Genomic DNA, 230686 nt, shown 5'->3' on the forward strand with positions numbered 1-230686 from the left:
CAGCGTTACACGCTGCTGTCAACACCTCATTTCCTGCTTCGATGACTTGAAGCTGACACTGCCGAAGAACCATCCAACTCATTGAAACTCAAGGAGTTTTCCGTTTCGACTGCGCCGGAAGTGGGCGCATTATAGGTTAATAAAATGCGCCGTCCAGCTCTTATTTCAGTTTGATTCAGCTTTCAGGGTAATACGGGCAAACGCCTTCTTCCCCGCCTGGCAAACATGGGTCGAGCCCAGTGCATATATATAGGTGCGGTCAACCACCTCACCATCTATACGTACACCACCGGAACCCAGCAAATCCCGCGCAACCGCAGAGTTCTTCACCAGCCCGGCCTTATTAAGGACTGCAGCGATCGGCATATCCTCAGTAGCGGTCAATTCGACCTCAGGCAGATCATCAGGCAACTCGCCATCCTTCATGCGGTTGCCCGCACCGCGATGGGCATTTGCAGCAGCCTCTTCACCATGGAACCGGGCCACAATCTCTTCCGCCAACCTGATTTTGATATCGCGCGGGTTTGCACCAGCTTCAACCTCAGCCCTGAATGCATCGATCTCGTCCATCGAACGAAAGCTCAGCAACTCAAAGTAACGCCACATCAGCGCATCCGGAATAGACACCAGCTTGCTGTACATCACACCCGGAGCTTCCTGGATGCCAACATAGTTGCCCAGAGACTTGGACATCTTCTTGACGCCATCCAGCCCTTCAAGCAGCGGCATGGTAACAATGCACTGGGCTTCCTGACCGTAGCCGCGCTGCAGTTCACGACCCATCAACAAGTTGAACTTCTGGTCGGTACCACCCAGCTCCACGTCTGCCTTCAAGGCAACAGAGTCATATCCCTGCACCAGCGGATAAAGAAACTCGTGGATGGCAATCGGCTGATTCGTGGTGTAGCGCTTATCGAAGTCATCGCGCTCAAGCATGCGAGCCACAGTGTACTGAGAGGTCAAGCGAATGAAATCGGCCGGCCCCATCTGATCCATCCAGGTGGAGTTGAATGCCACCTCGGTTTTTGCAGGATCAAGGATCTTGAACACCTGAGTCTTGTAGGTTTCGGCATTGGCCAGCACTTGCTCACGGGTCAACGGCGGACGCGTTGCACTCTTGCCGCTCGGATCGCCAATCATCCCGGTGAAATCACCAATAAGGAAGATCACCTGATGCCCCAGCTCCTGGAACTGACGCAGCTTATTAATAAGTACGGTGTGACCCAAGTGCAGATCAGGCGCCGTGGGGTCGAATCCGGCCTTAATCCGCAACGGCTGACCGCGCTTGAGTTTCTCGACCAGTTCAGACTCGACCAGTACCTCTTCGGCACCACGCTTGATTAGCGCTAGCTGCTCTTCAACCGACTTCATATCAGACCCGTAAGGCTCAAATTCAAAGGGAACCAACCATACAAGATCAGGGACTAATTACAAGTTCCGGGCGGCATACGGCAACTATCCGCGCGCGAATAGCTCGCGGACTTGCTTCAAGGGCGATTTGGTTATATTTTATACAGTTATTTCATGTTCACCGTGCCAGTCATCTTTTCCAATTCATCCTTTATTCAAAGTCAAATTATCTATGACCAGTCAACCGCCTAAAGCGCCACCGCTTTATCCGAAGACCCACCTGCTCGCAGCAAGTGGTATCGCCGCCCTCTTGAGTCTGGCCCTGCTGGTATTTCCCTCCAGCGAAGTAGAAGCCAAAAGAACGACTCTAAATCTGGAACTGGAAACGCCTGCAGAACAACTGACACAAGATCAAGACGCTGCAGAACTCACTCAGGCCACAAATGAAGCGACTCCATCGCCTTTTGCCCAAATTGAACAACAGGACAACCCTGTAGCAAAAGTTGAGGAAGACAAAGCCCCCAGCCACCGCGAAGTAGTGGTTTCCAAGGGCGATACACTCTCGACCCTGTTCGCTAAAGTAGGCCTTCCTGCCACCTCAGTGCATGAAATCCTGGCCAGCGACAAGCAAGCCAAACAATTCAGCCAGCTGAAACACGGGCAGAAGCTCGAATTTGAAATGGGCCCCGATGGCCAACTGAACAACCTGCACAGCCAGGTTAGCGACCTCGAGACCATCACCCTCAGCAAATCGGCCAAGGGCTATACATTCCGGCGTGTTACTACCCTTCCGGTAGTGCGCTCGGCCTATGTACACGGTGTTATCTCCAGCTCGCTGTCAGCATCTGGCCAGCGTGCCGGCCTGCCCCACAGCATGACCATGGAAATGGCCAAAGTGTTTGGTTACGACATCGACTTCGCACAGGACATTCGCCCGGGCGACCAGTTCGAAGTGATCTACGAGCAGAAAGTGGCCAACGGTAAAACGGTGGGTACGGGCAACATCCTCTCGGCGCGCTTTACCAACCGCGGCAAGACCTACACCGCCGTACGCTATACAAACAAGCAAGGCGTCAGCAATTACTACACGGCTGACGGCAGCAGCATGCGCAAGGCATTCATCCGCACACCGGTGGACTTCGCCCGTATCAGCTCGCGCTTCTCCTCAGGCCGCAAACACCCGATCCTGAACAAGATCCGCGCCCACAAAGGCGTAGATTATGCCGCGCCGCGCGGTACGCCGATTAAAGCAGCCGGTGATGGCAAAGTACTGCTCGCTGGCCGTCGTGGCGGCTACGGCAATACCGTAATCATTCAACACGGCAATACCTACCGCACCCTTTACGGGCACATGCAGGGCTTCGCCAAAGGCATTAAAACCGGCGGATCGGTGAAGCAAGGGCAGGTGATCGGGTTTATCGGCACAACAGGCCTTTCCACGGGTCCTCACCTGCATTACGAGTTCCAGGTCAACGGTGTGCACGTTGATCCCCTGGGCCAGAAGCTACCAATGGCTGATCCGATTGCCAAAGCTGAGCGCACGCGCTTCCTGCAGCAAAGCCAGCCACTAATGGCCCGCATGAACCAGGAAAAGGCCACCCTCCTGGCCTCGAGCAAGCGCTAAGCGATGGCCCTCTATATAGGCGTGATGTCCGGCACCAGTCTCGATGGCATGGACATCGCCCTTATCGAGCTGGGGGCGAGCATCACCCTGCTCGCCACCCACTACATCCCGATGCCCGCCGCCCTGCGCAGCGAATTGCTGGGCCTGTGCGCCAGCGGACCTGGCGAGGTGGCACGCTGTGCCATTGCCGAAAACCACTGGGTCGAACTGGCCGCTCAAGGCGTAAACACACTCCTTGCCCAGCAGCAGCTAACCCCGCAAGACATCCGGGCAATCGGCAGCCATGGCCAGACCATCCGCCACGAACCTGCCCTGGGCTTCACCGTACAGATCGGCAACCCGGCCCTATTGGCCGAGCTGACCAACATCTGCGTGGTCGGCGACTTCCGTCGCCGTGATGTTGCCGCTGGAGGCCAGGGAGCACCGCTGGTCCCGGCCTTCCATGAAGCCCTGTTTACGGGCGAGCATGAACATCGAGCTGTATTGAACGTAGGAGGATTCAGCAACCTGAGTCTGATAACTCCAACGAACCCTGTAGCTGGATTCGACAGTGGGCCAGGCAATGTCCTGCTCGATGCCTGGATACAAGAACAGCGCGGCGAACTGTACGACCGCAACGGCCAGTGGGCCGCCAGTGGCAAGGTTGAACCTGTGCTGCTTAACGCCTTGCTCAGCGACCCGTTCTTCCAGACCAAGGGCCCGAAGAGCACTGGCCGGGAAGTGTTCAACCTTAACTGGTTGAAACATCACCTCTTCGCCCTGCCAACCTTCCCCACTGAAGACGTGCAAGCAACGCTGCTCGAACTCACGGCACTGACCATCGTAGAGTCGCTGCAGTCGGCTCAGCCCCACACCGACGAACTACTGGTGTGCGGCGGCGGCGCCCACAATGCGGCCTTGATGACACGTCTTGCGCAACTGCTCCCGCAAACCAAGGTCAACAGCACCCTGGTCAAAGGGGTAGACCCTGACTGGGTCGAAGCCATGGCCTTTGCATGGCTGGCGCACTGCTGCCTGGAAAACATCCCCACCAATCGTCCCAGTGTCACCGGGGCCCGCGGCCTGCGGGTATTGGGCGGCATCTACCCGGCCTGACCTGCCCGCACAAACGCCAGACAGCAAAACGCCGCGAAACTACGCGGCGTTGAGTGTGAAACCTGTACTGCGCAATCAGATCGAGAACGATGATCCGCAACCACATGTTGTGGTGGCATTCGGGTTCTTGATCACAAAGCGCGAGCCTTCCAGACCTTCCTGATAATCCACCTCGGCACCCGCCAGGTACTGGAAGCTCATCGGATCGACCACCAGGCTTACGCCTTCGCGCTCAACAATGGTGTCGTCATCGGCCACTTCTTCATCGAAGGTAAAGCCATACTGAAAACCGGAACAACCGCCGCCCGTAACAAAAACGCGCAACTTCAAACGATCATTACCCTCTTCATCGACCAGGCTCTTCACCTTGTGCGCAGCACCTTCGGTGAATTGCAAAGCCATGGGGGTGAAGGATTCGACGCTCATGCTGATTATCTCCCGGCGATGTGCCGCCATAATGCGTGATGACGCGCATTATCCGCTTCTCCTAGAAAAGCGGTCAACTATTTGAGGGCAGCAGCAAGCGATCAGCTACAAGCTGCAAGCATGCCGCGCCCTCACTTACAGCTTGTAGCTTTAAGCTTGCAGCTGTTTTCAGGGCAACATTCCGGCGTGGGACAAGCCCAGGCGCTCATCCAGGCCGAACATGATATTCATGTTCTGTACCGCCTGGCCTGATGCCCCCTTGACCAGATTGTCGATCACCGACAGCACGACAACCAGATCGCCATCCTGTGGCCGATGCACAGCAATACGGCACACGTTGGCACCCCGCACACTGCGGGTTTCCGGGTGGCTGCCGGCTGGCATCACATCAACGAAAGGCTCGTTGGCATAACGCTGTTCAAACAAAGCCTGCAGGTCCACAGAACGATCAACCACGGTGGCATACAGCGTCGAGTGAATACCCCGAATCATCGGCGTCAGATGCGGTACGAAGGTCAGACCGACATCCTTGCCGGCAGCACGACGCAAACCCTGACGGATTTCGGGCAAATGGCGATGACCTTTAACGGCATATGCCTTCATGCTTTCGGACGTTTCAGCGTACAGCGAACCTACGCTCGCACCGCGACCGGCGCCGCTCACGCCTGACTTGCAATCGGCGATCAACCTCGTAGTATCCGCCAGCCCCGCTTCCAGCAATGGAAGGAAACCCAATTGGGTTGCAGTCGGATAGCAACCCGGCACCGCGATCAGGCGCGCCTGTTTGATTTGCTCGCGATTCACTTCCGGCAGGCCGTATACCGCCTCTTCGAGCAACGCCGGCGCGCCATGGGGCTGACCGTACCACTTGGCCCACTCATCCGCGTCCTGCAGGCGGAAATCTGCCGACAGATCGATCACCTTGGTACCCGCCTCCAGCAACTCGCCGGCCAGGGCGTGGGCTACGCCGTGGGGTGTGGCGAAAAACACCACATCGCACGCAGCCAGGGCTTGCGTATCAGGCACGCTGAACGCCAGACCGTCGTAATGACCGCGCAGGTTGGGATACATATCGGCAACAGGCAGGCCCGCCTCGGATCGAGAAGTGATGACAACCACTTCAGCCTGCGGATGCTGTGCCAGCAATCGCAGCAATTCGACCCCGGTGTAACCCGTGCCGCCGACAATACCGACCTTGACCATAACCTGCCCCTCAACGAACCCACTGGAAAGCCCACGATAATAGGGACAGCGCGCCCCTGCGACAACCGTCAAGGTGACTCCCGGACGCTCTACTACTACTATTTGATCTACCGTGAACCTGGGAATAACTAAAAATGCTTTATCTATGGCTCAAAGCCTTCCACATCATCAGTATCGTCTGCTGGTTTGCAGGCCTCTTCTACTTGCCCCGCCTCTTTGTTTACCACGCACAAAGCGAGGACGCCGTGAGCAAGGAGCGATTCAGCCTCATGGAGCGCAAGCTGTATCGCGGCATCATGGGACCGGCAATGATTGCCACCCTGATTTTCGGTGGCTGGCTGATCAGCCTTAACCCGAGCGGTTACTTCAGTCAGGGCTGGATGCACGTCAAGCTGACACTGGTGATTCTGCTCATCGGCTACCACCACATGTGTGGCGCCCAGGTAAAACGCTTCGCCCGCGGCGAAAACAAGCGCTCTCACGTGTTCTACCGCTGGTTCAACGAAGTACCGGTAGTGTTCTTGCTGGCCATCGTCATTCTGGCAGTGGTCAAACCCTTTTAAACCCGCCCCGCCATTTACCGAGGTTATCCAATGTCACTGCCCGCTTTGCTCGAAAAATGCTTGCGCCTGCCGGTGGTGGCAGCCCCCATGTTTCTGATCTCCAACCCTCAACTCGTCCTGGCCTGCTGCCGCAATGGCGTTGTGGGCAGTTTTCCTGCGCTCAACCAACGCGATAGCAATGGATTCAAAGCATGGCTTGAGGAAATAGAAGCGGGCCTGGCCTTACTGGATAATCCCGCGCCCTACGCCGTGAACCTGATCGTGCATAACAGCAACCCACGGCTACAGGCTGACCTGGCGATCTGTATTGAGCACAAAGTCCCGATCATCATCACCAGCCTGGGCGCGGCAAAGGAAGTCGTGGATGCCGTCCACAGTTATGGCGGCCTGGTGCTCCATGACGTCACCACTCGACGCCATGCAGAAAAAGCCGCAGAAGCCGGGGTCGATGGCCTGATTGCAGTCGCCGCAGGCGCCGGTGGCCATGCGGGAACCTGGAGCCCTTTTGCGCTGCTGGCTGAAATTCGCCAGTTCTTTGATAAAACAGTGTTGCTCGCCGGCTGCATGAACCACGGCCATGAGATTCTCGCCGCGCAAATCCTCGGTGCCGACCTTGCCTACCTCGGAACCCGCTTTATCGGCACCCGGGAAAGCCATGCGCCTGATGCGTACAAAGACATGCTGCTGGCATCCCGGGCAGCCGACATCATCCACACCCCGGCCGTCTCGGGTGTGCCCGCCAACTTCATGCGCAAAAGCCTCGAAAGCGCGGGCTTCGACCTCGACGCACTTCAAGGCAAAGGCGAGACCAAACTCAAGCCCCTGACTGAAGAAGCCAAGGCCTGGAAAACGGTATGGTCCGCCGGCCAGGGGGCAGGAGGCATTAACGATCTGCCGACAACTGAGCACTTGATCGCACGTCTGGAAGAGGAATATCGCAAGGCCCACAGCCTCACCCGCGAACTGGCCCGACACTGGCCCCATCACTGATACTCCCCCGGCCCGCCCACTACAGCGGGCTCTTTGCTAATGACCGCCTGACAAGGAAGCAGACATGACAGAACTCAGCCTGGAAAAAACGTCCGAGGAACACTACGCGTATCCAGATCCCCTGGGGTTCAGCGGACGGATCGGACGTATGCGCCTGCTGGCCTGGAGCCTGATTCTGGGTCTCATCGCCAGCGTTGTCGCCCTACTGGTCCTGCTTGCGATCAAGGTGTCCCCCACTCTGGCCATCACCTTTGGCGCGACCCTGACGCTCGTCTTCGTCGTGGTCAATCTCAGAATCAATGCGCAACGCCTGCACGACCTCAACTGGTCCGCATGGATGCTGTTGTTGCATCTGGTGCCGGTGGCCAATCTGGTGTTAACCCTTGCACTGCTGTTGATGCCCGGCACCCCGGGGCCCAACAAGTACGGTTTGCCACCTCCACCCAACAGCACGGCGGTCAAAGTCCTGGCCTGGATTAACATTGTGTTGATGGTTTTGGGTCTTTTCATCCTGATCATCGGCCTGGCTCTTGGCCTGCAGGACTCGTTGATCAACGCAGCCAACAGCAACAGTCTGTAGACTGCGCGTCTAAATGAACGCGTTAACGCCAGGGACATCATTGTCACCGGACTGCACCGTTGCGATGGAGAACAGCATGACCCGTTACGCTTTAATCACTGGCGCCTCCAGCGGCATTGGCCTGGCTCTGGCCGAAGCCCTCGCCCGCCGCGGTCGCAGCCTGATTCTTGTGGCCCGCCAGCGGGACGCGCTAGAAAGCATTGCGCTGGAGTTGACCCAGCGTTTCGGCGTAGAGGTACTGTTCAGGGCCTGTGATCTTGGCGAGCCATTACGTCTTTCCGGTTTTTTACTTGAGCTCGAAGAAGGCGACCGGCAGATCGACCTGCTGGTCAATTGCGCGGGTATTGGCACTTGCGGCCCCTTCCTGGCGCATGACTGGAGCGCCGAACAAGATCTGATCGAGCTCAACGTGCTGGCTCTCACGCGGTTATGCCATGCCATCGGCAACATGATGGCGGTCCAGGGCGGCGGGCAAATCCTCAATGTGTCCTCGATTGCAGCCTTCCAGCCCGGGCCCTGGCTGAGCACTTATTTCGCCAGTAAAGCGTATGTGCTGCATTTTTCCGAAGGCTTGCGCGAAGAGGTAAAGAAAACCGGGATCAAGGTCTCGGTACTTTGCCCCGGTGTCACGCGAACCCGTTTCTTCGACGCGGCCAGAATGAACGCCGACAAGGTCAAGCAAAGCGAAGACGCCATGACTCCCGAAGAAGTTGCGCTCTATACCGTACGCGCGCTGGAGAAAAACAAGGCGATCATAATTCCGGGCCGGCGCAATCGCTGGATAACCCGTATGCCACGCTTCTTCTCGCGCTGGATGACGAGAAAAATAGCCGCCCGGGTCAACAAATCCTATTGCCCGCGTTAACCGGACTGGGCGTAATCCGCTGCCCTGAGTACACTCGGACCGGACTTCACTCACGGAGACACAGCTTTGGATACTCTGTTCACCAAAATCATCAACCGTGAAATACCCGCCAAGATCATCTACGAAGATGATCAGGTGCTGGCATTTCACGATATCGCCCCACAGGCGCCGATCCATTTTCTGGTCATTCCCAAAAAACCGATCCGCACCCTCAACGACCTGCAGGAAGAAGACAAACTACTGGCAGGGCACATCCTGTTTACCGCACAACGCCTTGCCAAAGAGCTGGGCTGCGAAGACGGTTTCCGCGTGGTAATGAACTGCAATGAAAAGGGTGGCCAAACGGTCTACCACATTCATATGCACGTTCTGGGTCAGCGCCAGATGAACTGGCCGCCGGGCTGATTGCAAAACCGTACGCCATCGTGGGCGCTGCCCGGCTCCCACGTTCAGCGGTGATCCAGCGCAAACCCTGTACGCCCGATTGGGGTAAACTGACCGCCGTGATTTTTTCCGGAGGTAAGCATGACTACCCAACGTCACTACTCGCCGATTGACCGTCTTCTGTTACAGGCCGACACAGCGCTGCGTACCTTGCTGCCGTTCAGCGGCCAGCCCCATCGCCCGTCGCCGGCCATCGTCAAACCTGAAAACCCGCTGGACGAACAGGCAAGTCGCCATGTGGCCGGGTTAATGCGCATCAACCATACCGGTGAAGTCTGTGCCCAGGCCTTGTATCAAGGCCAGGCCCTGACCGCCAAACTACCCCAAGTGCGCAAAGCCATGGAGCAGGCAGCAGAAGAGGAAATTGACCACCTGGCCTGGTGCGAACAGCGCATCCGCCAGCTGGGCAGCCATCCAAGTCTGTTGAACCCGCTGTTTTACGGCATGTCCTTCGGGATCGGGGCTGCGGCAGGATTAATCAGCGACAAAGTCAGCCTCGGGTTTGTTGCCGCTACCGAAGATCAAGTGTGCAAACATCTCAACGAGCATCTTGAGCAACTACCCGCGCAAGATGAGAAATCACGGGCGATCCTTGAACAGATGCGCATCGATGAAGAGCAACATGCAGAGTCCGCACTCAATGCCGGCGGGTTCCGCTTTCCTGCTCCAGTGAAGTTCGGCATGAGCCTGATGGCCAAAGTCATGACCAAAAGCACCTACCGCATCTGACTGCCGGCACGACTTGAATACGCCAGGAGCTGGCGATTCGCTCATGGGCATATAAAAAAGGCGGCTACCTACCGGTAGCCGCCTTTTTTATTGTTCGAAACCTGCGCCAGCTTGCATGCAATGGCGACTCAGCCCAACTCGATGATTTCATAATCATGGCTGATGGCTACACCGGCGGCGCCAAGCATGATCGACGCGGAGCAATACTTTTCGGCAGACAGTTCGATGGCACGCTTGACCTGAGCTTCTTTCAAGCCACGACCTTTCACCACAAAGTGCAGGTGAATTTTAGTGAACACCTTAGGGTCTTCAGTGGCGCGCTCGGCTTCCAGGAATGCCTCGCAACTCTCAACTGCCTGACGCGACTTCTTGAGGATGCTTACAACATCGAAGTTGCTGCAACCACCGAGCCCCAGCAGAAGCATTTCCATCGGTCGAACGCCCAGGTTACGACCACCGCTCTCGGGTGGGCCGTCCATCACAACGACGTGGCCGCTGCCCGATTCGCCCAGAAACATGGCTTCGCCAGCCCATTGAATGCGTGCCTTCATCGCCCAGACTCCACTGATTTAAAAGGGGCGCCAGCTTAGCACAGCGCCCGAAACCGAGCGCTCACCACACCGAAGCCTTTATTCATTGCGACATGGAGCATCAGGAAAATTCTGACAACCGTTAAGAATCTGTCTGTTAAGCTGGCGCCAAATCACTGGCGCCAACCAGCCAGAGCGATATAAAAAATAGACACAACCCTTACTGTGCATGCTTCGGGATACAACAATGGTTGCTTTTACTCCCATACCAAAAATCAAAAATCTCGACAAATTTTTGACTCAGTGCCAACGCAGACGCTATCAGACCAAGAACAACATCATCTGCGCCGGTGAAAACTCACACACACTGTTTTTTATAATCAGAGGCTCGGTCACGATTGTGATTGAGGACGATGATGGTCGAGAAATGATCATTGCTTATCTCAACCCCGGCGATTTCATTGGCGAACTGGGTCTGTTTGAACAGCCAGGACAGGAGCAGGCTCGCAGTGCATGGGTTCGCGCCAAGACTGAGTGCGAGATTGCAGAAATGAGTTACACGAAATTCAGAGAGTATGCGCTGCAAGAGCCGGAAATTCTTTATGCGATCAGCGGCCAAATCGCACAACGCTTACGCAATACCACACGAAAAGTCGGCGACCTGGCATTTTTCGACGTGACCGGGCGAGTGGCCCGCTGCCTGCTCGAACTGTGCAAACAACCCGATGCAATGACCCACCCCGACGGCATGCAAATCAAGATTACCCGTCAGGAGATAGGCAGAATTGTCGGCTGTTCCCGCGAGATGGTCGGCCGTGTGCTCAAGGATCTTGAAGAACAGAACCTGGTGAGCGTCAAAGGGAAAACCATGGTGGTGTTCGGCACACGCTAAGGCTTCAGCAAGGGCACCAGAATTTGTTGGTAACTGGTGCTCAAACGCTCGAAGAAATCGGGCGCAGGAAACACTTCATGCAGTGCGATATGACTCTCGGCACGGCAGTGCTGCTCCAACCCGCATAACTGATTGAAGCGGTTGACTGAAGCCACCATCGAGTCGCGCTCGTTTTCAACCAGTAATGCTCCGTGAACCAGGCCCACAGGCCGCTGCCCGCCCTGGCTCTGCCGCCAACGCTGCGCAGTTCCCACCAGCTTTCGCGCATTCAGGTTGACGTTGAAGCGACCATCGCAAAACGCGCCTTCAACTTCCCCCAAAGACGCCACGCCCCCCAGCTCTGTCAGTAAATCGCAGATCGGCTCACACAACCGTCGATAGGCCGTTTCGATACGTCCCTGATCACCTTCAGTACGCGCCGGTGCGTAGACCAGAGCGATATTGATCGTCGCTGCTGACTGAGGGACAGGCTCACCACCGGTTTCGCGCAACAGAATGGGCCAGCCGCTGGCCGCCAGTTCTGCACTGGCCTGCTCGAAACCCGGTAACCGGCTCAAGCGCCGCGGCATCACCAGCGCACGGTCCGTGGGTTGCCAGAACAAGACACCCGCCTCCAGCTCTGCGGCGCATACCGAAGCCAGTAAATCCTGCTCGGCCTTGAGGCCGGCTTCTACACTGAGTTGCTGGATGAGTGTCATAGGTGTCCTTGTCCAGCACCGACCAAATCGTCTTGCGATGCAGGCAACCGATGCCTGCAGAGCGCCGGTTAATCCAGGGTAGAGCCCGTTACCTGCACAACCCGCTCCGGGAAGAACAGACGCTGCAGTTCATTACCCGGGTTTTCTGCACGCATAAAGGCTTCGCCCACCAGGAACGAATACACGTCGCTGATTTCCATCAGCTCCACGTCTGCCCGGTTGAGAATCCCGCTCTCGGTAATCACCAGTCGATCCCGCGGGATACGCGGCAACAGATCCAGAGTGGTTTCCAGGCTGACGTCAAAAGTGTGCAGATTACGGTTATTGATCCCCAGCAATGGCGTGTCCAGGGTCTTGAGTGCACGCTCAAGCTCATCGCCATCATGCACTTCGACCAGGACATCCAGCCCAACGCTTTTGGCAACGGCAGCCAGCTCGGCCATTTTCACGTCATCCAGCGCAGAGACGATCAACAACACGCAGTCTGCACCCAATGCCCGGGCTTCGACGATCTGGTACGGATCGATCATGAAGTCTTTGCGGATCACTGGCAGCTTGCAGGCAGCGCAAGCCTGCTGCAGGTACAGATCGGCGCCCTGGAAAAAATCAATATCGGTGAGTACCGACAGACAGGTAGCGCCACCTTTTTCATAACTCTGGGCAATTTCGGCAGGCACAAAGTGCTCGCGAATTACGCCCTTGCTTGGCGAAGCCTTTTTGATCTCGGCGATGACCGCTGGCTGTTTCAACTTCGCCTGCGCCAGCATGGCCCTGGCGAAGCCGCGCACCGGATCAGCCTGAGCTGCCATACGTTCAAGTTCGGCCAGGCTCACACGAGCGCTGCGCTCGGCCACTTCCTGAACTTTACGCGCCAGAATATTTTCCAGAACGGTAGGCACACTCATGCTTGGTTCTCCTGTTTGAAGATGGCGGTAAAGGCACCCAGCTCTTCGAGTTTTTCCCGAGCCAGACCTGTATGCAGCGCATCGTGAGCCAAAGCCACACCCTCTTTGAGAGTGTAGGCAAGATCAGCGGCATACAACGCGGCCCCGGCATTGAGCACGATCATCTCGGCGGCCTTCTGGCCTGCTTCTGTCTTGCGTCGGCCCAGGGCATCGCGGATCAGCTCCAGCGATTGTTCCGGACTGTCGACCACCAGACCGAACAGGCTCTGGCTCTTGATACCCAAATCTTCAGGCTGCACCCAATATTCAGTAATCTCGCCTTTGTTCAGTTCCGCAACAAAGGTCGGGGCCGCCAGGCTGAACTCGTCCAGACCATCTTGCGAATGCACCACCAGCACATGCTTGCTACCCAGACGCTGCAGCACTTCAGCCAGCGGTCGGCACAGCGCCTGATTGAATACACCTACGACCTGATGCACTACGCCGGCCGGATTCGTAAGCGGGCCAAGCATATTGAACAAAGTCCGCAGGCCCAGATCGCGACGCGGAATGGCCGCGTGCTTCATGGCACCGTGGTGGGACTGGGCAAACATGAAACCGATGCCCACGCTGTCGATACAACGGGCGACTTGCACGGGCGTCAGGTTCAAGTACACACCGGCGGCCTCCAGCAAATCAGCGCTGCCGCTTTTACCCGACACGGCGCGGTTACCGTGCTTGGCTACAGTGCAGCCTGCGGCCGCAATTACCAGAGCGGAAGCCGTGGACACGTTGAAAATATTCGCACCATCGCCGCCGGTGCCAACAATGTCGACCACACCGTCCAGGGTCTTGAGTTCAACCTTGTCCGCCAGCTCGCGCATCACCGTCACAGCACCGACAATCTCGTCGATGCTTTCGCTTTTCATGCGCATGCCCATCATGAACGCACCAATCTGCGCCTCGGTGCACTGACCGGTCATGATGTCGCGCATCACATCGCGCATTTCTTCGGTGGTCAGGTCCAGATGACCGACGATACGGTTCAGGGCAGTCTTGATATCCATATAAAGTCCTTAGCGCGTGCCGCCGGTTTGTTTAAGAAAGTTGGCAAACAGTTCATGACCCTGTTCGGTCAGGATCGACTCGGGGTGGAATTGCACCCCTTCGATGTTCAGCGTTTTGTGGCGCAAGCCCATGATCTCGTCCACCGAGCCATCGGCGTGTTGCGTCCAGGCCGTCAGCTCCAGGCACTCAGGCAAGGTTTCACGCTTGACCACCAGCGAGTGGTAACGGGTCACGGTCAGCGGGTTGTTCAATCCCTGGAACACCCCGGTATCCAGGTGATACACCGGACTGGTTTTACCGTGCATCACTTGCCGGGCGCGAACCACATCACCACCGAAGGCCTGCCCGATGGACTGATGGCCCAGGCATACCCCCAGAATCGGCAGCTTGCCGGCAAAATACTTGATGGCTTCAAGCGAGATACCCGCCTCGTTCGGCGTGCACGGGCCGGGCGAGACCACAATGCGCTCAGGTTTCAGCGCTTCGATCTGGGCAATGCTCAGCTCATCGTTGCGCACCACCTTGACCTCTGCACCCAGCTCGCCGAGGTACTGCACAACGTTGTAGGTAAAAGAGTCGTAATTATCGATCATCAGCAACATGGCAAAGCTCCTCAGGCGTCGGATGCGGGGGTTTGTTCAGCGAGCGCTACGGCACGAAACATCGCGCGGCGTTTGTTCAGCGTCTCTTCCCACTCCAGGGCCGGTACCGAGTCGGCGACAATGCCGCCGCCGGCTTGCACATGCAATTCACCGTTCTTGATCACCGCAGTACGAATCGCGATGGCCGTGTCCATATTGCCGTTCCAGGCGAAATAACCGACTGCGCCGCCATATACACCGCGTTTGACCGGCTCCAGCTCGTCGATGATTTCCATCGCGCGGATTTTCGGCGCACCTGACAAGGTTCCCGCCGGCAGAATCGCCCGCAGCGCATCCATCGCCGTCAGCCCGCTTTTGAGCTGGCCGGTGACGTTGGACACAATGTGCATCACGTTGGAGTAACGCTCGATCACCATTTTCTCGGTGAGCCTGACCGAGCCGATTTCCGAAACACGCCCTGTGTCATTGCGCCCAAGGTCGATCAGCATCAAGTGCTCGGCGATTTCCTTGTCGTCGCTGAGCAGGTCTTGCTCCAGCGCCAGGTCAGCCTCTTCGGTTGCGCCACGGGGACGGGTACCGGCAATCGGGCGCACGGTAATCAGGTTGTCTTCGACCCGCACCAGCACTTCCGGTGAACTGCCCACCACGTGGAAGTCGCCGAAGTTGAAGAAGTACATGTAAGGCGTCGGGTTGAAGCAACGCAGCGCGCGGTACAGATCGATCGGCGCAGCCTTGAAGTCGATGGACATCCGCTGCGACGGCACTACTTGCATGCAGTCGCCCGCCAGGATGTAGTCCTTGATGGTGTCGACGGCTTTTTCGTAATCAGACTGGGTGAAGCTGGAACGGAACACCGGATCGGCTGCTTGCTGCCTGGTGAAATCCAGGCCTTGACGCGGCGTAATCGGCTGGCGCAACTGTTCAAGCAACGCCTCAAGGCGGGCCTGGCCTGCATCGTAGGCATCAGGCTGCGCAGGGTCGACCAGTACGATGGCGTGCATCTTGCCGGCCAGGTTGTCGAACACCACCACCGCGTCGGACACCATCAGCAAAATATCGGGCACCCCCAGCGGGTCCGGGTTCGGGCACTTGCCCAGACGCTTCTCCACGTAGCGCACGCAGTCATAACCGAAATAGCCCACCAGCCCGCCGTTGAAGCGTGGCAGCCCGGCGATGGTCGGTACGTTGTAGCGGGCCTTGAACTCTTCAACGAAGGTCAGTGGATCATCCGCTTCAAGGGACTCGATTTCGACGCCGTCATGGGTCACCCGGATCTGCTGCTCATGCACGCGAAGTACAGTGCGACATGGCAAGCCAATGATCGAATAACGCCCCCACTTCTCGCCGCCCTGCACCGACTCCAGCAAATAGGAGTTGGGCTGGTCAGCCAGTTTCAGGTAGATCGACAAGGGTGTGTCGAAGTCAGCAAGGGTTTCACGTGCAAGGGGGATACGGTTGTAGCCGGCAGCGGCCAAACGCAGGAATTCTTCGCGGATCATGAGGTGCCTCGTGGTCTGAGGGTCAAACAGTCAGGTATGCAAACGTGCCGGATCTCCGGCCAGATTCAAGTCAGGCGCGCCAACGCCAACGGGCCAGGGCCTTGATAACTTTCATCCAGAGTTTGCGAGTGACCACCACGATGGAATCTCTTCGAGAGGGGTGAACAGAATTGCCCAACGTTATCTCAGGCGCAGAATCTAAGCAACCGGCTATAAGCTCATGAAGGTTACCGATCACCATATCGGGTGACTCTTCTTCAATCGGCCGGCCGTGATTGTAACCGTAACTCAGGGCTACACACTTCACGCCTGCGGCCTTGGCTGCCAGCACGTCATTGCGCGAATCACCGACAAACAATGCCTGCTCAGGTGCCACACCGGCCATTTTCATCACAAACAACAGCGCGGCGGGATCAGGTTTCTTTTGTGGCAGGGTGTCTCCGCCAATGATCCAGCGGAAAAACCGGCCCAGCTTCAACTCATCCAGCAACGGCGCCACAAAGCGCTCGGGCTTGTTAGTGATCAACGCCATTTCGACGCCCTGCTTCTGCAGCCATTTGAGGCTTTCGCGTACACCAGGGTAAACCCTGGTCAGATCATGGCCGCCATCGTAGGCGTCCATGAAAATTTCCAGCGCCTGTTCGGCTTCAGGGTCATCGACCCCCGAAGCCTCCAGGCTGCCGGCAAGAGCACGGCGCACCAGCATGGGCGCACCGTTGCCAATCCACATCCGCACGTTCTCTATACCTGCGGGCGGGCGGCCCAGCTTGAGCAGCATGGTCTCCACGGCGACTGCCAGATCCGGCACCGAATCGATCAGGGTTCCGTCCAGATCGAACATCACCAGTTTTGGCAGCTGCCCCTGAAGCAGCTGCTCAAAGCCACTCATGGACGGGCCAACGCAAGCTCGGCGCGCATTTTTTGAATGACTTCTTTGTAGTCAGGTGTATTGAAAATCGCCGAACCCGCGACGAATGTGTCGGCACCCGCCTCAGCGATCTCACGGATGTTGCCGACGTTGACGCCGCCGTCGATTTCCAGGCGGATGTCACGTCCGCTGGCGTCAATCAGGGCACGGGCTTCGCGCAATTTGTCGAGGGTGCCGGGGATGAATTTCTGCCCCCCGAAGCCAGGGTTGACGCTCATCAGCAAGACCATGTCGACCTTGTCCATCACGTACTTGAGCACGTCCAGTGGCGTTGCCGGGTTAAACACCAGGCCCGCCTTGCAGCCGCCTTCACGGATCAGTTGCAGGGAACGGTCAACGTGTTGCGTGGCTTCCGGGTGGAACGTGATGTAAGTCGCGCCGGCTTCAATAAAGTCGCCGATGATCCGGTCTACCGGGCTGACCATCAAATGAGCATCGATGGGAGCGGTGATGCCGTACTTGCGCAAGGCAGCACAAACCATCGGGCCGATGGTCAGGTTGGGCACGTAATGATTGTCCATGACATCGAAGTGCACGATATCAGCGCCAGCGGCGAGCACATTGTCGACCTCTTCGCCAAGACGGGCGAAATCGGCGGAAAGAATCGATGGGGCAATAGCGAAGGGCTGCATAACGCACCTTTAGTGAGCAAAACACGGTGGCGCGCATTGTATACCGCCGACCCGAGCCCCGAACACCGGGCGGTGATGATTGACTGCGTGACGACGCATCTCATACGGCCGCTTCGCACCCGATCGCAGCCTTCGGCAGCAACTACAGAGCCGTAACCGATCATTAACCTGCTGCGAAAAGGGCCGAAGAACCTTCCAGAAATATCTTGTGAACCAAGAAGCAGTCGTCTGTTGTGTTGCAGTCTTAAGTTAAACAACACCCACCATCATGAGGGCAAAGGAATGCCACACTCATTTAGCAGTCATCAACTATTGAAAGGTCGCTACTCAGAACATGGCCGGATCTATCTGCTCACAACAGTCACCGACAATCGGCGCCCGGTATTCGAAAACTTTCAGTCAGGGCGCCTGCTGGTCAATCAACTCAGGGACGCCCACGACGAAGGCATCGTCAACTCTATTGCCTGGGTGGTCATGCCAGATCATTGTCACTGGTTAATCGAATTACGCAGCAAAACACTGGGCGAACTGATGTGCCGGATCAAGTCACGCAGTTGCGTGGCAATCAATCAGGCCGCTCAATCCAGCGGTCGTCTATGGCAAAAGGGATATCACGACAGAGCATTACGCCAGGAGGAAGACCTCAAGGCTGCCGCCCGTCATATCGTCAAAAACCCGATCCGCGCAGGTCTCGCCACGCGGATCGGGGATTACCCCCTGTGGGATGCCTGCTGGATCTAAGGGCTAGGCCTGGGCCGTGCGCAGTTTCTCGCTGCGCCCGCGCAACCACTCGAGCGTCAGCAGCAATACCACCGAGAACGCGATCAGCAAGGTAGCTGCCGCAGCAATGGTCGGACTGAGGTTTTCACGGATGCCGCTGAACATCTGCCGCGGCAACGTTGCCTGCTCCGGGCCCGCCAGGAACAGGGTGACCACTACCTCATCGAACGAGGTTGCAAAAGCGAACAGCGCGCCCGAAATGACTCCCGGCGCAATCAGCGGCAAGGTCACCCGGCGAAAGGCGGTCAGAGGTGAAGCCCCCAGACTGGCTGCAGCGCGCACCAGATTCTGATTGAACCCCTGCAAAGTGGCCGAGACCGTGATGATCACGAATGGCACTCCCAACACCGCATGCACCACGATCAGGGACAGGAAGCTGTTGCCAAACCCCAGCGGTGCAAAGAACAGGTAGCTGGCCACACCGATAATCACCACCGGCACCACCATGGGCGATATCACCAGCGCCATGACCAGCGCCTTGCCGGGGAAGTCGCTGCGGGTCAGGCCAATGGCCGCCAGCGTGCCAAAGACCATTGCCAGCACCGTGGCCGCCGGCGCCACGATGATGCTGTTGCGCAAGGCCCGCATCCATTCTGACGAAGCGAAAAAGTCCTGATACCAGTGCAGCGAGAACCCCTGCAACGGATACACCAGAAAGCTGCCCGAGTTGAACGACAACGGAATGATCACCAGCACCGGCAAGATCAGAAACAACAGAATCAGCCCGCAAAGAATGCGCAAACTGTAATACCAGACCCGCTCGACAGGTGACATATAAGGGCTAAGCATGGCGGTCTCCTTAACTCAAACGCAGGCGACTAGCGCCCACCAGCCAGTTGTAAATCAGATACAGCACCACGGTCGCCAGCAACAACAAACCGCCCAGGGCCGTCGCCATGCCCCAGTTGATACTGGTGTTGGTGTAGAACGCCACGAAGTAGCTGACCATTTGATCATTCGGGCTGCCGAGCAACGCCGGGGTGATGTAGTAACCGATGGCGATGATGAAGACCAGCAAGCAGCCCGCCCCGACTCCGGCATAGGTTTGCGGGAAATACACCCGCCAGAAGCTCGCAAATGGATGACAGCCCAATGAGATCGCCGCCCGCATATAGGTCGGTGAAATACCTTTCATCACGCTGTAAATCGGCAAGATCATGAACGGCAGCAGAATGTGCACCATCGAGATGTACACCCCGGTACGGTTGAACACCAGCTCCAGCGGCTGATCGATCACCCCCAGGCTCATCAGCGCACTGTTGATCAGCCCCCCTGACTGCAGCAGCACAATCCAGGCCGCGACCCGCACCAGTACCGAGGTCCAGAATGGCAACAGCACCAGGATCATCAGCAGGTTGCTTTGCCGAGCGGGAAGATTGGCCAGCAAATACGCCAGCGGATAGGCCAGCACCAGGCAGATACAGGTGATCACCAGGCCCATCCAGAAGGTACGGGCGAAAATATCCAGATAGATCGATTGGTCCGGTGTGGCGGGAGCAATTTCGCCCAGGTCATCGATCCGGTGATCGACAGCCGCCAGCAGATAAAACGGGGTCACGCTTGAAGTGTTGCGCTTGATCGCCTGCCAGTACGCCGGGTCGCCCCAACGCTCGTCGAGGGCTTCCATCGCTTCTTTATATGACTCGGGTACCGCCTTGAACGGCAGCGCCTTGGCGGTTTTCATCAGCAAACTGCGATAACCGGCCAGCTCCATGTTCAGGCGCTTGGACAAGTCGCCCAGAACCTGATTCTTGCGGGCCTCGGCCAGGTCTTCGCTAAGGGACTGGTAGACCGGTTCCGCGGGCAGGCCTTTGCCATCCCAACTGGCCACCGCCACTACCGTGCGTGGCAATCCCCCAACCACTTCCGGGTTGCCGACACTTTTGTAGAGCAGGGCCGCGATTGGTACCAGGAACACCAGCAGCAAAAAAATAACCAACGGTGCAATCAGCGCCTGCGCTTTCCAGCGGTTAATCCGCTCGGCATGCGCCAGGCGCTTCTTCAACGTGGGGCTGGAGACCTCGTTCAGGGGAACGGCGATGGCCATGGCGAACTCCGAAAATCTTTAAACGATGGCGGCGCGCCCTGATCAGCTGCGCCGCATGTCAGCACTGCTTACTTGGCAGCCCAAGCGTTGAAGCGCTGCTCCAGCTGCTCGCCGTTGTCAGCCCAGAAGGTGACGTCGATCTGCACCTGATTGGCGATGTTTTGTGCAGCGGTCGGCATGTCTGCCTGCACGGCTTCAGGCAACAGTGGCATGGCCTCCTTGTTGGCCGGGCCGTAGGCGATGTTTTGCGAGTACAGGCTCTGCTGTTGCGGCTGCAGGGTGAAAGCGATGAACTTCTTCGCCACTTCGGCCTTGTCTTTGCTCAGGCCTTTGGGAATGGCCCATGCATCAAAGTCATAAATCCCGCCGTTCCACACAATCTTCAGATTGCTTTCTTTCTGCACGGCTGCGATGCGGCCGTTGTATGCCGAACTCATCACCACATCACCGGAAGCCAGGTACTGCGGCGGCTGTGCGCCCGCTTCCCACCACTGGATGCTCGGCTTGAGTTCATCCAGCTTTTTGAAGGCGCGGTTCTGCCCTTCCTTGCTCGCCAGCACCTTGTACACATCCTTGGGCGCTACACCGTCGGCCATCAAGGCAAATTCCAGGGTGTACTTGGCGCCCTTGCGCAGGCCGCGTTTGCCGGGGAAGGTTTTGGTGTCCCAGAAGTCTGCCCAGCTGGTGGGCGCAGTTTTCAACTTGTCGGCGTTGTAGGCCAGCACGGTGGACCAGACGAAGAAGCCGGCACCGCAGGTCTGAATCGCCCCTTTGACGTACTGCTCAGGATTACCGAACAGGGCCGGGTCCAGCGCTTCGAACATGTCTTCATCGCAACCGCGGGACAGCTCCGGCGATTCGACTTCTACCAGGTCCCAGGAAATGCTTTTGGTGTCGACCATGGCCTTGATCTTGGCCATTTCGCCGTTGTATTCACCGGCGATGATTTTGCCCTCGCCTTTGGCTTCCCAGGGTGCATAGAAGGCTTTGACCTGAGCCGCCTTGTTCGCACCGCCAAACGACACCACGGTCAGATCGGTTGCGGCCAGGGCATTGGCTGCGAACATCAGACCCAGACTCAAGGCCGTGAACTTCAGGGATGTATGCATTTTTTGTTCTCCACTGTGCAGGGTTGGTGAAGCCGGGGCGATTAATTCGCCTCTAAGAGAGGGTCCAGCGCACGTACATGTTCGACCTGCCAGCCCAGCGGCACGACGTCACCGACGGCCAGGGAGGGGTCCAGTTCAGCAATCGGCTGTTTCACAAAAAAATCGGTCTTGCCGCACACTTCCATGCGCACCCGGACGTGATCGCCCAGATAAATAAACTCTTCGACGCGGCCCGAGAAACGGTTGGCGCAGGCTTCGCTGGAACCATTGAGACAGATGCGCTCAGGCCGTATCGACAGGGTCACCGGATCACCCGTTCGCCCCACGTTTACCGCCAGTGCCTGGACTTTCTCACCGCGCCCCAGCTCGACCACGCAGCGCTCACCGTCCTGACTGTGCAGACGGCCACTGAGGCGGTTGTTTTCGCCGATGAAGTTGGCGACAAAGGTGTTTTTCGGCTCTTCGTAGAGGGTACGGGGCGGGGCAATCTGCTGGATTTCACCCTGATGGAATACCGCTACCCGGTCGGACATGGTCAAGGCTTCGCCCTGGTCATGGGTGACATAGACCACCGTCACGCCCAGACGTTGATGCAGATGCTTGATCTCCATCTGCATGTGCTCGCGCAGTTGTTTGTCCAGAGCCCCCAGCGGTTCATCCATCAGCACCAGCTGCGGTTCGAACACCAGCGCCCGCGCCAGCGCGACCCGCTGTTGCTGACCACCGGACAACTGGGCCGGGTAACGCTGGGCGAAGGCATCCAGCTGCACCATGCTCAGCACGCGCTTGACCCGTTCGCTGATATCGGTTCGATTGAGGCCGCGCACCGACAGCGGAAAACCAAGGTTTTCCGCCACGGTCATATGGGGGAACAGTGCGTAGTTCTGGAACACCATGCCGATGTCGCGCTTGTGCGGTGGCACGTGATTGATCGCGCGCCCGGCCAGTAAAATCTCGCCGGCGGTTGGTGTTTCGAAACCGGCCAGCATCATCAGGCTGGTGGTTTTGCCCGAACCGGACGGCCCGAGCAAGGTCAGAAATTCGCCTTTGCGAATATCCAGATTGAGATCCTTGACGATCAGGTTTTCGCCGTCGTAGCTTTTTTGCACGCCACGGAAGCTGACCAGTATCTCACTCGCCCCAGCGCTTGCACCGACCTCACTCATAGCCACACCTTTTGTTTTGGACTGCCGTAGCCCAAGACTAAAGAAGGCGCCAGCCCACAGAAATCGGGGCGCAGGAGAGATTCACATCAGGAGGCTGGAAGGCTTCTTGTAGGGATAGCCCTACAGGGTTGTCGCGATTTGGATGGTTGATTGGGGCGGGCCCAGTGGCTGGGCAAAGACACCTCATGAAAGTGTCGTAATCAGGTATGCGCGAGATATGCCGTCGCGGCCGCAAGCTGCGATCGGCAGTACCGCGACCGGCCAGGTTACATTCAGAGCAACTTGTGCTCCATGGCGTATTTCACCAGCTCCGCCAATGAGTTGATATGCAGCTTTTGCATCAAGCGCGCTTTGTGGGTGCTGATGGTTTTACTGCTCAGGGCCAGTTGCTGGGCGATTTCGTTGACATTCACACCCTGGGCCAGGCGCTCGAAAACAGAAAACTCACGCTCGGACAACAATGCGTGCAATGGCCTTTCATCTGTCAATCCGACCTCAAATACCATGCGGTCGGCCAGGTCCGGATCGATATAGCGCCCGCCCGCCGCAACCTTGCGAATCGCCATCAACAACAGCGCCGGATCACTGTCTTTGGTGGCATAACCGGCGGCACCGAACTTCAGGGCGCGGGCCGCCATTTGCGCTTCGTCATGCATCGATAACACAAGAATGGCCGGCGGGTTGTTCAGGGCGCGAATCCGCGGAATAGCTTCCAGGCCGTTGACCCCGGGCATGGATATATCCAACAGCACCACCTCACACTGCACATGGCGCAGGGTTTCCAGCAACTGTTCGCCGTTGCTCGCCTCGCCCACCACCAGCAGATCCTTGGCCAGGCCAATCAACTGTTTGATGCCCTCGCGCACTATGGTGTGGTCTTCAGCTACCAGTACTCGAATCACGGATATTTCCTTATTCAAAGGGCACTCAAGACGCCGGGAGCAGCGGCACCCGCACACTCAACAGCGTCCCCTCACCCGGCACACTGTGCAAAGTCAGGGTACCGCCCAACATCAGGACGCGCTCGCGCATACCGACCAGGCCGAATGAAGTCGGCTTGCCGGTGGCGGGCACAAAACCCTGGCCATCATCGCTGATGCTCAGGCACAAGTCGTTGCCCTCCAGGCTCAAGGTCAACTCTACCGTCTGGGCGTGGGCGTGGCGCATTACGTTGGTCAGGGCCTCCTGCATGATTCTGAACAGGCTGACTTCCTTGGCCCCCCCCAGCGCCGGCAAATATTCCGGCACCTGCACCAGGCAAGGGATTTGCGTGCGCGCTTCAAAACGCCGGGCCTGCCATTCGATGGCGGAACTGATGCCGGCATCCAGGATAGGTGGACGCAGGGCCGTGGCCACATCACGTACCAGCTGGAACAACTGCGCAATCAGCTTTTTCATGCTGTTGAGGCGCTCGCGCAGCCCCGGATCCAGCTCGGCATAGGCCAGCTCGCACATTGAGGTCTCCAGCTTGAGGACCGTCAGCATCTGCCCCAGCTCATCGTGAACCTCACGGGCAATATGAGCCTTTTCCTCTTCACGCACACTTTCAAGGTGGGCCGACAGCTCCCGCAGCTGTCCGCGCGAACTATCCAGTTCCAGCTCAATGCGTTTGCTCTCGCTGATGTCCCAGACGATGCCGTCCCAGACCACGGTGCCATCTTCCAGGCTGCGGGTGATGGCCTTGATCTCGGCCCAGCGTTGCTGGCCCTGACGGGTCAGGATGCGGCCCTGCCATGACCAGTCGCTGTCGCTGTCCAGCGCCAGGTCCTGAACCCGGTGGTAATCCGCCCGGTCATCCGGATGCACGAGGCTGCGCAGCCCCACTTCACGCTGACGCAAGGTAGTCGGGGAATACCCCGCCAGGCTCTCGCTGCCTTCGCTGATGTAGGGGAAGTCCAGTTCGCCGGTCAGCAACGAACGCTCCAGGCGAAAGACCAGTCCCGGGACATTGGCGGCAATACCCTGCAAACGCGCATCACTTTCCTGCAAGGCAGCCTGTACCCGGCGGCGTTCGGTGATGTCATTCAGGTAAACCACCAGGTATTCAGCATCTTTGAAGCGCAGAAAACTCAAGGTCACGTCGGCCGGAAACTCGCTGCCATCGGCGCGGATGCAATGGGTTTCAATCCGTTGCACTGCTTCTTCGCTGGCACGGGCGCGGCGCCATAAAGTCAACCAGCGGTCCATGTCCAGGCCCGGCTCAAAATCTCTCAGGGGGCGATCCAGCACGGCCCCCGGCGGATACCCGAGCATGTCTTCTGCCGCCTGATTGGCATAGCGCACATGACTATCCCAGTTAACCCACAAAATCCCCATCGGGCTTTGATCGATAGAAAACTGAGTCAAGCGCAAGGCTTCAGCACTGGCGGTGCCCAGGGCAATGTCTTCACGGGCACGGAGCAGTGCTCGCTCCAGGGCCGTCTGCTGGCGACGCTGCCAGAACATGATTGCCATGCAGGCCAGTAATAGCACACCGATCAACAAGCACAGGTTCTGCCAGAAGCCGGGAGACGGGCCGAGCTTAGGGTACTTGGGTTGCAGCCAGTGGCTGTGCAGTTGCTCCATGTCCCGTGCAGGAATGGCATGCAGCCCGCGCTCCACGATACCGGCCAGTTGCGGCCAGTCGCGGCGGGTGGCCACCCGCAACAACTGTGGCAAACCAATGTCACCGACCACCGCCAGCCCGGCGAACTCGGGCTCGGCCGACAGCCGGGTCAGTTGCGCTTCATCAACCACCGCGTAGGTTGCTTGCTGGCTCAACAACAACTGCAAGGCCTGGCGCTCGAGGGACACGCCCTGCAGATTGAGACCGGGATAGCTGCTGCGCAGATAATCGGCGGCAGAACTGGGCATTCGCACCGCGACCCGGACCTGGCTGTCCACCCGCTCCAGGTCCACAGAGCCGCCGGCGTTGCGCTCGCCCACCAACAAATGCGGAACCCGCATGTAAGGGTCAGAAAAAAGCCACAGCCGCAAGCCCGCCGGGGTCTGCGTCAGCCCGGGCGCCAGGTCGATCTCGCCGGCTCGGGCGGCCTGCTCCAGTTGCGCCAGATCGGCATAGTTATGCCAGACCAGGTCGATGCCCAGACTCTGCGCCAGCCATTTCATCAATTCGACGTTGGCCCCGGACAATCGCTGCAAACGTTGATCAAATTTGGCATAGGGCGCCTGTAACACCAGGCCGACGCGCAGCTGCCCGTGCTGCGCCAGCCATTGCTGTTGCTCCGGGCTCAACTGCGCCGCAGGCATGGACGCGGCATTGACCATCAAGGGCAACGATAACCAGCCGATCATTAACAGATAGCAAAAACGCTTCATCGGAACACTCATACCCTGACAAATGCTGATCAACCCATTAGGCTGCCTGGATTACTTCTGGCCTGGAATCACCTATGTTTTCTTTGCGCCCGGCACTTGCAGCGCTGTGCCTGTGGTTGTTCCTGCCACACGCCTTGCCGGTACTGGCGGCTGATCCGGAGCCGGCACCAGAGCCTGCACAAGCTCAGCCGGAAATACGCCCACAGCTGCCCGAACGCAGCATGGAAGACGAAACGGCTCTTGAGCGCCAGCTACCGAAAAACCAGCAACAACAACTGCAGGCCGGGCAAGACAGTTTTCTCGCACTCTGGAGGCCCGCCAATAGCAGCGACCCCAGTGGCGCGGTGATTATCGTACCGGGAGCAAGCGAAAGTGCAGACTGGCCACTGACTGTGGGCCCGCTGCGCAACAAACTGCCGGATGCCAACTGGGCCAGCCTGAGTCTGAGCTTGCCGGACATGCAAAGCCAGGCCAGCCAGCCGCGCCAGGCCGAACCACAGGCACCTCCCGCACCCCCGGCGCCGAACACTAGCAGCAAAGAGGCCAGCACCACAGCCAAACCCATCGAGCAGGCGGCCAGTATCGGCACCGAAAACACGACTGAAGCGCCACCGGCCGAGACGTTTGAGGCCATGAGCAAAGCGGATGCCGAGCGGATTTACGCCCGTATTGACGCTGCCATTGCCTTCGCCCAACAGCAAAACATGCGCAGCCTGGTGCTGCTTGGCCACGGTACCGGCGCCTATTGGGCTGCGCGCTATGTGAGCGAAAAGCAACCAGCCCAGCTGCCCAGACTGATCCTGATCGCCGCGCAGACACCGACCGGAGTTGAACCTGATTTGAGCCAATTGACGCCGAATCTCTCGCTGGCGCAATTGGATATCTTCTACAAAGACCAGCCGCTGGCCCGCAAGGCCGCCTTGCAACGACGACAGGCCAGCCAACGGGTAAGCCGTACGAATTTCACTCAAGTTGCCCTGAACGCCATCCCGGGCAATAAGGAAGCCGAGCAGGAACAGCTGTTTCGCCGAGTACGCGGCTGGCTCAGCCCGCAGCCTGCCTACAAGTAGCCGCCAGGCCGTTAACGAAACCCGCGCTGCTCGCGAATCATGGCGTAGGCGTGGTGCAGTTCGCGGGTTTTTTCCGTGGCCTCGCGCACCTGAGCCGGACTCGCGCCGCTGCCGGCAACCTTGTCCGGGTGATGACGACTGAGCAAACGCCGATAGGCGCGTTTGATCTGATCCGGCTCCGTACTCGCCGTTACCCCCAGCAGGACTAACGATTGCTGGTAGGTGCCATCACGGGTGGCCAGTGGTTTTCTATGCGGTTCATAGTCTGGGCCCAGCGCCTGCACCTGTTGCGCCGTCCAGCCCAGCCAGTGCCCCCACAACACGATCAACTCGCGCTCCCGGGGATCGATACGACCGTCAGCCAAAATCATCCTCCACCCGGCGCGCAGCACACCTTCTGCTGCATGGGGCTGGGCTTTCAGGCGTCGTAGATAGCCGCGCAGGGAGTCATTCTGCGATTTGCCACGATTGAACGCGGCAATGGCCCGCTGCTGCGCCGGGCCGGACATGTCGAGCTGACGCATTTCCTGGCGCGCTTGCTCAATGTGCTTGTCCACCACCCTGCCGCCGCTTTTGGCCAGCCGTCCAAGCAGCACAAACAACAGTTCATCGTTGCGCAACGCCGGGCGACCGCCCAAGCGTTCACGCAACTGCGCCCAGCTGTGCAACTGCAGACGCCGGTCCAGCGCCTGCCCCAGTAAAGCACCGAGCATGGCCCCCGGAATGCTGGCAATGAAAAAGCCGGCACCGGCTCCGACAAGAGTCCCTGGCCACAACATTTTAGTGTTTGCCCTTGATCAACGATTCAACTTCGGCCAAACGCTCATGGGTCCCCACATCGACCCAATGCCCCTGTAAACGCTCGCCCGTCACCTGTCCGTCGGCCATGGCTTTGCGCAGCAAGGGGGCGAGTTTGAATGCGCAAGGCGTAGCCCCCGCGAATAAGCCGGGGCTAAGCACTGCGATGCCACTGTAGGTCAGGGCGTCGACACCCGGCAGCGCATCGAGAACTTGCGCGCCCTGCAGGTAAAAGTCACCGCCCGGATGGTGTGCCGGGTTATCGACCAGAACCAGATGCGCCAGGCCTGTGAGCGGCTGACGCAAGCCTGCAAAGTCGTAGTCGGTCCATATATCGCCATTGATCACAGCAAAGGGCTGATCGCCCAGTAACGGCAATGCTTTAAAAATGCCGCCGCCGGTCTCCAGCGGTTCGCCTTCAGCGGAGTACTGGATACTCACGCCAAAACGCGAACCATCGCCCAGATGATCTTCTATTTGCTGACCCAGCCAGGCGTGGTTGATTACGATCTCGGTAAAGCCCGCCGCCGCCAGCGCCCGCAGGTGGTACTCGATCAAAGGCACGCCGCCAGCCCGTATCAACGGCTTGGGAGTATGCAAGGTCAGCGGCCGCAGGCGTTCACCTTTGCCCGCTGCCAGAATCATGGCCTTCATAGGTCCGCCCCGGCACGCAGGCCAAGGCTGTGGAACAGCTCGCCTAGTTCCGCCAGTTCAGGACGGCGTGCCAGCACCGCTTCTATATAAGAGAAGAAGCGCGGCACGTCAGCCAGATAGCGTGGTTTGCCATCACGATGGCAGATGCGCGCAAAGATACCGATCACCTTCAGGTGTCGCTGCACACCCATCAGATCACTGGCTTGCAGGAACGCCTCGAAATCCGCCCCCACCGGGATGCCCAGTGGCAAGGCCAGTTCCCAGTAGTCGCGCAGCCAGGCGCGCACACGCTCTTCCGGCCAACTGAGAAAGGCGTCCTTGAACAGACAGGTAATGTCGTAAGTGACCGGGCCATACACCGCGTCCTGGAAATCCAGAACCCCGGGGTTGGGGATACTGAGCATCAGGTTGCGCGGCATAAAGTCGCGATGGACCAGTACCTGGGGCTGCTGCAACGCACTGTCGATCAACAGCGCGCTGACCCGCTGCCAGGCAGCCTGTTGCTGCTCATCGAGCTCTACACCCAAATGACGGCGCACGTACCACTCGGGAAACAACTCCAGTTCGCGACGCAGCAAAGCAACGTCATAGCTGGGCAAAGGTGCTTTCATCGGCAGTTGCTGAAAAGCCAGCAAGGCTTCAATGGCGTCTTTGAACAACTCATCGGCATTGGTGCTGTTAATCACGTCGAGGAATGTTTTATTGCCCAGGTCGTTGAGCAAAAGAAAACCGCGCTCGAGGTCCTGAGCATAAATTTTTGGCACATTTATCTGGCTGATACGCAGCAAATCAGCGATATCGACGAATGGCTTACAGTTTTCCTGGGGGGGCGGCGCGTCCATGACGACAAAAGTCCGACCCTCGCCCTCCCAGCGAAAATAGCGTCTGAAGCTCGCGTCGCTACTGGCCGAAGTCAACGTGGCCGGGGGTACGACACCCCAACCCTGGTCCTCATACAAGGTTACCAACTGCTCATCCAGCCAAACTTTCAGGTGTTGCAGGCGTACATCTTGGTCAGGCATTACAAGGGTCTCCGACGGTGCTAGCCGTCAAGCGGGTCATGCTTTATTATCCAGCATCTTTTCCAGACCATCGATAGGCGTTGCGGTCCCCCACCGCGGGCTGATGGCACGCAGGAAGCCCGGACTAATAAGATGGCATTGAAATCCCCCGCGTTTCGTAAAAAATTTCCGTTGCTGGTAACCGGCAGTTTGCTGGCCATGCAACCTCTAGCCATGCCGTTCGCTGTTGCCGAGGAACAGTATGACTGTTCCGTGTCGGCTACGGGTGGCTGGGATTGCACGCCAAAAACCAACGCCGCGCAATTGCCGCCGCGTCCGGCGCACCAGGGTGTCCTGGCAGAAGCCAGCGGTGAGGCCAGCGAGCAAGTCGCGCCCATCCCGCTGGTTACTGAAGCCAAGGGCCGTGGGCTGAGCGCGCGCAGCGCCGACTACAGCCACCTGGACTGGGTGCCCCGGGAGAAGCTGACACCGGCGCAACTGGCCGAAACCGGACCTTACTGCTCCGGCTCGTACGTCGAGCCCATCCGTCCGGGCATGAACGACCCCACCAGTAAAAGCGATGCCCCGACCTTTGTTGGCGCTAAAGCTTCCCGCTATCAGCAGGAAGAACAGGTCGCGACCCTGGCCGGCGATGTCGTCATGCGTCAGGGCAGCATGCAGGTCGAGGCCGACGAGGCCAGCCTGTATCAGGCTGAAAGCCGTGGCGAACTCAATGGCAATGTCCGTCTGCGGGACAACGGTGCACTGATCGTTGGCGACCACGCCGATGTGCAGCTGGACACTGGTGCGGCCAAGGTCGACAACGCCGAATACGTTTTGCACAAGTCGCGCATCCGCGGCAGCGCGCTGTATGCCAAGCGCGCCGAAGACGCCATCATCCGTCTCAAGGATGGTACTTACACCACGTGCGAGCCGAGCAGCAACGCCTGGCAGCTCAAGGGCAACAACATCACGCTGAACCCTGCCACCGGTTTCGGTACGGCGACCAACGTGACGTTGCGGGTTAAAGACATCCCGATCTTCTACACCCCGTACATCTATTTCCCGATCGACGATCGCCGCCAGTCCGGTTTCCTGCCGCCGTCTTTCAGCAGCAGCACCGACACCGGCTTTACGCTCGTGACCCCGTACTACTTCAACCTGGCGCCGAACTACGATGCCACGTTGTACCCGCGCTACATGACCAAGCGCGGCCTGTTGATGGAAGGCGAGTTCCGCTACCTGACCGAGTCCAGCGAAGGGCAGTTCGGCGCCGCTTACCTCAACGACGACGACACCAAGCGCAAGGGTCAAACCGACTACTCCGACAAGCGCTACATGCTTAACTGGCAGCACAAGGGTGGCCTCGATTCGCGGGTACTGACAGAAGTCGACTACACCAAGATCAGCGATCCGTATTACTTCCAGGATCTGCAAACTGATCAGATCGGCGTCGAAAACCGCGACTACCTGAACCAGCAAGCTGCCGTCAGCTATCGGGGCGACAGCTACACCGCCCGGTTGAATGCCCAGGCCTATCAACTGGCCACTGTTACCCAGGTCACGCCTTACAACAAGTTGCCGCAACTCACCCTCGACGGTGCGCTGCCGTTTCACCCTGGCGGCGTGAACTTCAGCTACGGCTCCGAACTGGTGCGGTTTGAGCGCAGTCTGGAAAACGGTAATTACACCAACGAAGACGGCACTACTGCCCCGCGACTCGACAACAATATTGTTGGTCTGGCACGAGCCAACGGCACACGTCTGAATCTGGCGCCGAGCATGAGCCTGCCGATGACGTCAAGCTACGGCTTTGTGACTCCAACCCTGAAGTACATGTACACCCAGTACGATCTTGATCTGGATAGCCAGGGCAAAAGTACCTTGCTCGCCGGTGAAGACTACAAGAGCTCGCAAAACCGTAGCGTGCCTATTGCCAGCGTCGATAGCGGCCTGTATTTCGACCGCAATACCAACTGGTTCGGCACCAACTACCGCCAGACCCTGGAACCGCGCGCTTTCTATCTGTATGTCCCTGAGCGCAATCAGGAAGACATTCCTGTTTTCGACACCAGCGAAAACACCTTCAGCTATTCCTCGCTGTGGCGTGACAACCGGTTCAGCGGTTCCGACCGCGTGGGCGACGAGAACAAGCTGTCGCTGGGTCTGACCAGCCGCTGGATCGAAGACAACGGCTTTGAGCGCCAGCGTGTCAGCATCGGCCAGGCGTATTATTTCCAGGATCGCAAGGTTCAATTGCCGGGCATTGCCGACGATCGCAAGGATTCAACCTCCAGCGTCTCGCCTTATGCTCTGGAATACGCCTATCGCTTCAACCGCGACTGGCGCGCCACTGCCGACTACAACTGGGATCCGGAAACCCGCAGCCCGCGTTCCGGCAGCGCGATGATGCACTACCAGCCTGAAGACAACCCGAACAAGGTGGTCAACCTGGGCTATCGCTATCGCAACGACCAGGTGATTTACAACCAGTACACCGGCAAGTGGCAAATGGGCGGTGATTACCTGACCCCGGGGCAAAACGGTTACATCAAGGATTACTACAAGATCCAGCAGCACGACTTCTCGGTTATCTGGCCGATCGTGCCGCAGTGGAGCGCCATCAGCCGCTGGCAGTACGACTACAACCGCAACCGTACTCTGGAAGCCTTCGGTGGCTTTGAATACGACAACTGCTGCTGGAAGCTTCGTCTGATCAGCCGTTATTGGGTATCCAACGACGAGTACACCCAAGAAGCCCCTCAAAACGAGAAGGGCGATCATGGTCTCTTCCTCCAAGTTGTGTTGAAAGGTCTCGGTGGCGTAGTCGGCACCAAAGTAGAGAGCTTCCTCGACAAAGGCATCCAAGGTTATCGTGAACGTGAAGATCAAGCTTTCTGAGTGTCTGCGCCCGCTAGTGCTGGGCGCGTTGTTTCTGGGTACTGCAGTACACGCTGCAGTACAACCCCTTGACCGGGTTGTGGCCATCGTCGACAACGACGTGATCATGCAGAGCCAGCTGGACCAGCGTGTCCACGAAGTTCAGCAGACCATTGCCAAGCGTGGCCAGGGCGTGCCGCCTGCCAGCGTTCTGGATCAGCAAGTACTTGAGCGTCTGATCGTCGAAAACCTGCAACTGCAGCTCGGCGAACGCTCAGGCATCCGGATCACGGATGAAGAGCTGAACCAGGCCATTGGCACCATTGCCCAGCGCAATAACATGACCATTGACCAGTTCCGCCAGGCACTGGCTCACGACGGCCTGTCCTATGAAGATGCCCGCGAGCAGGTTCGTCGCGAGATGATCATCAGCCGTGTGCGCCAGCGTCGTGTGGGCGAGCGCATTCAGGTGACAGAACAGGAAGTGAAGAACTTCCTCGCATCGCCTATGGGCGCAATGCAAATGTCCGAAGAATTCAATCTGGCCAATATTCTGATTCCAACGCCGGAAAGCGCGAATTCGGAAGCAGTCCAGACGGCTTACAAACAGGCTGAAGAGATCTACAACCAGCTCAAGAAAGGCGCCGACTTCGGTCAAATGGCCATCGCCCGCTCCGGCAGCGATACCGCACTGGAAGGCGGCGACATGGGCTGGCGTAAAGCCGCTCAATTGCCACCACCGTTCGACAGCATGCTGAGCAAAATGCCAGTAGGAGAAGTGACGCCTCCGGTACGTACACCGGGCGGCTTTATCATCCTCAAGCTCAACGGCAAACGCGGCGGCGAAACCGTGGTGGTGGACGAAGTCCATGTTCGTCACATCCTGATCAAGCCGAGCGAAATCCGTAGCGAAGCGCAGACCAAGGAACTGATCAACAAAATCTACGAGCGCATCACGTCGGGCGAAGATTTTGCCACCCTGGCCAAAACTTACTCCGAGGATCCGGGTTCTGCCCTTAACGGCGGCGACCTGAACTGGGTCAATCCGGACTCTCTGGTACCCGAGTTCCGTGAGGCCATGGCCGACACGCCCCAGGGCGTATTGTCCAAGCCGTTCCAGACTCAATACGGCTGGCATGTTCTGGAAGTCCTTGGCCGCCGCGCCACCGACAGCACCACCCAGGCCCGTGAACAGCAAGCAATGAACGCACTGCGTAACCGCAAGTACGACGAAGAGCTGCAAACCTGGTTGCGTCAGATCCGTGACGAAGCCTATGTAGAGATCAAACTTCCTGGCGCCACCTCGCAAGAGAGCGGAAACCAGGCAGCGCAGTGAAAACACAGCGTTTTGCACTGACACCCGGCGAGCCGGCAGGCATAGGTCCAGACCTGTGCCTGCTACTCGCCTCACAACGCCAGCCGCACCCCCTGATTGCCATTACCAGCCTCGACCTGCTCCTTGAGCGGGCCGTGCAACTGGGCGTGGCTGTCAACCTGCTGCCGGTGAGCCCGGACAACTGGCCTGATCAGCCAGCCCCTGCAGGCAGCCTGTATGTGTGGGATACCCCGCTGAAAGCGAAGGTAATTGCCGGCACACTGGACAAAGCCAATGCCGGGTTTGTCCTGCAAACCCTGACCCGGGCTGCTGAGGGCTGTGTCGACGGGCACTTCGCGGGCATGATTACCGCCCCTGTACACAAGGGCATCATCAATGAGGCCGGGATTCCATTCTCCGGTCACACTGAATTCCTCGCAGACCTGACCCACACCGGGCAGGTTGTGATGATGCTCGCCACGCGCGGCCTGCGCGTAGCCCTGGTTACCACTCACCTGCCCCTGCGCCAGGTGAGCGACGCAATCACCCCTGAGCGACTGATGCGGGTTACCCGCATTCTGCACGCCGACCTGCAACAAAAATTCGGCATTGCCCGGCCCCGCATCCTGGTTTGTGGGCTCAACCCCCACGCCGGCGAAGGCGGCCATTTGGGCCATGAAGAAATCGACATTATTGAACCAACTCTGGAGCGCCTGCGCAGCGAAGGTATGGATTTGCATGGCCCGCTGCCCGCCGACACTCTGTTTACCCCCAAATATCTGGAGCACTGCGATGCAGTGCTGGCGATGTACCACGACCAAGGCCTGCCCGTACTGAAATACAAAGGGTTTGGTGCCGCTGTCAACATCACCCTGGGCTTGCCGATCATCCGCACCTCTGTCGACCATGGCACCGCCCTGGATCTGGCAGGCAGCGGCAAGATCGATACCGGCAGCCTGCAAGTCGCGCTGGAAACCGCCTATCAGATGTCCGAGACCCGTATATGAACGAGCAATTCCAACACAAGGCGCGTAAGCGTTTTGGCCAGAACTTCCTGCACGATGCGGGTGTCATTGACCGTATCCTGCGCGCCATCAACGCCAAGCCTACTGACCGTTTGCTGGAAATCGGTCCGGGACAGGGCGCCCTGACCAAAGGCATCCTTAACAGTGGCGGCCAGCTTGATGTCGTGGAGCTCGACAAAGACCTGATCCCGATCCTCAAGCAACAATTCGCAGGCATGAGCAACTTCACCCTGCACCAGGGCGATGCCCTGAAGTTCGATTTCAACAGCCTGGGCGCTGCACCACGCACCCTGCGGGTTGTCGGCAACCTGCCGTACAACATCTCTACCCCGCTGATTTTTCACCTGCTGAAAAACGCCGGCCTGATCCGTGACATGCACTTCATGCTGCAAAAAGAAGTGGTTGAGCGCATGGCTGCCGGCCCGGGCGGTGGCGATTGGGGCCGTCTGTCAATCATGGTTCAGTATCACTGCCGCGTGGAACACCTGTTCAACGTAGGTCCAGGCGCGTTCAATCCGCCGCCTAAAGTAGATTCGGCCATTGTCCGCCTGGTGCCACACGAAGTACTGCCACACCCGGCCAAAGACCATCGCCTGCTTGAGCGCGTGGTTCGGGAAGCCTTCAACCAGCGCCGCAAAACCCTGCGCAACACCCTCAAGGCCTTGCTCAGCAACGCCGAGATCGAAGCGGCTGGTGTTGACGGCAGCTTGCGTCCAGAGCAACTCGACCTCGCCGCCTTTGTGCGCCTGGCCGACGTACTCAGCGAACAAGCTGTGGCAAGCCCAGAAAAAGACTGATCATCTCCGGGCCAAGTGCCAGGCCTGTGCAGGAGCGTCAACCGGCGACTCCTGCAGCTGCCCCGCCTTAACCGGCTGGCCTAGTCACCATTACTTGGCCTAGACTCAGGCATCAGTTTTATCCCGAACTGTGTCTACGCTTTCAAGTAAGGCCTCTCGCATGCCCGATCCCCGCTATCTGGTCGACGTCAACGTCGTCACGCGTTACCTGCCAGAACAATCCCAACCTGAACTTCAGCGTTTCGCCTTTGCTTACACCATTACGGTGCACAACAAGGGATCGATAGCCGCGAAGCTGTTGTCCCGGCATTGGGTGATCACCGATGGCGACGGTCATGTCGAAGAAGTCCGTGGCGCTGGCGTCGTCGGCCTGCAGCCATTGATCGAGCCGGACGGGCAGCATGTCTATAGCAGCGGCTCGGTGATCACCACCAAAGTCGGCACCATGCAAGGCAGCTATCTGATGCATGCCGAAGATGGTCACGAGTTCAAAGCCATCATTGCCCCTTTCCGCCTCGCCGTGCCCGGGGCACTGCACTGATGCCGGTGTACGCCGTTGGCGACCTGCAAGGCTGCCTGCAGCCACTCAGGTGCCTGCTGGAACGCGTAGCTTTCGATCCTGCCAAAGACAAACTGTGGCTGGTGGGTGACCTGGTAAACCGTGGCCCCGAATCGCTGGAAACGCTGCGCTTTCTATACCGCATCCGCGAATCGCTGGTGTGCGTACTGGGCAACCATGACCTGCACTTGCTGGCCGCAGCGCACAATATCGAGCGTCTGAAGAAAGGCGATACGCTGCGTGAAATTCTGCAAGCTCCCGATTGCGATGAACTGCTGTCCTGGCTGCGCCAGCAACCTTTGCTGCATTACGATGCCGAACGCAACGTCGCCCTCGTACATGCAGGAATACCGCCGCAATGGAGCCTGAAAAAGGCCCTGAAGTGCGCCAGCGAAGTCGAACACGCTTTGCGTGACGACAACCTGCTTGGCCCCTATCTGGATGGCATGTACGGCAACGAACCTGCCAAGTGGGACAACGACCTCACCGGTGTCGCCCGTCTGCGGGTGATAACCAACTATTTCACCCGTATGCGTTTTTGTACCCGCGACGGGAAACTCGACCTCAAAAGCAAAGAAGGCGTGGGCAGCGCTCCCCCCGGCTATGCCCCGTGGTTCAGCTATAAAGAACGCAAGACCCAGGACCTGAAGATCATCTTTGGTCATTGGGCGGCACTTGAAGGCAACTGCAAGGAGCCCGGGATTTTCGCCCTCGACACCGGCTGTGTCTGGGGTGGAGCCATGACCCTGCTCAACGTCGACTCTGGCCAGCGCCTCAGCTGTGATTGCGACGACCTTGGCCTTGCAGCCCACTCGACCATCGCGCTCCCCGACCAACCTTCCCAACCCTTGGGCGCCGTCTAGCCGCGCCCGCAGTCAGGCCACAGGAATCCTCCATGACCGAATTCAAACGTATCCCGCCCGAACAAGCACAGGCCTTGCGCGAAAAAGGCGCCGTGGTGGTCGATGTCCGCGACCCGCAGGCTTTCGCTGCCAGCCACATCAGCGGTGCGAAACATCTGGATAACCACTCGCTGCACGATTTCATCACCCACGCCGATCTCGATGCCCCTCTGATCGTTGCTTGCTATCACGGCAACTCCAGCCAGAGCGCTGCGGCTTACCTGGTGAGCCAGGGCTTTAGCGAGGTGTACAGCCTTGATGGCGGTTTCGAGTTGTGGCGTGCGACTTATCCGCAAGAAACCTCCCAGCTCCCCGCAGAATAATTTTTTATCAGCGCCAGCCCCCGTTATCCGCGGGCTGGCGCCCTGCCTGACCAACGGTCGAACGTAACAAATCTCGCATCGCGCCTTGACCTCTCCGATTACCAACTATCCTTTAGATCAGGCCATCCGAATCTGGGGAGAGCCGGTACTCCGGCGTATGGATTATCAGTAGTAAGTTCAAGGAGTTAACCACCTTGATGGTGTCCTGGGGGGTACACAGCAGCTGAAATGCTGCTGCATGCCAGCACTCGAACTGACCGATCTATCGCCGGCTCCACGTATCGAGCGAGGTGACGTCATGAGTATTTTTAGCCACTTCCAACAACGCTTTGAATCCACACGCCAAGAAGAACTGACCCTTCAGGAATATCTTGAACTGTGCAAACAAGACAAAAGCGCTTACGCCTCTGCCGCTGAAAGGCTGCTGCTGGCCATTGGTGAACCGGAACTGCTGGACACCTCCAACAACTCTCGCCTGTCGCGAATCTTCTCCAACAAAGTGATTCGCCGCTATCCGGCCTTTGAAGACTTCCACGGAATGGAAGAATGCATCGACCAGATCGTTTCCTACTTCCGCCACGCTGCGCAGGGCCTGGAAGAGAAAAAACAAATTCTCTATCTGCTGGGCCCGGTGGGCGGCGGTAAATCATCGCTGGCAGAAAAACTGAAGCAACTGATCGAGAAAGTCCCCTTTTATGCAATCAAGGGCTCGCCGGTCTTTGAATCGCCACTGGGGCTGTTCAATGCCACCGAAGACGGCGCAATTCTCGAAGAAGACTTCGGCATCCCGAAACGCTACCTGAGCACCATCATGTCGCCGTGGGCAACCAAGCGCCTGGCCGAATTTGGTGGCGACATCAGCCAGTTCCGCGTGGTGAAGCTCTATCCTTCGATTCTCAATCAGATCGCCGTGGCCAAAACCGAGCCGGGAGACGAGAACAACCAGGACATTTCGGCACTGGTGGGCAAGGTCGATATCCGCAAACTCGAGGAGTACCCACAGAACGACGCCGATGCCTATAGCTATTCGGGCGCACTGTGCCGGGCCAACCAGGGCCTGATGGAATTCGTGGAGATGTTCAAGGCGCCGATCAAGGTCCTGCACCCCTTGCTGACCGCGACCCAAGAGGGCAACTACAACAGTACCGAAGGTCTGGGCGCTATCCCGTTTACCGGCATCCTGCTGGCCCACTCCAACGAGTCAGAGTGGCACACCTTCCGCAACAACAAGAACAACGAAGCGTTTATCGACCGGATCTACATCGTCAAGGTTCCGTACTGCCTGCGCGTCAGTGACGAGGTGAAGATCTACGACAAACTGTTGTTCAACAGCTCGCTGGCCAAAGCCCACTGCGCGCCCGACACCCTGAAAATGCTTGCTCAGTTCACGGTTCTGTCGCGTCTTAAAGAGCCGGAAAACTCGAACATTTACTCGAAAATGCGGGTCTACGACGGTGAAAATCTTAAAGACACCGACCCGAAAGCCAAATCGATCCAGGAATACCGCGACAGCGCAGGCGTCGATGAAGGCATGAATGGCCTTTCCACCCGTTTCGCCTTCAAGATCCTGTCCAAGGTCTTCAACTTCGACCCGCACGAAATTGCAGCCAACCCAGTGCACCTGCTCTATGTCCTGGAGCAACAGATCGAGCAAGAGCAGTTCCAGGCGGAAACCCGCGAGCGTTATCTGCGCTTCCTCAAGGAGTACCTGGCACCGCGTTACATTGAATTCATCGGCAAAGAAATCCAGACCGCTTATCTGGAGTCCTACAGCGAATACGGGCAAAACATCTTCGACCGCTATGTGCTCTACGCAGACTTCTGGATTCAGGATCAGGAATACCGCGATCCGGAGACCGGAGAAATCCTCAATCGCGTAGCCCTCAACGAGGAGCTGGAGAAAATCGAAAAACCGGCCGGCATCAGCAACCCGAAAGATTTCCGCAACGAAATCGTCAACTTCGTACTGCGGGCCCGCGCCAACAACAACGGCAAAAACCCGACCTGGCTCAGCTACGAAAAACTGCGGGTGGTTATCGAGAAAAAAATGTTCTCCAACACCGAGGACCTGCTTCCGGTTATCAGCTTCAACGCCAAGGCAAGCAAAGAGGATCAACAAAAGCACAACGACTTCGTTACTCGAATGGTCGAACGTGGCTACACCGACAAACAAGTACGGCTTCTCTCCGAGTGGTACCTGCGGGTCAGAAAGTCGCAGTGAGGCAGCTGTAAGCCTCTAGCCTCAAGCTGCAAGAAGAAGCACGCGCTACCGCTTCGACTTGCAGCTTGCAGCTCACAACTTGAAGCTGCCCGGAGGGCCTAATGAGCTATGTGATCGACCGACGCCTCAATGGCAAGAACAAGAGCACGGTGAACCGCCAGCGTTTCCTGCGGCGTTACCGTGACCACATCAAGAAGGCCGTAGAAGAGGCCGTGGGCCGCCGTTCCATTACCGACATGGAACATGGCGAACAAATCAGCATTCCCGGCCGCGATATCGATGAGCCGGTGCTTCACCACGGCCGCGGTGGCAAGCAAACGGTGGTGCACCCTGGCAACAAGGAGTTCACCAGCGGCGAACACATTCAACGCCCACAAGGTGGCGCGGGAGGTGGTGGCGGCCCCGGCAAGGCAGGCAACTCCGGCGAAGGCATGGATGAGTTTGTGTTTCAAATCACCCAGGAAGAGTTTCTGGAATTCATGTTCGAAGACCTCGAACTGCCCAACCTGGTCAAACGCAACCTTACGGGGACCGACACCTTTAAAACGGTGCGTGCGGGCATCAGCAACGAAGGCAACCCGTCGCGCATCAACATCATTCGCACCCTGCGCTCGGCTCACGCACGGCGTATTGCCCTGTCCGGCAGCAGCCGGAAAAAACTCAAGGAAGCCAAAGCCGAACTTGAACGACTGAAGCGCGAAGAACCGGACAACTTCGGCGATATCAAGGCAGTAGAGGCTGAAATCGAGAAACTCAGCGCACGCATCCATCGCGTGCCATTCCTCGACACCTTTGACCTCAAGTACAACTTGCTGGTCAAGCAACCCAACCCCAGCTCGAAGGCCGTCATGTTCTGCCTGATGGACGTTTCCGGCTCCATGACCCAAGCCACCAAGGACATCGCCAAGCGTTTTTTCATCCTGCTGTACCTGTTCCTGAAGCGTAACTACGACAAGATTGACGTAGTGTTTATTCGCCATCACACCAGTGCACGGGAGGTTGATGAAGAGGAGTTTTTCTATTCGAGGGAGACCGGCGGCACCATTGTTTCCAGCGCACTTAAACTGATGCAGGAAATCATGGCTGAGCGCTATCCCACAAATGAGTGGAATATCTATGCAGCGCAGGCTTCAGACGGCGATAACTGGAACGATGATTCACCCATTTGCCGGGATATTCTGATCAATCAGATCATGCCGTTCGTGCAGTACTACACTTATGTAGAAATAACCCCGCGCGAACATCAGGCCCTCTGGTACGAGTACGAACGTATCAGCGAAGCGTATTCAGATACCTTCGCCCAACAGCAACTGGTCTCGGCCGGCGACATCTATCCGGTCTTCCGTGAACTCTTCCAGCGCAGGTTAGTGACATGACCGCCAAAGAGAATAAACGCCATCCCATTTCCACTGGCTCCGAGTGGACCTTTGAACTGATCCAGGCTTACGACCGCGAAATCGGCCGCCTGGCCGAACGCTATGCCCTGGATACCTACCCCAACCAGATCGAGGTGATTACCGCCGAGCAAATGATGGATGCCTATGCCTCTGTGGGCATGCCGCTGGGCTACCACCATTGGTCCTACGGCAAACATTTCTTGAGCACCGAAAAGTCCTATAGCCGCGGCCAGATGGGACTCGCCTATGAGATCGTGATCAACTCAGATCCATGCATCGCCTATCTGATGGAAGAAAACACCATCTGCATGCAGGCCCTGGTGGTGGCCCATGCCTGCTATGGCCACAACAGCTTCTTCAAGGGTAACTACCTGTTTCGCACCTGGACCGATGCCAGTTCGATCATTGACTATCTGGTGTTCGCCAAGCAGTACATCATGCAATGCGAAGAGCGCCACGGTATCGATGCCGTTGAAGACCTGCTCGACTCCTGCCACGCCCTGATGAATTACGGCGTTGATCGTTACAAACGGCCTTATCCGATTTCAGCCGAAGAAGAACGTCGGCGGCAGAAGGACCGTGAAGAGCACCTGCAAAAACAGATCAATGATCTGTGGCGCACCATTCCCAAAGGTGCAGACAAGTTCAGCGAAAAGGACAGCGCACGATTCCCCGACGAGCCCCAGGAAAACATCCTGTACTTCATCGAAAAACACGCTCCCCTGCTCGAGCCCTGGCAGCGTGAAGTCGTACGCATCGTGCGTAAGATTGCCCAGTACTTTTATCCACAACGACAAACCCAGGTAATGAACGAGGGCTGGGCGACGTTCTGGCACTACACCTTGATGAACGACCTCTACGATGAAGGGCTGGTTACCGAGGGCTTTATGATGGAGTTCCTCATCTCCCATACCAGCGTGGTGTTCCAGCCAGGCTTTGACAGCCCTCACTACAGCGGGATCAACCCCTACGCACTGGGTTTTGCAATGTATTGCGACATCCGGCGCATTTGCGAACATCCAACTGACGAGGACCGCCACTGGTTCCCGGACATGGCTGGCAGCGACTGGCTATCGAGCATCAAATTCGCCATGAGCAGCTTCAAGGACGAAAGTTTCATCCTGCAATACCTGTCACCCAAGGTCATCCGCGACCTGAAACTGTTCAGCATCATGGACGATGATCAAAAGGACGACCTGCTAGTACCTGCCATTCATGACGAGAACGGCTACCGCACCATTCGTGAAACCCTGGCGGCTCAGTACAACCTGGGCAATCGTGAACCCAACGTGCAAATCTGGAGCATCGACCGCCGCGGCGATCGCTCGCTGACCCTGCGTCACCAGCAACATGACCGCAAACCCCTGGGCGACTCCACTGACGAAGTGCTCAAACACCTGCATCGCCTGTGGGGGTTCGATATTCATCTTGAAACCCTTCAAGGCGACCAGGTCATGAAAGTCCACCATGTCCCGCCAAAAGGAGAACATTCAGACTCTGACTACGGGCGTTTGGATATGAGCGCCATTCACCTGTAACACGGGAACCTCCGTTCTCACGGCGCAAGCGTTATCCTGTCGTGCTAACGGAGGTTTTTTATGCAGATTTATAAAGTTGGCGGTGCCGTAAGGGATCGCCTGCTGGGCAAGCCCGTCACTGATATCGATTGGGTAGTGGTCGGCGCAACAGTCGAACAAATGCTCAGCAAAGGGTTTCGCCCCGTGGGCTCGGACTTTCCGGTATTTCTTCACCCTGTAACCGGGGAGGAATACGCACTGGCCCGCACAGAGCGCAAAAGCGGCCAGGGCTATGGCGGCTTCATCTTTCATGCAAGCCCCGACATTACCCTTGAACAAGACCTGATCCGGCGCGACCTGACCATCAACGCAATGGCTGAGGACGACTCAGGCAATTTGACCGACCCTTTCCATGGTCAGCGCGATCTTGAGGCGCGGATTTTACGCCATGTTTCACCCGCATTCGCCGAAGATCCCCTCCGGGTATTGCGAGTTTCCCGGTTCGCCGCGCGCTATGCCGGACTCGGTTTCAGCATCGCACCCGAGACCCTGGAGCTGATGCGCCAACTGTCTCGCTCAGGCGAACTGCAAGCGCTGACCCCGGAGCGTTGCTGGAAAGAAATCTCCCGGGCCCTGATGGAAGATCAGCCTCAGGTATTCCTGGAAGTACTGCGCAGCTGCGAGGCTCTGGAAGTGCTGCTACCGGAGATCAATGCCCTGTTTGGTGTACCCCAGCCTGCTGCACATCACCCGGAGATCGACAGCGGCGTACACACCTTGAGCGTGCTTGAGCAGGCAGCCCTGCACAATCAGCCACTGACCGTGCGCTGGGCCTGCCTGCTGCATGATCTGGGCAAAGGGCTTACACCTGAAAAGGACTGGCCAAGACACATTGCCCACGAGCACAAAGGGCTGCGCCTGATCAAAGCGGTCAACGAGCGCTACAAAGTGCCGCGCGACTGTCAGGAACTGGCACTCCTTGTGGGCGAATATCACACCCACGGCCACCGCGCTCTGGAACTCAAGGCATCAACGCTACTGGAACTGCTGCAGCGTTTTGACGTATATCGTCGACCGCAGCGTTTTGAGGAGTTTATCGTAGCCTGCGAGATGGACGCCAAAGGGCGCCTGGGACTGGAGAATCGCCCGTATCCACAGGCCGATTACCTGCGCGGAGCTGCCAAGGCTGCCCAGGCCGTGGCCGTCCAGCCTTTACTTGAGCAGGGTTTCAAAGGCCCTGAACTCGGGGAAGCGCTAAAGCACGAACGGCTAAAGGCGCTGCAAGCCTACAAAGAAGCAGCAAAAGCCTGAGACATCGTTCTTGTAGTCGATGGCGCAGGCTGCGCCAAGGGCCGAAGGACCTTCACCGCAGGGTCGCCAGGCAACCCATCGCAGCCTGCACCAGCGACTACTAAGGCAAAAGCATCCCGGCCGGGGTCAACTGCTCCCCCCGCCATTCAAATGCTGCAGGCGCCAGAACTTGATCGATCTGTGCTTCTGCCCACATCTGAGCCAGAGTCTTGCCCACGCCCGGATGCACCTTGTCTGGCGCTATCAACGATAAGGGCCACAAGACAAAAGCATTTTTGAGAATCTCTGCACGGGGCAAAATCAAGCCATCAAAGTTGCCTTCCAGATCACCGTAAAACAACACGTCGATATCCAAAGGTAAACCTTTGCGATCTTGGGCATAACGTCCGTTATCCGCCTCGATCAACTTCAAACGTCGACTTAGTTCAGCCAGCGGAAAGTCAGTTTTTGCCGACACCACCAGGTTGAAAAAAGGCCCGCTCCTGATGCCCACCGGCTGACTTTCAAACACTGCAGAACAGCTCATGTCCTGCAAAAATCCAGCAAGGGCGTCAAGCCCGGCGCACAAATGCTTTTCACGCTCGACATTACTGCCCAGCCCGAGGAAAACCTGAGTTAGCGACATCCGCGCTCAATCTCCACGCCCACACCGGTGGCCGCCGAAACGGCGCCGGGCTTGGTCAGCTTCAGATGCAACCACGGAATATTGAATTCAGTCATCAGCACTTCGGCCAGACGCTCAGCAAAAGTCTCCACCAACTGGAACTGAGCCGCCTCGGCAAATGCCTGGATTCGCGAAGAAACACTCGCGTAATCCAGGGCCAGCGTCAGGTCATCACCGGCCGCAGCCGGGCGATTATCCCACGCGAAACTCAGGTCAAGCCGCAAGCACTGGCGGATGCCACGCTCCCAGTCATAAGCACCGATCACGGTGTCAACTTCCAGGCCTTCGATAAACACTCTGTCCAAGCACTTTTCTCCGCAGCACGACAAGGGCGCAATGCGCCGTTAGAATCAGGGCGTCCTCGCCCGGAATAGTTAGCATGTTTTGGTTACTGGCGATTTTCGCCTACCTGCTTGGCTCTCTGTCCTTCGCCATTTTGCTCAGCCGCCTGACGGGAAATCCCGACCCGCGAATGAGTGGCTCGGGCAATGCCGGCGCGACCAATATGTTGCGCCTTGCCGGCAAAAAGCTCGCCGTCCTGACTCTGCTCGGCGACCTGTGCAAAGGCTTGCTGCCTGTACTTTTGGCCAACCAGCTCGGTCTCCCGCTCCAGCAACAAGCCTGGATCGGTATCTGCGCCGTCTTCGGCCACATGTACCCGTTGTACTTCCGCTTTCGCGGCGGCAAAGGCGTTGCCACTGCCGCAGGCATGCTGGTGGGACTCTACCCGCCTGCCGCCCTGCTGGCCGTTGCCGCATGGCTACTGACCTTCCAGCTAAGCCGCACCAGCTCACTGGCAGCGTTGATAGCCACACCCCTGACCCTGCCATTGCTGGCCTGGCAAGAGCCTGCTGCCCTGCTGCCCATGTGCGCCTTGACGGCGCTGATTGTATGGCGCCACCGCAGCAATTTACGCGACCTGATGGCCGGGCGCGAACGGCATTTCTGAATAGCGCGCATGAAATACGCTCACGCAACACCGACTCATGCCTTACGCCCCGCACTCACAGCGGCTTCAATTGCTCCATCGGCCAGCGCGCCTGCACACTGATCGCCAGGCTTTCATGCTGACCGGCCTGCAACCGCTGGCAGCCGGCAAAGGCAATCATTGCGCCGTTGTCCGTACAAAACTCCGGTCGGGCGTAGTAAACATTGCCATTCATGTCGCCGAGCATTTTTTCGAGCGAAACCCGCAGCGCCTTATTGGCACTGACCCCGCCCGCAATCACCAGACGCTTCATGCCTGCGTGCTTCAAAGCCCGCTTGCACTTGATGGTCAAGGTCTCGACCACCGCCTGCTGGAACGCCAGAGAGATATCGCAACGGGTCTGCTCTGTGTCATCACCAGCCGCCACACAGCGCTGCCAGGTATTCAAGGCAAAGGTTTTAAGGCCGCTGAAACTGAATTGCAGCCCCGGACGGTCAGTCATGGGCCTGGGGAACACAAACCGCCCCGCAACGCCCTGAGCGGCCAGTCGCGCAATCTCAGGGCCGCCCGGGTAGTTGAGCCCCATCATCTTCGCCGTCTTGTCGAATGCTTCTCCGGCCGCGTCGTCCAGGGTCTCGCCCAACAACTCGTATTGGCCGATGCCATCCACACGCACCAACTGCGTATGACCGCCCGACACCAACAAAGCGACGAACGGGAATTCCGGGGGCTGCTCTTCCAGCATTGGAGCCAACAAATGGCCCTCCATGTGGTGCACACCCAAGGCCGGAATACCCCAGGCAAACGCCAGCGCCTGGGCACATGAAGCCCCAACCAGAAGGGCTCCGACCAATCCAGGCCCTGCCGTGTAGGCGATCGCATCAATCTCTGTAGGCACACAGCCAGCCTCAGCCAGCACCTGACGAATCAAGGGCAGCATGCGCTTGACGTGATCCCTTGAAGCCAGCTCCGGAACCACACCGCCATAAGCGCGGTGCAAGTCGATCTGACTGAACAGTGCGTCGGCCAAAAGCCCGCGTTCACTGTCGTAAAGCGCGACGCCGGTCTCGTCGCAGGAGGTTTCTAATCCCAGTACTAGCATGGGTTTACGCCTTGTAGAGGCTAAATTCGAAGGCGCGCATAATAGTCGCCACTCCCGCCCCCGGCCAGCGGTTTTCGATCAGAGGCTTTGCATTCCGGGCGATGAGGGGTTAACATCCGCAACCCTTAAAAACCGACGTCTTCCAACGCGATTTTGCCTTGAGACGTTGACCCCGGTAATGAATGAAGGTAGCTCTGGATGCCAGCCGTCAAAGTAAAAGAGAACGAACCCTTCGACGTAGCTCTGCGTCGTTTCAAGCGCTCCTGCGAAAAAGCCGGTGTTCTGGCTGAAGTTCGCAGCCGCGAATTTTACGAGAAGCCGACTTCTGAGCGTAAGCGTAAAGCAGCAGCTGCTGTTAAGCGTCACGCGAAGAAAGTTCAGCGCGAGCAGCGCCGCGCCGTTCGTCTGTACTAATACACAGACGTTCGAAGCACGCTTCTGCCAAGCCCGGCCTAAAGCCGGGCCGTAGGCAGTTGCAGCTTTAGTTACATGTTTTATTGTCAAGGCCGCAGATGCGACCGCGACAAAACGCTACATCACGTCAGACCTGGCCTAATAGCCAGCGGTGCACGTCTTTACTGACGAGCCTTCCAAGGCTACCGACGAGCACACCCCTCTGATTTTCCCAAAGACGATCAGCCCAAGGTACCTCTCCAGTACCTGCTTATGAGCTATCCGAGACCAGCCATTGGTCAATGCCGGACTCAGAGCGCGACACCTATCGAAGCCATTTACCCTGATTAAAAATAAATCAGTGACGTTTCGACAGATACACTCCCCCAACATGATTGAGCAGACGTCCCGCGATCTGGCAGCACACTTGCCTGCACGTACGACGACCAAGCCCTCATGCGGGTTAATTTCTGCGCAGAGATGACGAGAACGCCATGGCCGGGTTAATCCCCCAGAGCTTCATTGACGACCTTCTTAACCGTACCGATATCGTCGATGTCGTCAGCTCACGCGTGCAAATGAAGAAAGCCGGCAAGAACTACACCGCCTGCTGCCCCTTCCACAAAGAAAAAACACCATCCTTCAGCGTCAGCCCCGACAAACAGTTCTATTACTGCTTCGGATGCGGCGCAGGAGGCAATGCCCTCGGCTTTATCATGGACCACGACAACCTGGACTTCCCCCAGGCTGTAGAGGAACTGGCCAAAGCCGCGGGCATGGAAATCCCCCGGGAAGAAAGCGGCCGCCCACACAAGCCAAGGCAGCCCACCGACTCTCCGCTCTACCCGCTTCTGACAGCCGCAGCCGACTTTTATCGCCAGGCCCTAAAAGGCCATCCGGCACGCAAAGCGGCCGTGGACTACCTGAAGGGACGCGGCCTGACCGGCGAAATAGCCCGCGACTTCGGACTGGGCTTCGCCCCGCCCGGCTGGGACAACCTGTACAAGCACCTGAGCAGCGACACACTGCAACAAAAGGCCATGATCGACGCCGGCCTGCTGGTCGAAAATGCCGAAACCGGCAAACGTTATGACCGCTTTCGTGATCGAGTCATGTTTCCGATCCGCGACAGTCGTGGCCGCATCATTGCTTTCGGCGGCCGGGTACTGGGCGACGACAAACCAAAATACCTGAACTCCCCCGAAACCCCGGTCTTCCATAAAGGCCAGGAACTGTACGGGCTGTTCGAAGCGCGCAAATTCAACCGCAGCCTCGACGAAATCATCGTCGTCGAAGGCTACATGGATGTTATCGCTCTCGCCCAGCAAGGCCTGCGCAATGCCGTGGCCACACTCGGCACGGCAACCAGCGAAGAACACATGAAGCGCCTGTTCCGCGTGGTGCCCAGCGTCCTGTTCTGCTTTGACGGTGACCAGGCCGGCCGCAACGCTGCCTGGCGCGCACTGGAAGCGACCCTGCCTTGCCTGCAGGACGGCCGTCGCGCGCGCTTCCTGTTCCTGCCCGAAGGCGAAGATCCGGACACGCTGGTGCGTTCCGAAGGTACTGACGCCTTCAAGGCGCGTATCAACCAGCATGCACAGCCGCTGGCCGATTATTTCTTCCAGCAACTGACAGAAGAGTCCGACCCGCGCTCGCTTGAAGGCAAGGCCCACATGGCAACCCTGGCAGCACCGCTGATCGATAAAGTTCCGGGGGCCAACCTGCGGACCCTGATGCGCCAACGCCTGAGCGAGATAACCGGCCTCACCAGTGAAACCGTCAGCCAGCTGGCGCAGAACGCACCCGCAAAGGTGCAGGCGCAACCTGCTTATGACCCGGGCATTGATTACGACGGCATGCCTGACTACAGCGACTTCCAGCAACCGGACACCTACCTCCCCCAACAGGAGTGGACGCCGAAAAAACCTGGCGCTGGCGGCAAGAAGTGGGAAAACAAGCCCTGGGACAAAAAATCCAAGCGCGGCGGCGACAATGACCAGCCCCGCGGGCCACGCATCCCGGCAGCGGTCGAGCCGCCAACCCTGGCCGCCCTGCGCACACTGCTGCATCACCCGCAACTGGCTGCGAAAGTTGAAGATGCCGGGCACTTTGCCGCAGAAGACCAGACTAATAATCAACTGCTGATCGCTCTGGTCGAGGCCGTACAGAAAAATCCTAAGCTAAGCTCTATTCAGTTGTTATCCCGTTGGCACGGGACTGAACAGGGTCGTTTATTGCAAAGATTGCTGGAAAAGGAATGGTTAATTGATGCCGACAACCTTGAACAACAGTTTTTCGACACTATAACTAGCCTGTCAGCTCGCCAACGCGAGCGAAATCTGGAGCAACTTCTTCGAAAAGCACGTCAAGGCGAGCTCAGTACCGAGGAGAAAAATCAGTTACGCGACCTTCTAAGTCGCAATAATCCCGCATCAAACCCGACCTCAACTGGCGCGTGAGGTCATAGCTAAGGTATAATCCTCGGCTTGTTTTTTGCCCGCCAAGACCTTCAGTGGATAGGGTGTTATGTCCGGAAAAGCGCAACAGCAGTCTCGTATCAAAGAGTTGATCACCCTCGGCCGTGAGCAGAAGTATCTGACTTACGCAGAGGTCAACGACCACCTGCCCGAAGATATTTCAGATCCGGAGCAAGTGGAAGACATCATCCGCATGATTAATGACATGGGGATCCCCGTACACGAGAGTGCTCCGGATGCGGACGCCCTTATGTTGGCCGATGCTGACACCGACGAAGCAGCTGCTGAAGAAGCAGCTGCCGCGTTGGCGGCAGTAGAGACCGACATTGGTCGTACTACCGACCCTGTACGCATGTATATGCGTGAAATGGGCACGGTAGAACTGCTGACACGTGAAGGCGAAATCGAAATCGCCAAACGTATCGAAGAAGGCATCCGCGAAGTGATGGGCGCAATTGCGCACTTCCCTGGCACGGTTGACCATATTCTCTCCGAGTACACTCGCGTCACCACCGAAGGTGGCCGCCTGTCCGACGTTCTGAGCGGTTATATCGACCCGGACGACGGTATTGCGCCGCCCGCAGCCGAAGTACCGCCTCCTGTCGACCCAAAGGTGAAAGCCGAAGGTGACGACGAAGAGGACGAAAAGGAAGAGTCCACCGAAGAAGAGGAAGAGGTCGAAAGCGGCCCTGACCCGATCATCGCGGCTCAGCGTTTCGGCGCCGTTTCCGATCAGATGGAAATCGCTCGCAAGGCACTGAAAAAGCACGGTCGCGGCAGCAAGCAGGCAATTGCCGAGCTGGTTGCACTGGCCGAGCTGTTCATGCCGATCAAACTGGTCCCGAAGCAATTCGAAGGCCTGGTTGAGCGTGTTCGTAGCGCCCTGGAGCGTCTGCGTGCACAAGAGCGCGCCATCATGCAGCTTTGTGTACGTGATGCACGCATGCCGCGCACCGACTTCCTGCGCCTGTTCCCGGGTAACGAAGTCGACGAAAGCTGGAGCGACGCGCTGGCCAAAGGCAAAAGCAAATACGCTGAAGCCATTGGTCGCCTGCAACCGGACATCATCCGTTGCCAGCAGAAGCTGTCTGCACTGGAAGCTGAAACCGGCTTGAAGATTGCCGAGATCAAGGACATCAACCGTCGCATGTCGATCGGTGAGGCCAAGGCCCGCCGCGCGAAGAAAGAGATGGTTGAAGCCAACTTGCGTCTGGTGATCTCCATCGCCAAGAAGTACACCAACCGTGGCTTGCAGTTCCTCGACTTGATCCAGGAAGGCAACATCGGCTTGATGAAAGCGGTAGACAAGTTTGAATACCGCCGCGGCTACAAATTCTCGACTTATGCCACCTGGTGGATCCGTCAGGCGATCACTCGCTCGATCGCCGACCAGGCCCGCACCATCCGTATTCCGGTGCACATGATCGAGACGATCAACAAGCTCAACCGCATTTCCCGCCAGATGTTGCAGGAAATGGGTCGTGAACCGACCCCGGAAGAGCTGGGCGAACGCATGGAAATGCCTGAGGATAAAATCCGCAAGGTATTGAAGATCGCTAAAGAGCCGATCTCCATGGAAACCCCGATCGGTGATGACGAAGACTCCCATCTGGGCGACTTCATCGAAGACTCGACCATGCAGTCGCCAATCGATGTAGCCACCGTTGAGAGCCTTAAAGAAGCGACACGCGACGTACTCTCCGGCCTCACCGCACGTGAAGCCAAAGTACTGCGCATGCGCTTCGGCATCGACATGAATACCGACCACACCCTTGAGGAGGTTGGTAAGCAGTTCGACGTTACCCGTGAACGGATTCGTCAGATCGAAGCCAAGGCGTTGCGCAAGCTGCGCCACCCGACGAGAAGCGAGCATCTGCGCTCCTTCCTCGACGAGTGATACCAAAACCCCCGGCCCTGCCGGGGGTTTTGCTTTATAGCAACCTGCCCTCCCCGTTCTTTCGCCTGCCAGGCGCATGTCACTTCCGCAGACCATTGCATGACTGCAGCCTCTTGCCCCCTGCCTGCGAAGCCCCCCCCCCCCCGACAAAACCATCATTAGCGACGAGTGCCGAGACCTGGGTTCAACAGGATTTTCTTGCTGCACAAAGCTGCGAACAGACACAGACCCATATCGCCAGCACGGCGCAAACCGCAAAAAATCGCAGAGACCATTGTTCACGCCTCTATTTCAGACTTTTCGGATAGCACTCACGAGAAACCATCGTTATAATCCGCGACCTACTGAGGGCCTATAGCTCAGTTGGTTAGAGCAGGGGACTCATAATCCCTTGGTCGTAGGTTCGAGTCCTACTGGGCCCACCATACTCAAAGCCGCGCACTGCGCGGCTTTCGTGTTTCTGGCTCCAGCGCAGCAGCGCTGGCTCGCCTGCGGCCAACACTTCTTCCGCCATCTGAAAGTCCCGGGCGCTTAAAACAACAGGCTGATCTATGGCGCCTGCAACCACGAGCCGTCAGGCCATGTACCATGACCACCCGCGTCACCAATGCCACAGGAGCCCTCCCTTGTCTGATGCCCACCCGCCCGCGCTGGATGAAACCGACCGCCAATTGATCGGGGCCCTGCAACTCAATGCCCGCGAAAGCGTGGCAATGCTGGCTCGCCAGCTGGGGATCGCGCGCACCACGGTGACCTCGCGCCTGGCACGACTGGAGAAAACCGGAGTGATTACCGGCTATGGCGTTCGCCTGGGCCAGCGACTGATTGATGGCGGACTGCAGGCCTATGTAGGCATCACCGTGCAGCCGCGCGCGGGCAAAGAGGTGGTCAGACGCCTGAGCGCCATGGCCCAGGTCCAGCAACTGTGTGCAGTCAGTGGCGAGTTCGATTATGTGGCCTGGCTTCGCAGCGACTCTCCCGAGCAGCTGGATCAATTGCTGGATCAGATTGGCAATGTCGAAGGTGTTGAAAAAACCACCACCTCGATCATTCTCAGCAGCAAAGTCGACCGCGGGTAACTTTTCAACCGTCATACACAGCAATATGCAGTCCATATTCGTCACATTGACCAATAAACAGTCATAACGACGACACATTGCGCCTTATTAACGTGTTCTGCGCTCCCTATCATGGTGCCTGTCTTTTCCTATACTCAGCGTTAAACGCGGGTCGCCAGCAGGTCAGCCATGAACAAGAATAATCGCCACCCCATCGACGGAAAAAAACCCATCACCATCTTCGGCCCGGACTTTCCGTTTGCCTTTGATGACTGGATTGAACACCCGGCTGGCCTGGGCAGTATCCCGGCCGACAAGCTGGGGACCGAAGTCGCGATCGTCGGCGCCGGCATGGCCGGAATGGTAGCGGCATACGAACTGATGAAGCTGGGCCTCAAACCCGTAGTGTATGAAGCCTCAAAGATGGGTGGACGCCTGCGCTCGCAGGCCTTTGAAGGCAGTGAAGGGGTGATCGCCGAGCTGGGCGGTATGCGTTTCCCGGTGTCCTCGACCGCGTTTTACCACTACGTCGACAAGCTGGGACTGGAAACCAAACCGTTCCCCAACCCATTGACGCCCGCGTCGGGCAGCACCGTTATCGACCTCGAAGGCCAGACTTTCTACGCACAGAAAATGGCGGACTTGCCTGCACTGTTCCAGGAAGTCGCCGACGCCTGGGCCGATGCGCTTGAGTCAGGTTCGCGCTTTGGTGATATTCAGCAAGCCATCCGCGACCGTGACGTACCTCGCCTCAAAGAGCTGTGGAACACTCTTGTTCCGCTGTGGGACGACCGCACGTTCTACGACTTTGTCGCCACGTCAAAAGCCTTCGCCAAACTGTCGTTCCAGCACCGTGAGGTATTTGGCCAGGTCGGCTTTGGCACTGGCGGATGGGACTCCGACTTCCCGAATTCGATGCTCGAGATCTTTCGTGTCGTGATGACCAACTGTGACGACCATCAACACCTGGTGGTTGGCGGAGTTGAGCAAGTCCCGCTGGGCATCTGGCGTCATGCACCCGAGCGCTGCGCCCACTGGCCCGAGGGCACCAGCCTCAGCTCATTGCATAACGGTGCCCCGCGCACCGGAGTCAAAGCCATCTCCCGCGCATCTGACGGACAGTTCTGCGTCACCGACAACCTCGGTGTAGTGCGCTCCCATGCAGCCATTTTGATCACCTGCCAAAGCTGGCTGCTGACCACCCAGATCGAATGCGAAGAATCGCTGTTCTCGCAAAAAGTGTGGATGGCCCTGGACCGCACACGCTACATGCAGTCCTCGAAAACTTTTGTCATGGTTGACCGCCCGTTCTGGAAAGACAAAGACCCGGAGACCGGCCGCGACCTGATGAGCATGACCCTCACCGATCGCCTGACCCGTGGCACCTACCTGTTTGATAACGGCGACAACAAGCCGGGGGTCATCTGCCTGTCGTATTCGTGGATGAGCGATGCACTGAAAATGCTGCCACACCCCGTAGAAAAGCGCGTGAAACTGGCGCTCGACTCGCTGAAGAAAATCTACCCCAAGGTGGATATCGCCAGCCGCATCATTGGTGACCCGATCACCGTGTCCTGGGAAGCCGATCCGCACTTCCTTGGCGCCTTCAAAGGGGCGCTGCCAGGGCACTATCGCTACAACCAGCGCATGTATGCACACTTCATGCAGCAGGATTTACCCGACGAGCAGCGCGGGATCTTCATTGCCGGCGATGATGTGTCCTGGACACCGGCCTGGGTGGAAGGCGCGGTGCAGACCTCATTGAATGCGGTATGGGGCATCATGACCCACTTCGGCGGCAGCACCCATGCCGAGAACCCGGGGCCAGGCGATGTATTCCATGAAATCGGCCCGATCGCCCTTCCGGACTGAACACCGCCGTGATACTCCCATGACCCTTGAGTCTGGCTGACCCAAGGGTTATGGAAGTCACCGCCACAAACAGTCAGCACTTACACCGGAGAACCCCATGCGCGTCGCCCTTTATCAATGCCCGCCCCTGCCGCTGGATGTCGCGGGCAACCTGCAGCGCTTAGGCAATATTGCGCGGCAATCCAAAGATGTCGACTTGCTGGTGCTGCCCGAAATGTTCCTCACGGGCTACAACATCGGCGCCAGGGCCGTGGCCGAACTCGCACAGACCCACGACGGCGACGCTGCGCAGCAAATTGCCGAGCTGGCCAAAACCACCAACAAGGCGATCGTGTACGGCTACCCCGAGCGCGGTGCCGACGGGCACATCTATAACAGCGTGCAGTTGATCGATGCCCATGGCAAAAGCCTGTGCAACTACCGCAAGACCCATCTGTTCGGTGAACTCGATCACTCCATGTTCAGCCAGGGTCCCGATGCGTTCCCGGTTGTCGAGCTCAATGGCTGGAAGCTCGGCCTGCTGATTTGCTATGACCTGGAGTTCCCGGAAAATGCCCGGCGTCTGGCCCTGGCCGGTGCAGAACTGATTGTGGTGCCCACTGCCAACATGGTGCCCTACGACTTTATCGCCGATGTCACCGTGCGCTGCCGCGCCTTCGAAAACCAGTGCTTCGTGGCTTACGCCAACTATTGCGGGCATGAAGGAAATATCCATTACTGTGGTCAAAGCAGTATCGCCGCCCCCAACGGCCGGCAGGTTGCCCTGGCCAAACAGGACGAAACCTTGATTGCCGCGACCCTGGAACACCCGCAACTGCTGGCTGCCAAAACCACCAATTCCTACCTCGCCGATCGCCGCCCAGAACTTTACAACGAGCTGACCAAGCGCTAATTGCCCGTAATCCGCTAGCATGAGCGCTTCTCTGTTCCGGAAGTGCCCATGCCTGCGCTGAACCACCCTCACACCCAACGCTCGACCCTGAACAACGGTCTGAGTCTTTCTGTACGCCATGAGCCGCGCCTCAAGCGTTGCGCGGCCGTATTGCGCGTTGCCGCAGGCAGTCACGATGTGCCCGCCGCCTGGCCCGGCCTCGCGCATTTTCTGGAGCACTTGCTGTTCCTCGGCACGGAGCGCTTCCCGGCACAAGACAACCTCATGGCCTACGTGCAACGCCATGGCGGCCAAGTGAATGCCAGAACCAGCGAGCGTCACACCGACTTCTTCTTTGAGCTGTCAGCCGATACCTTTGCCGGCGGTGTTGAGCGGTTGTGCGACATGCTCGCGCATCCGCGCATGAATCTGGATGAGCAACTGCGCGAACGCGAAGTACTGCATGCCGAATTTATCGCCTGGGCTCGTGAGCCCTCGGCACAGCACCAGCTAAAACTGCTGCAACCCCTTAATCCGGCACATCCGCTCAGGGCTTTCCATGCCGGTAACCGTTACAGCCTGCCAATACCTCGCCAGAGTTTTCAGCAGGCGCTGCAGGACTTTTACCAAGCGTTCTATCAAACCGGGCAAATGAGCCTCAGCCTGACGGGGCCGCTATCCGTAGATCAACTGACCGCACTGGCTGAACATAGCTGCGCCGATCTACGACGTGCAGAAACCGTTGTACAGAGTGCGCCCCCCAAATTGATGACTGATGCCGGGCCGGGCTATCAACACATCGACGGCCAGCACCTGAACCTGATGTTCGCCTTCGAGCAGCTGCCGCCCGCCTCCAGACAGGCCCTGGACTTTCTGTGCCACTGGATCAATGCCGATAAACCCGACGGCCTGGTGGACCGGCTATGCCAGCAACAACTGATCACTAACCTGAAAGCTGCGGTGCTGTATCAGTTCAAGGGGCAGGCCCTGTTGCAAATCGAGTTCAGCGCAGCTGCCGAGATCACTCAGACCGCAACACAGATCAGCGAGATGTTCTACGACTGGCTGGCGTTCTTCAGCACTCAACAAGACTGGCCCGCTCTGCGGGAGGAATTTCGTTTACTGCAACAGCGTCAGATGGAAGTTTGTGGCGCAATGGAACTGGCCCGCCTGGACTGCGAGCAAGCTGAGGGGCCGTTGTCGGATCAAGCCGTGGCGGCACTTAAAGCCATACTGGGGCAGATGCAGCCCGTGCCGGTCTCGACCTGCCGGTACACCTGGCAATTGCCGGCGGCCAATCCATTTTTGCGCGCACCAAAAGAGCCGGTCAGTGCCGGCCTGATTCGCGGGCAAACCAGTGCTCACCGTGGCTTGCGCACCTTTGCTCAGGACCGTTTGCGCAGCCGTCGCGATATGTCCGCAATGAACTTCAGTTCGGCGGTGCCTGCCCATAACGGCGAAGCAGCGATTTACCTGCGCTGGCGCTTGCACGCAACACCTGCAGACGGCGTGCTGTCAGGCCTGGAAAACAGCCTGCGCCCACTGCAGCAAGATGCCCGCGCGGCCGGTGTCGAACTGTCGTTCAGCCCTTGCGGCAATGACTGGCTGCTGAAACTGCAGGGCTTTCAGATGCCCATGCCCGCCATTCTCGAACACGCTCTGCGCGCACTGGCTACGCCCTCGACCGGGCCATTGACTAACGCCCCCCCTGCCAGGCCATTGATACCCGTTCGCCAATTGCTCAAGCGCCTGCCAGAGGTCTGCCAGCCTGGTAGCGACCACGTGGCCGGCGATCTGCAGCAGTGCTGGGCCACGGCGCAGTGGGACGGGCTGGCTGTCGGTTTGCCCGCCGCCACCCAGTCGCTGATCACAGCGGCACTGGCCAGAGTTCCCGGCACCCCGGATGCACAGATCAGACAGGAGCCCGAATCTGCAAACCGGCACTTCTGGCACACCGAACCCTGCGATTCCAGCGAACAGGCCCTGCTACTATTTTGTCCTGCGCCAGTGGGCAATCTCGGTGCTGAAGCGGCCTGGCGCCTGCTGGCCCATATCGCCCAAACCCCGTTCTATCAGCGGCTAAGGGGCGAGCTGCAATTGGGCTACGCGGTGTTCAGTGGTTTGCGCCAAATCAATGGCCAGACCGGCCTGCTGTTCGGCGTGCAATCACCCCACGCCTCAACGGCTGAAATCTTCGGGCACATCCGGACCTTTCTCGCCGATTTGCCGCAATTGGTCAGCTCGCTGGATGAAACTTCTTTCACCCAGGCTCGTGATGCCTTGGCACGGCAATTCTCGACCGAGGCCCTGGGCGCGCTCCAGGCCGCTGAGCTGTTGTGGCAAGCCAAACTGGCAGGCCACCCGTCGGATTACCTCGAGGCCCTCTACGCCGCGCTTCTGGCGCTGGAACCAAGCACTACACTGAAAGCGGCACAGCACATTGCCCAGGCTGATATCGGCTACTTGTGCCTCGCAACACACACTGCAACTGAAACGTTTTATCAGGGGAGAAGCTGATCGTTACCATCTGTGTAACGAGCTTTTTCCGACATTGGTCGTTCAAGAACGGTCTGATTTAGTAACATGATCGCCTAAGCACAGGAACGACTCCCTCGGGAGCCGGACTAACGTTAGAGACCCCACCCACTACCGCTGAAGGAGTTACCTCATGGCTTGGACAAAACCTGCTTACACTGATCTGCGTATTGGCTTCGAAGTCACCATGTATTTCGCTAGCCGTTGATCTGCGCTGCTTCTGTGCACAACAGAGCTGAGCAGAGCAACCCAACGCCTCGGTTCGCCGGGGCGTTTTTATTTTCAGAATTGCAAGAGAGCATGCCATGTTTGTCCAGATTCTAGGTTCCGCCGCTGGCGGCGGCTTCCCGCAGTGGAACTGTAACTGCGTCAACTGTGCGGGTTTTCGCGATGGCACACTGAACGCCAAGGCCCGAACCCAGTCCTCGATTGCAATCTCCGATGACGGCGTGAACTGGGTTCTGTGCAACACGTCACCCGACATTCGTGCGCAACTGCAAAGTTTTGCCCCCATGCAGCCAGGCCGCGCCCTGCGTGACACGGGGATCAGCGCCATTGTTCTGATGGACAGCCAGATTGACCACACCACAGGCCTGCTGAGCCTGCGCGAAGGCTGCCCCCATGACGTGTGGTGCACCGACATGGTTCATGAAGACCTGAGCACCGGCTTCCCGTTATTCACCATGCTCAAGCACTGGAACGGCGGTCTCAACTGGCACCGCATCGAGCTTGAAGGCACGTTCACCATCCCGGCCTGCCCGAACCTGCGCTTCAGTCCACTGCCCTTGCGCAGTGCTGCGCCGCCCTATTCTGCGCATCGCTTCGACCCGCACCCCGGCGACAACATCGGCCTGATCGTCGAAGACCTGCGCACCGGCGGCAAACTGTTCTACGCCCCGGGGCTGGGCAAGGTCGACGGGCCATTGCTGGACATCATGGCCGGCAGCGACTGCCTGCTGGTGGACGGCACGCTGTGGGACGACGACGAAATGCAGCGCCGTGGCGTCGGCACCCGTACCGGTCGTGAAATGGGCCATCTGGCACAAAACGGCCCCGGTGGCATGCTCGAAGTGCTTGAGCAATTGCCCGGGCAGCGCAAAGTCCTGATCCACATTAACAACACCAACCCGATCCTCGACGAAGACTCTGCCGAACGTGCCGAACTGGCCCGCCGGGGGGTTGAAGTGGCCTTTGACGGCATGAGTATCGAGCTCTGACCCGCAAAACCCTGTAGTCGCAGCCAGCGGCAGCGACTGCAAAAACGTATTTTCTGGAGGCACCATGACCCACGCCCCTCTCAGCACCACCGAATTCGAAGCCGCCCTGCGGGCCAAGGGCGCCTACTACCACATCTATCACCCTTATCAGGTGGCGATGTACGAAGGCCGCGCGACCCGCGAGCAGATTCAGGGCTGGGTCGCCAACCGCTTCTACTATCAGGTGAATATCCCGCTCAAGGACGCCGCGATTCTGGCCAACTGCCCCGACCGGGAAGTACGCCGCGAATGGATTCAGCGCATGCTCGACCACGACGGCGCCCCCGGCGAAGACGGCGGTATCGAAGCCTGGCTGCGGTTGGGCCAGGCAGTAGGGCTGGACCCGGAGCAACTGCGCTCCCAGGAACTGGTCCTGCCCGGCGTTCGCTTTGCCGTGGATGCCTATGTCAATTTCGCCCGCCGCGCCAGCTGGGAAGAAGCCGCCAGCAGCTCCCTGACCGAGATGTTCGCGCCGCAGATCCACCAGTCACGGCTCGACAGCTGGCCGCAGCACTACCCGTGGATCGATCCTGCCGGCTACGAGTACTTCCGCACCCGCCTGGGCCAGGCCCGGCGCGATGTGGAACATGGGCTGGCGATTACCTTGCAGCACTACACCACTTACCAGGGTCAGCAACGCATGCTGGAGATTCTGCAGTTCAAACTGGACATTCTCTGGAGCATGCTCGATGCCATGACCATGGCCTACGAGCTGGACCGCCCGCCCTATCACAGCGTGACCGACCAACGGGTCTGGCACAAAGGAATCACCCTATGAGCTTCGATCGCAGCAAAATCCCGACCTGGCGCCAGGGCTATCGCTTTCAATACGAGCCCGCGCAAAAAGGCCATGTGCTGCTGTACCCCGAAGGCATGATCAAACTCAACGACAGCGCGGCATTGATCGGTGGCCTGATAGATGGCCAGCGTGACGTAGCCGCCATTATTGGTGAACTGGACCAACAGTTCCCCGGCGTACCCGAGCTCGGCGCAGACATCGAGCAATTTATGGAGGTCGCTCGTGCAGAGCACTGGATCGAACTTGCCTGACAGCCGTATCCCGCCCAAACCGGAAATCGGCCTGCCGCTCTGGCTGCTGGCCGAATTGACCTACCGCTGCCCGCTGCAATGCCCCTATTGCTCCAACCCGCTGGACTTCGCCCAGCAGGGCAAAGAGCTAAGCACCGAGCAATGGTTCAAGGTGTTCCGTGAAGCCCGGGAAATGGGCGCCGCCCAGCTCGGTTTTTCAGGGGGCGAACCGCTGGTGCGTCAGGACCTCGCCGAGCTTATCGCCGAAGCCCGCAAGCTGGGCTTCTACACCAACCTGATCACTTCCGGCATCGGCCTCACCGAGCAGAAAATCAGCGACTTCAAAAAGGCCGGCCTGGACCATATCCAGATCAGTTTCCAGGCCAGTGACGAACAGGTGAACAACCTGCTGGCCGGTTCGAAAAAAGCCTTCGCGCAAAAACTTGAAATGGCCCGCGCCGTGAAGGCCCACGGCTACCCGATGGTGCTGAACTTCGTCACCCATCGGCACAATATCGACAAGATCGATCGCATTATCGAGCTGTGCATCGCCCTTGAGGCCGACTTCGTCGAGCTTGCCACCTGCCAGTTCTACGGCTGGGCCCAGCTCAACCGGGTCGGACTGCTGCCGACCAAAGAACAGCTGGTGCGGGCGGAGCGCATCACCAATGAATACCGGGCCAAACTGGCCGCCGAAGGCCATCCCTGCAAACTGATTTTCGTCACCCCGGACTATTACGAAGAGCGACCCAAGGCCTGTATGAATGGCTGGGGCAGCATCTTTTTGACCGTGACACCTGACGGCACCGCCTTGCCGTGTCATGGTGCACGGCAGATGCCGGTCGAGTTCCCCAACGTACGCGACCACAGCATGCAACACATCTGGTATGACTCCTTCGGCTTCAATCGTTTTCGAGGCTATGACTGGATGCCCGAGCCTTGCCGCTCGTGCGACGAGAAGGAAAAGGACTTTGGCGGTTGTCGTTGCCAGGCCTTCATGCTCACGGGCGATGCCAGCAATGCGGACCCGGTTTGCAGCAAATCGCCACAACACGACTTGATTCTCAAGGCGCGCGAAGAAGCCGAGCACGCCACCCAGACCATCGAACAACTGGCGTTCCGAAATGATCGAAACTCACGTCTCATCGCAAAAGGCTGAACCTTTCAGTGCCGCACTCGCCGTAGCCGCCGGGGTCGATTTCGCAGAGCTGCGGGTCGGCCCAAAAGGGCTGTTCTGGAATGAGTACCGCCCCACCGACGCGGCCTGTCGCATCTGGCACTGGCGCGACGGCCAGGCACATTGCCTGACACCCGACGGTTTCAGTGTTCGCAGCCGGGTCTACGAGTACGGCGGCGGCGCGTTCTGCCTGAGCGATAACGGGGTGGTGTTCGTCAACGAATCCGACCAGCAACTGTATCTGCAAACCCTGGATGACAAGGCCCCCCAGGCCCTGACCCGGGGCATTTGCCGCTATGGCGATGTGCAATACGCTGACGGGCACATACTGGCCGTCGAGGAAAATGTCGAAACCCATCGACTGGTGAGCATCAGCCTCAAGACCCTTGAGCGCCGGGTACTGGCTGAAGGCGCCGATTTCTACGCGGCGCCCGCCCTGAGCCCAGACGGTCAACGCCTGGCCTGGATCGAATGGAGCCGGCCGCATCAGCCGTGGACGTCGACCCGCCTGATGCTGGCGGAAGGCAACATCGATGGGCACTGGAATACCCCACGCTGCATCGCCGGAGATCTGCGCGAAGAGTCGCTGCAACAGCCGCGCTTCGACGAATACAGTCGCCTGTATTGCCTTACCGATCGCGCCGGCTTCTGGCAGCCCTGGGCACAATTTGCCGAAGGCCTGATACCTGCGCCAAGTGCCGCCGCCGATCACGCCCCGGCACCCTGGCAACTGGGCGCAAGTACCTGGCTGCCCCTGGGCGACAAGGCCTATCTGGCCAGCTGGACCGAGGCCGGTTTCGGACGCCTGGGCATCCATACGCCTGACGGCCATCTTGAAGATTACACCGCAGACTACAGCCGCTTTCGCTCCCTGGCGCTGGATGATGAGTTCATCTATTGCATTGCCGCATCACCGGTCAGCCCCTCGGCCGTCATTGCCATCCGCCGCCACGACAAACAGATCAACGTTTTGGCCGGTGGCATTGCGCCGCTCCCCCCCGGGCAAATCAGCCGGCCACATACCCTGCGCTACCCGTCCGGGGGCGGCGAAGCCCATGGCTTTTTCTACCCGGCAATGCACGGCGAAACCAAACCGCCATTGCTGGTGTTTGTTCACGGAGGCCCGACATCGGCCTGCTACCCGATGCTTGACCCGCGTATCCAGTACTGGACCCAACGCGGCTTTGCCGTCGCCGACCTGAACTATCGCGGCAGCAGTGGCTATGGCCGGGAATATCGCCAGGCCCTGCATCTGCAATGGGGTGAAGTGGATGTTGAAGACGCCTGCGCCGTGGTCAGCTACCTCGCGGCACAGGACTTGATCGATGGCGAACGCGCGTTTATTCGTGGCGGCAGCGCGGGTGGCTACACCACCTTGTGCGCGCTGGCATTCCACAATGTCTTCCGCGCGGGCGCCAGTCTGTACGGGGTCAGCGATCCGGTCGCCCTGGCACGCAGCACCCACAAGTTTGAGGGCGATTACCTCGACTGGCTGATCGGCGACCCGCAACGGGATGCCGAACGCTACGCGGCCCGCACCCCGTTACTGCACGCCAGCCAGATCCGCGTGCCGGTGATTTTCTTCCAGGGCGAGCTGGACGCCGTGGTGGTCCCGCAGCAGACCCGGGACATGCTCGAGGCGCTGCAAGACAACGGCATCCCGGCCCGGGCGCATTACTATCCCGATGAACACCACGGGTTTCGCAAGGCCAAAAACCAGGAACACGCACTGGAACAGGAATGGTTGTTTTATAGCGAGTTGCTGGCCAGATAACCCTTGGACTGCACACCACCTGCAGGAACGAGCTTGCTCGCTCCTGCAACGTCAGCGGCGCATCAGGAAGTTCCGGCCACAGGTTAGCGCTTGGCGATGATCCACACCGCGTGCACGATCCCCGGGATGTATCCGCACAAGGTCAGCAGAATATTCAGCCAGAATGCGCCGGCAAATCCCACTTGCATGAACACGCCAAGTGGAGGGAGCAAGATCGCAAAAATGATTTTAATAAGGTCCATGAGTTCAGCTCCCAATTAATAGCGGGCCCAATCGAGCCCTACAGTTAATCGACTGCGCGCGTGATTAAAAGGTTCAGTCGGCGCTCATCCGGGACAAAAAAACGCCCCGTGCCAAACAAAACTGGCACAGGGCGCGCGGTACACCGCGAGACGGTTCATTGAATTCTGTATGGCTCTAGGTTCTGCGGCACTGCAATTGTGCTGTCCGTACCCGGGCAAACGCCCGGGCCAGACGCAGCAGCATCTCATCGATGTTGCCTTTACTGACACACAGCGCAGGGGTGAAACGCAGACAGTCGGGCTGCGGAGCGCTGATCAGCAAACCTTCGTATAACGCCGCCTTTACCACTGCCTGCGCCGAATCATCCGACAGGGTCAGCCCCCAGAACATGCCCTGACCACGCAGTTCGCCCTGGGCATAACGGCTTGCCAGACGGGCCAGCCCCTCGCGCAAGTAGTGACCGGTGTCCCGCACCTGCTGCAAGAAACCTTTTTCCAGCAGCGTCTCAAGCACCGCACCACCGGCAGCGGTCATCAATGCATTGCCATGATGGGTGCCACCCAGCTCTCCCGGTTCCAGGCAACAGGCCTTGCCCCGCGCCAGTAACGCGGCCAATGGCACGCCGCCGCCCAGGCCTTTGCCCAGGGTTACGATGTCGGCACGTACGCCGTAGTTCTGTTCTGCCAGCAAGGTGCCACAGCGGCCCATACCGGTCTGGACTTCATCCAGAATCAGCAAGATGCCCAACTCGCGACACAGGCGTTCGACGCCCTTGAGGTAATGCCCGGTCGCCGGAATCACACCGGCATCGCTCTGTACCGGCTCCAGCATGATGGCCACGGTCTGCGCATCGACGGCGGCGTGCAGCGCCGGCAGGTCGTTGAACGGTACGTTGATAAAGCCCGGCAATTGCGGTTCAAAGCGATTATCAAAGGTGCCGCAGCCTGAGGCGGACATCGCGCCAAAGCTGCGACCGTGGCAACTTTGGGTGGCGGTAATAACTCGGTGGGCACCGCCACGATGCAACTGGCCCCACTTGCGCGCCAGTTTGATCGCGCCCTCGTTGGCCTCGGCTCCGGTATTGAGAAAATGCACCTGGTCACTGCCCGTGCTTGCGCACAAGCGCTCGGCCAGGCCCAACATGCCCGGATTGTAAAAGGCCGACCCGGGATTGATCAGTGCCTGCGCCTGATCTGCCATCGCCTTGATCAATACGGCCGGGCTATGCCCCAGGCTATTGACTGCACCGCCCTGGTAAAAGTCCAGATAAGCACGGCTTTCACTGTCCCACAGCCACGACCCCTGGCCCCGCACGAAGACTTGAGCCGCGCGCTCCACGCTGGGCATCAGGCAGGCCCGGGACTGGCGGCTGTCATGAACTGACGGAACGGACTCAGCCTCCAGCAGGTGATGGCTGGATCGGGGGCGACGCAGGTTGAACAGGTTCATGCAGGCAGACCTTGTGCTCATAAGCAGATCCGATTTGCAACCGTGAGTCTTGTGCATGGGTGACAACGCCACCGGCAAAACCTATTGCCTTTCCTATGCAAAAAACCTCGTGCAAATCAGTAATCTTCTGGCTCTCAGGCTCTACGGCCCTTGTGGAATGGGGGTAGACTAGGCGTCGTCGGGCCTTTGAGCCATTTCGTTTTTTAAGCATTTTCGATAAGCATTACTTATGGATTTCAAGCAACTGCGTTATTTCGTCGCGGTCTACGAAGAAGGCCATGTGGGCCGTGCTGCCGAGCGTTTGTCCATCTCGCAACCGGCGCTCTCGCAACAGATACGCCACCTGGAGCACAACCTCGACGTCAGCCTCTTTGAGCGCAGCAGTAAACGCCTGCTACCGACGCTCGCTGCGCATACCTTGTACAACCACGCCTTGCCACTACTCGATGGTCTGCAACGGGCCAAAGAGGCTCTAAGCAACTTCCAGGGCCAGGCCCTGCGCACCATTGCCATCGGCGTGCTGCAAACCGTGCATACCAGCCTGGTGCCGCAAATGCTCGAACGCGTGCGTCAGGCCCAGCCGCATCTGGTGGTGCAAATCTACGAACTGACCGGCATCGAGATTGAACGGCGCCTGCTCAATGGTTCCCTCGACATCGGGATCAGCTATCTGCCGCCACGTCAGCCGGGGCTGAACGGCATGTTGCTGTACGAAGACGAGTTGCAACTGGTGATTCCGGCCGACCATCCGTTACGCGAATTCAAGAAGGTGTCACTGACCCAGGCTGCCGAACTGCCGATGTTGCTGCTGGGGGAGGAGTTTCAGGTGCGGCAAATCTGGAAGAGCCAGCTCGCGAGCCTGGGCCGTCGGCCACAGGTTCAGGCTGAGCTGAACACCATGGCCGGAATTCTCGAAAGCCTGCCCCATACCAGGCTGGCGACCGTACTGCCGGGGCGCTCGCGCCAGGAACATGAAAATCAAGTACTGCTCTGGAAGCCCCTCAGTGAACCGCGGGTGCCGCTGAAGGTGGGGTTGGTGTGTCGCGATGTACAGCGCCAGCAAGCGACGCTCGAATTACTGCGCACATTGCTGGAAGACGTGAGGCATCCCAAGGATGCAGCGCTGTTGTAGTGCAAACCGGCTTGCAGCGGTGCAGCAAGGGCGGCCATCTGAACAAAAACGATGATGCCATCGCCGCCAGGCCGGCTCCCGCAGGACATCTATTGTCAACCGGGGCCCAGCAAAATTCAGACGCACAAAAAAGAAAACCCCGCCTAGGCGGGGTTTTGCAGACTGTTTCCCTGACATCCTTTTCACTCCGCCTTCCTGGCAGAATCCTACGTGTCCCTGTTGTTGCTTTGAGCTTCCTGCTCTACGTCCCTGATAAGTAGATTACCCATGGATCCAATCTGGCGATATGGGCGAATGGCAGTACGCCATGTAAGCAAATGCTTACATGACTCTGAAATGATTTCAGAAGTGCGCTTCATCCAGCAGGTAAAGCGACTCGCTACCAGCCTTGACCGAGGCGCTCAGCGAGTGAATACGTGGCAGCAAACGCGCGAAGTAGAAGCGTGCAGTGCCCAGTTTGCTGACATAAAAGGCTTCTTCGGACTCTTTGCCCAAAGCAGCCTTGGCCATCAATGCCCACATGTAGGCATAGGTCGTGTAACCAAAAACCTGCAGGTACTCGACCGATGCCGCGCCGATTTCATCGGGATTATTTTGCGAGCGGTCCAGAACCCAGGCCGTCAGTTGGTCAAGGGTGTCCAGAGCGGCCGCCAGGGGCTGGGTAAACTCGCTCAGGTCGCTGGATTGCGCTGCGATGAACTGGCGGATTTCATCGGCAAACATCCGGTAGTAAGCCCCGCGGTTGCCAACCACCTTGCGACCCATCAAGTCCAGCGCCTGAATGCCGTTAGTGCCTTCGTAGATCTGGGTAATACGCACATCGCGCACCAGTTGCTCCTGACCCCACTCACGAATATAGCCATGGCCGCCAAACACTTGCTGGCCATGCACGGTGGTTTCCAGCCCCAGATCGGTCAAAAAGGCCTTGGCCACAGGGGTCAGTAACGCCACCAGGGCATCGGCCCGTTCACGCGCCGCCGGGTCTTCGCTGAACTTGGCAATATCCAGCTGATTGGCGACATAGGTGGAAAATGCACGTCCGCCTTCGTTGCAGGCTTTCATGGTCAGGAGCATGCGGCGTACGTCAGCATGAACGATGATCGGGTCAGCCACTTTGTCCTTGGCCTGAGCGCCGGTTGCAGCACGCCCTTGCAGGCGGTCGCGGGCGTATTCAACCGCGTTCTGATACGAGCGTTCGCCCGAGGCCAGGCCCTGAATACCGACGCCCAGACGCTCGTAGTTCATCATGGTGAACATCGCGGCCAATCCACGGTTGGGCTCGCCCACCAGATAACCCACGGCTTCGTCGAAGTTCATGACGCAAGTAGCTGAAGCCTGAATTCCCATTTTGTGTTCGATGGAACCACAGGTAACCGGGTTGCGCTCACCCAGGCTGCCATCGGCATGCACCATGAACTTGGGCACCAGAAACAGCGAAATGCCTTTGGGCCCCGCCGGAGCATCCGGCAGTTTGGCCAGGACCAGATGGATAATGTTTTCGGTGAGGTCGTGCTCGCCACCGGTGATGAAAATCTTGGTGCCACTGACTTTGTAAGAACCATCAGCCTGAGGCTCGGCCCTGGTGCGAATAATCCCCAGATCGGTACCGGCATGTGGCTCGGTGAGGCACATGGAGCCCGCCCACACCCCCGAATACATATTGGGCAGGTAAGTGGCTTTCAACTCTTCACTGGCGTGAGCGTTGATCGATACACAGGCCCCGGCCGTCAGCATGGGATACAGGCCGAAAGCCAGGCTGGAGGAGTTGATCATTTCTTCAACCTGGGCCGATACCGACTTGGGCATGCCCATTCCGCCGAACTCGGGGGCGCCACCCACGCCGACCCAACCGCCTTCAGCGTAGGTCCTGTAGGCATCGACGAAACCGGCTGGCGTCGTGACTACGGTGTCTTTCCAGTGGCAGCCTTCTTCGTCGCCGCTGCGGCTCAACGGCGCGATGCTTTTGGCAGTTACTTTGCCCGCCTCCTCAAGAATGGCTTCAACAGTTTCAACATCGACGGTTTCTGCTAATGCAGGCAATTGCGCCCAAAGAGAGGCGACCTCGAAAACCTCATTGAGGACGAAGCGCATATCGCGCAGGGGCGCTTTGTAATCAGCCATGGCAAACCTCGTAATCTGTAAACGTTGGAGCCCGTAGGGCAATTGAAACTGGCACTCAGTCTAGCTTAACGACGATAGTGATACATAGGGTCAAGCTGTGACCAGACGTAATATTTAAGTCACACCCTGCAGGAGCGAGCTTGCTCGCGAGGCGTTTTTATAAAAAGCTCGCGAGCAAGCTCGCTCCTACAAGGGGGATGTGGATGGCGCACAATAAAAAAGCCGCGTCCCCTGGGGAGAAGCGGCTTTTTCAGATGACTCGCCGGGCTTAGTAGCCCAGGTCGAAGTCTTCTTCTTTCATGTCCATCAGGTTGCCTGCGCCCGAAAGCATGGTGGCAACGTGGGTACGGGTACGCGGCAAGATGCGCTGGAAGTAGAAACGTGCCGTTTGCAACTTGGCTTTATAGAACGCTTCTTCGGACGTGCCCGCTGCCAGCTTTTCAGCCGCCAGACGCGCCATGTCAGCCCAGAAATACGCCAGGCAGGCATAACCGGAATACATCAGGTAGTCGACCGAGGCCGCACCCACTTCTTCGCGGTCTTTCATGGCTGCCATACCGACCTTCATGGTCAGCTCGCCCCATTCCTTGTTCAGTGCAGCCAAAGGTGTCACGAACTCCTGAACGGCTTCGTTACCTTCATTGGACTGGCAGAACTTGTGCACGATCTTGGTGAAGCCTTTGAGCGCTTCGCCTTGAGTCATCAGCACTTTACGGCCCAGCAGATCGAGTGCCTGGATACCGGTGGTGCCTTCGTACAGCATCGAAATGCGGCTGTCGCGAACGTTCTGCTCCATGCCCCACTCAGCGATAAAGCCGTGGCCGCCATAGATTTGTACGCCATGGTTGGCGGATTCAAAGCCGACTTCAGTCATGAACGCTTTAGCGATTGGAGTCATGAACGCCAACAACGCATCGGCTTTCTTTTTCTCGTCTTCATCAACGCCGTATTTCACGATGTCGACTTGCTTGGCGGTGAAGTAAACCATCGCGCGGTTGCCTTCGGCGAATGCCTTCATGGTCAACAGCATGCGACGTACATCCGGATGAACGATGATCGGGTCAGCAGCCTTTTCAGGTGCCTTGGGCCCGGTCAACGAACGCATTTGCAGGCGGTCGCGAGCGTACTTCAGGCCGCCCTGGAAACCGATCTCGGCGTGGGACAGACCCTGCAGGGCAGTGCCCAGACGGGCCGTGTTCATAAAGGTGAACATGCAGTTCAGGCCTTTGTTCGGCGGGCCGATCAGGAAACCTGTTGCACCGTCGAAGTTCATCACGCAGGTGGCGTTACCGTGGATCCCCATTTTGTGCTCAAGGGAGCCACAGGAAACCGCGTTGCGCTCACCGAGGCTGCCATCGGCGTTAGCGTTGAACTTGGGCACGATAAACAGCGAAATACCTTTGGTACCCGCCGGTGCATCCGGCAGGCGCGCCAGAACGATATGGACGATGTTGTCGGCCATGTCGTGTTCGCCGGCCGAGATGAAAATCTTGGTCCCGGAGATTTTGTAGGAACCATCAGCCTGAGGTTCAGCCTTGGTCCGCAGCAGACCCAGGTCGGTACCGCAATGGGACTCGGTCAGGCACATGGTGCCGGTCCACTCGCCGGTAACCAGCTTGCTCAGGTAGGTATTCTGCTGCTCGGGAGTACCGTGCTCAGAGATGGTGTTCATCGCACCATGGGACAGGCCCGGGTACATGCCCCACGACCAGTTGGCCGCACCCACCATTTCGCTGACTGCCAGACCCAGAGACTCCGGCAGGCCCTGGCCGCCGTGTTCTACGTCGTGAGCCAGGCTAGGCCAGCCGCCTTCAACGAATTGTTTGTAGGCTTCTTTAAAGCCGGTAGGGGTTTTAACCCCGGATTCACTCCAGGTGCAGCCTTCGATGTCACCCACGCGGTTCAGCGGTGCCAGCACTTGCTCACAAAACTTGGCGCCTTCTTCAAGAATGGCGTCAACCATATCTGGAGTAGCGTCCTGGCAAGCCGGCAGGCTCTGATAATGCGCTTCGTAACCGAGCAGTTCGTCACGAACGAAGCGAATATCACGCAAGGGGGCCTTGTAGTCAGGCATAGCGATAAACCTCTGCTGATGAATCCGGGGATGAACAACCGCGTGAATTTGTTATAGCGGTCAAACAGTTGTTTGAAACATACGTTTACGCCCATTTATTGTCAAGCAGCGCTATGCCGCCGTTCGTCTTGGGCATGATCGATACCCTTATATATCGGGCCCGGCAGCAAATGGTGGGAGCCGGCTTGCCGGCCATCGCTTCAGCGTATTGACACAGACGCACCCGTCCCCAGGATCGCTGGCAAGCCAGCGCCTGAAGGGAGCAGTCACATGGGGAACAGAGCTTAGTCCAGCAAATCCAGCTGCAGATGCTCGGCCACAGCCTGCGCCGAGGCGCTCTTGAGCTTTGGCACACGGCCCAGGCAGGGAGCCGGGAGACGCTCGGCCAGGGTGGCGAGGTTTTCTTCAAGGCGGGAGGTCTTCGGACCAATGATGTTGGCCACCCAACCGGCCAGTTGCAGGCCATCCCGGGCAATCGCCTCGGCCGTCAACAAGGCGTGGCTGATGCAACCCAGGCGTACGCCCACCACCAGAATCACCGGCAGATCCAGTGCCTGGGCCAGATCCGACAAACTGTCTTGCCCGGACAGCGGCACGCGCCAGCCTCCGGCGCCTTCAATCAGAGTGAAATCCGCCTGCCGGGCCAAAATCTGGCGCATGGGCGACAACAACGATTTCACCGTCAGCACCACCCCGACTTCGCGCGCAGCAATGTGCGGAGCGATAGCCGGTTCGAATGCCACGGGGTTGACCTCGTCATAGCTGAGCTTGATTGAACACTCTGCCATCAGTGCCAGCGCGTCGGCGTTACGCAAACCTTCAGGGGTGTTGTCACAGCCCGAAGCCACCGGCTTGCCCGCCGCCGTGCTCAATCCGGCCTCGCGTGCGGCATACAACAAACCTGCTGCGATCGTGGTTTTGCCAACGTCGGTGTCGGTGCCAGTAATGAAGTACCCAGGGCTCATCGCGCTTTCTCCAGAATCCCGTAGACCACCTGATAGGTTGCCGGTAGTCCCGCAGGTTGACGAAACTGCTCGTAGGCACCCACCAACCCCTGAAGCCGTGCCCTGCCGGTCAGCCCTTCGGGGCGACCGGGGTTGAGATTATGCGCCCCCAGAGCTTTCAGCTCATGGGTCAACTGGCGCACTTGCGGGTAGTGCAGCACATGCGCCTGATTGTGCAGGCCGAGTACAGCCAGGCCGCTACCGGCGCACAGCTGTTGATAGGTCTCGAATTCACGGAAGCGATTGACGTGAACCTGACCATCCACCGCCCGCCAGCTGTCACGCAACTCGCGCAATGTACCCACGCACAAACTGGCAAAGGCAAACACGCCTCCGGGTTTGAGCACCCGCCGGGCTTCGCTGAGCACGGCATTGAAATCGGCACACCATTGCAACGCCAGGCTGGAAAAAATCAAGTCACAACTGCCGGACTGCAGCGGCAGGCTTTCGGCATCCCCTGCAATAAAATGCTGGGCACCGCCCTGGGGCCGGGCGAACGCCAGCATGCCCTGGGCGATATCCAGCGCCAGCCCCTCACTGTGAGCAAAACGCTGCCCCAGCACCCGGCTGAAATAGCCCGTGCCACTGCCCAGATCCAGCCACCGCTCAGGCTTGAGATCTGCCGGTAAGCGGCTGGCCAGTTCATGACCTACTGCACGCTGCAGTTCAGCCACGCTGTCGTAGCTGGCTGCCGCCCGGGAAAACGAAACGGCCACCTGACGCTTGTCCGGCAAGGGATTGGCGTGGGTTGCAACACTCAAATCAGTCATCGCCCGACTCATGTAAAAAACCCTGGATCGCCGCCGCCAATTCGTGGGGGGCTTCCAGCAGGAATGCATGACAGGCCTGTTCAATCAGACCCACTTCGACATCTGGTAACAGCGCCAGCACATCGCTTGCGGCCTGTACCGGCACCAAGCCGTCAAGCCCGGCGAACAAATGCAATTGCGGACCGTTGAACGCCTGCAAGGCACTGCGTGTATCGAGCTTGCCCAGTAATTCCAGGCCTGCGAGCAGGATGTCCGGCTGCGCTTTGGGCGCGCCGCCCAACAGCTGGCTGGCCAATGCACGAGGCTCGACCGAGCCCTGGCTGCATAACAGACAAAAGCGTTTCAGGGTGGTGTTGGGTGCTTCGCGAAAACCGCCAAGAAAGAGCTCGAAGGTAGCTGCCGGCATGCCACTGGGCCAGTCGTCACGGCTGACAAAGCTGGGGTCGCTGGCCAGGGTCACCAGCCCGCAACAACGCTCACCCCGACGGGCGGCCAGCTCCGTGGCAAGCATGCCGCCCAGCGACCAGCCGCCCAGCCAGACGTTGTCGGGCAGTGTTGCATCCAGCTCATCGAGCCAGTCTTGCAACGTGGTCGACGCCAGCACCGGCAGCGGTTCGATTTCAACCCGAAAGTGCTCGTCCAGGCCTCGCAACGCCGCGGCTAGGGGCTCCAGCGGTGAAACCCCAAGGCCCCAGCCCGGCAGCAAAATCAAACGGTCACGCATGGTCGGGCTCCAGCTTGCGCCAACAGTCAGCGAGTGCATTTAACAATAGCTGCACCTGCGCCTCTGTGTGAGCGGCCGACAACGTCACGCGCAATCGCGCACTGCCTGCCGGCACCGTTGGCGGACGAATCGCGGTCACCATCAATCCGCGTGTGCGCAGCATCTGTGACAGACGAATCGCCCGGCCACTGTCGCCAATCATGATCGGCTGGATCGGAGTAAAGCTGTCCATCAGTTGCAGGCCAATCTGCTCGGCACCACGGCGGAACTGACTAATCAATTGCTTGAGGTGTTCACGGCGCCAGTGTTCGGTGCACAACAGCTCGAGGCTTTTCAGCGTGGCACAGGCCAGCGCCGGTGGCTGGCTGGTGGTGTAGATGTAAGGCCGGGCGAACTGGATCAGACTTTCGATCAACTCTTCGCTGCCGGCCACAAACGCACCGCTGGTGCCAAATGCCTTGCCCAGGGTGCCGCCCAGCACCGGAACATCGTCCGCGCTCAGGCCGAAGTGCTCGACAATCCCTCCGCCATTGGCGCCTAACGGGCCGAAACCATGGGCATCATCGACCATCAGCCATGCGCCTTTGGCCCTGGCCTGGCGGGCCAGGGCAGGCAGGTCAGCCAGATCACCGTCCATGCTGAACACGCCATCAGTCACCACCAGCGTATTACCGCAAGCCTTCTCCAGCCGCGCGGCCAGACTGAGCGCATCGTTATGCAGATAACGATTAAAACGCGCGCCGCTCAACAAACCGGCATCCAGCAGCGAAGCGTGATTGAGACGGTCTTCCAGCACCGTATCGCCCTGCCCCACCAATGCCGTGACCGTGCCCAGATTGGCCATATAGCCATTACTGAACAACAGCGCCCGCGGGCGACCGGTGAACTCGGCCAGCGCCTCCTCCAGTTCGTGATGCGGTGTGCTGTGGCCGATCACCAGATGGGATGCCCCGCCGCCCACGCCCCAGCGCGATGCCCCGGCCTGCCAGGCTTCGATGACCTGGGGATGATTGGCCAGACCGAGATAGTCGTTATTGCAAAAAGCCAGTAACGGCTGGCCGTCGACCACTACCTGTGGCCCTTGCGGGCTCTCAAGCAACGGGCGCTGGCGATACAAGTGGTCGGCCCGACGCGCGGCCAGGCGGGCGCTTAGATCAAAAGACATGCTGGCCTCGAAAACAGATGGCGCACAACCTGCAGGAGCGAGCTGCCCCCTGTAGGAGCGAGCTTGCTCGCGAGCTTTTAAGCAACCTGAAACAGCTCGCTCCTACAGAGGGTGGGGCTCGGGTTTAAACCGCAGCGTTATAAAACTGTTCGCTGGATTTCTGATCCATCAGCGCGTGCTCAATGGCTGCCTGATGCACTTCGTCAGCGTGGTCCTCACCGGCCTCGGGCAAGATGCCCAGGCGGCTGAACAGCTGCATGTCCTTATCGGCCTGGGGGTTGGCCGTGGTCAGCAATTTATCGCCATAGAAAATCGAGTTGGCCCCGGCAAAGAACGCGAGTGCCTGCATCTGCTCGTTCATCGCTTCACGCCCCGCCGATAGCCGTACATGGCTCTGCGGCATCATGATCCGCGCCACCGCCAGCATGCGGATGAAATCAAACGGGTCGATATCTTCCGCGTTTTCCATCGGCGTTCCGGCCACTTTCACCAGCATGTTGATCGGCACCGACTCCGGATGCCCGGGCAAGTTGGCCAGCTGGATCAGCAGATTGGCCCGGTCATCCAGCGACTCGCCCATGCCCAGGATCCCGCCGGAGCAGATTTTCATCCCGCTATCACGCACGTAACTCAGGGTTTGCAGGCGCTCGCTGTAAGTGCGGGTGGTGATGATGCTGGTGTAGAACTCAGGCGAGGTGTCGAGGTTGTGGTTGTAGTAATCGAGCCCGGCGTGGGCCAGCGCGCTGGTTTGCTCCTGGTCGAGCTTGCCCAGGGTCATGCAGGTTTCCAGCCCCAGCGCCTTGACCCCTTTGACCATTTCCAGCACGTAGGGCATGTCCTTGGCCGAAGGATGTTTCCAGGCTGCACCCATGCAAAAACGGGTGGCGCCGATCGACTTGGCCCGTGCCGCTTCTTCCAGCACTGCCTGGACCTGCATCAACTTCTCTTTGGCCAGGCCGGTGTTGTAATGGCCTGACTGCGGACAATATTTGCAATCTTCCGGGCAGGCCCCGGTCTTGATCGAAAGCAGCGTCGAAACCTGCACCCGATTGGCGTCGAAATGTGCGCGGTGAACGGTCTGTGCCTGGAATAACAGATCATTGAATGGCTGAACAAACAATGCGCGAACTTCGGCTAAGGACCAATCATGTCGCAAGTTGGCAAGGGTGCTGGCGCTCATCGGCGTTTCTCTTGATTTATGCTTTGACTTAAACCTGAAGCAAGGGCTTCAGACACGGCACGGATGCCCGGCATGTTTAAGGATGCAAGATGAACTGTCAACCACATTGGATTAGACTGGTTGACATCTGGCTATTTAATAACCAAACCTGTTTATTATGCGATGAAGCGCTCAAGGGCGTTTTACCGATCTGCCGTGCCTGTAAGCCTGAGCTGCCCTGGCTGGGTGATTGCTGCCTGCGCTGCGCCTTGCCACTCCCGGCGGCCCGGTTGACCTGCGGTGACTGCCTCAAGCAATCGCCTGCGTTCGAGCAGGTGCATGCGGCCTGGGCGTACGGCTTTCCGGTCGACAGCCTGATCGTGGGTTTCAAACACAACAGTAAATGGCCCTATGGCCGGCTGTTGGCCGAACTTCTCGGCCAATGCCTGCTTGATAGCTTCAACTGCGGCCAAGAGCGACCCGACTTCTTGCTGCCGGTACCGCTGTCCGTTCAGCGCCTGCGCCAACGTGGCTATAACCAGGCAGCCATGCTCAGTCACTGGCTCAGTGCCCGGCTGAACATCCCCTGCCGAGAACACTGGTTACTGCGCACCCAGGACACCCCCACGCAACAGGCGCTGGACGCCAAAGCCCGCAAGCGCAATCTGTTGCAAGCCTTCGGCCTGAGCCCGGGAGCGCAGGTCCAGGGCCTGCACCTGACGCTGATTGATGACGTACTGACCACCGGCGCCACCGCTGAAAGCCTGGCGCGCCTGCTGCTCAAAGCCGGGGCGCGGCGGGTCGACGTGTATTGCCTGGCCCGCACCCCGAAACCTGACGGAGCGCCTTGACGGGCCCGGGTTGAACAGGCACTTTCCGGGCTTCCAGCCGCCTTGCGAATCCACCGTCATGCACCTGCCCTCCTTGCTTGCACAACACATGGTCCGCCGCCCGCAGCGTATTGCGCTGTTACAGCACATTGCCGAACAGGGCTCGATCACTGCGGCGGCCAAAAGTGCGGGCATCAGCTACAAGGCAGCATGGGATGCCATTGATGAACTGAACAACCTGGCGCAAACCGCACTGGTTCAGCGCAGCGTTGGCGGCAAAGGCGGGGGCGGGGCGCGGCTGTCCGTTGCCGGAGAGCGGGTACTGCGTCTTTACCAGCGCTTGCAGGTGCTACAGAGCCAGGTGCTGGATGCCGCCGAAGACACCGAAGACCTCGACCTGCTGGGGCGCCTGATGCTCAGAACCAGCGCCCGCAACCAGTTGCACGGCAACGTGACTGCCATATCCAGCCATGGCCATAACGACATGATTGAGCTCGCCCTGGCGGGCGGTCTGAGCCTGCACGCGCAAATCACCCGCGACAGTACCCTGCGCCTGGAACTGCAGATCGGCAGCCCGGTGGTCGCCCTGATCAAGGCCGGCTGGCTGCAACTGGTGGCTGCCAAACAGGCGCCAGCCCTGGGGCACAATCATCTGCAGGGGCGCATTGAGCAAATTCTCCACGCCGACGATGGCCCCAGCGAAGTGCGCATCAGCCTGTCCGGCGGCCAGGTTTTGTGCGCCCTGAGCGAGCCGCAACACCTTGAAATACTTGGCGCAAAGACGGGGGATGCAACCCAGGTGCAGTTCTCGCCGTCGCTGGTGTTGTTGGGCACCCCGCTGTAACGGCCACCACGGCCGCTTGCAACACGGCTGTCATACCCGCGGCTTATGGTGGCTGGCAAAATCGTCTGCGAGCCGAGCCTGACATGACCCTGTTAAAAGAAGACCAACCCACCGACCTTGAGCAGATCATCGGCCTCAGTCGACGTGGCTTTATCGGCGCCGGCGCCTTGTGCGGTGCTGCCATGTTTTTGGGCGGCGGCCTGCTGAGCCGCAGCGCCCTGGCTACCGGCATCAGCGCCGCCTCCAGCCCGTTGCTGGGTTTTGACAGTATCAAGGCGGCCACCACTGACAGTATCAGCCTGCCACCCGGCTATCGCTCCAGCGTACTGATCAGCTGGGGTCAGCCACTGCACGCCGCAGGCCCGGCGTTCGACCCCGGCGGTAACGGCTCGGCCAGGGACCAGGAAGTGCAATTCGGCGACAACAATGACGGCATGAGCCTGTTCGCCTTCGCCGATGATCCGAACCGTGCCCTGATGGCCATCAACAACGAATACACCAACTACCGCTATCTGTACCCCCACGGCGGCATGCCCGCCTCCCTTGAACAAGTGCATAAAGCCCAGGCCAGTGAAGGCGTATCGGTCATTGAAATCCGCCGCACCGGCAACGGATGGGCGTTTGCCCAGGGCTCACCGTTCAACCGGCGCATACATGGCAATACACCAATTCGCCTGGGTGGCCCGGCGGCCGGTCATGCCTTGCTGCGCACCCGGGCCGACAACACCGGCACCCTGGCCCTGGGCACCTTCCAGAACTGCGCCAATGGCAAAACCCCATGGGGCACCTACCTGACCTGTGAAGAGAACTTCACCGACTGTTTCGGCAGTTCTGACCCCAGGCAAGCCTTCGACACCGCGCAAAAACGCTATGGCGCCGTGGCCGCCAGCAAAGAAATCAACTGGCACCCCCATGACCCGCGATTCGATCTGGCGGTCAACCCCAACGAACTCAATCGCCACGGCTGGGTGGTGGAAATTGACCCGTTCGACCCGCACTCGATGCCCGTCAAACGCACAGCGCTGGGCCGCTTCAAGCACGAAAACGCCGCCCTGGCCGAAACCGCCGATGGCCGGGCGGTGGTCTATATGGGCGATGACGAACGCGGCGAATTTATCTACAAATTCATCAGCCGCGACCGGATCAACCATAAAGACCCCAAGGCCAATCGCGACCTGCTGGACCACGGCACCCTTTACGTTGCCCGCTTTGACGACGGCGACAAAAACCCCGACCTGCCCAGGGGGCAGGGTCAGTGGGTTGAATTGAGCCATGGCAAAAACGGCATCGATTCCGCCGGCGGCTTCGCCAACCAGGGCGAAGTACTGATTCACGCACGCCTGGCAGGCAGCGCGGTGAATGCCACGCGCATGGACCGCCCGGAATGGATAGTGGTCAGCCCCAAGGACGGGCAGGTCTATTGCACCCTGACCAACAACGCCAAGCGCGGCGAAGACGGGCAACCGGTCGGCGGGCCCAACCCCCGGGAGAAGAATGTCTACGGACAGATCCTGCGCTGGAAAGCCCGCAACGACGATCACGGCACCGACACCTTCGACTGGGACCTGTTTGTAGTCGCCGGCAACCCGCTGGTGCATGCCGGACAAGCCAAGGGTGGTTCTTCCAACATCACCCCGCAAAACATGTTCAACAGCCCCGACGGTCTGGGCTTCGACGACGCCGGACGCCTGTGGATCCAGACCGATGGCGATTCCGGCAATAGCGGGGACTTCGCCGGCATGGGCAATAACCAGATGCTCTGTGCCGACCCGGCAAGCGGTGAAATCCGCCGTTTCATGGTCGGGCCGATCGGTTGCGAAGTGACCGGCATCAGCTTCTCGCCAGACCAGAAAACCCTGTTCGTCGGCATCCAGCATCCCGGTGAAAACGGTGGATCGACCTTCCCCGAGCACTTGCCCAACGGCAAGCCACGCTCTTCGGTCATGGCCATCAGTCGCGAAGATGGCGGCATCATCGGCGCCTGATGACCGCAGGCCCATCTGTGGGAGCCGGCGTTGTGCCTCAATCGCCGGCAGCCACAGGTTTAGTGCCAGATCGTTCCCGGTCTGCGCTAACATGCATGGCCGGACGCGGCAGCCTGCTGCGCGCAGGAGTCAGCATGTCTCATCCGTTTGCAACACTTACCCCTGATCTGGTGCTCGACGCCGTCGAAAGCATCGGTTTCCTGAGCGATGCCCGCGTGCTCGCGCTCAACAGCTACGAAAATCGCGTGTACCAGGTCGGCATCGAAGACTCGGAACCGCTGATCGCCAAATTCTACCGACCGCAACGCTGGACCAACGAAGCCATCCTCGAAGAACACCGCTTCACCTTCGAGCTCGCCGACCTTGACGTCCCGGTGGTCGCACCGATGATTCACAACGGCCAGAGCTTGTTTGAACACGCAGGCTTTCGCTTCACCCTGTTTCCGCGCCGGGGCGGCCGTGCGCCGGAGCCCGGCAATCTCGACCAGCTGTACCGTCTGGGGCAACTGCTGGGGCGCCTGCATGCCGTGGGGGCAACCAAGCCGTTTGAACACCGCGAAGCGCTGGGGGTGAAGAACTTTGGTCACGACTCCCTCACCACCCTGCTCGAAGGCAATTTCATCCCGCGCAGCCTGCTGCCGGCCTACGAGTCCGTGGCCCGTGACCTGCTAAAGCGTGTCGAAGACGTGTACGCCGCCACCCCGCACACCAACATCCGCATGCACGGTGATTGCCACCCCGGCAACATGATGTGCCGTGATGAAGTGTTCCATATCGTCGACCTCGACGACTGCCGCATGGGGCCTGCGGTGCAGGATCTGTGGATGATGCTTGCAGGTGATCGTCAGGAATGCCTGGGCCAGTTGTCAGAATTGATGGACGGCTACAGCGAGTTCCATGACTTCAACCCGCGGGAACTGGCGTTGATCGAACCGCTGCGGGCCTTGCGCCTGATGCATTACAGCGCCTGGCTGGCGCGCCGCTGGGACGACCCGGCGTTCCCCCACAGCTTCCCGTGGTTTGGCACCGAGCGCTACTGGGGCGACCAGGTGCTGGCTTTGCGCGAGCAACTGTCAGCGCTCAATGAAGAACCGCTGAAGCTGTTCTGACCCCCTCCGTTTTCTGTAGGTGCGAGCTTGTTCGCGGGTTTTTAACTACCCGGTAAACGAACAGCCCGGACCTACAAAAACTTTGCTCGCAATCTGTAAAACCTGCTTACACTCTTGGCCTGTTCCGTATCCGTTAGTTGCCTAAGCAAGGACTCTGCATGCAAGCCGCCAACCCGCGTCGCGGGTACATTTTAGGCCTCACCGCCTATATCATCTGGGGCATCTTCCCGCTCTACTTCAAACTCCTGGCCAGTGTCCCCGCGGCCGAGATCATCGTAAACCGGGTGCTCTGGTCCGCACTGTTCGGCTCTTTGTTGCTGCTGTTCTGGAAACACCCCGGCTGGTGGCAGGAACTGCGCGACAACCCCAGGCGCCTCGGCGTGCTGGCCATCAGCGGGCTGTTGATTGCGGTCAACTGGCTGACCTATGTGTGGGCGGTCAATAACGACCGCATGCTGGAAGCCAGCCTCGGCTACTACATCAACCCGCTGGTCAATGTATTGCTTGGCATGCTGCTGCTGGGGGAGCGTTTACGCCGCCTGCAATGGCTGGCCGTAGGGCTTGCCGCCCTTGGCGTGGCGCAGCAGGTGTGGCAAGTGGGCAGCCTGCCGTGGGTGTCCCTGGTGCTGGCGCTGAGCTTCGGCTTTTACGGGCTGATCCGCAAACAGGCGCCCGTCAAGGCACTGCCCGGGCTGGTGGTCGAAACCTGGATTCTGGTGCCCATCGCCATTGGCTGGCTGCTCATGCACCCCGAGGCCAACAGTGCCCATACGGAGTTCTGGAGCAGTAAGGAAGCCTGGCTACTGGTGGCTGCAGGTCCGGCAACGTTGATCCCGCTGGTGAGCTTCAACGCCGCCGCAAGGCACTTGCCCTACACCACCCTGGGCTTTATGCAGTACATCGCGCCGACACTGGTACTGATTCTGGCGGTGTGGGTGTTTGGCGAGCATCTGTCAGAAGCCACACTGATGGCCTTTATGTTTATCTGGGCCGGTCTGGCGATCTATACCCTTGATGCAGTGCTGACCCTGCGCCGGGGATAGGGGGCGTGCTCAATCAGTTTCCACAGCACGCAGGTTCTGCTGTTGTGCAGCGCGGGAAGCGAGGCTGAATCATTCCAAACCAGCTTCGCGCAACACGGCCCTGCGCAACAGCAGGGCCGGCCCCTAGTCCTCGGGGCGCAACTCGAGCCCGACCATCAACTCGTCGGCCAGGGTTTCCAGGCGCGCCTGCAACACCTCCAGCGAGAGCGTCAGCGGTACCGCCAGAATGGCCTCGGCATGAAACAGCGGCTCGTTGCTCATGGGCGCGGGTCGCACATCCGTCACCAGACGCTCCAGATTCACTCCCTGCTCCGTCAGCACCCGGGTAATGTCGCGCACTATGCCCGGACGGTCATTTCCCACCAGATCCATGGCAATCGGCTTCCAGGTGCAAGACTGCTCGATCCCGCTTTCGGCGATCAACACCCGAATCCCGTCCGGCGCCAGGCCGTGCAGCGCAGCGATCAATTCATCATGGGCTTCAGCCGGCACGCCTACGCGCAAGATCCCGGCGAATTGCCCGGCCATCCGTGACATCCGGCTTTCCAGCCAGTTGCCGCCATGCTCGGCGATGCATTGGGCAATACGTTCGACCTGCCCGGCCTTGTCCGGGGCAAAGACCGTAATCACAAGATGGTTCATGGCGGGGACTCTCTTGTTAGGGGTCGGATGAGTATAGGCAAGACCTCGGGTGCCACTTCAGGTGCCACAAAAACACCTCGAAAAAACAAATTGTGTACTGTTTTTAGAATTATCTGGAACAAGCTGTACAATTCTTGAGAACATCCTGTTCTTCTGTATGACCGATAGCGTACAAATGGTCGCAGAACGACGTGATTAGTCTGATTTTCACATCTGCAATTGATCATGTAGTATCCCTTGGCGACCACTACATAATTTGTAATATGGTTCGCCAAGGTGTCTGCTACACCCCGCACAACCCCGCCAGCATGAGCTAACGCGGTGTTTTAAGAAGCGCTCCAGGCTTTAAATAAAAATGAGTGAGGCAAGCAATGACTGAACACGTTCACGTCGGTGGCCTGCAGGTCGCCAAAGTCCTGTTCGACTTCGTAAACAACGAAGCCATTCCCGGTACCGGCCTCGACGCCGACCAGTTCTGGGCCGGTGCCGACAAGGTTATTCATGACCTGGCACCCAAGAACAAAGCACTGCTCGCCAAACGCGATGATTTGCAGGCGCGGATCGACGCCTGGCACCAGGCTCAGGCCGGCAAGGCCCATGACGCCGTGGCTTATAAAGCCTTCTTGCAAGACATCGGGTATCTGCAGCCAGAAGCGGCGGATTTCCAGGCAACGACACAGAACGTCGACGACGAAATCGCCCGCATGGCAGGTCCCCAACTGGTGGTCCCGGTGATGAATGCGCGCTTTGCCCTCAACGCCTCGAACGCCCGCTGGGGGTCGTTGTATGACGCGTTGTACGGCACCGATGCCATCAGCGAAACCGATGGCGCCACCCGGGGCAAAGGCTACAACAAGGTCCGTGGCGACAAAGTGATCGCCTTCGCCCGCGCCTTCCTCGACGACGCCGCGCCCCTGGCAACAGGTTCCCACGTTGACGCCACAGGCTACGCCATTGTTGGCGGCGCCTTGCAGGTGAGCCTCAAGGGCGGCGCCAGCAGCGGCCTGCGCGACACTGCGCAACTGACCGGCTACCACGGCGCGGCCGCGGCACCGACCGCCGTGTTGCTCAAACACAATGGCCTGCACTTCGAAATCCAGATCGACGCTGCCAGCCCGGTCGGCCAGACCGACGCTGCCGGGGTCAAAGACGTGCTGATGGAAGCCGCGCTGACCACCATCATGGACTGCGAAGACTCAGTCGCCGCCGTCGATGCTGACGACAAGGTGGTGATCTACCGCAACTGGCTCGGCCTGATGAAGGGCGACCTGAGCGAGCAAGTATCCAAGGGCGGCACAACCTTCACCCGCACCATGAACCCGGACCGCGAATACACCGCGCCCGACGGCGGCACTGTCAGCCTGCACGGCCGGTCGTTGTTGTTCGTGCGTAACGTGGGTCACTTGATGACCATCGATGCGATCCTCGACAAAGACGGCAACGAAGTACCTGAAGGCATTCTCGACGGCCTGCTGACCAGCCTGGCAGCGATCCATAGCCTCAATGGCAAAGCGACCCGCACCAACAGCCGCACCGGGTCGGTGTACATCGTCAAACCGAAAATGCACGGCGCTGAAGAAGCGGCGTTCACCAACGAGCTGTTCGGCCGCATCGAAGATGTCCTGAAGCTGCCACGCAACACGCTCAAAGTCGGGATCATGGACGAAGAGCGCCGCACCACCATCAACCTCAAGGCCTGCATCAAGGCCGCCAGCGAGCGGGTGGTGTTTATCAACACCGGCTTCTTGGACCGTACTGGCGACGAGATTCACACCTCGATGGAAGCCGGGCCAATGGTGCGCAAGGCGGACATGAAGTCCGAGAAATGGATTAGCGCGTACGAAAACAACAACGTCGATGTCGGCTTGAGTACTGGCCTGCAAGGTCGTGCGCAAATCGGTAAAGGCATGTGGGCCATGCCCGACCTGATGGCTGCCATGCTGGAGCAGAAAATCGCTCACCCGCTGGCCGGCGCCAACACCGCCTGGGTGCCTTCGCCGACGGCAGCCGCCCTGCATGCGCTGCACTACCACAAGGTTGACGTGTTCGCCCGTCAGGCCGAACTGGCCAAACGCGCCCCGGCCTCCGTGGACGACATCCTGACCATCCCGCTGGCCGTTAGCCCGCAGTGGACGCCCGAGCAGATCCAGAACGAACTGGACAACAACTCCCAGGGCATTCTCGGTTACGTGGTGCGCTGGATCGACCAGGGCGTTGGTTGTTCGAAAGTACCGGACATCAATGACATCGGCCTGATGGAAGACCGTGCGACGCTGCGCATTTCCAGCCAGCACATCGCCAACTGGCTGCGCCATGGCATCGTCAACCAGACCCAGGTACTTGAAAGCCTCAAGCGCATGGCTCCGGTGGTCGACCGTCAAAATGCCAACGACGCGCTGTACCGTCCGCTGGCACCGGACTTCGACAGCAACATCGCCTTCCAGGCAGCGGTTGAACTGGTGATCGAAGGCAGCAAACAGCCAAACGGATACACCGAGCCTGTTCTGCACCGTCGTCGTCGCGAGTTCAAAGCCAGGAATGGTTTGTAACAAACCCCGAAAACCGCAAGCCCCTGCAGAGCGCTGTCTTTGCAGGGGCTTGCGGGTCCCGGGATATTCTCAATAACGCCGTGTTTACCCTGTAAACACGGCGTTATTGTTTAAAGCCCTCCCGCACCAGCTCGCCCCTGCAGTTGAGATCGCCGTTGTTCAAGCGAACCGCATTGCGGCCATGTGCCGGGCTACAACGCCAGTTCCTGCTTGATCAGCTTGAGCAACTTGGCGGTGTCGATAGGTTTGAGCAGGAAATCCACCACGTTGAGGTGCATCGCATCGATGGCATCACGCACTCCTGCATCGCCCGACATGATGATGATCGGCATGCTTGCCCGCTCGGATGCGCGCACTTTGCGGATCAGGTGCAGGCCATCGTGGGGCACCATGCGCAAATCGGTGAGTATCAGCCCGATGGAGTGTTCAGACTTCAACAACGCCAGCGCCTGACGTTCATTTCTTGCGGTCACACACTCAATGCCGCTCAAGGTCAAAAACTCCGCCAGCAACTCGCAGGCCAACTCATCATCGTCAACAATCAACACCCCATGCTGCTCCGGCACAGGTGTTCGCATCACCTCGTTCAAGGCCTCGCGTTCGGCGTCGGTCAATATGTCGTGTTCAGTCATGCGGCTCTCGTAAACTGTCCTGCCGGTCAAATATCCCAGCGTTAAAGTCGGTTAATCCTTGATCGGATCAATGTGCACCCAGATCAGAGTAATTCCAAGTCCGGCATCAGGGTAAACAAGGAAATAGTCTGTAAGCATTCGCAAAAACTTCAACAGGCCTCTTCCCCATAGACTTACGTCCAATGGGCACCCGCGCCCAGACAACCGAGCATGAGGGTCACAACACGCCATGGGCCCGCCCCGTCCCGTCATAACAACAATGCGGTAATGGTAATGAGTAAATCGGATGCATTTCTCCAGGCAGGGAAAACTGCGGTGCTGCAGAACATTCACGGCACCATGCAATTCTTGCAGCGATTCCCGCCCTTCAACCAAATGGAAAATACGCACCTGGCATTCCTGGTGGAGCAATGCCAGCTGCGCTTCTACGGGCCCGGTGAGAGCATCATCCGACCGACTGACGGGCCGGTGGATCACTTCTATATCGTCAAGCAGGGCCGGGTGGTGGGCGAACGGACCCATGTAGGCCGTGAAGACGCCGAGACCACCTTTGAAATCACTGCCGGCGAGTGCTTTCCGCTGGCCGCGTTGCTGGGCGAGCGCGCCACCCGTACCGAACATCTGGCCGCCGAAGACACCTTTTGCCTACAACTGAACAAGCCTGCATTTATCAAATTGTTCGCCCTGTCCGACGAGTTCCGCGACTTTGCCCTGCGTGGCGTCAGCAGCTTGCTCGACAAGGTCAATCAACAGGTGCAGCGGAAAGCCGTAGAAACCCTCGGCACGCAATATTCACTCAACACCCGCCTCGGTGAACTGGCCATGCGCCACCCGGTGACCTGTCTGCCGGACACCGCACTGCGTGAAGCTGTGCGCCTGATGCACGAACAGCAGGTGGGCAGCATTGTGGTGGTGGACGGGCACAAAGCGCCGCTGGGCATCTTCACCCTGCGCGACCTGCGCCAGGTGGTGGCCAGCGGGATTCAGGATTTCGCCCAAACCATCGACCTGTACATGACCCCCGGGCCGTTTTACCTGTCCCCCGATCACAGCGCCTTCGACGCCGCCATCGCCATGACCGAGCGCCATATTGCCCATGTGTGCCTGGTCAAGGATCAGCGCCTGTGCGGCGTAGTCTCCGAGCGCGATCTGTTTTCTCTGCAACGGGTTGACCTGGTTCATCTGGCCCGCACCATCCGTCATGCCCCCCGGCTGGAAAACCTGATCAGCCTGCGCGGCGAGATCGGGCAACTGGTGGAACGCATGCTGGCCCACGGCGCGTCCTCAACCCAGATCACTCATATCATCACCCAGCTCAACGACCACACCGTGTGCCGGGTCATCGAGCTGGTGCTGGCCGACCGTGGCGATCCTGGCGTGCCCTTCAGCTGGCTGTGCTTTGGCAGCGAAGGGCGACGCGAGCAAACCCTGCATACCGACCAGGACAACGGCATTTTATTCGAGGCCAGGGACGCCACCCAGGCCGCTGAAATCCGCCAGCGCCTGCTGCCCATCGCACAGCAGATCAACCATCATCTGGCGGCATGCGGCTTTACCCTGTGCAAGGGCAATGTCATGGCCGGCAACCCGGAACTGTGCTTGTCGCGCGCCGAATGGGCCCGCCGTTTCGCCGCCTTCATTCGCGAGGCAACCCCCGAAAACCTGTTGGCCTCGAGCATCTATTTCGACCTGCGGGTGGTCTGGGGTGACGAACAGGGCTGCCAGCAACTGCGCCGCGGCATTCTCGAACAAGTGGCCGACAACCGCCTGTTCCAGCGCATGATGGCCGCCAACGCCCTGCGCCATAGCCCACCGGTGGGGCGTTTCCGTGAGTTTGTACTGGAGCGCAAAGGCAGCGACAAAGCCACCCTGGACCTCAAGGTGCAGGGCCTCACGCCGTTCGTCGACGGTGCACGGCTGCTGGCTCTGGCCCACGGCGTGGAAGCCAACAACACCCTGGAACGCCTGCGCCAGCTGGTGACCCAGGAAGTGATCGAGGCACTGGATGGCGCGGCCTATGAAGAGGCCTACCACTTCATCCAGCAAACCCGCATGCAACAGCACCAGTTGCAAACCCGGGAAAACCGCCCGTATTCCAACCGTGTCGACCCGGACAGCCTGAACCAGCTGGACCGGCGCATCCTGCGTGAAGCCCTGCGCCAGGCCCAGCGCCTGCAGAGCAGCCTGGCCCTGCGGTATCAACTATGAGCCTGCTGTCCTGGTTGCTGCCGCGTAAAAAGCCGGTCTTGAGCCCTGAGCAACAACAACGGGTGCTGCAACTGCCGGCACCACCCGGGCTGAGCGAGGCCTCACTGCGCCAACAGCGCTGGGTGGTGGTCGACCTGGAAACCAGCGGCCTGAACCTCAATCGCGACCAGGTGCTGTCGATTGGCGCGATGGTCATCGAAGATGGTGCCATCGATCTGGGCCAGGCGTTCGAACGCACCCTGTTGCGCCCCGACAACACCCTCAACCCCAGCGTGTTGCTGCATGGTCTGAGCCCGGAAGCAATTGCCGCGGGCAGTGATCCGGTGGATGCCCTGCTGGACTTTATGGCCTTTGTCGGTGACAGCCCGCTGCTGGCCTTTCACGCCCCATTTGACCAGCACATGCTGGGGCGTGCCCTTAAAGACAGCCTGGGCTACCGCCTGCAGCACCCGTTTCTGGATGTGGCGGCCCTGGCGCCGATGCTGTGCCCGCAGGTCAATCCGCGAGAGGCGGGGCTTGATCACTGGATCCGGCACTTCAACCTGCAAGTCGAAGACCGCCACAACGCCAGCGCCGACGCCCTGGTCACAGCCGAACTGGCGTTGATCCTGTTCAGCCGCGCACGCACGCAACAGATCGACAGCCCCCTGGCCCTGCAGCAGCGGCTAAACCAATGGCAGCGACGCAAACAAGCCCATAGCTTCTGACACCGGACTCGACTCCTGAAGCGACACCACAGCTGACTTCACACCGGTAGGAGCGAGCTTGCTCGCGCGCCTTTCATGGCTGCGCCAAAGAGCTCGCGCCTGCAGGCTATTTACCTTCCGATGAGTGTCAATTGCGCATGCCCATTGCCTCTGACACAATCGCGAATAGTTATCGTTAGTTAATGCATGTATTCGGTGATGCCCTTGTCGTCAGTCCAAACCCCCCACAGTGAACTGGTTGGAGCGCTTTACCGCGACCATCGCGGTTGGCTGCTGGCGTGGTTGCGACGCAATGTGGCCTGCCCGCAACGGGCGGAAGACTTGAGCCAGGACACTTTCGTGCGCCTGCTGGGCCGTGAAGACCTCAAGGCCCCCCGCGAACCCCGGGCTTTTCTGGCCGCCATTGCCAAAGGCCTGCTGTTTGACCATTTTCGCCGCGCTGCCCTGGAACAGGCCTACCTCAACGAGCTGATGCTGATCCCCGATGCCGAGCAACCCTCGCCCGAAGAGCAGCAACTGATCCTCGAAGACCTCAAAGCCATCGACCGCCTGCTGGCCAAACTCTCGAGCAAATCCCGGGCGGCCTACCTCTATAGCCGTATCGACGGCCTGACCCACGCTGAAATTGCCCAACGCCTCGGCGTATCGGTGCCCCGCGTGCGCCAATATCTGGCCCAGGGCATCCGCCAGTGCTACATCGCCCTGTATGGCGAGCCGGCATGAGCCCGGTCAGCTCCAAACCGGTATCGGCACCCGTGCTGGATGCTGCCATTGCCTGGCAACTGTGCCTGGACTGCGGCAATGGCAGCGCCTTGGAGCAAGCCGAATTCAACAAGTGGTACAGCGCCAGCGAAGAGCACGCGCGGGCCTGGATGCAACTGGGCATGCTCGATCACCGCTTCAGCAGCACCAGTGTCCCGGCGCGTAACGCCTTGCTCAAGGCCCGCAGCGGCGTACAGCAACAGGTGCGCAAAATCGGCGGCGGCCTGGCCAGTATTGCGCTGGTGTGCGGGCTGACCTTGTTCGCCAGCAAAGACTACCTGCCGGTTGATTACTGGATGGCCGATCACCGCACCGCCACCGGCGAGCAACGCCAGTTACGCCTGGCCGATGGCACCCTGCTGAACCTCAACACCCACAGCGCAGTCGATGTGCGCTTTGATGGCACGACGCGACGCATCGTCCTGCAAGAAGGCGAAATCATGGTCGAGACCGGCCATGGCGACCCCCGGCCTTTTGTCGTGCAAACCCGTGATGGCAGCTTGCGAGCATTGGGCACGCGGTTTCTGGTCCGGCGCGAAGACGACGGCACCCGCCTCAGCGTGCTGCAGTCGCGGGTTGCAGCGCATCCCGAAAACAGCGTCGACGAAATCATCTACACCGAAGGTCAGCAAGTGCTGATGCACCGCGATTACCTGGGCCAGATGCTCGCCGTCAACCCCGGGGCAGACGCCTGGACCCGCGGCATGCTGGTACTCGACAACGTACGCCTGGCCGACATGGTGCACGAACTCAAGCGCTATCGACGCGGCCACCTGGGCGTCGACCCCGACGTCGCCGACCTGCGCATCAGCGGCAGCTTCGCGCTGAACAACGTCGAGCTGGCCCTCAATGCCCTGCTGCCCGCCTTGCCGGTGAAGATTGAACAGCACACCCCGTGGTGGGTCACCATCAGCGCCAGGCCGGCAAAAAACTAAATCTAAATTATTTTCAATCAGCCCTATCACTTTTCGGATCTCGTTCGGCAGATAGTCATTGAGAAACATTTCCATTCAGGAACCCGCCGAATGTCCCGCTCCCTCGACACCTTTTTGCGCCCTGGCCTGTTAGCCGTAGCCATCGCCCTCAGCATCCCGCTGACCAGCACCTGCGTCATCGCCGCCGAACAGGCCCCGACTGCGCGCAGCTACAACCTGCCCGCCGGACCGCTGGCCGCCACCCTGAACCAGATCGCCAGCCAGTCGGGTATCACCCTGGCCATCGACCCGGCCCTGGTTGCAGGTAAAACGTCAGCCCCGGTCCAGGGTTCGTTCGAGGCCAGCACTGCATTGCGCGAGGCATTGCGCGACAGTGGCCTGCAACTGGTGCCGGGAAGCGCCGGCAGCTTCAGCCTGATCGCCATTCCTGAAGGGGTGGTGGCGCTGGAAGCCACCACCATCAGCGGCCAGAGCAGCTATGAAAGCCCGTGGGGCCCGGTGGACGGCTACCTCGCCCAACGTACCGCCGCCGGCACCAAGACCGACACGTCCCTGCTCGAAGCCCCGCGCTCGATCTCCGTCGCCACCCGCAGCCAGATGCAGGACCGGGCGGTGCAAAACCTGGATGATGCGGTGCGTTACATGCCGGGCGTAACGGCCAGCAGCTATGGCAGCGACAGCCGTGCAGAATGGCTGAAGGTGCGAGGTTTCGAGCCAACCCAGTTCCTCGATGGCCTGCCATTGCCCAAGGGCACCTATGCCATGCCCAAGCTTGAAACCTGGGACCTGGAACGCGTGGCCCTGCTCCGCGGCCCGGCGTCATCGGTCTACGGCCAGACACCTGCCGGCGGCCTGCTGGATATGGTCAGCCGGCGCCCGGAAGACAGCGCCAGCCACGAAGTACAGATGCAGATCGGCAGCTATCAGCGCAAGCAGATCAGCTTCGACAGCACCGGCCCGATTGATGATGAAGGACGTTTTCTGTACCGCGTCAGCAGCGTGGTGCGTGACAGCAACACCGCCATCGACCACAACGAAGACAAGCGCTACAACATTGCACCGAGCCTGACCTGGAACATTGACGAAGACACCAAGCTGACCTTCCTCAGCCAGTTCAACCGTGATGACACCGGGATCACCAGCCAGTTCTTGCCGCTGCAAGGCACCAAGGTGTCCACGCCTGCGGGCAAAGTGAAGTATCACGAAAACCTCGGTGATCCGAAGTGGGAGTTCTACGACAAGACCTACTACGCACTGGGCTATGCGTTTGAGCACCGCCTGAACGACGTGTGGCAGTTCCGTCAAAATCTGCGCTACACCAAAAGCGATCTGGCCTTCCAGGGCATCACGGCGGGCGGTTACTACGGCTCGGTGGCAGACGATGGCACGGTTGAGCGCGGGGCCAACGTGGTGGATGAAGACATCAGCCAGTTCGCCGTGGACAACAATTTCCAGGCCGACTTCGACACCGGCGCAATCAAGCACACCGTGTTGATCGGTCTCGACCATCAGCGCGTCAATACCAACTACAAATGGGATTACGGCGCCGCGCCTGCCAGCAACATCATCAACCCGATCTACGGGCAGGATTTCAGCAACGTCAAATACACCACCTACAACGACTACAACCAGAAAACCCGCGACACCGGTCTTTACCTGCAAGACCAGATGGCTCTGGACAACTGGCGCTTGACCCTTGGCGGACGTCAGGACTGGTTGCACACCGACACCACGTTCTACAACGAGAAAAATGCCCGCGACACACGTGACGACAGCGCCTTTACCGGTAATGCCGCACTGAGCTATGTATTCGATTCCGGCTTCACGCCTTATGTTTCGTACGCCGAATCCTTCCAGGCCGAACCGGGCGGTTTTGCCGGCAAATCATTCAAGCCCGGCACCGGCAAGCAGTACGAACTGGGCCTCAAGTACCAGCCTCCGGGCAGCGACATGCTGTTTACCGCCGCAGTCTATGACCTGACCCGCAAGAACATTGTGCTGAGCGATACGCTGGGCGTCAGCCGTCCGCTGGGTGAAGCCAACGTGCGTGGCCTGGAACTGGAAGCGGTGGGCAACGTTAACGAGAACCTGAAGTTGACGGCAGCCTATACCTACGCCAACACCAAAATGACCAAGGTGTCCGACCCGCTGGACAAGAACCGTCCACTGCCGCTGACCCCCGAGCATCAGGCTTCTATCTGGGCTGACTACACTTGGCACAAAGGCGCGCTGGAAGGCTTCGGCGTAGGCTTTGGTGCCCGCTACATCGGCGAGACCGACAACATCGCCATTGGCAGCATGGCCTATGTACCGGACGCTTCCTACGGTCATACAGACGCCTATACCGTCTACGATGCGGCGGTGCATTACGACCTTGGCAAGATGAACAAATCACTGCAGGGCGCCACGGTTTCGGTTAACGCCAACAACGTGTTCGACAAGCAATACCTGTCGACCTGCGATGGTTTCTACTGCTACTACGGCGACCGCCGCAACATCATGGCCAGCGTCAACTACAAGTGGTAACCCGCTAAACGCAACACCAATACCCACCTGCAGGAGCGAGCTTGCTTCGCGATGAAATCATCCCCTACCGAGGGGCCGGCATCGCGAGACAAGTTCGCTCCTGCAGGGGAGTTTTTGCATTTGGGAATGTCATGAAAAGCAAAACCATCCGCCGCTGGTCCTTCATTCACACCTGGACCAGCCTGATTTGCACCGCGTTTTTGCTGATGCTGGCGCTGACCGGCCTGCCGTTGATTTTTCACCATGAAATCGACCATCTGCTGGGCGACGCGCCGCAGGTCAAGGAATTGCCCGCCGGTACTCCAACCCTCGATCTGCAACAACTGGTGCTCGCCGCACAGGCCCACCGGCCGGGCGAGGTCATGCAGTATTTCGGCTGGGACGACGATGAACCCAACGCCGTCCTGACCATCATGGCCCCCACCGCAGGTACCGAACCCAATTCGTCCCATACCTTCATGCTCGATGCACGCACCGGCGAGGCGATTGATGTGCCCTCCGCCAACGGCGGCATCATGATGGTCATGCTGCGTCTGCACGTGGACATGTTTGCCGGCCTGCCCGGCAAACTGCTGCTGGCATTCATGGGCATCCTGTTCGTACTGGCGATCATCTCCGGCACCGTTTTGTACTTGCCGTTCATGCGCCGCCATGACTTCGCCACCGTGCGCACCGACAAATCCCGGCGCCTGCGCTGGCTCGACCTGCACAACCTGATTGGCGTCGTGACCCTGACCTGGGCACTGGTGGTGGGCGTGACCGGGGTGATCAGCGCCAGCGCCGACCTGATCATCGCTGCCTGGCGTGCTGAAACCCTCAGCGCCATGATCGAACCCTACCGCGACGCCCCGCCATTGACTCACCTGGCACCTGCCAGTGATCTGTTGCACATCGCCGCCAGGGCAGCACCCGACATGCAGCCGGACTTTATCGCCTTCCCCGGCACCCGGTTCTCCAGCGAACACCATTACTCGGTGTTCATGAAAGGCAGTACTCATCTGACCTCACACCTGCTGACTCCGGTCCTGATCGACGCCAGCAACCTTGAAGTCACCGCCGTGGCCGGACGGCCCTGGTACATGGATGCCATGGGCATGTCGCAGCCGCTGCACTTTGGCGACTACGGCGGCATGCCGATGAAAATCCTGTGGGCGGCACTCGACCTGCTGACCATCGTGGTCCTGGGCAGTGGCCTGTACCTGTGGTGGGTACGTCGCCGCGCGGCACAGGAGAGCACCCGATGAAACCGCGTCAGTCGAGTTTCTGGAAAGTGTTTTCCATTCCGCTGGCGATAGCCCTGGTGGGCGCCACCGGGTTGTTCTGCGCACTGCTGGACGATGGCGCCTGGGATTCGCTGAGCTGGATAGGGCTGGGCATACCGGCGTGGATCAGCCTGCGAGGCTTGCTCAAGCGTTGACCCTACCCCGCAGGGTAGGGCCAGGTCGCATCAGCAATCAGGCTTGTCTGCCGTATAACGACGGGCCGGGTTAACCGCGGCACCGAACTCGCGCAACGCCTTGGCACCGATCAGCAGCGGGTAGTTGAAGCTGCTGCGGTCGGTGAGGTTGACCTCAACCGTGCGTTTGACATTGCCCAGGCACATTTCCAGATCAACCACCGGGCGCTTGGCGCTTTCGCTCGCGTCCTTGTCTTCGTCTTCATCGGCGCGGCTTTTGATTTTGCTGATGCGTGCCACTTTGTGTTCATACACCTTGCTGCTCGCACCTTCGGTGGCCAGCTGGAAGCGTACCCAGTCGTCACCATCGCGGGTAAAGGTCTGGATGTTTTTGGCCGACAGCGACGCGGTCAGGGCACCGGTGTCCATCTTGGCTTTCAGGGTTTCACCGATTTCCGGCAACTTGATGTATTCGTAGCGCCCGTACAGGGTCGGCTCGGCGGCCATCACCGGCAATGCCAATACAGAGAGCAAGGCTAGAACAGACTTCATAAAGAGAGTTTCCTTCGGTTTGACGCTGCCTGCAGGGGCGAGTCTGGCTCGCGATGCTGGCAACTCGTTTAATTCATTTGCCGTGGTGATGCTATTGCGAGCAAGCCCGCTTCTACAGTGTCGGTTGAACGATAGCGGCTGGCGCGTGAAACATTTGTCGATACGCCGATTTGGCGTTCGGCGAGGCTCTGCTTATCATTGCCTGTCATTAAACGTTCAAGAGTTACTTATGCGCCGCCTGCTCACCGGCTGTCTGGTCACACTGCTACTGCTGTGCAACACCCTCATCCTGTTTGGCCCCTTGATGCTGTTTGCCCTGCTCAAACTCATCTCGCCGGGTCGCCTGCGCGATTACAATTCGTGGGCCGTGATGTGGATCGCCGAGACCTGGTCTGAAATCGACAAACGCATTTTCGCCCTGTGCCTGCCCACCCAATGGGACATTCGCGGCGCTGAAGGCCTGAGCCGCGATACCTCGTACCTGGTGATCAGCAATCATCAATCCTGGGTGGATATCCCGGCGCTGATGCAGGGCCTTAACCGGCGTACGCCGTTCTTCAAATTCTTCCTCAAAAAACAACTGATCTGGGTGCCCTTTCTGGGCCTGGCCTGGTGGGCGCTCGACTACCCGTTCATGAAGCGTTACTCCAAAGCCTTCCTCGCCAGACACCCGGAACTCAAAGGTGAAGACCTGAAAATCACCCGGGCAGCCTGCGAGCTGTTCAAGCGCCAGCCGGTGACCGTGGTCAATTACCTTGAAGGCACGCGTTTCACCCCGGCCAAGCGCGCCCGGCAACAATCGCCCTACACCTACCTGCTCAAACCCAAGGCGGGCGGCGTGGCGTTTGTACTGGCCGCCCTGGGCGAACAGCTGGATGCCGTGCTCGACGTGACCGTGGTTTATCCACAGGCAAAAATTCCGGGCTTTTGGGCATTGATCAGCGGGCAAGTGCCCAAGGTGATTGTCGACATTCAGATCCACCAACTGGACCCGGCGTTATGTCAGGGGGATTACGAGAATGATCCGCTGTTTCGCCAGCAGATCCAGAGCTGGGTCAACCAGCTCTGGATCAAGAAAGATCAGCGCATCAGCACCTTGCGTGCCGAGCGCGATTGATCTTAAACGCCCCAGGCGCTACCCAGTTTGCTCAGCAGCGAAGTGCTGACGTTCTGGCCTTTGAAGTAGTCCAGCAGGACCGGAGCAAACTTGGCGACCATTCCGTCCTGCATGCCCAGCGCAGAGAACGCAGCATCAAGCTGGCTGGTATTGGCCACGTTGCTCACAGCGCTGGTCGCGGTTTCGGACACGCCATTGGTCTTGCCCAGCAAACCGCCCAGTTGGCTCAGTTGACCCAGGGCACCAGCGCCAGCCAGTTTGTTAACACCCGGCACTTGCTTGGTCAGCTCGGAATAGTCACTTGAGGTCAGCTGGTTTTTCGCCAGGCTCAACATCGCGCCAACACCGCCAGCCGCCTGCTCGGGTTTGACCCCAAGTTCGTTGACCTTGCTCAGCAACTGTACCGCTTGTGCCGACTTGTCAGTGGTCGCGCCGTTACCGTTGGCGCCCTGCATTTGAGCCGCGACGCCAGCCACATCGCTCAAGCTGAAACCCGCAAACACCGGGCTTGCGGCCACGGTCATAAATGTTGCCAGTGCCACTGCGCTCAACTTTTTCATCGCATCAACCTCTATATCCAAAGAGCCGCGCGTCAATTAACGCGACGGCAAAACTGTGTGTAAGACCCGAAAAACCGGCAGATGTTCCCAAATGCCACTACGGGATCAAACGGCACGCAATCTTAATTGAAAAATTGTTTGCCCGCGCTGCATCCGCTTTGCCTTCGCCTGCGTATATCAAGCACGGACAGACCTTGTTGACCGCCTGCCAACCGACAAGGGCACAGACCATGAAACGCAACTCGATCAGAACCCCGTTGATTGTCAGCCTTCTGAGGCTGGTTGTTGCCGCCAGCAACTGTCGACAAAGTGCTGATGACTGAATAGTGCATGCCTGCCCGGCCGGTGGGCACCCACGGTAAGCGGCCGGTCAATGGGAACCCCGCCATGAATGGAATAACTCTATATGCTCAACTAATCTCAACCGACAACTGGCATGGAGCCATCCCCAGTCATGTAGGGAGAACCGGTATTTTAACTGCCAACACCGAGAACCTGAGACAGCTGCTGGCCCAATGCTCGTTGGGCAATCGACGCGCTTTCGAAACCCTTTACCGCAGCGTTGCTCCCAGCCTGCACAGCGTAGCCCTGCGTTGCATGGGCCGACGCGACCTTGCTGAAGAAGTGGTGCAGGAAAGCTTTGTGCGTATCTGGCACAACGCCTCACGTTATGAAGCTCATTTGTCGGCGCCATTGACCTGGATGATCAACATCACCCGCAACCTGGCCATCGACCAACTGCGCAAACACCGGGAGTTGCCGTTAAGCGATCTGCAACAGAACGCCGTGGCCGATGACACCCCGGGCGCCGATGAGCAACTGGACAGCGCCCGCTCCTCCCGTGCCCTCAGTCATTGCCTTGAGCAACTGGACGGCATGCAGCGCCAGACCATTACCATTGCCTACTTCCATGGCTTCAGTGCCAGCGAACTGGCCACGCAACTGGCAGCACCTCTGGGCACAGTCAAATCCTCGATTCGCCGGGGCATGGAACGTCTGCGCAGGTGCCTCGAATCATGAACTATCAAACTGCCGAGCGGCGCCGGGCTCTGGCTGGCGACTATGCCATTGGCCTGATGCCGCCCACTGCCCGCAAACGTTTTGAACAGCTGCTGCTGGACGACCCGCATTTGCGCGCCGAACTGGCGCAGTGGGACACCCATCTCGCCAGCCTGGCCGAACCCCTGTCTGCGCAGCCCGTACCCGAGCACGTATGGCAGGCCATCGTCTCGCGCATCGAACCACAAAAACTGCATGTGCCGGCCAGGCGTCCGTTCTGGACCTGGCTACGTACGGGGGTTGTGATCTGCTCTTTGCTGATTGCCGTCACCGTGGGCCTGCTCTATACCCGCGACAACGTCCAGTACAAGGCCACCCTGCTCAGCGGCACCGAGCAACCGGGCTTGCGGATCGAAGCTCACACCGACTATCTGCAGGTTCAACCGCTGCAACTGGCAGCCCTCGATGCCGGGCGCAGTCTGGAGTTGTGGGCGATTCCGGTGGATGGCAAGCCTGTATCACTGGGCCTGATCCCCACGGGCGGGGACGGTATGATCGGTCTGAGCAAAAGCCAGCAGCAATTGCTTGGCCCCCATGTTGTGCTGGCCGTGAGTCTTGAACCCAAGGGCGGCTCAACCACCGGTCAGCCGAGCGGGCCAGTGTTGTACCAGGGCCCGTTGGCTGCGTTGTAAACATCACTGGCGCAGCGGTTCGCTGCGCCAGTGTGTGCAGGGATCAGACCCCGCTGAACAGTTTGTGCGGATCGATCACAAATTTCTTCGGTACCCCCGCATCAAACTCGCCATAGCCACGCGGAGCATCATCCAGACTGATCACTTCAACGCCGACGATGTCGGCGATTTTGATCCGGTCCCACATGATGGCCTGCATCAGTTGGCGGTTGTACTTCATCACCGGAGTCTGGCCGGTATGGAAACTGTGGGACTTGGCCCAGCCCAGACCAAAGCGAATGCTCAGGCTGCCCATTTTCGCAGCCGCATCCACAGCACCCGGATCTTCGGTCACGTACAGGCCAGGGATACCGATTTTGCCCGCTACCCGCACCACTCCCATCAGAGAGTTGAGTACCGTGGCCGGGGCTTCGTGCTTGACCCCGTCATGCCCGTGGCCACGGGCCTCAAAGCCCACCGCATCGACCGCGCAATCCACTTCGGGCTCGCCCAGCAGCTCGGCAATCTGTTCGTGCAGCGGAGTGTCTTTGGACAAATCGGCAATTTCAAAACCCTGGGCCTTGGCGTGCGCCAGACGAATCGGATTGACGTCGCCGACAATCACCACGGCCGCGCCCAACAGTCGCGCCGAAGCCGCCGCTGCCAGACCGACCGGGCCTGCACCGGCGATGTACACCGTGCTGCCAGGGCCGACACCGGCGGTCACGGCACCGTGGTAGCCAGTGGGCAGAATGTCGGAAAGGCAGGTCAGGTCACGGATCTTCTCCATCGCCGCGTCACGGTTCGGCAACTTGAGCAGGTTGAAATCGGCATAGGGCACCAGCACATATTCGGCCTGGCCGCCGACCCAGTCGCCCATGTCCACGTAACCATAAGCGCCGCCGGGACGGGCCGGGTTGACGGTCAGGCACACCCCGGTATTTTGTTCCTTGCAGCTGCGGCAACGGCCGCACGCCACGTTGAAGGGCACCGATACCAGGTCGCCGACTTTCAAATGCTCCACGTCGCGCCCGGCCTCAATCACCTCCCCGGTAATCTCATGCCCCAGCACCAGCCCGGTTTGCGCCGTGGTGCGTCCGCGCACCATGTGCTGGTCGGAACCGCAGATATTGGTCGATACCACTCGCAGGATCACGCCGTGATTGATTTGTTTGCCCTGCGGGTTCTGCATCTTCGGGAAAGGGATGCTTTGCACTTCCACCTGGCCATTGCCCAGGTACACCACACCGCGATTGTCAGCCATCGAGTTCACCCTTGTTGTTATTTGAGGGCAGTTGCACGCGGCAAGCTAAAAGCCGCAAGCAGTCTGCTGTGACTTGCAGCTTGCAGCTTAGAACGGGCTGCTGCGGTTACAGCACCACCGTACGACCTCCATTTAGGAAAACGCGCCGCTCGATGTGATACCCCACGCCCCGGGCCAGGGTTTGCGCCTCGATGTCGCGGCCCTTGGCGATCAGGTCTTCGGGGTAATGGCTGTGATCCACCACCTCGACCCCCTGGGCGATGATCGGGCCTTCATCCAGGTCGTTGTTGATGTAGTGCGCAGTGGCGCCCACCAGCTTGACTCCCTTCTCGTAAGCCTGGTGATAGGGCTTGGCGCCTTTGAAACCGGGCAGCAGCGAGTGATGGATATTGATCGCCTTGCCGTCCAGTTTGCGACACAGCTCAGGCGACAGCACTTGCATGTAGCGGGCGAGAATCACCAGCTCGGCGCCGGTGTCTTCGATCACTTGCCAGACCTTCGCCTCCTGCGCCGGTTTGTCGGCGGGGTTGAGGGCGAAGTGGTGGTAAGGAATGCCATGCCATTGGGCCAGCGGCTCAAGGTCCGGGTGATTGGACACCACGGCCACCACATCCATCGACAACTGGCCGATGCGCTGGCGGTAGAGCAAGTCGTTAAGGCAGTGGTCGGCTTTGGACACCATGATCAGCACTTTGGGCCGGTAGTGAGGCGGGGTCAGCTCGAACCTCATGCCAAAGGCTTCGCCGCGTTCGGCCAGGCCGGCGCGGAATTCGTGCTCGTCGAAGCCATCGGGCTGGCGGAACTCGACACGAATGAAAAACCGTCCGCAACGCTGGTCATCGAACGAATGGTGCTCGGTGACATAGCAGCGGTGCTCAAACAGATAACGCGTCACCGCATCCACCGTACCCAACAGGCTGGGGCAGTCAGCGGTGAGAATCCAGGTATCCGGGGCGCGGCTCATGGGGGGGTTCCTTGTAATTGTGTGGAATGGCGTAACCCTTGTGGAAGCTGGCAAGCCAGCTCCCACAATCAGTTATGTGATCGCGCGTTGCTCAGGCCTCGACACTCAGCCCGTATTGCGCCGCTGCGTCCTGCAACCATAACCACCAATAGTCGGAAAAGCTGCGCCGGATCAGCAGTTCCCAGGTGTCTTCGCCGGTATGGCGGATGACCAGCTGCGATTTGGCGAACACCGTACCCACGGCCTTGCCCACCGGGAAGTTGTCGGGGTGCACGTCATAGCTGGTGGACTTCATCAGCACTTCACGCACGTTGGGCCCGCTCAGCTCCAGCAGTTGCTGGCCGCCACTGACATTGACCACCGAAATATGCAGCCCCGCCAGCGCTGCGCGCAGGGCTTGTTCCACAGCGAATTCCTGGCCACCGGGCACAATCAGCAGCCACTCGTCCGGGCCCATCCATTGCAGCGATGTCTGATCCTTGGCCACCAGGCTCAAGGCCACCGGCAATTCCAGGCCCAGGGCCTTGTGCACACCTTCGGCAAAGGCCGGGTCTTTGGCGTCGCCACGCAGGGTCAGATGCCCCAGAAGTTTTTTCTCGCGCACGATGACACCGGGATTTTTACGGCCTTTGCCAATCAGCCCGGCGAGGTTGGCGTGGTGTAACGATGACTCGGCTTTCGCGCCCGAGTCAGGGCGTTGTTGGTACACGTTGGCTGTGGTCATGAATCACCCGTTCGCAATGTTATGTAGGATCGACCGCTATCGCTGGCAAGCCAGCTCCCACACTTGCAATGCAACCCATGTGGGAGCTGGCTTGCCAGCGATGGTCTTGATTCAAATATTCTGCCGTTCGCCCTTGGGGTCGAAGAACACCGAAGACACGATTTCAGCCTCGATCACGCTGCCGTCCGCCAACGGTGCGAACACCCGCTCGCCCATGCGTTTGAGGCCGCCTTTGACCACGCCCATGGCAAACGAGTAACCCAGCGAGCCGCACGTGTAGCTGGAGGTCACATGACCGACCATGCTCATCGGGATCGCCTGCTTGGTGTCGAACACCAGCTGTGCGCCTTCAGGCAGCCATTTGGTCGGGTCCACCGGCTTGAGGCCCACCAGTTGTTTGCGCTGATCACGCACACAGTCTTCACGGTTCATCCCGCGCCAGCCGATCCATGAAAATGCCTTGGTGCGGCCCACACACCAGCCCATGTTCAGGTCGTCAGGGGTCATGGAACCGTCGGTGTCCTGACCGACGATGATGAAACCCTTCTCGGCCCGCAGCACGTGCATGGTCTCGGTGCCATACGGGGTGAGGTTGTACTGCTTGCCCGCCTCGACAATTTTTTCCAGCACGCCCATGGCGTAGTCAGCCTGGATGTTGACTTCATACGACAGCTCGCCAGTGAACGAGATACGGAACACCCGCGCCGGTACGCCGCCCACCAGACCTTCCTTCCAGGTCATGAACGGGAAAGCCTCACGGTCCAGGTCGATGTCGGTCACTTCGCTCAGCAGCTTGCGGCTGTTGGGGCCGGACAGGGTCAGGGTCGCGTAATGGTCGGTGACCGAGGTGAAGTACACCTTCAGCTCCGGCCACTCGGTCTGTTGATAGATCTCCAGCCATTGCAGTACCCGGGCCGCACCGCCGGTGGTGGTGGTCATCACAAAATGGTTGTCGGCCAGGCAGGCGGTCACGCCATCGTCGAACACCATGCCGTCTTCTTTGCACATCAGGCCGTAGCGGGCCTTGCCCACATCGAGCTTGGTCCAGGCGTTGGTGTAGATGCGGTTGAGGAACTCCCGGGCATCCGGGCCCTGAATGTCGATCTTGCCGAGGGTGGAAGCATCCAGAATGCCGACGCTGTCACGCACCGCCTGGCACTCGCGCTTGACCGCCGCGTGCAGATCTTCGCCATTGCGCGGGAAGTACCACGGGCGCTTCCACTGGCCGACGTCTTCAAATTCGGCACCTTGCTTGACGTGCCAGCTCTGCAGCGCGGTGTAGCGCACCGGCTCGAAGATGTGCCCGCAATGGCGGCCCGCCACCGCGCCGAATGTGACCGGCGTGTAGTTGGGGCGGAACATGGTGGTGCCCATTTGCGGGATGGTCACGTTCAGCGAACGCGCCGCAATGGCCAGCCCGTTGACGTTGCCCAGCTTGCCCTGGTCAGTGCCAAAACCCAGGGCGGTGTAGCGTTTGACGTGTTCCACCGACTCGAAGCCTTCACGGGTGGCCAGTTCAATGGCCGCTGCAGTGACGTCGTTTTGCAGGTCGACGAATTGCTTCGGCGCCCGTGCGGTGGCTTTTTCGTGGGGCACCTGAAACAGCGCCAGGGTGGCTTCTTCATGATGGTTCAGGGCTTTGGGCAACACGCCCTCAACCGGTTTGAAACCAGCTTCACTGGCCGCCCGCACGCCTCCTTCAAAGCCATCGGCCAGGCTGTCGCCGAGCTTGTAGACGCCATTGATGCCGCCCACGCAGACGCGTTTCTGCGGCGCTTCGCCGGGAACAAAGCCGAGAATGTCTTCACGCCAGGTCGGCTTGCCACCCAGGTGCGAGGCCAGGTGCACCACCGGGCTGTAGCCGCCGGAGGTCGCAACCAGATCACACTCCAGCCATTCGCCAGGGCTGGCGACGCTGTGCTGTTTAAGGTCAATCGCCGCCACACGGGCACCGGTTACATGTTTGCTGCCGCGGGTTTCGATCACCGCGCTGCCGGTCAGAATCCGGATGCCTTTGGCCCGTGCCTCTTCGACCAGTGCACCGCGGGGATTGCTGCGGGCATCGGCAATGGCCACCACTTGCTGACTGGCGTCGAGCCAGTCCAGCGCCACGCGATAGGCATGGTCGTTGTTGGTGCTCAGCACCAGTTTTTTGCCCGGAGCCACGCCGTAGCGGCGCACATAGGTCGACACCGCACCCGCAAGCATATTGCCCGGCACGTCGTTGTTGCCATACACCAGCGGCCGCTCGCAGGCGCCGGTGGCCAGCACCACGCGCTTGGCCCGTACCCGATGGATGCGCTGACGCACCTGGCCGATGGGTGCGCGGTCGCCAAGGTGGTCGGTAAGGCGCTCGTGAATGGTCAGGAAATTGTGGTCGTGATAGCCGTTCACCGTGGCCCGTGGCAGCAGCAACACGTCCGGCAGCGCCTTGAGGGCCGCAATCACCCCGGCTACCCACTCCATCGCCGGTTTGCCGTCCAGGCTTTCGCGGCTGTCCAGCAGGCTGCCGCCGAACTCTTCCTGTTCATCGGCCACTATCACCCGTGCGCCGCTGCGCGCGGCTGCCAGGGCGGCGGCCAGTCCGGCCGGGCCGGCACCGACGATCAGCACATCGCAATGGTGGTTCATGTAGTCGTAGGTATCGGGATCGTTCTGGGTTGGCGAACGCCCCAGCCCCGCGGCCTTGCGGATGTATTTCTCGTAAGTCATCCAGAACGACTGCGGGTACATGAAGGTTTTGTAGTAAAAGCCGGGCGGCATCAGCTTGCCGCCAACCTTGCCCAAAATTCCCATTACGTCATTGTTGACGTTGGGCCAGCCGTTGGTGCTGGTGGCCACCAGCCCTTGATACAGCGCCTGTTGCGTGGCGCGCACGTTGGGGATCTGGGTGGCTTCGGTGGCGCCGATTTGCAGCACCGCATTGGGCTCTTCGGCACCGGCGGCAAAAATGCCCCGCGGCCGGGAATATTTAAAGCTGCGACCGATCACGTCGACGCCGTTGGCCAGCAAGGCAGCGGCCAGGCTGTCGCCTTCGTAGCCTTTGTACTGTTGCCCGTTAAAGGTGAAGGTCAGCACTTTGTTGCGATCGACGCGGCCGCCGTTAGGCAAGCGGTGGGTCTGGCTCATACCTTTTCTCCCAGCTCGCGAGTGGCCGTGGTGGTCAGTGGTGCAGCCTGTTCGGTGAACTGCGGCTTGCTGCCGATCAGGTAGGTTTCAAGAATTTCATAGGTCAGGGTATTGCGGGTCGCGTTGAAAAACTGGCGACAGCCGGCCACGTGGTTCCACAACTCGTGGTGCAGGCCACGGGGGTTGTCGCGAAAGAACATGTAGTCGCCCCACTCGGCATCGGTGCAGGAGCCAGGGTCGAGCGGACGCGGAATGTGGGCCTGGCCACTGGCGTGAAATTCCTCTTCGGAACGCAGCTCGCCGCAATGGGGACAGAAGATGTGCAACATGGGTGATTCTCCTGTTAGTGGGCGACAGCGGCAGCGCCGTGTTCGTCGATCAGGGCGCCGTTGTGGAACCGGTCAATGGAAAACGGGGCAGCCAGCGGGTGCATTTCGCCTTTGGCCAGGCTGGCGGCAAACACGTTGCCCGAGCCCGGTGTGGCCTTGAACCCGCCCGTGCCCCAACCGCAGTTGAAGAACAGGTTCGGCACCGGAGTTTTGGAGATGATCGGGCAGGCGTCCGGCGTGGTATCGACGATGCCGCCCCACTGGCGGTTCATGCGCACCCGGGACAACACCGGGAACATCTCGACGATGGCCTGAATGGTGTGTTCGATCACCGGGTACGAGCCGCGCTGGCCATAGCCGTTGTAGCCGTCGATACCGGCACCGATCACCAGGTCGCCCTTGTCGGACTGGCTGATATAGCCGTGCACGGCGTTGGACATGATCACGCTGTCGATAATCGGCTTGATCGGCTCCGACACCAGTGCCTGCAGCGGGTGCGATTCAATCGGCAGACGGAAGCCGGCCTGGCGTGCCATGTGCCCGGAATTACCGGCCGTGACCACGCCTACGCGCTTGGCACCGATAAAACCTTTACTGGTTTCGACGCCGATGCACACCCCGTTTTCCTTGCGAAAGCCCAGCACTTCGGTTTGCTGGATCAAGTCCACCCCCAGCGCATCGGCGGCCCGGGCAAAGCCCCAGGCCACGGCGTCATGCCGGGCCACGCCGCCACGTCGTTGCACGGTGGCGCCCATCACCGGGTAGCGGGTGTTTTTTGAACAGTCCAGGTACGGAATTTCGTCTGCCACCTGTTTCGCATTCAGCAACTCGCCGTCCACCCCGTTGAGGCGGTTGGCGCTGACCCGGCGCTCGGAATCGCGGATGTCTTGCAGGGTATGGCACAGGTTGTATACCCCGCGCTGGGAGAACATGACGTTGTAGTTCAGATCCTGGGACAGGCCTTCCCACAGCTTCATCGCGTGTTCGTAGAGATGCGCCGACTCGTCCCACAAATAGTTGGAACGCACGATGGTGGTGTTGCGCGCCGTGTTGCCACCCCCCAGCCAGCCCTTTTCCACCACCGCTACATTGGTAATGCCGTGCTCCTTGGCCAGATAGTAAGCAGTGGCCAGGCCGTGGCCGCCACCGCCGACAATGATCACGTCGTAAACCTTTTTCGGGGTCGGCGTGCGCCACATCTTCTGCCAGTTTTCGTGGTGGCTGAGGGAGTGTTTGAAGAGGCCGAAGCCTGAATACCGTTGCATAGGGATTACTCCAAAACCGCGCTCAGCGATAAACCGGGAAGTCTTTGCACAGTGCCGTTACCTGGCGCGCCACATCAGCCTCGATATCGGCATCGCCGAGGTGATCGAGGATGTCGCAGATCCAGCCGGCCAGCTCCGTACATTGCGCCACTTTGAAACCGCGGGTGGTGACCGCCGGGGTACCGATGCGCAGGCCCGAAGTCACGAAGGGGGATTGCGGATCGTTGGGCACGGCGTTTTTGTTGACCGTGATATGGGCCCGGCCCAGGGCTGCATCGGCGTCTTTGCCGGTCAGGCCCTGACGGATCAGGCTGAGCAGAAACAGGTGATTGTCGGTGCCGCCCGAAACCACGTCGTAACCGCGCTTCACAAACACCTCGGCCATCGCCCGGGCGTTGTCGATCACCTGTTGTTGATAGGCTTTGAAGCCGGGTTCCAGGGCTTCCTTGAAACACACGGCCTTGGCGGCGATCACGTGCATCAACGGCCCGCCCTGGCCGCCGGGGAACACCGCCGAGTTGAATTTTTTCTCCAGCGCTTCGTTGGCCCTGGCCAGAATCAGACCGCCACGTGGCCCGCGCAGGGTTTTGTGGGTGGTGGTGGTCACAACGTCAGCGTACGGCAGCGGGTTCGGGTACAGGCCCGCCGCCACCAGACCGGCCACGTGGGCCATGTCGACAAACAGGTAAGCCCCCACCTTGTCGGCGATCTGCCGGAAGCGCGGAAAATCGAGAAACTTGGAGTAAGCCGAGAACCCGGCAATGATCATCTTCGGCTGGTGCTCGACGGCCAGACGCTCAACTTCGTCGTAGTCGATCAGGCCGGTGGCGGTGTCGATGCCGTATTGCACGGCGTTGTACAACTTGCCGGAAAAACTCACGCTGGCGCCGTGGGTCAAATGACCGCCGTGGGCCAGGCTCATGCCCAGCACGGTGTCCCCGGCATTGAGCAACGCCAGATACACCGCTGCGTTGGCCTGGCTGCCGGAGTGCGGTTGCACGTTGGCGTAATCGGCACCGAACAGTTGTTTGGCACGGTCGATGGCCAGCTGCTCGACTTTATCCACATGCTCGCAGCCGCCGTAATAACGCTTGCCGGGGTAGCCTTCGGCGTACTTGTTGGTCAGGCCGCTGCCCTGGGCTTGCATCACGCGCCGACTGGTGTAGTTCTCGGAGGCAATCAGTTCGATGTGATCTTCCTGACGCTGGTCTTCGGCATTCATGGCCGCTAACAAGGCATCGTCGTAGCCCTGAATCTGATCCTGCTTGCTGAACATTGCGTTCTCCCAGCGCCAGCGCGCCTTTGGTCTCGGTTAGGGCTTGCCCTTTGAGCCAGATGGTAGAGCTGGCGCCCCCGGATCAAATGCCTATGGACGCCACACAAAGGTGCGTTTACGACATGGGACAAAAGCGGGTATCACTCATGCCCTGTGGGAGCCGGCTTGCCGGCGATACCTGATCTGCCATCGCCGGCAAGCCGGCTCCCACAAGAAGTCTGTCGAGCATTCTGTGCACCCGCCGGATTCTTGGATAAAGTGCAGCACGATCTTCGACCATGGAACCGGGAAATGACTGACAAGAGCCAACAATTCGCCAGCGACAACTACTCCGGTATCTGTCCCGAAGTCTGGGCCGCCATGGAGCTGGCCAACCACGGCCACCAGCGTTCTTATGGTGATGACGAGTGGACGCTGCGCGCCGCCAACGATTTTCGCAAACTGTTTGAAACCGATTGCGAGGTGTACTTCGCCTTCAACGGCACCGCCGCCAACTCATTGGCCCTGTCGTCGTTGTGCCAGAGTTTCCACAGCGTGATCTGCTCCGAGACCGCCCACGTCGAAACCGACGAATGCGGTGCCCCGGAGTTCTTCTCCAACGGCTCCAAGCTGCTGCTCGCCCGTACTGAAAACGGCAAGATCACCCCCGAGTCGATCCGCGAAATCGCCCTCAAGCGCAAAGACATTCACTACCCCAAGCCGCGGGTCGTCACCATCACCCAGGCCACCGAAGTCGGCAGCGTGTATCGCCCGGAAGAAATCCGCGCCATCAGCGCTACCTGCAAGGAGCTGGGCCTGCTGTTGCACATGGACGGCGCCCGCTTCTCCAACGCCTGCGCGTTTCTGGGGTGCACGCCTGCGGAACTGAGCTGGAAGGCCGGGGTTGATGTGCTGTGCTTTGGCGGGACCAAAAACGGCATGGCGGTGGGCGAAGCGATTCTGTTCTTTGATCACGCCCTGGCAGTGGATTTTGACTATCGCTGCAAACAGGCCGGGCAACTGGCGTCGAAAATGCGTTTTCTGTCAGCCCCCTGGGTCGGCTTGCTGGAAAACGACGCCTGGCTCAAACATTCACGCCACGCCAACCACTGCGCACAATTGCTGAGCCAGCTGGTCAGTGACATTCCGGGGGTTGAGCTGATGTTTCCGGTGGAAGCCAACGGCGTGTTCCTGCAACTGTCGGAACCGGCTGTGGCAGCGCTGACAGCCAGGGGCTGGCGCTTTTACACCTTTATCGGCAAGGGCGGCGCACGCTTCATGTGCTCGTGGGACACCGAAGAGGCGCGGGTGCGGGAACTGGCTGCGGATATCCGCGAAGTGATGGGCGCAAATTAATGCAGGGGCGAGCTTGCTCGCGAGCTTCTAACAGCTCACGAACAAGCTCGCGCCCACAGAAGATGATTGTTTTTTGCGAGACTCAGGATTGCCCGAGAGTCCGCTCAATCACTTCGACCGTGGCGCTGACTTGCTCTTGATAACGGTCGATTTCCTGTTTGTGCTGCTGTTTGAGTTCAATCTGTTGTGAACACAGATTCAACGCGGCCAGCACCAGCAACTTGTCCCCGATCAAGCTCGGGTACTTTCTTTTCGTATCGGCCAAGGCAGTGTTCAACATCACCGATGCGGCCACCAGGGTTTGCAGCTCCCCCACAGGCGCCTTGATCGAATAGTCGTTGCCCAGAATCGAGACGACTTTTATTCCGTCTCTGTCTTCGCTCATGCGCTGACAGTGCTCGCACGTTCAACCAGTGCCTGGATGCGTGCAGCGGTTGCACCTTGCTTCTCTTCCTGTTCCATCAGGCTCAGTTGCAGGCTTTCGTTGTCGTCTTTGGCCTGGGCCAGTTCAGCGTTCAGCGCAGCGTTGGTGTCCAACAGCTCCTGCTTTTGTTGAACCAGGTCGCTGACCAGTTGTTCCAGTTTGCTAAGGGATGATTCCATCATGGTGGTGATCTCAAGCTGTTTTCAGAGGGCGCGTACGATAAAGAAAAGTCACCGGCTAAGCTAGCGGCAACCGGCCTTTAAGCCCCCTAAAGACTGTGGTTTCCAATCTTTGTTCCCGTCCTCCCCCAAACACCCACTGTGGGAGCGAGCTGTGGTTTTAAAAAGCTCGCTCCTACAGGTATCAGAATTCAATCCGCACATCGCCCTTGGGTACGCTGCAGCAAGACAAGATGTAGCCTTCTGCCACGTCTTCGTCAGTGATGCCGCCGTTGTGCTCCATCTCGACTTCGCCGCCCAGCTTCAACACCTTGCACGTGCCACAAATGCCCATGCCGCAGGCTTTGGGAATCAACAGCCCCAGCTTGGCTGCCGCAGCGTGTACGGTTTCGGCCGGGCCCACGCGGATACTTTTGCCCGACGCGGTGAACTCCACCTGGTTGAGGTCCGCCAGATCCAGCTCCGGCGCATCTGCCGCCTGTTCGGCCTGCTCCACCGCATCGGCCCGGGCCTCGGGCGGGGTCGCACCAAAAGACTCTTCGTGGTACCGGCTCATGTCAAAACCGTTGGCTTCCAGCAGCCGCTTGACCGCGCTCATGTAAGGCGTGGGGCCGCAACAGAACACCTCGCGCTCCATGAAGTCGGGCGCCATCAGCTCCAGCATCTTGTGATTCAAATAGCCGCGGTAGCCGGCCCAGGGCTCGCCCAGGCCGTGCTTCTCGCAGATCAGGTGCAGGCTGAAGTTGTCGATGCGCGAAGCCATGTGCTCCAGCTCGCGGTGATAAATGATGTCTTTCGGTGAACGGGCGCTGTGGATAAACACCATGTCGACATTGGCGTTGGTGTCGTAAAACCAGCGCGCCATGGACATCACCGGGGTAATGCCGACCCCGCCGCTCAGATACAGCACCTTGGGGCTCGGTGCGTCGATGGCGTTGAACAGCCCGACCGGGCCGTGTACCGCCAGCTCCTGGCCCTCACTCAAGGTGTCGTGCAGCCAGTTGGAGACGCGCCCGCCCGGCACGCGCTTGATGGTCACCGAAAAGCTGTACGGCACCGAAGGCGAACTGGAAATGGTGTACGAGCGCATCACCGGATCGCCGTCGATTTCCAGCTCCAGGGTCACGAACTGCCCCGGCTTGAAAAAGAACAGAATCGGCTGGTCAGCCATAAAGCAGAAGGTGCGCACATCCCAGGTTTCCTGAATCACTTTGACGCAGCGCACGATGTGTCGGCCGTTGGCCCAGGTCTGGGTGGTTACCGGATTCAGAAAGCTGTTGGACATGGGCTTCTCCACGGCCGACAACCGGCCTCTTGCTGGCGATTCTGCGCATGCCCCGGGGCGGCCATTTACCTATTCGCGACATTCACATACTTATCGCGACCAGCCCCTTGAAACAGGGGCTGGCGCGTCGGGAACAGATTGGGCCATGTCGCCCGCAGATATGGCATCGGCCCGGCCGGAACGCACACTCAGCGCCACTGATAGCGTTAATTGCTTTGCCTTGCGTCGCACCCCTGAGCAGCTACTTTCGGCCACATAGAATGGCCATGAGGATTACAACGATGGACATCACCGCAACCCTGAGCCTGGGCGATCCACTGGAACCCGCACGCAAGGCCACCGCCGAGATGTTGCAGAGCCGTGAGCGTACTTTTTCGCTGCCGCAGCCGTTTTATAACGACGAGCGCCTGTTCGAAATCGACATGCAGGAGATCTTTCAGAAGGAGTGGCTGATTGCAGGCATGACCTGCGAGATCCCGACCAAGGGCAATTATCTGACGCTGCAAGTGGGCAACAACCCGATCATCGTGATTCGCGGTGCCGAGGGTCAGGTCCATGCATTCCATAACGTATGCCGGCATCGCGGCTCGCGGCTATGCACTTCCGAGAAGGGCAAGGTTGCCAAGCTGGTGTGCCATTACCACCAGTGGACCTATGAGCTCGATGGCCGCCTGCTGTTTGCCGGCACCGAGATGGGCGCCGACTTTGACATGAAGCAATACGGCCTCAAGCCGGTGAATGTGAAAACCGCAGGTGGCTACATCTTTATCAGCCTGGCCGAAAACCCGCCCGCAATCGACGAGTTCCTGGCCACCCTGAACCACTACATGGAACCCTACGACATGGAAAACACCAAGGTGGCGATTCATACCACCCTGGTGGAAAAGGCCAACTGGAAGCTGGTGCTAGAAAACAACCGCGAGTGTTATCACTGCAACGCGTCGCACCCGGAGCTGCTGAAAACCCTGCTGGAATGGGACGACGTCACCGATCCCCGGGCCGATCAGGCCTTCAAGGACCATGTGGCGGCTTCGGCAGCGGCCTGGGATGCGGAAAAAATCCCCTACGCCCACGCCAGCTTCGGCCTGCGCAACCGCATCGTGCGCATGCCGCTGCTCAAGGGCACGGTATCGATGACCCTGGATGGCAAACAGGGCTGCGCAAAACTCATGGGGCGGATTAAAAACCCGGACCTGGGCTCGATGCGCATCCTGCACCTGCCGCACTCGTGGAACCACTGCATGGGCGACCACATCATCGTCTTTACCGTGTGGCCGATCAGCGCCCAGGAAACCATGGTCACCACCAAGTGGCTGGTGCACAAGGATGCAGTAGAAGGCGTGGACTACGACGTGGAGCGCATGCGCAACGTGTGGGACGCCACCAACAACCAGGACCGGCGCCTGGCTGAAGAGAACCAGCGCGGCATCAACTCCGTGGCCTATCAGCCGGGGCCGTACTCACAAACCTATGAGTTCGGCGTGGTCAACTTCGTCGACTGGTACAGCGAGCGCCTGTTGAGCAATCTGGGCGCGGAGCCGGCGCCATACCTCAAAGGTGTGCTCGCCCAGTAACCGTCCGACCAAACCTGTAGGAGCGAGCTTGCCTCGCGAGCTGTTGAAATCTCGCGAGGCAAGCTCGCTCCTACTGGCTATTTTTTGACCAGCTGGCTACACCCCATACAATCAAAGGCCCGCAGCCCTTCACCAACATCTTATCCACAGTCACACCCACAGCAATTGTGGGGAAGTGGGTAAGTTATCCCGAAAACAGTGATTGGCTATTTTTTGTACAAAACCTTACAAGCCACGGGATACATGGCCTGCAAGCAACCGCAAACACCTTATCCACATATCCGCCAACAGAGATTGTGCGCAACTTATGCACCGCCCCCCATTACTGTGGAAAACCCTTTAAAGTCCCGATTTTTAAAGGGTTTGAGTGTTGAGCAGTGGATAACCGGGGCAATTGAGTGTTTTTTGATCAGAAGCCTGTAAGCCTTGATCCGTATAGCGCTTAGCCGACAGCAAACAACTTATCCACATAAGCGCTAACAGACTTTGTGGGCAACTCAGCGCACCACGCCTTCTTCGATCAATAACTTCAAAATCGCCTGTGCGCCCTCTTCGCTGCTCAAGCCTTTGAGTATTTGACCGCTACCACCAGTGGCCTTGGCTGTGGCTGCTTTCATACGGTCGGCGGCACTTTTGGCCCTGATCACTTTGAGACGCTTTGGCCGGGGTCTGGCGGGCTGGAAAACACCCACTGTGGATAACTCATCAACAATCACCTCAACCACTTCGGCATCGACCACCCCACGGGTAGCCGGGCCATAGGCACTTTGGCGGGCCTTGGGGGCGGCGTTATCCACAGTGGCCATGAACGGCAGGCGCACCTTGAGCCGGCGCCGCTGACCACGGGGCAATCCCTGCAACACCAGCGCGACACCGTTGTGGATAGATTCAACCTGAGCCACCCCCACCACCAGCGGCCAGCCCAGTTGCTCGGCCAGCAGATACGGCAACATGCCCGAGCCTTCGCCGGTTTCCGCCTGGCTGCCCGCGAGTACCACCTGCACCCCGGCTTCGCGGATGTAGTCGCGCAATACCGGCAGCGCATCGGCCCCGTGCGCCTGCTCAAGTACGTGAAGCTCTTCCAGGCCCATGCCCAGATACGCGCGTAGCGCCGGCTCATGGGGGTTGCCCGCATGCAGTACATGCAGGTTATCCCCAGCCAGTTGCAGACCGAGCTCGACAGCCCGGGCATCCTGTTCAGCGCGGCGGGCCCGGCCGGAAGCCGGGTGGGCGCCGATTGAAACCAGTGCAACGGTGGCAATGGTCATAAGCGAATCTCCAAAACTGTAAACAGACTGTAGGAGCGAGCTCGCCTCGCGATCTGTTTAAAAGCTCGCGAGACAAGCTCGCGAGACAAGCTCGCTCCTACAGAGGTTCAGGACAATCAGGCGGCATCGCGCCTGGCGCTCTTGCGCCAGTTATCCACAGCCGCAATCAACGCCTGCAGAATTGCCGCACCGTCACCAATCACCGAAAGATCAGCGCGCTTGATCATGTCGCAACCCGGATCAAGGTTGATCGCCACCACCTTGTCGCACCCGCCAATCCCTTGCAGATGCTGGATCGCGCCGCTGATGCCGACCGCAACATAGACCCGGGCGGTAACCCAGGTACCGCTGGCCCCGACCTGACGCTCACGCCCCATAAAGCCGTCATCCACCGCCACCCGTGACGCGCCTTCGGTGGCCCCCAGCGCTGCTGCAGCCCTGTGGAAAAGTCCCCAGTCCTTGATCCCGTTACCGCCGCTGAGGATAAACTCGGCCTCTGCCATGGGCGTCGCCGCAGGATCCACCGCAACCGCACCCAGGTCTTCAATCCGGGGCAGGCAACGCGGCGCATCTGTGGGTAACTGCACAGGCAATGCTTCATGCAGGGTTTCGCTGACCGGCTCGGCGCACTCGGCAGCGGCCAGGATCAACCGTGGCAACGGCTGCGCCAGATCCTGCAAGCCGGCCCCGGCTCGTCCCAGACAGGTTCCGTCCTTGATTTGCCACACCCGGGTGGCCGGGCGCTGGCCCAGGCTCGCAGCCAGACGACGGCCCAGTTCTGCACCGCCATTGCGGCTGTCGGGCAGCAACCAGTGCCTGGGCGCGAACTGGTTATCCACAGCCCGTAAATCGTGAACCCGTTGCTCCGGTGCATAACCTTCGCTGTCCAGTAACAACAATCGGTCTACCCCGGCCCTGGCAAAGGCCGTTTCTTTGCACTCGCCAAACACCACTGCCAGCACCGCGCCGTCGCTGCCCGCCAGTTGCCGGGCCAGGCCAAGCACATCGCGGTCGTGACTGGCGAGGCGGCCACCGGCCATATCCGGTACCACGCAGATATAAAACGCCGGCGCCGGCACCTGATGCAGCGGCAATTGCACTTGTTCACTGGCCGCGCGTTTGACCGTGCCGCCCTGTTGCGCGCCACTGCGATCAATCCGCTTGATGCCGTTGGGGCCGATAAACCCCAGCCCATGTACATTTTTGCGCAGCACCCCGTTGGGCCCCATCCAGCTGGCGGATGCCGGCTGCATGGCGGCATGCAGCGGGTGCAGGCGGTTGCGGGCGATCCACTCGGCCCGCGGGTCGCGGCGGATAATGTCACTCATACCATCACCTCCGGGGCTGCGCGGCTGGGCGCTTTGGCGGGCACGATCGGTTCAATCAGAGCTTCAGCCACCAGTTCGGCAATGTCCTTGATCAGCGGCCGTGGCTCGACCACGCCTTCGAGCATGGCCGTGCATTGCGGGCATCCCACCGCCACACGCTCGGCGCCGGTCTCGCGGATGTCGTCCATGCGCATGTCGGGAATCCGTTGCTTGCCGGGGATGTCAGTAATGGGGGCACCACCGCCGCCGCCACAGCAGCGTGAGCGAAAGCCCGAGCGCTGCATCTCTTTGACTTCAATGCCCAGCGCGCGCAATACCGCGCGGGGAGCCTCGTATTCGCCGTTGTAACGCCCCAGATAACAGGGGTCGTGATAGGTCACGCTGCCGCCCGTATCTGCGTTCAGGGCAAGAGCGCCCTGGTCGATCAGTTCGGCCATGTAAGTGCTGTGATGTTGCACCATGTACTCACCGCCAAAGGCGCCATATTCATTTTTCAGTACGTGGAAACTGTGGGGATCGCAGGTCACGATGCGTTTGAAACGGTATTGCCCCAGGGTCCGGATATTGCGTCGGGCCAGCGCCTGAAAGGTCGCTTCGTCGCCCAGACGCCGGGCCACGTCACCGCTGTCGCGCTCTTCGAGCCCCAGTACCGCAAAATCGACCCCGGCGGCTTTAAGTACCTTGACGAATGCCCGCAGGGTGCGTTGGTTACGCATGTCGAAGGCGCCATCACCGACCCAGAACAGCACGTCCGCCGAGGGTTTATCGCGCATCAGATCAAGATTCAGGTCTGCAGCCCAGTTCATCCGCCCGCCCGGTGCAAAACCGCCGGGGTTGTCGGTGGCGATCAGGTTGTCCAGCACCTGGGCGCCGTTGTTCGGGGTTGCACCTTTTTCCAGGGTCAGGAAGCGGCGCATGTCGACGATGGCATCCACGTGCTCGATCATCATCGGGCACTCCTCAACACAGGCACGGCAGGTGGTGCAGGACCACAGGGTGTCCGCATCCACCAGGCCGTCAACTATGGGTTGATGCGGGTTGCCGCCATGTTCACCAACGGGTTTGCCCGGGTACGGGCTGCCGGCAAAGTGCGCATCGGTACCGCCCGCAAGCCCCACCACCATGTCCTGAATCAGTTTCTTCGGGTTCAACGGCTGGCCCGCAGCGTAGGCCGGGCACGCCGCTTCGCACTTGCCGCATTGCACGCAGGCGTCAAAACCCAGCAGCTGGTTCCAGGTGAAGTCCTTGGGTTTTTCCACCCCCAGGGGCGCGCTGCGATCATCCAGGTCCAAAGGCATCAAGCCGGTAGAACGGCCACCGCCAAAGCGCTCGGCGCGCCGATGCCAGGCCAGGTGCAAAGCCCCGGCGAAGGCGTGCTTCATCGGCCCGCCCCAGGTCATGCCGAAGAACAGCTCCGCCACGCCCCACAGCACTCCCACCCCCAGCAGGGTTGCCAGCAACCAGCCGCCAAAGTCCTGGGGCAGCAAACCGGCGACCGGCAAGGTGAGGATAAAAAAGCTCAGCGAAAATGCCAGCAGGCTTTTTGGCAGCCGCATCCACGGGCCTTTGGACAGGCGGGCCGGTGGATTGAGGCGACGTTTGAACACAAAGAGCGCGCCGACAAACATCAGCGCCGTGGCCACCAGCAGGGCGTAGCCGAGGATACGGTTATGCAGCCCCAGACCATGCACCAGAATCGCCAGCAACGCCGCCAGTACAAAGCCCCCGGCAGTGGCAACGTGGGTATTGGCCATGTACTTGTCACGGGCGACCACGTGGTGCAGATCAACCATATAACGCCGGGGCATGGCCAGCAGGCCAGCGAGCAGATCGACCCTGGCCGGGCGGCCACGACGCCACATATGCATCCGCCGCACGGCGCCGATGACGGCCAGACCGAGGGCCGCGAATAACAGAACAGGGAGAATAATATTGAGCATGGTGAAGCTCCCGAAGACCTCAGGGGTTGCGCAAATCCTGTGGGAGCCGGCTTGCCGGCGATGTTGCTGGCAATTGCCTATGCCTCATCGCCGGCAAGCCAGCTCCCGGAGTTATTCACACGTGCTTAGAAATCCTTGCACAACCTGAGTGCGTCATAGATCGCGGCATGTACGTTGCGCTGGGCCACGCAGTCACCGATGCGGAACAGCAGGTAACCGTCCCCCGGCTCGCTCAGGCACGGTTGCGGCTTGATCGCAAACAGCGCTTCGACGTCGATCTGGCCCTTGTTGCGCGAGTCCGGTTTAAGCCCGTAATACAACTCTTCATCCGGACGCACGCCATTCTCGATCACCACCTGGTCCACCACCCGCTCTTCCCTGGCGCCGGTGTATTCGTTCTCCAGAACGGCAATCAGCTTGTCGCCTTCGCGGTAGACCTTCTCCAGCATCATGTCCCCGGTCATGATCACTTCCTTGGGGTACAGGCTGCGGTAGTAGGTGGGGAATGAGGTGCCGCCAATAGCCACCCCGGGCTTGGTGTCGTCGGTCACGATCTCGACCTGGGCACCTTTGTCAGCCATGAAGTCGGCGACGGACATGCCGGTAAACTCGCAGATGGTGTCGTACACCAGCACGTTCTTGCCCGGCTCGACCTTGCCGTCGAGCACGTCCCAGCTGCTGACCACCAGCCCTTCGGCAGCGCCCCAGTGTTCGTTCTGTTCCACAAACGGATGCCCGCCCACAGCCAGCACCACGATGTCGGGACGCAGATCGAGAATGGTCGCCGGGTCTGCCGCGGTGCCCAGACGCAGATCAACGTTCAGGCGCGCCAGTTCCAGCTGGAACCAGCGGGTAATGCCGGCCATCTGGTCCCGTTGCGGGGCTTTGGAGGCGGTGGTGATTTGCCCGCCGATGACATCCTTTTTCTCGAACAGGGTCACGTCGTGACCCCGTTCCGCGGCTACCCGCGCCGCCTCCATGCCGGCAGGCCCGGCGCCGACTATCACCACCTTGCGTTTGGCCCCGGTACTTTTCTGGATGATATGCGGCACGCCCATGTATTCCCGGGAGGTGGCGGCGTTCTGGATACAGAGCACGTCCAGGCCCTGGTACTGACGGTCGATGCAGTAGTTGGCGCCCACGCATTGCTTGATCTGGTCGATCTGGCCCATTTTGATTTTGGCGATCAGGTGCGGGTCGGCGATGTGGGCACGGGTCATGCCCACCATGTCCACGTAACCGCCTTCCAGAATCCGCGTAGCCTGATTCGGGTCCTTGATGTTTTGCGCGTGCAGCACCGGGGCCTTGACCACTTCCTTGATCCCGGCGGCCAGGTGCAGAAACGGCTCCGGTGGAAAACTCATGTTGGGGATCACGTTGGCCAGGGTGTTGTGGGTATCACAGCCCGAGCCGACCACGCCGATAAAGTCGAGCATGCCGGTGTCGTCGTAGTACTTGGCGATTTGTTTCATATCCTCGTGGCTCAAGCCATCGGGGTGAAATTCGTCACCGCACAGGCGAATGCCGACGCAGAAATCCGGACCGACTTCGGCACGCACGGCCTTGAGTACTTCGAGGCCGAAGCGCATGCGGTTTTCAAAACTGCCGCCCCATTCATCAGTGCGTTTGTTGACCCGCGGGCTCCAGAACTGGTCAATCATGTGCTGGTGCACCGCCGACAGTTCGACCCCGTCCAGCCCGCCTTTCTTGGCGCGCCCTGCCGCACTGGCGTAGTTGCCGATCACGCGCCAGATTTCTTCCGGCTCGATGGTTTTGCAGGTGGCACGGTGCACCGGTTCGCGCACCCCGGACGGCGACATCAGGGTCGGCCAGTTGAAGCCGTCCCAGCGTGAGCGGCGGCCCATGTGGGTTATCTGGATCATGATCTTGGCGCCGTGCTTGTGCATGGCATCGGCCAGGTTCTGGAAGTGCGGGATGATGCGGTCGGTGCTCAGGTTGACCGAACTCCACCACTCCTGGGGGCTGTCGATGGCCACCACCGATGACCCCCCGCAAATCGCCAGGCCGATACCGCCCTTGGCTTTTTCTTCGTAGTACTGCACGTAGCGCTCAGTGGTCATGCCGCCATCGGTGGCATACACCTCGGCGTGGGCAGTGCTGAGCACGCGGTTGCGGATGGTCAGTTTGCCGATTTGAATCGGCTCAAACATTGCTTCGAACGCCATATCCCGATCCTCGACTTACAACGGCTTGACGATAAACAGGCCGTGGTCGTGGCCCTCTTCCGATCCGCTATAAATCTGCTCGGCGCGGGTGCGAATGTGGCTGCCACGGGCCTGCAGAATCTGATCCATGGCGCCGGCAAACCAGCCGGTGAACATGTAATCGACCTTGCGCCCGACCTTGCCGTACACGTAGACGAAACAGGAGTGCTCGAGCTTGATGGTGGCAGTGCCTTTATCGAGGTCGATGTCCTGGATTTCGAACAGGCCCCAGCCACGCTGGGACAGACGCTTCATGTAGTGCTCGAACACCGCGACCCCTTCCAGGCCGTGGCACTCGGCTTCTTTTTCGCACCAGTGCCAGGCGGATTTGTAGCCGGCCTTGTAGAGGATTTCGGCGTAGGCGTCAGCGCCCAGCACCTCCTCGATGCCCATATGGTTGTTGACGAAAAAATGCCGTGGCACATAGAGCATGGGCAGGGCGTCAGAGGTCCAGACACCGGTTTCACTGTCGACTTCGATAGGCAATTGCGGGGCGATTTTAGCCATGGAACAAAACTCCAGAAATTCAACAAATCTATGTAGTCGCTGCCGCAGGCTGCGAAGGGTTGCGAAGCAGCCCGTTTTTCAAGAAGTCCTCATCGCAGCCTTCGGCAGCGACTACGAGGAGCTGTTCGGCTATTCGCCCCAGACGTCCTTGAGCACGTTGACCCAGTTTTCGCCCATGATTTTGCGCACCACGCGCTCGGGGTGACCGCGCTTGAGCAGGGTTTCAGTGAGGTTGGGGAACTCACCCACAGTGCGGATGCCCAGCGGGTTGATGATCTTGCCGAAGCTGGTCAGACGCCGGGCATAGCCCTTGTCGTGGGTCAGCATTTCGAAGAAGTCCTGACCGTGACCCTGGGTGAAGTCGGTGCCGATACCGATCGCATCTTCGCCGACGATATTCATCGTGTACTCGATGGCCTGGGCATAGTCGTCAATGGTGGAGTCGATGCCCTTGGCCAGAAATGGCGCGAACATGGTCACCCCGACAAAACCGCCGTGGTCGGCGATGAATTTAAGTTCGGCGTCGGATTTGTTGCGCGGGTGCTCTTTGAGGCCGGACGGCAGACAGTGCGAGTAGCAGACCGGTTTCTTCGATTCGAGGATCACCTCTTCCGAGGTTTTTGAACCCACATGGGACAGGTCGCACATGATCCCGACGCGATTCATTTCGGCCACCACTTCGCGGCCAAAGCCCGAGAGCCCGCCATCACGTTCGTAGCAGCCGGTGCCCACCAGGTTTTGCGTGTTGTAGCACATCTGCACCACGCCGACTCCGAGCTGCTTGAAGATCTCGATATAGCCCAGCTGGTCTTCAAAGGCGTGGGCGTTCTGGAAGCCAAAAATGATACCGGTCTTGCCCTGTTCCTTGGCCCGACGAATATCCGCAGTGGTTTTTACCGGGATCACCAGGTCGCTGTTTTCGCGAATAAGGGTCTGGCTGGCCACGATATTATTGATCGTGGCTTGAAAACCCTCCCACACCGACACCGTGCAGTTGGCTGCTGTGAGGCCGCCTTTACGCATGTCTTCGAACAGTTCTCGGCTCCATTTGGCAATGATCAGCCCGTCGATAACGATGCTGTCTGCGTGCAACTCGGCTGGGCTCATCAGGCGTCCCCTTATGGGCGCCGAATCGTCTGCCGGCGCTTTGGGGCCAGCATAGGCTCGGGGTTAAAAACAGCCGGGTGCAAAAGCGACAGCGCAATTGCCGAAAGCGTCAATCCGCGACAAAGCCCTCGGCGCCAAAGTAATGACCTATGCTGCGTGGCTGTTCTTTGGCCCACGCATAAGCCAGAATCCGTCCCATCTATGGATTAGGAAGCCGCAATGAAATCGATTCTCCTGGCCTTGGCGTTGATCACAAGCGGTGCGTACGCAGCCGATGATGCCGACTACAACCCGTGCGATGCGGTGGAAAACGACCAGCAAACCCTGGCGTGTTCGGCGTACAGCAAGAATGCGGCCGAGCTGTTGCTGACCGAAAATTACGAAGCCCTGCAGACGCGAATGAACTCGATGTACGGCTCAAACGCAACTCAGCTCAATAACATCATCAGCAAGATCAAGACCGCTCAGGCGCTGTGGTTGCACCAGCGTGACGCCGACTGCGCGATTGTGGTGTTTCCTGCCACATCCGGCACCGAGACCTTCAACATTGCCCAGAACGACTGCATGGCCCGCATGAGCGATGATCGTTCGGAGTTTCTGGAATCGATCGGGCAGGAATAACCACCCTGCTCCCACAGATCAGATGCCTTATTTGAATCCAGGGTTTTTATGACTATTTGCGGTATCGATATCAAAGGCAGCGAAGCGATCTTCGCCGTCGCCACCCAGGGGCCCGACGGTCTTCAACATCTAGCCATTGCGACCAAGAAAATCGCCCTCGACGATGATGACGATGCCCTCAACGTCAAAGCCTTCGCCGCGCAGGTCACAGCCTTTGTAAAGACCAACGCCATCACCCGCATCGCGATTAAAAAGCGCAGCAAAAAAGGCGAGTTCGCCGGCGGGCCGACCACCTTCAAAATCGAAGGCATCATCCAGTTGCTGGACGCTTGCGAGGTGCAATTGCTGTCACCGCAAACCCTCAACGCGCAATTCAAAAAGCACGCATTCGAGCTGCCCGCCTCGCTGAACAAATATCAGCATGATGCGTACAAGGCTGCGTGTGCGGCGCTGCTCAAGGGTTAACCGACCCGGTCCTGTCGCGGTGCACAGGCAAATCGCGCGCGATAGCTGCGGGTGAAGTACGACGGTGATTCAAAACCGCAGGCCAGGCTGATATCCAGCACGCTCATGTCGGTCTGGCGCAGCAGTTGCCGGGCTTTGTGCAGGCGCAGGCCAAGGTAGAAGTTGCGCGGAGTATCGTTCAGGTGCAGGCGGAACAGGCGCTCCAGCTGGCGCTGGGTGACGTTGATGCTCAGTGCCAGTTGCGAAATGCTCAGGGGCGGCTCGGTGTGCTGCTCCATCTCGCCAATCACCTGCACCAGCTTCTTGTTACGGATGCCGTAACGCGTGGCAACTTGCATGCGCTGGTGATCCTTGCGCGGGCGGATACGCCCGAGCACGAACTGCTCTGATACCTCGATAGCCAGTTCCGGGCCGTGCGCCTGGGCAATCAGATCGAGCATCATGTCGATAGAGGCCGTACCGCCCGCGCAGGTAATCCGTCGGCGGTCGATTTCAAACAGCTCTTGCGTGACCTGTAACCGCGGCCATGATTCCTTGAACGCCTCCAGCGCTTCCCAGTGCAGGGTCAGACGATAGCCGTCGAGCAGGCCCGCCTCGGCCAGCACAAAACTGCCGGTATCGATCCCGCCCAGGCTTACCCCTTCGCCGTCCAGACGCCGCAGCCAGTGAATCAGTGCCGGCGTGACATGGGCCAGTGGCTCGAAACCGGCCACCACCAGTAACGTCGCCCCTGCAGTGAGCGCCTCCAGCCCTGCCTCGGCATTGACCGACATGCCGTTACTCGCCGGTACCGCGCCACCGTCGCTGCTCAGCACGTGCCAGCGGTACAGCTCGCCGCGAAAGCGGTTGGCCACCCGCAGCGGCTCAATCGCAGAAATAAAACCCAACGAGGAAAAGCCGGGCAGCAGCAGGAAATAAAAGTCCTTGGGCATGGAGGCGCTCGTGCAGTCAGTTCGCAGGATTGAAACACACTCAGGTCGCTACAGTGCAAAAGCCCGTCGCTCCAGTGCGGTTAAGCAATACCCGACCTCGGTAACTTGGCGTCACGGTGCACAAAGACACCGGCTACCTAATAACAACCTGCCGAGGCCCGCTCCATGAAACGACTGATCAGCTGTTGCTTGTTGGTACTCAGCCCCTATGTGCTGGCTAGTGAAGATCCATCGTGCAAGAACGTACGCATGGGCGTGGTCAACTGGACCGATGTGATCGCCACCAGCGCCATGGCGCAAACCCTGCTCGACGGTCTCGGCTACAAAACCAAACAGACCAGCGCCTCCCAGCAAATCATCTTCGCCGGGATACGTGACAACCGGCTGGACATGTTTCTGGGCTACTGGAACCCGATCATGAACCAGAGCATCACCCCCTTTGTCGATGCCAGACAGGTGACGGTGCTGGCCGAGCCCAGCCTTAAAGATGCCAAGGCCATGCTCGCCGTGCCGACCTATATGAGCGACAAGGGGCTTAAAAGCTTTGCTGACATTGCCCGATTCGAAAAAGAACTGGGGGGCAAGATTTACGGGATTGAACCGGGCTCCGGTGCCAACACCCAGATCAAGGCCATGATCGAGCAAAACCGCTTTGGCCTGGGCAAGTTCCAGCTGGTGGAATCCAGCGAGGCAGGGATGCTTTCGGCCGTGACCCGCGCGGTCAACCGCAATGAACCGATTGTGTTCTTTGGCTGGACCCCGCACCCGATGAACATCAACCAGAAAATGACCTACCTGACCGGCAGTGAAGACGCACTGGGCCCGAATGAAGGCCTGGCCACGGTTTGGACAGTGACCACGCCGGACTACGCCAGCCGCTGCCCGAACGTCAGCCGCTTGCTGAGCAACCTGACCTTCAGCGCCGATGACGAGAGCCGCATGATGCAGCCGTTGCTGGATCACAAAGACGCCCGGGCATCGGCCCGCCAGTGGCTCAGGGACCACCCGCAAGACCAGCAGCGCTGGCTCGAAGGTGTTACCACAGCGGACGGCAAACCCGCTGCAGGGAACCTGAAACTCAGCGCCAAATAATTCAACACCGAGCCCCTCGGCCGCCGCCTGCAACGGCAGCGGCGTGGCGCTCTACGCCCAAAGGAAATGCCCCATGAACCACGACGTCATCATCACTTGCGCACTCACCGGTGCCGGCGACACCAGCGCCCGCAGCCACCTGGTACCGATCACGCCCAAGCAAATTGCCGACGCCGCCGTGGAAGCGGCCAAGGCCGGAGCCACAGTGGTGCATTGCCATGTGCGCGATCCGAAAACCGGTCAGTTCAGCCGTGATGTGGCGCTGTACCGCGAACTGATGGAGCGCATCCGCGAGGCCGACATCGACATCATCGTCAACCTCACGGCCGGGATGGGCGGTGACTTGCACATCGGCCCCGGCGAGAACCCGATGGAATTTGGCCCCAATACCGATCTGGTCGGGCCGCTGACCCGTCTGGCACACGTCGAAGCCTTGCTGCCGGAAATCTGCACCCTGGACTGCGGCACCCTGAACTTCGGTGACGGCGACACCATTTACGTTTCGACCCCGGCGCAGCTGCGGGCGGGGGCCAAGCGCATTCAGGAGCTGGGAGTCAAAGCCGAACTGGAGATTTTCGACACCGGCCATCTGTGGTTCGCCAAGCAAATGATCAAGGAAGGCCTGCTCGACGACCCGCTGTTCCAGCTGTGCCTGGGCATCCCCTGGGGTGCTCCGGCAGACACCACCAGCATGAAAGCCATGGTCGACAATCTGCCCGCCAATGCGGTGTGGGCCGGGTTCGGCATTGGTCGCATGCAAATGCCCATGGCTGCCCAGGCGGTCTTGCTCGGCGGCAACGTCCGGGTCGGGCTGGAAGACAACCTGTGGCTGGATCGCGGGGTACTGGCGAGCAACGGACAGCTGGTGGAGCGTGCCGCAGAAATCCTCAGCCGCCTTGGCGCCAGGGTGCTGACCCCGGCTGAAGGCCGGGTAAAGATGGGTTTGAGCCAGCGCCACTAACCCCGCCTCCCCCTGCCCACCTGCCCACCTGTAGGAGCGAGCTTGCCTCGCGAGCTCTTCAGCGAAACAGCGAAAAGCTCGCTCCTACAGGTTTAAGACCGAATTTTGATCAGGAATCGCCCATGACCTTTATCACTAACATCAAAACCTTCGCCGCCCTTGGCAGCGGTGTCATTGGCAGCGGCTGGGTCGCCCGCGCACTGGCCCACGGCCTCGACGTGGTGGCCTGGGACCCTGCCCCCGGCGCCGAAGCCGCCCTGCGCAAGCGCGTGGCCAAGGCCTGGCCGGCGCTGGAAAAAAGCGGCCTCGGCAAAGGCGCGTCCCAGGACCGCCTGCGCTTTGTCAGCACCATTGAAGAATGTGTACGCGACGCCGATTTCATTCAGGAAAGCGCACCCGAGCGACTCGATCTCAAACTCGAGCTGCACAGCAAAATCAGCGCTGCCGCCAAACCCGATGCACTGATCGGCTCCAGCACCTCGGGCCTGCTGCCCAGCGAGTTCTACGAGACATCCACCCATCCCGAGCGCTGCATCGTCGGCCACCCTTTCAACCCGGTGTACTTGCTGCCGCTGGTGGAAGTGGTGGGCGGACAAAAAACTGCACCGCAAGCCATTGCGGCTGCGATCGAGGTCTATAAATCCCTGGGCATGCGCCCCTTGCATGTGCGCAAGGAAGTACCGGGTTTTATCGCTGACCGCTTGCTCGAAGCCCTGTGGCGCGAGGCGCTGCACCTGGTCAATGACGGGGTGGCAACCACTGGCGAGATCGACGATGCCATACGCTTTGGCGCCGGTTTGCGCTGGTCGTTCATGGGCACATTCCTCACCTACACCCTGGCCGGTGGCGATGCGGGCATGCGGCACTTCATGAACCAGTTCGGGCCGGCCCTGAAACTGCCGTGGACCTACCTGCCGGCGCCGGAACTCAGCGAAAAACTGATCGACGACGTGGTTGAAGGTACAACTGAACAACTGGGCAGCCACAGCATTGCCGCGCTGGAGAGCTATCGTGACGATTGCCTGCTGGCGGTGATGGAAGCGGTGAACGCGACCAAACTCAAACACGGCATTGCCATCAACGATTGAGCGAGGTTCTGCATGCCCATCCTCACCACCTACAGCACCCCCGTTCTTGAAGACTGGGTCGATTACAACGGCCATTTGCGGGACGCGTTTTACCTGCTGATTTTCAGCTATGCCACCGATGGGCTGATGGACCACCTGGGACTCGACAGCCAGAATCGCGAAGCCAGCGGCCATTCGCTGTTCACCCTGGAAGTGCACATGAACTACCTGCACGAAGTGAAGCTCGGCGCCCGGGTCGAAGTGCGCACCCAGATCATCGGCCATGATAAAAAGCGCCTGCATCTTTATCACAGCCTGCACCTGATCGGCGAAGAGCAAACCCTGGCCGGCAATGAGCAAATGCTGCTGCATGTCGACCTTGCAGGCCCGCACTCGGCACCGTTCAGCGAACATTCACTGGCGTTGTTGCAGGCAATTGAAACCCGCCAGGGAGACCTGCCCAAACCGGCTTATGTGGGCCGGGTGATCGGTTTGCCCGGCACCGCCAGAGCATGAAAAAAGCCCCGGACCTGCCGTGACAGGTTCGGGGCTAACTCTGTGTGATGCCGAGAGGGTGACCAAACCATCGACGATGCCGCGAAAGTCAGTGTGCACAGCCCAGTGCACCGGCACTTAGCCGAAAACGACCTGCGCTTAGGCATCCCGGACATATCGTCAGACCGCCCCTTGCCCCCTTGACCAAGCCGTACCAGAATCGAGTTCGATCGCGCCTCTGTAGAAGGATAAAAAAATGATGCACGCGGATTTGATTGATGAGCAAGACCTGCTGGGCCAACTGCGCTCACTGGGGTTTGAGGTGTCTGGCAGCGCCGAGCAAGCCTGTACGACGGTGGTCTGTGGACTGAATGAAACCAATGCTCGCGCACTCAAGGGCCTGGTAGAAAAACTCTACACCGGCAGCGCGACCATTTTGCCGGCGGTGCGCCAGGCCATAGATCAACAGCTGCTGCCGGGGCTGGCGCAATTCAAGCAAAGCAAAATGGCCTGACCCCACCTCTGCCTGCCCCCACCTCTGCAGGAGCGAGCTTGCCTCGCGAGCTCTTCGCTGAAATGCTCGCGAGCAAGCTCGCGCCTGCAGAAGGCTTTGCGGCGTTACAGTCGTACGCTGGCAAAGGTCGATTCGTTGCGCGCCTGATTCAAGGCAGACATGGGGCCGGCCAGCGGCGTCATCAGCAGTGACTGCGGAATCGGGATCAGGGTTGTCTGTTGCGCGGTGTTGGAGCCCACTCGCTCATCCCGTGGCGGAATACCGAAATACTCGCGGTAACACTTGGAGAAATGCGGGGTAGAAACAAAGCCGCACACCGCTGCCACTTCAATGATCGACATGGGTGTCTGCTTGAGTAACTGCCGCGCCCGTACCAGCCTCAGCTTGAGGTAGTAACGCGATGGCGAGCAGTGCAAATACTTCTGAAACAGGCGCTCCAGCTGACGTCGCGATACGGTGACATACACCGCCAGCTCATCAAGGTCGATGGGCTCTTCGAGATTGGCCTCCATCAATGCCACGATTTCCTGCAGCTTGGGCTGGTTGGTGCCAAGCATGTGCTTGAGCGGCACCCGCTGATGGTCCTGTTCGTTGCGAATGCGTTCATACACAAACATTTCCGAAATGGCCGCCGACAGCTCACGGCCATGATCGCGGCTGATCAGGTGCAGCATCATGTCCAGCGGTGCGGTACCGCCCGAACTGGTAAAGCGGCTACGGTCGAGGGTAAACAGGCGGGTACTCATGGCGACCCGCGGAAAGGCTTCCTGCATGGAGGCCAGACATTCCCAGTGCACGCTGCAATCAAAGCCGTCCAGCAGACCGGCGTAGGCCAGGGCCCAGCTGCCGGTGCATACGGCGCCCAGACGGCGCGATTGGCGCGCCTGGCTTTGCAACCATGAAACGTGCTCGCGGGTAACAGTGCGTTGAATACCGATACCGCCGCAAACAATCACCATGTCCAGTGCAGGGGCCTTGTACATGCTTGCATCGGGGGTCACTTGCAGGCCGTCGCTGGCCCATACCTGACTGCCATCTGCGGTGAGGGTGCTCCAGCGATACAACTCGCGACCGGACAGCTGATTGGCCATGCGCAAGGGTTCTATCGCGGAAGCCAGGGAAATGAGCGTGAAATTGTCCAGCAGCAGAAAGCCGATGGATTGAGGCGTACGGTTCTGGGGTTGAACCCCGGAGTTGAACGACGTCATCGCGATATCTCCTCACACAATGCGGGTGATGGCCCCAGGCACAGGCTCTTGTTATTGCCCTCGTTTGACGGGGCTTTGCAATCACAACGCAAATGCCATGCCTAAACTTGAATGACCATTCAACTAAGCCTGAAAACGACGTCGCAATGTGTCTGCGCGGGTATTGACCAAACCGCTGACAAGCATTGTTTAAAAGGACCCGACACGCACAGCCCGGCGCTTTTGAGCACATTGGTAGCACTTGTGGGAAGGCGGCAGAAACAGAGCCGTGACGGAATGTCACCAAGCGCACGAATGCGCCAAAAGAGATCGGTGTGCGCTGAAACAGCGCGCGGAAAACCTGACTACAAACCTGTAGGAGCGAGCTTTTGATCTTGAAAGCTCGCGAGCAAGCTCGCTCCTACAGGAGGGGGCGACCCAGTGATCCGGTGCTCAGCACTCCACCGCGCTGACGGCCAGCCCGCCCCGTGAGGTCTCTTTGTATTTGTCGTGCATGTCGGCACCCGTGTCGCGCATGGTGCGGATCACCCGGTCCAGCGAGATAAAGTGCTGGCCATCGCCACGCAAGGCCATTTGGGCCGCATTGATGGCTTTGACCGCAGCGATGGCGTTGCGCTCGATACAGGGCACTTGCACCAGCCCGCCCACCGGGTCACAGGTCAGGCCCAGGTTGTGCTCCAGACCGATTTCGGCCGCGTTGCACAGTTGCTCGGGGGTGGCACCCAGGATTTGCGCCAGCCCGGCGGCGGCCATGGCGCAGGCTGAACCGACCTCGCCCTGGCACCCCACTTCGGCCCCGGAAATGGAGGCGTTCTTTTTGCACAGAATGCCGATCGCCGCCGCGCTTAATAAATAGTCAACCACATGGGCTTCGCTGACCTCGTCGCTGAATTTCATGAAGTAGTGCAGTACCGCCGGGATGATGCCCGCCGCGCCGTTGGTGGGCGCCGTGACCATGCGCCCGCCCGCTGCGTTTTCTTCGTTGACCGCCAGTGCAAACAGGTTGACCCACTCCATGGCGCTGAGGGTCGAGCCGATGACATTGGGTTTGCCCAATTCCTGCAAGCTGCGGTGCAGGCGCGCCGCGCGGCGACGCACATGCAAACCGCCGGGCAGGATGCCTTCATGCTTCAGCCCCTGCTCCACGCAGTCCTGCATGGCGCGCCAGAGCTTGATCAGGCCACAGCGGATCTCCTCTTCACTGCGCCATGTGCGTTCATTGGCCATCATCAGGGCCGCCACGCTCAGGTGATGTCTGGCGCACAGTTCGAGCAGCTCGCCAGCGCTGGAGAAGTCATAAGGCAACAGGGTCCGGTCCATGTCCAGCACACCGCTGGCCGCTTGCGCAGCGTCCACCACAAAGCCGCCGCCCACCGAGTAATAGCTGTCGCGATGCAGCTCGCCCTGTTCACTGGCGGCGACCAGCGTCATGGCATTGGGATGAAACGGCAGGTTTTCGTCGATCAGGCGCATGTCTTGCGCCCACTCGAACGGGACTGGCAGATAACCGTCGAGTAGCAGGGTCCGGGTCTCGCGCAACTGTTCGATGCGTTGGCCAATGCAGGCCGGGTCGATGACGTCCGGCCATTCGCCCATCAGGCCCATGATCACTGCATTGTCGCTGCCATGGCCGATCCCGGTGGCAGACAACGAGCCATAAAGCTGCACTTCGATACGCCGTACCTGTTGCAGCTGGCCGCGTTCGCGCAAGCCCTGCACAAACAGCGCCGCCGCCCGCATAGGCCCGACCGTGTGGGAGCTGGAGGGACCGATGCCGATCTTGAACAGGTCAAACACGCTGATAGCCATGAGCACAAAGCCTCGGGGGTGAATGCCCGCACTATGGGCGGTTTTCAATCAGCTAAAACGTCCAGCTACGACCCGGCTTTGCCTGCCAGCGCCCTCGCCGTTTTATACGGTGCAGACAGCTGGAAAAGGCAGTTTCAGCAGCGGAATTTTCCATATACGACCTCCCAAGTACCAGATACGACCCTCCCTGTACTGGATGCGACGCACCCTGTAGGCGTTTGAATTTCACTGTTACATGATCAGTCTCGACTCGATTGCCAGATGCGCGGCCAAACCCCTGCCGGGCATCGCCCAACCGCAACTGATACGTGCGGCTTTTCGATTCGGAAACCGCCACCCAGACACCCAGGAGTCGTTCCATGAAACATTCCCCGTCGCTGTTGCTGGCTGCACTGTTGAGTCTGCCCGTGATCGTCCAGGCTGCCGAGCCGGCGCAATGCAGCACCGTTAACTTCTCGGATGTCGGCTGGACCGACATCACCGTCACCACCGCCGTCACCAGCGAGGTGCTCAAGGCCCTCGGTTACAAAACCAAAACCACCATGATTTCAGTACCCGTCACCTACAAGTCACTGGCCGATGGCAAGAACATGGACGTGTTTCTGGGCAACTGGATGCCCACCATGGAAAACGACATCAAGGCTTACCGCGATGCCGGAACGGTGGAGACCGTACGGGCCAATCTGGAGAACGCCAAATACACCCTGGCCGTGCCCGAAGCGCTGTATGACAAGGGTTTGAAAGACTTCTCCGACCTGCCCAGATTCAAGAAGGAACTGGACGGCAAAATCTACGGCATCGAACCCGGCAACGATGGCAATCGCATGATCCAGACCATGATCGACAAAAACGCCTTCGGCCTTAAGGACGCAGGCTTCAAGGTGGTGGAGTCGAGCGAAGCCGGAATGCTGTCACAAGTCGATCGCGCCCAGCGCCGTGGCACCGAGGTGGTGTTTCTGGGCTGGGAACCGCACCCGATGAACACCCGTTTCAAGATGAAATACCTCACCGGTGGCGATGAGTTCTTCGGCCCCAATTATGGTCAGGCAACCATCTACACCAACACCCGCAAGGGCTACACCCAGGAATGCCCGAACGTCGGCCAGTTGCTGAAGAATCTGGTGTTCACTCTGGACATGGAAAGCACCCTGATGGGCAAGGTGCTCGATGACAAGACCAAACCGGACGTGGCGGCCAGAGCCTGGCTTAAACAGAACCCGCAAGTGCTCGACACCTGGCTGGCGGGCGTGACCACTATCGACGGCAAGCCGGGCCTTGAGGCCGTCAAGGCCAGTCTCGCGAAGTAAGCTCGGGCGCCGGGGGGCACGCTCGCCCGGCTCCGTTTCAATTCCCCTGCATGCGGACGTTCACTACCATGCTGATTGATCACAAGATCCCTCTGGGCGAGTACATCGCCAGCTTCGTCGACTGGCTGACCAAACACGGCGCCAGCACCTTCGACGCCATTGCGCTGACGCTGGAAACCATGATCCATGGCGTGACGTTCGCGCTGACCTGGTTCAACCCCTTTGTGTTTATCGGACTGATTGCACTGCTCGCGCACTTTATTCAACGCAAGTGGGGGCTGACGGTGTTTGTGGCACTGTCGTTTCTGCTAATCCTAAATCTGGGGTACTGGCAAGAGACCATGGAAACCCTGGCGCAGGTGCTGTTCGCCACCTTTGTCTGCGTGATCATCGGGGTGCCGCTGGGCATTCTGGCGGCGCACAAACCCATGTTCTACACCTTCATGCGCCCGGTGCTGGACTTGATGCAGACCGTGCCGACCTTCGTTTACCTGATCCCGACCCTGACCCTGTTCGGGCTGGGTGTGGTGCCGGGGCTGATCTCTACCGTGGTCTTTGCCATTGCCGCGCCGATTCGCCTGACCTACCTGGGGATTCGCGATGTACCCCATGAACTGCTCGATGCCGGCAAGGCCTTTGGCTGTTCGCGCCGCCAGCTGCTCACACGCATCGAACTGCCCCATGCCATGCCCAGCATCGCGGCCGGGATTACCCAATGCATCATGCTGTCGCTGTCGATGGTGGTGATTGCCGCCCTGGTGGGTGCCGACGGCCTGGGCAAACCGGTGGTCAACGCACTGAACACCGCAGACATCGCCCTGGGCTTTGAGGCCGGGCTGGCAATTGTATTGCTGGCGATCATGCTCGACCGGATCTGCAAGCAGCCGGAAGCCAAGAAAGGAGCTGACGCATGAGCATTATCCGCTTCGACAAGGTTGACGTTATCTTTGCCAAAGATCCGCGCGAGGCCCTGGGCCTGCTGGACCAAGGGCTGTCACGGGATCAGATCCTGAAAAAGACCGGGCAGATTGTCGGCGTCGAGAGCGCCAGCCTGGACATCGACAAAGGCGAAATCTGCGTGCTGATGGGTTTGTCCGGCTCGGGTAAATCCAGCTTGCTGCGCTGTATCAACGGGCTTAACACCGTGAGCCGTGGCCAGTTGTATGTGGAGCATGAAGGCAAGCAGATCGATATCGCATCCTGCACCCCGGCCGAACTGAAAATGATGCGCACCCAGCGCATCGCCATGGTGTTTCAAAAGTTCGCCCTGATGCCATGGCTGACCGTACGCGAGAACATCAGTTTTGGTCTGGAGATGCAGGGCCGGCCCGAGAAGGAACGCCGTGCGCTGGTGGACGAAAAGCTGGAGCTGGTGGGCCTGACCCAGTGGCGCAACAAAAAACCGGATGAACTGAGCGGCGGCATGCAACAGCGGGTCGGCCTGGCCCGGGCACTGGCCATGGACGCCGATATTTTGCTGATGGATGAACCCTTCTCGGCACTGGACCCGCTGATTCGCCAGGGCTTGCAGGACGAATTGCTGGAGCTGCAGCGCAAGCTCAGCAAGACCATTGTGTTTGTCAGCCACGATCTGGACGAAGCCCTGAAACTGGGGAGCCGCATCGCGATCATGAAAGACGGCAAGATCATTCAGTACAGCAAGCCTGAAGAAATCGTGCTCAACCCGGCAGACGACTATGTGCGCACCTTCGTCGCCCATACCAACCCCCTGAACGTACTGTGCGGGCGCAGCCTGATGCGCACGCTGGACAACTGCAAACGCATCAACGGCTCGGTGTGCATAGATCCGGGGGACGACTCGTGGATTGATCTGGCAGAAGGCAACACCATCAAGGGCGTGCGCCAGGGTGCCAGCAACGTGGACTTGCAGCACTGGAGCCATGGGCAGGCAGTGGAAGGACTGGGGCGTGGTCCGACCCTGGTGGACTCGGGAATCGGCATGCGCGACGCGCTGCAAATCCGTTATCAGACCGGCAACAAGCTGGTGCTGCACGACAATCAGAAAGTGGTGGGGATACTCGGCGATACCGAGCTGTATCACGCGCTGCTGGGCAAAAACCTGGGCTAGGTGCCCGTAACTGACCTTGTAGGAGCGAGCTTGCTCGCGAGCTGTTCAAACCGGCTTGCGAACAGGCCCGCTCCTGCAGGAGGGACGTGAATTTAGCTGTAAACCCGCCCAAGGAGCTGGCGATGGCTTTCAAACTGGTCGAGCACGTCACGGCTGATTTGCTCTGGGGTGAAGCCCATCAGGTCGTATTCCTGGCTGCCGTTATGCAAATACACTTCAGCCCGGTAGTAACGGTTGCGCACTTCATCCTGACCAGACTCGCCCGGTGCCGCCATGTAGCCGTCCAGGCTGACTTCGTAGACAAACGGGTTGCCTTCTTCCATCTCGACCCGCACGCCCATGCAACGCTTGGCTTTACCCAGCAGGGTCTGTACATCAAAGCCTTGGGCACGCAGTTGCGTGGCGGCTTCTTCCAGTGCCGGGGTCACGTGCTTGTCCATAAAGCGCTGCACCACTGCCTGGGTCGGCTGCAGGTCCTGGGCGGTCAAACGCTCGCTGAAAAAGCCGCTGCGACCACGGGCCGCCAGTTCAGCCTGTTCCTGTTCCATCTGGGTGTCCTGGCGCATCGCTTTGTGCAGGCCGAACATGAACAGGATCAGCACCACCGAAAACGGCAGGCCGGCCAGCACCACCATGGTTTGCATGGCGGCAAAGTTACCGGCAAACAACAGACCGATGGTCACCAGGGTAATCACCACCGACCAGAAGATGCGCAACCAGTGCGGGGCGTCTTCATCCACATCGCCGCCTTTGCAGGACAGGTTGGCCATCATTACCGCGCCGGAATCCGCCGGGGTCAGGAACAGTACAAAGCCGACAAAGATCGACACACCGATCACGATTTTCGAGGCAGGGTAGTGCTCAAGCAGTTGGTAAATTGCCATCGACGGCTGTTCGAGCGCCGTTTTACCCAACTCCACCGCCCCCTGGTTAACCACCAGGTCCAGGGCCGAGTTACCGAAGATCGACAGCCAGGCCAGGGTGAAGCCCAACGGAATCAGCAATACGCCCGCTACCAGTTCACGCACGGTCCGCCCGCGGGAAATACGCGCAATGAACATGCCGACGAACGGGGCCCAGGAAATCCACCAGGCCCAGTAGAACAGGGTCCACAGACCCAACCAGCCTTCGGTCTTCTTGGTGTCGCCTTCATAGACATACAGGTCGAAGGTTTTCATGACGATACCGTTGAGGTAGTCGCCGGTGTTTTGCACAAAGCCGTTGAGCAGGTGCAGGGTCGGGCCGAACAACAGCACGAAAATCAGCAAGCCACTGAACAGCACGATGTTCAGGTTGGACAGACGGCGAATGCCGTTCTCAACGCCCGAGACCGCCGCGATGGTGGCCACGGTGCTCATCACGATGATCACGATCAGCAAGTTGGTGTTGCTGTGCTCCATGCCGAACAGGTTCTCAAGCCCCGACGACACTTGCATCGAGCCAATGCCCAGGTTGGTCACCAGGCCAAGCAACGTCACGAACATGCCGAAGCCGTCTACGGCGTGGCCCGCAGCGCCTTTGACCCAGCGTTCACCCATCAACGGATACAACGCCGAGCGCAGGGCCAGCGGCTGGTTGTGACGATAGGCGAAGTAAGCCACGGCCAGACCGACCAGTGCGTAAATCGCCCAGCCGTGCAGACCCCAGTGCAGGAAAGTCAGTTGCAGCGCCTGGCGCGCGGCCTCGTGGCTGCCCGATACCCCTTCAGGCGGGTTGAAGTAGTGATCCAGGGGCTCGGAAGCGCCGAAATACAACAGCGAAATACCGATGCCGGACGAGAACAGCATCCCGGCCCAGGCGCCGTAGCTGAAGTCGGGGGTGTCTTGCTTGGTCCCCAGTTTCAGCTTGCCATAGGACGAAAACGCCAGCCCCACGACGAAAATCAGGTAAGCGGCGATCACCACCATGTAGTACCAGCCGAAGCTGCGCGACAGCCATTCCTGGGCAACACCCAGTACGCGGCCTGCTTCTTCGGGGGCGATGATCAAAATGGCAGTCAGCAACAATATCAAGGCAGTGGAGGTGTAAAACACCCAACCGTTGACCGTCACCTTTTGCGGTGGGGTCTTTATAAGAGAAGCAGAACTCATGGCACGGATGCTCCAGGCAGCGCGAGAGAAAGACTTGAGGCTACGCACCACTCGACCAAACGCTTAGATAGCGACCAACGGTCGAGTGATATAAAGACACCGCTAAAAAAACCGGACCCGCCCGGACCCTGCTGTTTCTGTAGGAGCGAGCTTGCTCGCGAGCTTTTTAATCGCGTTACAGGGCTCGCGAGCAAGCTCGCTCCTACACAAAACCGGGGTTCCAGCGATGTTTGCTGTGTCGTTTTGCGCCATTGATGCCCAGGCAAACGGCATAAATCGCGACGATTTGTCGCAGAGCTTATTCTTTGTTGATTGAACGTTCAATCAAAACAAAATAGACTGGTCTTCGCTCAGTGATCGATTTGCACTGCTCGCAGGCCCAAGGAGATTTGCAAGATGCCAAAGGTCGGGATGCAACCCATACGCCGCCAGCAGTTGATCGAAGCCACGTTAACGGCAGTCGATCAGGTCGGGATGGCCGATGCCAGCATTGCGCTGATTGCCCGTTTGGCCGGTGTGTCGAATGGCATCATCAGTCACTACTTTCGCGACAAGAACGGTCTGATTGCCGCCACCATGCGGTACTTGATGAACGTCTTGATCGACAACGTCACCGCCCGCCGCCAGGCGCTGAGCGATGACAGCCCCAGGGCTCACCTGCAGGTAATCGTTGAAGGCAACTTTGACGCCAGCCAGGTCAGTGGCCCGGCAATGAAAACCTGGCTGGCCTTTTGGGCCGCCAGCATGCACCAACCGTCTTTGCACAGATTGCAGCGGATCAACGATCACCGCTTGTACTCCAATCTGTGCTGCCAGTTCCGCCGGGTTTTGCCGCAGGCCCAAGCCCGCAATGCAGCACGGGGCCTGGCAGCTCTCATCGATGGTCTATGGTTGCGGGGTGCCCTGTCGGGAGACGCTTTCGACACCGAACAGGCACAACGCATCTGCTACGAATACATGGATCTACAACTGGCGAAAAAGGTGAGTTAGGCCTCAATCAATGCTTAACCCCTGAACTGTCGTGAATCTGAGTTGCCCCAGTTAGATGGCATCCAGGTTCACGATGAACGCCAACCACTTATGCACTTGCGAGGATTTTATGGCCCGTTTCGAACTGCAAAAACTCTACATCGACGGCGGCTACACCGACGCCAGCAGCGATGCAACCTTCGATGCCATCAACCCGGCTAACGGCGAAGTCCTTGCGCAAGTGCAACGTGCGACTAAAGAAGACGTTGAGCGCGCTGTTGTCAGCGCCGAAAAAGGCCAGAAAATCTGGGCTGCCATGACTGCCGTGGAGCGTTCGCGCATCCTGCGCCGGGCCGTGGACATCCTGCGCGAGCGCAACGATGAACTGGCTGCCCTGGAAACCCTGGACACCGGCAAGTCGTACTCCGAAACCCGTTACGTGGACATCGTGACCGGTGCCGACGTACTGGAATACTACGCAGGCCTGGTGCCCGCCATTCAGGGCGAGCAGATCCCGCTGCGCGACACTTCGTTCGTTTACACCCGTCGCGAGCCGCTGGGCGTTGTGGCCGGTATCGGCGCATGGAACTACCCGATCCAGATCGCTTTGTGGAAATCCGCACCGGCACTGGCCGCCGGTAACGCGATGATCTTCAAGCCAAGTGAAGTCACTTCCCTGACCACCTTGAAACTGGCCGAGATCTACACCGCTGCCGGCGTACCGGACGGCGTGTTCAACGTACTGACCGGCAGCGGCCGCGAAGTCGGCACCTGGCTGACCGAGCACCCGCGCATCGAGAAAATCTCGTTCACCGGCGGCACCGACACCGGCAAGAAAGTTACCTCCAGCGCCACCAGCTCTTCGCTCAAAGAAGTGACCATGGAACTGGGCGGCAAGTCGCCGCTGATCATTTTTGACGACGCCGACCTGGATCGCGCGGCTGACACCGCGATGATGGCCAACTTCTACAGCTCGGGCCAGGTGTGCACCAACGGCACCCGCGTGTTCGTCCCGACCGCACTGAAAGCAGCGTTCGAAGCCAAGATTCTGGAGCGCGTTGCCCGTATACGTATCGGCAACCCGGAAGACGAAAACACCAACTTCGGTCCGCTGGTCAGCTTTGCTCATATGGAAAGCGTGCTGGGCTACATTGCCAAGGGCAAGGAAGAAGGCGCCCGCCTCCTGTGCGGCGGCGAACGTCTGACCCAGGGTGACCTGGCCAAGGGCGCATTCGTGGCACCGACCGTGTTCACCGACTGCACCGATGAGATGACCATCGTCAAAGAAGAAATCTTTGGCCCGGTGATGAGCATCCTCACCTACGACACCGAAGAAGAAGTGATCCGTCGCGCCAACGATACCGAGTTCGGCCTGGCTGCCGGTGTCGTGACCAAAGACCTGAACCGCGCCCACCGCGTGATTCATCAGCTGGAAGCGGGCATTTGCTGGATCAATGCCTGGGGCGAGTCCGACGCAAAAATGCCGGTAGGCGGCTACAAGCAGTCGGGTATTGGCCGCGAAAACGGTATCAGCTCCCTGGCGCAGTACACCCAGATCAAATCGGTACAGGTTGAGTTGGGCGATTACGTTTCGGTGTTCTAAGCCAGCGCCCCCAGCGCCGGCACGCCAGCTCCCACGCACCTTGTGGGAGCCCGGTTTGCCGGCGATGGGGGGCGAAGCGCTCGCCATGACCCGACCAACTTCAAAGAGGGTGCATTTTATGTCCCAAGAATTCGATTACATCATCATTGGTGCCGGCTCTGCCGGTAACACCCTGGCGACCCGTCTGACTGAAGACGAAGGCGTCACCGTGCTGCTGCTCGAAGCAGGCGGCCCGGACTACCGTTTAGATTTCCGGACCCAGATGCCCGCGGCTCTGGCGTTTCCGCTGCAAGGCCGTCGCTACAACTGGGCCTTTGAAACCGATCCGGAACCCCACATGGACAACCGCCGCATGGAATGTGGCCGTGGCAAAGGTCTGGGCGGTTCTTCCCTGATCAACGGCATGTGCTACATCCGTGGCAACGCGATGGACTACGACGGCTGGGCAAAACTGCCAGGCCTCGAAGACTGGGATTACCTGAACTGCCTGCCGTACTTCCGTAAAGCGGAAACCCGCGACATCGGCCCCAACGATTACCACGGCGGTGATGGCCCGGTCAGCGTGACTACGCCAAAAGCGGGGAACAACGTGTTGTTCCACGCCATGGTTGAAGCCGGCGTACAGGCAGGCTACCCGCGTACCGAGGACCTGAACGGCTACCAGCAGGAAGGTTTCGGCCCGATGGACCGTACCGTCACGCCAAACGGTCGTCGTGCCAGTACCGCTCGCGGTTACCTGGACACCGCCAAGCAGCGTTCGACCCTGACCATCGTCACCCACGCCCTGACCGACAAGATCGAGTTTGAAGGCAAGCGTGCGGTTGGCGTTTCCTACATGGTCGGCGACAGCGACACCCGCATTCTGGCCAAGGCCCGTAAAGAAGTGCTGCTGTGCAGCGGCGCGATCGGTTCGCCAACCGTGCTGCAACGCTCCGGCGTCGGCCCGGCCGAACTGCTCAACAGCCTCGATATCCCGGTGGTTCACGACCTGCCGGGCGTCGGCCAGAACCTGCAGGACCACCTGGAGCTGTATCTGCAATACGCATGCACCCAGCCGGTTTCGCTGTACCCGTCATTGCTGTGGTACAACCAGCCGGCCATCGGTGCCGAGTGGTTGTTCCTGGGCAAAGGCATCGGCGCCAGCAACCAGTTCGAAGCAGGCGGTTTTATCCGTACCCGCGAAGAGTTCGAATGGCCGAACATCCAGTACCACTTCCTGCCGGTTGCGATTAACTACAACGGCAGCAACGGTGTGAAAGAGCACGGTTTCCAGGCACACATGGGCTCCATGCGTTCGCCGAGCCGGGGCCGGATCAACGTCAAGTCCAAGGACCCGCGCGAGTACCCGAGCATCCTGTTCAACTACATGGCGGCCGAGCAGGACTGGCAGGAATTCCGTGACGGCATCCGCCTGACCCGGGAAATCATGCAGCAACCGGCTCTGGACGCGTACCGTGGCCGTGAAATCAGCCCGGGTATCGACAAGCAGACTGACGAAGAGCTGGACACCTTTATCCGTGAACACGCGGAAACGGCGTTCCACCCTTCCTGCTCGTGCAAGATGGGTACCGACGAAATGGCCGTAGTGGACGGCGAAGGCCGGGTGCATGGCATGCAGGGTCTGCGGGTAGTCGATGCGTCGATCATGCCGCTGATCACCACCGGTAACCTCAACGCACCAACGATCATGATCGCCGAGAAAATCGCCGACAAGATCCGTGGTCGTGCGCCACTGCCGCGCAGCACAGCCAGCTACTACGTTGCAGGCGATGCACCGGTACGCGGCAAGCCGCTGCGTGATGTGAGCCGTACCGCGCAGTAACCGCGATTGCGATTGAGCCCGTTCCTGCTGCTGTGGGAGCGGGCTTGCCTGCTATAGCATCACCTCGATTTGCCTGAAGTACCGGGTCGTGCGCATCACGGGCAAGCCCGCTCCCGCAACCGCTGCAGTTTCATCCCTCCCCGCTTGTCCCGGCCTCAACGCAGGCCTACTCTAGTGCCTCGCTTCAGTTCCCAAACCCAAGCTTCGATACACTTTCCGATGTTCGGAGGTCTGTGCATGTTCGATTTCTACCCTCAGCTCAAGCAGCGCTTTGCCGCGTTGCGCACCCGGGCCGAGTTCTTTTCGTTGCGTTATGTGCGCGAGTCCGGGCAACACCTGTCGGTACGCAAGAACGTTGCAGAACCTCCTGCCTTCAGTCACGACCAGGGCGCGATGCTGACCGTGCGGGTCAAGGGCGTTGAAGCCTATGCCGCCACCAACGACCTGTCACAGGCCGGTTTGCAGGCCGCCCTGGATCGTGCCGAGGCCCAGGCCCGCCTGATCACGCCCCACGCGTTGCTCGACCTGACCCTGGAACCGGTATCCCGGGAACGCGCCGACTATTACTCGCCCGATCTGGACCAGACATTCCCGTCCCTCAGCGAGTGCTTTGAGCTGCTGGGCGCCGAGTCGGCAGCCGTGCCCAAAGACCCGCGACTGGTGAGCTGGGACGTGTCCCTGGGACTCAACCACGTCGAGCAGATTTATCTCAACAGCGCCGGCGCCGAGTTGCGCCGGGCCCAGCGCTTTGTGTTTCCGGGCATGAGCGTCACCGCCTATGACGGCAATGACAGCCAGACCCGCAGCCTGGGCCGGGAAAACTTTGGCCAGCAAGGCGGCGTGGATGTGATTGGCCGCTGCGGCTTGATCGGCGCCGCGCCCCAGGTCGCCGAGCAAGCCCTGCAGTTGCTGCTTGCGCCCAACACGCCCCAGGGCCAGCGCGACCTGCTGTTGCTGCCCGACCAGATGATTCTGCAGATTCACGAGTCCATCGGCCACCCGCTGGAGCTTGACCGCATTCTGGGCGACGAGCGCAATTACGCGGGCACCAGCTTCGTCAAGGCCGGTGACTTCGGCAACCTGCAATACGGCTCCAGGCTGCTCAACGTGACCTTCGACCCGACCATTGCCGAGCAGTTGGCCAGCTACAGCTTTGACGACGACGGTACCCCGGCGCACAAGGAGTTCCTGATCCGTGAAGGTTTGCTGCTGCGGCCTTTGGGCGGAGCGCTGTCGCAATTTCGCGCAGGTCTCGACGGCGTAGCCAACAGCCGCGCCTGCAGCTGGAATCGTCCACCGATAGACCGTATGGCCAACCTCAATATCGAACCCGGCGACCAGTCGATGGCGCAACTGATTGGCAATATCGAAAACGGAATCCTGATGGCCACCAACCGCTCATGGTCGATTGACGATGCGCGCAACAAATTCCAGTTCGGCTGCGAATGGGGCCAGTTGATCGAAAACGGTGAACTCAAGGGCGTGGTCAAGAACCCCAACTACCGCGGTATCTCCGAGCAGTTCTGGCGCAACCTGAGCGCCGTGGGCGACGCCAGCACGTTCAAGGTGCTGGGTACCCCCAACTGCGGCAAAGGCGAACCCAATCAGGTGATCCGGGTGGGCCATGCATCCCCGGCCTGCGTGTTCAGTAATATCGACGTGTTTGGAGGCGATGCCTGATGAGTACCCCAATGAGTCAGGCCGGGCAGTTCAAGGCACTGGTGCAGTGGCTGCGCGATGCGCTGCGCAGTCCCGAGCAATTCACCCTGGACTACAACGCCGAAGCCTCGGAATTTATTCGTTTCAACAAGGGCAAGGTACGCCAGGCGGGGCTGGTGCAGCAGGCGAGCCTGAGCCTGAAGCTGATCGACAACGGGCGTCACGCTGACGTCAGCATCACCCTCGCCGGTGAACTGGCGGTCGATCAGCAGCGCTTGTCCGAAGCACTGCAACAATTGCGCGACACCCTGCCCCTGCTACCGGTTGATCCCTGGCTGCTGCTCAACCCCGAGCCGTGGCAAAGCCACAATGTGCAGGATCAGCCGTTGCCGGACACCGCCCGGGTGCTGGAGGAAATCCGCCGCGCCGCCGAGGGCATCGATTTGGTGGGCTTTTATGCCAGCGGCCCGATCAGCTATGGCTACGCCAGCTCCGAAGGCGCACTGGGCTGGCATCAGGCCAACAGTTTCAATTTTGACTGGAGCCTGTTCCACAGCAACGGCCAGGCAGTCAAAGCCAGCTACGCCGGGGCCGACTGGGACAGCGAGGGCTTTGCCCGGCGCATGCAATCGGCCCGCGAACAGCTGGCCTATCTGGATCGTCCGTTGCATGCCCTGGCACCCGGCGAATACCGTGCTTATCTGGCTCCGGCGGCACTGGAAGAAGTGATGAGCATGTTGAGCTGGGGTGGGTTTTCGGCCCAGGCCCTGGCCAGCAAGTACAGCCCGCTGCAAAAACTCTACGCCGGCGATGCGCAACTGAGCCCGCTGGTGTCGCTGGACGAACAGGTCAGCCAGTCCCTGAGCCCGGCGTTTTCCGCTGAGGGTTATCCGCGCCAGGACCTGTCGCTGGTCAGGCACGGCAAGGCCAACCAGCAACTGGTGGGCTCGCGCAGTGCTGCCGAGTACGGCCTCGAGGTCAACGGCGCGCCCTGGGGTGAAGGGCCCAGCGCACTGGCGATGGCAGCGGGCAGCCTGGAACAGGCCGATATCCTCAAGCAGTTGGGTACCGGGCTATACATCAGCAACCTGTGGTACCTGAACTACTCCGACCAGTCGGCGGCACGCCTGACCGGCATGACGCGCTTCGCCACGTTCTGGGTGGAAAACGGCGAAATCAAGGCACCGGTCAACACCATGCGCTTTGATGACAGCGTCTATAGTCTGCTGGGTTCACAACTTGAAGCACTGACCGTGGAGCGCGAGCTGCTGTTGTCGGCCAGCACCTATGACCAGCGCCAGACCGCGTCAAACCTGTTGCCGGGGGCACTGGTAAAAAAACTGACATTGACGCTTTAACCCCCCTGCCCACTGTGGGAACCGGCTTGCCGGCGATTGGTGCAACCGGGCTTTCCTGACCATCGCCGGCAAGCCGGCTCCCACAGAGTGGGGCCAACCGGCCCCGCAGCGGGTTCTCGACTGTTCATAAAAAGAGGTCCTATGCCCGTACGTCCGGTTCTAAGTCCTGAAGTCCTTCGCTGGTTGCCCTGGGTAGTGGCCATCGCGTTTTTCATGCAGTCGCTCGACGGCACCATCCTCAATACCGCACTGCCCGACATGGCCAGCGACCTGAAAGAAAACCCGCTGCGCATGCAAGGCGTGATCGTCGCCTACATGCTTACCGTTGCACTGCTGATCCCGGCATCAGGCTGGATCGCCGACCGCTTCGGCACCAAAAAGATCTTCTTCAGCGCCATCCTCCTGTTCAGTTTCGGTTCGTTGCTGTGCGCGCTGTCCGGCACGCTCAACGAGCTGATCGGCGCACGTATCGTACAGGGCCTGGGCGGTGCCTTGATGCTGCCCATCGGGCGACTGGTGGTGCTCAAGGCTTATCCGCGTTCGGAGCTGGTGCGGATCATGGGCTTTATCACCATCCCCGGTTTGCTCGGCCCCCTGATCGGGCCGACCATGGGCGGCTGGATGGTGCAGTACCTGAGCTGGCACTGGATTTTCCTGATCAACCTGCCCGTCGGAATGCTCGGCTGCTGGGCGGTCTGGCACTTCATCCCGGACCTGCGCGGCAGCGAGCGTACGCGCTTCGATACCCTGGGCTTTGTGCTGTTTGGTGCCGCGATGGTGTTTATCACCATTGCCATGGAAGGCCTGGGCGAATTGCACATGCCGCACCTGCGGGTGATGTTGCTGCTATTCGCGGGGCTGGCGTGCCTGGCGGCCTATTGGCTGCGGGCAGGCAATATCAGCAACCCGCTGTTCTCGCCGGTGCTGTTTAAAACCAGGACCTTTGCCGTGGGTATATTGGGCAACCTGTTTGCCCGGCTCGGCAGCGGCGCCTTGCCGTTTCTGGTGCCGCTGCTGCTGCAGGTCGCCCTGGGCTATTCGCCGTCCCAGGCCGGGATGAGCATGCTGCCACTGGCGGCCGCCGCAATGCTGGCCAAGTGGGTGGCCCGGCCGCTGATCGAGCGCGTGGGCTATCGCACCGTGCTCACGACCAATACCTTTGCCCTGGGCCTGATGCTGGCCAGCATGGGCCTGGTCACCGAGCACACGCCGTACCCGCTGCTGCTGGGGATGCTGGCCGTTCTGGGCGCGATCAACTCGCTGCAATTCACGGCCATGAACACTGTCACCCTGATCGACCTCGACGACGCCAGCGCCAGCAGCGGCAACAGTTTGCTGTCGGTGGTCGCGCAGCTGTCCTTGAGCCTGGGTGTGGCGTGCGCCGGGGCCCTGCTCGGCGGTTTTACCGGCGATGGCGGCGATGAGGGCGTGGATACGGTACTTGGAGCATTCCAGCTGACCTTCCTGACAGTGGGCATCATGGCAATGCTGGCGGCCGCGATCTTCCTGCAGCTGTCACCCAAGGACGGGCGCAAGCCCAAGGCCAACTCGGAGCACGACCTGGAGCATTAAGAACGCAACACCTGTAGGAGCGAGCTTTTAACAGCTCGCTCCTACAGAGTTGTCAGGGTTCAGATGACAACTCGTCCAGAATGTTCAGGCTAAGGGCATAGGGCTGTTACACTGCGCGACATTTTGTTTTGCAGGCCAGTCTCGTGACCACCATTGCCACCGCTTTTAACTCTCTGCCTCTGTCCGCCGCCATGCTGGCTAACCTCGACTCCCTCGGTTATGCCCAGATGACGCCGATCCAGGCGCAGAGCTTGCCGGTGATCCTCAAAGGCATGGACCTGATCGCCCAGGCGAAGACCGGCAGCGGCAAAACTGCCGCCTTCGGCATCGGCCTGCTGAACCCGATCAACCCGCGTTTCTTCGGTTGCCAGGCCCTTGTGATCTGCCCAACCCGCGAACTCGCTGACCAGGTTGCCAAAGAGATCCGCCGTCTGGCTCGCGCCGAAGACAACATCAAGGTGCTGACCCTGTGTGGCGGCGTGTCCTTCGGCCCGCAGATCGGTTCGCTGGAGCACGGCGCGCACATCATCGTCGGCACCCCGGGGCGCATCCAGCAGCACTTGCGCAAAGGCTCGCTGAAACTCGACGGCCTCAACACTCTGGTACTCGACGAAGCTGACCGCATGCTCGACATGGGCTTCTACGATGCCATCGAAGACATCATCCGCCAGACTCCGGAACGCCGTCAGACCCTGTTGTTCTCGGCCACCTACCCGGTCGGTATCAAGCAACTGTCGTCCAAGTTCATGCGCAACCCGCAGCAGGTAAAAGCTGAGGCCTTGCACACTGACAGCCAGATCGAGCAACGTTTCTACGAAATCTCGCCTGAAGAACGCATGGACGCCGTGACCAAAGTGCTCGCGCATTTCCGTCCGCAATCGTGCGTGGCTTTCTGCTTCACCAAGCAGCAGGTTCAGGAAACCGTTGATCACCTGACCTCCAAGGGCATTTCCGCCGTCGGCCTGCACGGCGACCTGGAACAGCGCGACCGTGACCAGGTACTGGCGATGTTCGCCAACCGTTCGACTTCGGTACTGGTAGCCACAGACGTTGCCGCCCGTGGTCTGGACATCGATGCACTGGACATGGTGCTCAACGTCGAACTGGCCCGCGATTCGGAAATCCACATTCACCGTGTCGGCCGTACCGGCCGCGCTGGCGAAAAAGGGGTGGCGATCAGCCTGGTTGCTCCGTCCGAAGCGCACCGCGCCCAAGCCATCGAGCAACTGCAGAAAGCTCCGCTGAACTGGGAAACCCTGGACACCCTGAAATCCCAGGGCGGCGCGCCATTGCTGCCGGCCATGAGCACTCTGGTGATTGGTGCAGGCCGTAAAGACAAGGTTCGCCCGGGCGACATCCTTGGCGCCCTGACTGGCGACGCGGGCATCCCCGGCGCCCAGGTCGGCAAGATCGCGATCTTTGACTTCCAGGCCTACGTGGCCGTTGACCGCACTATTGCCAAGCAAGCGGCCCAGCGCCTGAGCGAAGGCAAAATCAAAGGCCGCGTACTGCGCGTCCGGGTTTTGTAAACCCAAACGACACACTCATTGTGGGAGCTGGCTTGCCGGCGATGTCAGCACCTCGGACCGGGTTGCCTGCATCGCTGGCAAGCCAGCTCCCACAGTGCTTTTAAACAGAGAATTTTTGTGAGGACACCGCTTTGCGCTCTACCGACGTTGTGATTATTGGCGCTGGCGCCGCAGGTTTGATGTGCGCGCTGAGCGCTGCCGGGCGTGGGCGCAAGGTGATGCTGATTGACCACGCCAACAAGGCGGGCAAGAAGATCCTGATGTCGGGCGGTGGCCGCTGCAACTTCACCAACATGTACACCGAACCGAACAATTTCCTGTCGCAGAACCCGCACTTCTGCAAGTCGGCGCTGGCGCGTTACACCCAATGGGATTTCATCGAACTGGTCAGCAAGCACGGCGTGCCCTACCACGAGAAGAAACTCGGCCAGCTGTTTTGCGATAACAAATCCAGCGACATCCTCGAAATGCTCCTGAGCGAGTGCCAACAGGCCGGCGTCAGCCTGCACCTGGACACCTCGGTGGAGCAGATCGAAAAAACCGAAACCGGCTACAGCCTCAACACCACCCTGGATCAGTTGAACTGTCAGTCGCTGGTGATCGCCACCGGCGGCCTGTCGATTCCGACCCTCGGCGCCACCGGTTTCGGCTATCAAGTGGCCAGGCAGTTTGGTCACACCTTGCTGCCGACCCGCGCAGGTCTGGTGCCCTTCACCATCACCGATCAGCTCAAAGAGATTTGCACCGAGCTCTCCGGGACCTCGGTGGACTGCCTGGTGAGCTGCAACGATCAGAGCTTCAGGGAAAATATCCTGTTCACCCACCGCGGTTTGAGCGGACCGGCGATCTTGCAGATTTCGTCGTTCTGGAACTCCGGCGATACGGTTGAAATCAACCTGCTGCCCGACCTCGACGCGCTGAGCTGGCTGCATACCCAGCAGGCCGAACGCCCGAACAGCGAACTGAAGACTCTGCTCGGTGAGATTTTCACCAAGAAGATGGCCAACTTGCTGGCCGAGCACTGGTTTGTGTCCAAGCCCATGAAGCAATACACCCCGGGCGAGCTGGCGGAAGTGGCTGACAGGCTGGCGTGCTGGAAAGTGGTACCGGCCGGCACCGAGGGCTATCGCACCGCGGAAGTGACACTGGGCGGGGTCGATACCCGTGAAGTGTCATCCAAGACCATGGAGTCGCTGAAGAGCCCCGGCTTGTACTTTGTCGGTGAAGTGCTGGATGTGAGCGGCCATCTGGGCGGTTTCAACTTCCAGTGGGCGTGGGCTTCGGGGTACGCCGCGGCGCAGTTCGTCTGACGTCGTCACCCTGTGGCCGCTGTCGAAGGCTGCGGCTACAGAGTCTGAGTCAAAAAATATTTTGTGTCCGATGTGAAGAGTGTCATTGCGCTGTCGTCTTATCTGGCTCAATTTAGCGAAATACGAGCCAGGCACCGCCACCTCCATGTCATCGACCTCCTTCAGTCAGTCCCTGCGCCGCTTGTGGGCACGGGACAAGTTCAGTTACAGCGTTCGCGTATTTATCGCCCTGACCGGCAGCATGGCTTTTTGCTGGTATCAAGACGAGATGTCACTGCTGATCCCGCTGTTCCTGGGGATTATCGCCAGCGCCCTGTCCGAGACCGATGACAGCTGGCAAGGCCGACTGAACGCGTTGCTGGTGACCCTGGTGTGTTTCAGTGCCTCGGCCTTCAGTGTCGAATTACTTTTCCCCTACCCCTGGTTGATGGTCTGCGCACTGGCGCTGGCCAGCTTCGGCCTGACCATGCTCGGGGCGCTGGGCGAGCGCTACGGGGCGATTGCCTCAGCCACGCTGATTCTGGCCGTGTACACCATGATCGGGGTCGATCAGCGCGGCGGGGAAGTGCTCAATTTCTGGCACGAGCCCTTGCTGCTGGTGGCGGGCGCGGCCTGGTACGGGCTGCTGTCGGTACTGTGGCAGGCCCTGTTTTCCCACCAGCCGGTGCAGCAAAGCCTGGCGCGGCTGTTCTGGGAGCTGGGCCTGTATCTGAAGATCAAGTCCTCGCTGTTCGAGCCCGTGCGCAAGCTGGATGTCGAGGCCGGCCGGCTGGAACTGGCACGCCAGAACGGCAAGGTGGTGGCCGCCCTGAACAGCGCCAAGGAAATCATTTTGCACCGGGTCGGCAACTCCAGGCCGGGGTCCAAGCTCAGCCGCTACCTCAAGTTGTACTTCCTCGCGCAGGACATCCACGAGCGCGCCAGCTCCTCCCATTACCCGTACAACGCACTGGCCGAGGCGTTCTTTCACAGCGATGTGATGTTCCGCTGCCAGCGTCTGTTGCGCCAGCAAGGCGTGGCCTGCCAGCGCTTGTCAGAGTCGATCAAGCTGCGCCAGCCATTCGTCTATGACGACAGCTTTGCCGAGGCCCTGGGCGATCTGCACGCCTCCCTGGAGCATCTGCGCATCCAGAGCAACCCGGCCTGGCGCGGGCTGTTGCGTTCACTGCGGGCGCTGGCCGCCAACCTCGGTACGCTGGACCGCCTGCTGAGCGATGCCAGCAACCCTGACAGCCTTGCCGATGCCACCGACAGCAGCCTGCTGGATCGTTCGCCGCGCAACCTCAAGGATGTGTGGTCGCGCTTGCGCCAGCACCTCACCCCCACTTCGCTGATTTTCCGCCACGCCCTGCGTCTGCCGTTGGCGTTGTCCATCGGCTTTGCGATGGTGCACTGGATTCACCCCAGCCAGGGTTACTGGATCATCCTCACCACGCTGTTCGTGTGCCAGCCGAGTTACGGCGCGACACGCCGCAAGTTCAGCCAGCGGATCATAGGTACGGCCATCGGCCTGGCCGTGGGCTGGGCGCTGTTCGACCTGTTCCCCAACCCGCTGGTGCAATCGATGTTCGCGGTGGTCGCCGGGGTGGTGTTCTTTATCAACCGCACTACCCGCTACACCTTGAGCACTGCCGCCATCACCCTGATGATTCTGTTTTGCTTCAATCAGGTGGGCGACGGTTACGGGCTGTTTCTGCCAAGACTGTTCGATACCCTGGTGGGCAGCGTGATTGCTGCCGCAGCGGTGTTCCTGTTCTTGCCTGACTGGCAGGGCCGACGCCTGAATCAGGTGCTGGCCAATACCTTGAGTTGCAACAGTCAGTACCTGCGGCAAATCATGCACCAGTACGCCCAGGGCAAAAGTGACGACCTGGCGTATCGTCTGGCGCGGCGCAACGCCCACAACGCCGATGCTGCCCTGTCGACCACACTGGCCAACATGCTGATGGAGCCGGGGCACTTCCGAAAGGATGCCGATATGGGCTTCCGCTTTTTGGTGCTTTCACACACCCTGCTCAGCTATTTGTCGGGCCTGGGCGCGCACCGCGACACCCGGTTGCCCAGCGACATTCGCGAGCACTTGATCGAAGGCGCGGGGCGCAGGATCGCTGACAGCATCGACCTGATCGCTCAAGGCCTGACCACCAAACAGGCCGTGGCGGTGCAGAGTGACGAAGAAGAAGCGCTGGCCAATGAGCTGGAACAGATGCCGGATGAGCTCGACGAAAGCCAGCGCCTGGTGCAAACCCAGCTGGCGCTGATTTGCCGTCAGCTGGGGCCATTGCGGACCCTGGCCGCGCATTTGATCAAAGCGCCTTAGCGCTTGGCGCCACCGGGCTTCGGGCCTACTATCCGCTGATCGTTTTCTAGCACAAGGACTGGACCGTGACCACTGACTGGCTCTGCAAACACCACACCGATCTGGGCAAGGAACAGCTCTACGCCATACTGGAGCTGCGTTCGGAGGTATTTGTCGTCGAGCAAAAATGCGCCTATCAGGACGTCGATGGACAAGACCTCAGTGGCGATACCCTGCACCTGATGGGCTGGCAGAACAACCAGCTGGTGGCATACGCCCGGCTGCTCGATCCTGATTCCCAGGGCGGGGATGTGGTCATTGGCCGGGTGATCATTGCCCCTGCGGGCCGCGGGCAAAAGCTGGGGCACGAGCTGCTGGCTCAAGCACTGGAAAATATCGATGACTACTGGCCCGGGCAACCCGTGTTCATGTCAGCCCAGGCTCATTTGCAGCCGTTCTACGAGCAACACGGGTTTAGCGCCGAGGGCGAAATCTATCTTGAAGATGACATCCCGCATATCGGCATGCGCCGTAATCAAACACCTCAGGGATAACCGAGTACCTGCTTGATCTGCGCCAGATGCTGGCCGATCCAGGCCTTGTCGACCGGGCCCCAGCTGTGAATCTGATAGCGGCCGGCATGATTGCGGGCACCATCCTGCTGCTCGAATTCGCAGACGATGTCCAGATCGGCCAGCGCGGCGATGGTGTCCTGGGCGGTACGGCGCGGCATACCGGTGACCTCGGTCAGGGCTGGAACACTGCTGGCGGTCTGGCTGTCGATCAACCAGGCCACATACAGGCGCCGGTAAAAGCTGCTTTTGGTTTTGCTGACTTCCATTCAGAACTCCTGATATCTGTACTTGGCGACTACTACTGCAGGCGCCTGCAGGTTGTCATCGACCAGCCTGCATGTCGCGCCACGTGAGATACACCCGCAGGTCAAATTCCAGCTGGTGGTAGCCCGGCTGCATGTATTCACACAGCTTGTAAAACGCCTTGTTGTGATCTGACTCCTTGAGGTGTGCCAGCTCATGGACCACGATCATTTTCAAAAACTCTGGCGCCGCCTCCTTGAACAACGAAGCTACGCGCAGCTCTTTCTTGGCCTTGAGCTTGCCGCCCTGCACCCGCGAAATGGTGGTGTGCAAACCCAGCGCACGGTGGGTCAGATCCAGCTTGTTATCAAACAGCACCTTGTCGAAGGACGGCGCATTGCGCAGGTGTTCCTGCTTCAGTTCCAGCGCATAGGCATACAAGGCCTTGTCGCTTTGCACCGCGTGACGTTGTGGATAACGCTCACTCAGGTAACTGCCCAGCTGATCGCGCTCAATCAGGTGACGCACCTGATCTTGCAAGGTCTGGGGATAAGCCTGGAGGTATTTGAGGACAGTCATGGGGCGCCAACGTACAACGTAAAGGTGCGCCAGTGTAGCGAATTCAGGATTAAGCAGTGCCATCACTTCAACTGGCCACCCGTCAGGCTTTATAAAGACTTCCCTTCCAGGTCCCGGTTTAGAGCCTGCACTGCGGTTTTATCGCTGTAAGTGGCCATTTTAAATGGCTAGTCATGATTGATTTGGCAACCTGGAACCTGAGCGTTCAGCAAACTGGATATTGACCACATCAAACTCTGACATCCGGGCCGCAAAGTCAGAACTTACTCTGAAACACGTAGGACGCGTCCTGGAATGTAATTTCGCCTCGAGTGCCACTTGCTGCGCTGAAAGTCACGGGGCTATCTTCTTGAGTCGCCTCAGTCTTGGCTCGAATGATGGCCTGCGTGGAAAACCCATGAAAGCTTCCAAGCCCAAACGTATCAAGCGCGATGATCATCAATACGATGAAGCAACCCGGCGCATTCTCGACCGCCTGCGCGCTGCGCCCGCCCTGCTCGATGAGCTTGAACCTACCCGTCCCCGGAAAATCAGCCCCCGCTCTCCCTTTGCAGTGTTGCCCGACATCCCTGCACTGGAGGCCCTGGTGCATGTCTCAGTGATGCTCAAGAGCGCAGAAGAGGTCTCGGACGAGATCACTGAAATGGCCAGTGGCATCGAGCGCGGCTTGGTGTGGTCGCTGGTGCACTCGGTGGAAATGGCCCGTTCGCTGGTGGATGCACTGCTCCAGGGCAACGGCGTCGACCCGGAGCAATTACAGCGTCCCGGATGACGCCCACAAAAAAGCCCGCATTGCGAATCGCAGCGGGCTTTTTTTAAACGCCGGGGTCTTAGTTGACCTTGGCGTTCAGCTCACCTTTGAGGTAGCGCTGGTACATGGCTTCGAGGGAGATCGGCTTGATCTTCGAGGCATTACCGGCAGTACCGAAGGCTTCGTAACGTGCGATACACACGTCACGCATGGCGGTCACGGTTGCGCCGAAGAACTTGCGCGGGTCGAACTCGCTCGGGTTGGTGGCCATCAGGCGACGCATGGCGCCAGTGGATGCCAGACGCAGGTCGGTGTCGATGTTGACCTTGCGCACGCCGTGCTTGATGCCTTCAACGATTTCTTCTACCGGCACACCGTAGGTTTCTTTGATGTCGCCGCCGAATTCATTGATGATCGCCAGCCACTCTTGTGGCACAGACGACGAACCGTGCATCACCAGGTGAGTGTTGGGGATACGTTTGTGGATCTCTTTGATCCGGTCGATGGCCAGCACGTCACCGGTAGGTGGCTTGGTGAACTTGTAAGCGCCGTGGGAAGTACCGATGGCGATAGCCAGGGCGTCCACTTGGGTGCGCTTGACGAAGTCAGCCGCTTCTTCCGGGTCGGTCAGCATCTGGCTGTGATCCAGAACGCCTTCTGCGCCGATGCCGTCTTCTTCGCCAGCCATGCCGGTTTCCAGGGAACCCAGGCAGCCCAGCTCGCCTTCAACCGATACGCCGCAGGCGTGGGCCAGGGCAACAGTCTGCTGAGTGACACGCACGTTGTAGTCGTAGTCGGTCGGCGTTTTGCCGTCTTCGCCGAGCGAGCCGTCCATCATCACCGAGCTGAAGCCCAGCTGGATCGAGCGCTGGCAGACGTCAGGGCTGGTGCCGTGGTCCTGGTGCATGCACACCGGGATATGCGGGAATTCTTCGATTGCCGCCAGGATCAGGTGACGCAGAAACGGTGCACCTGCGTATTTACGCGCACCGGCCGAAGCCTGAACGATCACCGGGGAGTCAGTCTTGTCAGCGGCTTCCATAATGGCGCGCATCTGCTCAAGGTTGTTGACGTTGAAGGCTGGAACGCCGTAGCCGAATTCGGCGGCGTGGTCCAACATCTGGCGCATGCTGATAAGTGCCATTGTGTGTGTCTCTCCCGGACGAGGGTCGTTAATCGTGCAAGCCTGCCGTAGCGGCGGCTGCTATTCAAGTTATTGCAGATCGGGGGCGCGCCCCTGAAATGCGAATTCTGTTGAGCTGAAACGTTACAGCTTCAGCTATAGCTACTCGCTATTTAATGTGGGAGCTGGCTTGCCAGCGATGCAGGTAATACGGTCTGTCAGGCAAACCGCCTCGATGCCATCGCTGGCAGGCCAGCTGCCACAATATCTCTCACCCACTTTACGGGCACCCGTGCTCTTTTGAAGGTTGGGGCGACTCGTATTTCTCCAGCGCCTCCGGCCCTGAGCGTTTATTCACCAGCGGCACACTCTGCGCCTGCCATTCTGCCTGGTAGCAACCACTCTCTTCAGGGGTTGCAGCCTCGGGCGTCGGCTTGCTCGAACCGGCACAACCGGCCAAAAAGCCCGCAATCATTAACAGCGGTAACAACTTGACCATGTCGATGCTTCCTTTCAGGGCCTGAGTCATGTTCAGGCTTTGGCGCGGCTTTCCAGGATTTCAACGGCAGGCAATACCTTGCCCTCAACGAACTCGAGAAATGCACCGCCGCCGGTGGAGATGTAAGAAATCTGATCGGCAATACCGTACTTGTCGATGGCCGCCAGGGTGTCGCCGCCGCCAGCGATGGAAAATGCCGAACTTTCGGCAATCGCTTTGGCCAGCGTTTTGGTGCCTTCGCCGAACTGGTCGAATTCGAAAACGCCCACCGGGCCGTTCCACAGAATGGTTTTGGACGACTTCAGCAGTTCTGCGAAGTGCGCGGCCGTTTGCGGACCGATATCCAGGATCATGTCGTCTGCTGCCACGTCAGCGATCAGTTTGACCGTCGCTACAGCCGACTCAGCGAATTCCTTGGCAACCACCACATCAGTCGGCAAAGGCACGTTGACCTTGGCCGCGATGGCGCGGGCGGTGTCCAGCAGATCCGGCTCGTACAGCGATTTGCCCACCGGGTGACCCGCAGCGGCAAGGAAGGTGTTGGCGATACCGCCGCCCACGATCAACAGGTCGCAGATCTGGCTCAGGCTGTTGAGCACTTCAAGTTTGGTCGACACCTTGGAGCCAGCAACAATCGCCGCCATTGGCTTGGCCGGGGCGCCCAGGGCCTTGCCCAGTGCTTCCAGCTCGGCCGCCAGCAACGGGCCTGCCGCTGCAACCTTGGCGAACTTGGCTACGCCGTGGGTCGAACCTTCGGCACGGTGCGCAGTACCGAACGCATCCATTACAAATACGTCGCACAGGGCGGCGTATTGCTTGGCCAGCTCGTCGGCGTTTTTCTTTTCGCCCTTGTTGAAGCGCACGTTTTCGAACAGCACGATGTTGCCGGGCTCAACGTCGACGCCATCGAGGTAGTCGCTGACCAGCGGCACGTCGCGGCCAAGGGCTTTGCTCAGGTACTCGGCGACAGGCTTGAGGCTGTTTTCAGCCGAGAACTCGCCTTCAGTCGGACGTCCCAGGTGTGAGCAGACCATGACAGCCGCGCCTTTTTCCAACGCCAGCTTGATGGTCGGCAGCGAAGCAAGGATGCGCGCATCGCTGGTGACTACACCGTCCTTTACCGGGACGTTGAGGTCTTCGCGGATCAGTACGCGCTTACCTTGCAGATCGAGGTCGGTCATCTTCAACACGGTCATGGGTCGCAGTTCCTGAGTTTCTAATGTTAGAGAGCGGGGTTGGGGTGGGTAACGTGCAAATAGTGCTCTGCCACATCGATCATTCGATTGGCAAAACCCCATTCGTTGTCAAACCAGGCCAGCAGGTTCACCAGCCGTGGGCCGGAAACCCGGGTCTGACTGGCATCAACAATCGCCGAATGCGGATCATGGTTGAAATCACAACTGGCGTGGGGCAATTCGGTATAGGCCAACAAGCCTTTGAGCGGGCCGCTGGTGGCAGCCTCGCGCAGCACGCGGTTGACTTCCACGGCGTCGGTGTCGCGCGCCGTGACCAGGGTAATGTCCAGGCACGACACGTTTAACGTCGGCACCCGAACTGCTTTGGCCTGGATTCGGCCGGCAAGTTCCGGCAATAAACGTTCGATGCCTTTGGCCAGGCCGGTGGAGACCGGAATCACTGACTGAAACGCCGAACGGGTACGACGCAAGTCTTCGTGGTGGTAGGCATCAATCACCGGCTGATCGTTCATCGCCGAGTGAATGGTGGTGATCGACACGTACTCCAGACCAAACGCCTGATCCAGCAAGCGCAACAGCGGCACGCCGCAGTTGGTGGTGCAGGAGGCATTGGACACCAGACGCTCTTCGCCGGTCAGCGTGTGCTGGTTGACGCCGTACACGATGGTGGCGTCGACATCGGCGTCGCTGGCCATCGGTTGCGAAAACAATACGCGGGGAGCCCCGGCATCAAGAAAGCGCTGGGCGTCGGCGCGGGTGTTGTAGACGCCGGAGCATTCCAGCACCAGGTCAACGCCCAGCGCGGCCCAGTCGATCCCTTCCGGGGTGGCACTGCGGAACACTTTCACGCAGTCGCCATTGATATGCAGGCAGTCGCCTTCGATCCGTATCTCGCCGGGGAACCGGCCATGGGTGGAGTCGAAGCGCGTCAAATATTCGAGGCTGGCCATATCGGCCAAGTCATTGAGTGCAACAATTTCAAACCCGGCAGCGGCCCCTCGCTCAAACAACGCACGCAAGACGCAACGACCAATCCGGCCGTAGCCGTTGAGTGCAACTTTGTAAGGACGCGGTTGAGGCATGGGGTTCTCGAATTGTCGGGTGACGCTAATGCCATCGCGAGCAAGGCCGCGCCTGCAGAATGAATAACCATCCTGCAGGAGCGAGCTTGCTCGCGATCTGGCGCTTTTAGTCTTCCAGCAGCTCTTCAGCCTGACCCAGGATGTTTTCCAGGGTGAAACCGAACTCTTCGAACAAGGCAGGCGCAGGCGCCGACTCGCCGTAGGTGGTCATGCCGATAACGCGGCCTTCCAGGCCCACGTACTTGTACCAGTAGTCTGCATGGGAAGCTTCGATCGCAATCCGCGCGCTGACCTGCAGCGGCAGAACCGACTGCTTGTAGCCTGCGTCTTGAGCTTCGTAAACGCTGGTGCATGGCATCGAAACCACGCGCACCTTGCGGCCCTGTTCGGTCAGCTTCTCGTAAGCCTGAACCGCCAGGCCCACTTCGGAACCGGCCGAGATCAGGATCAGTTCAGGCTCGCCTGCACAGTCCTTGAGCACGTAACCGCCACGATTGATGTCTGCGATTTGTGCAGCATCACGGGTTTGATGGTTAAGGTTCTGACGCGAGAAGATCAACGCGGACGGACCGTCGTTGCGCTCCAGGGCGAATTTCCAGGCCGCTGCAGATTCCACCGCGTCGGCCGGACGCCAGGTGTCCAGGTTCGGCGTGGTACGCAGGCTGGTGAGTTGCTCCACCGGCTGGTGCGTCGGGCCGTCTTCGCCCAGACCGATGGAGTCGTGGGTGAATACATAGATCACACGCTGCTTCATCAGGGCCGACATGCGGATGGCGTTACGGGCGTATTCCATGAACATCAGGAAGGTAGCGCCGTAAGGCACCAGGCCGCCGTGCAGGGCGATGCCGTTCATGATGGCGCTCATGCCGAACTCACGTACGCCGTAGTACATGTAGTTGCCGCTGGCGTCTTCAGCCGAAACACCTTTGCAGCCTTTCCACAGGGTCAGGTTGGAACCGGCCAGGTCAGCAGAGCCGCCCAGCAGTTCCGGCAACAGCGGGCCAAAGGCGTTCAGGGCGTTCTGGCTGGCTTTACGGCTGGCGATGGTTTCGCCTTTGGCAGCCACTTCATTGATGTAGGCAGTAGCCTTGGCATCGAAGTCAGCTGGCAGCTTGCCGCTCAGGCGACGGGACAGTTCTGCAGCCAGCTCCGGGAACTCGGCGGCGTAGGCGGCGAAGCGCTTGTCCCACTCGGACTCGGCAACAGCACCGGCTTTCTTGGCATCCCATTCGGCGTAGATATCGGCCGGGACTTCAAAAGGACCGTGGTTCCAGTTCAGCGCCTTGCGGGTCAGAGCGATTTCTTCCAGGCCCAATGGAGCGCCGTGGCAGTCTTCTTTACCCTGTTTGTTCGGCGAGCCGAAACCGATGGTGGTTTTGCAGCAGATCAGCGTTGGCTTGTCGCTTTTGCGTGCAGTCTCGATCGCGGTTTTGATTTCTTCCGGGTCGTGACCGTCAACGTTGCGGATCACTTGCCAGTTGTAGGCTTCGAAACGCTTTGGCGTGTCGTCGGTGAACCAGCCTTCAACTTCGCCATCGATGGAGATGCCGTTGTCATCGTAGAACGCGATCAGTTTGCTCAGGCCCAGGGTGCCGGCCAACGAGCCAACTTCGTGGGAAATGCCTTCCATCATGCAGCCATCACCCATGAATACGTAGGTGTGGTGGTCGACAATGTTATGGCCAGGACGGTTGAACTGCGCGCCCATGACTTTTTCTGCCAGAGCAAAACCCACGGCATTGGCGAAACCCTGGCCCAGAGGACCGGTGGTGGTTTCAACGCCCGGCGTGTAGCCCAGCTCCGGGTGGCCCGGGGTACGGCTGTGCAGTTGACGGAAGTTTTTCAGGTCTTCGATCGACAGGTCATAGCCGGTCAGGTGCAGCAACGAGTAAATCAGCATCGAACCGTGGCCGTTGGACAGCACGAAGCGGTCACGGTCAGCGAATGCAGGGTTGCTCGGGTTGTGCTTCAGATAATCGCGCCACAGTACTTCGGCGATATCCGCCATACCCATAGGGGCACCGGGATGGCCGCTGTTGGCTTTTTGCACGGCATCCATGCTGAGTGCACGAATGGCGTTGGCACGCTCACGACGGCTGGGCATCGCTGTTCTCCTAGGTTTGGTAAAAACGAACTTAAATAAAACGGAACGCAAAAAAGGCGAGCATTTTCCCTCAGGCACTGCCCTCGGGGCAATGACAGATAGTCACTTGGGACGTTTTTCCTGTGCTTAACCGTTCAAGCTGTTAAGGATCGGACATTTCGTTTCGTTAATAGACACAACCCATCCGACAAACGCGCCATCCATCACCCAATATCGAAAAGTTTTGATATTGAACTTGCGGGCCGCGAACGGGGTAACTAGACTGCGGCCCCATGAACCTACACGCGCCTTCAATCCGCCACGACGATTGCGATGAGCTCTTGGCCCTGTGCAAGGCCGGAGGCGATCCGCTGCGACTGAATGTGTTGCGCGCGCTGGCCAATGATTCGTTTGGCGTGCTGGAGTTGACCCATATTTTCGCCACCGGCCAGTCAGGAATGAGCCACCACCTCAAGGTGCTGTCACAGGCGCAACTGGTGGCAACCCGACGCGAAGGCAATGCCATTTTTTATCGCCGTGCCCTGCCCCACACCGAACTGCCGGGCGGGAAGTTGCACGCAGCGCTGCTGGAAGAAGTCGACAACCTGACCCTGCCCACCGATGTACAGGCACGTATCAGTGCCGTCCATGGGCAACGTGCTGCGGCCAGTCAGGACTTTTTCTCGCGGGTCGCCGAAAAGTTTCGCGCTCAACAGGATTTGATCGCAGGTTTGCCGCAGTACCGGGATAGCGTCCTGGCCTTGCTCGACAAACTAAGCTTCAACCCAGCGGCCACGGCCCTGGAAGTGGGCCCCGGAGATGGCAGTTTCTTGCCTGACCTGGCCCGTCGCTTTCACCAGGTCACGGCACTGGACAACAGCCCGGCGATGCTTGAACTGGCCCGCCAGTTGTGTGAACGCGAGTCACTGGAGAACGTCAGCCTGATCCTCGCTGACGCTTTGCAGGATGCACAGATCCAAGCCGATTGTGTCGTTGTGAACATGGTCTTGCACCATTTCGCCGCACCGGCCGAAGCATTCAGGCAACTGGCCAACTTGTTGCGCCCTGGCGGTAGCCTGCTGGTAACAGAGTTGTGCAGCCATAATCAGGCATGGGCCCGCGAAGCCTGCGGTGATCTGTGGCTGGGTTTTGAACAAGATGATCTGGCCCATTGGGCCACCGCTGCGGGACTCGTTCCCGGGGAAAGCCTCTATGTAGGCTTACGTAATGGTTTCCAGATTCAGGTCCGCCACTTTCAGCGGCCGGCTGGCGACACTCACCATCGGTAAATATTAGGAAACCGTCGAGATGAGCGAATACTCCCTTTTCACCTCCGAGTCCGTGTCTGAAGGGCATCCGGACAAAATCGCCGACCAGATTTCTGATGCGGTGCTGGACGCCATCATTGCTGAAGACAAGTTCGCCCGTGTGGCGTGCGAAACTCTGGTGAAAACCGGCGTAGCAATCATCGCGGGCGAGGTCACCACCTCGGCCTGGGTTGACCTGGAGCAGCTCGTCCGTGATGTGATCACCGACATCGGCTACAACAGCTCCGACGTTGGCTTCGACGGCGCGACCTGCGGCGTGATGAACATCATCGGCAAGCAGTCGCCCGACATCAACCAGGGTGTTGACCGTGCCAAGCCTGAAGATCAGGGTGCCGGCGACCAGGGCCTGATGTTCGGCTACGCCAGCAACGAAACTGACGTGCTGATGCCGGCGCCGATCACTTTCTCCCACCAGCTGGTTCAGCGTCAGGCTGAAGCCCGCAAATCCGGCCTGCTGCCGTGGCTGCGTCCGGACGCCAAGTCCCAGGTCACTTGCCGCTACGAAGGCGGCAAAGTTGTGGCGATCGACGCCATCGTACTGTCGACCCAGCACAACCCGGATGTCTCCTACAAAGATCTGCGCGAAGGCGTGATGGAGCTGATCGTCAAGCATGTGCTGCCAGCCGAGCTGCTGCACAAGGACACCCAGTTCCACATCAACCCGACCGGCCAGTTCATCATCGGTGGCCCGGTGGGCGACTGCGGCCTGACCGGACGCAAGATCATCGTTGACACCTATGGCGGCATGGCCCGTCACGGCGGCGGCGCGTTCTCGGGCAAGGATCCATCCAAGGTTGACCGTTCGGCGGCCTATGCCGGTCGTTACGTGGCCAAGAACATCGTGGCAGCCGGCCTGGCCGAGCGTTGCGAAATTCAGGTTTCCTACGCTATCGGCGTCGCTCAACCGACTTCGATTTCGTTGAACACCTTTGGCACCGGCAAAATCTCCGACGACAAAATCATCAAGCTGGTACGTGAAGTGTTCGACCTGCGTCCATACGCCATCACCACCATGCTTGACCTGCTGCACCCGATGTACCAGGAAACTGCTGCGTACGGCCACTTCGGCCGTACACCGCAGGTCAAGACTGTCGGTGACGATACCTTCACCACGTTCACGTGGGAACGTACCGACCGTGCTGAAGAGCTGCGCACCGCTGCCGGTTTCTAACTGAACCTGCTGCACCAAAAGCCCCGTACAGGTGACTGTCCGGGGCTTTTTGTTATCTGCACGCGGGAGCCGGTTCGTTTGAAATACCCGGCAAAGCTCCTGGTGCGAGACGCAAAATACCTTCGCTAGGCTTAAGCATTCACCCCGGGCAAGGACGCTCATGATGCTCGCCTCACTTCGATTTATCTGCAGGTTCTGGCTCGCGCTACTGGCACTCAACGCACTGGCCGACACCTGCCCCGACCGGGCTCGATACCAGGCTCTGCAGCAACAGCTGGAAACCTGGGACGACAGCTATCACCGCCTGGGTATTTCACAGGTCAGCGACGCGGTTTACGACCAGTCCCGCACGCGCTTTGAAGGCTGGCAGCACTGTTTCAAATTTGCTGTTGTGGATAACCCGCTAAAAACCGCGGGCGGCAGTGTGCCTCACCCCGTGACCCATACCGGTCTGCTGAAACTGACCGATGAGAAGGCCGTCAAACAGTGGATCCAGGGGCGCCAGGAGCTCTGGGTTCAGCCCAAGGTCGATGGCGTAGCCGTCACCCTGGTGTATCGACAAGGGCAACTGCACCAGGTGATCAGCCGGGGAGACGGGCAAACCGGGCAAAACTGGAACCGGGCGGCACGGGCCATCAGCGCCATCCCCCAGCAATTGCTGCAACCTGTGGATATCGTGCTGCAAGGCGAACTGTACTGGCGGCTGCCCGGACATATCCAGGCCATATCCGGCGGCGTGAATGCCCGCAGCACGGTCGCCGGTCTTATGGCGCGTCATCAATTGAGTGCCGGGCAAGGGCAAGGTATCGGCCTGTTTGTCTGGGACTGGCCTGAAGGCCCCGACACCCAGGACGGGCGGCTCGCCCGACTGAGCACCCTGGGTTTTGCCGACAGCCAGGCCTTGAGCCAGCCGATAGAGAGTTTCGAACAGGCCCGGCAGTGGCGCGAACACTGGTACAACAACCCGCTACCGTTCGCCAGCGACGGTCTGGTGCTGCGCCAGAGCCGGCGCCCTGCGGCTGAACGCTGGCAGGCAAAACCGCCGAACTGGGCTGCCGCCTGGAAATACCCGCACGCTCAAGCCCTGGGCGAAGTTCGCAAGGTGACCTTCAAGATTGGCCGCACCGGACGCATAACCCCGATGCTGGAATTGATCCCGGTGCGCCTCGACGACCGCACCATCAAACGCATCAGTGCCGGTTCCTTCAAGCGCTGGCAGGCCCTGGACATCCGCCCCGGGGATCACGTGGCCATCAGCCTGGCAGGCATGACCATCCCGCGACTGGACCGTGTCGTATTTCGTACCAGTAAAAGGGTTGAAGTGCAGGCACCCGATCCCGATAATTTCCACGGCCTCAGTTGCTGGCAGCTGTCACCAGGCTGCGAGGGCCAGTTTTTGGCCCGTTTGAGCTGGCTGAGCGGTAAAAAAGGTCTGGCCATGCAACATGTCGGCCCCGGAACCTGGAATGCATTGCTTCAGGCAGGGCGAATCAACAACCTGACCGATTGGTTGACCCTGGATGCCGCGCAGCTTGCTAACATTGATGGCTTGGGCGAGCGTAGCACCGCCCGCTTGCTCGGCAGTTTGCATGCAGCCCGGTTACAACCGTTCGAACGCTGGCTGCGGGCCATTGGCCTGCCGCCGACTGCAGACGCGCCGTTGGGCCAGTCGTGGCAAGCGCTGGCGGCACGTGACACCTTGGCCTGGCAGGCACAACCAGGCATTGGAGCCAGTCGCGCGGTGCAGTTGAGTTCTTTTTTTCGCGATCCGAACGTGCAGGCTTTGAGTGAAGAATTACGCGCTGCCGGTATTGCCGGTTTCGACTAGAAACCCCAGGCCGCAGCATTACTTTTGAAAATTGTGTTTATTGTCATCTTTTGTCATGGAGCTCTTTATGAAACTTCTTTCCCCGCTCGCCCTGTTAACTGTCTGCAGCCTGCTGGCTGCTCCGCTGATGGCCGCAGAGCCTGCGCCGGAACTGACGGGCTGCGCAGCCAAGAAACAGGCCATCAGCCTGCAGCTTGAACAAGCTCGCGCCCACAACAATTCCGGCCAGATTGCCGGCCTGGAAAAAGCCCTGAGCGAAGTCACTGAACATTGCACCGACGCGGGCCTGAAGAAAGAACGCGAGAACAAGGTGCTGGAAGCCAAGCACGAAGTCAGCCAGCGCCAGGCCGACCTGGACAAAGCCATGAAGAAAGGCGATCCGGAAAAAATCGACAAGCGCAAAACCAAACTGGCCGAGTCGCGCAAAGAGCTGCAAGAGGCGCTGGATCAGCTGGATAAATAAGCCCCCTCTGCAGGAGCGAGCTTGCTCGCGAGCTCTTCAACATGATCACGTGACTGCGTGATCGCGAACAGCTCGCTCCTGCAGGACGGATTGCAGTTGCGGTTCACTCAGTGATTACGAAATTCCTTGTGACACGCACTGCAGGTGTCTTCGACCCTTTGCATTGCAGGGGTCAGGTTGCTGGCTTTATAGGGTTGTATCCGGCTAGCGACAACCAGCTCGCCTGTGGCAGCTTCCAACTGGCGAGCCAACTCCTGAAAACGTGCCTGTTTTTGCCAGACATCGTCGGTGGCGCTGGTTTGATCGGATTCCTTCACCTGCGGAAAATGCTTCCACGGCTCGTAAGCCAGGGCATCGAGCTTGACTGCTCCCTCGGCAAAGCGTGGTCCGTCAAAGGCGATCCTGCCACGCAACATGCCGCCCAGGTCTTCACTGGTCTTGAGCATTTGCTTGAAAATCGCTTTACGCTGGCCCAGCGGCGAATCGGGATCAACCCCGCCACACGCCGATAACGTCAGGCAGGCCAGTAATACAACAGTCAGTCGTTTAACAATCATGGTGGCTCACGTCACGGGAATCGGCCGCCAGTATCCTCGCGTCACACACAAAGACCAATAGCCCTATTGAATATAGGGTTTGCCTTGAAGGTCACTCGGCAAATCTCGAAGGAACCTGCTGATGAGTAAATTTTTCAAGCCTCTGGCCTGGGCACTGCCCGTTGTCATGTTACTGGCCGGATGCAATGGCACCGACAAGGATGCTGACAAGGGCAGCACCAAACCGGAGCCCCACACCACTTACAGCAAAGCTGAATGGAGTGCCCTGCCGCAAGTGACAGGCAGCGACCTGCAAAGCGGGTTTGCCTCATGGCGCAGTGCCTGTACCCGACTCAAGGCCGACCCTAACTGGGGAAGCGTGTGCAGCGATGCCGCCAAGCTGACAGCCAGCCCGAGCGTAGAGCAAATCAGCAGTTTTCTGCAGACCCATCTCGATGTGTACAGCCTGCGCTCGGCCGAAGGCAGCAGTGACGGGCTGATCACCGGGTATTACGAGCCGGTTTACCCCGGAAGCCTGAAACCCACCCAGGCCGCGAATGTGCCGATCTATGGCATTCCGTCCGACCTGATTGTGGTGAATCTGGACAGTATCTACCCCGAACTGAAGGGCAAGCGCCTGCGCGGTCGCCTTGAAGGCCGCGTACTCAAGCCTTACGACACCGCCGAAACCATCAACAGCAAAGGTCTGAACGCACCGGTGCTGGCGTGGCTCACTGATCCGATGGACCTGCAGTTCCTGCAGATCCAGGGCTCGGGCCGAGTGCAACTCGACGATGGTCGCCAGCTGCGCATCGGCTATGCCGACCAGAACGGTCATCCGTACAAACCCATTGGCCGCTGGCTGGTAGAGCAAGGCGAGCTGAAAAAAGAAGACGTGACCATGGGGACCATTCACGCCTGGGCAATGGCGCACCCGGAGCGCGTTCACGAGATGCTGGCCAGCAATCCGAGTTATGTATTTTTCACCCAGAACCCCGACAGCAACGAAGGCCCGCGCGGCTCACTGAACGTGCCGCTCACGGCCGGCTATAGCGTGGCGGTGGATCGCAAGGTCATTCCGCTGGGCAGCCTGCTGTGGTTGTCGACCACCCAGGCCGACGGCCAACCCATAGTCCGGCCGGTTGCGGCCCAGGACACCGGCGGTGCAATTGCCGGTGAGGTTCGCGCGGACTTCTTCGTCGGCACCGGCCCCCAGGCCGGGCAAATAGCCGGCGACATGAAGCAAAAGGGCAATATCTGGCTGCTGTGGCCTAAAGGCGCGGCGTTGCCACAGTAACCTGGTGCAGGAGCGAGCTTGCTCGCGGGCGCTTCAACATGGTCCCGTGATCGCGAACAGCTCGCTCCTGCATTTTCAGCCTGAACTCACATCGAGACAAAAAAGAAGCTGACCACCAGCCCCATGCCGATAAACCAGACCACCGAACGCATCATGGCCCAGTCGGCCAGATAACAGATGATGTATAGCAGGCGACTGGTAACAAACAGCACCGCCAGCACGTCGATGGTCACGGGCTGCGCATTGCCCACGATATCGGCAATGATCACCGCGGCGGCAAACGCCGGGGTCACTTCAAAGCTGTTGAGCTGAGCGCTGTGGGCGCGCTTGGCAAATCCTTGCAGACCGTCGAGAAACGTCCGTGGATCATGGTTCTGCCGCGGCCCGAACTTGCCGTCGCTGAACTTGGCAAAGGCGGTACAGACATAGGGCAGGCAAAGGGCAATCAGTACACACCAGAAGGCAACCGTCATTGGAATTTCCTTTTTAGAGTTTCATCACGAGCATGCCGATCAGCACCAGCCCACAGGCTAAGAGCCTCGGCCCACCAAAAGGTTCTTTGAGGTAACGCATACCGAACAGCACCACCAGAATCACACTGACTTCACGCAATGCCGCGGCCTCGGCAATCGAGCCCAGCTGCATGGCCCACAACACCAGGCCATAGCTGGCCAGAACACAAATCCCTACTGCCACCCCCAAACGCCATTGCGTACGCCAGAACAGGGTAAACGCGGTACGCCTGCGGGTCAGCGCCAGCAACGGGAACGGCCAGGCGCTGATCAGCGTTACCCAAACCAGATAATCCAGCGGGTGCGACCAGCGCCGCAGGGCCTGACCATCCAGGAAGGTATAGCAGCCGATGCACAGGCCAATCAGTGCAACCACTGGCAGCAGCGACCAAGGCAACCGATCACCGCCACCGCCCTGCCACAGCAGGCAGGCCATGCCGCACGGGATCAGCAGGATACCGATGATTTGCTGACCGGTAAGGGCTTCGCCGGCAAACGTCAGGGTCAACGCCAGCACCACCAGTGGCGAAAGCCCGCGCATCAGCGGATAGACTAATCCCAGATCGCCCACCCGATAGGCGCGAATCAACAGCACCCGGTAAAGCAGTTCGAATACGGCAGATGCCAAAATCCACGGCCAGATGTCCATGGGCGGAAATGCCACAAACCCCACCAGCGCAACAACCAGCAGCAGCGCAACCGTGTCCATGCACGCGATCACCAGCAAACGTTCGCCACTGAACTTAATCAGGGTATTCCAGATCGCATGCAACACAGCCGCGATCAGCACCAACGTGGTTGCCAGCACCGTTACCTCCTTTATTTTTATGGATCGGCATCTTTTTTATACGGTATTCATGACTGTGCCGCGAATATGTGTCGCTGCCGTCTGCTTTTTCATCAAACAAGACCTGACCCGATCAGGGTCTCCACTGACTCCCGCCACTACAGGATCCCGGATGCTTGAACTTGTTGCTGCGTTTATCTGCCTGACCTCACTGCTGACATACGTGAACTTCCGTTTTATCGGCCTGCCGCCAACCATTGGTGTGATGGTCACCGCCCTCATGTTTTCCCTGCTGTTGCAAGGCTTGAGCTTTATTGGCTATCCCGGTCTTGAAGATCGCGTGCAGGAGTTGATCGGCCAGATCGATTTCGGCGATCTGCTGATGAACTGGATGCTTTCCTTCCTGCTGTTTGCCGGCGCCTTGCACGTAAACTTCAACGACGTACGCAGCTACCGCTGGCCCATCGGCCTGCTGGCCACCGTCGGTGTGCTGATTGCCACCACCGTGATCGGCAGCCTGGCGTACTGGATCTTTGGCCTGTTTGGCTGGCATATCAGCTTCCTGTATTGCCTGCTGTTCGGCGCCCTGATTTCGCCCACTGATCCGATCGCCGTGCTTGGCGTGCTGCGTACCGCCAACGCATCCAAACCGCTGAAAACCACGATTGTCGGTGAATCGCTGTTCAATGACGGCACCGCCGTTGTGGTGTTCACCGTATTGCTGGGCATTGTGCAACTGGGCGAAACCCCGAGCCTGGGCGCCACCGCGATGCTGTTTGCCCATGAAGCCATTGGCGGCGTGGTGTTTGGCGGTTTGATCGGCTATCTGGTCTATCGAATGATCAAGAGCATCGAGCAATACCAGATCGAAGTGATGCTGACCCTGGCGCTGGTGATCGGCGGCTCCGCCATGGCCAGCGAGCTGCATGTCTCGGCACCCATTGCGATGGTGGTCGCCGGTCTGATCATCGGTAATCTGGGCCGCAACAAGGCCATGAACGAGATGACCCGGCGCTACATGGACGGTTTTTGGGAGTTGCTCGATGACATGCTCAACGCGCTGCTGTTTGCCCTGATCGGCATGGAATTGCTGTTGCTGCCGTTCTCATGGTTGCACTTGCTGGCAGCGAGCGTGCTGGCCCTGGCCATCCTGCTCTCGCGCCTGTTGACCGTGGCCCCGGCCATTGTGCTGCTGCGCCGCTGGCGTACGGTGCCCCGCGGCACCATCCGCATCCTGACCTGGGGTGGTTTGCGCGGCGGGGTTTCGGTAGCCCTGGCTCTGGCCTTGCCACTGGGGCCGGAACGCGACCTGATCCTGAGTATTACCTACATCGTGGTGCTGTCGTCGATCCTGTTCCAGGGTTTGACCATCGGCAAACTGGTCAAGCATGTGACCAAAGATGCACCGGCTCCGGTCGAGACGGATCCCGCGCATTGATCTGAAGCCCGCAATCTCGCTGCCACCGCCCCCCCCGGTAGCGACTGCGAAACTGCCGGGGCACCTCGTCCCGGCGTTTCCTGCCAGCTTGGCTACACTCTTTTTCCTAATGCCTGAGAGCATAAAACGTAAAGGAGAAAGGGATGAGTACTTCTGCTGGCTATGCACCGCCCAGGCGCCATACAGGCGCCTACATCATAGTTATCACCGCACTGATCGCCCTGGCCATTACGGCATGGCGATTTTTTACGCCACTGTCGGGCGTGACCGACTCCGGCGGCGCGATGGTAACGATGCTGGGCGAATTCGTTCTGTTCATTCTTGGCCTGTTGCTGATCAAGCATGAATTCGGGGGACTAAGAAGTTTCTTCGTTGTTCTTAGCTGGCTCGCGGTCATCGGGACGCTGTTTGGCGCGGTCCTCTTGCATGGCTGGTGGACAGCTCTGGTGCTGGTGGTGTGCGCCGCAGGGGTGGTCATCGAAACTTTTTGCGGCAAGCCAACAAGGAGCGCGTGACATGGATAAAGTAAAAAAACATCTTTTCACGGCACCGGTCATCTGCATGCTCGCGGGTATTTCAACCGCACACGCTGACACCGCTTACATAGTGCCCACGCCCCTGCTGGCGCCATCCAGTATCTCCGCCGAAGACGCCAGAATACCCGTGCCCAATGGCAAGGAGTGGGACTCGTTCCATGGCCAGTTAAGCTCGCAAAAATATTCGCCGCTGAACCAGATCAACAAGGACAACGTCGGAAAACTGACCAAGGTCTGGCAGTATTTCACCGGCGACATGTCGGACGGGACCGGCAAAACCCCTGCCACTGTATGGTCCGCCACCCCGATCTTTGCCAATGACACGCTGTACGTCGGCACGCCTTTTTACCGGATCATTGCCCTTGAGCCTGAGACGGGTAAAGAAAAGTGGAGTTATGACACCAAGTCGCCGCTGGAGGCCCTCACCCAGCCGGCCTTGAAATCCCGTGGCGTAGCCTACTGGCAGGAAAAAAACCCGCAACCCGGGGTTGCCTGTCAGAAAGTCGTGTACCTGGGGAATATGACAGCCCAGTTGTTTGCAGTGGATGCCGACACCGGCAAGCCATGCGAAAACTTTGGCAAAAACGGCGTGGTTGATATCAACCAGTGGAACAAGCTCAACGCCAAATGGCCGCTGTCGGTCCTGCAGCCGCCGACCGTTATCGGTGACAAGCTGATCGTCGGCTGGGCCGGCAAGGACTGGGAGTACGAAGTCGAATCACCAGGCTCGCTGTTTGCTCTCAACGCCCGTACCGGCGAGCTGGAGTGGGAATTCAAACCGATTCCCGATGATGAGGCCGGCAATACCGGTACCGCCAATATCTGGACCGCCATGTCCTATGACGCGGCACTCGGCCTGCTGTACATCCCGGTCTCCTCGCCTTCACCCAACTACTGGGGCGGCAACCGGCCAAAAGCGATTCCTTTGGGAACCTCAACAACCGCGCTGGATATCAATACGGGCAAGGTCGTATGGTCCCGTCAGTGGGTTCACCACGATTTGTGGGACTACGATATCAACTCGGCCCCGACCCTGATGGACATCACCGTCGATGGCAAACCTGTAGCCGCGCTGGTTCAAGCTACCAAAATGGGCTTTCTGTTCACCGTTGACCGTCGTACCGGTGAAGACGTGTGGCCGATTGAAGAGCGTCCGGTGCCAAAAGGCGATGCCGATGGCGAAGTCTACTCACCCACGCAGCCCTTCCCGACCAAACCTGCTCCGTTGCTGGACCAGTCCAAGAAGCCCGCAATCTGGAAAATCGCCGATATTGTCGGCTTTGGCCAGTGTTCAAAAATGTGGGACGGCCTGGAATACAACGGCATGTACTCGCCACCTTCCACCAAAGGTAACGGCGTACTGGCCTACCCGGACAGCGCCGGTGGCGTGCAATGGGGTGGCGTAGCCTTCGATCCGGTCAGCCAGGTGGCAGTGGTTAACACCTCGCACATCGTGCAGATGATCAAGCTGTGGGATCGCGCCTCCTATGACAAACAACCCAAGGAAGCAGGCAACGAAAACGGCTTCTATCCGCAGATCGGCGCACCCTATGGCATGTCCTTGCTCAATGCGCAGAACTGGGCCGGCATGCCGTGCTGGGCGCCGCCTTTTGGTGAAATCGTCGCCATCGACATGCACACCGGTGACGTGAAATGGCGTCGTCCGATGGGCGCGGTGCAGCAATATGGCTGGTACATGCCTGAAAGCATGGGCTCACCTACCATCGGCGGACCGGCAATCACGGCCGGTGGCGTGGTGTTCATTGGTGCCTCGATGGATGCCAAGGTGCGCGCCTACTCCCTGGATGACGGCAAGGAACTGTGGTCGGATAACGTCATGGCACCTGCTGTCGCCAACCCCGCGGTGTATGAGTACAAGGGCCGGCAATATGTGGCGTTTGTCGCGGGCGGCAACTCCATCATGAAAGATCAGGTGGGCGATCAAGTGGTGGTCTACGCACTGCCGAAATGATGCCGGGCTCCCACACGCCCTGATCGGGCCTTGTGGGAGCTGGCTTGCCAGCGATGCTATCGCCGGCAAGCCGGCTCCCACAGGTTATGTGTTTCCCTCCATCAACCGCTGCAACCGTTCCCCGGCCCCGCAGCGCCAACGCTACCGAAAGTGCTGGTCGATGCCGGGCTACCACAGGCTCTGACTGGACCTTGTGGGAGCTGGCTTGCCAGCGATGCTATCGCCGGCAAGCCGGCTCCCACAGGTTATGTGTTTCCCTTCATCAACCGCTGCAACCGTTCGCCGGCCCGCAGCGCCAACGCTACCAAAAGTACTGGTCGATGCCGGGCTCCCACAGGCTCTGATCGGGCCCTGTGGGAGCTGGCTTGCCAGCGATGCTATCGCCGGCAAGCCGGCTCCCACAGGTTATGTGTTTCCCTTCATCAACCGCTGCAACCGTTCGCCGGCCCCGCAGCGCCAACGCTACCAAAAGTACTGGTCGATGCCGGGCTCCCACAGGCTCTGATCGGGCCCTGTGGGAGCTGGCTTGCCAGCGATGCTATCGCCGGCAAGCCGGCTCCCACAGGTTATGTGTTTCCTCACATCAACCGCTGCAACCGTTCCCCGGCCCCACAGCGCCAACACCACCAAAAGTACTGGTCGATGCCGGGCTACCACACGCCCTGACCGGGCCCTGTGGGAGCCGGCTCCCACAGGTTATGTATTTCCTCCCATCAACCGCTGCAACCGTTCGCCGGCCCCGCAGCGCCAACACCACCAAAAGTGCTGGTCGATGCCGGGCTACCACAGGCTCTGACAGGATCTTGTGGGAGCTGGCTTGCCAGCGATGCTATCGCCGGCAAGCCGGCTCCCACAGGTTATGTGTTTCCTCCCATCAATCGCTGCAACTGTTCGCCGGCCCGTCCGGCGAACAGTTCCAGCAACCCCTCCAGCGTATGCGCCGGTGCTTCATCGGCACGGGTCAGTGCATACAGGGTAATCGGCAATGCTGGACTCAGCGGACGAATCAGGGTGCTCGCCCGCGAAGCACCCAGCGCCGTGAACGGGTCAATCACCGCCAGCCCCGCTCCCGACTCCACCATCGCCCGCGCCAGAGAATAGGTTTGCACCGCAATGCTGATACGCGGCGGTGGCTCAATGGTTTTCAGATAACTGTCCAGACGCGCGAACAACGGGTCGGCATTGCTCAGGCCGATCAACGGCGCATCTGCCAGTTCATGCAGCGCCAGCGGTTCTCCCTCACTCTCATCCGGCCAGTAACCCCGCGGCGCCAACGCCACCAATACGCCGTGGGCCAACGCCTGGGCCTTGAGCCCTGGATGGTCAGGCAGCTTGAATGTCAGGGCCACGTCCAGCTCGCGCATCAACAGGTTCTGCACCAGCTCCCGGCTATGGGCACTGGCCAGTTCGCAACTGATATCCGGGTAGCGCCGGGTCCACTCGCTGATCACCGGCGGCAATAGCGACAGCGCCAATGCCGGCGTACTGCCGATGCGCAAGCGGTGCCCGGGGGCACGGCGCAGGCTTTCGGCCAGTCGCTGTACCCCTTGCAGGCTCTCGCTGACCTTCTCGACTTCGCGTTCCAGCAGCAGGGCTTCAGGGGTGGGCTGCAGTTTGCCGCGTACCCGCAAAAACAGCGGGAACCCCAGTTGCAGCTCTGCGTGCTGCAGCACTTTGCTCACCGCCGGTTGCGAGACATGCAGCAGTTGCGCGGCGGCACTCACCGAGCCGGTTTGACGGATGGCCTGAAAGATTTCGATATGTCGCAAACGCATGGCGGTAGTCCATAACCTTTGTTTATGGGTAAGGCATCTTTATTCATTGTTCAGCCTCTGTCACCTACCCCTAATCTGAGCCCGAACAACATTGGGCTAAGGACTGACATGGGACAGCGGGTTTGCATCATCGGTGGTGGCGTTATCGGGCTGTCAACTGCGTATGCGCTGGTGCGCGACGGATTTTCAGTGAGCCTGATCGAAGCCCGGCCCACGCTCGCCAGCCAGACCAGCTTCGCCAATGGCGGCCAGCTTTCCTATCGCTATGTGGCACCGCTGGCCGATGCCGGGGTGCCCTGGCAAGCGATGGGCTGGATGTTGCGCGGCGACTCGCCACTCAAGTTGCGGCCCCGCATGGACCCGGCCCAATGGCGCTGGATGGCGTCATTTATCGCCGCCTGCCGGGGCTCGGTGAATCAGCGCAATGCTGCGCACTTGCTGCGCTTGGCGCTCCTGAGTCAGGCCACCTTGCAGCAGTGGCGTGAAGAAGATCAATTGAGCGGTTTTGAGTGGCGGCGCAACGGCAAGCTGGTGACCTTCCGCAACCCGGAAAGCTTCGACAAGGCGCGGGCCAGAGTTGCCCACAGCCCATTTCAACAAGCACTGTCTGCCAGCGAATGCGCAACCCTTGAACCAGGCCTGAAGGACTCGGCGTTTATCGGCGGCATCTATACCCCCGACGAGGAAGTGGGTGATTGCCATGCTTTCTGCCAGCAACTGGTCGCCCGTTTGCAAGCCAGCGGCCGTTGCACCTTTTTGCTGGGTAAAACCGTCACCCGTATCCATCACGCCAACGGCGCAGTCAGTGCCGTGCAAATGGGCGATGAGCATTTGCCAGTGGATCAACTGGTGCTCTCAGCAGGACACACCAGCCCGGCCCTGAGCTTGCCGGGGTTGAATTTGCCGCTTTACCCGCTCAAGGGCTACAGCCTGACCCTGCCCCTGAGCGACCCGCAAAAAGCGCCGAATGTGAGCATCACCGATTACGACCGTAAAATCGTCTACGCCCGCATTGGCGAGCAGTTGAGAATTGCGGCCATGGTCGACATCGTCGGTTTCGATACTTCCCTGGACCCCAAGCGTCTGGCACAAATGCGCCAACTGGCCGCCAGCACCTTCCCGGATGCCGGCAACTATCACGACGCCATCGAATGGGCCGGCATGCGTCCTGCAACACCTGGCGGCGTGCCTGTCCTCGGTGCCAGCGGATATCGCAACCTGTGGCTCAACCTCGGCCACGGAGCCCTGGGCTTCACCCTGGCCTGCGGCAGCGCGCGCCTGTTAAGCGACCTGATCGGACAACGTAAACCCGCCATCGACATGCAGGGTCTCTGCGCCTGAATACCTAACTCAACGTACAAGGAAATCCCCGATGACGATTCACCGCCTCAACAGCAATGACCGTTTAAGCGCCGCTGCGACCTTCGAGGCGCTGGTATTTTTGTCGGGACAGGTTCCCACCCAAAGCACAGATATTTCCGCGCAGACTCAGGAAGTTCTCGCCAAGATCGACGCATTGCTGGCCGAGACCGGCAGCGACAAAGACCACATCCTCAACGCCACGATTTACCTGCAAAACATCGAGCGCGACTTTGCGGCCATGAATGCCGTGTGGTCGGCCTGGCTCTCGGCGGGCAAGGCGCCGACACGCACCACGCTGCAAGCCGAACTGGCGCGGCCTCAGGTGCTGGTAGAAATCAGCGTGATTGCCGTTCGTCACTGACCTGTTTGCAACCGGAGAACAAGAAGATGAAAAAACTCACTTTGATCAGTTGTACGCTGGGTCTGTTGCTCAGCCACTCACTGCACGCCAGCGAAGCGCCATTACAGGGCACGCTGAAGAAAATTGCCGACTCGGGAAGTATTACCCTGGGTTATCGCGACGCCTCAGTGCCGTTTTCGTATGTGGGCGACAACAGCGGCAAGCCCATGGGCTATTCGGTGGAGCTGGCGAACAAGATCGTCCAGCGCATTCAGCAGCAGTTGGGCGACCAGCCGCTCAAGGTCAAATACAACCTGGTGACCTCGCAAACCCGTATCCCGCTGGTACAAAACGGCACCGTCGACCTGGAGTGCGGGTCCACGGGGGTGACTGCCGAGCGGCAAAAGCAGGTGGCGTTTTCATACGGCTTCATTTACGTCAAAGGCCAGTTGCTGACCGCCAAGGACAGTGGCATCAAAGGCTTTGATGACTTGCGCGACAAAAACGTGGTGACCACCGCCGGCACCACCAACGAACGTTTCATCAAAAGCTATAACGCTGATCACAAGATGAACATGAACGTGATCAGCGCCAAGGACCACGGCGAAGCATTCAAGATGCTGGAGACCGGTCGGGCTGCGGCGTTCTATATGGACGACGCGCTGCTTTACGGCGAACGCGCCAAAGCCCGCGACCCGCACAACTGGGTCGTGGTGGGCGACGAGCAATCGCGGGAAATCTACAGCTGCATGGTGCGCAAGGACGACCCGCAGTTGCTGGCAGTGGTGAACAAAACCCTGGCCGATTTATACCAGTCCGGGGAAATTACCGGCATCTACCAGCGCTGGTTTGAACAGCCAATCCCGCCCAACGGCCTGAATCTCGAATTCCCGATGACCGCCGAGTTGAAACAGATCATCGCCACGCCGGTGAGTGACCCGGTGGAGTAGAAGCCGGCCCCCACTCCATTTTCTCCGTGATCAGGAAGCCCAGGGCGATTTGCGGATGATTTCGACGAAGTTCAGCGGTTTGAAGCCCGGGTCGCAGTCCACCAGTACGTCGGCGTTAACCGTGCCAAAGGTGGTTTGCGGACGATGCTTAAAACCGTTGGCGAAGGCGCAGAGAATGCACTCTTTGAAACCTTCGCCCCGCGGGTGAGCATGGACTACGGCTTCACGCTGCGCGGCAGGGAACGCCGCGTAGTCGATGCCCAGCACATCCATTTCAACCCCCGCCGTCACCAGCGCCACATTCGGGCGCAGGTGCTGCGTGACGCCCGGCGTGGTGTGCAACGCGATGGATAACCACACCTGCTCCACATCGTCATCGCTCAGGCCGAACGGTTTCATAAAGGCTTTGGCATTGTTGGCACTGTCCACTTCAAAGCGCTCGTCTTCAGTACGGTGGCCTTCGACCAGCCCCAGGTCGTGAAACATTGCCCCCACATAAAGCAGTTCCGGGTCATAGGCCAGTTGCTGGCGCTGCCCGCTCAGGGCGCCAAACAAAAATACCCGGCGCGAGTGGTTGTAGAGCAAATCGGACTCGACGTCGCGGATGTATTCGGTGGTAGCTTTGGCCAGGGCGCTGTCCGGGATGACGATGCCTGCGATGGTCTGACTCATGGCGAACTCCTCGAGCGAGCGCCGGGTTGGCGCCGTGATGTTTAGTGTGGGCGCATGCCCCAATGGCAACAATCAGCGGACAGTGACGATTCGTGCCAATCAGGTTGCAATGCCGGCCATCGTCCTGCAGGCGCTTGTCCACATCAGCGGACTACGGTATTTCATCTCTTACCCACCTGACGGCCGACTCTGATGACCCTGACCGTAGCATTGATCGTATTTCCTGGCGTGCAGGCACTGGACGTGACCGGTCCCATGGATGTGTTTGCCGAAGCCAATGCCTTTCTGGCCCCCGACAAGCACTACCGGCTTGACGTACTGGGGCTGGAGTCAGGGCTGCTGAGGTGCTCGAACGGGCTGTCGATTCAGGCCCACCGGCATTTTTCTGCAGCACCAGACAGCTATGACCTGGTGTTATGTGCAGGAGGCCCGGCCTTGCCCGGGCAGGATTTCGGCGCGGAGTTTTACACCTGGCTGCGCGGTATATGCCGTCGGTCGCGACGCTATGGCTCGATCTGCAATGGCGCATTGATGCTCGCCCGGACCGGGTTGCTGGACGGGCGCCGTGTCACCACGCACTGGAGCGATGTCGCGGCCCTCGCCCGTCTGTGCCCCGACGCCGTGCTGGAGGTCGATCGCCTGTATGTGCAGGACGACAATTTGTACACCTCGGCCGGGGTCACGGCGGGGATTGATCTGTCGTTATATGTACTGACTCAGGATCACGGCCCGCAGGTGGCGCTGAATGTGGCCAGACGCTTGGTGGTCTTTACCCAGCGCTCAGGCGGGCAGTCGCAGTTCAGCCCGTTTCTGACCGCAACCCCCCATACCGCTTCAGCGGTCGCGGCAGTACAAGGCCTGGTGCTGCAGAATCTGCGTACCGACCTGAGCATCGCCGAGCTGGCACAGGCTGCCGCCATGAGCCCACGTAATTTCTCTCGGATATTTGCCCGGGAAACAGGGACCACACCCGCGCAGTTCGTGGAAGGAGCCCGGGTGGACGCTGCCCGGGCCCTGCTCGAAAACGCCACCCTGGCGCTCAAGACGGTGGCATACGAATGCGGCTTTCGCGATGCCCACCATATGCGTAGCGTGTTTATGCGCCGGCTGGGGGTATCGCCCCAGCAGTTCCGGATGAATTTTGCACCGATGGTTTAAGCCACAGGCGCAGGCTTGCCCGCGCCAAAACCGGGATCAGCGCGCAATCAGAAATCGCCCCACAACTGTTGGGCCACGGCCAGGGCCACAACCGGTGCCGTTTCGGTACGCAGTACCCGAGGACCAAGGCGCGCAGGCTGGAAACCCGAGGCCTGGGCCTGATCGATTTCGTTGTCGGTCAGCCCGCCTTCTGGCCCGATCAGAAATGCCAGACGCCCGGGTTTGGCGTGGCTGGCCAGCGGCTCGGACACCGGGTGCAGCACCAGCTTGAGATCAGCCTCGGTGGTTTTGATCCACTCACTGAGCAACACCGGCGGGTGAATGACCGGCACCCGCGAACGACCGCATTGCTCGCACGCGCTGATTGCCACCTGGCGCCAGTGCGACAGACGCTTCTCGGCGCGCTCGTCCTTGAGCCGCACTTCACAGCGCTCGCTCATGATCGGGGTAATTTCGTTGACCCCCAGCTCGGTGGCCTTCTGAATGGCCCAGTCCATGCGCTCGCCACGGGACAAACCCTGGCCGAGATGAATGGCCAGTGGCGATTCAATTTGCCCGGCAAAGCTTTCGTCGAGCAACACCCGCACCCGTTTTTTCCCGACTTCCAGCAGGCGCCCGGTGAACTCATGTCCCGAGCCATCGAACACCTGCAGGGCATCGCCCTCGGCCATGCGCAGCACGCGGCCAATGTAATGCGCCTGGGCTTCAGGCAATTCGTGTTCACCGAGGCTCAAAGGTGCATCGATAAAAAAGCGGGACAATCTCATGTAGGTTCTCTGAAAATTAAATGACTTATGTCGCCGCTGCCGCAGGCTGCGATGGGTTGCGCAGCGACCCCGTTTTAAAAACGAAGGTCCTTCGGCCCTTGTCGCCGTCTGCGCCAGCGGCTACAAAACAGGGCTTAACCGGGGTCACGGAAGTCGGGATGGAAGTTCGACGGCACGGCCACGCTGATATCACTGCGGGTCGCAATGTCGATCCCTTCACTGGCCACTTCAGCCAGAAAGTCGATCTGCTCCGGAGTAATCACGTAAGGGGGCAAGAAATACACCACGCTGCCCAATGGGCGCAACAAGGCGCCGCGCTCCAGTGCGTGCTGGAAGACTTTCAAACCGCGCCGCTCCTGCCATGGGTAAGCGGTTTTGCTGGCTTTGTCCTGGACCATTTCAATGGCCAGCACCATACCCGTCTGACGCACTTCCGAGACATGGGGATGGTCAACCAGATGCGCCGTCGCACTGGCCATGCGCTGGGCCAGGGCCTTGTTGTTCTCGATCACATTGTCCTGCTCGAAGATATCCAGCGTCGCCAGAGCGGCCGCGCAAGCCAGCGGGTTGCCCGTATAACTGTGGGAATGCAGGAAGGCGCGCAGAGTCGGATAGTCATCGTAGAACGCGCTGTAGACCTCGTCGGTGGTCACGCAAACGGCCAGCGGCAAGTAGCCGCCGGTAAGGGCCTTGGACAGGCACAGGAAGTCCGGCGTGATGCCGGCCTGCTCGCAGGCGAACATGGTGCCGGTACGGCCAAAACCCACTGCAATTTCATCGAGGATCAGGTGTACGCCATAACGGTCGCAGGCTTCACGCAGCAGCGTCAGGTATACCGGATGGTACATGCGCATGCCGCCCGCGCCCTGAATCAGCGGCTCGACAATCACCGCAGCCACAGTGTCGTGGTTCTCGGCGAGTGTCTGCTCCATGGCCAGAAACATCGTGCGCGAGTGTTGCTCCCAGCTCACGCCCTCGGGGCGCAGGTAGCAATCGGGGCTCGGCACTTTAATGGTGTCGAGCAACAGCGCTTTGTAGGTTTCAGTGAACAGCGGCACGTCACCCACCGACATCGCCGCCATGGTTTCACCGTGGTAGCTGTTGGTCAGGGTCACGAAACGCTTTTTTTCCGGCTGGCCACGGTTCAGCCAGTAGTGAAAGCTCATCTTCAGCGAGACTTCGATACAGGACGAACCGTTGTCCGCGTAGAAGCAGCGGGTCAGGCCCTCAGGTGTCATCTTGACCAGGCGCTCGGACAGCTCAATCACCGGCTGATGGCTGAAGCCGGCAAGAATCACATGCTCAAGCTGGTCGACCTGATCCTTGATGCGCTGGTTGATACGCGGGTTGCAATGGCCAAACACGTTGACCCACCACGAACTCACCGCGTCCAGGTAGCGCTTGCCTTCGAAGTCTTCCAGCCATACGCCTTCGCCGCGCTTGATCGGAATCAGCGGCAGCTGCTCGTGATCTTTCATTTGGGTGCAGGGGTGCCATAACACGGCAAGGTCACGCTGCATCCACTGATTATTCAGGCCCATATCCACTCTCCTGGCGCTGGCTCCCGGCGTGTGCGGGCAAACAATCGCGCAAGCCTATGCAATGCGCGTGCGTGTAACAACCCATTACTATTCACCAAAGCCCGGGGTGTTGAACTTTGAGACGCTCACGGGCATACAAGAGCGACATAAAACATCGTTAACGTTTGCTTAACTTTTCACTCTCAGGCTACTGATCGCATTTATCGATGCCTTACAGCAAATAAATGCGCTTTCATTCGATAGGTAAATCATTAGTCTTAGGCGCAAGTTCCCACAGGATGTCGGTAATGCAGTTACGTAACTCGTCTTCTCGCTATGGTGCGGTCAGTATTTTCATGCATTGGTCCGTTGCGCTGGCGGTGTTCGGATTGTTTGCCCTGGGGTTGTGGATGGTCGGCCTCGACTACTACAGCCCGTGGCGCAAGGAAGCACCGGACCTGCATAAAAGCATTGGCCTGACGCTGTTCGCCGTGATGTTGCTACGGGTGCTATGGCGCTGGATCAGCCCCGCTCCGCCGGCACTTGAAAGCTACAGCCGGGCAACGCGCATTGGTGCCAAACTCGGCCATGGCTTGTTGTATCTGGGGTTGTTCGCCGTGATGTTTGCCGGCTACCTTATTTCCACTGCCGAAGGCGTCGGTATTCCGTTTTTCGGCCTGTTTGAAGTACCCGCTCTGATTTCCAACTTGCCCGATCAGGCCGATGTGGCCGGTGTCGTGCATCTGTGGCTGGCGTGGGCCGTGGTGATTTTTGCCGGTTTGCATGGCCTGGTCGCCTTGAAACACCACTTTATCGATCGTGATGCGACCCTGACTCGTATGCTGGGACGCAAAGCCTGATGCTCAACCTCAACTCAAAAGGAATAGAACGCATGTTGAAAAAGACCCTCGCTGCACTGGCTCTCGGTACTGCCCTGCTGACTGCCGGCCAGGCCATGGCTGCTGACTACACCATCGACAAGGAAGGCCAGCACGCCTTCATCGACTGGAAAATCAGCCACCTGGGCTTCAGCTTCATTCACGGTACTTTCAAGGACTGGAGCGGCACCTTTTCGTGGGATGCAGCCAAGCCTGCAGACAGCAAAATTGACGTTACCCTGAAAACCGCAAGCCTGTTCTCCAACCACGCCGAACGCGACAAGCACATCGCCAGCAAAGATTTCCTGGACGTGAGCAAGTACCCGGAAGCGACCTTCAAGTCGACCAAAGTGGTGCCAACCGGCGACACGACTGCTGACGTGACCGGCGACCTGACCCTGCACGGCGTGACCAAACCGGTAACGTTCAAGGCCACGTTCAACGGTGAAGGCAAGGATCCATGGGGCGGCGAGCGCGCTGGCTTCAACGCGACCACCACCATCAACCTGCAGGACTTCGGTATCAAATCCCCAAGCAAGGACCAGACTCTGAGCCTGGACATCTCGCTGGAAGGCGTGAAAGCCAAGTAATCGCGCTTTCATACGGCAAAAAAACGCCCCGACTCGCAAGAGCCGGGGCGTTTTTTTGTGTACGGAATAAACCTGTACCCATTCGGTCTGCAGGTTAAACCCTGTTGACGCACTCGCCGGAAAGCCGGCTCCCACAATGGCGGGGAGAATAAAGGCGCTTGCTCCTGCAGAACCCTCGCCAGACGCGCATAAAAAAATGCCCCTGATCTCTCGATCGGGGGCATTTTTTCAGGCGGTGTTAACTCAGCGGTTGCGAGTCAACAGCGCTGGCTTCTCGCCACGAGGGCGGTTCGGCAATTGATCCAGCTGCTCAGGTGTCGGGAAGCGATCGCTTTTCGACTCCTTGTGCATGATCTTCGGCTGGTTCTCGCGCGGGCCTTTAACCGCTGGCTCTTGACGGGCATCGTCACGGGCCGGACGGTTTTCGCGACGGGCCTGACCGTCACGCGGAGCACCACTGCGTGGGCCGCTGCGCTTGGCTGGCGGAGTGCCAGTGCTGGCGCCGCTGCCGGTACGCGGGCCGTTCTGGCGACCCTGAGAAGCACCACCGGTACGGGCAGGTGCAGCACCGGTGCCAGCAGCAGGTGCGCCCGGACGGCGACCACGGCTCTGGTTGTTCTTGTTCTGGTACGGGCTGACGTAATCAGCGCGGTTACCAAAGTTGTCTACGTCGTCATCACGGAACTCGTCCGGCGCGCGGTTGGCGTCCGAACGCGGAGCAGGCTGACGCTGTTCACGGGCAGGTTGCGCTTCCCGTGGCTTTTGCTCACGGGCAGGACGTTCGCCGCGAGCAGCTGCCGGTTTTTCCTTGCTCTTTTCCTTGCCCTTGTCTTTACGACCACCGCCACCGCCCGGGTTACCCGGACCGTCGCCACGTGGACCGCGAGGCGGGTTGCGCGGGTTACGCACATCCGGACGCTCACGTACTTCAGGCTTTTCGGCTTCTACTGTGCTGGAGTCAAAACCCATCAGGTCGCCATCGGCGATTTTCTGCTTGGTCATGCGCTCAATGCTTTTCAGCAGTTTTTCTTCGTCCGGAGCGACCAGCGAGATCGCCTCGCCCGAACGACCGGCACGGCCAGTACGGCCGATACGGTGAACGTAATCTTCATCGACGTTTGGCAGCTCGAAGTTGACCACGTGTGGCAGCTGATCGATATCCAGACCGCGAGCGGCGATATCGGTGGCTACCAGAATGCGTACGGCACCGGCCTTGAAATCGGCCAGGGCTTTGGTCCGCGCGTTCTGGCTCTTGTTACCGTGGATGGCCACAGCGCTGAGGCCGTGTTTGTCCAGGTATTCAGCCAGACGGTTGGCACCGTGCTTGGTACGGGTGAAGACCAGAACCTGTTCCCAGGCGCCTGCGGTAATCAAGTGCGCCAGCAAGGCACGCTTGTGGGTAGCCGGCAGACGGAAAACGCGCTGTTCGATACGCTCGACCGTGGTGTTCGGCGGCGTAACTTCGATGCGTTCCGGGTTGCGCAGCAGCTTGCCGGCCAGATCGGTGATGTCCTTGGAGAACGTCGCCGAGAACAGCAGGTTCTGACGCTTGGACGGCAGACGGGCGAGGACTTTTTTCACGTCATGGACGAAGCCCATGTCGAGCATCCGGTCGGCTTCGTCGAGCACCAGAATTTCAACGTGGGACAGGTCAACGCTGCCTTGGCCGGCCAGGTCGAGCAAACGGCCCGGGCAGGCAACCAGTACGTCGACACCGCGGGCCAGTGCTTGTACCTGAGGGTTCGTACCGACACCGCCAAAGACGCAGGCACTGACGAACTTCAAGTCGCGGGCATAGAGCTTGAAGCTCTCATGCACCTGGGCGGCGAGTTCGCGAGTAGGGGTCAGGACCAGCACGCGTGGTTGGCGTGGGCCGTGGCGCTGGGATTTGTCCGGGTGGCCATTGGGAAACAGCTTTTCCAGAATCGGAAGAGCGAAGCCGCCGGTTTTGCCAGTACCTGTCTGAGCCGCAACCATCAGGTCGCGACCTTGCAACACGGCGGGAATGGCCCGCTGTTGCACCGGAGTAGGCTCGGTATAGCCCGCAGCTTCAATGGCGCGGACTAAAGCCTCGGAGAGACCGAGGGAAGCAAAGGACATGAGTAATCCTGTTCTAGTTAGGGCTTGGCCCAAAGGGATAGTCTTGCCTGGCGTGAATGGCGTTTAAGGTGACGCAATCCCGTCCGGTCCTGCTCCAGTCCTGAAGGCTCATTCAAACTGCTCGCGCTGGCTGAAAGCTGCGCTGTAGCCGGGTTGAATGCCTTGTACAAGGACGAGCGGCCGGGCGTAAGCCTGGCGGAAAGCCCGGAGTATAACAGAGCAATCACGGCGCGCCGATTTCATGCTGCTGAACGGCTTTGCAGAGCTGTACGGCACATTCCCTGCGGGAGCGAGCACACTCGCTCCCGCAGGGGGGGGTGTCAGCGAGGCAGCTTGAGGTTGTTCCAGATCGCCAGGCTGGGCTCGGCCTGGTTCAGGGTGTAGAAGTGCAAGCCCGGGGCGCCGCCGTCGAGCAGGCGTTCGCACATTTCGCTGATGACCTGTTCGCCAAATGCCTGAATGCTCTGGATGTCGTCGCCGTAGGCTTCCAGCTGTTTGCGAATCCAGCGCGGAATTTCAGCGCCACAGGCGTCCGAGAAGCGCGCCAGCTTGCTGTAGTTGGTGATCGGCATGATGCCCGGCACGATTGGAATCGTGACGCCAGCCGCCCGCACACGCTCGACAAAACGGAAGTAGCTGTCTGCGTTGAAGAAGTACTGGGTAATTGCGCTATCGGCGCCGGCATGGGCCTTGCGCACGAAGTTGTTGATATCGTCTTCGAAGTTGCGCGCTTGCGGGTGCATTTCCGGATAGGCAGCCACTTCGATATGGAAGTGATCAGCGGTCTCTTCACGAATGAAGCTCACCAGGTCATTGGCATGGCGCAGCTCGCCACTGGCCATGCCCATACCCGAAGGCAGGTCGCCACGCAGCGCAACAATGCGCTTGATACCCGCAGCTTTGTACTGGGTCAGCAGGCCGCGCAAGTCAGCCTTGCTGTCACCCACACATGACAAATGCGGGGCGGCAGGTACTTTTACTTCGCTCTCCAGTTGCAGCACGGTATTGATCGTGCGGTCACGGGTGGAGCCACCGGCACCATAGGTGCAGGAGAAAAAATCCGGGTTATAGGTCGCCAGCTGGCGAGCCGTGTTCATCAGTTTTTCATGTCCAGCATCGGTCTTGGTCGGGAAGAACTCGAAGCTGTAACGACGGTCTTGAGACATGGAGGCAACCTCCAGCGGCAAGCTACAAGCTTCAAGCGCCAAGAGGGCGATGCGCCAGGCTCTTGTGCTGCAGGCTTACAATTTGCAACTGCTTATTATTGTTTACACTCAATAGCTGGCCCCAAGCCTCAAGCTACAAGCCAAAGCAATCTGCTTTGCTGGCAACTCGAGGCTTGAAGCTTGCAGCTGCTATTAGTAGCGGTAAGCGTCCGGCTTGAACGGGCCTTCGACGGTAACGCCGATGTAGTCAGCCTGTTGCTTGGTCAGCTGGGTAACTACGCCGCCAAAGCCGCGAACCATTTCCAGGGCCACTTCTTCGTCAAGTTTCTTCGGCAGCACTTCTACAGTCAGACGCTCGGCTTGCAGCTCGGCTGGCAGGTCTGCGTATTTCTGGGCGAACAGGAAGATCTGGGCCAGAACCTGGTTGGCGAACGAACCGTCCATGATGCGGCTCGGGTGACCGGTGGCGTTGCCCAGGTTCACCAGACGACCTTCGGCCAGCAGGATCAGGTAGTCGTCGTTCTGCGGGTCGAATTCGCCCAGGCCAGTACGGTGAACCTTGTGAACCTGTGGCTTCACTTCTTCCCATGCCCAGTTCTTGCGCATGAAAGCGGTGTCGATTTCATTGTCGAAGTGGCCGATGTTGCACACTACAGCGCGTTTTTTCAGCGCAGCCAGCATGTTCTTGTCGCACACGTTGACGTTACCGGTGGTGGTCACGATCAGGTCGATCTTGCCCAGCAGCGCAGCGTCGATGCTGGCGGCAGTGCCGTCGTTCTGGCCATTGATGAACGGCGAAACCACTTCGAAACCGTCCATGCAGGCTTGCATGGCACAGATCGGGTCAACTTCCGAAACCTTGACGATCATGCCTTCCTGACGCAGGGACTGAGCCGAACCCTTGCCCACGTCGCCGTAGCCGATCACCAGCGCCTGCTTGCCGGACAGCAAGTGGTCAGTACCGCGCTTGATGGCATCGTTCAGGCTGTGACGGCAGCCGTACTTGTTGTCGTTTTTGCTTTTGGTCACCGAGTCATTGACGTTGATCGCAGGGATCATCAGCTCGCCTTTGGCCAGCATGTCCAGCAGACGGTGTACGCCGGTGGTGGTTTCTTCCGTCACGCCGTGGATCTTTTTCAGCATGTCCGGGTATTTCTTGTGCAACAGCTCGGTCAGGTCGCCGCCGTCGTCGAGGATCATGTTGGCATCCCAAGGCGCGCCATCCTTGAGGATGGTTTGCTCAAGGCACCACTCGTACTCTTCTTCGGTCTCGCCTTTCCAGGCAAATACCGGGATACCGGCAGCAGCGATAGCGGCAGCAGCCTGATCCTGAGTCGAGAAGATGTTGCACGACGACCAGCGCACTTCGGCACCCAGGGCAACCAGGGTTTCGATCAGCACGGCAGTCTGGATGGTCATGTGGATGCAGCCCAGAATCTTCGCGCCCTTGAGCGGTTGTTCTGCTGCATAGCGGCGACGCAGCCCCATCAAAGCCGGCATTTCGGACTCGGCGATGAAGGTTTCGCGGCGGCCCCATTGGGCCAGGGACATATCAGCGACTTTATAGTCAGTAAAACCTGCAGGCGTGTTTACAGCGCTCATCAAGAGCCTCCATTCGTTTAATCGCGAATGGGCGCCGTTGTGCGTTTAGTGCCTGAACAGGGAGCCCTGAACAAACAACGCCCCATCCGAGCCTGACAGGTTGAACCTGCTGCAGCGCCCCTCGGACAGGTGGCGGGAACGGTACTGGGTAAATATGACCGTTTTGAAGCGGGGGGGATTATAGCTGTCTTTATCCGGGTAGTGGCAAGCTGCAAGCAAGAGCGAATCGGCTTCTACTTGCAGCTTGTCGCTTAAAACTTGAAGCTGGGGGCCACACTCAAACCTGGAGCCGCCATGAACTTCCACACCCGCAAGTGGGTTAAACCCGAAGACCTCAACCCCAACGGCACCCTGTTCGGTGGCAGCCTGCTGCGCTGGATCGACGAAGAAGCCGCCATTTACGCCATCGTGCAACTGGGCAACCAGCGCGTGGTGACCAAATACATCTCCGAAATCAACTTTGTCAGCGCTTCGCGCCAAGGCGACATCATCGAGCTGGGCATCACCGCCACAGAGTTCGGCCGTACCTCGATCACCCTGACCTGTGAAGTGCGCAACAAGATCACCCGTAAAAGCATCCTGACGGTCGACAAGATGGTCTTCGTCAACCTGGGTGAGGACGGCTTGCCGGCTCCCCACGGGCGCACCGAGATCAAATACGTCAAAGACCAGTTCCAGGATGACGAGCAGGCCTGACCGGACATCGGGCCTTGTGGGAGCCGGCTTGCCGGCGAATGCATGATCAAGACCGCATCGCTGGCAAGCCAGCTCCCACCTGCCATGCAGCAATCCTGAGTGAACAGCTTGCAATCCAGCGTGTCGTAGCTTTACACACGCTTACGGTGACGAGCCCGATGGACACTCAAAAAAGCGGTAAAACCCCCAACCTGTCGGCTGAAGAAGAGCACGACGTCACCAAAAACCAGCCGCCACGGGCAGCCGTGCTGCATGAAATCATTCGCCTGCAGGGCGACATGGAACTGGAGCGCAGCATTGCCGCCCTGTTCTGGTCGGCACTGGCTGCCGGACTGACCATGGGCCTGTCGCTGATGGCCATGGGCTTGCTCAACTCGCGCCTGCCGGACGGCGAAGCGTTCAAGGTCATTGCCAGCTTCGGTTACTGCGCAGGTTTTCTGGCCGTCATCCTCTCCCGCCAGCAACTCTTCACCGAAAACACCCTGACCGCCGTATTGCCGATCATGAGCAAACCCACGCTCAATAATTTCGCACGCCTGTTCCGGCTGTGGGCGGTGGTGCTGGTGGGTAACCTGCTGGGCACGCTGCTGGTTGCCTACACGATGCTGCACTTGCCGATTTTCGACAGTCAGACCGACAAGGCCTTTCTCGAAATCGGGCGCAAGGTCATGGAAAACGACTCCAGCCAGATGTTCGCCAAAGGCATTATCTCGGGCTGGATGATTGCCACCATGGTGTGGATGATCCCGTCGATGGAGAGCGCCAAGATGTGGATCATCATCCTCATCACCTATCTGATGGCCCTGGGTGACTTCACCCACATCGTGGTCGGTACGGCCGAGGTCTCATACCTGGTGTTTGCCGGCGAGTTGCCGTGGAAAGATTTCTGGCTGATCTTTGCCGGCCCGACCCTGGCCGGCAACATCATCGGCGGAAGTTTTATTTTCGCCCTGATCAGCCACGCCCAAATCCGCAGCGACACCAAAAAACCGCAAAAAACCTGAGCCAAATCCTGTAGGAGCGAGCTTGCTCGCGAGCTTTTTCAAAGCAGCAAAGCTCGCTCCTACAGATATCAGGGCTAGATCACGTAGTGCGCGATCGCCACAAAGTGCAGCACGCTGCCGGCAATCACAAACAGATGCCAAATGCCGTGGGCATGGCGCAGGCGGTGATCGAGGGCAAAAAATATGATGCCCACGGTGTACATCACCCCACCCGTGGCCAGCCAGACAAAGCCGGCGGTACCCAGCGCCGCCAGCAATGGTTTGACCGCCACCAGCACAATCCAGCCCATTACCGCGTAAATCACGATGGACAGAATGCGCGCCTCGGAGCGCGGCTTGATCTCTTGCAGCATGCCGATCACCGCCATGCCCCAGACTATGCCGAACAGCGACCAGCCCCACGGCCCATGTAGCGTGACCAGACAGAACGGGGTGTAACTGCCGGCGATCAACAGGTAAATCGACAGGTGATCGAACTTCTGCATGATCACTTTCGAGCGCCCGCGCACGCTGTGGTAAACAGTCGAAACGCTGTACAACAACACCAGCGTCACGCCATAGATCGCCACACTGACAATCTTTTGCGGGCTGCCGTCCAGAGATGCCATCACCAGCAACCAGATACTGCCTGCCGTCGCCAGCAACGCCCCCACCAGATGAGTCCAGGCGTTGAGTTTTTCACCGTGATACATGTGCAACTCCCTCAAGATCCGATAGTGCGACCGTGTCACCTTGTTACGAGATAAGGGTCAAGGCTGCGACCTTAAAGGGCAATGCGGCGATCGTCGAGAAGTGCAAGGCTGCTCCTGCTGAAACTTTGCTGGCGCAGTTAAACCTCTTCCCCCATCACCAATCTCTCCAGCGCCAGCAGATCCGGAATCCTGGCCACGTGATCTCCCACTTGCACCGCCGCACGCTCCAGCGGGCACAGCGGCACGTCGACAAAGCTCAATTGGCTATCGACTTTGTAGGAGCGGGGGATGCCCTGCACCACCATGGCGATGAACTTGAGCTGCGGATTGCCCCCCAACGTATTGAGAATGACGATGCGTGCCCGCTCGCCAATCACCAGCGGGCTGCCGCACGCGGCTTCGAAACTGATCAGCGGCAATTCACGGTCGCGCCAGGTGATCTGCCGCAGATGCCAGGGCGGCGAGTCGCTGCTGGGTTCGCCGCGCTGCCAGTCGATCAGCTCCGCTATGGCAACGTTGGGCAATAGCAGGTAACGGTCCGCCAGCGGCAGCAGCAGCCCGGTCAGGCTGCCCACACGGTGATCAAGCATTGAACTTGCTCCAGTATGCGATGCGCTCCAGCAACACCGACTCTTGATACGGTTTGCCCAGGTAGTCGTTGACGCCGATGGCCATGGCCCGGTTCTGGTGCTTTTGCCCGGTACGCGAGGTGATCATGATGATCGGCAGGTCTTTAAGACGAGGGTTGTTGCGCACGCGGGTGGCGACTTCAAAGCCATCCATGCGCGGCATTTCAATGTCCAGCAGCATCAGGTCCGGGGTGTGTTCTTCGAGCACGCTCATGGCATCAACCCCGTCCTTGGCGGTGATCACGTTCATGCCGTTGCGCTCCAGCAGACGGCTGGTGACTTTACGCACGGTGACCGAATCATCGACCACCAGCACCAGCGCCGGGCGCAACGCCGGGGAGAACTCCAGGGCACCGACCGCCCGCTGTTGCGCCTGCAACAAAGGCAGGCGCGCCTGGTGGGCGCGAATGTAGGCCAGCAGATCAAGGATCAATACCACTCGCCCGTCGCCCAGAATGGTGGCACCGGACAAGCCCTGAACCCCGGTGAATTGCGGCCCCAGACTTTTGACCACGATTTCCCGCGACCCTGCCAGCGCATCGACTTGCAGCGCCACCCGCTGGTCCTGGCAATGCACCAGCAACACCGGTACCGAATGGTTTTCGCCCGCCAGCCTGGGCTTGCCCACGGTTTGCAGCAGTTCACCCAGATAACGCAATTCGTAGGTTTGGCCGCCGTAGTGATACAGCGGCGGGTTGAGCTGGTAGTAGCCCTCCAGCTCATTGGGCATGACCCGCACAATGCCCTCGACAGTATTGAGGGCGATGGCGTACTGCTCGTCGGCGCACTGCACCATCAGCGCCCGATTGAGCGAGACACTGAACGGCAGGCGGATTTGAAAGTGCACGCCCTGGCCGGCCACCGAGTCGATGGTCATGCTACCGCCCAGCTGGCGCACTTCTTCGTGCACCACGTCCATGCCCACGCCACGCCCGGAAATCTGGGTGATTTTTTCCGCCGTGGAAAAGCCCGGCTGCATGATGAACTGCAACACGTCGCGGTCCGAGATGCTGGAAGCCGGGTCGAGCAGCCCGCGCAGGATGGCCTTGCGCCGCACCGCCTCAAGGGGCACTCCGGCGCCATCATCATGCATGTCGAACACCACATCGCCGCCTTCATGGGACAGCTCAAGGGTAATCAGCCCCTGCTCGGGTTTACCGCTGGCCCGGCGCACATGCGCCGGCTCCAGGCCGTGGTCGACGGCATTGCGCAGCATGTGTTCGAGGGGGGCCACCATCCGCTCCAGCACATTGCGGTCGATCTCGGCTTCGCCATTGATGACACTGAAGTCCACCTGCTTGCCCAGCTCGCTGGCCACTTGCCGGACAATCCGTTTAAGGCGCGGCAACACCCGCTCGAATGGCACCATGCGCGTGCCCATCAGACCTTCCTGCAACTGAGTGTTCACCCGCGCCTGCTTTTGCAGCAGGCCCTGGGCATCCCGATTGCGCGCGGCCAGGGTGGCCTTGAGGTCGAGCAAGTCAGATGCCGACTCGAACAGTGCCCGGGACAATTGCTGCAGCAGCGAATGGCGATCCATTTCCAGCGGATCAAACTCATCGTAGGCCACCCCGTCACCCTCGGTGTGCTGACGATTATGCTGGCGCCCCTGGGTTTCGCTGTCGAGCCGGCGCAACTGATCGTGCATCCGCTCCAGGGTGGTCTGCATTTCGTTGAGGGCGACCTGGGCATCGTTGACTTGCTGCTCCACACGCCCGCGGATGATCGAACTTTCCCCCGCCAGGTTGAGCAAGTCCTCCAGCAGTTCGGCCGGCACCTTGACCGTGTCCAGCCCGGTACGCTCGCCTTCCGGCACCACCGCGCCAGCCGGCTCCGGTTTGCTCGGCACAGCACTCGGGCCAGGTTGCCGGGTGCTGCGCTCGATCTGCCGGATGCGCTCGATCAGCACCTGTGGCGAGGGCAACGGCTGACCACTGCGCAAGGCATCAAGCATTTGCGCCAGCTGGTCATGGCAGCGCTGCAATAACGTGAACAGGTCCGCACCGGGCGCCAGAAAACCCACGGAAATATCTTCGAACAGGGTTTCCAGCTCGTGGGCTAGGTCGCCGATGGCCGCAACTTCAACCATGCGCGCGCCCCCTTTAAGGGTGTGCAAGTCCCGCAGCAGGTTTTCGACTTCCAGATGGTTCTGCGGGTCGGCTTGCCAACGCACCAAGGCCGCACCCGAGCTTTCGAGAATGTCGAAAGCCTCATCCAGAAAGATGTCCTGCAACTCAGGGTCGCCATTGCCTTGGGCCGCGTCGGACTGAATGCTGTTCGCCGGCCCCTGGCTGGCACCCAGCTGCGCCGTGGCGGCGCCCAACTCGGTAATCTCCAGGGTTTTGGTGCCCTCCCGACGGATCAGGCCCGTGGCTTCAGGTGCCAGACCTTCATGCAACAGGTCGTGCAGGGTCTGGATCAACACCGGCTGCGGGGTGATTTCTTGCCCCGCCGCCAGCTGGTCGAGCATGTTGATCAGTGCTTCATGGGCGTTATTGGCCTCGGTGAAAAAACGCTCACTGACCGCCAGGCTGCTTTCTTCAACGGCGCCATACAGATCAAGCAAGGCTTCGCACAGCGCGTCGAAAGGCTGCAAGTCCAGCAGATGCGCGGACTCGGCCAGGCCGGTCAGATGCTCGAGCAACCCATCCAGCCCCTGACGCTCGTGCGGGTTCTCGCGCCAGTGCAATAGCAGGTCTTCGGCGTCAAACAGGCTGTCCATGCTTTCGGCCAGAAACTCGGCGATGCGCTGAGGATCGCGCTTGGGCTCCAGACCGCCCCCGGGAGCATTGATCAATTCATCCACACGACTGGCGATCAATTGCTCGATACGCTTGATCAGGGGCCGGGCACCATGGATTTCAGCCTGCGGGTCGACATCCAGTTGCTTGAGGCCGCGATGCAGCAAGCTGTCAGCCTCCAGCAGCAGTTCGATTTCATCCCGGTCCAGGCTGATTTGGTGCCCCTTGTACTCGCGAACCAGATGATCCAGGGCCGTGGCCAGCTCCGCCATCGGCAACATACCGGCCATGTGGGCGCTGCCCTTGAGGGTATGCATGGCGCGTTGCAGGTCGTCGCTGGCAGGCAACGGTAATTGCTGGCTGGCCTGATCGAGAAAATGGTCAAGGCTGCCGAGGTGGGTTTGTGCTTCCTGTCGGAAGATATCCAGCAGTTGCGGATCAGTACCGCTGCTGTCCTGCTCGATCAGCAACGGCAACGGCTTACTTTTTGACAGGCTGTGGGCCCGTGCGGCCAATCGGTCGACATCTTCGCGCTGACGCTGGCTAAGCTCGGCAAACTCCTGCACCAGCTCCGGGATAATCACCAGTACCTCTTCCAGCAGCTGATAGATCTGCGGCCCTGGCGCCACGCTGCGCTCAATCACCCGGTTGAGCAGATTCTCGACAGCCCAGGCCAGCTCACCCAGCACCAGCGCCCGGACCATGCGCCCGCTGCCTTTAAGCGTGTGAAAGGCCCGCCGCAGTTCGGCCAGTGCAGCACTGTCGGCCGGGTTGGCTATCCACTGGGGCAAATAGTCATGCAGGGCAACCAGAACCTCGTCGGTCTCTTCAAGAAAGACTTCCAGCAGTTCTTCATCGACTGCTGCCTCGTCTACCGGGGGCGGTAGCAAGCTGCCGGGAATATGTTGTGCCGGCGGGTTGAGCGCTGACACCGGGCTGGCCAGAACATCGGCCAGGCTCTGCGCCACCAGGGGCCCTTCCAGGGTCTGAGAGATCTGCATGGCCAGCACTTCGGCCGGGCTGAGGCGGTCATTGAGCACTGGCACCTGGCGCTCTGCCGGGGCATAGCCCAGTTCATTGAGGCTGAGCTCGGCCCGATCCAGCACCTGTTCGCCGCTGGCCCCGGGGTCCTGGGAGAGGCGCTCCAGGTAATATTCGATGCTGATCAGCACATTCGCCAGTTGTTCAAGCTGCTGCGCAGACGGCGGTCTGGCTGGCAGCAGTAGCTGTTCGCCCAAGTATTGGTTGCAGGCCTCGAGCAGGCTGGCGGCACGGGTCAGCGGGATCATCGCCAAGGCGCCACGGATTTGCGTCAGCAGTTCGGGCAGTGGTTGCAGATGCTGGCGATCAAAATCTGCCGCCAGGTAGTCGCTGATCAGGTCTTTGACTTCTTCGAGGCCGATGCGCGCCTCTTTGATCACCAGTTGATGGATCTGCATCAGATCGGTGGTGGGCAGACGGCTCTCTTCGCGCTGCGACGGTTCAGCATTGCCGACCATGCCGGCCAACGTGGCCTCGACATAGAGCAAGGCCGCAGCGACATCCATTAACACCGCATCGGTGGGCTCACGCTGCCCCTGGGCCAGGCTCTGGACCACGGCCAACTGGTCGATGATGACTTTACGCGGCTGACCAAAACCCAGCACGGCCAGGGTATCGGCGATCTGCCGCAAAGGCGCCATCAGGCTGCTCAGCTCCGACACGTGGGAGCGGTCGCTGCGCACAAACAGGTCCAGACGCTCCTTGACCCGCACCAGCTCTTCGCACAATGCCGCCACCACTGAGCGCATGGCATCGCGATCGGGCCCCGCCAGCCGCGCACGCTCTTCATCCACCATGGCCGCGTCGGGCATGGCTTCGTCCAGCTCATAGCGGGTTTTCAGCGCGAGCATTTTGGTGGTCGGCTGTTCGGCTTTGGCGATGTAAAACAGCAAACTGGTCAGCAGTTCTTCGGGCGCAGGCTGGTTGATGCCGTCTATGCCTTGTTCCAGCAGGCGCTTGAGTTCTTTGTCCGATTCACTGAACAGGCTGCGCAACGCCGGGCTGTTGGCCACCCGCCCGCGGAGCATGCCATCCACCAGCGCCGCGGAGATTTTCCACAGTGCATTGAGCGGCGCGCCGTGGCACATGCTTTCGAGGCGGGCGAACACCCCCGCCATCAGCTCCAGACTGGCCTGCACCTCTTCTTCACGCTGCAAACCCTGCAGCGCGGATTGCAAGGTGTGGCGCAGGGCCCGCAGCTGATGCGGCCATTGTGGCGGCAGCAAGCGGGCCAATGCGGCCTGGTCCAGCTCGGGCAAGTGCTGCAAGGGCGGGCTGAACAGGCTGGTTTCCGAGAGCAGTGCTTCACCTCGGGCGGTGCGCAAATCATTGAGCAGCGGCAGCACCACCAGCGGCCAGTCACGCCGGGCACTGCACACACGGTCCAGATACAAGGGCAACTGCCTGAACGCTTGCTGCAACAGGCGCAAGGCTTCGTCGAGCTGGCTGACACGGCCTTGCTGCAGGGCAATCACCAGTTTCTCCATCTCTTCGGCCAGCAAGGCGGCGCCGTAGAACTCCACCATCAACAGGCTGCCATGCACCTGATGAATACAGTCCAGGCACTGTTCCAGCATCTGGGCAGTGGGCGGCTGCCCGTCCTCTCCCAGCGCCACGCGTGCCTGTTTCAAGGTGTCGGCAATATCGCCTTTGACCCATTCGAGGGCTACGTAGTCGTGCCGGTCAACCATTACTGTGGCTCACGTGGTTTTTGCGTGGCGGGCAAGGTGAACCCGGACACTGAACGCCGCAACTGGCTGGCCATTTTGGCCAGGTTGCCAATGCTGTCGGCGGTGGCAGTGGAACCGGATGAGGTCTGGTTGGTGATTTGCTGAATCACGTTCATCGTCAGGGAAATCTGCGCCGCCGAGGTGGTCTGCTGTTGGGCGGCGTTGGAAATGCTTTGAATCAGATCGGCAAGGTTTTGCGATACACCTTCGATTTCTTCCAGGGCCACACCGGCATCGTGTGCCAGGCGAGCACCGCGCACCACTTCGGTGGTGGTCTGCTCCATGGAAATAACCGCTTCATTGGTGTCGGCCTGAATGGCCCGGACCAGGGTTTCGATTTGCCGCGTGGCCGCCGAAGAGCGCTCTGCCAGGCGCTGGACTTCGTCAGCCACCACGGCAAACCCGCGTCCGGCATCACCGGCCATCGAAGCCTGGATGGCCGCGTTCAGGGCCAGGATATTGGTCTGATCGGCAATGTCATCAATCAGACTGACAATGTCGCCGATCTCCTGGGAAGACTCGCCCAAGCGTTTAATCCGCTTGGCGGTGTCCTGAATTTGCTCACGAATGTTGTCCATGCCGTGAATGGTGTTGTGCACCACTTCATTGCCTTTGTTGGCAATGGCGACAGAGCGCTCCGCCACCGCCGAGGACTCTGAGGCGTTGGCCGAAACCTGATCGATGGAGTGGGCCATTTGCTGGATCGCCCCCGATGCCTCTGCAATCTGCTGCGCCTGATGTTCCGAGGCTTCTGCCAGTTGCATGGCCGTGGCCTGGGTTTCCTGCACCGCCGCCGCCACCTGACCCGCAGTCAGGTTGATGGTCGCCACCAGTCCGCGCAATTGGTCGATGGAATAGTTGATGGAGTCGGCAATGGCGCCCGTGAAGTCTTCCGTGACCGAGGCCGTCACAGTCAGGTCGCCGTCGGCCAGGTCTTCGATTTCATCAAGCAGGCGCATGATCGCGTTTTGATTGCGCTCGTTCTTTTCAGCGGTTTCCCGCAGCTGGCGATTGGTTTCGCGCACCATCACCATCCCGATCAGGATGATCGACGCCAGCGCCAGCAGGCCCAATACATAGCCGCCGATGATGTCCAGCGAGCGTCCGCTGGCCAGGTTTTCAAAGCCGTTGGCCAGGTTCGACGCCTCGTCGAGCAAGGTCTGCGACAAGCTGAAGATATTGTTCGCCGCTTCGCGCACGTGGAACAGCTGGGGGGAGGTTTCGAGAATCTCGTCCACCGAACCGGATACAAACTGGAACAGCTCCGAGATTTCCAGCAAGCGGGTACGTGCGTCCTTGTCTTCGACCTGAGTAATTCTCAGCCCCTCACTCCCTTCCAGCATGCCGTTGAGCACTTGCCCGAAACGGTTGGCATCGCGGCCAAAGGCACCTGCGGCCTGCGCGGCATTCTCATCACCGGCCAGCACGGTGTTGACCGCGCCCAAAATGCGCTCGGCCAACAAGGATTGACGCTGGGCCAGCACCACCTGGCTGGCTGGAGCGCCACGCTGCAAGAGGATTTCCACAACCTTTTCGTACTCGACCTGCAACTGCGGCACGGTTTCCGCCAGGGTGGCGGCGACCTGATGCAGCGACAGGACGGTTTGCTCACTGGCCAGAATGGCGTTGGTGTTGTCCAGCAATTGCTCCCAGTCGCGCTGCACCGCCTGCATTTCCTTGTGCACGGCATGGGGCGCCGGGGGCAGGCCAGTGGCCGGGTCGCCTTTTTTCAGGAAGCCCCAGCGCTGGCTGAAATCATTGCGCGCATCGCTGAGCAAGCGGAACGCCGCCGCCTTGCCGGCAGCCGCTTCAGTGGCGTTCTTGGCGATACGCTGCGAAAGCACCCGCAACTCACCCGCATGGCTGATGTACTGCTTGTCGTAGTTGGACTGGGTATTGAGGTAAGCAAAGTTGGCGAACAACAGCATGATGAACACGATCAGGGCGATAAAAAGCACGATGATCTGGGAGCGACTGCGCGACCCTTCCATTGGTTTAGCGGTATTGGCTGTGGTCATCGATCAGGTCCCGGGGTCCCGTGTCATTGCTGAAGGTACAAAGTGGCGGCGGCTCACACCGCCACCGCCCAGAACTGCGGTGCCTGGGCCAGGGCAAAGGGGCTGAAGACCCACCATACCGGGCTGCCGGCAAAATGCCCCTGCACGTAGGGCGCAAACATGGGGTGGGGCAATGCCTGCACGTCGGTATCGAGGTCGGCCTGGGCGAAGTGCTGCATGCCCAGCACCTCATCTACCTGCAGTCCGACAAATATCTCCTGGTATTCCAGCACCAGCACCCGGCGCTGCTTGCGCAGAGGTGACAGTTCCACGCCGAAGAAACCGCACAGATCGAGGATGGGCAGCAGCTGCCCGCGCAAATTGGCCACGCCCTTGACCCAGGGTTTTACTCCCGGCAGCAAGGTAAAGCGCGGTTCATGGAGGATTTCGGCGATTTCCCCCATCGGCGCCACGAAACAATGCTCGCCGATCCGGAAACCGATACCGCTCCAGTTGTCGGCCTGGACTTGTGCAGGTGCCAGACCCGCCGCCAGCGAGCGACAGCGCTGATCTATCTCCAGCAGCAACTCGAAGGCGGTCAGAGAGTCCGGCACAGGGCCTCCGTCATTTTGGAGGGTTATCTTTGAGTACTTGTTTGAGCTTCAAAATCAGCTTTTCTTCTTCGACCGGCTTGGTCAGATAGCCCTTGGCACCCTGGCGGGTAGCCCAGACCATGTCGGTTTCCTGGTCTTTGGTGGTGACGACAATCACCGGGATATGGCTGGTTTCGGAGTCTTTGGTCAGCTGTCGGGTCGCCTGAAACCCGTTGAGGCCCGGCATCACGATATCCATCAAGACCGCATCGGGTTTTTCCAGACGCGCCAGGGCGACGCCGTCCGCGCCGTTTTCAGCCCTGAGCACGACGTAACCGTGCTTTTCCAGCATGCCGGTCAATTTGTACATTTCAGTCGGCGAGTCATCGACGATCAGAATGCGAGCCATGGTGTTCCCCATAAAAAAGGTAAGCGGCCGGCTGGCCGGGCATCATTGAGCGTTCGGGACAATATTGAAACCGGGCACATGAGCCTTGATCGCACTCAACAGTTCGTCCCTGCTGAAGGGCTTGGTCAAAAATTGATCAGAACCCACTATCCGCCCCTTGGCCTTGTCGAACAGCCCGTCCTTGGATGACAACATAATTACCGGCGTCGACTTGAACGCCCGGTTGTTCTTGATCAGTGCGCAAGTCTGATAACCATCCAGGCGCGGCATCATGATATCGACAAAGATGATATGCGGATGGTGATCGACAATCTTGGCCAGGGCATCAAAACCGTCGATGGCCGTGATGACCTCGCACCCTACGTTTTTGAGCAGCGTTTCGGCGGTACGGCGAATGGTTTTTGAATCGTCAATCACCATCACCTTCAAGGCGCTGGACTGCTTTTCCATATGTGCTCTACCGTCGCGTGGCGACCCGTTTTGTTACAAATGTGCGGCTTGAAAACCCAACTCCTTGATGGACAAGGGCTGAAAGTACTGTGCGAGCCTTTTTAGCACAGTCACGACCTGCAATCTATCGGGCGACCCGGCGTGACGCGGGGCAGGTGGTTTTTCCTTGACCGGGCCCCCGCTCAGCGCCACTCTGGCGCCACTTTTAAAAGCCTTTTACTAACCCGCAGAAGCGAGCTTGCTCGCGAACTTTTCTACGGGTGAGATCTTCGCCAATTTTATATGAGGAATTCGCCATGAGCGTTCGAGTCGGGATTGTCATGGACCCCATTGCGGGCATTTCCTACAAGAAGGACAGCTCGCTGGCCATGTTGCTGGCCGCACAGGATCGCGGCTGGACCCTGTTCTACATGGAGCAGCAAGACCTCTACCTGAGCGAAGGCAAGGCCCGGGCGCGGATGAAGCTGCTCAAGGTCTTCGCCGATCCGCAAAAATGGTTTGAGCTGGACGCCGAAGCCGATACCGCCCTGAGCGATCTGGACGTGATCCTGATGCGCAAGGACCCGCCCTTCGACATGGAGTTCGTGTACTCCACCTACTTGCTGGAACAAGCCGAGCGCGACGGCGTATTGATCGTCAACAAGCCGCAGAGCCTGCGTGACTGCAACGAAAAGCTGTTCGCCACCCAATTCACCCAGTGCACGCCGCCGACCGTAGTCAGCCGCCGCGCCGATGTCTTGCGCGAATTCGCCGCCACCCACGGTGACGTGATCCTCAAGCCGCTCGACGGCATGGGCGGCACTTCGATTTTCCGCCATCGGGTGGGTGATCCAAACCTGTCGGTGATTCTCGAAACCCTGACCGCCAACGGCACTCAGCAAATCATGGCCCAAGGCTACCTCCCGGCGATCAAGGACGGCGACAAGCGTATCCTGATGATCGACGGCGAGCCCGTACCCTATTGTCTGGCGCGCATTCCGGCCGCAGGCGAAACCCGTGGCAACCTGGCCGCAGGCGGCCGTGGTGAAGCACGGCCACTGAGTGACAAGGACCGCTGGATCGCAGCCCAGGTCGGCCCGACCCTGCGGGAGAAAGGCCTGCTGTTCGTCGGCCTGGATGTGATCGGTGAACACCTGACCGAAATCAACGTCACCAGCCCGACCTGCATCCGCGAGATCGACAATGCTTTCGGCACCAATATCGGCGCCCTGTTGATGGATGCGATTGCATCGAAGCTGCAAGCTTCAAGCGCCAAGCCGAAAGTTTAAAGGCGCAATGTAGCGAAGCGGCAAGTTTGGGGCGTATCGCTTTTAGCTTGCCGCTTGAGGCTTGCCCCTTCCCTCCTTGCAGCTAAAAACCAACATTGCGCTATCATGCGCGACCTGTGTAACGCGCAATGTTGGTCTTTCTGTCATGACACTCCCCAGCGACCTGCCCCCCGAACTCAGCCATAAAGGCGTGAGAGCGGCCGATCGCCTGGGTTTTACCCTGATGGTCGCGGCGCTGATTCATATCGCAGTGATTCTGGGTGTGGGTTTCAGCATGAGCGAGCCCAGGAAAATCAGTAAAACCCTGGAAATCACCCTCTCGACGTTCAAAAGCGAGAAAGCTCCGGACAAAGCGGACTTCCTGGCACAGGACAACCAGCAAGGCAGCGGTACGCTGGACAAGAAAGCCGTGCCCAAGACCACAGAGGTCGCTCCGTTCCAGGACAATACGGTCAAAAAGGTCACCCCGCCTCCTGCCGCCAGACCCGAACAGCCAAAGGCAGCGCCCAAGGCGGCAGTCACCACCGTCGCCCCGAAACCGAACAAGGCCCCGCGCGAACCGCAAAAGGTCAAAACCGAAGCGGCGCCCAAGGCCAGCGTTCCCACGTTCGACAGCTCACAGCTGTCCAGCGAGATTTCCAGCCTCGAAGCCGAACTGGCCAACGAGCAGCAGCTGTATGCCAAGCGCCCCAAGATCTACCGCATGAGTGCCGCTTCGACCATGCGCGACAAGGGTGCCTGGTATAAAGAGGACTGGCGCAAAAAAATCGAACGCGTCGGCAACCTCAACTACCCCGAACAGGCCCGTCGCGAAAAGATCTACGGCAAGCTGCGGCTGCTGGTGTCGATCAATCGCGACGGCTCACTGCACGAAGTGCTGGTACTTGAGTCCTCCGGGCAACCGCTGCTGGATCAGGCGGCGCAACGAATCGTAAGGCTGGCGGCGCCTTTTGCGCCATTCACTGGCGATCTGGCAGACATCGACCGGCTGGAGATCATCCGCACCTGGAAGTTTGCCCAGGGCGACAGGTTGTCGAGCAATTGAGCCAGGCTCGCTCCTGCAGAGTCAGCAATCTTCATCCGCCAAACTTGTCAGTTCACCTTGCCAGCGCCACACTAAGGCTCATGAAAAAGCACGCACCGACCTACCTCAAGCATCAATTCCTGATCGCCATGCCCCACATGGCTGACCCGAACTTTGCACACACCTTGACCTACATCGTCGAGCACACGGCCAATGGTGCCATGGGCCTGGTGATCAACCGGCCAATGGATCTGAGTCTGGCGGACATTCTTGAGCAACTGCGCCCTGATACGGCCTGCGCACCCTTGTGCCAGCATGTGCCGATCTACGGCGGCGGCCCGGTGATGGTTGATCGCGGTTTTGTCCTGCACCCGGTCGGCATGAGCTTTGACGCCACCGTCGAGCTGGAGGACGGACTGGCCCTGAGCACCTCTGCCGACGTGCTGTTCAGTATTGCTGACGGGCGCGGGCCGCGACGCAGCCTGATTTGCCTGGGCTATGCCGGGTGGGACGCCGGCCAGCTGGAGGCCGAACTGGCCGACAATGCCTGGCTGACCTGCCCCTACTCAGCCCACGTCCTGTTTGACACCTCTAGCGAGTTGCGCCTCGACGCCGCCGCCAAACACCTCGGAGTGAACCTCAATTTGTTAAGCACCCAAGCAGGCCATTCCTGATGGCCGGGCACGACATTCGTCTTGTGCTCGGTTTCGACTTCGGCACCCGCTCCATCGGGGTCGCCGTTGGCCAGATGATCACCGGCCAGGCCCGTGAACTGTGCAACCTGAAAGCCGAGAACGGCATTCCGAAGTGGGAAGAGATCGAAAAGCTCATTAAAGAGTGGAAACCCGACGTGCTGATTGTCGGCAAGCCCCTGAACATGGATGGCAGCGAAAGCCCGCTGTGCGCACGGACCAAAAAATTTGCCAATCGGCTCAATGGCCGTTTCAATTTGCCCGCTTATGAGCACGATGAACGCCTGACCACTTTTGAGGCCAAGGGCGAGCGTATGGCCCAGGGCGGCCAGCGCGGCAGTTTTCGTGACAACCCTGTGGATGCCATTGCCGCCAGGCTGGTGCTGCAAAGCTGGATCGACGAGTTCCTGGCCAAGTCTCAATCCAAAGCCTGACCCTGCGTTTGTATCACTGACGCGCCCCATTGTTTGCGCCCGCCGCTGCAGGCTTCGCCTCGCGGGCCTTTTAAGGAGCCACCATGATCCTGCCTGTTCCCGCTGAACTGATCTCCCAGATGGCCCTCGACCTCAAGGCCCATCTCGCCCGACGCGGCATCACCGAGCCGCGCTTCATTGGCATTCGTACTGGCGGTATCTGGGTTGCCCAGGCACTGCTGCGCGCGCTGGACAGCGACTCGCCACTGGGCACGCTGGATGTGTCTTTCTACCGCGACGATTTCAGCCAGAACGGGCTGCACCCGCAGGTTCGCCCTTCCGAGCTGCCATTCGAAATTGAAGGCCAGCATCTGGTCCTGATCGATGACGTGCTGATGAGCGGTCGTACCATTCGCGCCGCGCTTAACGAACTGTTCGACTATGGTCGTCCAGCCAGCGTGACACTGGTCAGCCTGCTGGATCTGGACGCGGCCGAACTGCCGATCAGGCCCGACGTGGTGGGTGCGACCCTGCCCCTGAAACCGACCGAGCGGGTAAAACTGTCCGGCCCGGCGCCATTGACCCTCGAACTTCAAGACCTTGCCTAAGAGACCTTTGCGATGACGCCCATAGACGCCAAGCGCCCGCTACAGCTCAATGATCAGGGCCAGCTGCGCCACTTTCTGTCCCTCGACGGACTGCGCCGCGAGCTGCTGACTGAAATACTCGATACCGCCGACTCGTTCCTCGAAGTCGGCGCCCGGGCGGTGAAGAAGGTCCCGTTGCTGCGCGGCAAAACCGTGTGCAATGTGTTCTTCGAAAACTCCACCCGCACCCGCACCACCTTTGAGATGGCCGCACAGCGCCTGTCCGCCGACGTGATCACACTCAATGTGTCGACTTCGTCCGCGAGCAAGGGCGAAACCCTGCTCGACACCCTGCGCAACCTTGAAGCCATGGCCGCCGACATGTTCGTGGTACGCCACGGCGACTCCGGGGCCGCGCACTTCATTGCCGAGCATGTGTGCCCGCAGGTGGCGATCATCAACGGCGGCGACGGCCGGCACGCGCACCCGACCCAGGGCATGCTCGACATGCTGACGATCCGTCGCCACAAGGGCGGCTTCGAAAACCTGTCGGTAGCCATAGTCGGCGACATCCTGCACTCGCGGGTCGCGCGTTCGAACATGATTGCCCTGAAAACCCTGGGCTGCCCGGATATCCGCGTGATTGCACCGAAAACCCTGCTGCCGATCGGCATCGAGCAATACGGGGTCAAGGTCTACACCGACATGACCGAAGGCCTGAAAGACGTCGACGTGGTGATCATGCTGCGCCTGCAGCGCGAGCGCATGTCCGGCGGCCTGCTGCCGAGCGAAGGCGAGTTCTACCGCCTGTTCGGCCTGACTACGGCCCGCCTGGCGGGGGCCAAGCCCGATTGCATCGTCATGCACCCGGGCCCGATCAACCGTGGCGTGGAGATTGAGTCGGCGGTGGCCGACGGCCCGCATTCGGTGATTCTCAACCAGGTAACCTATGGCATCGCCGTGCGCATGGCGGTGTTGTCCATGACCATGAGCGGGCAAACGGCCCAGCGCCAATTCGAACAGGAGAACGCCCAGTGAAGCTCAGCATTCTCGGCGCCCGCGTGATTGATCCGTGCAGCAAGCTGGATCAAGTGACCGACCTGCATCTGGAAGCCGGCAAAATCATTGCCATTGGCGCTGCCCCGGCAGGTTTTACCCCGACTCAAACCATCGAAGCCAAAGGCCTGGTGGCCGCTCCCGGGCTGGTTGACCTGAACGTTGCCCTGCGCGAGCCGGGCTACAGCCGCAAAGGCACCATCGCCAGCGAAACCCGCGCTGCCGCTGCCGGTGGCGTGACCAGCCTGTGCTGTCCGCCTCAGACCAAACCGGTGCTGGACACCTCGGCCGTCACCGAGCTGATCCTCGACCGCGCCCGTGAAGCCGGAAACTGCAAGGTGTTCCCGATTGGCGCCCTGAGCAAAGGCCTGGAAGGCGAGCAACTGGCCGAATTGATCGCTCTGCGTGACGCCGGATGCGTCGCCTTCGGCAACGGTCTCAGCAGTTTCACCAACACCCGCACCCTGTGCCGGGCGCTGGAATATGCGGCTACATTCGACCTGACGGTGATTTTCCACTCCCAGGATCGCGATCTGGCTGAAGGCGGCATTGCCCACGACGGTCCGATGGCCGCCTTCCGCGGTTTGCCGGGCATCCCTGAAACCGCCGAAACCGTAGCGCTGGCCCGTGATCTGCTGCTGGTTGAGCAAAGTGGCGTGCGCGCCCACTTCAGCCAGCTGACCAGCGCCCGGGGCGTGGCCCTGATTGCCCAGGCCCAGGCTCGCGGTTTGCGGGTGACGGCCGATGTGGCGCTGTATCAGCTTATTTTGACGGATGAGGCGCTGGTGGACTTCTCCAGCCTGTACCACGTGCAACCGCCGCTGCGGACCCGGGCCGACCGTGACGGTCTGCGCGAAGCCGTGAAGTCGGGCGTGGTGCAAGCCATCTCCAGCCATCACCAGCCCCACGAACGCGATGCCAAGCTTGCACCCTTCGGTGCCACCGAGCCGGGCATGAGCAGCGTTGAGCTGTTATTACCGCTGGCAATGACCCTGGTAGAAGACGGTTTGCTGGACTTGCCGACCTTGCTGGCTCGCCTGGGCGCTGGCCCGGCCGATGCCTTGCGCCTGCCGGCCGGACGCCTGGCGGTGGGTTGCGCGGCGGATCTGGTGCTGTTCGATCCGACAGCTTCCACCGTGGCCGGTGAGAAATGGCTTTCCAAAGGCGACAACTGCCCGTTCCTTGGCCATTGCCTGCCAAGTGCCGTGCGTTACACGCTGGTGGATGGCCGGATCAGCTACGAAGGCTAAGCATCTGCAGGAGCGGGCTGCTCGCGATCTTTTGAACACATAAAAGATCGCGAGCAAGACCGCTTCTGCATGTTTTGCGCTGTGCCTTAACGGCGTTCGGCGTTCTTGATCGAAATCTGTTCGTTCAGGGTCCAGAAGTCGTAAAGGATACCGATCAGAAAGAACCCGCCGGTAAACAGGTAGATGATCCCGGTGATCCATTTGCCCATGTACATGCGGTGCACACCGAGCACACCCAGGAAGGTCAGCAGAATCCAGGCCACGCTGTAGTCGGTTTCACCCGAGGTGAAACGCAGGTCGGCTTCGCGATCCATGCTCGGAATCAGGAACAGGTCGATCAGCCAGCCAATTCCCAACAAGCCCAGGGTGAAAAACCAGATCGTCCCGGTCACCGGCTTGCCGTAATAGAAGCGATGCGCCCCCAGAAATCCGAAAATCCACAGCAAATAACCCAGCACCTTGCTGTGGGTATCGCGTTGTACATCGTCTCGATAGCCGCTCATAAATGCCCTCTTTGGTGCTGATAGAAAAATATTGTGGATTTTTTTGTGACTTTTTTACTGTCACGCAACAGGTAAAAGTGTCTTACAAAAAATGGCGCAAAGCCTTGTACCACCTGACCTGCGCTGCTGCCACGGGACAATTTGCCAGTACTTTTGTGCTTTTTCACCCCCAGGCCCAATCGACAAACGGCCTGAGAAAGGACAAAAAAGCTGTTATAAAGTTTCGCGCTTACCACCATAGAGCCCTGCCGAATGCGTCCTTTATTCAAGACATGGCTAACCATTTGCCTGTTAATGCCACTGGCCGCCCACGCCACCAATCGTGAGCAACATCTTCCTTCGGGCTTCACCGGCTACACCGCAAAATCATCTGCGGGTGCTGCTTATGTCGCCTCTAACAGCAAGACCAGCAACAAAACCGTAGCACGTCCTGCGTCCAGCAAGGCTCATCGCAAAGCGCCTGGCAAAATCGCCAATGCTTCGCTGACCGCCGCCAACATGCAGAGCAGCACGGTATTGAGCCGCGCCGTCAACGTGCTGGGCACCCCTTATCGTTGGGGCGGCAGCAGCCCAAGTAAAGGGTTTGATTGCAGCGGGCTGGTGAAATACGCCTTTAATGACGTTGCAGCGGTTGATTTGCCACGTACCTCCAGCGAAATGGCCAGCGGCCACGGGCAAAAGGTCGAACGCAAGGATCTGAAACCCGGCGACCTGCTGTTCTTCAACATCAAGAGCCGCAAGGTCAACCACGTTGCCATCTACCTGGGCAACGACCGGTTCATCCACGCGCCACGTCGCGGCAAGTCGGTCACCATCGACACCCTGAAAAAGCCTTACTGGCAGAGCCATTACGTAGTCGCCAAGCGCGTACTGCCGAAAGAGAAAGCCAGTCTGCAGGTTGTTCAGCGCTAAGAGCGCCAACCTGCTCGCTGGAGCTGTCGAGGCACGAAGGCTGCGATCTTGAAGATCGCAGCCTTTTTTCATCCACAGCCCCTACAACGTTTCGATCACCCTCGCCTCACTAAGCCTGCCAAGGCTCATCTCCAGCGTCTGCATGCCGACCGCCCCACCGGTCTGGATCGCCGAGACCATCTGCGCAACCTTGTTTTCCCGTATCAGGTTCCTGATTGCCGGTGTCGCCAGCATGATTTCGTGAGCCGCTACCCTGCCCCCGCCAACCTTCTTGACCAGCGTCTGGGAAATTACCGCCTGCAGTGACTCGGACAGCATGGAGCGCACCATGGCCTTTTCTTCTGCCGGGAACACATCCACCATCCGGTCGATGGTTCTGGCCGCCGAAGACGTATGCAGCGTAGCCAGTACCAGGTGTCCGGTTTCAGCTGCCGTCAGGGCCAGCCGGATGGTCTCGAGGTCGCGCATTTCGCCCAGCATGATCACGTCCGGATCTTCGCGCAGCGCCGAGCGCAACGCTGCCGAAAAACTGTGGGTGTCACGATGCACTTCACGCTGGTTGATCAGGCACCGGGCCGGCTGACGGATGAATTCAATCGGGTCTTCAATGGTGAGTATGTGTTGCTGACGACTACGGTTAAGGTGGTCGATCATCGCGGCCAGGGTCGTGGATTTACCGGAGCCGGTGGCACCAGTGACCAATATCAGGCCGTGGGGCAGGCGACAAAGCTGACGAAACACCTCGCCCGGCCCCAGTGACTCAAGGCTCGGTACCCGTTGGGCAATGCTGCGCAACACCGCCCCCGCGCCACGCTGCTGCTCGAAAGCGTTGACCCGGAACCGGCCCAGCCCGGCAAGTGCACAAGAGAAATCGGCTTCATGCCCGGTTTCGAAAGCGCTGCGCTGCGCGTCTGTCATCAGGCTGTGGATAAGCCCCCGCACCTGATCTGGCCCGAACACCGGCAGCCCGCACTGCTGCATCTCACCATCGACCCGCAGCATGGGTGCGACACCTGCTGACAGGTGCAAGTCCGAAGCGCCACTACTGACACTCAATGCCAACAGGTCGGCGATATCCATCCCCCCTCCCAATTCCAGTAGAATGCCGCAGACTTTCACAACGGCGGGCTTAACGAATGTCCACGATAGCTGACAACATCGCTGAAGTTGAGGCACGCATCCGTGCCGCGGCACTGGCTGTGCAACGTGATGTGACGAGCATTCACTTACTCGCGGTCAGCAAGACCAAACCCGCTGCAGCGCTGCGCGAAGCCTATGCCGCCGGGGTTCGCGATTTTGGCGAAAACTACCTGCAAGAAGCCCGTGCCAAACAGGTCGAATTAGCCGACCTGCCCTTGAGTTGGCACTTCATCGGCCCCATTCAATCGAACAAGACCCGCGATATCGCCGAGCATTTTTCGTGGGTGCACTCAGTGGACCGCCTGAAAATTGCCCAGCGCTTGTCTGAACAGCGCCCGGCAGACCTGGAACCACTGAATATCTGCATCCAGGTCAACGTCAGTGGAGAAGCCAGCAAGTCCGGCTGTACCCCGCAGGATTTGCCTGCACTGGCAGCCGCCATCAACGGCTTACCGCGCCTGAAGTTGCGCGGCTTGATGGCGATACCGGAGCCCACTGAGGACCGGGCCGAGCAGGACGCGGCCTTTGCAACAGTGCGTGATCTGCAACAAAGCCTGAACCTGGGGCTCGATACACTTTCCATGGGCATGAGCCACGACCTGGAGTCGGCCATTGCCCAAGGCGCCACCTGGGTACGCATCGGTACCGCGCTGTTTGGTGCCCGCGACTACGGCCAGGCCTGATAAGACCGACCTCAATTTTTATAAGGATCTGTTATGAGCAACATGCGTATTGCCTTTATCGGGGCCGGGAATATGGCTTCCAGTCTGATCGGCGGCCTGCTGGCCAAAGGTCTGGATGCCGCACAGATCCGCGCCAGCGATCCGGGCGCCGAAACCCGGGCCAGGGTCTCGGCCGAGCACGGTATAGAACTGTTTGCCGACAACGCGCAGGCGGTTCAGGACGCTGACGTGATTGTCATTGCGGTCAAGCCGCAAGTCATGAAAGCCGTATGCCAGGACCTGCGCGCGCATCTCGAACCGCATCAGTTGCTTATTTCGATTGCCGCAGGCATCACCTGCACCAGCCTGCAGAACTGGCTGGGCAACCAGCCGCTGGTACGCTGCATGCCCAATACTCCGGCATTGCTCGGTAAAGGTGTAAGCGGCCTGTTCGCGACTGCCGCCGTTACCGCCGAACAGCGCCAGCAGGCTGAAGATTTGCTGTCAGCCGTCGGGATCGCGGTCTGGGTCGATACCGAAGCCCAGATCGATGCCGTCACGGCTGTGTCCGGCAGCGGTCCGGCGTATTTCTTCCTGCTGATCGAAGCCATGGCCGACGCCGGGGTCAAACTCGGCCTGCCACGCGAAGTGGCCAAGCAACTGGCCGAGCAGACAGCGCTGGGGGCGGCGCACATGGCCGTGGCCAGTGATGTCGATGCCGCCGAGCTGCGCCGCCGCGTAACCTCGCCCGCCGGTACCACCGAAGCTGCGATCAAATCATTCCAGGCCGACGGTTTTGCAGCCTCGGTCGAAAAAGCATTGAGTGCCGCCGCGCACCGCTCGGCCGAAATGGCCGAACAACTGGGTCAATAAGGAGCACATGATGTCTGGACTTAATGGCGCTGCCATTTTCGTAATTCAAACCCTGGGTAGCCTCTACCTGCTGATCGTCCTGTTGCGATTCATCCTGCAGCTGGTACGGGCCAACTTCTACAACCCGCTGTGCCAGTTCACGGTCAAAGCCACGCAGCCGCTGCTCAAGCCTCTGCGCCGTGTGATCCCGAGCCTGTTTGGCCTGGACATGTCATCGCTGGTGCTGGCGATTCTGGTGCAAATGGTGATCTTCGCCATAGTGCTGACCCTGAGCTACATGTCGTTCAACATTCTGGGGCTGCTGGCCTGGGCCATCATTGGCGTGACTGCGCTGTTCTTGAAGGTGTTCTTCTTTGCCCTGATCATCAGCGTGATCCTGTCCTGGGTTGCTCCTGGTAGCACCAGCCCGGGCGCCGAACTGGTGAACCAGATCACCGAGCCGGCCCTGGCGCCGTTCCGCCGCATGCTGCCAAGCATGGGCGGGCTGGATATCTCGCCGATCCTGGCGTTCATGGTAATTCAGCTGATCCAGAGCTACGTGATCCCGCCTTTGGCCATGTATGTCGGCATGCCGGTCGTGTTGTTCGGCCTGATCTGATGAGCTACTTCCGTTGGGACGGCGAGGACCTGATTCTCGACTGCCACCTGCAACCCAAGGCCAGCAGCGATGAGTTCGCCGGCCTGCACGGTGAACGTCTGAAGATCCGCCTCACCGCCCCACCGGTAGAAGGCAAGGCCAACGCCCATCTGCTGGCCTTTCTGGCCAAGGCGTTCGGTATAGCCAAAAGTCAGGTCAGCCTGATCAGCGGTGAACTCAACCGGCAGAAACGCGTGCGTTTGCACGCGCCGAAAAAACTGCCGGATTTGCCGGGGCTGACAAAGCCAGCCTGAATACTGTTTCTTCTGTGGGAGCCGGCTTGCCGGCGATTGCATCATTGCGGTTTCCAGGCCGAAGTTGTCGGCTGCATCGCTGACAAGCCAGCTCCCGCAAAGGCAGTCTTCGAGCACCTCCGAAATCAGCCCGGAGCATTGCTTGCCGCCCACTCCCCCGCTCATTAGACTTACGCCTCATTTAAAGAGAGCAGGGTCGATGCCAGCCGCCTTTCCCCCCGATTCCGTTGGTCTGGTTGTGCCACAAATGGCGCACTTCAGCGAACCCCTGGCTTTAGCCTGCGGCCGTTCATTGCCTGCCTATGACCTGATTTACGAAACCTACGGCCAGCTCAATGCCACGGCCAGCAATGCCGTGCTGATCTGTCACGCCCTCTCCGGGCACCATCACGCTGCCGGCTACCACAGCATCGATGAGCGCAAGCCCGGCTGGTGGGACAGTTGCATCGGGCCCGGCAAGCCTATCGATACCAACAAGTTCTTCGTCGTCAGCCTGAACAACCTCGGCGGCTGCAATGGCTCTACCGGCCCCAGCAGTGTCAATCCAGAAACCGGTCGCCCGTTTGGTGCCGATTTCCCGGTACTGACCGTTGAAGACTGGGTCCACAGCCAGGCACGCCTGGCTGACCGGCTGGGCATCGACCAGTGGGCCGCCATCATCGGTGGCAGCCTGGGCGGCATGCAGGCGCTGCAGTGGAGCATCAGCTACCCGGACCGGCTGCGTCATTGCCTGGCCATCGCTTCGGCGCCAAAACTGTCGGCGCAAAACATCGCGTTCAACGAAGTCGCTCGCCAGGCCATCCTCACCGACCCCGAGTTCCACGGTGGTTCGTTCCAGGAAAAGGGCGTAATTCCCAAGCGCGGCCTGATGCTGGCGCGCATGGTCGGGCACATCACCTACCTGTCCGATGACTCGATGGGCGAGAAATTTGGCCGTGGCCTGAAGAACGAAAACCTCAACTACGACTTCCACAGCGTGGAGTTCCAGGTTGAAAGCTACCTGCGTTATCAGGGTGAAGAGTTCTCCGGGCGCTTTGACGCCAACACTTATTTGCTGATGACCAAGGCGCTGGACTACTTCGACCCGGCGGCCAACTTCGATGACGACCTGGCCAAAACCTTCGCCTCAGCCAAGGCGCGCTTTTGCGTGATGTCATTCACCACCGACTGGCGTTTCTCGCCCGCGCGCTCACGGGAACTGGTGGATGCCCTGATGGCGGCGAAGAAAGACGTGTGCTATCTGGAGATCGATGCTCCGCAAGGCCATGACGCCTTCCTGATCCCGATCCCGCGTTACCTGCAAGCCTTCAGTAATTACATGAACCGCATAGAACTGTGAGAACGCCATGAGAGCCGACCTGGAAATCATCCAAGACTGGATCCCCGCCGGCAGCCGCGTGCTCGACCTTGGTTGTGGTGATGGCGAACTGCTGAGCTGGCTGCGCGACAACAAGCAAGTCACCGGCTATGGCCTGGAAAACGACCCGGACAATATCGCCGAGTGTGTCGCCAAGGGCATCAACGTCATCGAGCAGGATCTGGACAAGGGGCTGGGCAACTTCGCCAGCAACAGTTTCGATATCGTGGTCATGACCCAGGCGCTGCAGGCCGTGCACTACCCCGACCGGATTCTCGACGAAATGCTGCGCGTCGGGCGCCAGTGCATCATTACCTTTCCGAACTTCGGCCACTGGCGCTGCCGCTGGTACCTGGCCAGCAAGGGCCGGATGCCGGTATCCGAGTTTCTGCCCTACACCTGGTACAACACGCCGAACATCCACTTCTGCACCTTCGAAGACTTTGAAGAGCTGTGCCGAGGTCGCGAAGCCCGGGTGATCAACCGCCTTGCTGTCGATCAGCAGCACCGCCACGGGTGGGCCAGCAAGTTATGGCCTAACCTGTTGGGCGAGATTGGCATTTATCGTGTCAGCAGCCCCGGCCTTCAGGATCATCAGGTCGCGGTTTAAATCAGCGTTCAAGGAGAAAGACGATGGGTCGTATTGGATTACTAATGCTTTCAATGTGCTTCGCCATGCAGGCCATGGCGGCTGGCCAGGCCACGGTCGGCGGCACCAAGGTGTATTACAACGCCTATATGTCGGACTTCCTGTCGCCTGAAATTGCAGCCAAATACAAACTGGAACGCAGCAAACAACTGGGTGGCCTGAATATCAATCTGGACACCGCCGGTAAAAAAGTCGCCACCACCGTCAAGGGTACCGTGCGCGTCGAAGGCGAGAAAAAGGCCCGGCCCCTGACCTTCAAGCAAGTGATTGATGACAAGGGTGCAATCGACTACTTCGCTCAATTCCCGGTCAATCAGCCTGCCACCTTCATTTTCGATATCGAGCTCAAGGTCAACGGCGAAACCAAATCCATCGATTACTCCCAAGAGGTCGCTCCGCTCTAATGATCAACTTCACGCAACTGGTACTGGCCAGCCACAACGCCGGCAAACTCAAAGAACTTCAGGCCATGCTCGGCGAGTCGGTGCAGTTGCGCTCGATTGGAGAATTCAGCAGCGTTGAACCGGAAGAAACCGGCTTGTCGTTCGTTGAAAACGCGATTCTTAAAGCGCGCAATGCCGCGCGTATCTCGGGTTTGCCGGCACTGGCCGACGACTCCGGGCTGGCGGTGGATTTTCTCGGTGGCGCGCCGGGTATTTACTCGGCCCGCTACGCCGACGGCAAGGGTGATGCGGCCAACAACGCCAAGCTGCTCGAGGCCCTCAAAGACGTACCCGAAGCCGAACGCGGCGCGCAATTTGTCTGCGTGCTGGCGTTGGTCCGGCACGCCGAAGATCCGTTGCCGATTATCTGCGAAGGCTTGTGGCACGGGCGCATCCTGCCTGCCGCCAGCGGTGCGCACGGTTTCGGTTACGATCCGTTGTTCTGGGTTCCGGAGCGCAATTGCTCCAGTGCCGACCTCAGCCCGGGCGAAAAAAACCAGCTGAGCCATCGGGCCCGTGCCATGGTCCTGCTGCGTCAGCGTCTGGGCCTGAAATGACCCACGACACTCCTCCACAGCCGCTCTATCTGGGTGCGGCTGGCTTTACTCAGCAGGCGCCACGCGCGCCGTTGACGCAATTGCCGCCCCTGTCGCTGTACATCCATATTCCGTGGTGCGTGCGCAAATGCCCGTATTGCGACTTCAACTCCCACACCGCCAGCCCGGTGCTGCCTGAAGACGAGTACGTCGACGCACTGCTGGCCGACCTCGATCAGGACCTGCACGCGGTGTATGGCCGCGAGCTGAGTTCGATCTTCTTCGGCGGCGGCACACCAAGCCTGTTCAGCGCCCGGTCCCTGGGGCGCCTGCTCAAGGGTGTCGAAGCGCGAATTGCGTTCGCCAGCGATATCGAAATCACCCTGGAAGCCAACCCCGGTACTTTCGAGCAGGAAAAGTTCGTGGCTTACCGCAAGCTGGGGATCAACCGGCTGTCGATAGGTATCCAGAGCTTCCAGCAAGAGAAGCTCGAAGCACTGGGCCGCATCCACAACGGTGACGAGGCCGTACGTGCGGCCGGTATGGCGCGCCTGGCCGGCTTTGATAACTTCAACCTGGACTTGATGCACGGTTTGCCCGATCAGTCGCTGGACGACGCCCTGAGCGACTTGCGCCAGGCTATCGCCCTGCAGCCGACACACCTGTCCTGGTATCAACTGACGCTGGAACCCAACACGGTGTTCTGGAACCAGCCGCCGGTCCTGCCTGAGGACGACACTCTGTGGGACATTCAGGAAGCCGGTCAGGCACTGCTGGCCGAACACGGCTATGCCCAGTACGAAGTTTCGGCTTACGCCCAGCCGGGTCGCCCGGCGCGGCATAACCTGAACTACTGGAGCTTTGGCGACTTTATCGGTATCGGTGCTGGCGCCCACGGCAAATTGAGCCATCCCGATGGCCGCATAATCCGCACCTGGAAAACCCGCCTGCCGAAGGATTACCTGAACCCGAGCAAAAACTTCCAGGCGGGCGAGAAAGTTCTGACTGCCGAAGAGCTACCGTTTGAGTTTCTGATGAACGCCTTGCGCCTGACCGATGGCGTCGATGCTGCGCTCTACCCCGAGCGTACCGGGCTGGCACTCGAAAGCTTGAAAAGCGGACGCGATGCTGCCGAACAAAGCGGCCTATTGCAGGTCGAACCGTCACGCCTGGCAGCAACTGCCCGGGGCCAGCTGTTTCTCAACGACTTGCTGCAGCACTTTCTGATCTAAGGAACTCGAATGGACTTGGTACTAGACCTGCTTGCTACCGTATCGCGCTGGAGCCGCAGCCACCTCTCGGAGATCTCGCTGGCCCTGATCGGCTGCTTGCTGGTGCTGTTCGGTGCCGACTTCAAAGGTTGGGTCGAACAACGTCTGGGAAGTGTTGCCGGCGCCTTGCGTGTGCCCCTGATGGCCTTGTTGTGCCTGGTGGGCAGCGGTGCGGCTCTGATTTACGCCACACCCTGGGTCGAACGCGGCCTCGGCCAGTTCAACAACTACAGCCTGGCGCCGGTGTTGTTGGTGGTGCTGGTGTTGATCGGGGTTGTGGCTGACCGGCGCTGATGCGAAGACTGAAAACATTGTGGGAGCTGGCTTGGCAGCGATGCAGACGACGCGGTTTACAGTCAGACCGCGTTGATGCTATCGCTGGCAAGCCAGCTCCCACAAAGGTTGGCGCTTACAGTTTTTCGAACTTCAGATCCCACACGCCATGCCCAAGACGTTCGCCGCGGCGTTCGAACTTGGTCACCGGACGCTCGGTCGGACGCGGTACACAACGGCCATCTTCGGCCAGATTGCGATAGCCCGGCGCGACGTTCATCACTTCCAGCATGTATTCGGCATAGGGTTCCCAATCGGTGGCCATGTGCAGCACACCGCCGACCTTGAGCTTGGAACGCACCAGCTCAGCAAAGGACGCCTGCACGATACGGCGCTTGTGGTGACGGCTCTTGTGCCACGGGTCCGGGAAGAACAGCAGCAGGCGATCCAGGCTGTTGTCGGCCACGCAACGGGTCAGTACTTCGATCGCATCGCAATCGTAAACCCGCAGGTTGGTCAGCCCTTGGGTCAGTACGCCATTGAGCAGCGCGCCGACACCCGGACGGTGAACCTCAACCCCGATAAAGTCCTGCTCAGGCGAAGCTGCCGCCATTTCCAGCAAGGAGTGGCCCATGCCGAAACCGATTTCGAGGGTCCGCGGCGCCGAGCGGCCGAATACCTGGTCGAAATCGACCGGCGCATCAGCCAGCGGCAGCACGTACAGCGGCGTGCCCTGGTCAAGGCCACGTTGCTGGCCTTCGGTCATACGCCCGGCGCGCATCACAAAACTCTTGATGCGACGGTGCTGGCGATCTTCGCCTTCTTCCGGGGTTGGGGTGTCGAGTGATTCAGTCATCAGTGGCTCTTACTTGATCAGACCATCCAGCGGCGAAGAGGCGCTGGCATAGAGTTTTTTCGGCATGCGTCCGGCCAGATACGCCAGACGGCCCGCCACAATGGCGTGTTTCATGGCTTCGGCCATGATGATCGGGTGCTGGGCATTGGCGATGGCCGAGTTCATCAGCACCGCCTCGCAGCCCATTTCCATGGCAATGGTGGCGTCGGAGGCAGTACCCACGCCCGCATCCACCAACACCGGGATTTTTGCTTCTTCAAGGATGATCCGCAGGTTGTAGGGATTACAGATCCCCAAACCGGTGCCAATCAGCCCGGCCAGCGGCATCACGGCGATGCAGCCCATGGCCTCGAGCTCGCGGGCGATGATCGGGTCATCGCTGGTGTACACCATCACGTCGAAACCTTCCTTGACCAGGATCTCTGCGGCCTTGAGGGTTTCGATCACATTGGGGAACAGGGTTTTCTGATCCGCCAGCACTTCCAGCTTGACCAGATTGTGGCCATCGAGCAGCTCACGGGCCAGGCGGCAGGTGCGTACGGCTTCTACCGCGTCATAGCAACCGGCCGTGTTCGGCAGGATGGTATAGCGATCCGGTGGCAGGATATCGAGCAGGTTCGGCTCGCCAGGGTTTTGCCCGATGTTAGTACGACGCACGGCGACGGTGACAATTTCAGCACCCGATGCCTCGATGGCAAGGCGGGTTTCTTCCATGTCACGGTACTTGCCAGTGCCCACCAACAGGCGCGACTGATAAGTACGGCCAGCCAGGATAAAAGGCTTGTCGCTGCGAACATTGCTCATCGGGAATCCTCTGTAATTGTGTGCACCGCGGGAATGGGTCAAGCGGGGGGACTAGCCACCACCGATGGCATGCACCACTTCGACCTGGTCACCTTCTTTGAGCACCGTCCCCGCGTGCTGACTGCGCGGGACGATGTCCAGGTTAAGCTCGACAGCCACTCGACGCCCGGTCAGTTCCTGGCGCGCCAACAGGCTGGCGACGGTCTCGCCGTCCGGCAGTTCAAAAGGTTCACCGTTCAACTGAATGCGCATGCGCGACGCTGCCTTCATTTTAAGGGGCCAGCATTCTATCCCGATCAGTCAGGTCGACCCAAGCCATTCATCTTGCGGACTTAGCTCAAGCGCCAGGCGGCAATGCCCAGGCATAACCATCCGGCCAGAAAAGCCAGACCACCGATGGGCGTAATGATCCCTAGTTTGCTGATACCCGTCAGGGTCAGCAGATACAAACTGCCGGAAAACAGTACGATGCCCAGGGCGAAAAAGACACCGGACCACGTCACCAGGCGACCCGGCAGCTGAGTGGCGAGCAGGGCTACACCGAGCAGGGCCAGGGTATGCACCAGCTGATAGGTAACCCCTGTATGAAAAATGGCCAGGTATTGCTCGCTCAGGCGGCTTTTCAGGCCATGGGCCGCGAATGCGCCAAGGGCCACACCGGTGAAGCCGAAAAAGGCGGCCAGCATCAGAAACACGCGCAACATGGATAACTCCCGTCAGGACTATGGAATGGCGCAGGGTCTGTATAATGGCCCGCTCAACGGGTTCGGCCAAGCCATCTATGCTGCGTATTCTTGTTCATCGCTTTCTCAAAGCCCTGCTCTGGTTCGCAGCGGGCAGCGCATTGCTGGTGCTGATCTTTCGCTGGGTCCCGCCGCCCGGCACTGCGCTGATGGTCGAGCGCAAGGTCGACTCATGGTTCGACGGCGAGCCCATTGACCTGCAACGCAGCTGGCGACCGTGGGATGAAATCAGCGACGAACTTAAAGTCGCGGTCATTGCTGGCGAGGATCAGAAATTCGCCGAGCACTGGGGCTTTGACTTCAGCGCCATCCGCGCCGCTTTCGCTCATAACGAACGGGGCGGGACGTTACGCGGCGCCAGCACGCTGAGCCAGCAAGTCTCGAAAAACCTGTTTCTATGGTCGGGTCGAAGCTGGCTGCGCAAAGGGCTGGAGGCCTGGTTCACCGGGTTGATCGAGGTACTCTGGCCCAAGCAGCGGATTCTCGAGGTGTACCTCAACAGCGCAGAGTGGGATGAGGGAGTATTTGGTGCAGAGGCCGCGGCCCAGCATCACTTTGGCGTGAGTGCCGCCAGATTGAGCCGTCAGCAAGCCAGCTACCTGGCCGCCGTACTGCCCAATCCGCGCAACTGGAGCGCCGGTCGACCTAGCCCGTACGTCAGCCGCCGCGCCAGCTGGATACAGCGACAAATGCGCCAGCTGGGCGGCGACAGCTACCTCGATACCCTGAACACTTCGCGCAAGGCGCCCTGGGCCGAGTAAGCCGGCTCCCGCAGGGACAAACAAAAACGCCCCGACTCGTTAGAGCCGGGGCGTTTTTTTGTCGAGCCCGTTCAGGCGGCAATCGACAGTTTGAGCTTGTTCATCGCGCTTTTTTCCAGCTGACGAATCCGCTCGGCAGACACGTTGTACTTCTGTGCCAGGTCATGCAGCGTAGCTTTCTCTTCAGCCAGCCAGCGCTGATACAGAATGTCGCGGCTGCGATCATCAAGCACTTCCAGCGCTTCATGCAGGTTGCTGGTGGAGTTATCAGTCCAGTCAGCATCCTCCAGTTGACGTGCCGGATCGTACCGGTGGTCTTCCAGGTAGTTGGCTGGCGACTGGAATGCACTGTCGTCGTCAGCTTCGGCTGCCGGGTCGAACGCCATATCATGGCCAGTCAGACGGCTTTCCATCTCGCGAACTTCGCGAGGCTCTACACCGAGGCTTTCAGCCACACGATGAACTTCATCATTGTTCAGCCAGGCCAGACGTTTTTTCTGGCTGCGCAGGTTGAAGAACAGTTTGCGCTGAGCCTTGGTGGTCGCAACTTTCACGATCCGCCAGTTACGCAGAATAAACTCGTGGATCTCTGCCTTGATCCAGTGCACGGCGAACGACACCAGACGCACGCCCATTTCAGGGTTAAAGCGTTTGACCGCCTTCATCAGGCCGACATTGCCTTCCTGGATCAGGTCAGCCTGAGCCAGGCCATAGCCCGAATAGCTACGGGCAATGTGTACAACAAAACGCAGGTGGGCGAGCACCATCTGCCGAGCCGCCCCAAGATCCTGCTCATAGTAGAGACTCTCGGCCAGTTCACGCTCCTGCTCCGGTGTCAGCAGTGGAATGCTGTTCACCGTGTTTACATAGGCCTCAAGGTTCGCACCAGGGACCAACGCATACGCAGGTTGCAAAGAAGTGGTCATACGAATAAACCTCCGTCTCACATAACTCGTGCAGTTCAGCACTGCGAAAGTTGACCGGAAACTCAGGAAAAAGTTCCCAAAAAAAGCTGAAAAGGTCAACAGGCAAAAAGAAACTACTTAGGCGAAAGCTCACGTAAGTGACGCGCTACTGCAATCCATGCACCGATATACCCTAACAGCACCGCGCCAAGCAAGAGAGACAGACCATCGGCTACTGGCACACCGGCCAGGGCAAAACTGCTGCCATACAACCCGGCCAACCCGACTACCGCGTCGTTGAGCCAGTTCAAGCCGAATGCCAATACGCCCCAGGAAAGCACCCCGGCGCCAAAACCATAAAGCGCACCCATATAAAGAAAAGGCCTGCGCACATAACTGTCAGTGCCGCCGACCAGCTTGATGACTTCGATTTCGATACGACGATTCTCGATATGCAAACGAATCGTATTACCAATAACCAGCAGCAAAGCCGATACCAGCAAGACCGTCAAGCCAAACACAAAGCGGTCACCCAATTTCAGAATGGCCGCCAGACGCTCGACCCAGACTAGATCAAGTTGCGCCTGTTGCACTTTCGGCAACTCCGAAAGACGCTCGCGCAGAGCCTCGAGGGTGGCTTTATCGACCTCATTGGGGGTCACCAGCACCACGCCCGGCAACGGATTATCCGGAAGCTCTTTAAGCGCTTCCCCCAAGCCGGATTGCTGCTGGAACTCTTCAAGGGCCTTTTCGCGGCTGATGAATTCAGCGTCAGCCACGCCAGCCATACCTTTTATCTGATTACTCAATTGCTCGCCTTGCGAGCTGTCGGCATCCAGTTGCAGGTACAGAGAAATCTGCGCCGCACGCTGCCACGAACCGCCCAGACGCTCGACGTTGTTAAGCAAAAGCGAGAGCCCCATTGGCAAGCTCAGCGCGACTGCCATCACCAGGCAGGTGAAGAAGCTGCCAATCGGCTGCTTGCCAAGACGCTTCAGGCTGTCGAGCAAACTGGCGCGATGGGCCTCAACCCAGGCCCGGAACAACATCGAGAAACCCGGGCCATCGTCATCGTCATGCTTTTTCCTGGCCGGCTGCGGATCTGCGGCCTTGGGTGCTACACGTTCGGAAACCTTGGAGCCGCGTGTCGCACTCATTGCGCGGCCTCCCCGTCGCCAATCAATCGCCCGCGCTGCAGGGTGAGCATGCGGTGGCGCATGCGTGCAATCAGCGCCAGGTCATGGCTGGCGATCAGTACGCTGGTACCCAAACGGTTGATGTCTTCAAATACGCCCATGATTTCCGCCGCCAGACGCGGGTCGAGGTTACCGGTGGGTTCATCGGCCAGCAGCAAGGCTGGACGATGGACGATGGCCCGGGCAATACCGACGCGTTGTTGCTGGCCCGTGGACAAGTCACCGGGATACAGATCGGTTTTGTCCGACAGCGCCACACGCTCAAGTGCCGAGTCGACACGCTTGGCGATTTCAGGCTTGGACAGCCCGAGAATCTGCAGCGGCAAGGCCACGTTATTGAACACCGTGCGATCAAACAGCAGTTGGTGGTTCTGGAACACCACACCGATCTGACGGCGCAGGAAAGGAATTTGCGCGTTGCTGATCTGCCCCAGATCCTGCCCCGCCAGCAGCAGTTTGCCGGTGGTCGGGCGCTCCATAGCCAGTAACAGCCGGAGCAGGGTGCTTTTACCTGCACCGGAATGACCGGTTACAAAAAGGAACTCACCGCGACGGACCCGAAAGCTCAGCTCGTGCAGGCCCACGTGTCCATTTGGATAGCGCTTACCGACCTGCTCGAAACGAATCATGGACGCTCCCGCTCCGCAAACAGAGCCTGGACAAAGGGTTCGGACTCAAAGTCCCGTAGATCATCGATGCCTTCGCCGACACCGATAAAACGAATAGGAATATTGAACTGCTTGGCCAGGGCGAAGATCACCCCGCCCTTGGCCGTGCCATCCAGCTTGGTCAGCGCCAGGCCGGTAAGGGCCACGGTCTGATTGAACTGCTTGGTCTGGCTGATCGCGTTCTGCCCGGTGCCGGCATCCAGTACCAGCAGCACTTCGTGCGGGGCGTCTTCGTCGAGCTTGCCGATCACCCGGCGAACTTTTTTCAGTTCTTCCATCAAGTTGTCTTTGGTGTGCAGGCGTCCGGCAGTATCGGCGATCAACACGTCGATGCCCCGCGCCTTGGCGGCTTGCACGGCGTCAAAAATCACCGAAGCCGAGTCGGCGCCAGTGTGCTGGGCGATCACCGGGATATTGTTGCGTTCCCCCCACACCTGCAACTGCTCGACCGCGGCGGCACGGAACGTATCGCCGGCGGCGAGCATGACTTTTTTGCCTTCAAGCTGGAGCTTTTTCGCCAGCTTGCCGATGGTGGTGGTCTTGCCCGCGCCATTGACGCCGACCACCAGAATGACGAATGGCTTGTTTTTCGCTTCGATTTTCAGCGGCTGCTCTACCGGTTTGAGCATGGCAGCCAGCTCGGCCTGCAACGACTTGTACAGTGCATCGGCGTCGGTCAGCTGCTTGCGCGCAACCTTTTGAGTCAGGTTTTTGATAATCACCGAGGTGGCTTCAACACCAACGTCTGCGGTGAGCAGGCGGGTTTCAATCTCGTCGAGCAGATCGTCATCGATGATTTTTTTGCCCAGGAACAGGCTGGCCATGCCTTCGCCGATGCTGGCGCTGGTTTTCGACAGCCCCTGCTTGAGGCGGGCAAAGAAGCCGACCTTGGCTTGCGCAGCTGGAGCTTCAGCTACCACCACCGGAGCCGCAACTGCTGGCGCAGGGACCACAGGCGCAGCAACAGCTTGCGGCTCGACAACTACGACCGGCTCTGGCTCTGGCTCTGGCTCTGGCTCTGGCTCTGGCTCTGGCTCTGGCTCTGGCTCTGGCTCTGGTGCAACAGGCTCGACGAAGGTTTCAAGCACTTCAAGCACTTCGACCACAGGCTCCGGCGCGATGACCGGGGCGCTGACCGCGACCTCGATCTCCGGTTCCGGAATGGAAGGCACGATATACGGCGCCTGCAGGTCCTTGACCAGCGCAACGGGTTCCTCGGGCACTGGCAGCGGCGGCCATGGCTCGGCAGCGGCTGGCGATTCAACAGCAGGCGCCTGTGCAACCACAACCACTTCAGGCGTTGGCTCGACAACCACCGCAGTGGCCTCAATCAACGGCTCAGGGGTGATTTCGGGTGCGGGTGCAGGCTGCTCAACGACGGTTTCCTGCGGCTTTCTGCGCAGCCATCCGAACAGGCCTTTTTTCTCGCCAGCCGCAGCTGGGTTCTTCTTGTCGTCGTTGGAACCAAACATGGAGGACGGCTATCTCATCGTAGCGAAGCGCCACTGTGGCGCCCCGGCAAATAATATTCGGTGTGAAACAGACTGTTTTTTTGTCAGCTCGTTCGCACGCACCTTGATCAGAGGGTAAAGCACACCCCTGAAACTTCGTCTTAACTCGGAACTGGAACGGGAAAATCGGCAAAAAAGCTAAATTTACCGAGATACATTCACACTTCCAGGCTGGCTCCTATACTGCCCGATCAATCGTCGTCTGATCGTCAAAGGCCTGATAGGCGTGGCCGCCAGTAAAACGGATCAGTATCCTAGCACCTCCTCACCCGCTGACGCTAAGGCCAAGCGGGCAGCCCAACAGGTTTAAAAACGAATGAATGCTCTAGCCCGCCGCGCTGCTGGCCTGTTGCTCAGCACAGTTTTGCTCCCGCTTTCGGCCCTGGCGGCCGACCAGCAACCCACCCACGAGTTTCGCCTGGACAATGGCCTGAAGGTCATCGTGCGCGAAGACCATCGCGCGCCAGTGGTGGTGTCCCAGGTCTGGTACAAAGTGGGTTCCAGTTACGAGACCCCGGGCAAGACCGGCCTGTCCCATGCTCTTGAACACATGATGTTCAAAGGCAGTAACAAGGTCGGCCCCGGCGAAGCCTCGTTGATCCTGCGCGACCTCGGCGCCCAGGAAAACGCTTTCACCAGCGATGACTACACCGCCTATTACCAGGTATTGGCCCGCGACCGCCTGGCGGTTGCCTTCGAGCTCGAAGCTGACCGCATGGCCAGCCTTCGCTTGCCGCCTGAAGAGTTCAAGCGCGAGATCGAGGTCATTAAAGAAGAACGCCGCCTGCGTACCGACGATCAGCCGATGAGCAAGGCCTTCGAACTGTTCAGCGCCATGGCCTACCCGTCCAGTGGTTATCACACGCCGACCATCGGCTGGATGGTGGACCTGGAGCGCATGAGCGTTGGCGAACTGCGCGCCTGGTATGAAGAGTGGTACGCACCGAACAACGCCACCCTGGTGGTGGTGGGAGACGTAACACCGGATGAAGTCAAAGCCTTGGCCCAGCGCTATTTCGGCCAGGTGGCCAAACGCGAAGTGCCTGTCGCCAAAGTCCCGCTGGAACTGCCGACCCCCGGTGAGCGCCTGCTCAAGATCCACGTGCAGACCCAACTGCCAAGCCTGATTCTGGGCTTCAACGTGCCAAGCATTGCCACCGCCAAAGACCCGGTTACTGCCAACGCCCTGCGCCTCATTTCGGCACTGCTGGACGGTGGCTACAGTGCACGTATGCCAACCCAGCTGGAGCGCGGCGAAGAGCTGGTGTCCGGCGCTTCGTCCAATTACAACGCCTTCACCCGTGGCGACAGCCTGTTCATGCTTTCGGCAATGCCCAACAGCCAGAAAAAAGTCACCCTGGCCCAGGCCGAAGCCGGCTTGTGGCGCATGCTCGATGACCTGAAAAAAACCCCGCCATCGCCACAGGAACTGGAGCGAGTGCGCGCCCAGGTGATCGCAGGCCTGGTTTATGAGCGCGACTCGATCACCAGCCAGGCCACCTCGATTGGCCAGCTGGAGACCGTGGGCCTGTCGTGGAAGCTGATGGATACCGAGCTGCAAGACCTGCAAAAGGTCACCCCGGCCGATATCCAGCAAGCCGCCCGCACTTATTTCACTCGCGACCGCCTCAGCGTTGCGCATGTACTGCCCGAGGAGAAAACCCATGAGTGAGCGTAAAGGTTCCCGCTACGCCCTGCTCGGCCTGAGCGCTGCAATACTGGCCGGCGTACTCGGCTACTATTTCGTCAGCCCCTCGGTCTCCGTGGCCAGCCAGGCACTGGATCAGGCCAAGGCCGAGCACAAGCTCGAGTCTCTGACCGAACTCGACGGCAAGGCCCCCAGCCATCGGGCATTGAATGTACAAACCTGGAAAACCGCCGAAGGCTCCAAAGTTCTGTTCGTTGAAGCCCGCGAGCTGCCGATGTTCGACCTGCGCCTGACCTTCGCCGCCGGCAGTAGCCAGGACGAAAACACCCCGGGCCTGGCACTGCTGACCAACGCCATGCTCAATGAGGGCGTGGCAGGCAAGGACGTCGGGGCCATCGCCCAGGGCTTTGAAAGCCTGGGTGCGGATTTCGGCAACGGGGCCTATCGCGACATGGCTGTAGTGTCATTGCGCAGCTTGAGTGACCCGGCCAAGCGCACACCGGCGCTCAACCTGTTTGCCGAAGTGGTTGGCCAGCCAACCTTTCCGGCCGACTCCCTGGCGCGGATCAAAAACCAGTTGCTCGCCAGCTTTGAATACCAGAAGCAGGACCCGGGCAAGCTGGCCAGCGATGAACTGTTCAAGCGTCTGTACGGTAATCACCCTTATGCCCACGCCAGCGATGGCAACGCTCAAAGCATCGCTGCGGTCACCATCGATCAGCTCAAGGCGTTCCACAACAAGGCTTACACCGCCGGCAACGCGGTGATCGCGATCGTTGGCGATCTGTCTCGCGCAGAAGCCGAAGCCATGGCCGCTCAAGTATCCGCCGCGCTGCCCAAAGGCCCAGCAGTCGCCAAAACCGTAGAGCCCGGCGAACCCAAGGCCGGCCAGACCCACATCGAATTTCCGTCCAAGCAGACCCACCTGCTGCTGTCCCAACTGGGAATTGACCGCGACGATCCGGACTATGCCGCACTGGCCCTGGGTAACAGCATTCTCGGTGGCGGTGGCTTCGGTACGCGCCTGATGACTGAAGTACGCGAGAAACGCGGCCTGACCTACGGCGTGTATTCCGGCTTCAGCCCGATGCAGGCACGCGGGCCGTTCATGATCAACCTGCAGACCCGTGCCGAATTGAGCGAAGGTACGCTCAAACTGGTGCAAGACATTCTGGCTGACTACCTGAAAAACGGTCCGACGCAAAAAGAACTCGACGATGCCAAGCGTGAATTGGCGGGCAGCTTCCCGCTGTCAAATGCCAGCAACGCGGCAATCGTCGGCCAACTGGGCGCAATGGGCTTCTATGATATGCCTCTGGACTATCTGGAAACCTTCATGCAGCAGTCCCAAAGCCTGACTAAAGAGCAGGTCAAGGACGCCATGAACAAGCACCTGAGCGCCGACAAACTGGTCGTGGTGACCGCCGGACCAACTGTGCCGCAAAAACCACTGCCACCTCCTACCGATAAACCTTCAGAGCAACCTCTTGGGGTTCCGGAGCATTAATGGCAAAGCCTAAAAACACATCGCACTCGGGTGCTGGTCAGTTACGCATCATTGGCGGGGAATGGCGCAGCCGCAAGCTGGACTTCCCCCACGTAGAAGGTCTGCGCCCGACGCCGGACCGTGTACGTGAAACCCTGTTCAACTGGCTGACCCCGGACATCGTCGGCGCCAAGGTGCTGGACGTGTTCGCCGGCAGCGGCGCGCTGTTCCTGGAGGCACTGTCACGCGGCGCAGCCAAAGGCGTAGCTCTGGACAGCAACCGCGATGCGATTTCCAACATCCGCGAAAACATGGGCATCCTGCGCTGCACCACCGGCGAAGTTCAGCAGACCAACGCCCTGAACTACCTGGCGACGCCTGCGACCGAAGTGTTTGACGTGGTGTTCCTCGATCCGCCCTTCAACCTGGACCTGCTCAAGCCGGCATGCGACCTGCTGGAACAGAACGGTTGGCTGGCTGACAACGCCTGGATCTACACCGAAAGCGAGCGCCGCCCTTCGGAGCTGGGCCTGCCTGCCAACTGGCGCCTGCACCGTGAACAAAAGGCCGGCGGCGTGAATTACGCCCTGTGGGAGCGCGAAGCAGCGCCAACAACCGCAGAGTAACAACGCCATGCCCGCGGGGTTTATTCAAACCCCGTGGTGCATCAGGCGCGTTCACCGCCTCTTACTTCGTCGACTACTACAGTCCCGGGCCGCTGTTGTGGCAAGCTAGCCAATCACTGCATCAGTTAGCGCAAGAGAATTCCAGTGCCATCCTTAGCTGCCCCTGTATCACTTCCTGAATCGTTCATGGCGGCCCATGGCCTGCGCAATCCCCATTTACAAACCCTGTGGGGCCCGCTGTGGCGCAAACGGCCGGTGGTTGAACACCGCCGCGAGCGCCTGTGGCTGGCAGATGGTGACTTTCTCGATCTGGACTGGCACGGCACCCCTTCAACCGATGCACCCATAGTGCTGGTATTGCATGGCCTGACCGGCTCATCGGCGTCGCACTATGTCGCCGGCCAGCAACGGGCCCTCGCCACGCAAGGCTGGACCAGTGTCGCCCTGAACTGGCGCGGCTGCTCCGGCGAACCCAATCTGCTGGCGCGCAGTTATCACTCCGGCGCCAGCGAAGACCTGGCGGCAGCCGTGGCACACTTGCGCGCCACCCATCCGCTGGCCCCGCTGTTCGCCGTCGGCTATTCACTGGGCGGCAACGTATTGCTCAAATACCTGGGTGAAAGCGGCAACGAGAGTGGCTTGCAGGGTGCGGTGGCGGTGTCGGTGCCGTTTCGCCTCGACCAGTGCGCCGACCGGATTGGCCAGGGTTTCTCCAAGGTCTACCAGGCGCATTTCATGCGTGAAATGCTGGTCTATGTCACTAACAAGCAGCGGCAGTTTCGCCACGATGCCCGGCATGAGCCGCTGGCCACGCTGGACAACCTGGGCTCCCTGAAATCGCTGCGCAAAATGCGCACCTTTTGGGAGTTCGATGACCGGGTCACCGCACCACTCAACGGTTACCTGAATGTCGATGACTACTACCGTCGCGCCTCCAGCCGGTACTTTTTGGCCGCCATCGACACTCCGACCCTGATTATCCACGCCGTGGACGACCCGTTCGTGTTCAAACACAGCATCCCCGAGGCCAGCGAACTGTCCGGGTGCACCACACTTGAGCTGCATGCCAGGGGGGGCCATGTCGGATTTATCGAAGGATCCCTTAAAACCCCGGGCTACTACCTCGAACGGCGCATCCCGCAATGGCTGGCGAGCCTCAGGCCCGGGCCCGGGTAATGAGCAGCGAGCAGGGTGAGTCGATCCGGTTCTGGCAAACGCCACCGCTGACAGGTGTCGAGTTGCTCACCGCGCGCTATATCGAACACCGCTTCGTACCCCATGTGCATGATGGTTTTGTGATCGGCATGATCATGGACGGGGCCCAGCGCTATCGTTATCGCGGGGCTGAGCATCTGGCCTGCTCCGGCACTCTGGTTCTGATCAACCCGGACGAAGTGCACAACGGGCACAAAGGCCATGATGCCGGCTGGCGCTACCGGGCGTTCTATCCCGACAACGCGCAACTGCACGGCCTGCTGGAAGAGCTCGGCTTGCCCGGCATGCACTTGCCGACCTTCAATGACACCCTGATTCACGACCCCGACCTGTTCAGCGGCTTGTGCCGGCTGCACCAATTGCTCGAAGGCCCGGAGTCGGCACTGCATCAACAAACGGTCTGGCGACAAATGATGCTGGCGCTGCTCAATCGCCATGCCCGCCTGCCAATGCCGGCCAAGCCGGGCATTGAACATCGCGCCGTACGTCAGGCCAAGGAGCTGCTGCAGGCCCGTCTCGCCGAACCGCCCTCCCTGGAACAGCTGGCAGCGGCGGTCAATCTGTCGGCGTTCCATTTGGCCCGGGTGTTTCAACGCGCGACGGGCATGCCACCGCACACCTGGCTGATGCAGCAACGTATTGCCCACGCCAGAGCCTTGCTGAAAAAGGGTTGTTTGCCGCTGCAAGTGGCTACGCAATTGGGTTTTGCCGATCAAAGCCATCTGAGCCGGCAATTCAAGAAAGTCTACGGTGTGGGCCCCGGCGCCTATCGCGCAGCCAGTGCCCATAAACACCCGTAGTCGCAGCCTTCGCGCCTGGGCAGCGACCAGGTTACAGCGCGGGCATCAATCGCCGGTAGCAATGCCCCGCTCAGGATCGTTGATCCATTCGCTCCACGACCCCGCATAGAGCTTACCCAGCGGGTAACCGGCCAACCCCAGTGCAAACAGGTTATGGCACGCCGTCACGCCGGAGCCGCAGTAGGCCACCAGCTCTTGCGCAGAACGACCGCCGAGCTGCTCGGCGAAACGCTTTTTGAGTTGATCGGCAGGTAAAAAACGCCCGCTGCTGTCGAGGTTCTCGCTGAACGCTGCACATTGCGCACCCGGAATATGCCCGGCAACAGGGTCGATAGGTTCAACTTCGCCGCGAAAACGTGGTCGGGCACGGGCGTCGATCAAGGTCAGGTCCGGATCGCCCAGGCGCTTGTGCAAGTGCTCGGCATCGACCAGCAAACGCTTGTCGAGCTTGCCTTCCAGGTTGCCACGGGGCTTGACCACAGCATCCAGACTCAGCGGGAAACCTGCGCCATGCCAGGCCTTGAGGCCGCCATCGAGGATAAACACGCCGTCGCGCTTGCCCAGCCAGGTCAGCAACCACCATGCCCGGGCGGCATAGACCCCCGGACCGTCGTCATACAGCACCACATCGCTGTCGTCATTGATGCCCCATGCGCGCAGTCGCTCAAGCAACACCTGTGGCTCGGGCAACGGGTGACGGCCCGTTACACCTTTGATCACGGGGCCGCTCAAATCACGTTCAAGGTCAGCAAATTGCGCACCGGCTATATGCCCTTCGGCATAGCTGCAACGACCATAGTCGGGGTCTTCAAGGGCGAAACGGCAATCCAGAATAACCAGACCGGGCAGTTCCTGGCGTTCGCTCAGGGCTTGGGGGCTGATCAGTTGCGCGACGGGCATAGGGAACTCCTGTGAGGGGGTGAAATGCATTTATTGAACGTGCAGCGCGTGCTCCAGCGGGACGTAGTAATCCTTGATCAGTTCATCGAAGTCTGCCCGGCCCTGAGCGGTGACAAAGCCCGATTCCAGGACCAGCAGTTGATACACCCCGCGCTTGATGGCCTGCTCACTGAGCTGATCGTTGTTCTCCCGGGTAGTACACAGAAAACTGACCCATGAGGTGAGAATGATCCACGCGTTAAGGGTCAGCGACTCGATTTGCAGAGGGGTCATGCACATAAGCCCGGCATCGACAAAACCGCGGTAAATCGCTTGCGCCTGACGCAGACAGTTCTGGGAAAAGACCCGGTAACGGGCGGCAAGCTCAGTGTCGCTGTGCAGCAAGTGCTCGATATCACGGTACAAAAAGCGATAGCGCCACATGGCATCCAGCAACTGCTGCAAGTACTGACGCTTGTCTTCAACACTGGCCATACGCCCTTCGGGCGGGCGCAGAAACCTCAACACCAACGCCTCATACTCGCTGAACAACACCGAGATGATCGCCTGCTTGTTAGGGAAGTGGTAATACAGATTGCCCGGTGAAATTTCCATGTGCGCGGCAATGTGGTTGGTGCTCACACTGCGCTCGCCCAGCTGATTGAACAGCTCCAGACTGCTATTGACGATGCGCTGGCTGGTTTTTATTCGTGGGGCCATGGGCTTCTTGGGCTTTAATGAAAAACGAAAGACATCTTACGACCTTACCCGTCATCGTTAAACCTCACGGATAAGCGCCCCTCATTGACAGCTTAGAGCATAGGCTCTAAAAGCATGATTGCTCTCAAATAAAAATAACCCGCAAGCCTTCCGCCCGGAGCAAACCATGTCTGTCGACAGCGCCCCCCGCCAAGACGCCTCAGCCGTGCTGAGCGATCTCCATTCCCTGCTCGACACCCAACGTCTGGCTTATGCGGCTCACCCCTATCCGCCACTCGCCCAGCGCCAGCAGTGGTTGAAAAGTTTGCGCAAGTTACTGAGTGATGAGCGCGAAGTGCTGATCGACGCCATCAGCCAGGACTTCAGCCACCGCAGCCCTGACGAAACCCTGTTTGCCGAGCTGATGCCCAGCCTGCACAGCATTGATTACACCCTTAGGCATTTGAAGCGCTGGATGCAGCCCTCGTCCCGCAGCGTAGGGGTGATGTTCCAGCCGGCCAGCGCCAAAGTGGTGTATCAGCCCCTGGGCGTAATCGGCATTATCGTGCCGTGGAACTACCCGCTGTACCTGGCCATGGGCCCTTTGATCGGGGCATTGGCGGCGGGTAACCGGGTAATGCTCAAACTCAGCGAGTTCACCCCGGCCACAGGGCACTGGCTCAAGAACTTGCTGGGGCGCATCTTCCCCGAAGACATGGTTGCCGTAGTACTGGGTGAAGCCGATGTGGCCGTGGCATTCTCCGGCCTGGCATTTGATCACTTGCTGTTCACCGGCTCGACCCACGTAGGCAAGCAGGTCATGCGGGCAGCTGCCGACAACCTGACCCCGGTAACCCTGGAGCTGGGCGGCAAGTCGCCAGCCATCGTATCGGCCGATGTACCGCTCAAGGATGCTGCCCAACGTATCGCCTGGGGCAAAACCCTCAACGCCGGGCAGACCTGCATCGCTCCGGATTACGTGCTGGTGCCGCGAGACCGGGTCGATGACTTTGTTGAGGCCTACCGCCAGGCCGTGCACAGTTTTTATCCGACCCTGATCGACAACCCGGACTACACCGCAATCATCAATGAACGCCAACTGGCGCGCCTTGATCGCCTGCAAACCGATGCCACTCTGAAGGGTGCACGCCTGATACCGCTGTACGAGCAAGGCCAGGGGCGGCGCATGCCCCACGCCCTGCTGCTGGATGTAAACGACGAGATGCAGGTGATGCAGGACGAAATATTCGGCCCGCTGCTGCCCGTCGTGGCCTACGGCGACCTGCAGCAAGCGCTGGACTACATCAATGCCAGACCGCGCCCGCTGGCGCTTTACTACTTCGGCTACAACAAGCCCGAGCAGCAACGGGTCATCCTGCACACCCACTCTGGCGGCGTGTGCATCAATGACACCCTGCTGCATGTGGCCATCGACGACCTGCCGTTTGGCGGTGCAGGGCATTCCGGCATGGGCCATTACCACGGTCATGAAGGCTTTGTGACCTTCAGCAAAGCCAAGGGGGTGCTGGTTAAACAGCGCCTCAACAGCTCGCTGATGATTTACCCGCCTTATGGCCGCCAACTGGTACGCCTGATCCAGAAGCTGTTTATCCGCTAGTCGAAGGTGGCCCATGCCTGAATTGAGGGTTGAAGAGGTTCTGCTATCGCGTCGGGGCGTACTGAAAGTCGGCCTGTGGGCCAGTGCATTTTTGACCTGCGCCGGGCTCGGCGCCAGTCTGAGTGGCTGCTCGCCCGGCAGTAGCGCCAGCGGCTTCGCGTTGTTGCGCAGCAGTGATCTGACTTTTTTGCGGGCACTGATCCCGGTGATGCTTGCGGGTAGCGTGGGCGCCCCGGCTGTTCCCGGTGCGGCCGATGCCACCTTGCATCAGCTGGACCACAACCTTGCTCACTTGCCCCCCGAACTGCTCAAGCTGACTCGGCAATTGTTCGATGTACTGGCCATGCCGGTAACACGGGGCCCGTTGACCGGGGTCTGGGGTGGCTGGGAGAGCGCCAGCCCCGAACAGATTCAGGATTTTTTGCAACGCTGGCAAAACAGCAGCCTGAACCTGCTGCGCATGGGCCACGGCTCGCTGGTGCAACTGGTGATGATGAGCTGGTACGAACGCCCCGAGTCCTGGGCCGGGTGCGGGTATCCGGGCCCGCCGAAGATCTGACTGACCCCGAACAACCCGTAGGAGCGAGCTTGCTCGCGAGCTGTTAAACGCGGCGACGAAGAGCTCGCGAGCAAGCTCGCTCCTACAAACCCCATTGCCACCATGGAAGTCCTTTATGCCCGTACCTGATCCGTTCCGCGAAGGCATGGCCCGAGGCTGGAAAACCCGGGATGGCTCGCAACTCGACAGCGACCTGACGCTCGAAGCCGATGTGGTGATTGTCGGTAGCGGTGCAGGCGGCGGCACCACAGCCGAGATTCTTAGTGCCGCCGGTTACAGGGTCTTGCTGATCGAGGAGGGCCCGCTCAGGACCAGCAGTGATTTCAGGCTGCTGGAAGACGAGGCCTACTCCAGTCTTTATCAGGAAGGCGTCGGGCGCATGAGCAAAGACGGCGCCATCAGCATCCTCCAGGGCCGGGCCGTGGGCGGTACGACCCTGGTCAACTGGACTTCAAGCTTTCGCACCCCCGCCCCCACCCTGGAGCACTGGGCCCGGGAACACGCGGTCGCCGGCCACAGTGAGGCGCAGATGGCACCATGGTTCGAGCAGATGGAACTGCGGCTTGGCGTCGCGCCCTGGCTGATCCCGCCCAACGCCAATAACGAGGTGATCCGCACCGGTTGCGAAAAGCTCGGCTACAGCTGGCATGTGATCCCGCGCAATGTGCGCGGCTGCTGGAACCTGGGCTACTGCGGCATGGGCTGCCCGACCAATGCCAAACAATCGATGCTGGTGACCACCATCCCCGCCACCCTCGAACAGGGCGGCGAATTGCTGTATCTGACCCGCGCCCGGCGGCTGCTGATCAGCGGTGACCAGGTTACCGGGCTGGAGTGCCAGGCCATGGACAGCCGCTGCGTGGCGCCCACCGGCCGCACAATCATGGTCAAGGCCCGGCACTATGTGCTGTCCGGCGGCGGCATCAACACCCCCGGCCTGCTGCTGCGTTCCGAGGCACCCGACCCCCACGGACGACTCGGTAAACGGACGTTTCTGCACCTGGTCAACTTTTCTGCGGCGCAGTTTCCTGCGGCCATCAATCCGTTTTACGGCGCCCCGCAATCGATTTACTCCGATCATTTTCAGTGGAAAGACGGCACCAGCGGGCCCATGGGCTACAAACTCGAGGTGCCGCCGCTGCATCCGGCCCTGGCGGCCACAATTTTTGCCAGCTTTGGCCAGACCAGCGCCGGGCACATGGCGCAACTGCCCAATACCCATATGATGCTGGCGTTGATGCGCGACGGTTTTCATCCCGACAGCCCCGGCGGCAGTGTCGAGTTGCGTGCTGATGGCAGTCCGGTGCTCGATTACAGCCTCACGCCCTACGTCTGGGACGGTCTCAAGCGTGCCCTCCACAGCATGGCCGAGATCCAGTTCGCGGCAGGCGCCAGCGCCGTCATGCCGCTGCACAGTGATGCGCAATACATGACCAGCCTTGGCCAGACACGTGACCGAATCGACAGTTTGAGCCTTGAGTTGTATCGCACCCGCCTTGCCAGTGCCCATGTCATGGGTGGCTGTGCAATGGGCGAAAACCCGCAACTGGCCGTCACCGACAGCCTTGGGCGCCATCATCAATTGGGTAATGTATCGGTCCACGATGGCTCTTTATTCCCCACCAGCATTGGGGCCAACCCGCAATTGTCGGTGTACGGCCTCACGGCGAAACTGGCAACAGAGCTGGCCGCGCGCCTGAAAAATCCGTGAAAAAGTAGTTAATTGGCCACGTCTATAGTGCTTTCTTCTGCGAATGGCGACTTGGCCGACCGGGAATGCTGCGATACCATCCGACTCCCCAACGGATTCCCGCCAGGACGACGCGATGAACCGAGTGTTGTACCCAGGTACATTTGACCCTATTACCAAGGGCCACGGCGATCTGGTCGAACGCGCCTCGCGCCTGTTCGATCACGTGATCATTGCTGTCGCTGCCAGCACCAAAAAAAACCCGCTATTCCCTCTGGAACAGCGTGTGGAGCTGGCACGTGAAGTCACCAAACACCTGCCCAATGTGGAGGTAGTCGGCTTCTCGACGCTGCTCGCGCACTTTGCCAAAGAACAGAACGCCAATGTCTTTCTGCGTGGCCTGCGTGCCGTGTCGGACTTCGAATACGAGTTCCAGCTGGCGAACATGAATCGCCAACTGGCCCCCGACGTCGAAAGTCTGTTCCTCACGCCGTCAGAGCGTTATTCGTTCATTTCGTCGACATTGGTCCGGGAAATCGCGGCATTAGGTGGCGATATCAACAAATTCGTGCACCCGGCCGTGGCCGATGCCCTCACCGAGCGCTTTCGCAAGAAGTGACCGCTGAAGCGGCGCCCGCGTGCACTGCGGGCGCCAATGCGGCACAATTGCCGCATTCGATTTCAGTTGCCCGGGCCGAGCGCCCCGGCAGGAGTACCCATGTCCCTGATCATCACCGACGATTGCATTAACTGCGACGTCTGCGAACCCGAGTGTCCGAACGCTGCCATTTCCCAGGGCGAAGAGATCTATGTGATCGACCCGAACCTGTGTACCCAGTGCGTGGGCCACTACGATGAGCCGCAATGCCAGCAGGTCTGCCCGGTTGACTGCATCCCGCTGGATGAAGCCCACCCGGAAACCGAAGAACAGCTGATGGCCAAATACAAGGCAATCACCGGCAAGGCCTGACCTTGTCGGCCATTGCTTTAATGCGCCGAACCTGAAAATCCACAGTGCCTGAATCTCTGGTCAGCCAGCTCCCGCGATGACAGCCGGCCAGCGCCTGCTGTGTTCCTGTCAGCTCTGGCAGCGCGGGCAGAACACGCTGGCGCGCTGGCCCAGCTTGACCTCGCGCAACTCGGTGCCACAGACCTTGCAGGGCTGGTAGCCACGCCCGTAAACAAACAGCTCTTGCTGGAAGTAGCCGGGTTGTCCGTCGCCCCCGATAAAGTCGCGCAAGGTGGTGCCTCCACGCTCAATCGCCGCGGCCAGAATCCGCTTGATCTCGATCGCCAGCTTCAAATAGCGCGCCCGGGAGATGCTTTTGGCTTCGCGACGCGGATCAATGCCGGCAGCAAACAGCGCTTCAGTCGCGTAGATATTGCCCACGCCCACCACCACTGCGTTATCCATGATGAACGGCTTGACGGCCATCGAACGCTTGCGCGACAGCTGAAACAGCCGCTCACCGTCAAACAGATCGGTCAGTGGCTCCGGCCCGAGGCGCAGCAGCAATTCATGGTTCAGCGGGTCGAGGCTCCAGAGCATCGCACCGAAACGTCGCGGGTCGGTGTAGCGCAATGCCAGGCCCGACTCCAGCTCGATGTCCACATGCTCGTGCCTGGCCGCCGGCAGCCCGGCCTCTACCAGGCGCAGGTTGCCCGACATGCCCAAATGGCTGATCAGCGTCCCGACTTCGGCGTTAATCAGCAGATACTTGGCGCGCCGCTCCA

At 59.6% G+C, this 230686-nt stretch carries 215 protein-coding genes, 1 tRNA gene and 1 riboswitch (1 of these 217 cut by a window edge); of the genes, 122 read left to right on the forward strand and 94 right to left on the reverse strand.

The window, feature by feature from the left end; all coding sequences use genetic code 11:
- Positions 1–165: 165 nt before the first annotated feature.
- The gene (tyrS, locus tag JQ845_RS18135; protein WP_003444446.1) at positions 166–1371 is read right to left on the reverse strand and encodes a tyrosine--tRNA ligase; all 1206 of its coding nucleotides are present in this window, start codon (positions 1369–1371) and stop codon (positions 166–168) included.
- Positions 1372–1582: 211 nt separating this feature from the next.
- On the opposite strand from tyrS, the gene JQ845_RS18140 reads away from it, so the two are divergent.
- Both JQ845_RS18140 and JQ845_RS18145 read left to right on the forward strand, forming a co-directional pair.
- A complete protein-coding gene (locus JQ845_RS18140) occupies positions 1583–2974 on the forward strand; it encodes a peptidoglycan DD-metalloendopeptidase family protein (protein WP_127197092.1) in 1392 nt (463 codons plus the stop codon).
- A 3-nt stretch (positions 2975–2977) separates the two neighbouring features.
- Entirely contained in the window at positions 2978–4069 is a 1092-nt protein-coding gene (locus JQ845_RS18145) for an anhydro-N-acetylmuramic acid kinase (protein ID WP_203009320.1), read from the forward strand.
- 75 nt (positions 4070–4144) lie between these two features.
- On the opposite strand, the gene erpA is transcribed toward JQ845_RS18145, so the two are convergent.
- Positions 4145–4495 (reverse strand): iron-sulfur cluster insertion protein ErpA, encoded by a 351-nt coding sequence (gene erpA / locus JQ845_RS18150; RefSeq protein WP_003444456.1) that lies wholly within the window; start codon positions 4493–4495, stop codon positions 4145–4147.
- Between the two features lie 168 nt (positions 4496–4663).
- Positions 4664–5698 (reverse strand): N-acetyl-gamma-glutamyl-phosphate reductase, encoded by a 1035-nt coding sequence (argC, locus tag JQ845_RS18155; protein ID WP_203009321.1) that lies wholly within the window; start codon positions 5696–5698, stop codon positions 4664–4666.
- Between the two features lie 134 nt (positions 5699–5832).
- Here argC and hemJ point away from each other — a divergent pair, with 134 nt between their 5' ends.
- The 6 genes from hemJ to coq7 all read left to right on the forward strand — a co-directional run bounded on the left by hemJ (position 5833) and on the right by coq7 (position 9869).
- Positions 5833–6261, forward strand: coding sequence for a protoporphyrinogen oxidase HemJ (gene hemJ, locus JQ845_RS18160; RefSeq protein ID WP_003444463.1), 429 nt, complete (start codon positions 5833–5835; stop codon positions 6259–6261).
- Positions 6262–6291: 30 nt separating this feature from the next.
- Positions 6292–7251: an NAD(P)H-dependent flavin oxidoreductase gene (locus JQ845_RS18165; RefSeq protein WP_203009322.1), complete on the forward strand. Its 960-nt coding sequence runs from the start codon at positions 6292–6294 to the stop codon at positions 7249–7251.
- Between the two features lie 64 nt (positions 7252–7315).
- Positions 7316–7831, forward strand: coding sequence for a DUF805 domain-containing protein (locus JQ845_RS18170; RefSeq protein ID WP_203009323.1), 516 nt, complete (start codon positions 7316–7318; stop codon positions 7829–7831).
- A 76-nt stretch (positions 7832–7907) separates the two neighbouring features.
- Positions 7908–8696 (forward strand): SDR family NAD(P)-dependent oxidoreductase, encoded by a 789-nt coding sequence (locus JQ845_RS18175; RefSeq protein WP_203009324.1) that lies wholly within the window; start codon positions 7908–7910, stop codon positions 8694–8696.
- A 66-nt stretch (positions 8697–8762) separates the two neighbouring features.
- Positions 8763–9101 carry a histidine triad nucleotide-binding protein gene (locus JQ845_RS18180; RefSeq protein ID WP_003444467.1) on the forward strand — a complete coding sequence of 113 codons (339 nt, stop codon included), beginning with the start codon at positions 8763–8765 and terminating at the stop codon, positions 9099–9101.
- Positions 9102–9221: 120 nt separating this feature from the next.
- Entirely contained in the window at positions 9222–9869 is a 648-nt protein-coding gene (gene coq7, locus JQ845_RS18185) for a 2-polyprenyl-3-methyl-6-methoxy-1,4-benzoquinone monooxygenase (protein ID WP_203009325.1), read from the forward strand.
- Between the two features lie 128 nt (positions 9870–9997).
- Here coq7 and JQ845_RS18190 read toward each other — a convergent pair whose 3' ends face one another.
- The gene (locus JQ845_RS18190) at positions 9998–10420 is read right to left on the reverse strand and encodes an OsmC family protein (RefSeq protein ID WP_003444470.1); all 423 of its coding nucleotides are present in this window, start codon (positions 10418–10420) and stop codon (positions 9998–10000) included.
- A 226-nt stretch (positions 10421–10646) separates the two neighbouring features.
- Here JQ845_RS18190 and crp point away from each other — a divergent pair, with 226 nt between their 5' ends.
- Positions 10647–11291 (forward strand): cAMP-activated global transcriptional regulator CRP, encoded by a 645-nt coding sequence (crp, locus tag JQ845_RS18195; protein WP_202210233.1) that lies wholly within the window; start codon positions 10647–10649, stop codon positions 11289–11291.
- Here the strand turns inward: crp and JQ845_RS18200 are convergent.
- From JQ845_RS18200 to rpe, 7 genes are all read right to left on the reverse strand, one after another.
- Positions 11288–11989 carry a lipoate--protein ligase family protein gene (locus tag JQ845_RS18200; RefSeq protein WP_010656638.1) on the reverse strand — a complete coding sequence of 234 codons (702 nt, stop codon included), beginning with the start codon at positions 11987–11989 and terminating at the stop codon, positions 11288–11290. The two genes, crp and JQ845_RS18200, sit on opposite strands and share 4 nt — an antisense overlap.
- Positions 11990–12057: 68 nt before the next feature.
- Positions 12058–12894, reverse strand: a complete 837-nt coding sequence (gene trpC, locus JQ845_RS18205) for an indole-3-glycerol phosphate synthase TrpC (RefSeq protein WP_203009326.1) — start codon at positions 12892–12894, stop codon at positions 12058–12060.
- Entirely contained in the window at positions 12891–13940 is a 1050-nt protein-coding gene (trpD, locus tag JQ845_RS18210; RefSeq protein ID WP_003444474.1) for an anthranilate phosphoribosyltransferase, read from the reverse strand. Before trpD ends, trpC begins: the two co-directional genes overlap by 4 nt.
- Positions 13941–13949: 9 nt before the next feature.
- Positions 13950–14543 (reverse strand): aminodeoxychorismate/anthranilate synthase component II, encoded by a 594-nt coding sequence (locus JQ845_RS18215; protein WP_010656639.1) that lies wholly within the window; start codon positions 14541–14543, stop codon positions 13950–13952.
- Positions 14544–14554: 11 nt separating this feature from the next.
- Positions 14555–16042 (reverse strand): anthranilate synthase component I, encoded by a 1488-nt coding sequence (gene trpE / locus JQ845_RS18220; RefSeq protein ID WP_003444478.1) that lies wholly within the window; start codon positions 16040–16042, stop codon positions 14555–14557.
- A 70-nt stretch (positions 16043–16112) separates the two neighbouring features.
- The gene (locus JQ845_RS18225) at positions 16113–16931 is read right to left on the reverse strand and encodes a phosphoglycolate phosphatase (protein WP_003444480.1); all 819 of its coding nucleotides are present in this window, start codon (positions 16929–16931) and stop codon (positions 16113–16115) included.
- Entirely contained in the window at positions 16928–17602 is a 675-nt protein-coding gene (gene rpe, locus JQ845_RS18230; RefSeq protein ID WP_003444482.1) for a ribulose-phosphate 3-epimerase, read from the reverse strand. The genes JQ845_RS18225 and rpe overlap by 4 nt, the downstream gene beginning before the upstream one ends.
- A gap of 282 nt (positions 17603–17884) precedes the next feature.
- On the opposite strand from rpe, the gene JQ845_RS18235 reads away from it, so the two are divergent.
- On the forward strand, positions 17885–18343 hold the full coding sequence (locus JQ845_RS18235) for an REP-associated tyrosine transposase (protein ID WP_003444484.1): 459 nt from the start codon (positions 17885–17887) through the stop codon (positions 18341–18343).
- Between the two features lie 3 nt (positions 18344–18346).
- Here the strand turns inward: JQ845_RS18235 and JQ845_RS18240 are convergent, their stop codons facing one another.
- The 6 genes from JQ845_RS18240 to JQ845_RS18265 form a co-directional block, all read right to left on the reverse strand.
- Entirely contained in the window at positions 18347–19171 is an 825-nt protein-coding gene (locus JQ845_RS18240) for an ABC transporter permease (RefSeq protein ID WP_003444486.1), read from the reverse strand.
- 10 nt (positions 19172–19181) lie between these two features.
- The gene (locus JQ845_RS18245) at positions 19182–20429 is read right to left on the reverse strand and encodes an ABC transporter permease (RefSeq protein ID WP_203009327.1); all 1248 of its coding nucleotides are present in this window, start codon (positions 20427–20429) and stop codon (positions 19182–19184) included.
- A gap of 68 nt (positions 20430–20497) precedes the next feature.
- On the reverse strand, positions 20498–21538 hold the full coding sequence (locus JQ845_RS18250; protein ID WP_003444490.1) for an ABC transporter substrate-binding protein: 1041 nt from the start codon (positions 21536–21538) through the stop codon (positions 20498–20500).
- A 41-nt stretch (positions 21539–21579) separates the two neighbouring features.
- Positions 21580–22704, reverse strand: coding sequence for an ABC transporter ATP-binding protein (locus JQ845_RS18255; RefSeq protein WP_160626656.1), 1125 nt, complete (start codon positions 22702–22704; stop codon positions 21580–21582).
- 272 nt (positions 22705–22976) lie between these two features.
- A complete protein-coding gene (locus JQ845_RS18260; protein WP_003444492.1) occupies positions 22977–23606 on the reverse strand; it encodes a response regulator in 630 nt (209 codons plus the stop codon).
- A 25-nt stretch (positions 23607–23631) separates the two neighbouring features.
- Positions 23632–26022, reverse strand: coding sequence for a PAS domain-containing sensor histidine kinase (locus tag JQ845_RS18265; RefSeq protein WP_203009328.1), 2391 nt, complete (start codon positions 26020–26022; stop codon positions 23632–23634).
- Between the two features lie 74 nt (positions 26023–26096).
- On the opposite strand from JQ845_RS18265, the gene JQ845_RS18270 reads away from it, so the two are divergent.
- Positions 26097–27092, forward strand: a complete 996-nt coding sequence (locus tag JQ845_RS18270; RefSeq protein ID WP_203009329.1) for an alpha/beta hydrolase family protein — start codon at positions 26097–26099, stop codon at positions 27090–27092.
- A gap of 11 nt (positions 27093–27103) precedes the next feature.
- Here the strand turns inward: JQ845_RS18270 and JQ845_RS18275 are convergent, their stop codons facing one another.
- Genes JQ845_RS18275 through JQ845_RS18285 form a run of 3 tightly spaced genes read right to left on the reverse strand, consistent with a single transcriptional unit; the run spans position 27104 to position 29566 of the window.
- Positions 27104–27871, reverse strand: a complete 768-nt coding sequence (locus tag JQ845_RS18275; protein ID WP_003444495.1) for a TerB family tellurite resistance protein — start codon at positions 27869–27871, stop codon at positions 27104–27106.
- A gap of 1 nt (position 27872) precedes the next feature.
- Positions 27873–28544, reverse strand: coding sequence for an N-acetylmuramate alpha-1-phosphate uridylyltransferase MurU (gene murU / locus JQ845_RS18280; RefSeq protein ID WP_003444496.1), 672 nt, complete (start codon positions 28542–28544; stop codon positions 27873–27875).
- The gene (locus JQ845_RS18285) at positions 28541–29566 is read right to left on the reverse strand and encodes an aminoglycoside phosphotransferase family protein (RefSeq protein WP_127196499.1); all 1026 of its coding nucleotides are present in this window, start codon (positions 29564–29566) and stop codon (positions 28541–28543) included. Before JQ845_RS18285 ends, murU begins: the two co-directional genes overlap by 4 nt.
- Positions 29567–29698: 132 nt before the next feature.
- Between JQ845_RS18285 and JQ845_RS18290 the strand changes: the two genes are divergently transcribed.
- From JQ845_RS18290 to JQ845_RS18340, 11 genes are all read left to right on the forward strand, one after another.
- Positions 29699–32446: an LPS-assembly protein LptD gene (locus tag JQ845_RS18290; RefSeq protein ID WP_003444498.1), complete on the forward strand. Its 2748-nt coding sequence runs from the start codon at positions 29699–29701 to the stop codon at positions 32444–32446.
- Complete coding sequence (gene surA / locus JQ845_RS18295) at positions 32421–33761, forward strand: peptidylprolyl isomerase SurA (RefSeq protein ID WP_177412985.1); 1341 nt, start codon at positions 32421–32423, stop codon at positions 33759–33761. Before JQ845_RS18290 ends, surA begins: the two co-directional genes overlap by 26 nt.
- Positions 33758–34747, forward strand: coding sequence for a 4-hydroxythreonine-4-phosphate dehydrogenase PdxA (gene pdxA / locus JQ845_RS18300; RefSeq protein ID WP_203009330.1), 990 nt, complete (start codon positions 33758–33760; stop codon positions 34745–34747). The genes surA and pdxA overlap by 4 nt, the downstream gene beginning before the upstream one ends.
- Positions 34744–35562 (forward strand): 16S rRNA (adenine(1518)-N(6)/adenine(1519)-N(6))-dimethyltransferase RsmA, encoded by an 819-nt coding sequence (gene rsmA, locus JQ845_RS18305; protein ID WP_003444501.1) that lies wholly within the window; start codon positions 34744–34746, stop codon positions 35560–35562. Before pdxA ends, rsmA begins: the two co-directional genes overlap by 4 nt.
- Positions 35563–35722: 160 nt before the next feature.
- The gene (apaG, locus tag JQ845_RS18310) at positions 35723–36103 is read left to right on the forward strand and encodes a Co2+/Mg2+ efflux protein ApaG (RefSeq protein WP_003444502.1); all 381 of its coding nucleotides are present in this window, start codon (positions 35723–35725) and stop codon (positions 36101–36103) included.
- Positions 36103–36984, forward strand: coding sequence for a symmetrical bis(5'-nucleosyl)-tetraphosphatase (locus JQ845_RS18315; protein ID WP_003444503.1), 882 nt, complete (start codon positions 36103–36105; stop codon positions 36982–36984). The genes apaG and JQ845_RS18315 overlap by 1 nt, the downstream gene beginning before the upstream one ends.
- Before the next feature lie 32 nt (positions 36985–37016).
- Positions 37017–37346: a thiosulfate sulfurtransferase GlpE gene (glpE, locus tag JQ845_RS18320; RefSeq protein WP_003444504.1), complete on the forward strand. Its 330-nt coding sequence runs from the start codon at positions 37017–37019 to the stop codon at positions 37344–37346.
- 298 nt (positions 37347–37644) lie between these two features.
- On the forward strand, positions 37645–39567 hold the full coding sequence (locus JQ845_RS18325) for a PrkA family serine protein kinase (protein WP_003444505.1): 1923 nt from the start codon (positions 37645–37647) through the stop codon (positions 39565–39567).
- Positions 39568–39668: 101 nt separating this feature from the next.
- Positions 39669–40943 carry a YeaH/YhbH family protein gene (locus tag JQ845_RS18330; RefSeq protein WP_010656647.1) on the forward strand — a complete coding sequence of 425 codons (1275 nt, stop codon included), beginning with the start codon at positions 39669–39671 and terminating at the stop codon, positions 40941–40943.
- On the forward strand, positions 40940–42502 hold the full coding sequence (locus tag JQ845_RS18335; protein ID WP_003444510.1) for a SpoVR family protein: 1563 nt from the start codon (positions 40940–40942) through the stop codon (positions 42500–42502). Before JQ845_RS18330 ends, JQ845_RS18335 begins: the two co-directional genes overlap by 4 nt.
- Positions 42503–42562: 60 nt before the next feature.
- Complete coding sequence (locus tag JQ845_RS18340; protein WP_203009331.1) at positions 42563–43792, forward strand: multifunctional CCA addition/repair protein; 1230 nt, start codon at positions 42563–42565, stop codon at positions 43790–43792.
- Positions 43793–43892: 100 nt separating this feature from the next.
- Here JQ845_RS18340 and folK read toward each other — a convergent pair whose 3' ends face one another.
- Both folK and folB read right to left on the reverse strand, forming a co-directional pair.
- Complete coding sequence (gene folK / locus JQ845_RS18345) at positions 43893–44417, reverse strand: 2-amino-4-hydroxy-6-hydroxymethyldihydropteridine diphosphokinase (protein WP_003444512.1); 525 nt, start codon at positions 44415–44417, stop codon at positions 43893–43895.
- A complete protein-coding gene (gene folB, locus JQ845_RS18350; RefSeq protein ID WP_003444513.1) occupies positions 44408–44761 on the reverse strand; it encodes a dihydroneopterin aldolase in 354 nt (117 codons plus the stop codon). The genes folK and folB overlap by 10 nt, the downstream gene beginning before the upstream one ends.
- Before the next feature lie 74 nt (positions 44762–44835).
- Between folB and plsY the strand changes: the two genes are divergently transcribed.
- Positions 44836–45405: a glycerol-3-phosphate 1-O-acyltransferase PlsY gene (gene plsY, locus JQ845_RS18355; protein ID WP_003444514.1), complete on the forward strand. Its 570-nt coding sequence runs from the start codon at positions 44836–44838 to the stop codon at positions 45403–45405.
- 55 nt (positions 45406–45460) lie between these two features.
- Here plsY and tsaD read toward each other — a convergent pair whose 3' ends face one another.
- The gene (gene tsaD / locus JQ845_RS18360; protein WP_161719884.1) at positions 45461–46486 is read right to left on the reverse strand and encodes a tRNA (adenosine(37)-N6)-threonylcarbamoyltransferase complex transferase subunit TsaD; all 1026 of its coding nucleotides are present in this window, start codon (positions 46484–46486) and stop codon (positions 45461–45463) included.
- Between the two features lie 198 nt (positions 46487–46684).
- Between tsaD and rpsU the strand changes: the two genes are divergently transcribed.
- The 14 genes from rpsU (at position 46685) to JQ845_RS18430 (ending at position 62825) form a co-directional block, all read left to right on the forward strand.
- Positions 46685–46900: a 30S ribosomal protein S21 gene (gene rpsU, locus JQ845_RS18365; protein WP_002551877.1), complete on the forward strand. Its 216-nt coding sequence runs from the start codon at positions 46685–46687 to the stop codon at positions 46898–46900.
- Between the two features lie 473 nt (positions 46901–47373).
- Positions 47374–49338 (forward strand): DNA primase, encoded by a 1965-nt coding sequence (gene dnaG / locus JQ845_RS18370; protein WP_203009332.1) that lies wholly within the window; start codon positions 47374–47376, stop codon positions 49336–49338.
- 67 nt (positions 49339–49405) lie between these two features.
- On the forward strand, positions 49406–51253 hold the full coding sequence (gene rpoD / locus JQ845_RS18375; RefSeq protein WP_003444517.1) for an RNA polymerase sigma factor RpoD: 1848 nt from the start codon (positions 49406–49408) through the stop codon (positions 51251–51253).
- A gap of 348 nt (positions 51254–51601) precedes the next feature.
- Positions 51602–51678 (forward strand) — tRNA-Ile (locus tag JQ845_RS18380).
- 201 nt (positions 51679–51879) lie between these two features.
- On the forward strand, positions 51880–52332 hold the full coding sequence (locus JQ845_RS18385; protein WP_010656665.1) for an Lrp/AsnC family transcriptional regulator: 453 nt from the start codon (positions 51880–51882) through the stop codon (positions 52330–52332).
- A 168-nt stretch (positions 52333–52500) separates the two neighbouring features.
- Positions 52501–54183, forward strand: a complete 1683-nt coding sequence (locus tag JQ845_RS18390) for a flavin monoamine oxidase family protein (RefSeq protein ID WP_010656666.1) — start codon at positions 52501–52503, stop codon at positions 54181–54183.
- A gap of 97 nt (positions 54184–54280) precedes the next feature.
- Positions 54281–55075 (forward strand): carbon-nitrogen hydrolase family protein, encoded by a 795-nt coding sequence (locus JQ845_RS18395; RefSeq protein WP_203009333.1) that lies wholly within the window; start codon positions 54281–54283, stop codon positions 55073–55075.
- 48 nt (positions 55076–55123) lie between these two features.
- Positions 55124–57571, forward strand: a complete 2448-nt coding sequence (pqqF, locus tag JQ845_RS18400; protein WP_203009334.1) for a pyrroloquinoline quinone biosynthesis protein PqqF — start codon at positions 55124–55126, stop codon at positions 57569–57571.
- Between the two features lie 151 nt (positions 57572–57722).
- Positions 57723–57797 (forward strand): pyrroloquinoline quinone precursor peptide PqqA, encoded by a 75-nt coding sequence (pqqA, locus tag JQ845_RS18405; protein ID WP_003444522.1) that lies wholly within the window; start codon positions 57723–57725, stop codon positions 57795–57797.
- Positions 57798–57894: 97 nt separating this feature from the next.
- Positions 57895–58806: a pyrroloquinoline quinone biosynthesis protein PqqB gene (gene pqqB, locus JQ845_RS18410; RefSeq protein WP_004419441.1), complete on the forward strand. Its 912-nt coding sequence runs from the start codon at positions 57895–57897 to the stop codon at positions 58804–58806.
- Positions 58807–58870: 64 nt separating this feature from the next.
- The gene (gene pqqC, locus JQ845_RS18415) at positions 58871–59623 is read left to right on the forward strand and encodes a pyrroloquinoline-quinone synthase PqqC (protein ID WP_004419443.1); all 753 of its coding nucleotides are present in this window, start codon (positions 58871–58873) and stop codon (positions 59621–59623) included.
- Entirely contained in the window at positions 59620–59895 is a 276-nt protein-coding gene (pqqD, locus tag JQ845_RS18420; protein ID WP_004419445.1) for a pyrroloquinoline quinone biosynthesis peptide chaperone PqqD, read from the forward strand. The genes pqqC and pqqD overlap by 4 nt, the downstream gene beginning before the upstream one ends.
- Positions 59888–61033 carry a pyrroloquinoline quinone biosynthesis protein PqqE gene (gene pqqE, locus JQ845_RS18425; RefSeq protein ID WP_004419448.1) on the forward strand — a complete coding sequence of 382 codons (1146 nt, stop codon included), beginning with the start codon at positions 59888–59890 and terminating at the stop codon, positions 61031–61033. Before pqqD ends, pqqE begins: the two co-directional genes overlap by 8 nt.
- Positions 60999–62825 carry a S9 family peptidase gene (locus tag JQ845_RS18430; protein WP_203009335.1) on the forward strand — a complete coding sequence of 609 codons (1827 nt, stop codon included), beginning with the start codon at positions 60999–61001 and terminating at the stop codon, positions 62823–62825. Before pqqE ends, JQ845_RS18430 begins: the two co-directional genes overlap by 35 nt.
- A gap of 83 nt (positions 62826–62908) precedes the next feature.
- Here JQ845_RS18430 and JQ845_RS18435 read toward each other — a convergent pair whose 3' ends face one another.
- Together JQ845_RS18435 and JQ845_RS18440 are read right to left on the reverse strand one after the other, a co-directional pair.
- Positions 62909–63067, reverse strand: a complete 159-nt coding sequence (locus JQ845_RS18435; protein ID WP_004419451.1) for a YqaE/Pmp3 family membrane protein — start codon at positions 63065–63067, stop codon at positions 62909–62911.
- Positions 63068–63242: 175 nt separating this feature from the next.
- Positions 63243–64517 (reverse strand): aspartate aminotransferase family protein, encoded by a 1275-nt coding sequence (locus JQ845_RS18440; protein WP_010656669.1) that lies wholly within the window; start codon positions 64515–64517, stop codon positions 63243–63245.
- A gap of 229 nt (positions 64518–64746) precedes the next feature.
- Here JQ845_RS18440 and JQ845_RS18445 point away from each other — a divergent pair, with 229 nt between their 5' ends.
- A complete protein-coding gene (locus tag JQ845_RS18445; protein WP_004419455.1) occupies positions 64747–65649 on the forward strand; it encodes a LysR family transcriptional regulator in 903 nt (300 codons plus the stop codon).
- A 342-nt stretch (positions 65650–65991) separates the two neighbouring features.
- Here the strand turns inward: JQ845_RS18445 and JQ845_RS18450 are convergent, their stop codons facing one another.
- The 7 genes from JQ845_RS18450 to bioB form a co-directional block, all read right to left on the reverse strand.
- A complete protein-coding gene (locus tag JQ845_RS18450; RefSeq protein ID WP_010656670.1) occupies positions 65992–67770 on the reverse strand; it encodes an acyl-CoA dehydrogenase C-terminal domain-containing protein in 1779 nt (592 codons plus the stop codon).
- A 268-nt stretch (positions 67771–68038) separates the two neighbouring features.
- Positions 68039–69844 (reverse strand): phenylacyl-CoA dehydrogenase, encoded by a 1806-nt coding sequence (locus JQ845_RS18455; RefSeq protein WP_004419459.1) that lies wholly within the window; start codon positions 69842–69844, stop codon positions 68039–68041.
- A gap of 284 nt (positions 69845–70128) precedes the next feature.
- Positions 70129–70809: a dethiobiotin synthase gene (bioD, locus tag JQ845_RS18460; protein ID WP_127196508.1), complete on the reverse strand. Its 681-nt coding sequence runs from the start codon at positions 70807–70809 to the stop codon at positions 70129–70131.
- Entirely contained in the window at positions 70806–71618 is an 813-nt protein-coding gene (gene bioC / locus JQ845_RS18465; protein ID WP_004419463.1) for a malonyl-ACP O-methyltransferase BioC, read from the reverse strand. Before bioC ends, bioD begins: the two co-directional genes overlap by 4 nt.
- Positions 71611–72342: an alpha/beta fold hydrolase gene (locus JQ845_RS18470; RefSeq protein ID WP_203009336.1), complete on the reverse strand. Its 732-nt coding sequence runs from the start codon at positions 72340–72342 to the stop codon at positions 71611–71613. Before JQ845_RS18470 ends, bioC begins: the two co-directional genes overlap by 8 nt.
- On the reverse strand, positions 72335–73507 hold the full coding sequence (bioF, locus tag JQ845_RS18475) for an 8-amino-7-oxononanoate synthase (protein WP_203009337.1): 1173 nt from the start codon (positions 73505–73507) through the stop codon (positions 72335–72337). The genes JQ845_RS18470 and bioF overlap by 8 nt, the downstream gene beginning before the upstream one ends.
- Positions 73508–73631: 124 nt before the next feature.
- Positions 73632–74687: a biotin synthase BioB gene (gene bioB / locus JQ845_RS18480; RefSeq protein WP_004419470.1), complete on the reverse strand. Its 1056-nt coding sequence runs from the start codon at positions 74685–74687 to the stop codon at positions 73632–73634.
- An 89-nt stretch (positions 74688–74776) separates the two neighbouring features.
- On the opposite strand from bioB, the gene JQ845_RS18485 reads away from it, so the two are divergent.
- From JQ845_RS18485 to rarD, 5 genes are all read left to right on the forward strand, one after another.
- On the forward strand, positions 74777–75517 hold the full coding sequence (locus tag JQ845_RS18485) for a ComF family protein (RefSeq protein ID WP_203009338.1): 741 nt from the start codon (positions 74777–74779) through the stop codon (positions 75515–75517).
- A 58-nt stretch (positions 75518–75575) separates the two neighbouring features.
- A complete protein-coding gene (locus tag JQ845_RS18490; RefSeq protein WP_203009339.1) occupies positions 75576–76340 on the forward strand; it encodes a TOBE domain-containing protein in 765 nt (254 codons plus the stop codon).
- A gap of 83 nt (positions 76341–76423) precedes the next feature.
- Positions 76424–78325, forward strand: a complete 1902-nt coding sequence (locus tag JQ845_RS18495) for a PhoX family protein (protein WP_203009340.1) — start codon at positions 76424–76426, stop codon at positions 78323–78325.
- Positions 78326–78459: 134 nt separating this feature from the next.
- On the forward strand, positions 78460–79434 hold the full coding sequence (locus JQ845_RS18500) for a serine/threonine protein kinase (protein WP_004419476.1): 975 nt from the start codon (positions 78460–78462) through the stop codon (positions 79432–79434).
- Positions 79435–79592: 158 nt separating this feature from the next.
- Positions 79593–80477, forward strand: a complete 885-nt coding sequence (gene rarD / locus JQ845_RS18505) for an EamA family transporter RarD (protein WP_004419477.1) — start codon at positions 79593–79595, stop codon at positions 80475–80477.
- 123 nt (positions 80478–80600) lie between these two features.
- On the opposite strand, the gene JQ845_RS18510 is transcribed toward rarD, so the two are convergent.
- Positions 80601–81119 (reverse strand): glycine cleavage system transcriptional repressor, encoded by a 519-nt coding sequence (locus tag JQ845_RS18510; protein WP_004419479.1) that lies wholly within the window; start codon positions 81117–81119, stop codon positions 80601–80603.
- Positions 81120–81490: 371 nt separating this feature from the next.
- Between JQ845_RS18510 and JQ845_RS18515 the strand changes: the two genes are divergently transcribed.
- Complete coding sequence (locus tag JQ845_RS18515; RefSeq protein ID WP_004419480.1) at positions 81491–83668, forward strand: malate synthase G; 2178 nt, start codon at positions 81491–81493, stop codon at positions 83666–83668.
- A 191-nt stretch (positions 83669–83859) separates the two neighbouring features.
- Here the strand turns inward: JQ845_RS18515 and JQ845_RS18520 are convergent, their stop codons facing one another.
- Entirely contained in the window at positions 83860–84300 is a 441-nt protein-coding gene (locus JQ845_RS18520; protein WP_203009341.1) for a response regulator, read from the reverse strand.
- Positions 84301–84573: 273 nt separating this feature from the next.
- On the opposite strand from JQ845_RS18520, the gene JQ845_RS18525 reads away from it, so the two are divergent.
- The 7 genes from JQ845_RS18525 to JQ845_RS18555 all read left to right on the forward strand — a co-directional run bounded on the left by JQ845_RS18525 (position 84574) and on the right by JQ845_RS18555 (position 92855).
- Complete coding sequence (locus JQ845_RS18525; protein WP_160626628.1) at positions 84574–86508, forward strand: putative nucleotidyltransferase substrate binding domain-containing protein; 1935 nt, start codon at positions 84574–84576, stop codon at positions 86506–86508.
- The gene (locus JQ845_RS18530) at positions 86505–87215 is read left to right on the forward strand and encodes a 3'-5' exonuclease (protein ID WP_004419485.1); all 711 of its coding nucleotides are present in this window, start codon (positions 86505–86507) and stop codon (positions 87213–87215) included. The genes JQ845_RS18525 and JQ845_RS18530 overlap by 4 nt, the downstream gene beginning before the upstream one ends.
- Before the next feature lie 198 nt (positions 87216–87413).
- Complete coding sequence (locus JQ845_RS18535) at positions 87414–87938, forward strand: RNA polymerase sigma factor (protein WP_165439574.1); 525 nt, start codon at positions 87414–87416, stop codon at positions 87936–87938.
- Positions 87935–88912 carry a FecR domain-containing protein gene (locus JQ845_RS18540; protein WP_004419488.1) on the forward strand — a complete coding sequence of 326 codons (978 nt, stop codon included), beginning with the start codon at positions 87935–87937 and terminating at the stop codon, positions 88910–88912. Before JQ845_RS18535 ends, JQ845_RS18540 begins: the two co-directional genes overlap by 4 nt.
- 90 nt (positions 88913–89002) lie before the next feature.
- Complete coding sequence (locus JQ845_RS18545) at positions 89003–91438, forward strand: TonB-dependent siderophore receptor (protein WP_203009342.1); 2436 nt, start codon at positions 89003–89005, stop codon at positions 91436–91438.
- A 131-nt stretch (positions 91439–91569) separates the two neighbouring features.
- Positions 91570–92682 carry a PepSY-associated TM helix domain-containing protein gene (locus JQ845_RS18550; RefSeq protein WP_004419491.1) on the forward strand — a complete coding sequence of 371 codons (1113 nt, stop codon included), beginning with the start codon at positions 91570–91572 and terminating at the stop codon, positions 92680–92682.
- On the forward strand, positions 92679–92855 hold the full coding sequence (locus JQ845_RS18555; protein ID WP_004419493.1) for a hypothetical protein: 177 nt from the start codon (positions 92679–92681) through the stop codon (positions 92853–92855). The genes JQ845_RS18550 and JQ845_RS18555 overlap by 4 nt, the downstream gene beginning before the upstream one ends.
- Before the next feature lie 30 nt (positions 92856–92885).
- Here JQ845_RS18555 and rloA2 read toward each other — a convergent pair whose 3' ends face one another.
- Positions 92886–93386, reverse strand: a complete 501-nt coding sequence (rloA2, locus tag JQ845_RS18560) for a retropepsin-like aspartic peptidase RloA2 (RefSeq protein ID WP_004419495.1) — start codon at positions 93384–93386, stop codon at positions 92886–92888.
- A 229-nt stretch (positions 93387–93615) separates the two neighbouring features.
- Here rloA2 and JQ845_RS18565 point away from each other — a divergent pair, with 229 nt between their 5' ends.
- Entirely contained in the window at positions 93616–94503 is an 888-nt protein-coding gene (locus tag JQ845_RS18565; protein WP_004419497.1) for an acyltransferase, read from the forward strand.
- A 2-nt stretch (positions 94504–94505) separates the two neighbouring features.
- Here JQ845_RS18565 and JQ845_RS18570 read toward each other — a convergent pair whose 3' ends face one another.
- Positions 94506–95063, reverse strand: coding sequence for a DUF2780 domain-containing protein (locus JQ845_RS18570; RefSeq protein WP_004419500.1), 558 nt, complete (start codon positions 95061–95063; stop codon positions 94506–94508).
- A 387-nt stretch (positions 95064–95450) separates the two neighbouring features.
- Here JQ845_RS18570 and JQ845_RS18575 point away from each other — a divergent pair, with 387 nt between their 5' ends.
- Complete coding sequence (locus JQ845_RS18575) at positions 95451–96083, forward strand: RNA polymerase sigma factor (protein WP_203009343.1); 633 nt, start codon at positions 95451–95453, stop codon at positions 96081–96083.
- Positions 96080–96754: an anti-sigma factor gene (locus tag JQ845_RS18580; RefSeq protein WP_004419505.1), complete on the forward strand. Its 675-nt coding sequence runs from the start codon at positions 96080–96082 to the stop codon at positions 96752–96754. Before JQ845_RS18575 ends, JQ845_RS18580 begins: the two co-directional genes overlap by 4 nt.
- A 43-nt stretch (positions 96755–96797) precedes the next feature.
- Here JQ845_RS18580 and fdhA read toward each other — a convergent pair whose 3' ends face one another.
- The 7 genes from fdhA to glyA form a co-directional block, all read right to left on the reverse strand.
- The gene (gene fdhA / locus JQ845_RS18585) at positions 96798–97997 is read right to left on the reverse strand and encodes a formaldehyde dehydrogenase, glutathione-independent (protein ID WP_160626618.1); all 1200 of its coding nucleotides are present in this window, start codon (positions 97995–97997) and stop codon (positions 96798–96800) included.
- A gap of 106 nt (positions 97998–98103) precedes the next feature.
- The gene (gene purU / locus JQ845_RS18590; RefSeq protein ID WP_004419510.1) at positions 98104–98961 is read right to left on the reverse strand and encodes a formyltetrahydrofolate deformylase; all 858 of its coding nucleotides are present in this window, start codon (positions 98959–98961) and stop codon (positions 98104–98106) included.
- A 91-nt stretch (positions 98962–99052) separates the two neighbouring features.
- Positions 99053–99685, reverse strand: coding sequence for a sarcosine oxidase subunit gamma (locus JQ845_RS18595; RefSeq protein ID WP_004419513.1), 633 nt, complete (start codon positions 99683–99685; stop codon positions 99053–99055).
- Positions 99686–99796: 111 nt separating this feature from the next.
- Positions 99797–102814 (reverse strand): sarcosine oxidase subunit alpha, encoded by a 3018-nt coding sequence (locus JQ845_RS18600; protein WP_004419514.1) that lies wholly within the window; start codon positions 102812–102814, stop codon positions 99797–99799.
- Positions 102811–103143 carry a sarcosine oxidase subunit delta gene (locus JQ845_RS18605; protein ID WP_160626614.1) on the reverse strand — a complete coding sequence of 111 codons (333 nt, stop codon included), beginning with the start codon at positions 103141–103143 and terminating at the stop codon, positions 102811–102813. The genes JQ845_RS18600 and JQ845_RS18605 overlap by 4 nt, the downstream gene beginning before the upstream one ends.
- A gap of 14 nt (positions 103144–103157) precedes the next feature.
- Positions 103158–104408 (reverse strand): sarcosine oxidase subunit beta, encoded by a 1251-nt coding sequence (locus tag JQ845_RS18610; protein ID WP_004419522.1) that lies wholly within the window; start codon positions 104406–104408, stop codon positions 103158–103160.
- Positions 104409–104430: 22 nt separating this feature from the next.
- Positions 104431–105684, reverse strand: coding sequence for a serine hydroxymethyltransferase (gene glyA, locus JQ845_RS18615; RefSeq protein ID WP_127196515.1), 1254 nt, complete (start codon positions 105682–105684; stop codon positions 104431–104433).
- A gap of 291 nt (positions 105685–105975) precedes the next feature.
- Between glyA and JQ845_RS18620 the strand changes: the two genes are divergently transcribed.
- Positions 105976–107019 carry a threonine aldolase family protein gene (locus JQ845_RS18620; RefSeq protein WP_161719918.1) on the forward strand — a complete coding sequence of 348 codons (1044 nt, stop codon included), beginning with the start codon at positions 105976–105978 and terminating at the stop codon, positions 107017–107019.
- 82 nt (positions 107020–107101) lie between these two features.
- Here the strand turns inward: JQ845_RS18620 and JQ845_RS18625 are convergent, their stop codons facing one another.
- The 3 genes from JQ845_RS18625 to gbcB all read right to left on the reverse strand — a co-directional run bounded on the left by JQ845_RS18625 (position 107102) and on the right by gbcB (position 108907).
- Complete coding sequence (locus JQ845_RS18625) at positions 107102–107404, reverse strand: cell division protein ZapA (RefSeq protein WP_004419530.1); 303 nt, start codon at positions 107402–107404, stop codon at positions 107102–107104.
- The gene (locus tag JQ845_RS18630) at positions 107401–107625 is read right to left on the reverse strand and encodes a hypothetical protein (RefSeq protein WP_004419533.1); all 225 of its coding nucleotides are present in this window, start codon (positions 107623–107625) and stop codon (positions 107401–107403) included. Before JQ845_RS18630 ends, JQ845_RS18625 begins: the two co-directional genes overlap by 4 nt.
- A gap of 181 nt (positions 107626–107806) precedes the next feature.
- Complete coding sequence (gene gbcB, locus JQ845_RS18635; RefSeq protein WP_004419536.1) at positions 107807–108907, reverse strand: glycine-betaine demethylase subunit GbcB; 1101 nt, start codon at positions 108905–108907, stop codon at positions 107807–107809.
- 281 nt (positions 108908–109188) lie between these two features.
- Between gbcB and gbcA the strand changes: the two genes are divergently transcribed.
- Positions 109189–110481, forward strand: a complete 1293-nt coding sequence (gene gbcA, locus JQ845_RS18640) for a glycine-betaine demethylase subunit GbcA (RefSeq protein WP_004419538.1) — start codon at positions 109189–109191, stop codon at positions 110479–110481.
- A 497-nt stretch (positions 110482–110978) separates the two neighbouring features.
- Here gbcA and etfB read toward each other — a convergent pair whose 3' ends face one another.
- The 6 genes from etfB to JQ845_RS18670 form a co-directional block, all read right to left on the reverse strand.
- The gene (gene etfB / locus JQ845_RS18645; RefSeq protein WP_010656685.1) at positions 110979–111749 is read right to left on the reverse strand and encodes an electron transfer flavoprotein subunit beta; all 771 of its coding nucleotides are present in this window, start codon (positions 111747–111749) and stop codon (positions 110979–110981) included.
- A 116-nt stretch (positions 111750–111865) separates the two neighbouring features.
- Positions 111866–113077 (reverse strand): electron transfer flavoprotein subunit alpha, encoded by a 1212-nt coding sequence (gene etfA / locus JQ845_RS18650; protein WP_203009344.1) that lies wholly within the window; start codon positions 113075–113077, stop codon positions 111866–111868.
- Entirely contained in the window at positions 113074–115017 is a 1944-nt protein-coding gene (gene dgcB / locus JQ845_RS18655; protein WP_203009345.1) for a (Fe-S)-binding protein, read from the reverse strand. The genes etfA and dgcB overlap by 4 nt, the downstream gene beginning before the upstream one ends.
- Before the next feature lie 125 nt (positions 115018–115142).
- Positions 115143–117203 carry a dimethylglycine demethylation protein DgcA gene (gene dgcA / locus JQ845_RS18660; RefSeq protein ID WP_004419549.1) on the reverse strand — a complete coding sequence of 687 codons (2061 nt, stop codon included), beginning with the start codon at positions 117201–117203 and terminating at the stop codon, positions 115143–115145.
- A gap of 15 nt (positions 117204–117218) precedes the next feature.
- On the reverse strand, positions 117219–117749 hold the full coding sequence (locus JQ845_RS18665; protein WP_004419551.1) for a 4-vinyl reductase: 531 nt from the start codon (positions 117747–117749) through the stop codon (positions 117219–117221).
- Between the two features lie 129 nt (positions 117750–117878).
- Positions 117879–118856: a dipeptidase gene (locus JQ845_RS18670; protein ID WP_004419552.1), complete on the reverse strand. Its 978-nt coding sequence runs from the start codon at positions 118854–118856 to the stop codon at positions 117879–117881.
- Between the two features lie 219 nt (positions 118857–119075).
- Here JQ845_RS18670 and JQ845_RS18675 point away from each other — a divergent pair, with 219 nt between their 5' ends.
- The gene (locus JQ845_RS18675; RefSeq protein WP_004419553.1) at positions 119076–119477 is read left to right on the forward strand and encodes a lysozyme inhibitor LprI family protein; all 402 of its coding nucleotides are present in this window, start codon (positions 119076–119078) and stop codon (positions 119475–119477) included.
- A 48-nt stretch (positions 119478–119525) separates the two neighbouring features.
- Positions 119526–119942, forward strand: a complete 417-nt coding sequence (locus JQ845_RS18680; RefSeq protein WP_004419555.1) for a DUF3010 family protein — start codon at positions 119526–119528, stop codon at positions 119940–119942.
- Here JQ845_RS18680 and JQ845_RS18685 read toward each other — a convergent pair.
- On the reverse strand, positions 119939–120874 hold the full coding sequence (locus JQ845_RS18685; protein ID WP_127196517.1) for a GlxA family transcriptional regulator: 936 nt from the start codon (positions 120872–120874) through the stop codon (positions 119939–119941). The two genes, JQ845_RS18680 and JQ845_RS18685, sit on opposite strands and share 4 nt — an antisense overlap.
- A gap of 165 nt (positions 120875–121039) precedes the next feature.
- On the opposite strand from JQ845_RS18685, the gene choX reads away from it, so the two are divergent.
- The 5 genes from choX (at position 121040) to JQ845_RS18710 (ending at position 125003) form a co-directional block, all read left to right on the forward strand.
- Positions 121040–121966 (forward strand): choline ABC transporter substrate-binding protein, encoded by a 927-nt coding sequence (choX, locus tag JQ845_RS18690; protein ID WP_161719922.1) that lies wholly within the window; start codon positions 121040–121042, stop codon positions 121964–121966.
- A gap of 73 nt (positions 121967–122039) precedes the next feature.
- The gene (locus JQ845_RS18695) at positions 122040–122927 is read left to right on the forward strand and encodes a beta-keto acid cleavage family enzyme (RefSeq protein ID WP_004419561.1); all 888 of its coding nucleotides are present in this window, start codon (positions 122040–122042) and stop codon (positions 122925–122927) included.
- A gap of 122 nt (positions 122928–123049) precedes the next feature.
- A complete protein-coding gene (locus tag JQ845_RS18700; RefSeq protein ID WP_004419563.1) occupies positions 123050–124015 on the forward strand; it encodes an L-carnitine dehydrogenase in 966 nt (321 codons plus the stop codon).
- Positions 124016–124027: 12 nt separating this feature from the next.
- Positions 124028–124510, forward strand: coding sequence for a thioesterase family protein (locus tag JQ845_RS18705; protein ID WP_202210216.1), 483 nt, complete (start codon positions 124028–124030; stop codon positions 124508–124510).
- A gap of 235 nt (positions 124511–124745) precedes the next feature.
- Positions 124746–125003 (forward strand): hypothetical protein, encoded by a 258-nt coding sequence (locus JQ845_RS18710; RefSeq protein WP_004419567.1) that lies wholly within the window; start codon positions 124746–124748, stop codon positions 125001–125003.
- Positions 125004–125107: 104 nt separating this feature from the next.
- Here JQ845_RS18710 and gbdR read toward each other — a convergent pair whose 3' ends face one another.
- Both gbdR and JQ845_RS18720 read right to left on the reverse strand, forming a co-directional pair.
- Entirely contained in the window at positions 125108–126211 is a 1104-nt protein-coding gene (gene gbdR / locus JQ845_RS18715; RefSeq protein ID WP_004419569.1) for a choline metabolism transcriptional regulator GbdR, read from the reverse strand.
- Between the two features lie 432 nt (positions 126212–126643).
- The gene (locus JQ845_RS18720) at positions 126644–128020 is read right to left on the reverse strand and encodes an L-serine ammonia-lyase (protein ID WP_161720273.1); all 1377 of its coding nucleotides are present in this window, start codon (positions 128018–128020) and stop codon (positions 126644–126646) included.
- A gap of 359 nt (positions 128021–128379) precedes the next feature.
- Between JQ845_RS18720 and JQ845_RS18725 the strand changes: the two genes are divergently transcribed.
- The 3 genes from JQ845_RS18725 (at position 128380) to choV (ending at position 131416) form a co-directional block, all read left to right on the forward strand.
- The gene (locus JQ845_RS18725; protein WP_004419573.1) at positions 128380–129327 is read left to right on the forward strand and encodes a choline ABC transporter substrate-binding protein; all 948 of its coding nucleotides are present in this window, start codon (positions 128380–128382) and stop codon (positions 129325–129327) included.
- 68 nt (positions 129328–129395) lie between these two features.
- A complete protein-coding gene (gene choW / locus JQ845_RS18730; RefSeq protein ID WP_004419575.1) occupies positions 129396–130241 on the forward strand; it encodes a choline ABC transporter permease subunit in 846 nt (281 codons plus the stop codon).
- Positions 130238–131416, forward strand: a complete 1179-nt coding sequence (gene choV, locus JQ845_RS18735) for a choline ABC transporter ATP-binding protein (protein WP_004419578.1) — start codon at positions 130238–130240, stop codon at positions 131414–131416. Before choW ends, choV begins: the two co-directional genes overlap by 4 nt.
- Positions 131417–131508: 92 nt before the next feature.
- On the opposite strand, the gene JQ845_RS18740 is transcribed toward choV, so the two are convergent.
- Entirely contained in the window at positions 131509–133449 is a 1941-nt protein-coding gene (locus tag JQ845_RS18740) for a BCCT family transporter (protein WP_232286863.1), read from the reverse strand.
- Positions 133450–133902: 453 nt separating this feature from the next.
- On the opposite strand from JQ845_RS18740, the gene betI reads away from it, so the two are divergent.
- From betI to JQ845_RS18790, 10 genes are all read left to right on the forward strand, one after another.
- Entirely contained in the window at positions 133903–134496 is a 594-nt protein-coding gene (betI, locus tag JQ845_RS18745; protein ID WP_004419582.1) for a transcriptional regulator BetI, read from the forward strand.
- A 109-nt stretch (positions 134497–134605) separates the two neighbouring features.
- Positions 134606–136078, forward strand: a complete 1473-nt coding sequence (betB, locus tag JQ845_RS18750) for a betaine-aldehyde dehydrogenase (protein ID WP_004419584.1) — start codon at positions 134606–134608, stop codon at positions 136076–136078.
- 118 nt (positions 136079–136196) lie between these two features.
- Positions 136197–137900, forward strand: coding sequence for a choline dehydrogenase (gene betA, locus JQ845_RS18755; protein ID WP_203009346.1), 1704 nt, complete (start codon positions 136197–136199; stop codon positions 137898–137900).
- Positions 137901–138137: 237 nt separating this feature from the next.
- Positions 138138–139580 (forward strand): TldD/PmbA family protein, encoded by a 1443-nt coding sequence (locus JQ845_RS18760; RefSeq protein ID WP_203009347.1) that lies wholly within the window; start codon positions 138138–138140, stop codon positions 139578–139580.
- Entirely contained in the window at positions 139580–140917 is a 1338-nt protein-coding gene (locus JQ845_RS18765) for a TldD/PmbA family protein (RefSeq protein WP_010656691.1), read from the forward strand. The genes JQ845_RS18760 and JQ845_RS18765 overlap by 1 nt, the downstream gene beginning before the upstream one ends.
- A 141-nt stretch (positions 140918–141058) precedes the next feature.
- The gene (gene mdtD, locus JQ845_RS18770) at positions 141059–142489 is read left to right on the forward strand and encodes a multidrug transporter subunit MdtD (RefSeq protein ID WP_004419591.1); all 1431 of its coding nucleotides are present in this window, start codon (positions 141059–141061) and stop codon (positions 142487–142489) included.
- A gap of 191 nt (positions 142490–142680) precedes the next feature.
- Positions 142681–144018 (forward strand): ATP-dependent RNA helicase DbpA, encoded by a 1338-nt coding sequence (dbpA, locus tag JQ845_RS18775; RefSeq protein WP_232286864.1) that lies wholly within the window; start codon positions 142681–142683, stop codon positions 144016–144018.
- Between the two features lie 131 nt (positions 144019–144149).
- A complete protein-coding gene (locus JQ845_RS18780) occupies positions 144150–145328 on the forward strand; it encodes a BaiN/RdsA family NAD(P)/FAD-dependent oxidoreductase (RefSeq protein WP_010656692.1) in 1179 nt (392 codons plus the stop codon).
- A 145-nt stretch (positions 145329–145473) separates the two neighbouring features.
- On the forward strand, positions 145474–147648 hold the full coding sequence (gene yccS / locus JQ845_RS18785) for a YccS family putative transporter (protein WP_004419597.1): 2175 nt from the start codon (positions 145474–145476) through the stop codon (positions 147646–147648).
- A 65-nt stretch (positions 147649–147713) separates the two neighbouring features.
- Complete coding sequence (locus tag JQ845_RS18790; protein ID WP_004419598.1) at positions 147714–148181, forward strand: GNAT family N-acetyltransferase; 468 nt, start codon at positions 147714–147716, stop codon at positions 148179–148181.
- Here JQ845_RS18790 and JQ845_RS18795 read toward each other — a convergent pair.
- Both JQ845_RS18795 and JQ845_RS18800 read right to left on the reverse strand, forming a co-directional pair.
- A complete protein-coding gene (locus tag JQ845_RS18795; RefSeq protein WP_004419599.1) occupies positions 148172–148468 on the reverse strand; it encodes a winged helix-turn-helix domain-containing protein in 297 nt (98 codons plus the stop codon). The two genes, JQ845_RS18790 and JQ845_RS18795, sit on opposite strands and share 10 nt — an antisense overlap.
- Before the next feature lie 55 nt (positions 148469–148523).
- Positions 148524–149024 carry a M48 family metallopeptidase gene (locus JQ845_RS18800; protein WP_004419601.1) on the reverse strand — a complete coding sequence of 167 codons (501 nt, stop codon included), beginning with the start codon at positions 149022–149024 and terminating at the stop codon, positions 148524–148526.
- 397 nt (positions 149025–149421) lie between these two features.
- Here JQ845_RS18800 and JQ845_RS18805 point away from each other — a divergent pair, with 397 nt between their 5' ends.
- Positions 149422–149796 carry a hypothetical protein gene (locus JQ845_RS18805; RefSeq protein ID WP_010656693.1) on the forward strand — a complete coding sequence of 125 codons (375 nt, stop codon included), beginning with the start codon at positions 149422–149424 and terminating at the stop codon, positions 149794–149796.
- 58 nt (positions 149797–149854) lie between these two features.
- Here the strand turns inward: JQ845_RS18805 and fba are convergent, their stop codons facing one another.
- From fba to tkt, 5 genes are all read right to left on the reverse strand, one after another.
- Positions 149855–150919, reverse strand: coding sequence for a class II fructose-bisphosphate aldolase (gene fba / locus JQ845_RS18810; protein ID WP_004419605.1), 1065 nt, complete (start codon positions 150917–150919; stop codon positions 149855–149857).
- Between the two features lie 259 nt (positions 150920–151178).
- Positions 151179–151397, reverse strand: a complete 219-nt coding sequence (locus tag JQ845_RS18815; protein ID WP_004419607.1) for a hypothetical protein — start codon at positions 151395–151397, stop codon at positions 151179–151181.
- A gap of 32 nt (positions 151398–151429) precedes the next feature.
- A complete protein-coding gene (locus tag JQ845_RS18820) occupies positions 151430–152593 on the reverse strand; it encodes a phosphoglycerate kinase (protein ID WP_004419608.1) in 1164 nt (387 codons plus the stop codon).
- A 26-nt stretch (positions 152594–152619) separates the two neighbouring features.
- Entirely contained in the window at positions 152620–153675 is a 1056-nt protein-coding gene (gene epd, locus JQ845_RS18825) for an erythrose-4-phosphate dehydrogenase (RefSeq protein ID WP_010656695.1), read from the reverse strand.
- A gap of 106 nt (positions 153676–153781) precedes the next feature.
- Positions 153782–155779, reverse strand: a complete 1998-nt coding sequence (gene tkt, locus JQ845_RS18830; RefSeq protein WP_203009348.1) for a transketolase — start codon at positions 155777–155779, stop codon at positions 153782–153784.
- 272 nt (positions 155780–156051) lie between these two features.
- Between tkt and JQ845_RS18835 the strand changes: the two genes are divergently transcribed.
- From JQ845_RS18835 to JQ845_RS18850, 4 genes are all read left to right on the forward strand, one after another.
- Positions 156052–157047, forward strand: a complete 996-nt coding sequence (locus JQ845_RS18835) for an ArsR/SmtB family transcription factor (RefSeq protein WP_004419611.1) — start codon at positions 156052–156054, stop codon at positions 157045–157047.
- A 19-nt stretch (positions 157048–157066) separates the two neighbouring features.
- Positions 157067–158257 (forward strand): methionine adenosyltransferase, encoded by a 1191-nt coding sequence (gene metK / locus JQ845_RS18840; RefSeq protein ID WP_004419612.1) that lies wholly within the window; start codon positions 157067–157069, stop codon positions 158255–158257.
- 163 nt (positions 158258–158420) lie between these two features.
- On the forward strand, positions 158421–160085 hold the full coding sequence (gene ligB, locus JQ845_RS18845; RefSeq protein ID WP_203009349.1) for an NAD-dependent DNA ligase LigB: 1665 nt from the start codon (positions 158421–158423) through the stop codon (positions 160083–160085).
- A gap of 67 nt (positions 160086–160152) precedes the next feature.
- A complete protein-coding gene (locus JQ845_RS18850) occupies positions 160153–160548 on the forward strand; it encodes a DUF1090 domain-containing protein (RefSeq protein WP_004419614.1) in 396 nt (131 codons plus the stop codon).
- Between the two features lie 107 nt (positions 160549–160655).
- Here JQ845_RS18850 and JQ845_RS18855 read toward each other — a convergent pair whose 3' ends face one another.
- Positions 160656–161105 carry a c-type cytochrome gene (locus JQ845_RS18855; protein ID WP_127196523.1) on the reverse strand — a complete coding sequence of 150 codons (450 nt, stop codon included), beginning with the start codon at positions 161103–161105 and terminating at the stop codon, positions 160656–160658.
- A 121-nt stretch (positions 161106–161226) separates the two neighbouring features.
- On the opposite strand from JQ845_RS18855, the gene mltA reads away from it, so the two are divergent.
- A complete protein-coding gene (gene mltA, locus JQ845_RS18860; protein WP_010656699.1) occupies positions 161227–162381 on the forward strand; it encodes a murein transglycosylase A in 1155 nt (384 codons plus the stop codon).
- A gap of 86 nt (positions 162382–162467) precedes the next feature.
- On the opposite strand, the gene JQ845_RS18865 is transcribed toward mltA, so the two are convergent.
- Positions 162468–162854, reverse strand: a complete 387-nt coding sequence (locus JQ845_RS18865; protein WP_004419617.1) for an MAPEG family protein — start codon at positions 162852–162854, stop codon at positions 162468–162470.
- Positions 162855–162867: 13 nt separating this feature from the next.
- The gene (locus tag JQ845_RS18870; protein WP_004419618.1) at positions 162868–163701 is read right to left on the reverse strand and encodes a DMT family transporter; all 834 of its coding nucleotides are present in this window, start codon (positions 163699–163701) and stop codon (positions 162868–162870) included.
- A 151-nt stretch (positions 163702–163852) separates the two neighbouring features.
- On the opposite strand from JQ845_RS18870, the gene JQ845_RS18875 reads away from it, so the two are divergent.
- The 3 genes from JQ845_RS18875 (at position 163853) to JQ845_RS18885 (ending at position 167626) form a co-directional block, all read left to right on the forward strand.
- Positions 163853–165118: a cation:proton antiporter gene (locus JQ845_RS18875; protein WP_004419620.1), complete on the forward strand. Its 1266-nt coding sequence runs from the start codon at positions 163853–163855 to the stop codon at positions 165116–165118.
- A gap of 143 nt (positions 165119–165261) precedes the next feature.
- Complete coding sequence (locus JQ845_RS18880) at positions 165262–165633, forward strand: hypothetical protein (protein WP_004419622.1); 372 nt, start codon at positions 165262–165264, stop codon at positions 165631–165633.
- A 1-nt stretch (position 165634) separates the two neighbouring features.
- The gene (locus JQ845_RS18885) at positions 165635–167626 is read left to right on the forward strand and encodes a pyrroloquinoline quinone-dependent dehydrogenase (RefSeq protein WP_127196524.1); all 1992 of its coding nucleotides are present in this window, start codon (positions 165635–165637) and stop codon (positions 167624–167626) included.
- 857 nt (positions 167627–168483) lie between these two features.
- Here the strand turns inward: JQ845_RS18885 and JQ845_RS18890 are convergent.
- A complete protein-coding gene (locus JQ845_RS18890; RefSeq protein ID WP_004419625.1) occupies positions 168484–169401 on the reverse strand; it encodes a LysR family transcriptional regulator in 918 nt (305 codons plus the stop codon).
- 108 nt (positions 169402–169509) lie between these two features.
- On the opposite strand from JQ845_RS18890, the gene JQ845_RS18895 reads away from it, so the two are divergent.
- From JQ845_RS18895 to JQ845_RS18905, 3 genes are read left to right on the forward strand one after another with little or no spacing between them, the layout of a single operon-like run.
- Positions 169510–170742 (forward strand): D-amino acid dehydrogenase, encoded by a 1233-nt coding sequence (locus JQ845_RS18895; RefSeq protein WP_203009350.1) that lies wholly within the window; start codon positions 169510–169512, stop codon positions 170740–170742.
- Between the two features lie 31 nt (positions 170743–170773).
- Positions 170774–171124, forward strand: a complete 351-nt coding sequence (locus JQ845_RS18900; RefSeq protein ID WP_004419629.1) for a RidA family protein — start codon at positions 170774–170776, stop codon at positions 171122–171124.
- A gap of 26 nt (positions 171125–171150) precedes the next feature.
- Complete coding sequence (locus tag JQ845_RS18905; protein WP_004419631.1) at positions 171151–172053, forward strand: transporter substrate-binding domain-containing protein; 903 nt, start codon at positions 171151–171153, stop codon at positions 172051–172053.
- 30 nt (positions 172054–172083) lie between these two features.
- Here the strand turns inward: JQ845_RS18905 and JQ845_RS18910 are convergent, their stop codons facing one another.
- Entirely contained in the window at positions 172084–172725 is a 642-nt protein-coding gene (locus tag JQ845_RS18910) for an HD domain-containing protein (protein ID WP_010656704.1), read from the reverse strand.
- Positions 172726–172917: 192 nt separating this feature from the next.
- Between JQ845_RS18910 and JQ845_RS18915 the strand changes: the two genes are divergently transcribed.
- A complete protein-coding gene (locus JQ845_RS18915) occupies positions 172918–173883 on the forward strand; it encodes a GlxA family transcriptional regulator (protein WP_203009351.1) in 966 nt (321 codons plus the stop codon).
- 47 nt (positions 173884–173930) lie between these two features.
- Here the strand turns inward: JQ845_RS18915 and JQ845_RS18920 are convergent, their stop codons facing one another.
- Positions 173931–174650: a 16S rRNA (uracil(1498)-N(3))-methyltransferase gene (locus JQ845_RS18920; protein ID WP_004419638.1), complete on the reverse strand. Its 720-nt coding sequence runs from the start codon at positions 174648–174650 to the stop codon at positions 173931–173933.
- Between the two features lie 134 nt (positions 174651–174784).
- Complete coding sequence (locus JQ845_RS18925) at positions 174785–176191, reverse strand: adenosylmethionine--8-amino-7-oxononanoate transaminase (RefSeq protein WP_004419640.1); 1407 nt, start codon at positions 176189–176191, stop codon at positions 174785–174787.
- Positions 176192–176478: 287 nt separating this feature from the next.
- On the opposite strand from JQ845_RS18925, the gene JQ845_RS18930 reads away from it, so the two are divergent.
- Both JQ845_RS18930 and JQ845_RS18935 read left to right on the forward strand, forming a co-directional pair.
- Positions 176479–177030: a cytochrome b gene (locus tag JQ845_RS18930; RefSeq protein ID WP_004419642.1), complete on the forward strand. Its 552-nt coding sequence runs from the start codon at positions 176479–176481 to the stop codon at positions 177028–177030.
- Between the two features lie 32 nt (positions 177031–177062).
- Positions 177063–177638, forward strand: coding sequence for a YceI family protein (locus JQ845_RS18935; protein WP_004419644.1), 576 nt, complete (start codon positions 177063–177065; stop codon positions 177636–177638).
- A 243-nt stretch (positions 177639–177881) separates the two neighbouring features.
- Here JQ845_RS18935 and JQ845_RS18940 read toward each other — a convergent pair whose 3' ends face one another.
- The 3 genes from JQ845_RS18940 to ahcY all read right to left on the reverse strand — a co-directional run bounded on the left by JQ845_RS18940 (position 177882) and on the right by ahcY (position 182506).
- Entirely contained in the window at positions 177882–179738 is a 1857-nt protein-coding gene (locus JQ845_RS18940; RefSeq protein WP_004419646.1) for a DEAD/DEAH box helicase, read from the reverse strand.
- A gap of 320 nt (positions 179739–180058) precedes the next feature.
- Positions 180059–180904, reverse strand: coding sequence for a methylenetetrahydrofolate reductase [NAD(P)H] (metF, locus tag JQ845_RS18945; RefSeq protein WP_004419648.1), 846 nt, complete (start codon positions 180902–180904; stop codon positions 180059–180061).
- A gap of 192 nt (positions 180905–181096) precedes the next feature.
- The gene (ahcY, locus tag JQ845_RS18950; RefSeq protein ID WP_004419650.1) at positions 181097–182506 is read right to left on the reverse strand and encodes an adenosylhomocysteinase; all 1410 of its coding nucleotides are present in this window, start codon (positions 182504–182506) and stop codon (positions 181097–181099) included.
- A 22-nt stretch (positions 182507–182528) separates the two neighbouring features.
- Positions 182529–182635, reverse strand: a riboswitch (S-adenosyl-L-homocysteine riboswitch).
- Positions 182636–182800: 165 nt separating this feature from the next.
- Between ahcY and JQ845_RS18955 the strand changes: the two genes are divergently transcribed.
- Both JQ845_RS18955 and JQ845_RS18960 read left to right on the forward strand, forming a co-directional pair.
- The gene (locus JQ845_RS18955) at positions 182801–183202 is read left to right on the forward strand and encodes an acyl-CoA thioesterase (RefSeq protein WP_202210208.1); all 402 of its coding nucleotides are present in this window, start codon (positions 182801–182803) and stop codon (positions 183200–183202) included.
- 158 nt (positions 183203–183360) lie between these two features.
- A complete protein-coding gene (locus JQ845_RS18960) occupies positions 183361–184206 on the forward strand; it encodes a formate/nitrite transporter family protein (protein ID WP_004419652.1) in 846 nt (281 codons plus the stop codon).
- A 74-nt stretch (positions 184207–184280) separates the two neighbouring features.
- On the opposite strand, the gene trhA is transcribed toward JQ845_RS18960, so the two are convergent.
- The 7 genes from trhA to pilG all read right to left on the reverse strand — a co-directional run bounded on the left by trhA (position 184281) and on the right by pilG (position 194488).
- Positions 184281–184898: a PAQR family membrane homeostasis protein TrhA gene (gene trhA / locus JQ845_RS18965; protein WP_004419653.1), complete on the reverse strand. Its 618-nt coding sequence runs from the start codon at positions 184896–184898 to the stop codon at positions 184281–184283.
- A 137-nt stretch (positions 184899–185035) separates the two neighbouring features.
- Positions 185036–185488 carry a chemotaxis protein CheW gene (locus tag JQ845_RS18970; RefSeq protein WP_004419655.1) on the reverse strand — a complete coding sequence of 151 codons (453 nt, stop codon included), beginning with the start codon at positions 185486–185488 and terminating at the stop codon, positions 185036–185038.
- Positions 185481–191000 carry an Hpt domain-containing protein gene (locus tag JQ845_RS18975; protein ID WP_203009352.1) on the reverse strand — a complete coding sequence of 1840 codons (5520 nt, stop codon included), beginning with the start codon at positions 190998–191000 and terminating at the stop codon, positions 185481–185483. The genes JQ845_RS18970 and JQ845_RS18975 overlap by 8 nt, the downstream gene beginning before the upstream one ends.
- The gene (locus JQ845_RS18980; protein ID WP_004419659.1) at positions 191000–193057 is read right to left on the reverse strand and encodes a methyl-accepting chemotaxis protein; all 2058 of its coding nucleotides are present in this window, start codon (positions 193055–193057) and stop codon (positions 191000–191002) included. The genes JQ845_RS18975 and JQ845_RS18980 overlap by 1 nt, the downstream gene beginning before the upstream one ends.
- A gap of 53 nt (positions 193058–193110) precedes the next feature.
- Positions 193111–193650 (reverse strand): chemotaxis protein CheW, encoded by a 540-nt coding sequence (locus JQ845_RS18985; protein WP_004419661.1) that lies wholly within the window; start codon positions 193648–193650, stop codon positions 193111–193113.
- A gap of 10 nt (positions 193651–193660) precedes the next feature.
- Complete coding sequence (gene pilH / locus JQ845_RS18990) at positions 193661–194038, reverse strand: twitching motility response regulator PilH (RefSeq protein ID WP_127196531.1); 378 nt, start codon at positions 194036–194038, stop codon at positions 193661–193663.
- Positions 194039–194080: 42 nt separating this feature from the next.
- Positions 194081–194488, reverse strand: a complete 408-nt coding sequence (gene pilG, locus JQ845_RS18995; protein ID WP_004419664.1) for a twitching motility response regulator PilG — start codon at positions 194486–194488, stop codon at positions 194081–194083.
- A 296-nt stretch (positions 194489–194784) separates the two neighbouring features.
- Here pilG and gshB point away from each other — a divergent pair, with 296 nt between their 5' ends.
- From gshB to JQ845_RS19030, 7 genes are all read left to right on the forward strand, one after another.
- Positions 194785–195756 carry a glutathione synthase gene (gshB, locus tag JQ845_RS19000; RefSeq protein WP_203009353.1) on the forward strand — a complete coding sequence of 324 codons (972 nt, stop codon included), beginning with the start codon at positions 194785–194787 and terminating at the stop codon, positions 195754–195756.
- Positions 195757–195901: 145 nt separating this feature from the next.
- Positions 195902–196801: an energy transducer TonB gene (locus tag JQ845_RS19005; RefSeq protein WP_004419668.1), complete on the forward strand. Its 900-nt coding sequence runs from the start codon at positions 195902–195904 to the stop codon at positions 196799–196801.
- An 80-nt stretch (positions 196802–196881) separates the two neighbouring features.
- On the forward strand, positions 196882–197454 hold the full coding sequence (locus JQ845_RS19010) for a YqgE/AlgH family protein (protein WP_202210205.1): 573 nt from the start codon (positions 196882–196884) through the stop codon (positions 197452–197454).
- Entirely contained in the window at positions 197454–197906 is a 453-nt protein-coding gene (gene ruvX / locus JQ845_RS19015; RefSeq protein ID WP_004419670.1) for a Holliday junction resolvase RuvX, read from the forward strand. Before JQ845_RS19010 ends, ruvX begins: the two co-directional genes overlap by 1 nt.
- An 83-nt stretch (positions 197907–197989) precedes the next feature.
- Entirely contained in the window at positions 197990–198493 is a 504-nt protein-coding gene (gene pyrR, locus JQ845_RS19020) for a bifunctional pyr operon transcriptional regulator/uracil phosphoribosyltransferase PyrR (protein ID WP_004419672.1), read from the forward strand.
- 12 nt (positions 198494–198505) lie between these two features.
- Complete coding sequence (locus tag JQ845_RS19025; RefSeq protein ID WP_004419674.1) at positions 198506–199510, forward strand: aspartate carbamoyltransferase catalytic subunit; 1005 nt, start codon at positions 198506–198508, stop codon at positions 199508–199510.
- A complete protein-coding gene (locus JQ845_RS19030) occupies positions 199507–200778 on the forward strand; it encodes a dihydroorotase (protein ID WP_010656707.1) in 1272 nt (423 codons plus the stop codon). The genes JQ845_RS19025 and JQ845_RS19030 overlap by 4 nt, the downstream gene beginning before the upstream one ends.
- Before the next feature lie 86 nt (positions 200779–200864).
- On the opposite strand, the gene JQ845_RS19035 is transcribed toward JQ845_RS19030, so the two are convergent.
- Positions 200865–201281 carry an NINE protein gene (locus tag JQ845_RS19035; RefSeq protein ID WP_004419677.1) on the reverse strand — a complete coding sequence of 139 codons (417 nt, stop codon included), beginning with the start codon at positions 201279–201281 and terminating at the stop codon, positions 200865–200867.
- Complete coding sequence (locus tag JQ845_RS19040) at positions 201278–201550, reverse strand: hypothetical protein (RefSeq protein WP_232286862.1); 273 nt, start codon at positions 201548–201550, stop codon at positions 201278–201280. Before JQ845_RS19040 ends, JQ845_RS19035 begins: the two co-directional genes overlap by 4 nt.
- Between JQ845_RS19040 and JQ845_RS19045 the strand changes: the two genes are divergently transcribed.
- Positions 201534–202193, forward strand: coding sequence for a C40 family peptidase (locus JQ845_RS19045; protein WP_004419681.1), 660 nt, complete (start codon positions 201534–201536; stop codon positions 202191–202193). The genes JQ845_RS19040 and JQ845_RS19045 overlap by 17 nt on opposite strands.
- 81 nt (positions 202194–202274) lie before the next feature.
- Here JQ845_RS19045 and JQ845_RS19050 read toward each other — a convergent pair whose 3' ends face one another.
- Entirely contained in the window at positions 202275–203273 is a 999-nt protein-coding gene (locus JQ845_RS19050) for a type IV pilus twitching motility protein PilT (protein WP_203009354.1), read from the reverse strand.
- A 56-nt stretch (positions 203274–203329) separates the two neighbouring features.
- Between JQ845_RS19050 and JQ845_RS19055 the strand changes: the two genes are divergently transcribed.
- The 10 genes from JQ845_RS19055 (at position 203330) to JQ845_RS19100 (ending at position 210309) form a co-directional block, all read left to right on the forward strand.
- Entirely contained in the window at positions 203330–204016 is a 687-nt protein-coding gene (locus JQ845_RS19055) for a YggS family pyridoxal phosphate-dependent enzyme (RefSeq protein WP_004419686.1), read from the forward strand.
- Positions 204017–204049: 33 nt separating this feature from the next.
- Positions 204050–204868 (forward strand): pyrroline-5-carboxylate reductase, encoded by an 819-nt coding sequence (gene proC / locus JQ845_RS19060; RefSeq protein ID WP_004419687.1) that lies wholly within the window; start codon positions 204050–204052, stop codon positions 204866–204868.
- Positions 204869–204878: 10 nt separating this feature from the next.
- Positions 204879–205466, forward strand: coding sequence for a YggT family protein (locus tag JQ845_RS19065; protein ID WP_004419690.1), 588 nt, complete (start codon positions 204879–204881; stop codon positions 205464–205466).
- Positions 205466–205759 (forward strand): DUF167 domain-containing protein, encoded by a 294-nt coding sequence (locus JQ845_RS19070; RefSeq protein ID WP_004419693.1) that lies wholly within the window; start codon positions 205466–205468, stop codon positions 205757–205759. The genes JQ845_RS19065 and JQ845_RS19070 overlap by 1 nt, the downstream gene beginning before the upstream one ends.
- Before the next feature lie 199 nt (positions 205760–205958).
- On the forward strand, positions 205959–207098 hold the full coding sequence (metX, locus tag JQ845_RS19075; protein ID WP_203009355.1) for a homoserine O-succinyltransferase MetX: 1140 nt from the start codon (positions 205959–205961) through the stop codon (positions 207096–207098).
- 7 nt (positions 207099–207105) lie between these two features.
- A complete protein-coding gene (metW, locus tag JQ845_RS19080) occupies positions 207106–207726 on the forward strand; it encodes a methionine biosynthesis protein MetW (RefSeq protein ID WP_004419699.1) in 621 nt (206 codons plus the stop codon).
- A gap of 44 nt (positions 207727–207770) precedes the next feature.
- A complete protein-coding gene (locus tag JQ845_RS19085; RefSeq protein ID WP_236010223.1) occupies positions 207771–208169 on the forward strand; it encodes a DUF4426 domain-containing protein in 399 nt (132 codons plus the stop codon).
- Positions 208169–208765, forward strand: coding sequence for an RdgB/HAM1 family non-canonical purine NTP pyrophosphatase (gene rdgB / locus JQ845_RS19090; protein ID WP_004419705.1), 597 nt, complete (start codon positions 208169–208171; stop codon positions 208763–208765). The genes JQ845_RS19085 and rdgB overlap by 1 nt, the downstream gene beginning before the upstream one ends.
- On the forward strand, positions 208762–209976 hold the full coding sequence (gene hemW, locus JQ845_RS19095) for a radical SAM family heme chaperone HemW (RefSeq protein WP_160626583.1): 1215 nt from the start codon (positions 208762–208764) through the stop codon (positions 209974–209976). Before rdgB ends, hemW begins: the two co-directional genes overlap by 4 nt.
- A 9-nt stretch (positions 209977–209985) precedes the next feature.
- Positions 209986–210309: a DUF3392 domain-containing protein gene (locus JQ845_RS19100; RefSeq protein WP_004419711.1), complete on the forward strand. Its 324-nt coding sequence runs from the start codon at positions 209986–209988 to the stop codon at positions 210307–210309.
- Positions 210310–210424: 115 nt separating this feature from the next.
- Here the strand turns inward: JQ845_RS19100 and trmB are convergent, their stop codons facing one another.
- The 4 genes from trmB to JQ845_RS19120 form a co-directional block, all read right to left on the reverse strand.
- The gene (gene trmB, locus JQ845_RS19105) at positions 210425–211144 is read right to left on the reverse strand and encodes a tRNA (guanosine(46)-N7)-methyltransferase TrmB (RefSeq protein WP_004419716.1); all 720 of its coding nucleotides are present in this window, start codon (positions 211142–211144) and stop codon (positions 210425–210427) included.
- A gap of 9 nt (positions 211145–211153) precedes the next feature.
- A complete protein-coding gene (locus JQ845_RS19110; RefSeq protein ID WP_004419719.1) occupies positions 211154–211948 on the reverse strand; it encodes a thiazole synthase in 795 nt (264 codons plus the stop codon).
- 51 nt (positions 211949–211999) lie between these two features.
- Positions 212000–212200 carry a sulfur carrier protein ThiS gene (gene thiS, locus JQ845_RS19115; protein WP_004419723.1) on the reverse strand — a complete coding sequence of 67 codons (201 nt, stop codon included), beginning with the start codon at positions 212198–212200 and terminating at the stop codon, positions 212000–212002.
- 80 nt (positions 212201–212280) lie between these two features.
- Positions 212281–212652: a DUF423 domain-containing protein gene (locus JQ845_RS19120; protein ID WP_010656711.1), complete on the reverse strand. Its 372-nt coding sequence runs from the start codon at positions 212650–212652 to the stop codon at positions 212281–212283.
- A gap of 44 nt (positions 212653–212696) precedes the next feature.
- Here JQ845_RS19120 and mtgA point away from each other — a divergent pair, with 44 nt between their 5' ends.
- A complete protein-coding gene (gene mtgA / locus JQ845_RS19125; RefSeq protein WP_004419728.1) occupies positions 212697–213452 on the forward strand; it encodes a monofunctional biosynthetic peptidoglycan transglycosylase in 756 nt (251 codons plus the stop codon).
- Positions 213453–213523: 71 nt separating this feature from the next.
- On the opposite strand, the gene rpoH is transcribed toward mtgA, so the two are convergent.
- From rpoH to ftsY, 4 genes are all read right to left on the reverse strand, one after another.
- A complete protein-coding gene (gene rpoH / locus JQ845_RS19130) occupies positions 213524–214378 on the reverse strand; it encodes an RNA polymerase sigma factor RpoH (RefSeq protein ID WP_004419731.1) in 855 nt (284 codons plus the stop codon).
- Positions 214379–214491: 113 nt separating this feature from the next.
- Positions 214492–215514 (reverse strand): permease-like cell division protein FtsX, encoded by a 1023-nt coding sequence (ftsX, locus tag JQ845_RS19135; RefSeq protein WP_004419734.1) that lies wholly within the window; start codon positions 215512–215514, stop codon positions 214492–214494.
- Positions 215511–216182 (reverse strand): cell division ATP-binding protein FtsE, encoded by a 672-nt coding sequence (ftsE, locus tag JQ845_RS19140; protein ID WP_004419735.1) that lies wholly within the window; start codon positions 216180–216182, stop codon positions 215511–215513. The genes ftsX and ftsE overlap by 4 nt, the downstream gene beginning before the upstream one ends.
- Entirely contained in the window at positions 216179–217693 is a 1515-nt protein-coding gene (gene ftsY, locus JQ845_RS19145; RefSeq protein WP_203009356.1) for a signal recognition particle-docking protein FtsY, read from the reverse strand. The genes ftsE and ftsY overlap by 4 nt, the downstream gene beginning before the upstream one ends.
- Positions 217694–218048: 355 nt before the next feature.
- Between ftsY and JQ845_RS19150 the strand changes: the two genes are divergently transcribed.
- The 5 genes from JQ845_RS19150 to JQ845_RS19170 all read left to right on the forward strand — a co-directional run bounded on the left by JQ845_RS19150 (position 218049) and on the right by JQ845_RS19170 (position 223507).
- Positions 218049–219404, forward strand: a complete 1356-nt coding sequence (locus JQ845_RS19150; RefSeq protein WP_004419739.1) for a M16 family metallopeptidase — start codon at positions 218049–218051, stop codon at positions 219402–219404.
- On the forward strand, positions 219397–220887 hold the full coding sequence (locus JQ845_RS19155) for a M16 family metallopeptidase (protein WP_010656713.1): 1491 nt from the start codon (positions 219397–219399) through the stop codon (positions 220885–220887). The genes JQ845_RS19150 and JQ845_RS19155 overlap by 8 nt, the downstream gene beginning before the upstream one ends.
- A complete protein-coding gene (gene rsmD, locus JQ845_RS19160; RefSeq protein WP_203009357.1) occupies positions 220887–221492 on the forward strand; it encodes a 16S rRNA (guanine(966)-N(2))-methyltransferase RsmD in 606 nt (201 codons plus the stop codon). The genes JQ845_RS19155 and rsmD overlap by 1 nt, the downstream gene beginning before the upstream one ends.
- Before the next feature lie 186 nt (positions 221493–221678).
- Positions 221679–222668 carry a hydrolase gene (locus JQ845_RS19165; protein WP_004419742.1) on the forward strand — a complete coding sequence of 330 codons (990 nt, stop codon included), beginning with the start codon at positions 221679–221681 and terminating at the stop codon, positions 222666–222668.
- The gene (locus JQ845_RS19170; RefSeq protein WP_178105561.1) at positions 222668–223507 is read left to right on the forward strand and encodes an AraC family transcriptional regulator; all 840 of its coding nucleotides are present in this window, start codon (positions 222668–222670) and stop codon (positions 223505–223507) included. The genes JQ845_RS19165 and JQ845_RS19170 overlap by 1 nt, the downstream gene beginning before the upstream one ends.
- 45 nt (positions 223508–223552) lie before the next feature.
- On the opposite strand, the gene JQ845_RS19175 is transcribed toward JQ845_RS19170, so the two are convergent.
- Positions 223553–224407, reverse strand: a complete 855-nt coding sequence (locus tag JQ845_RS19175; protein WP_004419746.1) for a sulfurtransferase — start codon at positions 224405–224407, stop codon at positions 223553–223555.
- Between the two features lie 30 nt (positions 224408–224437).
- On the reverse strand, positions 224438–225106 hold the full coding sequence (locus JQ845_RS19180; RefSeq protein ID WP_004419748.1) for a TetR/AcrR family transcriptional regulator: 669 nt from the start codon (positions 225104–225106) through the stop codon (positions 224438–224440).
- 166 nt (positions 225107–225272) lie between these two features.
- Between JQ845_RS19180 and JQ845_RS19185 the strand changes: the two genes are divergently transcribed.
- From JQ845_RS19185 to JQ845_RS19205, 5 genes are all read left to right on the forward strand, one after another.
- Positions 225273–226703: a coniferyl aldehyde dehydrogenase gene (locus JQ845_RS19185; RefSeq protein ID WP_202210200.1), complete on the forward strand. Its 1431-nt coding sequence runs from the start codon at positions 225273–225275 to the stop codon at positions 226701–226703.
- 13 nt (positions 226704–226716) lie between these two features.
- Complete coding sequence (locus JQ845_RS19190) at positions 226717–227262, forward strand: twin-arginine translocation pathway signal protein (protein ID WP_203009358.1); 546 nt, start codon at positions 226717–226719, stop codon at positions 227260–227262.
- Between the two features lie 115 nt (positions 227263–227377).
- Positions 227378–228973: a GMC family oxidoreductase gene (locus JQ845_RS19195; RefSeq protein ID WP_161719838.1), complete on the forward strand. Its 1596-nt coding sequence runs from the start codon at positions 227378–227380 to the stop codon at positions 228971–228973.
- A gap of 115 nt (positions 228974–229088) precedes the next feature.
- Positions 229089–229571 (forward strand): pantetheine-phosphate adenylyltransferase, encoded by a 483-nt coding sequence (coaD, locus tag JQ845_RS19200; protein ID WP_004419754.1) that lies wholly within the window; start codon positions 229089–229091, stop codon positions 229569–229571.
- Positions 229572–229670: 99 nt separating this feature from the next.
- On the forward strand, positions 229671–229922 hold the full coding sequence (locus JQ845_RS19205) for a YfhL family 4Fe-4S dicluster ferredoxin (protein ID WP_004419756.1): 252 nt from the start codon (positions 229671–229673) through the stop codon (positions 229920–229922).
- Between the two features lie 108 nt (positions 229923–230030).
- On the opposite strand, the gene mutM is transcribed toward JQ845_RS19205, so the two are convergent.
- On the reverse strand, positions 230031–230686 hold the 3' portion of the coding sequence (gene mutM / locus JQ845_RS19210; protein WP_004419758.1) for a bifunctional DNA-formamidopyrimidine glycosylase/DNA-(apurinic or apyrimidinic site) lyase. It continues 157 nt past the right edge of the window; only the last 656 of its 813 coding nucleotides appear in the window; its start codon lies beyond the right edge, outside the window; it ends in the stop codon at positions 230031–230033.

Source organism: Pseudomonas paraversuta (assembly GCF_904063065.1).
Taxonomy (GTDB): Bacteria; Pseudomonadota; Gammaproteobacteria; order Pseudomonadales; family Pseudomonadaceae; genus Aquipseudomonas; species Aquipseudomonas paraversuta.

Bases quoted from the DNA above. Each gene is read 5' to 3' on its own strand.
- JQ845_RS18720 (WP_161720273.1), bottom strand. From the start codon at position 128,020: ATGGCTATCAGCGTGTTTGACCTGTTCAAGATCGGCATCGGTCCCTCC.
- JQ845_RS18725 (WP_004419573.1), top strand. From the start codon at position 128,380: ATGAAACATTCCCCGTCGCTGTTGCTGGCTGCACTGTTGAGTCTGCCC.
- JQ845_RS18470 (WP_203009336.1), bottom strand. From the start codon at position 72,342: ATGCGTGACCGTTTGATTTTGCTGCCGGGCTGGGGCCTTGGGGTTTCA.
- JQ845_RS18895 (WP_203009350.1), top strand. From the start codon at position 169,510: ATGGGACAGCGGGTTTGCATCATCGGTGGTGGCGTTATCGGGCTGTCA.
- JQ845_RS18920 (WP_004419638.1), bottom strand. From the start codon at position 174,650: ATGAGATTGTCCCGCTTTTTTATCGATGCACCTTTGAGCCTCGGTGAA.
- JQ845_RS19165 (WP_004419742.1), top strand. From the start codon at position 221,679: ATGGCGGCCCATGGCCTGCGCAATCCCCATTTACAAACCCTGTGGGGC.
- JQ845_RS19085 (WP_236010223.1), top strand. From the start codon at position 207,771: ATGCTTTCAATGTGCTTCGCCATGCAGGCCATGGCGGCTGGCCAGGCC.
- murU (WP_003444496.1), bottom strand. From the start codon at position 28,544: ATGAAGGCCATGATTCTGGCAGCGGGCAAAGGTGAACGCCTGCGGCCG.
- JQ845_RS18905 (WP_004419631.1), top strand. From the start codon at position 171,151: ATGAAAAAACTCACTTTGATCAGTTGTACGCTGGGTCTGTTGCTCAGC.
- JQ845_RS18540 (WP_004419488.1), top strand. From the start codon at position 87,935: ATGAGCCCGGTCAGCTCCAAACCGGTATCGGCACCCGTGCTGGATGCT.
- JQ845_RS18925 (WP_004419640.1), bottom strand. From the start codon at position 176,191: ATGGGCCTGAATAATCAGTGGATGCAGCGTGACCTTGCCGTGTTATGG.
- coq7 (WP_203009325.1), top strand. From the start codon at position 9,222: ATGACTACCCAACGTCACTACTCGCCGATTGACCGTCTTCTGTTACAG.
- trhA (WP_004419653.1), bottom strand. From the start codon at position 184,898: ATGTATCACGGTGAAAAACTCAACGCCTGGACTCATCTGGTGGGGGCG.
- JQ845_RS18285 (WP_127196499.1), bottom strand. From the start codon at position 29,566: ATGCCTGACCAAGATGTACGCCTGCAACACCTGAAAGTTTGGCTGGAT.
- dgcB (WP_203009345.1), bottom strand. From the start codon at position 115,017: ATGCTCAATATTATTCTCCCTGTTCTGTTATTCGCGGCCCTCGGTCTG.
- JQ845_RS18885 (WP_127196524.1), top strand. From the start codon at position 165,635: ATGGATAAAGTAAAAAAACATCTTTTCACGGCACCGGTCATCTGCATG.
- JQ845_RS18250 (WP_003444490.1), bottom strand. From the start codon at position 21,538: ATGCATACATCCCTGAAGTTCACGGCCTTGAGTCTGGGTCTGATGTTC.
- JQ845_RS18940 (WP_004419646.1), bottom strand. From the start codon at position 179,738: ATGTCCTTTGCTTCCCTCGGTCTCTCCGAGGCTTTAGTCCGCGCCATT.
- JQ845_RS19205 (WP_004419756.1), top strand. From the start codon at position 229,671: ATGTCCCTGATCATCACCGACGATTGCATTAACTGCGACGTCTGCGAA.
- JQ845_RS18395 (WP_203009333.1), top strand. From the start codon at position 54,281: ATGCGCGTCGCCCTTTATCAATGCCCGCCCCTGCCGCTGGATGTCGCG.
- JQ845_RS18435 (WP_004419451.1), bottom strand. From the start codon at position 63,067: ATGGACCTTATTAAAATCATTTTTGCGATCTTGCTCCCTCCACTTGGC.
- JQ845_RS18175 (WP_203009324.1), top strand. From the start codon at position 7,908: ATGACCCGTTACGCTTTAATCACTGGCGCCTCCAGCGGCATTGGCCTG.
- JQ845_RS18390 (WP_010656666.1), top strand. From the start codon at position 52,501: ATGAACAAGAATAATCGCCACCCCATCGACGGAAAAAAACCCATCACC.
- metW (WP_004419699.1), top strand. From the start codon at position 207,106: ATGAGAGCCGACCTGGAAATCATCCAAGACTGGATCCCCGCCGGCAGC.
- glyA (WP_127196515.1), bottom strand. From the start codon at position 105,684: ATGTTCAGCAAGCAGGATCAGATTCAGGGCTACGACGATGCCTTGTTA.
- rdgB (WP_004419705.1), top strand. From the start codon at position 208,169: ATGATCAACTTCACGCAACTGGTACTGGCCAGCCACAACGCCGGCAAA.
- bioD (WP_127196508.1), bottom strand. From the start codon at position 70,809: ATGAGCCCTGGGTACTTCATTACTGGCACCGACACCGACGTTGGCAAA.
- JQ845_RS18595 (WP_004419513.1), bottom strand. From the start codon at position 99,685: ATGACCACAGCCAACGTGTACCAACAACGCCCTGACTCGGGCGCGAAA.
- pilG (WP_004419664.1), bottom strand. From the start codon at position 194,488: ATGGAAAAGCAGTCCAGCGCCTTGAAGGTGATGGTGATTGACGATTCA.
- JQ845_RS19110 (WP_004419719.1), bottom strand. From the start codon at position 211,948: ATGAGCAATGTTCGCAGCGACAAGCCTTTTATCCTGGCTGGCCGTACT.
- JQ845_RS18955 (WP_202210208.1), top strand. From the start codon at position 182,801: ATGAACTTCCACACCCGCAAGTGGGTTAAACCCGAAGACCTCAACCCC.
- JQ845_RS18555 (WP_004419493.1), top strand. From the start codon at position 92,679: ATGAAACCGCGTCAGTCGAGTTTCTGGAAAGTGTTTTCCATTCCGCTG.
- crp (WP_202210233.1), top strand. From the start codon at position 10,647: ATGGTTGCTTTTACTCCCATACCAAAAATCAAAAATCTCGACAAATTT.
- JQ845_RS18980 (WP_004419659.1), bottom strand. From the start codon at position 193,057: ATGACCACAGCCAATACCGCTAAACCAATGGAAGGGTCGCGCAGTCGC.
- JQ845_RS19155 (WP_010656713.1), top strand. From the start codon at position 219,397: ATGAGTGAGCGTAAAGGTTCCCGCTACGCCCTGCTCGGCCTGAGCGCT.
- trpC (WP_203009326.1), bottom strand. From the start codon at position 12,894: ATGAGTGTGCCTACCGTTCTGGAAAATATTCTGGCGCGTAAAGTTCAG.
- JQ845_RS18630 (WP_004419533.1), bottom strand. From the start codon at position 107,625: ATGATGGAATCATCCCTTAGCAAACTGGAACAACTGGTCAGCGACCTG.
- JQ845_RS18265 (WP_203009328.1), bottom strand. From the start codon at position 26,022: ATGAAGCGTTTTTGCTATCTGTTAATGATCGGCTGGTTATCGTTGCCC.
- bioC (WP_004419463.1), bottom strand. From the start codon at position 71,618: ATGACTGATTTGAGTGTTGCAACCCACGCCAATCCCTTGCCGGACAAG.
- JQ845_RS18880 (WP_004419622.1), top strand. From the start codon at position 165,262: ATGAGTACTTCTGCTGGCTATGCACCGCCCAGGCGCCATACAGGCGCC.
- JQ845_RS18325 (WP_003444505.1), top strand. From the start codon at position 37,645: ATGAGTATTTTTAGCCACTTCCAACAACGCTTTGAATCCACACGCCAA.
- JQ845_RS19180 (WP_004419748.1), bottom strand. From the start codon at position 225,106: ATGGCCCCACGAATAAAAACCAGCCAGCGCATCGTCAATAGCAGTCTG.
- JQ845_RS18535 (WP_165439574.1), top strand. From the start codon at position 87,414: ATGCCCTTGTCGTCAGTCCAAACCCCCCACAGTGAACTGGTTGGAGCG.
- betA (WP_203009346.1), top strand. From the start codon at position 136,197: ATGTCCCAAGAATTCGATTACATCATCATTGGTGCCGGCTCTGCCGGT.
- betI (WP_004419582.1), top strand. From the start codon at position 133,903: ATGCCAAAGGTCGGGATGCAACCCATACGCCGCCAGCAGTTGATCGAA.
- JQ845_RS18215 (WP_010656639.1), bottom strand. From the start codon at position 14,543: ATGTTGCTGATGATCGATAATTACGACTCTTTTACCTACAACGTTGTG.
- gbcB (WP_004419536.1), bottom strand. From the start codon at position 108,907: ATGTCCAACAGCTTTCTGAATCCGGTAACCACCCAGACCTGGGCCAAC.
- JQ845_RS18140 (WP_127197092.1), top strand. From the start codon at position 1,583: ATGACCAGTCAACCGCCTAAAGCGCCACCGCTTTATCCGAAGACCCAC.
- JQ845_RS18820 (WP_004419608.1), bottom strand. From the start codon at position 152,593: ATGACCGTGTTGAAGATGACCGACCTCGATCTGCAAGGTAAGCGCGTA.
- JQ845_RS18580 (WP_004419505.1), top strand. From the start codon at position 96,080: ATGAACTATCAAACTGCCGAGCGGCGCCGGGCTCTGGCTGGCGACTAT.
- ahcY (WP_004419650.1), bottom strand. From the start codon at position 182,506: ATGAGCGCTGTAAACACGCCTGCAGGTTTTACTGACTATAAAGTCGCT.
- choX (WP_161719922.1), top strand. From the start codon at position 121,040: ATGAAACGACTGATCAGCTGTTGCTTGTTGGTACTCAGCCCCTATGTG.
- ligB (WP_203009349.1), top strand. From the start codon at position 158,421: ATGCTCGCCTCACTTCGATTTATCTGCAGGTTCTGGCTCGCGCTACTG.
- glpE (WP_003444504.1), top strand. From the start codon at position 37,017: ATGACCGAATTCAAACGTATCCCGCCCGAACAAGCACAGGCCTTGCGC.
- purU (WP_004419510.1), bottom strand. From the start codon at position 98,961: ATGAGCCGCGCCCCGGATACCTGGATTCTCACCGCTGACTGCCCCAGC.
- ftsY (WP_203009356.1), bottom strand. From the start codon at position 217,693: ATGTTTGGTTCCAACGACGACAAGAAGAACCCAGCTGCGGCTGGCGAG.
- JQ845_RS18705 (WP_202210216.1), top strand. From the start codon at position 124,028: ATGCCCATCCTCACCACCTACAGCACCCCCGTTCTTGAAGACTGGGTC.
- rsmA (WP_003444501.1), top strand. From the start codon at position 34,744: ATGAACGAGCAATTCCAACACAAGGCGCGTAAGCGTTTTGGCCAGAAC.
- bioB (WP_004419470.1), bottom strand. From the start codon at position 74,687: ATGAGCGCCAGCACCCTTGCCAACTTGCGACATGATTGGTCCTTAGCC.
- JQ845_RS18545 (WP_203009342.1), top strand. From the start codon at position 89,003: ATGTCCCGCTCCCTCGACACCTTTTTGCGCCCTGGCCTGTTAGCCGTA.
- JQ845_RS18530 (WP_004419485.1), top strand. From the start codon at position 86,505: ATGAGCCTGCTGTCCTGGTTGCTGCCGCGTAAAAAGCCGGTCTTGAGC.
- metF (WP_004419648.1), bottom strand. From the start codon at position 180,904: ATGTCTCAAGACCGTCGTTACAGCTTCGAGTTCTTCCCGACCAAGACC.
- thiS (WP_004419723.1), bottom strand. From the start codon at position 212,200: ATGCGCATTCAGTTGAACGGTGAACCTTTTGAACTGCCGGACGGCGAG.
- JQ845_RS18760 (WP_203009347.1), top strand. From the start codon at position 138,138: ATGTTCGATTTCTACCCTCAGCTCAAGCAGCGCTTTGCCGCGTTGCGC.
- JQ845_RS18330 (WP_010656647.1), top strand. From the start codon at position 39,669: ATGAGCTATGTGATCGACCGACGCCTCAATGGCAAGAACAAGAGCACG.
- gbdR (WP_004419569.1), bottom strand. From the start codon at position 126,211: ATGACGTCGTTCAACTCCGGGGTTCAACCCCAGAACCGTACGCCTCAA.
- rsmD (WP_203009357.1), top strand. From the start codon at position 220,887: ATGGCAAAGCCTAAAAACACATCGCACTCGGGTGCTGGTCAGTTACGC.
- JQ845_RS18235 (WP_003444484.1), top strand. From the start codon at position 17,885: ATGCCACACTCATTTAGCAGTCATCAACTATTGAAAGGTCGCTACTCA.
- JQ845_RS18850 (WP_004419614.1), top strand. From the start codon at position 160,153: ATGAAACTTCTTTCCCCGCTCGCCCTGTTAACTGTCTGCAGCCTGCTG.
- JQ845_RS18855 (WP_127196523.1), bottom strand. From the start codon at position 161,105: ATGATTGTTAAACGACTGACTGTTGTATTACTGGCCTGCCTGACGTTA.
- JQ845_RS18340 (WP_203009331.1), top strand. From the start codon at position 42,563: ATGCAGATTTATAAAGTTGGCGGTGCCGTAAGGGATCGCCTGCTGGGC.
- metX (WP_203009355.1), top strand. From the start codon at position 205,959: ATGCCAGCCGCCTTTCCCCCCGATTCCGTTGGTCTGGTTGTGCCACAA.
- rpe (WP_003444482.1), bottom strand. From the start codon at position 17,602: ATGCAGCCCTTCGCTATTGCCCCATCGATTCTTTCCGCCGATTTCGCC.
- mtgA (WP_004419728.1), top strand. From the start codon at position 212,697: ATGGCCCGCTCAACGGGTTCGGCCAAGCCATCTATGCTGCGTATTCTT.
- tkt (WP_203009348.1), bottom strand. From the start codon at position 155,779: ATGCCCAGCCGTCGTGAGCGTGCCAACGCCATTCGTGCACTCAGCATG.
- pqqB (WP_004419441.1), top strand. From the start codon at position 57,895: ATGTTTGTCCAGATTCTAGGTTCCGCCGCTGGCGGCGGCTTCCCGCAG.
- JQ845_RS19100 (WP_004419711.1), top strand. From the start codon at position 209,986: ATGGACTTGGTACTAGACCTGCTTGCTACCGTATCGCGCTGGAGCCGC.
- JQ845_RS18805 (WP_010656693.1), top strand. From the start codon at position 149,422: ATGAAAGCTTCCAAGCCCAAACGTATCAAGCGCGATGATCATCAATAC.
- hemJ (WP_003444463.1), top strand. From the start codon at position 5,833: ATGCTTTATCTATGGCTCAAAGCCTTCCACATCATCAGTATCGTCTGC.
- JQ845_RS19185 (WP_202210200.1), top strand. From the start codon at position 225,273: ATGTCTGTCGACAGCGCCCCCCGCCAAGACGCCTCAGCCGTGCTGAGC.
- rloA2 (WP_004419495.1), bottom strand. From the start codon at position 93,386: ATGAAGTCTGTTCTAGCCTTGCTCTCTGTATTGGCATTGCCGGTGATG.
- apaG (WP_003444502.1), top strand. From the start codon at position 35,723: ATGCCCGATCCCCGCTATCTGGTCGACGTCAACGTCGTCACGCGTTAC.
- pqqF (WP_203009334.1), top strand. From the start codon at position 55,124: ATGCCTGCGCTGAACCACCCTCACACCCAACGCTCGACCCTGAACAAC.
- pqqD (WP_004419445.1), top strand. From the start codon at position 59,620: ATGAGCTTCGATCGCAGCAAAATCCCGACCTGGCGCCAGGGCTATCGC.
- JQ845_RS18890 (WP_004419625.1), bottom strand. From the start codon at position 169,401: ATGCGTTTGCGACATATCGAAATCTTTCAGGCCATCCGTCAAACCGGC.
- JQ845_RS19045 (WP_004419681.1), top strand. From the start codon at position 201,534: ATGCGTCCTTTATTCAAGACATGGCTAACCATTTGCCTGTTAATGCCA.
- JQ845_RS18455 (WP_004419459.1), bottom strand. From the start codon at position 69,844: ATGCCTGACTACAAGGCCCCCTTGCGTGATATTCGCTTCGTTCGTGAC.
- JQ845_RS19070 (WP_004419693.1), top strand. From the start codon at position 205,466: ATGAGCTACTTCCGTTGGGACGGCGAGGACCTGATTCTCGACTGCCAC.
- folK (WP_003444512.1), bottom strand. From the start codon at position 44,417: ATGTCGCTAACTCAGGTTTTCCTCGGGCTGGGCAGTAATGTCGAGCGT.
- JQ845_RS19120 (WP_010656711.1), bottom strand. From the start codon at position 212,652: ATGTTGCGCGTGTTTCTGATGCTGGCCGCCTTTTTCGGCTTCACCGGT.
- JQ845_RS18520 (WP_203009341.1), bottom strand. From the start codon at position 84,300: ATGACTGAACACGACATATTGACCGACGCCGAACGCGAGGCCTTGAAC.
- JQ845_RS19150 (WP_004419739.1), top strand. From the start codon at position 218,049: ATGAATGCTCTAGCCCGCCGCGCTGCTGGCCTGTTGCTCAGCACAGTT.
- JQ845_RS18695 (WP_004419561.1), top strand. From the start codon at position 122,040: ATGAACCACGACGTCATCATCACTTGCGCACTCACCGGTGCCGGCGAC.
- JQ845_RS18500 (WP_004419476.1), top strand. From the start codon at position 78,460: ATGTCTCATCCGTTTGCAACACTTACCCCTGATCTGGTGCTCGACGCC.
- JQ845_RS18570 (WP_004419500.1), bottom strand. From the start codon at position 95,063: ATGAAAAAGTTGAGCGCAGTGGCACTGGCAACATTTATGACCGTGGCC.
- JQ845_RS18225 (WP_003444480.1), bottom strand. From the start codon at position 16,931: ATGAGTGGCTTTGAGCAGCTGCTTCAGGGGCAGCTGCCAAAACTGGTG.
- trpE (WP_003444478.1), bottom strand. From the start codon at position 16,042: ATGATCCGCGAAGAATTCCTGCGTTTGGCCGCTGCCGGCTACAACCGT.
- pyrR (WP_004419672.1), top strand. From the start codon at position 197,990: ATGATCCTGCCTGTTCCCGCTGAACTGATCTCCCAGATGGCCCTCGAC.
- etfB (WP_010656685.1), bottom strand. From the start codon at position 111,749: ATGACCATTGCCACCGTTGCACTGGTTTCAATCGGCGCCCACCCGGCT.
- argC (WP_203009321.1), bottom strand. From the start codon at position 5,698: ATGGTCAAGGTCGGTATTGTCGGCGGCACGGGTTACACCGGGGTCGAA.
- JQ845_RS18510 (WP_004419479.1), bottom strand. From the start codon at position 81,119: ATGAACCATCTTGTGATTACGGTCTTTGCCCCGGACAAGGCCGGGCAG.
- JQ845_RS18445 (WP_004419455.1), top strand. From the start codon at position 64,747: ATGGATTTCAAGCAACTGCGTTATTTCGTCGCGGTCTACGAAGAAGGC.
- JQ845_RS18495 (WP_203009340.1), top strand. From the start codon at position 76,424: ATGACCCTGTTAAAAGAAGACCAACCCACCGACCTTGAGCAGATCATC.
- JQ845_RS18600 (WP_004419514.1), bottom strand. From the start codon at position 102,814: ATGAGCCAGACCCACCGCTTGCCTAACGGCGGCCGCGTCGATCGCAAC.
- rarD (WP_004419477.1), top strand. From the start codon at position 79,593: ATGCAAGCCGCCAACCCGCGTCGCGGGTACATTTTAGGCCTCACCGCC.
- JQ845_RS19065 (WP_004419690.1), top strand. From the start codon at position 204,879: ATGTCTGGACTTAATGGCGCTGCCATTTTCGTAATTCAAACCCTGGGT.
- JQ845_RS18200 (WP_010656638.1), bottom strand. From the start codon at position 11,989: ATGACACTCATCCAGCAACTCAGTGTAGAAGCCGGCCTCAAGGCCGAG.
- JQ845_RS18900 (WP_004419629.1), top strand. From the start codon at position 170,774: ATGACGATTCACCGCCTCAACAGCAATGACCGTTTAAGCGCCGCTGCG.
- JQ845_RS18525 (WP_160626628.1), top strand. From the start codon at position 84,574: ATGAGTAAATCGGATGCATTTCTCCAGGCAGGGAAAACTGCGGTGCTG.
- JQ845_RS19170 (WP_178105561.1), top strand. From the start codon at position 222,668: ATGAGCAGCGAGCAGGGTGAGTCGATCCGGTTCTGGCAAACGCCACCG.
- JQ845_RS18245 (WP_203009327.1), bottom strand. From the start codon at position 20,429: ATGGCCATCGCCGTTCCCCTGAACGAGGTCTCCAGCCCCACGTTGAAG.
- hemW (WP_160626583.1), top strand. From the start codon at position 208,762: ATGACCCACGACACTCCTCCACAGCCGCTCTATCTGGGTGCGGCTGGC.
- pilH (WP_127196531.1), bottom strand. From the start codon at position 194,038: ATGGCTCGCATTCTGATCGTCGATGACTCGCCGACTGAAATGTACAAA.
- JQ845_RS18915 (WP_203009351.1), top strand. From the start codon at position 172,918: ATGACCCTGACCGTAGCATTGATCGTATTTCCTGGCGTGCAGGCACTG.
- JQ845_RS18255 (WP_160626656.1), bottom strand. From the start codon at position 22,704: ATGAGTGAGGTCGGTGCAAGCGCTGGGGCGAGTGAGATACTGGTCAGC.
- JQ845_RS19055 (WP_004419686.1), top strand. From the start codon at position 203,330: ATGTCCACGATAGCTGACAACATCGCTGAAGTTGAGGCACGCATCCGT.
- JQ845_RS18450 (WP_010656670.1), bottom strand. From the start codon at position 67,770: ATGGCTGATTACAAAGCGCCCCTGCGCGATATGCGCTTCGTCCTCAAT.
- JQ845_RS18930 (WP_004419642.1), top strand. From the start codon at position 176,479: ATGCAGTTACGTAACTCGTCTTCTCGCTATGGTGCGGTCAGTATTTTC.
- JQ845_RS18490 (WP_203009339.1), top strand. From the start codon at position 75,576: ATGCACCTGCCCTCCTTGCTTGCACAACACATGGTCCGCCGCCCGCAG.
- JQ845_RS18625 (WP_004419530.1), bottom strand. From the start codon at position 107,404: ATGAGCGAAGACAGAGACGGAATAAAAGTCGTCTCGATTCTGGGCAAC.
- yccS (WP_004419597.1), top strand. From the start codon at position 145,474: ATGTCATCGACCTCCTTCAGTCAGTCCCTGCGCCGCTTGTGGGCACGG.
- JQ845_RS18935 (WP_004419644.1), top strand. From the start codon at position 177,063: ATGTTGAAAAAGACCCTCGCTGCACTGGCTCTCGGTACTGCCCTGCTG.
- JQ845_RS18485 (WP_203009338.1), top strand. From the start codon at position 74,777: ATGAACTGTCAACCACATTGGATTAGACTGGTTGACATCTGGCTATTT.
- JQ845_RS18975 (WP_203009352.1), bottom strand. From the start codon at position 191,000: ATGGTTGACCGGCACGACTACGTAGCCCTCGAATGGGTCAAAGGCGAT.
- JQ845_RS18430 (WP_203009335.1), top strand. From the start codon at position 60,999: ATGATCGAAACTCACGTCTCATCGCAAAAGGCTGAACCTTTCAGTGCC.
- JQ845_RS19005 (WP_004419668.1), top strand. From the start codon at position 195,902: ATGACACTCCCCAGCGACCTGCCCCCCGAACTCAGCCATAAAGGCGTG.
- trpD (WP_003444474.1), bottom strand. From the start codon at position 13,940: ATGGATATCAAGACTGCCCTGAACCGTATCGTCGGTCATCTGGACCTG.
- dgcA (WP_004419549.1), bottom strand. From the start codon at position 117,203: ATGGCGTTCGAAGCAATGTTTGAGCCGATTCAAATCGGCAAACTGACC.
- tsaD (WP_161719884.1), bottom strand. From the start codon at position 46,486: ATGCTAGTACTGGGATTAGAAACCTCCTGCGACGAGACCGGCGTCGCG.
- JQ845_RS18335 (WP_003444510.1), top strand. From the start codon at position 40,940: ATGACCGCCAAAGAGAATAAACGCCATCCCATTTCCACTGGCTCCGAG.
- JQ845_RS18170 (WP_203009323.1), top strand. From the start codon at position 7,316: ATGACAGAACTCAGCCTGGAAAAAACGTCCGAGGAACACTACGCGTAT.
- JQ845_RS18700 (WP_004419563.1), top strand. From the start codon at position 123,050: ATGACCTTTATCACTAACATCAAAACCTTCGCCGCCCTTGGCAGCGGT.
- JQ845_RS18565 (WP_004419497.1), top strand. From the start codon at position 93,616: ATGCGCCGCCTGCTCACCGGCTGTCTGGTCACACTGCTACTGCTGTGC.
- JQ845_RS18290 (WP_003444498.1), top strand. From the start codon at position 29,699: ATGGCATTGAAATCCCCCGCGTTTCGTAAAAAATTTCCGTTGCTGGTA.
- JQ845_RS18550 (WP_004419491.1), top strand. From the start codon at position 91,570: ATGAAAAGCAAAACCATCCGCCGCTGGTCCTTCATTCACACCTGGACC.
- ftsE (WP_004419735.1), bottom strand. From the start codon at position 216,182: ATGATTCGTTTCGAGCAGGTCGGTAAGCGCTATCCAAATGGACACGTG.
- JQ845_RS18440 (WP_010656669.1), bottom strand. From the start codon at position 64,517: ATGAACCTGTTCAACCTGCGTCGCCCCCGATCCAGCCATCACCTGCTG.
- JQ845_RS18190 (WP_003444470.1), bottom strand. From the start codon at position 10,420: ATGAAGGCACGCATTCAATGGGCTGGCGAAGCCATGTTTCTGGGCGAA.
- JQ845_RS18865 (WP_004419617.1), bottom strand. From the start codon at position 162,854: ATGACGGTTGCCTTCTGGTGTGTACTGATTGCCCTTTGCCTGCCCTAT.
- JQ845_RS18910 (WP_010656704.1), bottom strand. From the start codon at position 172,725: ATGAGTCAGACCATCGCAGGCATCGTCATCCCGGACAGCGCCCTGGCC.
- rpoD (WP_003444517.1), top strand. From the start codon at position 49,406: ATGTCCGGAAAAGCGCAACAGCAGTCTCGTATCAAAGAGTTGATCACC.
- JQ845_RS18670 (WP_004419552.1), bottom strand. From the start codon at position 118,856: ATGAGCCCAGCCGAGTTGCACGCAGACAGCATCGTTATCGACGGGCTG.
- JQ845_RS18680 (WP_004419555.1), top strand. From the start codon at position 119,526: ATGACTATTTGCGGTATCGATATCAAAGGCAGCGAAGCGATCTTCGCC.
- JQ845_RS18275 (WP_003444495.1), bottom strand. From the start codon at position 27,871: ATGTTGTGGCCAGGGACTCTTGTCGGAGCCGGTGCCGGCTTTTTCATT.
- JQ845_RS18575 (WP_203009343.1), top strand. From the start codon at position 95,451: ATGAATGGAATAACTCTATATGCTCAACTAATCTCAACCGACAACTGG.
- JQ845_RS18710 (WP_004419567.1), top strand. From the start codon at position 124,746: ATGATGCACGCGGATTTGATTGATGAGCAAGACCTGCTGGGCCAACTG.
- rpsU (WP_002551877.1), top strand. From the start codon at position 46,685: ATGCCAGCCGTCAAAGTAAAAGAGAACGAACCCTTCGACGTAGCTCTG.
- JQ845_RS18675 (WP_004419553.1), top strand. From the start codon at position 119,076: ATGAAATCGATTCTCCTGGCCTTGGCGTTGATCACAAGCGGTGCGTAC.
- choW (WP_004419575.1), top strand. From the start codon at position 129,396: ATGCTGATTGATCACAAGATCCCTCTGGGCGAGTACATCGCCAGCTTC.
- JQ845_RS18240 (WP_003444486.1), bottom strand. From the start codon at position 19,171: ATGCTTAGCCCTTATATGTCACCTGTCGAGCGGGTCTGGTATTACAGT.
- ruvX (WP_004419670.1), top strand. From the start codon at position 197,454: ATGGCCGGGCACGACATTCGTCTTGTGCTCGGTTTCGACTTCGGCACC.
- JQ845_RS18960 (WP_004419652.1), top strand. From the start codon at position 183,361: ATGGACACTCAAAAAAGCGGTAAAACCCCCAACCTGTCGGCTGAAGAA.
- tyrS (WP_003444446.1), bottom strand. From the start codon at position 1,371: ATGAAGTCGGTTGAAGAGCAGCTAGCGCTAATCAAGCGTGGTGCCGAA.
- JQ845_RS18620 (WP_161719918.1), top strand. From the start codon at position 105,976: ATGACTGACAAGAGCCAACAATTCGCCAGCGACAACTACTCCGGTATC.
- JQ845_RS18765 (WP_010656691.1), top strand. From the start codon at position 139,580: ATGAGTACCCCAATGAGTCAGGCCGGGCAGTTCAAGGCACTGGTGCAG.
- JQ845_RS18270 (WP_203009329.1), top strand. From the start codon at position 26,097: ATGTTTTCTTTGCGCCCGGCACTTGCAGCGCTGTGCCTGTGGTTGTTC.
- mltA (WP_010656699.1), top strand. From the start codon at position 161,227: ATGAGTAAATTTTTCAAGCCTCTGGCCTGGGCACTGCCCGTTGTCATG.
- gshB (WP_203009353.1), top strand. From the start codon at position 194,785: ATGAGCGTTCGAGTCGGGATTGTCATGGACCCCATTGCGGGCATTTCC.
- trmB (WP_004419716.1), bottom strand. From the start codon at position 211,144: ATGACTGAATCACTCGACACCCCAACCCCGGAAGAAGGCGAAGATCGC.
- plsY (WP_003444514.1), top strand. From the start codon at position 44,836: ATGTTTTGGTTACTGGCGATTTTCGCCTACCTGCTTGGCTCTCTGTCC.
- JQ845_RS19175 (WP_004419746.1), bottom strand. From the start codon at position 224,407: ATGCCCGTCGCGCAACTGATCAGCCCCCAAGCCCTGAGCGAACGCCAG.
- JQ845_RS18665 (WP_004419551.1), bottom strand. From the start codon at position 117,749: ATGGCTAAAATCGCCCCGCAATTGCCTATCGAAGTCGACAGTGAAACC.
- proC (WP_004419687.1), top strand. From the start codon at position 204,050: ATGAGCAACATGCGTATTGCCTTTATCGGGGCCGGGAATATGGCTTCC.
- mdtD (WP_004419591.1), top strand. From the start codon at position 141,059: ATGCCCGTACGTCCGGTTCTAAGTCCTGAAGTCCTTCGCTGGTTGCCC.
- JQ845_RS19025 (WP_004419674.1), top strand. From the start codon at position 198,506: ATGACGCCCATAGACGCCAAGCGCCCGCTACAGCTCAATGATCAGGGC.
- JQ845_RS19010 (WP_202210205.1), top strand. From the start codon at position 196,882: ATGAAAAAGCACGCACCGACCTACCTCAAGCATCAATTCCTGATCGCC.
- bioF (WP_203009337.1), bottom strand. From the start codon at position 73,507: ATGTCTTTTGATCTAAGCGCCCGCCTGGCCGCGCGTCGGGCCGACCAC.
- ftsX (WP_004419734.1), bottom strand. From the start codon at position 215,514: ATGAGTGCGACACGCGGCTCCAAGGTTTCCGAACGTGTAGCACCCAAG.
- JQ845_RS18145 (WP_203009320.1), top strand. From the start codon at position 2,978: ATGGCCCTCTATATAGGCGTGATGTCCGGCACCAGTCTCGATGGCATG.
- JQ845_RS18815 (WP_004419607.1), bottom strand. From the start codon at position 151,397: ATGGTCAAGTTGTTACCGCTGTTAATGATTGCGGGCTTTTTGGCCGGT.
- gbcA (WP_004419538.1), top strand. From the start codon at position 109,189: ATGGACATCACCGCAACCCTGAGCCTGGGCGATCCACTGGAACCCGCA.
- dbpA (WP_232286864.1), top strand. From the start codon at position 142,681: ATGCTGGCTAACCTCGACTCCCTCGGTTATGCCCAGATGACGCCGATC.
- JQ845_RS18605 (WP_160626614.1), bottom strand. From the start codon at position 103,143: ATGTTGCACATCTTCTGTCCCCATTGCGGCGAGCTGCGTTCCGAAGAG.
- JQ845_RS18795 (WP_004419599.1), bottom strand. From the start codon at position 148,468: ATGGAAGTCAGCAAAACCAAAAGCAGCTTTTACCGGCGCCTGTATGTG.
- dnaG (WP_203009332.1), top strand. From the start codon at position 47,374: ATGGCCGGGTTAATCCCCCAGAGCTTCATTGACGACCTTCTTAACCGT.
- JQ845_RS18610 (WP_004419522.1), bottom strand. From the start codon at position 104,408: ATGCAACGGTATTCAGGCTTCGGCCTCTTCAAACACTCCCTCAGCCAC.
- JQ845_RS18315 (WP_003444503.1), top strand. From the start codon at position 36,103: ATGCCGGTGTACGCCGTTGGCGACCTGCAAGGCTGCCTGCAGCCACTC.
- JQ845_RS18835 (WP_004419611.1), top strand. From the start codon at position 156,052: ATGAACCTACACGCGCCTTCAATCCGCCACGACGATTGCGATGAGCTC.
- betB (WP_004419584.1), top strand. From the start codon at position 134,606: ATGGCCCGTTTCGAACTGCAAAAACTCTACATCGACGGCGGCTACACC.
- fba (WP_004419605.1), bottom strand. From the start codon at position 150,919: ATGGCACTTATCAGCATGCGCCAGATGTTGGACCACGCCGCCGAATTC.
- JQ845_RS19035 (WP_004419677.1), bottom strand. From the start codon at position 201,281: ATGAGCGGCTATCGAGACGATGTACAACGCGATACCCACAGCAAGGTG.
- etfA (WP_203009344.1), bottom strand. From the start codon at position 113,077: ATGAGTGACATTATCCGCCGCGACCCGCGGGCCGAGTGGATCGCCCGC.
- erpA (WP_003444456.1), bottom strand. From the start codon at position 4,495: ATGAGCGTCGAATCCTTCACCCCCATGGCTTTGCAATTCACCGAAGGT.
- fdhA (WP_160626618.1), bottom strand. From the start codon at position 97,997: ATGGCTGACAATCGCGGTGTGGTGTACCTGGGCAATGGCCAGGTGGAA.
- JQ845_RS18800 (WP_004419601.1), bottom strand. From the start codon at position 149,024: ATGACTGTCCTCAAATACCTCCAGGCTTATCCCCAGACCTTGCAAGAT.
- rpoH (WP_004419731.1), bottom strand. From the start codon at position 214,378: ATGACCACTTCTTTGCAACCTGCGTATGCGTTGGTCCCTGGTGCGAAC.
- JQ845_RS18515 (WP_004419480.1), top strand. From the start codon at position 81,491: ATGACTGAACACGTTCACGTCGGTGGCCTGCAGGTCGCCAAAGTCCTG.
- JQ845_RS18970 (WP_004419655.1), bottom strand. From the start codon at position 185,488: ATGCTTGATCACCGTGTGGGCAGCCTGACCGGGCTGCTGCTGCCGCTG.
- coaD (WP_004419754.1), top strand. From the start codon at position 229,089: ATGAACCGAGTGTTGTACCCAGGTACATTTGACCCTATTACCAAGGGC.
- JQ845_RS19195 (WP_161719838.1), top strand. From the start codon at position 227,378: ATGCCCGTACCTGATCCGTTCCGCGAAGGCATGGCCCGAGGCTGGAAA.
- choV (WP_004419578.1), top strand. From the start codon at position 130,238: ATGAGCATTATCCGCTTCGACAAGGTTGACGTTATCTTTGCCAAAGAT.
- JQ845_RS18685 (WP_127196517.1), bottom strand. From the start codon at position 120,874: ATGCCCAAGGACTTTTATTTCCTGCTGCTGCCCGGCTTTTCCTCGTTG.
- metK (WP_004419612.1), top strand. From the start codon at position 157,067: ATGAGCGAATACTCCCTTTTCACCTCCGAGTCCGTGTCTGAAGGGCAT.
- JQ845_RS19190 (WP_203009358.1), top strand. From the start codon at position 226,717: ATGCCTGAATTGAGGGTTGAAGAGGTTCTGCTATCGCGTCGGGGCGTA.
- epd (WP_010656695.1), bottom strand. From the start codon at position 153,675: ATGCCTCAACCGCGTCCTTACAAAGTTGCACTCAACGGCTACGGCCGG.
- JQ845_RS18875 (WP_004419620.1), top strand. From the start codon at position 163,853: ATGCTTGAACTTGTTGCTGCGTTTATCTGCCTGACCTCACTGCTGACA.
- JQ845_RS18165 (WP_203009322.1), top strand. From the start codon at position 6,292: ATGTCACTGCCCGCTTTGCTCGAAAAATGCTTGCGCCTGCCGGTGGTG.
- pqqC (WP_004419443.1), top strand. From the start codon at position 58,871: ATGACCCACGCCCCTCTCAGCACCACCGAATTCGAAGCCGCCCTGCGG.
- JQ845_RS19050 (WP_203009354.1), bottom strand. From the start codon at position 203,273: ATGGATATCGCCGACCTGTTGGCATTGAGTGTCAGTAGTGGCGCTTCG.